204 protein-coding genes and 1 pseudogene (1 of these 205 running past the window's edge) are annotated in these 228,239 nt (G+C 64.7%); 104 read left to right on the top strand and 101 right to left on the bottom strand.

What is annotated here, in order from left to right:
- The 7 genes from J2W49_RS19855 to J2W49_RS19825 all read left to right on the top strand — a co-directional run.
- Positions 1-139 carry the 3' end of a VOC family protein gene (locus tag J2W49_RS19855; RefSeq protein WP_310320364.1) on the top strand. 794 nt of this gene lie to the left of the window's left edge, so the window shows 139 of its 933 coding nt (coding positions 795-933); its start codon lies beyond the left edge, outside the window; its stop codon occupies positions 137-139.
- Between the two features lie 24 nt (positions 140-163).
- On the top strand, positions 164-1,030 hold the full coding sequence (locus J2W49_RS19850) for a fumarylacetoacetate hydrolase family protein (protein WP_310320362.1): 867 nt from the start codon (positions 164-166) through the stop codon (positions 1,028-1,030).
- Positions 1,031-1,054: 24 nt separating this feature from the next.
- The gene (locus J2W49_RS19845; protein ID WP_310320359.1) at positions 1,055-4,030 is read left to right on the top strand and encodes a molybdopterin-dependent oxidoreductase; all 2,976 of its coding nucleotides are present in this window, start codon (positions 1,055-1,057) and stop codon (positions 4,028-4,030) included.
- Positions 4,005-4,883 (top strand): 4Fe-4S dicluster domain-containing protein, encoded by an 879-nt coding sequence (locus J2W49_RS19840; protein ID WP_310320357.1) that lies wholly within the window; start codon positions 4,005-4,007, stop codon positions 4,881-4,883. Before J2W49_RS19845 ends, J2W49_RS19840 begins: the two co-directional genes overlap by 26 nt.
- Positions 4,884-4,903: 20 nt before the next feature.
- Complete coding sequence (locus J2W49_RS19835; RefSeq protein ID WP_310320355.1) at positions 4,904-5,794, top strand: beta-keto acid cleavage family enzyme; 891 nt, start codon at positions 4,904-4,906, stop codon at positions 5,792-5,794.
- 108 nt (positions 5,795-5,902) lie between these two features.
- Positions 5,903-6,943 (top strand): Rieske 2Fe-2S domain-containing protein, encoded by a 1,041-nt coding sequence (locus J2W49_RS19830; RefSeq protein WP_310320353.1) that lies wholly within the window; start codon positions 5,903-5,905, stop codon positions 6,941-6,943.
- 1 nt (position 6,944) lies between these two features.
- The gene (locus J2W49_RS19825) at positions 6,945-7,904 is read left to right on the top strand and encodes a PDR/VanB family oxidoreductase (protein ID WP_310320351.1); all 960 of its coding nucleotides are present in this window, start codon (positions 6,945-6,947) and stop codon (positions 7,902-7,904) included.
- A 262-nt stretch (positions 7,905-8,166) separates the two neighbouring features.
- Here J2W49_RS19825 and J2W49_RS19820 read toward each other — a convergent pair whose 3' ends face one another.
- The gene (locus J2W49_RS19820) at positions 8,167-8,400 is read right to left on the bottom strand and encodes a hypothetical protein (protein WP_310320348.1); all 234 of its coding nucleotides are present in this window, start codon (positions 8,398-8,400) and stop codon (positions 8,167-8,169) included.
- Between the two features lie 597 nt (positions 8,401-8,997).
- Between J2W49_RS19820 and J2W49_RS19815 the strand changes: the two genes are divergently transcribed.
- Positions 8,998-9,567, top strand: coding sequence for an NUDIX hydrolase (locus J2W49_RS19815; protein WP_310320346.1), 570 nt, complete (start codon positions 8,998-9,000; stop codon positions 9,565-9,567).
- A 498-nt stretch (positions 9,568-10,065) separates the two neighbouring features.
- Here the strand turns inward: J2W49_RS19815 and J2W49_RS19810 are convergent, their stop codons facing one another.
- Both J2W49_RS19810 and J2W49_RS19805 read right to left on the bottom strand, forming a co-directional pair.
- Entirely contained in the window at positions 10,066-10,869 is an 804-nt protein-coding gene (locus J2W49_RS19810) for a metallophosphoesterase (protein WP_310320344.1), read from the bottom strand.
- Positions 10,870-10,903: 34 nt separating this feature from the next.
- Positions 10,904-12,469, bottom strand: coding sequence for an AAA family ATPase (locus J2W49_RS19805; protein WP_310320342.1), 1,566 nt, complete (start codon positions 12,467-12,469; stop codon positions 10,904-10,906).
- 36 nt (positions 12,470-12,505) lie between these two features.
- Between J2W49_RS19805 and J2W49_RS19800 the strand changes: the two genes are divergently transcribed.
- Both J2W49_RS19800 and J2W49_RS19795 read left to right on the top strand, forming a co-directional pair.
- The gene (locus J2W49_RS19800) at positions 12,506-12,985 is read left to right on the top strand and encodes a hypothetical protein (RefSeq protein WP_310320340.1); all 480 of its coding nucleotides are present in this window, start codon (positions 12,506-12,508) and stop codon (positions 12,983-12,985) included.
- Between the two features lie 200 nt (positions 12,986-13,185).
- Positions 13,186-13,713, top strand: coding sequence for a hypothetical protein (locus J2W49_RS19795; RefSeq protein WP_310320338.1), 528 nt, complete (start codon positions 13,186-13,188; stop codon positions 13,711-13,713).
- 512 nt (positions 13,714-14,225) lie between these two features.
- On the opposite strand, the gene J2W49_RS19790 is transcribed toward J2W49_RS19795, so the two are convergent.
- Both J2W49_RS19790 and glmS read right to left on the bottom strand, forming a co-directional pair.
- Entirely contained in the window at positions 14,226-14,837 is a 612-nt protein-coding gene (locus J2W49_RS19790) for a hypothetical protein (RefSeq protein WP_310320336.1), read from the bottom strand.
- A gap of 718 nt (positions 14,838-15,555) precedes the next feature.
- Complete coding sequence (gene glmS / locus J2W49_RS19785; RefSeq protein WP_310320333.1) at positions 15,556-17,424, bottom strand: glutamine--fructose-6-phosphate transaminase (isomerizing); 1,869 nt, start codon at positions 17,422-17,424, stop codon at positions 15,556-15,558.
- 135 nt (positions 17,425-17,559) lie between these two features.
- Between glmS and J2W49_RS19780 the strand changes: the two genes are divergently transcribed.
- Together J2W49_RS19780 and J2W49_RS19775 are read left to right on the top strand one after the other, a co-directional pair.
- Positions 17,560-18,057: an Lrp/AsnC family transcriptional regulator gene (locus J2W49_RS19780; protein ID WP_310320331.1), complete on the top strand. Its 498-nt coding sequence runs from the start codon at positions 17,560-17,562 to the stop codon at positions 18,055-18,057.
- A 158-nt stretch (positions 18,058-18,215) separates the two neighbouring features.
- Positions 18,216-19,013: a DUF2726 domain-containing protein gene (locus tag J2W49_RS19775; RefSeq protein ID WP_310320328.1), complete on the top strand. Its 798-nt coding sequence runs from the start codon at positions 18,216-18,218 to the stop codon at positions 19,011-19,013.
- A 39-nt stretch (positions 19,014-19,052) separates the two neighbouring features.
- On the opposite strand, the gene glmU is transcribed toward J2W49_RS19775, so the two are convergent.
- On the bottom strand, positions 19,053-20,450 hold the full coding sequence (glmU, locus tag J2W49_RS19770) for a bifunctional UDP-N-acetylglucosamine diphosphorylase/glucosamine-1-phosphate N-acetyltransferase GlmU (protein ID WP_310320326.1): 1,398 nt from the start codon (positions 20,448-20,450) through the stop codon (positions 19,053-19,055).
- Between glmU and J2W49_RS19765 the strand changes: the two genes are divergently transcribed.
- The 6 genes from J2W49_RS19765 to J2W49_RS19740 all read left to right on the top strand — a co-directional run bounded on the left by J2W49_RS19765 (position 20,449) and on the right by J2W49_RS19740 (position 25,472).
- Complete coding sequence (locus J2W49_RS19765; protein ID WP_310320324.1) at positions 20,449-21,369, top strand: DUF6279 family lipoprotein; 921 nt, start codon at positions 20,449-20,451, stop codon at positions 21,367-21,369. The genes glmU and J2W49_RS19765 overlap by 2 nt on opposite strands.
- A 179-nt stretch (positions 21,370-21,548) precedes the next feature.
- Positions 21,549-22,307 carry a GntR family transcriptional regulator gene (locus J2W49_RS19760; RefSeq protein ID WP_310320322.1) on the top strand — a complete coding sequence of 253 codons (759 nt, stop codon included), beginning with the start codon at positions 21,549-21,551 and terminating at the stop codon, positions 22,305-22,307.
- Complete coding sequence (locus tag J2W49_RS19755) at positions 22,304-23,095, top strand: transporter substrate-binding domain-containing protein (protein ID WP_310320321.1); 792 nt, start codon at positions 22,304-22,306, stop codon at positions 23,093-23,095. The genes J2W49_RS19760 and J2W49_RS19755 overlap by 4 nt, the downstream gene beginning before the upstream one ends.
- A gap of 180 nt (positions 23,096-23,275) precedes the next feature.
- Entirely contained in the window at positions 23,276-23,944 is a 669-nt protein-coding gene (locus tag J2W49_RS19750; RefSeq protein WP_310320319.1) for an amino acid ABC transporter permease, read from the top strand.
- A 144-nt stretch (positions 23,945-24,088) separates the two neighbouring features.
- Positions 24,089-24,739: an amino acid ABC transporter permease gene (locus J2W49_RS19745; protein WP_310320316.1), complete on the top strand. Its 651-nt coding sequence runs from the start codon at positions 24,089-24,091 to the stop codon at positions 24,737-24,739.
- The gene (locus J2W49_RS19740; protein WP_310320315.1) at positions 24,726-25,472 is read left to right on the top strand and encodes an amino acid ABC transporter ATP-binding protein; all 747 of its coding nucleotides are present in this window, start codon (positions 24,726-24,728) and stop codon (positions 25,470-25,472) included. The genes J2W49_RS19745 and J2W49_RS19740 overlap by 14 nt, the downstream gene beginning before the upstream one ends.
- A gap of 216 nt (positions 25,473-25,688) precedes the next feature.
- On the opposite strand, the gene J2W49_RS19735 is transcribed toward J2W49_RS19740, so the two are convergent.
- Positions 25,689-26,960, bottom strand: coding sequence for an anion transporter (locus tag J2W49_RS19735; protein ID WP_310320313.1), 1,272 nt, complete (start codon positions 26,958-26,960; stop codon positions 25,689-25,691).
- Positions 26,961-27,199: 239 nt separating this feature from the next.
- Between J2W49_RS19735 and J2W49_RS19730 the strand changes: the two genes are divergently transcribed.
- On the top strand, positions 27,200-27,616 hold the full coding sequence (locus J2W49_RS19730; protein WP_310320312.1) for a PKD domain-containing protein: 417 nt from the start codon (positions 27,200-27,202) through the stop codon (positions 27,614-27,616).
- A 127-nt stretch (positions 27,617-27,743) separates the two neighbouring features.
- Here the strand turns inward: J2W49_RS19730 and J2W49_RS19725 are convergent, their stop codons facing one another.
- Positions 27,744-28,724 carry an MBL fold metallo-hydrolase gene (locus tag J2W49_RS19725; protein WP_310320310.1) on the bottom strand — a complete coding sequence of 327 codons (981 nt, stop codon included), beginning with the start codon at positions 28,722-28,724 and terminating at the stop codon, positions 27,744-27,746.
- A 168-nt stretch (positions 28,725-28,892) separates the two neighbouring features.
- Positions 28,893-29,489 (bottom strand): TetR/AcrR family transcriptional regulator, encoded by a 597-nt coding sequence (locus J2W49_RS19720; protein ID WP_310320308.1) that lies wholly within the window; start codon positions 29,487-29,489, stop codon positions 28,893-28,895.
- Between the two features lie 174 nt (positions 29,490-29,663).
- Here J2W49_RS19720 and J2W49_RS19715 point away from each other — a divergent pair, with 174 nt between their 5' ends.
- Positions 29,664-30,023 carry a TfoX/Sxy family protein gene (locus J2W49_RS19715; protein ID WP_310320306.1) on the top strand — a complete coding sequence of 120 codons (360 nt, stop codon included), beginning with the start codon at positions 29,664-29,666 and terminating at the stop codon, positions 30,021-30,023.
- A gap of 53 nt (positions 30,024-30,076) precedes the next feature.
- Here the strand turns inward: J2W49_RS19715 and hutG are convergent, their stop codons facing one another.
- The 5 genes from hutG to J2W49_RS19690 are packed head-to-tail and all read right to left on the bottom strand — an operon-like array spanning position 30,077 to position 36,873.
- Positions 30,077-31,030 (bottom strand): formimidoylglutamase, encoded by a 954-nt coding sequence (gene hutG / locus J2W49_RS19710; protein ID WP_310320304.1) that lies wholly within the window; start codon positions 31,028-31,030, stop codon positions 30,077-30,079.
- Complete coding sequence (gene hutI, locus J2W49_RS19705; protein ID WP_310320302.1) at positions 31,027-32,235, bottom strand: imidazolonepropionase; 1,209 nt, start codon at positions 32,233-32,235, stop codon at positions 31,027-31,029. The genes hutG and hutI overlap by 4 nt, the downstream gene beginning before the upstream one ends.
- Before the next feature lie 4 nt (positions 32,236-32,239).
- Entirely contained in the window at positions 32,240-33,775 is a 1,536-nt protein-coding gene (gene hutH / locus J2W49_RS19700) for a histidine ammonia-lyase (protein WP_310320300.1), read from the bottom strand.
- An 8-nt stretch (positions 33,776-33,783) separates the two neighbouring features.
- Complete coding sequence (gene hutU, locus J2W49_RS19695; RefSeq protein ID WP_310320298.1) at positions 33,784-35,484, bottom strand: urocanate hydratase; 1,701 nt, start codon at positions 35,482-35,484, stop codon at positions 33,784-33,786.
- Positions 35,485-35,523: 39 nt separating this feature from the next.
- Positions 35,524-36,873, bottom strand: coding sequence for a YjiH family protein (locus J2W49_RS19690; RefSeq protein WP_310320296.1), 1,350 nt, complete (start codon positions 36,871-36,873; stop codon positions 35,524-35,526).
- 122 nt (positions 36,874-36,995) lie between these two features.
- On the opposite strand from J2W49_RS19690, the gene hutC reads away from it, so the two are divergent.
- On the top strand, positions 36,996-37,697 hold the full coding sequence (hutC, locus tag J2W49_RS19685; protein WP_310320294.1) for a histidine utilization repressor: 702 nt from the start codon (positions 36,996-36,998) through the stop codon (positions 37,695-37,697).
- A gap of 71 nt (positions 37,698-37,768) precedes the next feature.
- Here hutC and J2W49_RS19680 read toward each other — a convergent pair whose 3' ends face one another.
- A complete protein-coding gene (locus J2W49_RS19680; RefSeq protein WP_310320292.1) occupies positions 37,769-38,287 on the bottom strand; it encodes a DUF2917 domain-containing protein in 519 nt (172 codons plus the stop codon).
- A gap of 117 nt (positions 38,288-38,404) precedes the next feature.
- Between J2W49_RS19680 and J2W49_RS19675 the strand changes: the two genes are divergently transcribed.
- On the top strand, positions 38,405-39,454 hold the full coding sequence (locus J2W49_RS19675; RefSeq protein WP_310320290.1) for a LysR substrate-binding domain-containing protein: 1,050 nt from the start codon (positions 38,405-38,407) through the stop codon (positions 39,452-39,454).
- 166 nt (positions 39,455-39,620) lie between these two features.
- Positions 39,621-40,538: a DMT family transporter gene (locus tag J2W49_RS19670; protein WP_405001055.1), complete on the top strand. Its 918-nt coding sequence runs from the start codon at positions 39,621-39,623 to the stop codon at positions 40,536-40,538.
- Positions 40,539-40,722: 184 nt separating this feature from the next.
- Here the strand turns inward: J2W49_RS19670 and J2W49_RS19665 are convergent, their stop codons facing one another.
- Both J2W49_RS19665 and J2W49_RS19660 read right to left on the bottom strand, forming a co-directional pair.
- Positions 40,723-41,784 carry a hypothetical protein gene (locus J2W49_RS19665; RefSeq protein WP_310320288.1) on the bottom strand — a complete coding sequence of 354 codons (1,062 nt, stop codon included), beginning with the start codon at positions 41,782-41,784 and terminating at the stop codon, positions 40,723-40,725.
- Complete coding sequence (locus J2W49_RS19660; RefSeq protein ID WP_310320287.1) at positions 41,721-42,206, bottom strand: hypothetical protein; 486 nt, start codon at positions 42,204-42,206, stop codon at positions 41,721-41,723. Before J2W49_RS19660 ends, J2W49_RS19665 begins: the two co-directional genes overlap by 64 nt.
- A gap of 834 nt (positions 42,207-43,040) precedes the next feature.
- Here J2W49_RS19660 and J2W49_RS19655 point away from each other — a divergent pair.
- Positions 43,041-43,865: a hypothetical protein gene (locus J2W49_RS19655; protein WP_310320286.1), complete on the top strand. Its 825-nt coding sequence runs from the start codon at positions 43,041-43,043 to the stop codon at positions 43,863-43,865.
- A gap of 445 nt (positions 43,866-44,310) precedes the next feature.
- The gene (locus J2W49_RS19650; RefSeq protein WP_310320285.1) at positions 44,311-45,201 is read left to right on the top strand and encodes a hypothetical protein; all 891 of its coding nucleotides are present in this window, start codon (positions 44,311-44,313) and stop codon (positions 45,199-45,201) included.
- A gap of 503 nt (positions 45,202-45,704) precedes the next feature.
- Here the strand turns inward: J2W49_RS19650 and J2W49_RS19645 are convergent.
- Both J2W49_RS19645 and J2W49_RS19640 read right to left on the bottom strand, forming a co-directional pair.
- On the bottom strand, positions 45,705-46,421 hold the full coding sequence (locus J2W49_RS19645) for a glycosyltransferase family 2 protein (RefSeq protein ID WP_310320283.1): 717 nt from the start codon (positions 46,419-46,421) through the stop codon (positions 45,705-45,707).
- 68 nt (positions 46,422-46,489) lie between these two features.
- The gene (locus J2W49_RS19640) at positions 46,490-47,185 is read right to left on the bottom strand and encodes a CTP synthase C-terminal region-related (seleno)protein (RefSeq protein ID WP_310320281.1); all 696 of its coding nucleotides are present in this window, start codon (positions 47,183-47,185) and stop codon (positions 46,490-46,492) included.
- Between the two features lie 105 nt (positions 47,186-47,290).
- Here J2W49_RS19640 and J2W49_RS19635 point away from each other — a divergent pair, with 105 nt between their 5' ends.
- On the top strand, positions 47,291-47,491 hold the full coding sequence (locus J2W49_RS19635) for a hypothetical protein (RefSeq protein WP_310320279.1): 201 nt from the start codon (positions 47,291-47,293) through the stop codon (positions 47,489-47,491).
- A 273-nt stretch (positions 47,492-47,764) separates the two neighbouring features.
- Here the strand turns inward: J2W49_RS19635 and J2W49_RS19630 are convergent, their stop codons facing one another.
- Positions 47,765-48,082: a hypothetical protein gene (locus J2W49_RS19630; protein ID WP_310320277.1), complete on the bottom strand. Its 318-nt coding sequence runs from the start codon at positions 48,080-48,082 to the stop codon at positions 47,765-47,767.
- Between the two features lie 114 nt (positions 48,083-48,196).
- Positions 48,197-48,556, bottom strand: a complete 360-nt coding sequence (locus J2W49_RS19625; protein ID WP_310320274.1) for a hypothetical protein — start codon at positions 48,554-48,556, stop codon at positions 48,197-48,199.
- Positions 48,557-48,578: 22 nt separating this feature from the next.
- On the opposite strand from J2W49_RS19625, the gene J2W49_RS19620 reads away from it, so the two are divergent.
- On the top strand, positions 48,579-49,220 hold the full coding sequence (locus J2W49_RS19620) for an integron integrase (RefSeq protein WP_473092262.1): 642 nt from the start codon (positions 48,579-48,581) through the stop codon (positions 49,218-49,220).
- 163 nt (positions 49,221-49,383) lie between these two features.
- Here J2W49_RS19620 and J2W49_RS19615 read toward each other — a convergent pair whose 3' ends face one another.
- Positions 49,384-50,037, bottom strand: coding sequence for a 5-formyltetrahydrofolate cyclo-ligase (locus tag J2W49_RS19615; protein WP_310320272.1), 654 nt, complete (start codon positions 50,035-50,037; stop codon positions 49,384-49,386).
- Positions 50,038-50,046: 9 nt separating this feature from the next.
- On the opposite strand from J2W49_RS19615, the gene J2W49_RS19610 reads away from it, so the two are divergent.
- The 13 genes from J2W49_RS19610 (at position 50,047) to J2W49_RS19550 (ending at position 65,247) form a co-directional block, all read left to right on the top strand.
- Positions 50,047-52,038, top strand: coding sequence for a lytic transglycosylase domain-containing protein (locus J2W49_RS19610; protein ID WP_310320270.1), 1,992 nt, complete (start codon positions 50,047-50,049; stop codon positions 52,036-52,038).
- Between the two features lie 74 nt (positions 52,039-52,112).
- Entirely contained in the window at positions 52,113-53,075 is a 963-nt protein-coding gene (locus tag J2W49_RS19605) for a complex I NDUFA9 subunit family protein (RefSeq protein ID WP_310320268.1), read from the top strand.
- A gap of 231 nt (positions 53,076-53,306) precedes the next feature.
- A complete protein-coding gene (locus J2W49_RS19600; protein ID WP_310320426.1) occupies positions 53,307-53,993 on the top strand; it encodes a glutathione S-transferase family protein in 687 nt (228 codons plus the stop codon).
- A 28-nt stretch (positions 53,994-54,021) separates the two neighbouring features.
- Entirely contained in the window at positions 54,022-54,915 is an 894-nt protein-coding gene (locus J2W49_RS19595) for a PhzF family phenazine biosynthesis protein (RefSeq protein ID WP_310320266.1), read from the top strand.
- Between the two features lie 42 nt (positions 54,916-54,957).
- Positions 54,958-55,263, top strand: coding sequence for an NIPSNAP family protein (locus J2W49_RS19590; protein ID WP_310320265.1), 306 nt, complete (start codon positions 54,958-54,960; stop codon positions 55,261-55,263).
- Positions 55,264-55,302: 39 nt separating this feature from the next.
- Positions 55,303-56,595, top strand: coding sequence for a multifunctional CCA addition/repair protein (locus J2W49_RS19585; RefSeq protein WP_310320263.1), 1,293 nt, complete (start codon positions 55,303-55,305; stop codon positions 56,593-56,595).
- A 105-nt stretch (positions 56,596-56,700) separates the two neighbouring features.
- Positions 56,701-57,447, top strand: coding sequence for a trehalose-phosphatase (gene otsB / locus J2W49_RS19580; RefSeq protein ID WP_310320261.1), 747 nt, complete (start codon positions 56,701-56,703; stop codon positions 57,445-57,447).
- 2 nt (positions 57,448-57,449) lie between these two features.
- On the top strand, positions 57,450-59,276 hold the full coding sequence (locus J2W49_RS19575) for a glycoside hydrolase family 15 protein (protein WP_405001056.1): 1,827 nt from the start codon (positions 57,450-57,452) through the stop codon (positions 59,274-59,276).
- 136 nt (positions 59,277-59,412) lie between these two features.
- A complete protein-coding gene (otsA, locus tag J2W49_RS19570) occupies positions 59,413-60,795 on the top strand; it encodes an alpha,alpha-trehalose-phosphate synthase (UDP-forming) (RefSeq protein WP_310320258.1) in 1,383 nt (460 codons plus the stop codon).
- A gap of 394 nt (positions 60,796-61,189) precedes the next feature.
- Entirely contained in the window at positions 61,190-62,095 is a 906-nt protein-coding gene (locus J2W49_RS19565) for a mechanosensitive ion channel family protein (protein WP_310320256.1), read from the top strand.
- An 85-nt stretch (positions 62,096-62,180) separates the two neighbouring features.
- Positions 62,181-62,597 carry a hypothetical protein gene (locus J2W49_RS19560; protein ID WP_310320254.1) on the top strand — a complete coding sequence of 139 codons (417 nt, stop codon included), beginning with the start codon at positions 62,181-62,183 and terminating at the stop codon, positions 62,595-62,597.
- A gap of 448 nt (positions 62,598-63,045) precedes the next feature.
- Entirely contained in the window at positions 63,046-63,744 is a 699-nt protein-coding gene (locus J2W49_RS19555) for a response regulator transcription factor (protein WP_310320252.1), read from the top strand.
- Positions 63,745-63,879: 135 nt separating this feature from the next.
- Complete coding sequence (locus J2W49_RS19550; protein WP_310320250.1) at positions 63,880-65,247, top strand: sensor histidine kinase; 1,368 nt, start codon at positions 63,880-63,882, stop codon at positions 65,245-65,247.
- A 137-nt stretch (positions 65,248-65,384) separates the two neighbouring features.
- Here J2W49_RS19550 and J2W49_RS19545 read toward each other — a convergent pair whose 3' ends face one another.
- The 11 genes from J2W49_RS19545 to J2W49_RS19495 form a co-directional block, all read right to left on the bottom strand.
- Complete coding sequence (locus J2W49_RS19545; protein ID WP_310320248.1) at positions 65,385-65,636, bottom strand: hypothetical protein; 252 nt, start codon at positions 65,634-65,636, stop codon at positions 65,385-65,387.
- Between the two features lie 125 nt (positions 65,637-65,761).
- Positions 65,762-66,844, bottom strand: a complete 1,083-nt coding sequence (locus J2W49_RS19540) for an ABC transporter ATP-binding protein (RefSeq protein ID WP_310320244.1) — start codon at positions 66,842-66,844, stop codon at positions 65,762-65,764.
- A 66-nt stretch (positions 66,845-66,910) separates the two neighbouring features.
- On the bottom strand, positions 66,911-67,771 hold the full coding sequence (locus J2W49_RS19535; protein WP_405001054.1) for a carbohydrate ABC transporter permease: 861 nt from the start codon (positions 67,769-67,771) through the stop codon (positions 66,911-66,913).
- Complete coding sequence (locus J2W49_RS19530; RefSeq protein WP_310320242.1) at positions 67,768-68,634, bottom strand: carbohydrate ABC transporter permease; 867 nt, start codon at positions 68,632-68,634, stop codon at positions 67,768-67,770. The genes J2W49_RS19535 and J2W49_RS19530 overlap by 4 nt, the downstream gene beginning before the upstream one ends.
- 84 nt (positions 68,635-68,718) lie before the next feature.
- Positions 68,719-69,966 carry an ABC transporter substrate-binding protein gene (locus tag J2W49_RS19525; protein ID WP_310320240.1) on the bottom strand — a complete coding sequence of 416 codons (1,248 nt, stop codon included), beginning with the start codon at positions 69,964-69,966 and terminating at the stop codon, positions 68,719-68,721.
- A 154-nt stretch (positions 69,967-70,120) separates the two neighbouring features.
- Positions 70,121-71,134 carry a glucokinase gene (gene glk / locus J2W49_RS19520; protein ID WP_310320238.1) on the bottom strand — a complete coding sequence of 338 codons (1,014 nt, stop codon included), beginning with the start codon at positions 71,132-71,134 and terminating at the stop codon, positions 70,121-70,123.
- A gap of 162 nt (positions 71,135-71,296) precedes the next feature.
- Positions 71,297-72,217 carry a carbohydrate porin gene (locus J2W49_RS19515; protein ID WP_310320236.1) on the bottom strand — a complete coding sequence of 307 codons (921 nt, stop codon included), beginning with the start codon at positions 72,215-72,217 and terminating at the stop codon, positions 71,297-71,299.
- Between the two features lie 415 nt (positions 72,218-72,632).
- The gene (gene trxC / locus J2W49_RS19510; protein WP_310320234.1) at positions 72,633-73,073 is read right to left on the bottom strand and encodes a thioredoxin TrxC; all 441 of its coding nucleotides are present in this window, start codon (positions 73,071-73,073) and stop codon (positions 72,633-72,635) included.
- Between the two features lie 101 nt (positions 73,074-73,174).
- Complete coding sequence (locus J2W49_RS19505) at positions 73,175-74,677, bottom strand: serine/threonine protein kinase (protein WP_310320232.1); 1,503 nt, start codon at positions 74,675-74,677, stop codon at positions 73,175-73,177.
- Positions 74,678-74,877: 200 nt separating this feature from the next.
- Positions 74,878-75,072, bottom strand: a complete 195-nt coding sequence (locus J2W49_RS19500) for a DUF2905 domain-containing protein (protein WP_310320230.1) — start codon at positions 75,070-75,072, stop codon at positions 74,878-74,880.
- Between the two features lie 13 nt (positions 75,073-75,085).
- Positions 75,086-76,255 (bottom strand): class I SAM-dependent methyltransferase, encoded by a 1,170-nt coding sequence (locus tag J2W49_RS19495; RefSeq protein WP_310320228.1) that lies wholly within the window; start codon positions 76,253-76,255, stop codon positions 75,086-75,088.
- Between J2W49_RS19495 and J2W49_RS19490 the strand changes: the two genes are divergently transcribed.
- Positions 76,254-77,045, top strand: a complete 792-nt coding sequence (locus J2W49_RS19490) for an SDR family oxidoreductase (protein WP_310320226.1) — start codon at positions 76,254-76,256, stop codon at positions 77,043-77,045. The genes J2W49_RS19495 and J2W49_RS19490 overlap by 2 nt on opposite strands.
- A gap of 13 nt (positions 77,046-77,058) precedes the next feature.
- Positions 77,059-77,433, top strand: a complete 375-nt coding sequence (locus J2W49_RS19485; protein WP_310320224.1) for a dihydroneopterin aldolase — start codon at positions 77,059-77,061, stop codon at positions 77,431-77,433.
- 84 nt (positions 77,434-77,517) lie between these two features.
- On the opposite strand, the gene J2W49_RS19480 is transcribed toward J2W49_RS19485, so the two are convergent.
- The 6 genes from J2W49_RS19480 to J2W49_RS19455 form a co-directional block, all read right to left on the bottom strand.
- Positions 77,518-77,760 (bottom strand): hypothetical protein, encoded by a 243-nt coding sequence (locus tag J2W49_RS19480; RefSeq protein ID WP_310320222.1) that lies wholly within the window; start codon positions 77,758-77,760, stop codon positions 77,518-77,520.
- Positions 77,761-77,776: 16 nt separating this feature from the next.
- Complete coding sequence (gene creD / locus J2W49_RS19475) at positions 77,777-79,159, bottom strand: cell envelope integrity protein CreD (RefSeq protein WP_310320220.1); 1,383 nt, start codon at positions 79,157-79,159, stop codon at positions 77,777-77,779.
- An 83-nt stretch (positions 79,160-79,242) separates the two neighbouring features.
- Positions 79,243-80,682 (bottom strand): two-component system sensor histidine kinase CreC, encoded by a 1,440-nt coding sequence (creC, locus tag J2W49_RS19470; RefSeq protein ID WP_310320218.1) that lies wholly within the window; start codon positions 80,680-80,682, stop codon positions 79,243-79,245.
- 1 nt (position 80,683) lies between these two features.
- A complete protein-coding gene (creB, locus tag J2W49_RS19465) occupies positions 80,684-81,367 on the bottom strand; it encodes a two-component system response regulator CreB (RefSeq protein ID WP_310320216.1) in 684 nt (227 codons plus the stop codon).
- A 75-nt stretch (positions 81,368-81,442) separates the two neighbouring features.
- Complete coding sequence (locus J2W49_RS19460; protein WP_310320214.1) at positions 81,443-82,387, bottom strand: diacylglycerol kinase catalytic domain-containing protein; 945 nt, start codon at positions 82,385-82,387, stop codon at positions 81,443-81,445.
- On the bottom strand, positions 82,384-83,427 hold the full coding sequence (locus tag J2W49_RS19455) for an SPFH domain-containing protein (protein WP_310320212.1): 1,044 nt from the start codon (positions 83,425-83,427) through the stop codon (positions 82,384-82,386). The genes J2W49_RS19460 and J2W49_RS19455 overlap by 4 nt, the downstream gene beginning before the upstream one ends.
- Positions 83,428-83,502: 75 nt before the next feature.
- Between J2W49_RS19455 and J2W49_RS19450 the strand changes: the two genes are divergently transcribed.
- The 5 genes from J2W49_RS19450 to J2W49_RS19430 all read left to right on the top strand — a co-directional run bounded on the left by J2W49_RS19450 (position 83,503) and on the right by J2W49_RS19430 (position 88,206).
- Positions 83,503-84,246: an NUDIX hydrolase gene (locus tag J2W49_RS19450; RefSeq protein ID WP_310320210.1), complete on the top strand. Its 744-nt coding sequence runs from the start codon at positions 83,503-83,505 to the stop codon at positions 84,244-84,246.
- A 1-nt stretch (position 84,247) separates the two neighbouring features.
- Positions 84,248-85,063 (top strand): cysteine hydrolase family protein, encoded by an 816-nt coding sequence (locus J2W49_RS19445; RefSeq protein WP_310320208.1) that lies wholly within the window; start codon positions 84,248-84,250, stop codon positions 85,061-85,063.
- Positions 85,064-85,089: 26 nt separating this feature from the next.
- Positions 85,090-86,322: a nicotinate phosphoribosyltransferase gene (gene pncB / locus J2W49_RS19440; RefSeq protein WP_310320206.1), complete on the top strand. Its 1,233-nt coding sequence runs from the start codon at positions 85,090-85,092 to the stop codon at positions 86,320-86,322.
- A gap of 135 nt (positions 86,323-86,457) precedes the next feature.
- Entirely contained in the window at positions 86,458-87,399 is a 942-nt protein-coding gene (ttcA, locus tag J2W49_RS19435) for a tRNA 2-thiocytidine(32) synthetase TtcA (RefSeq protein WP_310320204.1), read from the top strand.
- 42 nt (positions 87,400-87,441) lie between these two features.
- Complete coding sequence (locus J2W49_RS19430) at positions 87,442-88,206, top strand: DUF4136 domain-containing protein (protein WP_310320201.1); 765 nt, start codon at positions 87,442-87,444, stop codon at positions 88,204-88,206.
- Between the two features lie 44 nt (positions 88,207-88,250).
- On the opposite strand, the gene J2W49_RS19425 is transcribed toward J2W49_RS19430, so the two are convergent.
- Entirely contained in the window at positions 88,251-90,635 is a 2,385-nt protein-coding gene (locus J2W49_RS19425) for a hybrid sensor histidine kinase/response regulator (protein ID WP_310320199.1), read from the bottom strand.
- Positions 90,636-90,841: 206 nt separating this feature from the next.
- Between J2W49_RS19425 and J2W49_RS19420 the strand changes: the two genes are divergently transcribed.
- Together J2W49_RS19420 and J2W49_RS19415 are read left to right on the top strand one after the other, a co-directional pair.
- Positions 90,842-91,486: a histidine phosphatase family protein gene (locus J2W49_RS19420; RefSeq protein WP_310320198.1), complete on the top strand. Its 645-nt coding sequence runs from the start codon at positions 90,842-90,844 to the stop codon at positions 91,484-91,486.
- Between the two features lie 37 nt (positions 91,487-91,523).
- On the top strand, positions 91,524-92,693 hold the full coding sequence (locus tag J2W49_RS19415) for a DSD1 family PLP-dependent enzyme (protein WP_310320196.1): 1,170 nt from the start codon (positions 91,524-91,526) through the stop codon (positions 92,691-92,693).
- 487 nt (positions 92,694-93,180) lie between these two features.
- Here J2W49_RS19415 and J2W49_RS19410 read toward each other — a convergent pair whose 3' ends face one another.
- On the bottom strand, positions 93,181-94,314 hold the full coding sequence (locus tag J2W49_RS19410) for an SPOR domain-containing protein (RefSeq protein WP_310320193.1): 1,134 nt from the start codon (positions 94,312-94,314) through the stop codon (positions 93,181-93,183).
- A 118-nt stretch (positions 94,315-94,432) separates the two neighbouring features.
- On the opposite strand from J2W49_RS19410, the gene J2W49_RS19405 reads away from it, so the two are divergent.
- The gene (locus J2W49_RS19405; protein ID WP_310320191.1) at positions 94,433-96,175 is read left to right on the top strand and encodes a lysoplasmalogenase family protein; all 1,743 of its coding nucleotides are present in this window, start codon (positions 94,433-94,435) and stop codon (positions 96,173-96,175) included.
- A 9-nt stretch (positions 96,176-96,184) separates the two neighbouring features.
- On the opposite strand, the gene pcaF is transcribed toward J2W49_RS19405, so the two are convergent.
- The 7 genes from pcaF to J2W49_RS19370 are packed head-to-tail and all read right to left on the bottom strand — an operon-like array spanning position 96,185 to position 105,762.
- Positions 96,185-97,387, bottom strand: a complete 1,203-nt coding sequence (gene pcaF / locus J2W49_RS19400; RefSeq protein WP_310320188.1) for a 3-oxoadipyl-CoA thiolase — start codon at positions 97,385-97,387, stop codon at positions 96,185-96,187.
- A gap of 11 nt (positions 97,388-97,398) precedes the next feature.
- Entirely contained in the window at positions 97,399-98,724 is a 1,326-nt protein-coding gene (locus J2W49_RS19395; RefSeq protein WP_310320186.1) for an MmgE/PrpD family protein, read from the bottom strand.
- Between the two features lie 3 nt (positions 98,725-98,727).
- Positions 98,728-100,782, bottom strand: a complete 2,055-nt coding sequence (locus J2W49_RS19390; protein WP_310320184.1) for a 3-hydroxyacyl-CoA dehydrogenase NAD-binding domain-containing protein — start codon at positions 100,780-100,782, stop codon at positions 98,728-98,730.
- 10 nt (positions 100,783-100,792) lie between these two features.
- Entirely contained in the window at positions 100,793-102,889 is a 2,097-nt protein-coding gene (locus J2W49_RS19385) for an acetate--CoA ligase family protein (RefSeq protein ID WP_310320422.1), read from the bottom strand.
- Between the two features lie 17 nt (positions 102,890-102,906).
- Complete coding sequence (locus tag J2W49_RS19380; protein ID WP_310320183.1) at positions 102,907-103,698, bottom strand: enoyl-CoA hydratase/isomerase family protein; 792 nt, start codon at positions 103,696-103,698, stop codon at positions 102,907-102,909.
- A 60-nt stretch (positions 103,699-103,758) separates the two neighbouring features.
- Positions 103,759-105,279 (bottom strand): tripartite tricarboxylate transporter permease, encoded by a 1,521-nt coding sequence (locus J2W49_RS19375; protein ID WP_310320181.1) that lies wholly within the window; start codon positions 105,277-105,279, stop codon positions 103,759-103,761.
- A gap of 36 nt (positions 105,280-105,315) precedes the next feature.
- Complete coding sequence (locus tag J2W49_RS19370; RefSeq protein WP_310320179.1) at positions 105,316-105,762, bottom strand: tripartite tricarboxylate transporter TctB family protein; 447 nt, start codon at positions 105,760-105,762, stop codon at positions 105,316-105,318.
- 202 nt (positions 105,763-105,964) lie between these two features.
- Between J2W49_RS19370 and J2W49_RS19365 the strand changes: the two genes are divergently transcribed.
- On the top strand, positions 105,965-106,747 hold the full coding sequence (locus J2W49_RS19365; RefSeq protein ID WP_310320177.1) for an IclR family transcriptional regulator: 783 nt from the start codon (positions 105,965-105,967) through the stop codon (positions 106,745-106,747).
- Positions 106,740-108,362 (top strand): MFS transporter, encoded by a 1,623-nt coding sequence (locus tag J2W49_RS19360; RefSeq protein ID WP_310320175.1) that lies wholly within the window; start codon positions 106,740-106,742, stop codon positions 108,360-108,362. Before J2W49_RS19365 ends, J2W49_RS19360 begins: the two co-directional genes overlap by 8 nt.
- Before the next feature lie 44 nt (positions 108,363-108,406).
- Here J2W49_RS19360 and J2W49_RS19355 read toward each other — a convergent pair whose 3' ends face one another.
- The 6 genes from J2W49_RS19355 to J2W49_RS19330 form a co-directional block, all read right to left on the bottom strand.
- Positions 108,407-109,600, bottom strand: coding sequence for a CaiB/BaiF CoA transferase family protein (locus tag J2W49_RS19355; protein WP_310320173.1), 1,194 nt, complete (start codon positions 109,598-109,600; stop codon positions 108,407-108,409).
- 129 nt (positions 109,601-109,729) lie between these two features.
- Positions 109,730-110,719: a tripartite tricarboxylate transporter substrate binding protein gene (locus J2W49_RS19350; protein ID WP_310320171.1), complete on the bottom strand. Its 990-nt coding sequence runs from the start codon at positions 110,717-110,719 to the stop codon at positions 109,730-109,732.
- Positions 110,720-110,997: 278 nt separating this feature from the next.
- Positions 110,998-112,668 (bottom strand): tannase/feruloyl esterase family alpha/beta hydrolase, encoded by a 1,671-nt coding sequence (locus tag J2W49_RS19345; RefSeq protein ID WP_310320169.1) that lies wholly within the window; start codon positions 112,666-112,668, stop codon positions 110,998-111,000.
- Positions 112,669-112,883: 215 nt separating this feature from the next.
- Positions 112,884-113,888, bottom strand: a complete 1,005-nt coding sequence (locus tag J2W49_RS19340) for a helix-turn-helix transcriptional regulator (protein WP_310320167.1) — start codon at positions 113,886-113,888, stop codon at positions 112,884-112,886.
- A 13-nt stretch (positions 113,889-113,901) separates the two neighbouring features.
- Entirely contained in the window at positions 113,902-114,612 is a 711-nt protein-coding gene (locus J2W49_RS19335; RefSeq protein ID WP_310320165.1) for a WD40/YVTN/BNR-like repeat-containing protein, read from the bottom strand.
- A gap of 170 nt (positions 114,613-114,782) precedes the next feature.
- Positions 114,783-115,448: a TetR/AcrR family transcriptional regulator gene (locus tag J2W49_RS19330; protein ID WP_310320163.1), complete on the bottom strand. Its 666-nt coding sequence runs from the start codon at positions 115,446-115,448 to the stop codon at positions 114,783-114,785.
- Between the two features lie 93 nt (positions 115,449-115,541).
- Here J2W49_RS19330 and J2W49_RS19325 point away from each other — a divergent pair, with 93 nt between their 5' ends.
- The 5 genes from J2W49_RS19325 to J2W49_RS19305 all read left to right on the top strand — a co-directional run bounded on the left by J2W49_RS19325 (position 115,542) and on the right by J2W49_RS19305 (position 122,187).
- The gene (locus J2W49_RS19325) at positions 115,542-116,981 is read left to right on the top strand and encodes an amidase (RefSeq protein ID WP_310320161.1); all 1,440 of its coding nucleotides are present in this window, start codon (positions 115,542-115,544) and stop codon (positions 116,979-116,981) included.
- Positions 116,981-118,330, top strand: a complete 1,350-nt coding sequence (locus tag J2W49_RS19320) for an APC family permease (protein WP_310320159.1) — start codon at positions 116,981-116,983, stop codon at positions 118,328-118,330. Before J2W49_RS19325 ends, J2W49_RS19320 begins: the two co-directional genes overlap by 1 nt.
- Before the next feature lie 341 nt (positions 118,331-118,671).
- Positions 118,672-120,009, top strand: a complete 1,338-nt coding sequence (locus J2W49_RS19315; protein WP_310320157.1) for a glutamine synthetase family protein — start codon at positions 118,672-118,674, stop codon at positions 120,007-120,009.
- Between the two features lie 57 nt (positions 120,010-120,066).
- Positions 120,067-121,452, top strand: a complete 1,386-nt coding sequence (locus J2W49_RS19310; RefSeq protein WP_310320155.1) for an aspartate aminotransferase family protein — start codon at positions 120,067-120,069, stop codon at positions 121,450-121,452.
- 30 nt (positions 121,453-121,482) lie between these two features.
- A complete protein-coding gene (locus J2W49_RS19305) occupies positions 121,483-122,187 on the top strand; it encodes a GntR family transcriptional regulator (protein ID WP_310320153.1) in 705 nt (234 codons plus the stop codon).
- Positions 122,188-122,411: 224 nt separating this feature from the next.
- On the opposite strand, the gene J2W49_RS19300 is transcribed toward J2W49_RS19305, so the two are convergent.
- Positions 122,412-123,164 carry an IclR family transcriptional regulator gene (locus J2W49_RS19300; RefSeq protein WP_310320151.1) on the bottom strand — a complete coding sequence of 251 codons (753 nt, stop codon included), beginning with the start codon at positions 123,162-123,164 and terminating at the stop codon, positions 122,412-122,414.
- 267 nt (positions 123,165-123,431) lie between these two features.
- On the opposite strand from J2W49_RS19300, the gene J2W49_RS19295 reads away from it, so the two are divergent.
- The 15 genes from J2W49_RS19295 (at position 123,432) to J2W49_RS19225 (ending at position 139,373) form a co-directional block, all read left to right on the top strand.
- Positions 123,432-125,006, top strand: a complete 1,575-nt coding sequence (locus J2W49_RS19295; protein ID WP_310320149.1) for an acetolactate synthase large subunit — start codon at positions 123,432-123,434, stop codon at positions 125,004-125,006.
- A gap of 71 nt (positions 125,007-125,077) precedes the next feature.
- Positions 125,078-125,872 carry an SDR family NAD(P)-dependent oxidoreductase gene (locus tag J2W49_RS19290; protein WP_310320147.1) on the top strand — a complete coding sequence of 265 codons (795 nt, stop codon included), beginning with the start codon at positions 125,078-125,080 and terminating at the stop codon, positions 125,870-125,872.
- Positions 125,873-125,896: 24 nt separating this feature from the next.
- Positions 125,897-126,934: a WD40/YVTN/BNR-like repeat-containing protein gene (locus tag J2W49_RS19285; protein ID WP_310320145.1), complete on the top strand. Its 1,038-nt coding sequence runs from the start codon at positions 125,897-125,899 to the stop codon at positions 126,932-126,934.
- A gap of 11 nt (positions 126,935-126,945) precedes the next feature.
- Positions 126,946-127,428, top strand: a complete 483-nt coding sequence (locus J2W49_RS19280) for a VOC family protein (protein WP_310320144.1) — start codon at positions 126,946-126,948, stop codon at positions 127,426-127,428.
- A gap of 28 nt (positions 127,429-127,456) precedes the next feature.
- The gene (locus tag J2W49_RS19275; protein WP_310320143.1) at positions 127,457-128,059 is read left to right on the top strand and encodes an amino acid synthesis family protein; all 603 of its coding nucleotides are present in this window, start codon (positions 127,457-127,459) and stop codon (positions 128,057-128,059) included.
- 8 nt (positions 128,060-128,067) lie between these two features.
- Positions 128,068-128,937, top strand: a complete 870-nt coding sequence (locus J2W49_RS19270) for an alpha/beta fold hydrolase (RefSeq protein WP_310320141.1) — start codon at positions 128,068-128,070, stop codon at positions 128,935-128,937.
- Between the two features lie 4 nt (positions 128,938-128,941).
- Positions 128,942-129,238, top strand: a complete 297-nt coding sequence (locus tag J2W49_RS19265; protein WP_310320138.1) for an NIPSNAP family protein — start codon at positions 128,942-128,944, stop codon at positions 129,236-129,238.
- A 24-nt stretch (positions 129,239-129,262) separates the two neighbouring features.
- Positions 129,263-130,942 (top strand): bifunctional 3-(3-hydroxy-phenyl)propionate/3-hydroxycinnamic acid hydroxylase, encoded by a 1,680-nt coding sequence (locus tag J2W49_RS19260; RefSeq protein ID WP_310320137.1) that lies wholly within the window; start codon positions 129,263-129,265, stop codon positions 130,940-130,942.
- A 96-nt stretch (positions 130,943-131,038) separates the two neighbouring features.
- Positions 131,039-132,010 (top strand): Bug family tripartite tricarboxylate transporter substrate binding protein, encoded by a 972-nt coding sequence (locus tag J2W49_RS19255; protein WP_310320135.1) that lies wholly within the window; start codon positions 131,039-131,041, stop codon positions 132,008-132,010.
- A gap of 8 nt (positions 132,011-132,018) precedes the next feature.
- Entirely contained in the window at positions 132,019-133,455 is a 1,437-nt protein-coding gene (locus J2W49_RS19250; RefSeq protein ID WP_310320133.1) for an NAD-dependent succinate-semialdehyde dehydrogenase, read from the top strand.
- Between the two features lie 31 nt (positions 133,456-133,486).
- Positions 133,487-134,935: an NAD-dependent succinate-semialdehyde dehydrogenase gene (locus tag J2W49_RS19245; protein ID WP_310320132.1), complete on the top strand. Its 1,449-nt coding sequence runs from the start codon at positions 133,487-133,489 to the stop codon at positions 134,933-134,935.
- A 65-nt stretch (positions 134,936-135,000) separates the two neighbouring features.
- A complete protein-coding gene (locus J2W49_RS19240) occupies positions 135,001-136,473 on the top strand; it encodes an aldehyde dehydrogenase family protein (RefSeq protein ID WP_310320131.1) in 1,473 nt (490 codons plus the stop codon).
- A 131-nt stretch (positions 136,474-136,604) separates the two neighbouring features.
- Positions 136,605-137,588 carry a helix-turn-helix domain-containing protein gene (locus tag J2W49_RS19235; protein ID WP_310320130.1) on the top strand — a complete coding sequence of 328 codons (984 nt, stop codon included), beginning with the start codon at positions 136,605-136,607 and terminating at the stop codon, positions 137,586-137,588.
- Positions 137,589-137,979: 391 nt separating this feature from the next.
- Positions 137,980-138,519: an alpha/beta fold hydrolase gene (locus J2W49_RS19230; protein ID WP_310320129.1), complete on the top strand. Its 540-nt coding sequence runs from the start codon at positions 137,980-137,982 to the stop codon at positions 138,517-138,519.
- Positions 138,520-138,566: 47 nt separating this feature from the next.
- The gene (locus J2W49_RS19225; RefSeq protein WP_310320126.1) at positions 138,567-139,373 is read left to right on the top strand and encodes an oxidoreductase; all 807 of its coding nucleotides are present in this window, start codon (positions 138,567-138,569) and stop codon (positions 139,371-139,373) included.
- A gap of 299 nt (positions 139,374-139,672) precedes the next feature.
- On the opposite strand, the gene J2W49_RS19220 is transcribed toward J2W49_RS19225, so the two are convergent.
- Complete coding sequence (locus J2W49_RS19220; RefSeq protein WP_310320124.1) at positions 139,673-140,314, bottom strand: TetR/AcrR family transcriptional regulator; 642 nt, start codon at positions 140,312-140,314, stop codon at positions 139,673-139,675.
- A gap of 96 nt (positions 140,315-140,410) precedes the next feature.
- Between J2W49_RS19220 and J2W49_RS19215 the strand changes: the two genes are divergently transcribed.
- Together J2W49_RS19215 and J2W49_RS19210 are read left to right on the top strand one after the other, a co-directional pair.
- Positions 140,411-141,304 carry an NAD(P)/FAD-dependent oxidoreductase gene (locus tag J2W49_RS19215; protein WP_310320122.1) on the top strand — a complete coding sequence of 298 codons (894 nt, stop codon included), beginning with the start codon at positions 140,411-140,413 and terminating at the stop codon, positions 141,302-141,304.
- 25 nt (positions 141,305-141,329) lie between these two features.
- Positions 141,330-141,791, top strand: a complete 462-nt coding sequence (locus J2W49_RS19210) for a methyltransferase family protein (RefSeq protein ID WP_310320121.1) — start codon at positions 141,330-141,332, stop codon at positions 141,789-141,791.
- Positions 141,792-141,861: 70 nt separating this feature from the next.
- On the opposite strand, the pseudogene J2W49_RS19205 reads toward J2W49_RS19210, so the two are convergent.
- Positions 141,862-142,025: pseudogene (locus J2W49_RS19205) on the bottom strand (IS5/IS1182 family transposase); the annotation flags it as partial.
- Position 142,026: 1 nt separating this feature from the next.
- On the opposite strand from J2W49_RS19205, the gene J2W49_RS19200 reads away from it, so the two are divergent.
- The 4 genes from J2W49_RS19200 to J2W49_RS19185 are packed head-to-tail and all read left to right on the top strand — an operon-like array spanning position 142,027 to position 148,500.
- Entirely contained in the window at positions 142,027-143,658 is a 1,632-nt protein-coding gene (locus J2W49_RS19200; RefSeq protein ID WP_310320119.1) for an efflux transporter outer membrane subunit, read from the top strand.
- Positions 143,655-144,788 (top strand): efflux RND transporter periplasmic adaptor subunit, encoded by a 1,134-nt coding sequence (locus tag J2W49_RS19195; RefSeq protein ID WP_310320117.1) that lies wholly within the window; start codon positions 143,655-143,657, stop codon positions 144,786-144,788. The genes J2W49_RS19200 and J2W49_RS19195 overlap by 4 nt, the downstream gene beginning before the upstream one ends.
- The gene (locus J2W49_RS19190; protein WP_310320115.1) at positions 144,785-147,877 is read left to right on the top strand and encodes an efflux RND transporter permease subunit; all 3,093 of its coding nucleotides are present in this window, start codon (positions 144,785-144,787) and stop codon (positions 147,875-147,877) included. The genes J2W49_RS19195 and J2W49_RS19190 overlap by 4 nt, the downstream gene beginning before the upstream one ends.
- Positions 147,874-148,500 (top strand): Rossmann-fold NAD(P)-binding domain-containing protein, encoded by a 627-nt coding sequence (locus J2W49_RS19185; protein ID WP_310320113.1) that lies wholly within the window; start codon positions 147,874-147,876, stop codon positions 148,498-148,500. Before J2W49_RS19190 ends, J2W49_RS19185 begins: the two co-directional genes overlap by 4 nt.
- A gap of 536 nt (positions 148,501-149,036) precedes the next feature.
- Here the strand turns inward: J2W49_RS19185 and J2W49_RS19180 are convergent.
- Positions 149,037-149,921, bottom strand: a complete 885-nt coding sequence (locus J2W49_RS19180) for a LysR substrate-binding domain-containing protein (protein ID WP_310320112.1) — start codon at positions 149,919-149,921, stop codon at positions 149,037-149,039.
- A gap of 124 nt (positions 149,922-150,045) precedes the next feature.
- Between J2W49_RS19180 and J2W49_RS19175 the strand changes: the two genes are divergently transcribed.
- The 7 genes from J2W49_RS19175 to J2W49_RS19145 all read left to right on the top strand — a co-directional run bounded on the left by J2W49_RS19175 (position 150,046) and on the right by J2W49_RS19145 (position 157,630).
- Positions 150,046-150,795 (top strand): SDR family NAD(P)-dependent oxidoreductase, encoded by a 750-nt coding sequence (locus tag J2W49_RS19175; RefSeq protein ID WP_310320110.1) that lies wholly within the window; start codon positions 150,046-150,048, stop codon positions 150,793-150,795.
- A 44-nt stretch (positions 150,796-150,839) separates the two neighbouring features.
- Positions 150,840-151,832 carry a TRAP transporter substrate-binding protein gene (locus J2W49_RS19170; protein ID WP_310320107.1) on the top strand — a complete coding sequence of 331 codons (993 nt, stop codon included), beginning with the start codon at positions 150,840-150,842 and terminating at the stop codon, positions 151,830-151,832.
- A gap of 77 nt (positions 151,833-151,909) precedes the next feature.
- Positions 151,910-152,437, top strand: coding sequence for a TRAP transporter small permease (locus tag J2W49_RS19165; protein WP_310320105.1), 528 nt, complete (start codon positions 151,910-151,912; stop codon positions 152,435-152,437).
- Positions 152,438-152,454: 17 nt separating this feature from the next.
- Positions 152,455-153,714, top strand: a complete 1,260-nt coding sequence (locus tag J2W49_RS19160) for a TRAP transporter large permease (RefSeq protein WP_310320103.1) — start codon at positions 152,455-152,457, stop codon at positions 153,712-153,714.
- A 40-nt stretch (positions 153,715-153,754) separates the two neighbouring features.
- On the top strand, positions 153,755-154,609 hold the full coding sequence (locus J2W49_RS19155; RefSeq protein WP_310320101.1) for a transketolase: 855 nt from the start codon (positions 153,755-153,757) through the stop codon (positions 154,607-154,609).
- A complete protein-coding gene (locus J2W49_RS19150; protein WP_310320099.1) occupies positions 154,606-155,610 on the top strand; it encodes a transketolase family protein in 1,005 nt (334 codons plus the stop codon). Before J2W49_RS19155 ends, J2W49_RS19150 begins: the two co-directional genes overlap by 4 nt.
- 409 nt (positions 155,611-156,019) lie before the next feature.
- Positions 156,020-157,630 carry an MFS transporter gene (locus tag J2W49_RS19145; protein ID WP_310320097.1) on the top strand — a complete coding sequence of 537 codons (1,611 nt, stop codon included), beginning with the start codon at positions 156,020-156,022 and terminating at the stop codon, positions 157,628-157,630.
- Between the two features lie 200 nt (positions 157,631-157,830).
- Here J2W49_RS19145 and J2W49_RS19140 read toward each other — a convergent pair whose 3' ends face one another.
- The 4 genes from J2W49_RS19140 to J2W49_RS19125 all read right to left on the bottom strand — a co-directional run bounded on the left by J2W49_RS19140 (position 157,831) and on the right by J2W49_RS19125 (position 162,538).
- Positions 157,831-158,514: a TorF family putative porin gene (locus J2W49_RS19140; RefSeq protein ID WP_310320094.1), complete on the bottom strand. Its 684-nt coding sequence runs from the start codon at positions 158,512-158,514 to the stop codon at positions 157,831-157,833.
- Between the two features lie 168 nt (positions 158,515-158,682).
- On the bottom strand, positions 158,683-159,864 hold the full coding sequence (locus tag J2W49_RS19135; protein WP_310320092.1) for an ABC transporter substrate-binding protein: 1,182 nt from the start codon (positions 159,862-159,864) through the stop codon (positions 158,683-158,685).
- Positions 159,865-159,923: 59 nt separating this feature from the next.
- Positions 159,924-161,294, bottom strand: coding sequence for an aspartate aminotransferase family protein (locus J2W49_RS19130; protein ID WP_310320090.1), 1,371 nt, complete (start codon positions 161,292-161,294; stop codon positions 159,924-159,926).
- A gap of 266 nt (positions 161,295-161,560) precedes the next feature.
- The gene (locus J2W49_RS19125; protein ID WP_310320088.1) at positions 161,561-162,538 is read right to left on the bottom strand and encodes a helix-turn-helix domain-containing protein; all 978 of its coding nucleotides are present in this window, start codon (positions 162,536-162,538) and stop codon (positions 161,561-161,563) included.
- 241 nt (positions 162,539-162,779) lie between these two features.
- Between J2W49_RS19125 and J2W49_RS19120 the strand changes: the two genes are divergently transcribed.
- From J2W49_RS19120 to J2W49_RS19110, 3 genes are read left to right on the top strand one after another with little or no spacing between them, the layout of a single operon-like run.
- Positions 162,780-164,231, top strand: coding sequence for an aldehyde dehydrogenase family protein (locus tag J2W49_RS19120; protein ID WP_310320086.1), 1,452 nt, complete (start codon positions 162,780-162,782; stop codon positions 164,229-164,231).
- Between the two features lie 50 nt (positions 164,232-164,281).
- On the top strand, positions 164,282-164,827 hold the full coding sequence (locus J2W49_RS19115) for a cytochrome b (protein ID WP_310320084.1): 546 nt from the start codon (positions 164,282-164,284) through the stop codon (positions 164,825-164,827).
- Positions 164,828-164,877: 50 nt separating this feature from the next.
- Positions 164,878-165,513: a nitroreductase family protein gene (locus tag J2W49_RS19110; RefSeq protein ID WP_310320082.1), complete on the top strand. Its 636-nt coding sequence runs from the start codon at positions 164,878-164,880 to the stop codon at positions 165,511-165,513.
- 80 nt (positions 165,514-165,593) lie between these two features.
- Here the strand turns inward: J2W49_RS19110 and J2W49_RS19105 are convergent, their stop codons facing one another.
- The 25 genes from J2W49_RS19105 to J2W49_RS18985 form a co-directional block, all read right to left on the bottom strand.
- The gene (locus tag J2W49_RS19105) at positions 165,594-166,703 is read right to left on the bottom strand and encodes a class II histone deacetylase (RefSeq protein WP_310320080.1); all 1,110 of its coding nucleotides are present in this window, start codon (positions 166,701-166,703) and stop codon (positions 165,594-165,596) included.
- Between the two features lie 23 nt (positions 166,704-166,726).
- On the bottom strand, positions 166,727-167,905 hold the full coding sequence (locus J2W49_RS19100) for an MFS transporter (protein WP_405001053.1): 1,179 nt from the start codon (positions 167,903-167,905) through the stop codon (positions 166,727-166,729).
- A 179-nt stretch (positions 167,906-168,084) separates the two neighbouring features.
- A complete protein-coding gene (locus J2W49_RS19095; RefSeq protein ID WP_310320078.1) occupies positions 168,085-168,786 on the bottom strand; it encodes a helix-turn-helix transcriptional regulator in 702 nt (233 codons plus the stop codon).
- A gap of 74 nt (positions 168,787-168,860) precedes the next feature.
- Positions 168,861-169,181 (bottom strand): 2Fe-2S iron-sulfur cluster-binding protein, encoded by a 321-nt coding sequence (locus J2W49_RS19090; protein ID WP_310320076.1) that lies wholly within the window; start codon positions 169,179-169,181, stop codon positions 168,861-168,863.
- On the bottom strand, positions 169,178-170,428 hold the full coding sequence (locus J2W49_RS19085; RefSeq protein ID WP_310320074.1) for an NAD(P)/FAD-dependent oxidoreductase: 1,251 nt from the start codon (positions 170,426-170,428) through the stop codon (positions 169,178-169,180). Before J2W49_RS19085 ends, J2W49_RS19090 begins: the two co-directional genes overlap by 4 nt.
- Before the next feature lie 7 nt (positions 170,429-170,435).
- Positions 170,436-171,701, bottom strand: a complete 1,266-nt coding sequence (locus J2W49_RS19080) for a cytochrome P450 (RefSeq protein WP_310320073.1) — start codon at positions 171,699-171,701, stop codon at positions 170,436-170,438.
- Positions 171,702-171,711: 10 nt separating this feature from the next.
- Positions 171,712-172,458 carry a type 1 glutamine amidotransferase gene (locus tag J2W49_RS19075; protein WP_310320071.1) on the bottom strand — a complete coding sequence of 249 codons (747 nt, stop codon included), beginning with the start codon at positions 172,456-172,458 and terminating at the stop codon, positions 171,712-171,714.
- A 7-nt stretch (positions 172,459-172,465) separates the two neighbouring features.
- Positions 172,466-173,797, bottom strand: a complete 1,332-nt coding sequence (locus J2W49_RS19070; protein ID WP_310320069.1) for a type I glutamate--ammonia ligase — start codon at positions 173,795-173,797, stop codon at positions 172,466-172,468.
- 260 nt (positions 173,798-174,057) lie between these two features.
- Complete coding sequence (locus J2W49_RS19065) at positions 174,058-175,533, bottom strand: APC family permease (protein ID WP_310320067.1); 1,476 nt, start codon at positions 175,531-175,533, stop codon at positions 174,058-174,060.
- Positions 175,534-176,176: 643 nt separating this feature from the next.
- Positions 176,177-177,733 (bottom strand): long-chain-fatty-acid--CoA ligase, encoded by a 1,557-nt coding sequence (locus J2W49_RS19060; RefSeq protein WP_310320064.1) that lies wholly within the window; start codon positions 177,731-177,733, stop codon positions 176,177-176,179.
- Complete coding sequence (locus J2W49_RS19055; RefSeq protein WP_310320061.1) at positions 177,724-178,686, bottom strand: NAD(P)H-dependent flavin oxidoreductase; 963 nt, start codon at positions 178,684-178,686, stop codon at positions 177,724-177,726. The genes J2W49_RS19060 and J2W49_RS19055 overlap by 10 nt, the downstream gene beginning before the upstream one ends.
- Positions 178,687-178,956: 270 nt before the next feature.
- Entirely contained in the window at positions 178,957-180,159 is a 1,203-nt protein-coding gene (locus tag J2W49_RS19050; RefSeq protein ID WP_310320058.1) for an ABC transporter substrate-binding protein, read from the bottom strand.
- Positions 180,156-181,106: a branched-chain amino acid ABC transporter permease gene (locus tag J2W49_RS19045; protein WP_310320055.1), complete on the bottom strand. Its 951-nt coding sequence runs from the start codon at positions 181,104-181,106 to the stop codon at positions 180,156-180,158. The genes J2W49_RS19050 and J2W49_RS19045 overlap by 4 nt, the downstream gene beginning before the upstream one ends.
- A gap of 2 nt (positions 181,107-181,108) precedes the next feature.
- Positions 181,109-181,981, bottom strand: coding sequence for a branched-chain amino acid ABC transporter permease (locus J2W49_RS19040; protein ID WP_310320053.1), 873 nt, complete (start codon positions 181,979-181,981; stop codon positions 181,109-181,111).
- A complete protein-coding gene (locus J2W49_RS19035; RefSeq protein WP_405001052.1) occupies positions 181,978-182,772 on the bottom strand; it encodes an ABC transporter ATP-binding protein in 795 nt (264 codons plus the stop codon). The genes J2W49_RS19040 and J2W49_RS19035 overlap by 4 nt, the downstream gene beginning before the upstream one ends.
- The gene (locus J2W49_RS19030; RefSeq protein WP_310320051.1) at positions 182,769-183,566 is read right to left on the bottom strand and encodes an ABC transporter ATP-binding protein; all 798 of its coding nucleotides are present in this window, start codon (positions 183,564-183,566) and stop codon (positions 182,769-182,771) included. The genes J2W49_RS19035 and J2W49_RS19030 overlap by 4 nt, the downstream gene beginning before the upstream one ends.
- A gap of 396 nt (positions 183,567-183,962) precedes the next feature.
- On the bottom strand, positions 183,963-185,429 hold the full coding sequence (locus J2W49_RS19025) for an NAD-dependent succinate-semialdehyde dehydrogenase (protein ID WP_310320048.1): 1,467 nt from the start codon (positions 185,427-185,429) through the stop codon (positions 183,963-183,965).
- 49 nt (positions 185,430-185,478) lie between these two features.
- Positions 185,479-186,567 carry a tartrate dehydrogenase gene (locus tag J2W49_RS19020; protein ID WP_310320045.1) on the bottom strand — a complete coding sequence of 363 codons (1,089 nt, stop codon included), beginning with the start codon at positions 186,565-186,567 and terminating at the stop codon, positions 185,479-185,481.
- A gap of 18 nt (positions 186,568-186,585) precedes the next feature.
- A complete protein-coding gene (locus tag J2W49_RS19015) occupies positions 186,586-188,217 on the bottom strand; it encodes an ABC transporter ATP-binding protein (RefSeq protein WP_310320043.1) in 1,632 nt (543 codons plus the stop codon).
- 1 nt (position 188,218) lies between these two features.
- Positions 188,219-189,094 carry an ABC transporter permease gene (locus J2W49_RS19010; protein WP_310320040.1) on the bottom strand — a complete coding sequence of 292 codons (876 nt, stop codon included), beginning with the start codon at positions 189,092-189,094 and terminating at the stop codon, positions 188,219-188,221.
- Positions 189,095-189,105: 11 nt separating this feature from the next.
- The gene (locus J2W49_RS19005; protein WP_310320039.1) at positions 189,106-190,062 is read right to left on the bottom strand and encodes an ABC transporter permease; all 957 of its coding nucleotides are present in this window, start codon (positions 190,060-190,062) and stop codon (positions 189,106-189,108) included.
- A 16-nt stretch (positions 190,063-190,078) separates the two neighbouring features.
- On the bottom strand, positions 190,079-191,707 hold the full coding sequence (locus tag J2W49_RS19000; RefSeq protein ID WP_310320035.1) for an ABC transporter substrate-binding protein: 1,629 nt from the start codon (positions 191,705-191,707) through the stop codon (positions 190,079-190,081).
- 104 nt (positions 191,708-191,811) lie between these two features.
- The gene (locus tag J2W49_RS18995) at positions 191,812-193,104 is read right to left on the bottom strand and encodes an NAD(P)/FAD-dependent oxidoreductase (protein WP_310320032.1); all 1,293 of its coding nucleotides are present in this window, start codon (positions 193,102-193,104) and stop codon (positions 191,812-191,814) included.
- A 34-nt stretch (positions 193,105-193,138) separates the two neighbouring features.
- On the bottom strand, positions 193,139-193,804 hold the full coding sequence (locus J2W49_RS18990) for a haloacid dehalogenase type II (RefSeq protein ID WP_310320028.1): 666 nt from the start codon (positions 193,802-193,804) through the stop codon (positions 193,139-193,141).
- Between the two features lie 206 nt (positions 193,805-194,010).
- Positions 194,011-195,495, bottom strand: a complete 1,485-nt coding sequence (locus J2W49_RS18985; RefSeq protein WP_310320025.1) for an aldehyde dehydrogenase family protein — start codon at positions 195,493-195,495, stop codon at positions 194,011-194,013.
- Between the two features lie 258 nt (positions 195,496-195,753).
- Here J2W49_RS18985 and J2W49_RS18980 point away from each other — a divergent pair, with 258 nt between their 5' ends.
- From J2W49_RS18980 to J2W49_RS18925, 12 genes are all read left to right on the top strand, one after another.
- Positions 195,754-196,659 (top strand): GNAT family N-acetyltransferase, encoded by a 906-nt coding sequence (locus J2W49_RS18980; protein WP_310320022.1) that lies wholly within the window; start codon positions 195,754-195,756, stop codon positions 196,657-196,659.
- Between the two features lie 154 nt (positions 196,660-196,813).
- On the top strand, positions 196,814-197,122 hold the full coding sequence (locus tag J2W49_RS18975; protein WP_310320019.1) for a (2Fe-2S)-binding protein: 309 nt from the start codon (positions 196,814-196,816) through the stop codon (positions 197,120-197,122).
- Complete coding sequence (locus J2W49_RS18970) at positions 197,104-198,480, top strand: FAD/NAD(P)-dependent oxidoreductase (RefSeq protein ID WP_310320016.1); 1,377 nt, start codon at positions 197,104-197,106, stop codon at positions 198,478-198,480. Before J2W49_RS18975 ends, J2W49_RS18970 begins: the two co-directional genes overlap by 19 nt.
- The gene (locus J2W49_RS18965) at positions 198,477-199,622 is read left to right on the top strand and encodes an NAD(P)/FAD-dependent oxidoreductase (protein WP_310320013.1); all 1,146 of its coding nucleotides are present in this window, start codon (positions 198,477-198,479) and stop codon (positions 199,620-199,622) included. Before J2W49_RS18970 ends, J2W49_RS18965 begins: the two co-directional genes overlap by 4 nt.
- Positions 199,623-199,652: 30 nt before the next feature.
- The gene (locus tag J2W49_RS18960) at positions 199,653-200,408 is read left to right on the top strand and encodes a cupin domain-containing protein (RefSeq protein WP_310320010.1); all 756 of its coding nucleotides are present in this window, start codon (positions 199,653-199,655) and stop codon (positions 200,406-200,408) included.
- A 14-nt stretch (positions 200,409-200,422) separates the two neighbouring features.
- Positions 200,423-201,697, top strand: a complete 1,275-nt coding sequence (gene otnK, locus J2W49_RS18955) for a 3-oxo-tetronate kinase (RefSeq protein ID WP_310320007.1) — start codon at positions 200,423-200,425, stop codon at positions 201,695-201,697.
- Entirely contained in the window at positions 201,694-202,356 is a 663-nt protein-coding gene (otnC, locus tag J2W49_RS18950; RefSeq protein WP_310320005.1) for a 3-oxo-tetronate 4-phosphate decarboxylase, read from the top strand. The genes otnK and otnC overlap by 4 nt, the downstream gene beginning before the upstream one ends.
- 25 nt (positions 202,357-202,381) lie before the next feature.
- Positions 202,382-203,059, top strand: coding sequence for an aspartate/glutamate racemase family protein (locus J2W49_RS18945; RefSeq protein WP_310320003.1), 678 nt, complete (start codon positions 202,382-202,384; stop codon positions 203,057-203,059).
- 35 nt (positions 203,060-203,094) lie between these two features.
- The gene (locus tag J2W49_RS18940; protein WP_310320000.1) at positions 203,095-203,856 is read left to right on the top strand and encodes a cupin domain-containing protein; all 762 of its coding nucleotides are present in this window, start codon (positions 203,095-203,097) and stop codon (positions 203,854-203,856) included.
- A gap of 8 nt (positions 203,857-203,864) precedes the next feature.
- A complete protein-coding gene (locus J2W49_RS18935) occupies positions 203,865-204,791 on the top strand; it encodes a 2-hydroxyacid dehydrogenase (RefSeq protein ID WP_310319998.1) in 927 nt (308 codons plus the stop codon).
- Between the two features lie 17 nt (positions 204,792-204,808).
- Complete coding sequence (locus tag J2W49_RS18930; RefSeq protein WP_310319996.1) at positions 204,809-205,798, top strand: ornithine cyclodeaminase family protein; 990 nt, start codon at positions 204,809-204,811, stop codon at positions 205,796-205,798.
- Complete coding sequence (locus J2W49_RS18925) at positions 205,795-206,781, top strand: threonine ammonia-lyase (RefSeq protein ID WP_310319993.1); 987 nt, start codon at positions 205,795-205,797, stop codon at positions 206,779-206,781. The genes J2W49_RS18930 and J2W49_RS18925 overlap by 4 nt, the downstream gene beginning before the upstream one ends.
- 71 nt (positions 206,782-206,852) lie before the next feature.
- Here the strand turns inward: J2W49_RS18925 and J2W49_RS18920 are convergent, their stop codons facing one another.
- The 12 genes from J2W49_RS18920 to J2W49_RS18865 form a co-directional block, all read right to left on the bottom strand.
- Positions 206,853-208,178, bottom strand: a complete 1,326-nt coding sequence (locus tag J2W49_RS18920; RefSeq protein WP_310319990.1) for an NAD(P)/FAD-dependent oxidoreductase — start codon at positions 208,176-208,178, stop codon at positions 206,853-206,855.
- A 287-nt stretch (positions 208,179-208,465) separates the two neighbouring features.
- A complete protein-coding gene (locus J2W49_RS18915; protein WP_310319987.1) occupies positions 208,466-208,948 on the bottom strand; it encodes a DUF2147 domain-containing protein in 483 nt (160 codons plus the stop codon).
- Positions 208,949-208,962: 14 nt separating this feature from the next.
- The gene (locus tag J2W49_RS18910; protein WP_310319984.1) at positions 208,963-210,399 is read right to left on the bottom strand and encodes an aldehyde dehydrogenase family protein; all 1,437 of its coding nucleotides are present in this window, start codon (positions 210,397-210,399) and stop codon (positions 208,963-208,965) included.
- An 11-nt stretch (positions 210,400-210,410) separates the two neighbouring features.
- On the bottom strand, positions 210,411-210,536 hold the full coding sequence (locus J2W49_RS18905) for a hypothetical protein (protein WP_310319981.1): 126 nt from the start codon (positions 210,534-210,536) through the stop codon (positions 210,411-210,413).
- Positions 210,537-210,548: 12 nt separating this feature from the next.
- A complete protein-coding gene (locus J2W49_RS18900; RefSeq protein WP_310319978.1) occupies positions 210,549-211,604 on the bottom strand; it encodes an NAD-dependent epimerase/dehydratase family protein in 1,056 nt (351 codons plus the stop codon).
- Positions 211,601-212,770 carry an MFS transporter gene (locus J2W49_RS18895; RefSeq protein WP_310319975.1) on the bottom strand — a complete coding sequence of 390 codons (1,170 nt, stop codon included), beginning with the start codon at positions 212,768-212,770 and terminating at the stop codon, positions 211,601-211,603. The genes J2W49_RS18900 and J2W49_RS18895 overlap by 4 nt, the downstream gene beginning before the upstream one ends.
- 21 nt (positions 212,771-212,791) lie before the next feature.
- On the bottom strand, positions 212,792-213,424 hold the full coding sequence (locus J2W49_RS18890; RefSeq protein WP_310319972.1) for a hypothetical protein: 633 nt from the start codon (positions 213,422-213,424) through the stop codon (positions 212,792-212,794).
- A 4-nt stretch (positions 213,425-213,428) separates the two neighbouring features.
- Positions 213,429-214,919: an aspartate aminotransferase family protein gene (locus J2W49_RS18885; RefSeq protein ID WP_310319968.1), complete on the bottom strand. Its 1,491-nt coding sequence runs from the start codon at positions 214,917-214,919 to the stop codon at positions 213,429-213,431.
- 31 nt (positions 214,920-214,950) lie between these two features.
- A complete protein-coding gene (locus J2W49_RS18880) occupies positions 214,951-215,652 on the bottom strand; it encodes a class II aldolase/adducin family protein (RefSeq protein WP_310319965.1) in 702 nt (233 codons plus the stop codon).
- On the bottom strand, positions 215,649-217,268 hold the full coding sequence (locus J2W49_RS18875; protein ID WP_310319959.1) for a xylulokinase: 1,620 nt from the start codon (positions 217,266-217,268) through the stop codon (positions 215,649-215,651). Before J2W49_RS18875 ends, J2W49_RS18880 begins: the two co-directional genes overlap by 4 nt.
- A gap of 233 nt (positions 217,269-217,501) precedes the next feature.
- Positions 217,502-218,380 (bottom strand): TorF family putative porin, encoded by an 879-nt coding sequence (locus J2W49_RS18870; RefSeq protein WP_310319956.1) that lies wholly within the window; start codon positions 218,378-218,380, stop codon positions 217,502-217,504.
- A gap of 65 nt (positions 218,381-218,445) precedes the next feature.
- A complete protein-coding gene (locus J2W49_RS18865; protein ID WP_310319953.1) occupies positions 218,446-218,868 on the bottom strand; it encodes a DUF2147 domain-containing protein in 423 nt (140 codons plus the stop codon).
- A gap of 105 nt (positions 218,869-218,973) precedes the next feature.
- On the opposite strand from J2W49_RS18865, the gene J2W49_RS18860 reads away from it, so the two are divergent.
- Positions 218,974-219,702, top strand: coding sequence for a TetR/AcrR family transcriptional regulator (locus J2W49_RS18860; protein ID WP_310319950.1), 729 nt, complete (start codon positions 218,974-218,976; stop codon positions 219,700-219,702).
- 23 nt (positions 219,703-219,725) lie between these two features.
- Here J2W49_RS18860 and J2W49_RS18855 read toward each other — a convergent pair whose 3' ends face one another.
- Complete coding sequence (locus J2W49_RS18855; protein WP_310319947.1) at positions 219,726-221,117, bottom strand: efflux transporter outer membrane subunit; 1,392 nt, start codon at positions 221,115-221,117, stop codon at positions 219,726-219,728.
- 88 nt (positions 221,118-221,205) lie between these two features.
- On the opposite strand from J2W49_RS18855, the gene J2W49_RS18850 reads away from it, so the two are divergent.
- Genes J2W49_RS18850 through J2W49_RS18840 form a run of 3 tightly spaced genes read left to right on the top strand, consistent with a single transcriptional unit; the run spans position 221,206 to position 226,024 of the window.
- Entirely contained in the window at positions 221,206-221,760 is a 555-nt protein-coding gene (locus J2W49_RS18850) for a TetR/AcrR family transcriptional regulator (RefSeq protein ID WP_310319944.1), read from the top strand.
- A gap of 44 nt (positions 221,761-221,804) precedes the next feature.
- Positions 221,805-222,926: an efflux RND transporter periplasmic adaptor subunit gene (locus tag J2W49_RS18845; protein ID WP_310319942.1), complete on the top strand. Its 1,122-nt coding sequence runs from the start codon at positions 221,805-221,807 to the stop codon at positions 222,924-222,926.
- Positions 222,923-226,024, top strand: coding sequence for an efflux RND transporter permease subunit (locus J2W49_RS18840; RefSeq protein WP_310319938.1), 3,102 nt, complete (start codon positions 222,923-222,925; stop codon positions 226,022-226,024). Before J2W49_RS18845 ends, J2W49_RS18840 begins: the two co-directional genes overlap by 4 nt.
- A 133-nt stretch (positions 226,025-226,157) precedes the next feature.
- Here the strand turns inward: J2W49_RS18840 and J2W49_RS18835 are convergent, their stop codons facing one another.
- On the bottom strand, positions 226,158-228,083 hold the full coding sequence (locus J2W49_RS18835; protein WP_310319934.1) for a LamG-like jellyroll fold domain-containing protein: 1,926 nt from the start codon (positions 228,081-228,083) through the stop codon (positions 226,158-226,160).
- Positions 228,084-228,239 lie beyond the last annotated feature (156 nt).

Here is a 228,239-nt window from a genome sequence, read left to right as displayed (position 1 = left end):
CGACCCCTTCGGCAACAAGATCGAACACTGGACCGATGGCGACCTGGTGAACAACACGTCGGCCGTCGGAAGCGCCGCCATCAGCGAGAACGAACTCATGCAATGGGCGCCGCCGCTCAATCCCGAATTTTTTCAATAAGTCCAGCAGGAAGGAAACCTTTTCATGAAACTTGCCCGCTTCACCATCGATGGCGTCACCCGGCTTGGCGCCGTTGAGGGCGGCCGCGTCGTCAGCCTCAGCGAGCTCGACCCGTCGGCTCCCGACACCATTCGTGGCGTTCTCGCCGCAGGCCCCGATCTGATCAAGCAGCTGAGCGAGGCGTTGAAGGGCGCGAACGCGCGCGGCCATGACCTCCAAGGCGTGCGGCTGGAGGCCCCGGTTCCGGATGCCCAGAAATACCTGGCGATCGGGATGAACTACCAGGACCACGTGGACGAAGCCGCGCGCGCCGGTGTTCCGACACCCAAGAACCAGCTGTGGTTCAACAAGCAGGTGAGCTGCATCACCGGCCCCTTCGATCCGATCTACAAACCCCGCGTGTCCGAGAAGATGGACTACGAAGCCGAGCTGGGTGTCGTGATCGGGAGACGGTGCCGCTACGTGAGCGAGGAGGATGCGCCCTCCGTGGTGGGCGGCTATTTCGTCGTGAACGACGTGACGGCGCGGGACTGGCAGTTCCAGAGCCAGACCTTCACGCTCGGCAAGTCATTCGACTCGCACGGTCCTGTGGGGCCATGGATCACGACCGCCGACGAAGTGCCCGATCCGCACGCGCTGCGCATGCGGCTGTGGGTCAACGGCGAACTGCGGCAGGACGCCAGCACCGGCGGAATGATCCACAACATCTGGAAGCAGATTCACCACCTGTCCCAGGTGATGACGCTGGAACCGGGCGACCTGATCGCCACCGGCACGCCGGCCAACGTCGGCATCGCGCTCGGCAAGTTCCTTGTGCCCGGGGACGTGGTCAAGGTGGAGATCGAAGGACTCGGCCACATCGAGAACACGGTCACCGCCGAGCCGGCCTGACCCCAGCGTTACCGGTCCATTCAGATGAAACACCTGGTCTTTCGAACCATCCTCCTGGCGCTGGCGCCCATGCTGAACCGGGCCTCAGCCACCCGGCCGGCGTTCCGCTCGTTCCTGTGTCGACACGACGCCGTCGTTCAGATCCAACTGAAGGACGCAAGCATCGCCAGGCACTTCATCATTGCCGGCGGGAAGGTGCGCTCCGCCCCTGGCATCCACGGTGCACCGACGGTGCGCATGGTCTTCAAGGACCTCGCCACGGCGCTGGCCATGATGAAGCCCAACGCGGACATGGGTGAGGTGGTTCACGCGGCCAAGAACTTCAAGGTCATGGTGATCGGTCCCGACCCGGTCTGCGTGTGGTTCATGCAGTTGATGAACCTCTCCCAGACCTCTGCGTTGCAGATGGGGACACCGCAGAAGGACGCGAGCACGCGCTACACGATGATCACGAACGGGGGGCCCTTGTTCGTCTACGTGAAAGCCGGTCGCATCCTGCGCATGACGCCGATCGACTTCGACGACAAGGATGCGGCCTCCTGGACGATTCAGGCACGCGGACGCCAGTTCACGCCTCGACGGCAGGCCACCGTGGCGCCACATGCGCTGGCCATGAAGTCCGCGGTGTATTCGGATAAGCGCGTGCTCTACCCCATGAAACGCGTGGATTTCGACCCGCATGGCGAGCGCAATCCCGCCAACCGGGGAAAGAGCGCGTATGTGCGAATCAGCTGGAACGAGGCGCTGGACATGGTGGCCGGCGAGATCCAGCGGCAGAAGCGCGTCCATGGCCCCGGCGCCATGACCATCGCGCACGGCTCGCACCACCAGTGGGGCAACGTCGGCTACTACCTGAGCGCTTTGCTGCGATTCGGCAATCTCATCGGATTCACGCGCGTCGCCGCGAATCCGGACAGTTGGGAAGGCTGGTACTGGGGCGCCATGCACCACTGGGGACACAGCCAGCGTGTGGGGATCGCGGGCAACTACGGCACCGTGGCGGACTGCCTTCAGGAATGCGAGATGATCGTGTTCTGGTCCAGCGACCCGGAAAGCACGAACGGGGCCTACATGGGCTTCGAAGGCACCCAGCGACGCCTCTGGGCCAAGGAACTCGGCATCGAGTTCGTCCACATCGATCCGCATTTCAATCCGACCGCGCAACTGCTGGGCGGGCGCTGGATTCCCATCAAGCCCACCACGGACCCGGCGCTGGCGCAGGCGATCATGCATGTCTGGGTCGTCGAAGACCTCTACGACAAGGCCTACGTGGATGAGCGCACCACCGACTTCGACGCCTGGCGGGACCATCTGCTGGGAAAGGACGACGGCGTCCCCAAGACACCGGAGTGGCAAGCGCACGAAACCGGCGTGCCGGCCGCCGTGGTCAGGGCACTTGCGCGGCAATGGGCAGGCAAGAAGACCTACCTGGCCGCCGGTGTCGCGGGGTCTGGCTTTGGTGGCGCGGGCAGAGGGGCCACCGGCGCGCAGTGGGCGCGTTGCATGGTCATGATGATGGCCATGCAGGGCCTGGGCAAGCCTGGCATCAACATGGGGAACCTGCAGGCGGGCACGCCCGTTGATCACGAGTTCTATTTCCCCGGCTACGCCGACGGCGGCATCTCCGGCGAGCTTCAATGGAACGGAAACGCGGTCAACAACTACCAGAAGATGCCGCACGTCATCACGGTCAATCCCGTGCGTCAGCTGATTCCCAAGCAGCAGTTCCCTGAGGCGATCCTCCAGGGCAAAGCCGTCGGGTACTTGTGGGACGGGCTTGCGACGGAGCTGCAGTTTGCGCCCTTCGAGTATCCGGCGCCGGGCTACTCGCCGATCCACATGATCTACAAGTACGGCGGCTCGTTCTTCAGCACGTTGACGCAGTCCAGACGAATGGAGGAGGCGTACCGCCACGAGAGCATCGAGTTCGTGGTCAACCAGTCGATCTGGATGGAGGGGGAAGCCCAGTTCGCCGACCTCATCTTGCCCGCCTGCACACAGTTCGAGCGCTTCGACATCGGCGAATGGGGTTCCGGTGGTGGCTATCTGCAGCATGGCTTCAACGGCCTCAACCACCGGGTGGTCGCCTTGCAGCACCAATGCATCGAGCCCTTGGGCGAGTCCAAGTCGGACTACGAGATCTTCAGCTTGATTCTCCAGCGTCTCGGCCTCGGCGCCATGTTCACGGAGGGTTGCAGCGAACTGGACTGGGTCAAGCGGGTCTTCGACGCCTCCGACGTCGCCCGCCACGTGTCGTGGAAAGAGTTCTGCCGCAAGGGCTATTTTGTCGTACCGCCAGAAAAGCCGGGCCTGGAGCCGGCGGTGAACTTCCGCTGGTTCGCCGAAGGCCGGGTGAAGGACATCGCGGAGCCGCAACCCCTTCCATCCCAATGGTCTGGCGAATTTGGCAAGGGGCTTCAGACGCCGAGCGGGAAGTTCGAGTTTCTGCCGGAGACGCTCCGGCGAGGGGACCCGGACAACCCGGAGCGACCCGTCCTCAACCGGTACATCCCCGCCTGGGAAGGGCCACGCGCGGCTGACACGGCAGCGAAGTTCCCGTTGCAGATGATCGCCACCCACTCGCGATACAGCTTCCACACGAACGTGGACGGCAAGAACAGCTTCACCAACGACATCCAGGACCACCGGGTGCGCGTGCGCGGCCACGCCTACTGGGTCTTGCGTCTGAACAGCGAGGATGCCGCCGCCCGGGGCATTCGCCACCATGACCTGGTGAAAGTCTTCAACGATCGCGGCGCCGTCATCTGCGCGGCCGACGTCTCGCCGATGGTTGCCCCGGGGGTTGTGAAGTCGTTCGAAGCGAGCGCCGAGTACCAGCCGGTCGAAATCAACGGTGAAACCGTCGACATCGGAGGCGCACTCAACATCCTGACCTCCGCGCGTTCGCAGAGCCGCAGCACCAGCAGCATGGCACCGAACTCCTGCATGGTCGAGGTCGTGGTCTGGAACGAGCATGCCGTTCAACGAAAGGCCGCGTGACATGGGTACCAAGCTCAATCTGGTGATCGACGTCGCGCTGTGTGAGAACTGCAACAACTGCGTGCTCGCGGCCAAAGACGAACTCGTCGGCAACACCTTCGATGGATACAGCGCCCCCCACGCGCCGGTGGGCGAAGGCGTGGTGCGCATCGAGCGCCACGTTCGCGGCGAAGGCCACATGGTCGATGTCACCTACGTCCCGCGAATGTGCTTTCACTGCGACAACGCGCCGTGCGTTGCCGCGGGGCAGGGTGCGGTGCGCAAGCGCCAGGACGGCGTCGTGCTCTTCGATCCGGTGCTGGCGCGTGGCCGCCGGGATCTGGTGGCGGCGTGCCCCTATGGTGCTGTGGTCTGGAACGAGGAGCAGCAGTTGCCGCAGACCTGGTTCTTCGACGCACACCTTCTGGATGCCGGATGGGAGGTTCCGCGTTCCGCAGGCGTCTGCCCGACCGGAGCGATACAGCTGCGAAGGACCGACGACGACGCGATGCAGCGAGAAGTCGCGAGCCGTGGTTTGCGCACGCTGCTGCCCGAACTGGCGCTCAAACCCCGTGTGTTCTACGCCAACCTGGACCGCGTCGATCGTGTGTTCGTGGGCGGCACCATCACCGCCCGGATCGGCCCCCACGTCGAAGTCGTTCCTGCGACGCAAGTCGAGTTGGTGCGCGCCGATGAAGTCGTGGCCACTTGCGTTTCAGATGCGTTCGGCGACTTCAAGTTCGACGGCCTCTTGCCCCATGGCGGAGAGCACCAGATCCGTGCGCGGCACAGCGAACATGGCGAAGCCGTCTGCGCCGCAGCGGTTGGCGCTGCAAGCGTCTTCGTCGGTGAACTGCGCCTGTCCGATTCCTGATCCCCTTACTCAAACTCATCATGCAAGAAAACATCGTCATCACCTGTGCACTCACGGGCGCGGGCCCCATCTCCGGGAACCCTGCCCAGCCGGTCACGCCGCGCGAGATCGCCGAGTCCGGCCTGGAAGCTGCGGCCGCGGGCGCGGCCATCCTGCATGTGCATGTGCGCAACCCCAGCACGCGCGAGTTCTCCGGCGAACTGGCGTTGTACGAAGAGGCGGTCGGCCGGATCCGGGAGCAGAACAAGGACGTCATCCTCAACCTGACGACGGGTCTTGGCTCTGGCTTCTACCCCGCAGATCCGCTGTTGCCCGTCTCTCCGGGTCCCGAGACCCATCTCTGGCCCGCGGAGAAGCGCGTCGAGCATGTGCTCAAGCTGAAGCCCGAGATCTGTACGCTGGACCTGGTCACGGCACAGGTCTTCGGGGGCATCGTGATCAGCACCGAGCAGCAACTCACGCGCATGGCCAACCTGATCCGGGCCGCCGGGGTCGTTCCGGAGCTCGAGCTGTTTCACGCTGGCGACGTGGTGCTCGCCAGGCACATGATCAAGAAGGGTGTGCTGGAGGGGCCGGGCATCTACTCCTTCGTCATGGGCCTGAACTACGCCATGCCGGCCGATCCCGAATCGATGCTCTACATGCGCGACATGCTCCCGCACGGAGCGCAATGGCAAGGCTTCGGCATCGGCCGCAACCAGTTCCCGATGGCGATGCAATCCGCGCTGCTTGGCGGCCATGTGCGAGTGGGCATGGAGGACAACGCGTATATCTCCAAGGGCGTCTTCGCCCAGAGCAACGCACAGCAGGTGCGCAAGGCGCGCCACTTGCTGGAGGGGCTCGGCGCGACCATCGCCACACCCGATGAAGCGCGGTCCATTCTGGGCTTGGCTGCCCGGCGCGCCGCCTAGGCAAGTGAAAGCGATTGTTCAAATGAACGATGCCGGCCGCATGGCCCGAATGTACGCTCGGACGATGCGCGGCAGTCTCGTGGTTCGATATTCATGGAGTTCTGAAAAATGAAATTTGTCAAGAATGCCTGGTACTGTGCGGGTTGGTCGAGTTCAATCACGCGTTCGCCGATCGATCGGAAGTTCATGGGTGAGCCGATCGTGCTGTATCGCTCGGAAAGCGGCGCGCCTGTCGCGCTGAGCAACCGCTGCCCCCACCGCTTCGCGCCCATGCACAAAGGGTGCGTCAAGGGCGATGCCATCGAGTGTCCCTATCACGGCCTGCAGTTCGACACCTCGGGCGCCTGCGTTCACAACCCGCATGGTGACGGGCACGTCCCGCAGGCGGCGAGGCTGAAGGCATATCCCTTGTTCGAGCGCGATGGGATTGTGTGGATCTGGATGGGGGAGCCGGCCCAGGCAGATCCTTCCCTTGTCCTCGACTCGAAGTACACGGCGTTCGTTACCGATGCCCAGACCTTCGCGACGGGCGTGGGCGACCTCAAGGTCAAGGCCAATTACCTGATGGTCATGGACAATCTGCTCGACCTCACGCACGCGCCGTTCGTTCATCCCACCACGGTGGGTGGACGGCCCGAAGACTCGGTGGGCGGCGGGCTGCAAGTGAAGTTCGAAGAGGACGAGAGCAGCGTCACCTCGAACTATTTCGTTCCTGGCATGCCGCCCACACCCCAGCTGGCGCCCATGTATCCGCTTCCGACGGGAGATTTCCGCATCACCATGCGCTGGGAGCCCAGCAGCAATCTTGCCATGTCCCTGACCATGACACCGCCTGGGCAACCCGATGGCTCTGGCGTGGTGCTTCCCTTGCTGCACTTGTTGACGCCGATCGACGAGACCCACACGCACTACTTCTTCGCGATCTCCCGCAATGTCGCCATCGACAACGAACAGGCGCATGCCGGCATGATGGAGTTTGCCCGCAAGGCGTTCGAGGAAGAAGACGAGCCCATGATCGCCGCCTGCCAGGAACAGATGGGCACCACGGATCTCTTCTCCCTCAAGCCGGTGCTCCTTCAAACGGACGTCGCCACCGTCAAGGCACGCCGCAAGGTCGAATCGCTCGTGAAGAACGAAGCGGCTCAATAAAGTGTCGGCGTTCGAAGTCACCGTCGCCCGGAGCATCGTGGCGGCGACAGATGTGCGCGTCCTGGACATGGTGGATCGTCGCGGGCGTCCCTTGCCCGCGTTCGATCCGGGTGCGCATATCGACGTGCATCTGCCCAACGGGTTGGTGCGCCAATACTCCTTGTGCAGCGATCCTGCCAGGCTGGATAGTTACCAGATTGGCGTGCTGCGTGATCCAGGTTCGCGTGGGGGATCCCTCGCCGTGCGTGGGCTGGCGGTGGGAGATTCGATCCGTATCAGTGCGCCGCGAAACCACTTTCCTCTGTTTGAAGGGGCCTCGAATCATCTTTTGCTCGCCGGGGGCATTGGAATCACGCCCATGCTGTGCATGGCGAAGTTTCTCGCGAGGTCGAACGCGGCGTTCGAGCTGCACTATTGCACCCGGTCCCTGGATCGAACGGCCTTCCTGGAGAGTCTTCAACATCCGTCGCTGGCGCCATGGTCCACGGTTCACTTCGACGATGGCGCCGCCGGCCAGAAGCTCGACCTGGATCGTGTGCTCGAGGAAGCGACGCACGGCACCCACCTGTATGTCTGCGGGCCGGCAGGCTTCATGGAGTGGGTCTTGGGTTCTGCGCGCCGGGCCGGCTGGGGCGAGGATCGCCTGCATCGCGAGTATTTCGCGGCGCCTGCCTCCACGCAGCCGATGCCGACGGGCGAGTTCCGCGTGAAGGTGGTGTCGACGGGGGCGGTCGTGCCGGTCATGGCGGACCAGTCGGTGGCCGAGGCCCTCAAGCAGAGTGGCATCGAGCTTCCCGTCTCGTGTGAGCAGGGCATCTGCGGCACCTGCGTGACGCGCATTCTGGAAGGCGTCCCGGACCATCGCGACTTTTTCCTGACCGACACCGAGCATGCTGCGGGGAACATCTTTACACCTTGCTGCTCACGCGCGAAAACGCAGTTGCTGGTGCTGGATCTTTGATGAGGGCGACTTCCAGGACAGGTCTGCAAGACGTTGGCATGAGGAGAACATCGAAATGAAATCGAAGGCAGCCGTTGCCTTTGCGCCAGCTCCTGGCTGCGGCAAGGCGCTTCGCTCGCAATGGCCATGATGATGGCCGCTGCATCTCCCACCCTCGGGTCGGTGTGTGTCGACGTCCATTCGATCGCACGCGCAAGTTCGTGCGGCCAGACCACTTGAGCGTGAGGCGCTTGTGGCGGCTCATCGATACGGTGTCCATGTCTCACTTGCAGATGTCTTCAACCGTGAGGCCATACCGAGCCATCATGGCGTTGATCTCCTCGATCGCTTGCTGCCTCTCAATGCCCGAAGGGATCTGCGGATCTTGGTCAGCTTCTCGGAAGAAGTGGTTCAGGCTCCCCATGAGTTCCTGATATCGCTGCTCGCCCATCTGCTCACCCGGTCGAATGCGAGGGAGCTCATTTTTGGTGTGATTACTGCGTCTTCTAGGGTTCATGCTGAGTGGACTTCACGTTTGGCGCATCCACAGCGGCAGTAGTGTTTGGTCTCTTGGACCGCTATTGCTCATATGGCGAATCCAGGTGCGCCGGGGCGGTTCATGGTCGCAGTCTACTGAACCCAAAGAACTTGTCGATCGGTTCAGGCAATCATGATTGAGCGATATTCACGCCAGGAGTTTTAGCGAGACGCCATCTGCAAGCAAGGCAGCCGCGTGGAACAGCCTGTGTCCCAGTGGCAGGCCATTGTTTGAGCCGGCCCAAGCCTCAAAGTGACTCAACAGCACGCAAAAGAAAACCCGGCAAGCCGGGCTAAAGTAGGTCGCAAAGCTGTCACACCGTTGACCTATAGGAGGGCCAACATGAAAGATCACATCGGCGCGCCAAGCCTACCAAGCGGTCGTGCCCGCACCATCCAAAACCCGGCGCACAGTCCCCAACATTGATGGTGTCACTCGCGTGGCGACCGTTGGTAGAACGACTCCACTGGCTGGAAAGGCGAAAGTGACTCATTTGCCGGTGAAACTGGAGGCGCCTGAGCTTCGAGGACATCAAATACCTTCATGACCTGCCCCTGCATACGTGCCCGCTGATCCATGACCACCATCACTTCTGCAATTCGGTTTGCTGTCCTGTCGCTGACTGCCGTGACCTGCATGGGGGCCGTCGCCTCTCCTGCAGGCATTGCCGCCTTTACCTGCGAAAAGGGATCGGCACTCTACCTGCTGGCGTTTGATCCCGCCCCGCGCCGCCAAGCTTGGGGCCACCTCGGAGGACGAGCTGAGAGCGGGGAAACCGGCGCTCAAACTGCGCTCAGAGAGTTTCGAGAAGAATCCAACTGCGCCTTTGAACTGCCTGTGGACGTGGCCACCCGCTTGATTGGTCCGTCTATCTTTCCGGGGAACGGATTTCAGACCTTCGTCCTGCAGGTGCCATTCATTGAGGCGGCCACCATTGCCCAAGCGCGTCAATGCAAGGATGTTGAACGCAACCAGTGGGTGTGGGTGAAGCATGAAGCCCTGGAAGCGGCGCTGAGCTTGCGTGCTACGCATTTGCCGGTGAGTGACGGCACTCCCGAGAAAGTACATCTTTGGCGCCCCTCGCTCGATTCTTTGAGAAAGGCGCGTGACGATGGTGTGCTCCCCACCAAGGACCCTTGCAAGTAGGGGCGTCCAGAGTGGCAAGTGAGGCAAATCTCCGCCCTCACCCTTCCGTGTCAGTTGCAACCCCTTAGGCTTGCCCAAAATACTGATGTTATGTACAGTATTGGCAGGAGATCCCTATGCCAATGCTCTCAGCCCGATTTCGCCAACTCTACCGTTCACGATTGCTGCTCGCGCCCTCTTGGTTGCGGCGCATCTGGGCCTGGTTCTGACCATGAACGCCCCGGTGGTTCATGACGTTCTGTTGCGTAGAGCGTCCGTCCAAGCCGAGCGACCGAGCTCTTCAGTAGAGGATAGACGATTCATCTGGGAGAGCTGCTTTGGGCCCATCCTGATCGAGATCGTAGGTGGCGATGTTTTTGTCAACGGTGGTCGCGTTGAACCAGCCGTCCGAAACGATGCAGCTCACGCTGCCTTGAAGGCTTGATCTCAGTTTCAGATGGACAAGGACGACATCTGAAATGTCCGCCTTGGCTCGTTCCGATCCAGACTCGCGAACACTCAGACCTCAATCACGCCGCGGGGATTGAACATTCTGTTCTCGGGGCTGCCATCTTTATGCATGTACCCGCGGGCGTTGCAAACAACACGGGTCCCGTCCACTTGGTAGTCCGACGAGTCATGCATGTGGCCATGAATCCACAGCGGATTGCGCCCAACAAGATGGGATAAGTCTGATGCATAGGCCGCAGTCAACAGGTCATCGGCATAGCGTGGATGTACGGAGTTCTTGTGCGGCGCGTGGTGCGTGATCACCACGGTTTTCGAGGGGTCACCGGCCGAGAGCTGGGAGTCCAGCCAGGCCACGCTTTCCTGGTGCAATCGAGTTGTGTCGACTGCCCTGGCCTTTCGAGCCATGGATAGCCTACCGCCGGTTTCCAGGTCCACCGAAGTCAGGATCTCTGAGTAGTCGTTCATGTACAGCTCCGCCTCGGCAATGGCTTCCTCTCGCTTGTGGGCACCGAAGAATTCGAAGTCTGTCCAGAGCGTCGTACCGAGAAAGCGGCAGCCACCCAGCTCCAGGGTATCGCGCTCGAGGAAGTGAACGCCCATACGCTTGGCCGTGGACCTCATGCGCTCCAGGTGGTTTTCGAGGTGCCACTCGTAATACTCGTGGTTGCCGGCGACATAGGCGATCTCCTTGGTCACAAAGGTTTCACGCGCCCAGCGAATTCCCGAGTCGCCCTCAGCGATGTCGCCGGCCAGGACCACCAGGTCGACACCGTCGTCAATGCGCCGGTTGTTGTGAACAGGGGAGAACTTGGCGAAATCCAAGTGCAAATCCGAGAGGATGAGTAACTTCATGACCGGGCCAGACTTTTTGGTGGCGAGCCTGAGATCAGTGAAGGCGCTCTGGGCGCAGGTTCTCCGTTGCCCAGTCGCTCAGGAACTGCATCACCATGCGCCGCAGCTCCCGGGCGTTCAGCCGAGCACCTTCGTACATCGACCGAGGCGGCAGCGGCAGCACCTCCAGCGGCAAGCGCCACTCCCGAGCAATGTCATCGGTAATGCCTTTCACCAGCACCGCCATGTCCTCAGGTCTGGGCTCTGGCATGTAGAGGACCGTGAACCGGGAGAGCAAAGCCGCTGGCATGGATTTGAGGCTATTGGCTGTCGCCCAGAACGTCAGTCGGGTGAAGTTGCAGGTGGCCTGCAAGAATCCGTCATGCCAGCGCGCAGCGGTCTCAGGCTCCAGGAAGCCGAGCAACAATGACGCGGCAGGGGCGCCGTTCGAGTTGGTTTCCCCAACTTTGTCAATCTCGTCCAGAAGCACCATGCCGCTGGCGGACTTGTGCTGAAGCATGAGGCGCAGCAGCGGCGTGGGCTCACCGCCCGCCCACCCTCTTGAGGTGCCGGAGAGCAACTTGCTGTCCGTTCGCCCGCCCAACGCGAGAGGCAAGTAAGGCAGTTTCAGATGTTCGGCCAGGCGTCGTACAAACCGGGATTTTCCCGATCCCGGATACCCGACGATCAACACTGGCGAGAGACACAGTTCTCGGACACCGAACAGGCTGCGGGCCTTCATCATGCTGCCCAACTCGCTCACCACATTGGTGGCCCAGGGAAACTCCTGCGCCAAAGCATCGAGAACCGCGTCGACTTCTTGGGGCGATGGCATCGAGGCAACCGGCTGCGGGATCAGCAGCGGTTTGTAGATCCGAATTGTCTCGGCGTCCTCTTTGTTGGAAGCAGTGGGAATGGGTCCACGTACGACCTGCAGGGTGCCAGCCCTTGCTGTCCCTGCAGGAGGTTCGGGTTCAGAAAGGATCGATGCTGAGACCCGGTTGACTTCGCTTCTTTCACTGGTCACCGTCTGATCGACGAAGGCCAATCCGCTGACGTGCAAGGCCACCAACCTTTGCAGACTGCCATCCCAGAACCCTTCGTGGTCCTCAGCATCTGGCGTTGAAGCCAGCTGTTCTGAAACCGCCGACCAGAGTCCTTGGCACAGGCCTTGAAAGAAATCCTTGCGATTCTGTGGGGCCCTCAACTCACGGGTTTCACTTTCCAGCGACGACAGCATGGCGATCGATCGCAGCACGGAGAGACAGTCTGTGCTGTCCCACGCCTGCAGGCGATCTTCCCGATGTGCAGCCACAGCTGTCGCTACACAAGCGCGCAGCGATGCAACCGTCCCAATCGGCAGGCGCAGCGGGCGATCTGAATCGTCTGTGCCGGGACAAATACGATGAAGCTTGAGAAAGGGTAGGCCTTCCGCATGCGGAAGGCGCGGCTTCCACGCTTCGCGGGGAAGCCTCAACCCGGCTTGCTTGAGATGCTCCATGGCGCGAAGCTCATGCAAGACGGGAGTGTCGACGGTTTGAGTCAAGTTCTCCAACCATTCCAGCCGAAACGCATCCGCACTTTCGTCGTCGAGCCGGAGCTCGTCCAGGGTATCCAGCACCTCAATTGCGAGGGCTGCACGTTCCGCCGAAAAGTCTTGAGCCTCAAGCGCCCGTCTGACCAGGTGTTTGACGAAGCAGAAGTTGAGCAGCGGCTGTCGAATTTGAAAGCGGCCATTTTTGGCACGCTGCAGTCCCAAGAACATGTTGAGGACGTGGTGGTGCGATACTGCCGCCGTCGCATTGATCGGGCACTGAAAAGGCTAGATCTTTCGGCTCCAAAAAACGTGGCCAGCCTAGTCTTTGAGTACACCACCCAAACCGCCCAGTTAGATGTCGCGAACATTGCGGCCGAGGCGACCAGCAAAATCCGAGACGCGTCAACGAATGGCGACTTACCTGACTTGCTGACGATTTATGACAACAAAGGCTTGCTTGCTCTCGCCGCGTCCCATCTCAAGCAGACACGGGTTGTTGCCTTTGAAGCTTGGCTGACCAGGATGCTGCGAGACGAAGTAAGGGCGCCGAACCTAGCTGCCGCTCTAAAGGCCGTGCTGCCACGGGTCCATGTCATCTAAACACGACTCTTTTTGATGAACTTCATCGTGTTTGGTGGTGGGATCGTAAGTCCGCCTCTGGCCGACCGCACCCATTGGTGAAGTGGTGTTCGCGACCCGGAGCGGGGATCTTTTTTAGCGTCGCAAAGCAGTCGTTGTGGGCATCCTGAATTTTCCGGTTTATGTTAGTGTTATGCACACAAGCGCACCTTGAACATCCAATGAGTACTGATACTGTAGCCATAATTTCAGCGATTGCTGCATTACTGAGTGCCATAGGTGGAGGTGTCGCCTGTATTGCAGCATTTAGATCCGCAACGCATGCAAAGGCTACATTCGACAGCGCGCAACTCGCAGAAAAGAGATTGGTGCTTCGTCAGCTGTCTGTTACTGCTCATGAGATCGTAATAGAGGTTGATCGAATAAAATGGGTAGCACTGGGCTTGAAAGTGTCTTACCAAACGCTATTCACATTCGCGGGGCAATTGGGTTCCTCCCGGCAGCAGCTATATCAACAAGAAATCGAGGTGAAGCTTCAAGAAGCCGAGCGTCTTCTTAAAATAGCTGCCCCCTTCGCGACTTTCCAGGACAAGTTGTTGAATGGACCGCTCGAAGAAATCACTTCTCGTGAAATATTGGTTTCCCAAACAGCAATGCAAGTCAGGGCCCTTCTAGCGAAACTTGAAGAAGAGCAGCGTACAATTGAAACCCAGAATCAAACTCATCGCGAACGAACTCTGCGCCGTTAAAGCAAAAGATGCCTAACAAACAGCTCCTGAGGCGGAATTGTTGATTTCAGGGTTAACCAAGAACCCCAAAAATGGGCGGTCGATCGGTGACACGTGATCGGAGGGCGAGAGGGCTAACTTCGACACATTGGCTCCGTGAGTGCCTTCGCAGAGCAGTTTTTCAAAGGAGCTATCGCGAGCCGCTACGCTAGGTACAAACCACCAGGGACTTACCTCCAGCGATGAATGACTGTTTCACCGTTGGAGCAAAGAGCTCCAGGCCTGGGCCGGGCTTCCCGGCAGGTCGCAACAATTCCCCATTGACCAGCAGGACCAATATGCCGAAGGTCGGCTGTTTGGGGCGGCCCAACCTCACACTGTCGGCCAACATGCGGAAAAGCGGTCGTTCAGCGCACATGTTCTGGCGCGAAAGTATGTTGGCGTGGTTTTTGCACCCTTTGCAAGAGACATGACGACATACTTTTGTCGCTCAGGAATTGATTGTGTTTGATACAATCGTTTACAAATGATTTCTATGCCGAGCTTTTCCAATAGACTCCCACAGACACATCATTTTCAAACCCCAGATTTAGTATGACCATAATCATGGTCTCGCTATCGACCAAGTTTACAATATGTTTATCCAAAAGAGACTTGATCTTCTTTAACCAAACTGGGATGACTTTACAGGCTTGAACAAAGTCCTTGCTTCTACCAAATGGATTCTGAGCATGAAGCAAGCCGCCACAACGGGAATAGATATCAAGCAACTCATCTCGCGTCAGATATCCACTTTTTACTGGCTGAGTCCTTGTGTGATTTGGGTCGTCATTCCATCCCTGTAGGACAATCGGTTCAGGGTAGTATTTTGGATTTATTGGCTCCAAGTTTTTGACGATTTCTTTGGCATTCCAAAGTTTTGCCAAGCTATTGGATATTTTTTGATATTCTACCTGGTTGGCTGCAAGGGAGGAAAGTGCAATCAATTCCAGTATTTTTCGAATCTGTACACACATCAACTCAACATCTGTGATTAAGATGCCTGTTGTAATCTTTCGAGAAATTAATTGATCTACAACTTCAATTCGTCGCTTTGCTTCTTTCATGCACTCTTTGTACTTTTGTGCTTGAATTTTAATACTCACTGTGGTGCCTCATTCGGTGGAAGCTGGAGTCGATAGAACAAACTTTGATGTGAAGGGGAAAACACCGGATACCCCCAACTGCAGTCGTTAAATACAGTCGCACCCCACCGCCGAAAAGTGTTTGAAATCAACCAGTTGACTAACGCTCGTGGACCGGTGAGCAGGTATAGCAGATTCAGCAAGCTTGACCAAGTCAGAAACACCACGACGAGATCGCCGGGCGGACCAGCCGATTACAGTGGGAGAACTACGGCGCTCGCGCTCGCGCTTGACTCGACATGACTCGCCAATCTCAGCCAACTGAATGACCGCTATGTACCCCATGACCTAGTGACAGCAACATGTCGAACCCGCCAGTTCATATGATGGAGGAGCGTTCGATCGCGCCGCGCCATCCGGGTTGTGGGAGCCCGATGTCCGCTGTACCGCATGCAGCCAACATTCAAAACTTCGCGTGCTACGAGGACGGACGACTGCTTGGTACCAGCCAGCAAGAGTGCACCCGTAGCCAACGACCGCCTCCAATCGCTGCACTACGGGCATTCCGTGGATTGGCCCTGAGGATTTCGGCGGTGTGTCTCGTGACGGCACACCCTGAAAAGGCGCGTCCAGGGCTGGCAACTCTCTTGTTACAAAGTTGGGTTGAGGCCCGACCATCTTTATTCCAGCCCGACCAACTTTATTCCTCCCGGTCACTTTTCCACGAGCCCCCTCCCGCTCATTCCACCGTGACGCTCTTGGCCAGGTTCCGGGGCTTGTCCACATCCGTGCCCTTGGCCAGCGCCGTGTGATACGCCAGCAATTGCAGTGGCACCACATGCAGGATGGGTGAGAGCACGCCGTAGTGTTCGGGCATGCGGATGACGTGGATGCCTTCGCTGCTCTTGATGCGGGTGTCGGCATCGGCCAGCACGTAGAGTACGCCGCCACGGGCGCGCACTTCCTGCATGTTGCTCTTGAGCTTTTCCAGCAGGGTGTCGTTGGGTGCCACCGTGACCACGGGCATGGCGCTGGTGACCAGGGCCAAGGGGCCATGTTTGAGTTCGCCAGCAGGGTAGGCCTCGGCGTGGATGTAGCTGATTTCCTTGAGCTTCAGGGCGCCCTCAAGCGCAATGGGGTAGTGCAGGCCGCGCCCCAGGAACAGGGCGTTGTCCATGCGACCGAAGTCTTCGGCCCAGCTGATGATCTGCGGTTCCAGTGCCAGCACGCCCTGCAGCGCCACCGGCAGGTGCCGCATGGCCTTGAGGTGATCGGCTTCGGCCCCTTCGCTCAGGTGGCCGCGCATTTGCGCCAGGGTGAGCGTGAGCAGGAACAGGCCGGCCAGCTGTGTGGTGAATGCCTTGGTGGACGCCACGCCAATCTCCACCCCCGCGCGCGTCACGTAGGCCAGCGCACACTCGCGCACCATGGCGCTGGTGGCCACGTTGCAGATGGTCAGCGTGTGCTTCATGCCCAGGCTCTGGGCGTGCCGCAGTGCGGCCAGCGTGTCGGCGGTTTCGCCGCTCTGGGTGATGGTGACCACCAGCGTGCGCGGGTTGGGCACGCTGGTGCGGTAGCGGTACTCGCTGGCCACTTCCACCTGCGTGGGAATCTTCGCAATGCTCTCCAGCCAGTACTTGGCAGTGCAGCCGCTGTAGTAGCTGGTGCCGCACGCCAGGATGAGCACGTTGTCGATGTCCTTGAAGATGCGGTAAGCGCCGTCGCCAAACAGCTCGGGGGTGACACTGACGACGCCATCGAGCGTGTCGCCGATGGCGCGCGGTTGTTCGAAGATCTCTTTCTGCATGTAGTGCCGGTAGGGGCCCAGTTCGGCCGCGCCGCTGTGGGCTTGCACGGTTTTCACGGGACGCTCCGCGACCTCATACGGGCGGCCTTGCGCATTGGTTACCCAGTAGCGGCCCAGTTGCAGGTCCACCAGGTCGCCCTCTTCCAGGTAGACGATCTGGTCGGTCACGCCGGCCAGGGCCATGGCGTCACTGGCCAGGAAGTGCTCGGTGCCCACTTGCCCGTCCAGCACACCCACACCCAGCACCAGCGGTGAACCGGCGCGTGCACCCACCACCCGATGGGGTTCGTCGCGATGGAACACGGCCAGCGCGTAGGCGCCATGCAGCTGGGGCACGGCCGCCTGCAGGGCGGCGAACAGGTCGCCGTCGTACAGCGAGTCGATCAGGTGGGCGATGACTTCGGTGTCGGTCTGGCTTTCAAACACATAACCCTTGGCCTGCAAGCTCTCGCGCAGTTCGTCGTGGTTTTCGATGATGCCGTTGTGCACCAGTGCCACCCGGCCCGTTGCACCTTCGGTGTCACCGGGGCCTTGGCTGAAATGGGGATGTGCGTTGTGCACGGCGGGGGCGCCATGGGTGGCCCAGCGGGTGTGGGCGATGCCTGTACCGCTGGCGATGCCTTCGCTCTGCACCTGCTGCATCAATTCGGCCACCCGCGCCGTGCTGCGTGCGCGTTTGAGCCCGCCGGCATGTACCGCCACACCGCAGGAGTCGTAGCCCCGGTACTCCAGCCGCTGCAAACCCTGAACCAGCACAGGCACGATGTCGCGCCCTGAAACCCCTGCCACGATGCCGCACATATTGCACTCCTTGAACTTGAATGGTCAGGATGCTAGCGATGGGCCAGAGAAATATGGCATGTCATTTGGAGGCCATATGAAAGATAATTTCACACTACTGCATGAATAGTTTTTTATTTCTCTGAATACGCAATCATGAAATTAATTGACATAGATGAGGCCGACTTGCGGCTGCTCGACCTGATGCAGACCGATGCCGCACGCAGCAACCAGACCCTGGCAGAACTCGCCCACCTGTCACCGCCCACCAGCCTGCGGCGCATCAAGCGGCTGCGCGAAAGTGGCTTGATCGAGCGCGAAGTGGCCCTGCTCAGCCCCGATCGCCTGGCCGCCCACACCGGCCACGGCCTGACCGCTCTGGTGGAAATCACGCTGGAGCGTCAGGGCAGCGAACACCTGGACCGGTTTGAAGCGCGAGTGGTGGCAGACGCGGCCGTGCAGCAGTGTTACCGCGTGAGCCCGGGCCCTGACTTCGTGCTGGTGGTGCACACGGTGGACATGCCGGCCTACCTAGCCCTGGCGCAGCGCCTGTTCACCGGGGAGGCGAATGTGCGCAACGTCAAGGCCTTCTTCAGCGTCAAGCGAGCCAAGTTCGATCCCCGCCTACCCCTGCCCATGGCGCGCCAGCATTGAGCGACATTCCGCCATGAAGTCAACAAAAGCTTTCTATTTCGCCTTAAATCACACGTTTTGTGCGCCCCAGGGGGTAACAAAGTGTTGACGCAGAGCGAGTTGTGTAACACCCTCCTAGAATTCCGCCAACACTAAATTGGGTCGTCGCAGGAGGTTGCATGTTGCCGTTGTTGATTGGGTTGCTGATTGCCCTGGTGCTGGTGGGCGCCGGGGTGTGGTTCTGGCGCCGCAGCCAGGTGAAGTCGTCTGGCCGCGACGACCGCTACACGCCTGAGCGCATCCTCACCACCGAGCAGGTGCACATGCTCGACTACCTGCACGACACCTTCCCTGGCCAGGTGGTGCTGCCCAACATGCTGCTCAAGGACATGCTCTCCATCCGCCGCGCGTCAGACCGCGTCAAGGCCGAAGAGCGGCTGAGAAAGCAACGGGTGGACTTTGTGGTCTGCGGCGAAGACGGCCGCCCGACTTTTGCTTTCGACATCGAGCAGTACCACCTGAGCAACGCGAAGGCCAAGGCCCATCAGGTGAAGATCAAGAACCGCATTCTGAAGACCGCCGGTGTGCGATTCGTGTTCCTGAAGAACGGCTTGCACCGCATGCCTTCGCCCGCCGAATTCCGCAAGCAACTCAACCTGGCCGCCCTCCCTCAGCCCCTGCCCAAAGACAAAGAAGACTCCAGCGAAAGCCGGCGCCAGCAACTGGAGTCCCAACTCTCCGAGTTCGATCAGGTCTACCCGGCCACGGGTTTCCGTGATTCGGAAGTCATGGGCCTCAGCGGCCTGATGGACCTCGACCGCGAAGGGCGCAGCAGTCTCAGTGGGGGCCTCAACAGTGTCAGCGCCGGGCTCAACAGTGTCAGAGGCGGGCTCAATGGCAGGGCTGCAGACCGCCCTGCGGGCAACAACAGCGAATACAAGGGCAAGAGCAAGTCGGGGTCGTCGCACCTCGGCTGATGCCGCCCCCTCGCCACCGTCCCTCGCTTCTTCGCACTTTCAGTTTTTTTGCTTGGCCGGTCGCTGCCAGTTGGGCAGGCTGATCTGCTTGCCTCGCGCCACAGTCAGGCTGCCGGGGGCGGTGTCCTTGGTCACCGTGGATCCGGCGCCCACCGTGCCCCCCGCACCAATCGTCACCGGCGCCACCAGCACGCAGTTGCTCCCCACATGCACGTCGGCCTCGATGACGGTGCGGTGTTTGTTGGCACCGTCATAGTTGGCGGTGATGCTGCCGGCACCGTAGTTCACCCGCTCCCCCACCGTGGTGTCGCCCAGGTAGGCCAGGTGGTTGGCCTTGGCGCCATCGGCCAGGGTCGAGTTCTTCACTTCAACAAAATTCCCGATGTGCACCTCGGCACCCAGCTGGGCACCGGGCCGCAGCCGCGCAAACGGCCCCACCAGCGCACCGCGGCCCACAGACACACCCAGCTTTTCGCCGTCAATGTGGGTGAACGGATGAATGACCGCACCCGCGTCGATGGCCGCGTTGGCGATCACGCAGTTGGCGCCAATGCGCACGCCCTCGCCGAGTTTGACGCGCCCTTCGAACACGCAGTTCACGTCGATCTCCACGTCGGGCGCGCACATCAGCTCACCCCGCACATCCAGCCGCGCCGGATCAGCCAGGCGCACGCCCTGTTCCATCAGCGCTTCGGCCAGGCGGCGCTGGTAGGCACGCTCCAGCTCGGCCAGTTGAACCGGGCTGTTCACGCCGGCCACCTGCACCTCGTCGCTGGTGGTGATGGCTTGCACCTGCAGGCCACGCGCCACCGCGTGCTTCACCACATCGGTCAGGTAGTACTCACCCTGGCTGTTGTCATTGCCGAGTTCGGCGAGCAGCGGCTTGAGCACGTCAGCGGGCACCGCCATCACGCCGCTGTACCACTCGGTGATGCGTCGCTGCGTGGCGTCGGCATCCTTGTGTTCAACGATGGCGCGGACCGAACCATCGTCGCCGCGAACGATGCGGCCATAGCCGGTGGCATCGGCACCGGTGTCCACGCTCAGCAAGGTCAGGTATTTGCCGGCACAGGCCTGCAGCAGCGCTTGCAGCGCTTCCTGACCGATCAGCGGCACGTCGCCGTTCAATACCAGCACCACGCCGTCGTCCGCCAGCAGCGGCACCGCCTGCTGCACCGCATGACCCGTGCCGAGCTGGGGTTCCTGCCGAACGAAACGCAGCGCCGCGCCGTCAGACACGCTCAGCCCTTGTTCCACCAGCTCGGCGCCATGGCCGGTGATCACAACCACCGAACGCGCCGATAACCGCACGGCGCGGTCGATCACGTGCTGGGCCAGTGCGCGCCCTCCCAATCGGTGCAACACTTTGGGTCGCTGACTCTTCATGCGCGTGCCTTTGCCGGCCGCCATCACCACCACATCCACAGGGAACGACATGAGCACCTCTTTCGGGGACAAAATGCGCGGCGTTCTTGCCAGCGCCATCAAGCGGAGGATTATCGCCCGCAGGTTCTGGGTCGGCAGCGCTGCCGTGGTGCTCACGCTGGGCCTGGTCGCCTGCAGCACCGCCCGGCTGGCCTACAACCAGGCGCCCAACCTCACCTACTGGTGGCTTGACGATCACATCGATTTCACCAGCGACCAGACACCGCAAGTGCGCAGCAAGATCGGCGCGTTCTTCGAGTGGCACCGCCGCAACGAGCTGCCCATGTACTCGCAGAGGCTGCAGGCCTGGCAGGCCCTGGCACAACGCGACATCACACCGGCTCAAGCCTGCACCGAGTTCGAGGCCATTCGCCAACGCATCGACGCGGCCGCCGAGCGCATGGTCGCGCCCATGGCCAAGATGGCCCTGCAACTGGACGCAGACCAGCTCGCGAACCTGCAACGGCGCCAGGCCAAGAGCAACGAAGAATTCGCCAAGGACCACCTTCGGCCCGACCGTGAACAGGCCCTGGACAAACGTTTGAAGAAAGCCGTCGAACGCAGCGAGCGTTTTTATGGCGCTCTGACGGCCGCGCAACGCGAGCTGCTGCGCGACCAGCTGCGCCGTTCACCCTGGGACCCCGAACGCACCCAGGCCGAACGTGAACGCCGCCAAGCCGACCTGCTGAAAACGGTGCGTGAACTGCAAGCCAACCCCGCCATCGCAGAACAGGCAGTGCGCGAGCACGTGGCGCGCATCAGCCGTTCACCCACGCCCGGCTACCCTGAATACAGTGCTCGGCTGGTGCAGCACGGCTGTGCACAGTTTGCGGCCCTGCACAACAGCACCACGCCCGAACAGCGCGCCAACGCGGTCAATGCGCTCAAGGGCTACGAAGCCGACGTGGTCAGCCTGGCCTCCCGGGACTGACCAGCGGTTCACCAGCCGGGCACCAAACCGGCACATCTGAGCTGAAAAACCGCCGCCTGCTGGTGCACGCGGTGGCATGAACTCGCTTGGCGCGCACAACTTTGACGCACATTCGTTGTATACAAGGCTGATATGGAGGTGGCACGGATCTCGCATGGAGAGCTTTCAAAGGTTCATTCATGGTCAGCTCCGTCGACATCGCCCAACGCATCATTGAAGCCGTGCTGGCCCAGCGCCTGGCACCCGGCACCCGCCTGGGCGAACAAAGCCTGTCCATCCTGTTTGACTGCAGCCGCACCCTGGTGAGAGAGGCGCTGGTGCGCCTGGCGGCACGCGGCATCGTCACCGTGAGTTCGCGACGCGGCTGGTACGTGGTGCAGCCCTCGCACGACGAAGCCCGCGAAGCCTTCGAGGCGCGCCGCGTCATCGAAACCGGGCTGATCCGCCGCACACAAAGCATCGACAAGCCCAGCCTGAAGCGCCTGCGCCAGCACCTGAAGCAGGAGCAGGCCGCGCTCAAGGGCAGCGACGTGGGCCAGCGCAGCTATTTGCTGGGCGACTTTCACGTGTGCCTGGCCGAGTGCCTGGGCAACCAGTTGCTGGCCGACACGCTGCGCGATTACACGGCCCGCACCACCTTGATTGCCATGCTCTACCAGTCCACCCACGACGCCGTGCAGTCGTGCCAGGACCATGTGGCCATCGTCGAAGCGCTGGAGCGCGGCGACACCGCCGCCGCCGAGCAACTCATGGAAGCGCACATCGGCCAGGTGCAGGCGGCTTTGCGGTTGGCCCCGGCGAACGACCCGTTGGCCGGCCTGCGCGACGCCCTGGCGCCCTTGCGCGAAGCCACCCCGGGCAGCGGCCGCTCACGGCGCGCCACCCCACCCGATCCCTCCCAACCACCCCCTGAAACCTACCTAGGAGCCCTGCTATGACATTCACCAAACGCCTGTTGATGGCCAGCACCATCTCGCTCGCCGCGCTCAGCGCCATGAGCACCGCCCACGCGCAAGCCGCGCTGGACGGCGTGATGAAAAACAAGCTGATCAAGATCGCCGTGCCCACCGACTTTCCGCCCTATGGTTTTGTGGGCGTGGACCTCAAGCCCCAGGGCCTGGACGTGGACATGGCCAATTACATCGGCAGCAAGCTGGGCGTGAAGGTGGAACTGGTGCCCGTGACCAGCGCCAACCGCATTCCCTACCTGCAGACCAAGAAGGCCGATCTGGTGATCTCCACTCTGGGCAAGAACGCTGAGCGCGAAGCCGTGATCGACTTCACCGCCGCCTACTCGCCGTTCTTCCAGGCCGTGTACGCACCCAAGTCCATGACGATCACCGGCTTCGCCGACCTGGCGGGCAAGTCGGTGGCGGTCACGCGCGGCGCCATCGAAGATCAGGAGCTGACCAAGGTGGCGCCGCCCACGGCCGACATCAAGCGCTTCGAGGACAACAACACCACCGTCTCGGCCTTCGTGTCGGGCCAGTCCCAGGCGATTGCCACCGGTGTGTCGGTGGCCGACAACATGATCAAGCGCAACCCGCAACTGGGTGCCGAATTCAAGGTGCTGCTGAAAGACAGCCCCAACTTCATTGGCGTGGCCAAGGGTGAAGACGCGCTGCGTCTGAAGGTGAACGAAATCATCGCCGCCGCCAAAACTTCGGGCGACATCGACGCCATGGCCAAGAAGTGGCTGGGTCGCCCTGCCGGCACCCTCCCCTGAACATGACCCCCACGCTCCGCCGCAGGGATGGTTTGCCCCCACGCTCCGCCGCTGCGCGGGTCGCTGCCCCCCGAGGGGGCTGATCCGGCTTGGGGCGGCCCGGCGCCGGATCGCGCACCGCTGCTCGGGTCGCAACATGTCACTTCTGTGCACAGCTGTCTGATCGGCTAGGAAACTCACATGAGCATCGAACTCGACTTCTGGGCAGTACTCGCTCAATGGCCGTTGCTGGTCAAGGGCGTGGTCTGGACGCTGGGCCTGACCGCCATCTCCGCCGTGATTGGCCTGGTGGTGGGCACGCTGTGCGCCTGGGCGCGCAGCAGCGGGCCGTTGTGGCTGCGCTGGCTGGTGGGGGCGTATGTGGAGCTGATCCGCAACACGCCCTTCATCGTTCAGCTCTTCTTCGTGTTCTTCGGCCTGCCAGCTGCGGGCGTGAAGCTCACGCCAGAGACCGCTTCGGTGATCGCCATGGTGGTCAACCTGGGCGCCTACGCGGCCGAGATCATCCGCGCTGGCATCCAGGCCACGCCCAAGGGTCAGATCGAAGCCGCAGCCAGCCTGGCGCTCTCCCGGGTGCAGACCTTCGTGCATGTGGTGCTGCCTCCAGCTTTGAAGAAGGTGTGGCCCGCGCTGACCAGCCAGATCATCATCGTCATGCTGGGCTCGGCGGTGTGCGGGCAGATTTCCACGCAGGAACTCAGCTACGCGGCCAACTTGATCCAGAGCCGCAACTTCCGCGCGTTCGAGGCCTTCATCGTTGCAACGGCCATCTATCTCTTGCTCTCCATCGGCGTGAGGGGGTTGCTGAACTGGGCCGGGCCTCGCTTCTTTTTTGGAGGAAGGCGGTGAGCGCCCCCCTGCGTCGCTTCGCGCCTTCCCCCCACAGGGGGGACGAGACCAGCGGCCGGGCAAAGCCCGTTCCGCGGTCTCTCTGGACGGGGCACCGTTGTACTCACCCGTGCTTCTCTGAAGAACAGATGCTGGAGTGTTTCCATGGTTGATTTTTCCCTTTGGGACATCGTTCGCAACCTGCTGCTGGCCGCGCGCTGGACGGTGGCGCTTTCGCTGATCGCTTTCATTGGCGGTGGCCTGGTGGGACTGGCGCTGCTGGTGGCGCGCACGGCACGCTGGCCCGGGGCTGAAACCCTGGTGAGCGGCTACGTGCAGCTGTTCCAGGGCACGCCTTTGCTGATGCAGTTGTTTCTCGCCTACTTCGGCCTGGCGCTGTTCGGTTTGGAAACCTCCGCCTGGACGGCGGCGGCCGTGGCGCTCACGCTCTACACCAGCGCCTTTCTGGTGGAGATCTGGCGCGGCTGCGTGGCCGCCGTGCCCAAGGGCCAGTGGGAAGCGGCGCAAAGCCTGGCGCTGAGCTTTGGCGAGCAGCTTCGCTACGTGGTGCTGCCACAGGCCACACGCATCGCCATTGCGCCCACGGTGGGCTTTCTGGTGCAGGTGGTCAAGGGCACGGCGCTGGCGTCGGTGATCGGGTTCGTGGAGCTGACCAAGGCCGGCACCATGATCACCAACGCCACCTTCGCACCCTTCCTGGTCTACAGCTGCGTGGCACTGATGTACTTCGCGCTGTGCTTCCCCGTGAGCCTGTACGCACGCACCCTGGAGAAAAAATTCCATGCCAACCACTGAACGCACCATCGTCGACATCCAGCAGCTGCGCAAGTCCTACGGCAGCAACGAGGTGCTCAAGGGCATCGACCTGCAAGTGAAGGCTGGCGAAGTGATCGCCATCATCGGCAAGAGCGGATCGGGCAAAAGCACGCTGCTGCGCTGTATCAATGGTCTTGAAGAGTTCCAGGCCGGCGCCCTCACCGTGGACGACAAGCCCCTGCTGCACAAGAACGCTGCGGCCATGCGTGAATTGCGCCAGCACGTGGGCATGATCTTCCAGAACTTCAACCTGTTTCCGCACCTGAGCGTGGGCCGCAACGTGATGCTCGCGCCCAGCCTGGTGAAAAAGACCGGCAGTGCCGAAGGAGCCGAGCGTGCGCGCCAGTTGCTGGCCCGGGTGGGCCTGGGCGAAAAGTTCGATGCGTTCCCGGATCAACTCTCAGGTGGTCAGCAACAGCGCGTGGCCATCGCCCGCGCCCTGGCCATGCAGCCCAGCGTGTTGTTGTGCGACGAGATCACGTCCGCACTCGACCCCGAACTGGTGGGTGAGGTGCTGCGCGTGGTGGAGTCGCTGGCCGAAGAAGGCATGACGCTGCTGATGGTCACGCACGAGATGGGCTTTGCCCGCAAGGTGAGCGACCGCGTGATCTTCATGCACCAGGGCCGCGTGCACGAAATGGGCCCACCGGACAAGCTCTTTGGCTCGCCGGAAACCCCCGAACTGCAGCAGTTCCTGTCATCGATCCATTGAGCTCCCCAGGACTTCGGCCAAGGCGACCAGGCAACGAGGGGGAAACCGCATCAGCGGCGCCGGGGAGAGCGCCGAACGCAACGCCAACGAAGGGGAGTTTTTCCAGGGCACCCGTGGAACCGGCTCTGCCGGGCCACTGGGTGCGTCCCCCCTCCAAGCGGCGAAGCCGCGCAAGAGAGGGGGGAAGCCGCGTCAGCGGCGCAGGGGGGGAGCGCTCTATGCCCACACCCACACCACAGCCAGTGAAGCCAGCGTCACCGGAATGCCGGTGATGGCGTGGCGTTTCCAGTCAATCTCGATGCCTTGCTGGCGGGCCAGGTCGGCCACGATCAGGTTGGCGATCGAGCCCACCAGCAGCAGGTTGCCGGCGAAGGTGCTCACCAGGGCCAGCATCACGCCGGCCTGCTCGCCGCTGGCGCCCAGATGCGGCAGCAGCAGCATCACTGCCGGCACGTTGGACACCAGGTTGGACAACACCGCACCCACCACCAGCAGCGGCCCCGGGTCGGCCAGGTGCACACCCTGCGTGCCCAGCCAGGCCACGGCCTGACCCGCCAGCCCGGTGGTCTCGAACGCATGGTTGACCACAAACAGGCCCATGAACAGGATAAGCAACGGCCAGTCGATCAGCCCCATGACACGGGCCGACTGCAGACGCCGGCTCAGCAGCAGCACACCGGCGCCCACCAGCGCGGCCACATCACGCGGCCAGTCGGTGAACAGAAAGATCAGCAGCAACGCTGCGGCCACGAGGAGACCCTTGGTGGTCTGCCACCCATCGAACACGGGCTCATCAGCGGCAAAGTTGTTCGCGCCCTCTCCCGCCGGGACCTGGCTGGGTGGAAGGCTCCCCGCCTTCGACCCAGGCCCAAATGCCAGCCACACCCACAGCAATGCCAGGCTGATCAGCACCGGCGGCGCGGCCTGCCGCACATACCCCGCAAACGGCAGTTGAAGCACCGAGCCAATGAGCATGTTCTGCGGATTGCCAATGAGTGTGGCCGCCGAGCCGATGTTGGCGGCGCAGGCCAGCCCGATCAGGAACGGCAGCGGGTTCAGCCTGCGATGCAGGCACAGCCGGGCCACCACCGGCGTCATGGCCAGGCAGACAATGTCGTTGGAAAACACCGCCGACAGCGATCCCGCCACACCGATCAGCGCTGCCAGCAGCGCACCGCGGGACAGTGGCAGAGCGCCGACCCGACGCGTCACGGCCGTGTAGAAGCCGCCCAGCCGCATCTGCGCCGACACCACCATGAACGCGAAGAGCAGGACGATGGTGGGCAGGTCGATGGCGCGGGCTGCGTCCTCGACGGGCAGGCCTGCCAGCGCGATCACCGCAATGGCCCCCAGCAGGGCCACGCCGGAGCGGTCCAGCTTCAGGCGCGGCAAGCCGCCCAGAAACATGCCCAGATAGACGATGGCGAAGACCGCGACGATGGCCCAGTCGGTGGAGGGGTGGCCGAGCAGGTCCGCAGAATGGGGCATGGGAGGGATGGACCCGTAAGGGGCTGTTGATCGCTGGGGGTTGAAGAGCGGCATTGCCCAGCCGGGTGCGCCGGATCGTATCAAAGCAGCGTGATGGACCACCTGCGCTGACCGCCGGGCTGGCTGGCCGGAATCAGCCATCAATTCGTCACACCACGGGCTGCCAAACAGGTTTATATTGTCCGGACGTCTACCCCGCCACCGGCGGGGTGCCCCTTTTCTTCAGTTGCTGTCACACCATGTCTACCGCACTCCGTCCGTCCACCCTCTGGAAAGCCCTGTTCATTGCCGCCATGGCGCTGTTCCTCGCGGCCTGTAACCCCATCGCCATCATCGAGGTGAACCCCACCAAGGTGGTGGTCGACGAAGAAGTCACTTTCGATGGCTCCGGCACCCTGATCAACGCCAACCCCGAAGGCGCCACGGCGGTGAAGTACGAATGGGACTTCGGCGACGGCGAAACCGCCAATGGCTCCAAGGTGACCCACACCTACACCCGCACCGGCACGTTCAAGGTGACCCTGACCGTGACCGACAGCGCCGGCCGCAAAGGCAGCGCCACCGAATCCGTGAAGGTGAATGAATCCACCGGCAACACAGACGACGAAGATGACACCGAGGACGCAGACGCGGACGCGGACACAGAAGAGTCCTGATCGCCCGACCGCTCCGTCGCGCGCTTCATGGGCGCATAAAAAAGACCCGCCTTGGCGGGTCTTTTTTTTGGGCGCTTCGCATCAACGCCTTGCAGCCTGTAAGCGAAGCGCTGGAGGGGTGGCGCCCTCAATTCTGCAGGGCTGCCCACATTTCCTTGTCGCGTTCGGCCGTCCAGATGCGTGGGTTCTTGATGCCCTTGGCTTCGTCGTAGGCGCGGCTCACGTCGAACGGCAGGCAGTGTTCGTAGATGAACACGTGGCCAAACACCGGGTCCATGCTCTTGCGGGTGTGGGTCATGGCGGTCTTGAGGTCCATGCCGGCCGCGGCGGCTTCCTTGCCGGCCTGGAACAGCGTGGTCACCCAGCGCTGGGTGTAGTCGAGCGCCTTGTTCACGTCGGCATTGCCTTTCATGGCTTCGCCGCGGCCGGGCACGATGAATTCGGCCTTCAGTTCGCGCAGGGCTTCCAGGGTGGCGGGCCACTCTTCCAGCTGCGCATCGCCGGTGTACACGCCCGCCTCGTATTCCACCAGGTCGCCGCTGAACAGCACCTTTTCTTCTTCCACCCAGGCGATGGTGTCGCCCCGGGTGTGGCCCGGGCCCGGGTGCCAGATGCTGACCTTCACGCCACCCAGGTCCACTTCCAGGCTGCCCTGGCGGCCCGGCTTGCCGTCGCCGATGACCATGGTGGGCCAAGTCAGGCCGGGCACGCTGTCGGCGCCCCGGAACAGGCGCGGGAAGCGTTCCATTTCGCTCTGCATGTCTTGCGCGCCGCGCTCCACGATCAATTCATAGGTGCCTCGGCTGGCGATGACCTCGGTGGCGCCTTCGGTCAGGTAGGCACTAGCACCCAGCACCCGCACCGCGTGGTAGTGGGTGAGCAGCACGTACTTGATGGGTTTGTCGCTGACCGTTCGGATCTGCTTGATCAGGTCTTGCGCCATGGCCGGGGTGGCGGTGGCGTCGCTGACCATGATGAACTTGTCGCCAATGATGACGCCGGAATTCGGGTCGCCCTCGGCGGTGTAGGCCCAGCAGTGCGGGCTGAGCTGTTCGAAGGTGGTTTTTTTGTCTTCCAGGTCGGCCTGGGAGGCGAAGGCTTTGCTCATGGGGGTCTCCTGTGTGTGGCAACAATGCGCAAACTGCAACCGCCGGAATTTTACCTAAACGAAATCAATTACACATAAGTAAATAAAAACCCCACAATCCGGTCGACTTGCGGTGGCCCGTTCCGGCGCGGGAAATCACGCATCAAGCACCACGAATCGGCTGGGGCGTCAACCCAACCCCCGCTCCAGCACGGCCACCACTTCGTCGGCGAACGCGGCGTAGCTCAGCGGTCCGTCGGGCCGCAGCCAGGTGAAGGTCCAGTTGATCATCCCGAACAGCATCATGGTCAGTGCCGTCTGGTTCACCGGCGTGACACGCTCAGGGTACGCCCTACGCAAGAACCGTGTGAAAGCCGCCACCACATCGCGCTGGCGGTTCAGGATCAGCTCGCGCTGCACCTCGCCCAGAAACTTGGTGTCTGACACCAGGGCCACGTGGCGTGTGGCCGAGCTTTCGTATTCGGCAAGAAAGGCACGCACCAGTTCGCTCAGGGCGTCGCGCTCGTTCAGGTTCTTGCGCTGTGCCCGCGCCTCGGACTCACCGATCAACGCCAGCAGGCGCTGGGTGTAGCGGTCCAACAAGTCGAACAGGATCGCTTCCTTGCTCTCGTAATAGTGGTACAGCCGGGCCTTGCTGGTGCCACAGGCGGTCGCAATGTCGTTCATGCTGGCCGCGGGAAAGCTCTGCCGGGCGAAGCACTGGGCTGCCACGTCGAGGATCTGTTCGCGCTTGAGGTCGTGGGTAGCGGATTTGGGGCGGGCCATGAAGAATTGTCCCACCCCCGCGCCGCCTTCGGCGTCACCCCCTCAAGGGGGCGATACCAGTGGACCGGCAGAGCCGGCTCCACGGTATCTCTGGAACAGGCACTGCGCTCCGGAACAGTTGTTCGCCTCCTCTCGGCCTTGGCAACTTGGCTGATCAACGTCTACGATCCACCCATGCCCGCCAAACCCGTCACCGACCCGTTCGTGCTGCATGCGTGTGAGTTGCTCTCCGGCGTGGGGCCTTGTGTGGCCAAGCGCATGTTTGGTGGCTGGGGCATCTCCACCGACGGCATGAACATCGGCCTCATTGCCTGGGACACGCTGTACCTGAAGACCAATGCGTCCACCGAACCGGTGTGGCTGGCTGTCGGTGCGATGCCTTTTGTCTATGAGGCCAAGGGCAAGACCATGAAGCTGCACTACCACACGCCGCCGGATGAAGCGCTCGAATCGCCCGCCCTCATGCTGCCCTGGGCGCGGTTGGCGCTGGAGGCGGCGGTGGCTGCGCGCAAGCCCAAACGGTCATCTGCCTGAGACGCGCGCGCCGGCCTTGCGCCGCATGCCGCGCCGTAGGTACCCCGGCAGAATCAGGCCAGCCCTTGCTGCACAGCGCGTGCGATGCGCGCCACCAGCCGGGCCGCCACCCGGGCCGTGAGGCCGTCGCGGTCCAGGCCGGGGTTGAGTTCGGCCACATCGGCCGCCAGCACCTTGCCCGAGGCGAGCACCGTGTTCATCAGGGTTTGCACATGGGCCAGCGGCACGCCCAGCGCCGCCGGAGCAGAGACCCCAGGCGCCTGACCGCCGGGCAGCACATCCAGGCAGACCGTGAGGTAGACCGCCTCGCAGTCGGCCAGATCTTGCAGCAAGGCTTCGCGGGCCTCGGCCACATACCCTTCGGACTGCAGCGCGTCGTCCAGCACATGGCGCACGCCCAGCGCCTTGGCGCGGTCGAACAGAGCCTGTGTGTTGGCATAGCGGCTGATACCCAGCACGTGGTAGCAGAAGGGGCGGCCGCTGGATTGGCACCACTCTGCCATCTGGCGAAACGGCGTGCCGGAATTGGCTCGGGCGGCCATGCGCAGGTCGAAATGGGCATCGAAGTTGACGATCAGGATGCGCCGCAGATCAGGCCGCGCGCGGGCGATGCCCTGGAACGTGCCCCAGGCCACCTCGTGCCCGCCCCCCAGCACCAGTGGCAGGCAGCCCTGGGCAATGGCGGCGGCCACGCGCTGGGCCAGCGCATCCTGTGCGGCCTCGAGAGCGCCCTCTGCGGTGCCGGCCGGGCAGGTCACATCGCCCGCGTCCCAGAGCGCCGGTTCGCCCAGTACGGGCAGGCCCGCCAGGGCGCCCCGCAGCGCACGCGGGCCGTCGGCCGCGCCCACGCGACCGGCGTTGCGGCGCACACCTTCATCGACCGCAAAACCCATCAAGGCCACGCCGCCGGTCGAGGCGGGCCCGAAGGGCTGAACGTGATGGTGCCAACGGGTGCTGACACCGACTTCTTCCGGGTCGTCGCGACCTTGCCAGACGAGGGCATTCATGTGCTGCGCTCCTGTGCGGCCACCACCACACGACGGCACGGGTTGTGGCCGAACCAGTAAGTGAGTTCGTTGGGGTGTTCCAGTGCCCACACGGCGAAGTCGGCGCGCTGGCCGACCGCCAGTGTGCCCCGGTCGTGCAGGCCCAGCGCCTTTGCTGCGTGCACCGTGATCCCCCGCACCGCTTCCAGCGGCGTGAGGCGGAACAAGGTGCAGGCCATGTGGGCCATCAGGGGCAACGACAGCGCGGGCGAAGTACCGGGGTTGTGGTCGGTGGCCACCGCCATGGGCACACCGGCTTCGCGCAACGCGGCAATCGGTGGCAGCCGGGCTTCGCGCAGCATGTAGAAGGCGCCGGGTAGCAGCACCGCTGCCGTGGCGTTGGTTTTCATGGCGGCAATGCCGGCGGGGCTCAGGTGCTCCAGGTGGTCGCAAGAGAGCGCGCCGTAAGACGCGGCCAGCGCCGCCCCGCCCTGGTCAGACAGCTGCTCGGCATGCAGCTTGACGGGCAGCTGGAGCGTGCGCGCCGCCTCGAACACGCGCCGCGTCTGCGCGGGCGTAAAGCCGATGGTTTCGCAGAAGACGTCCACGGCATCCACCAGCTCCTGGGCGTGCAGCTGGGGCAGCCAGTCGCACACGGCGCTGATGTAGTCGTCGGCCCGACCCTGGTATTCAGGCGGCAGCGCGTGGGCGCCCAGAAAAGTGGTGCGCACCGACAGCAAGCGCTCCTGCCCCAGCCGGCGTGCCACGCGCAGACAGCGCGCTTCGTCCTCCAGCGTCAGGCCATAGCCGGACTTGATTTCCAGCGTCGTTACACCCTGGTCCATGAGCGTCTGGGCGCGCGCGGCGGCCTGGTCAAACAGCTCGGCTTCGCTGGCGGCGCGGGTGGCGCGCACGGTAGACAGAATGCCGCCGCCCGCACGCGCGATGGATTCATAGCTGGCACCGTTCAGTCGCATCTCGGCTTCGTCGGCCCGGCGTCCGCCATAGACGAGATGGGTGTGGCAATCGACCAGGCCGGGCGTCAGCAGCGCGCCGCCGAGATCGTGTTCTTCGGTGGCGCCCCGCGTGGCAGGTAAGGCAGACTCAGGGCCGACCCAGGCGATGTGCTCGCCCTCGGTGACGATGGCGCCCTGCTCTATCAAGCCCCAGTCGGTGCCGGCCAGCGTGGCCAGCCGGGCGTTGCGCCAAAGGCGTCGGATGGTCATGACGTCACCACAGCGCGGCCAGCGCGTCGTGGTTGCCTTCGCTGGCGCGTCCTTGCTGCACCAGCACGCGGGCGGCTTCGATGTCGGGCGCGAACAGGCGGTCGCGATCGTAGAAAGGCACGCGCGCGCGCAGCGTGGCGTGGGCCTTGGCCAGGCGTGCCGAGGTCGCCAGCGGGCGGTGAAAGTCCACCCCCTGTGCGGCGGCCAGCCATTCAATGCCCAGGATGGTGGCGGTGTTGTCGGCCATTTCGGCCAGGCGACGGCCGGCGTAGGTGGCCATGCTCACGTGGTCTTCCTGATTGGCGCTGGTGGGCAGGCTGTCCACGCTGGCCGGGTGGGCGTGGGACTTGTTCTCCGAGGCGAGCGCGGCAGCCGTGACGTGGGCGATCATGAAGCCGCTGTTGATGCCCGGGTTGTCCACCAGGAACGCTGGCAGGCCCGAGAGTGTGCTGTCGATCAGCAAGGCGATGCGGCGCTCGGACAAGGCACCGATTTCCGCGATGGCCAGCGCCAGCGTGTCGGCGGCAAAGGCCACCGGCTCGGCGTGGAAATTGCCGCCCGAGAGCACCTCCTGGGTGTCGGTGAACACCAGCGGGTTGTCGGTCACGGCGTTGGCTTCGGTCAGCAGGGTGCGCGCGGCGTTGGCGATGAGGTCGCGGCAGGCGCCCATGACCTGCGGCTGGCAGCGCAGGCTGTAGGGGTCCTGCACCCGCTCGTCGTTGTCCAGGTGCGAGAGGCGGATCTGGCTGCCCGCCAGCAGTTCGCGCGTGGCAGCGGCCACGGCGATCTGGCCGGGCTGGCCCCGCACCGCGTGGATGCGCGGATCGAAGGGTGCATCGCTGCCCTTGGCCGCGTCCACGCACAGGGCACCGGTCACTGTGCCGGCTTCCAGCAGCCGTTCGGCCATGAACAGGCCGTGTAGCGTCAGTGCGGTGGACACCTGGGTGCCGTTGATCAGCGCCAGGCCTTCCTTGGCCGCCAGCGTGAGCGGTGTGATGCCCGCGTTCTTCAGCGCTGCGCCCGCGCGCACCCACTCGCCGTCCACGCGCACCTCGCCTTCGCCCATCAGCGCCAGCGTCATGTGCGACAGTGGCGCGAGGTCGCCCGAAGCGCCTACCGAACCCTTGACCGGAATGCAAGGCACGATGCCGGCATTGAGCACGTCCAGCAGCGTGTCGATGACCACCGGGCGCACGCCCGAATAGCCCCGCGCCAGACTGGCGGCCTTCATCACCATCACCAGTCGCACCGTGGCGTCACTCATGGGCTCGCCGGTACCCACCGAGTGCGACAGGATCAGGTTGCGCTGCAGCAGCTCCAGCTGGTCGTCAGGAATGCGCGTCTTCGCGAGCTTGCCGAAGCCGGTGTTGATGCCATAGGCGGCATCGCCTTTGTCCACGATTTGCTGGATGGCCGCCGCCGAGGCTTGGATACCGGCCTCTGCGTCTTCGCTGAGTTGAATGTGCACGGCCTGCTGCCAGACGGTGCGCAGATCGGCCAGGCTCATCTGGCCGGGTTGGAGCGTGAGTGTGTGGAACATGGTTCGTATCATCCGCGCAGCATCGGCAGTTGCAAGCCCTGTTTTTTCGCGGTCTCGATGGCCAGTTCGTAGCCCGCATCGGCATGGCGCATCACCCCCGATCCGCAGTCGTTCACCAGCACGCGCGCCAGGCGCTCGGCCGCGGCGTCGGTGCCGTCGGCCACGATCACCATGCCCGCGTGTTGCGAATACCCCATGCCCACACCACCACCGTGGTGGAGGCTGACCCAACTCGCGCCGCCGGCGGTGTTGAGCAGGGCGTTGAGCAGCGGCCAGTCGCTCACGGCGTCGGTGCCGTCTTTCATGGCCTCGGTCTCGCGGTTGGGGCTGGCGACCGAGCCGGTGTCGAGGTGGTCGCGGCCGATCACGATAGGGGCCTTCAACTCGCCGCTCTTCACCATCTGATTGAAGGCCAGGCCGGCGATGTGGCGCTCGCCCAGGCCGAGCCAGCAGATGCGCGCGGGCAGGCCCTGGAAGGCGATGCGCTCGCGTGCCATGTCGAGCCAGCGGTGGGTGTGGTGGTTGTTCGGGAACAGCTCCTTGATCTTGGCGTCGGTCTTGTAGATGTCTTCCGGGTCGCCCGAGAGCGCCACCCAGCGGAACGGGCCCTTGCCCTCGCAGAACATGGGGCGGATGTAGGCCGGCACAAAGCCGGGGAAATCAAACGCGTTCTTCACGCCCTGGTCGAACGCGACCTGGCGGATGTTGTTGCCGTAATCCACCGTGGGAATGCCCATGCTCTGGAAGTCCAGCATGGCCTGCACGTGCACCGCGCAGCCCTGGGCAGCTTCGGCGGCCAGGCGGGCGTGTTGCGCCGGGTCCTTCTGCGCGGCCTTCCACTGCGCCACGCTCCAGCCCACGGGCAGGTAGCCGTTGATGAGGTCGTGGGCCGAGGTCTGGTCGGTCACCAGGTCGGGCTTGATGCCACCGGCCTGGGCGCGCTTCACCAGCTCGGGCAGCACCTCGGCTGCGTTGCCCAGCAGGGCGATGGAGACGGCTTCCTTCTTGGCGGTGTGCTCCTTGATAAGTTCCAGCGCGTGGTCGATGTCGCGCGCCTGCTTGTCCACATAACGCGTGCGCAGGCGAAAGTCGATGCTGCTCTGCTGGCACTCGATGTTGAGCGAGCAGGCGCCGGCCAGCGTCGCGGCCAGGGGTTGCGCGCCGCCCATTCCGCCGAGGCCGGCGGTGAGGATCCATTTGCCGGACAGATCGTTGTTGTAGTGCTGCTTGCCGGCCTCGACGAAGGTCTCGAAGGTGCCCTGCACGATGCCCTGGCTGCCAATGTAGATCCAGCTGCCGGCGGTCATCTGGCCGTACATGAACAGACCCTTGCGGTCGAGTTCGTTGAAGTGCTCCCAGGTGGCCCACTTGGGCACCAGGTTGCTGTTGGCGATCAGCACGCGCGGGGCATTGCTGTGCGTCTTGAACACGCCCACCGGCTTGCCCGACTGCACCAGCAGGGTTTCGTCGTCGTTCAGGTCTTTCAGCGAAGCCAGGATCTGGTCGAAGCAGGCCCAGTCGCGCGCGGCGCGGCCGATGCCACCGTAGACCACGAGGTGCTGCGGGTTCTCGGCGACCTCGGGGTCGAGGTTGTTCTGGATCATGCGGTAGGCGGCCTCGGCGATCCAGTTCTTGCAAGTCAGCGTGTTGCCGCGCGGGGCGCAGATGACACGTGTGGGGTCCAGGCGGGGGTCGGTGTTGGAGGTCATGGGGGGCTCCTTGCGTGAGGGCGTGAATGAGGTGGATGGTCAGGGGGTGGGCAGCCAGCCTGCGGACAGGGCCAGTGCAATGACGGCGGCGCCCAGCACGATGCTCAGCAAGGTGCGCAGCAGCCAGACGATGAGCAGGTGCGAGAACCGCAGCGGAATGCCGGTGGCCAGGATGCAGGGAATGCAGCCGGAGAGGAACAGCACCATGCTGACCGAGACGATGGCAGCCAACATGCGAACGGCGAACTCGGCGTCCTTGAGCAGGATGGCGGGCAGGAACATCTCGGCCAGGCCCGAGGCGAAGGCCCCGCTCGCAGCGCTAGCGCCGGTGGTGCCCAGCATGGCGTCGGCCAGCATGAGCGCGGGCTTGAGCAGCAGGCCGATCCATTCGAACACCGGGGTGAACTTGGCCAGGCAGATGCCGATGAAGCCGACCGCCAGGATGCTGGACACCACGGTGGCCGACATGCGCAGGCCGTCCAGCAGGTTGTTCCACAACATGATGGTCAGGGGTTCGCGCGATTCGTAGCGAGCGACACCGGCGTCCAGCGCACGGGCCAGGCGACCCTGGCCGTCGGCCGGTTCGGGCGCGGCGTCGCGGTGTGCGATACCGGCAATGGGTGGCAGGTAGGCGGTGATGGTGGTCACCGCGAAGGTGACAACCAGCGTGGCCCAGAAGTAGAAGCCCCAGTGCTCCATCAGCCCGAGCGTGCGCGCGACCACCACCATGAAGGTGGCCGAGACGGTGGAAAACCCGGTGGCGATGATGGCGGCGTCGCGCACCGAGTACTTGCCCTGCGCGTACATCTTGCTTGTGACCAGCAGGCCGACCGAGTAGCTTCCCACGAAGGAGGCCACTGCGTCCAGTGCCGAATGGCCGGGCGTGCGGAACAGCGGGCGCATGACGCGCTGCAGCAGCACGCCGATGATCTCCAGCAGCCCGAAGCCCAGCAGGAAGGTCAGCGCCAGCGCACCGATCGGAATGAGCACACCCACCGACAGGGCCAGCCGCTCGAACAGGAAAGGCAGCATGTCCTTCTGGTTGGCCCACTCGGGTGTCAGGTTCGCCAGGTGGATGCCCGCCAGCCCCAGACCCAGCCACTTGATGGCGGTGAACAGGGCCACGCCCCAGCCGCGCCGCCAGCTGCCGTCCAACAGCGGACGCAGCGCGCCGTAGACCATCAGTGCGACGATGAACACCACTGCCAGCGTGCGCTGCTCACGCACCAGGTAGCCGCTGAGGTGGTCCACCAGGATGGTGCTGCGACCACCCAGATCGACCTGTACGAAGAACAGGAACACGCCCACGCTGCTGAGCAGCAGCAGCTTGAGCAGGCTGAGGGCGCGCGGGCTGCGCGTGGTGCTTGTCTCCAGGGAGAGGTCTTTCATGGTCGCTCCACAATTGGTAGGTACATATTCAACATGAAGTCATCAAGTTGTATATACATTATCGGTGGACAGGATTTATCACGTCAATACAATCAGACGCCATCGACATCCGTGAAAACCCTATGACCGCCTCTGTTCCGGCCTACCAGCAGATCAAGGACCACGTGTTGGCGCAGATCCACCGTGGCGTCTGGAAGGAAGGCGATGCCATTCCGACCGAGGAAGCGCTGGCGCTTGAATTCGGCGTCTCGCGCATGACCGTCAACCGCGCCATGCGCGAACTCGGCAACGAGCAGATCGTGGAGCGGGTGCAGGGCTCGGGCACTTTTGTGGCGCAGCAGAAGTACCAGTCGACGCTGGTGGATATCCGCAACATCGCTGACGAGATCGCCGCGCGTGGTCACCGGCACCGCAGCGAACTGCAGCGCCTGGAGCGCTGCAAGGCCACCGATGCGCTGGCGGGGCGCTTCAGGCTCAAACCCGGCGCGCCGCTGTTCCACTCGGTGGTGGTGCACTTCGAGAACGACGCCCCCATTCAGGTGGAAGATCGCTACGTGAACCCTGGCGTGGCGCCTGACTACCTGGCGCAGGACTTCGCCACCCAGACACCCAACGCCTACCTGATGCGCGTGGCGCCCCTGCAAGGCGTGGAGTTCGCCATCGAAGCGGTCTCACCACCGCCCGAGGTGGGTGAGCTGCTTCAGATGGCCGCGCACGAGCCCTGTCTGGTGCTGCATCGCCAGACGCACTCCATGGGACAGGTGGCCTCTGTGGCTGCCCTGTGGCACCCGGCCTCCCGCTACCGGTTCACGGGCCAGTTCTGAGGTGATGCCGTTCAGTCTCCGCCCCTGCGCGCGCCGCGAGGGGCTGGTTCGGCCTTGCCTTCAGTGCGCGTTCAGGGCGGGTTGCCTTCAAACCGCGACAGCACCCTGCCGCGCCCTGCCACCAGAAACTCGCCATAGCCCAGCAGCCCCCGCACCAGGCGGGTGAACGCCAGCGCAGCCTGGCGCAGCGCCTGGGCCATTTCCAGTCCGGGCGCCAGCACCTCGCGGCTGAAGCGGCCGGGCCGTGCATGCAACACCGGGTCCGGCCGCTCGACCCAGTCGAACAGCACGGCAGGCTCGGCCGCTGAATCCATGGACTCCATCACCAGGTGCGCGCCCCGCGGCACCTGCAACACATCGCCCGCGTACAGAAACAGGTCGCCCGCCACGTGTTGCCCGACGGACGCCGACGGCTGGAGGGCATCACCCATCGTCACCCACACATGGCCACGCAGGATGCGCAGCTCCGTCAGCTGCGCAGGCTTCAGCGCCAGTGCGCGACCATGGTCCAAAGACCACGCGCCAGCCATGCAGGTACGGATCTTCGAGCAGGCTGCAATGGCAGAAGAAAAGGCTGGAAGGTACGACATGGTGGACTCCTGAGACAGTGGAACAGGTTGATATGGTCGGCCTTGCACGCCGCTTCGTCCAATGAAATGGCGGTATGCTATTCATTCCGTTTCCGCATCAATGAAGGCATCACCACCATGCAACCCAACGACCGGCTGCCGCGCTCCCGCCCGATCTCGGTGGGGCATCTGCGGGCTTTTGACGCCGTTGCCAGGCACCTGAACTTTCGCGCCGCGGCCGACGAGCTCTCGCTGACCCAGAGCGCGGTCAGCCGGCAGATCCAGGCGCTGGAAGACGAGGTGGGCGTGACGCTGTTTCTGCGCCACACACGCGCGGTGGAAATCACCAGCGCAGGCTCGCAATTGCTGCGCGCCGCCGGCATGGCACTGGAACGCATTGATGCGGCGGTGCGCCAGATCCGGCAGAGCGCGGGGCGCAAGAGCGTGACCGTGACCACTTGGGCATCGTTCGCTTCCATGTGGCTGATCCCCCGGCTGGAAGCTTTCCAGCGCGACCACCCGGACATCGACATCCGCATCGACACTTCTGACACACAGGTCGACCTCGCCACCGCGGACGTGGACATGGCCCTGCGCTACACCGTGCCGCAAGGCGTGGCGCCCCAGGCGGTGCGTCTGTTCGGCGAACAGCTCACGCCCGTGGTGAGTCCGTGGCTGCTGCGGGAACACCGGATCGAGAAAGTGGAAGATCTGGCGCAACTCACCCTGATCGAGGCAGGCGATGCCCACCGCACCCGCCACCTGGAATGGCTGACCTGGCAGCGCTGGATCGACGAACAGGCCGCCAAGGCCGCCAACGCCAGCACACCTGCCACGGTGGGCAAGTCGCGCCTGCGCGGCGCTGGCGCGAAGGCGCGACTCACACCCAAGCGCTGGCTCTATTTCAACTACGCCCACCAGATCGTTCAGGCCACGCTCACCGGGCAAGGCGTGGCACTGGCACGGCTGCCGCTGGTGGCCGAGAGTCTGGCCTGCGGCGATCTGGTGGAGCCCTTGCCACACACACGCATCGACTCACCCCTGGTCTACTGGCTGCTGCCGGTTCAGCGCAGCATGCAGCGGCCCGAGGTGAAAGCCTTTTATGACTGGCTGCTGGAACAAGCCGCATTGACGCGCCAGGCCATTGGCGACGTGCCCGACCCGGACACGGTCGATGACATCGACTAACCCCCCTGCGCCGCTGTGCGGCTTCCCCCCCAGGGGGACCACGCCTTGGACCGGCGGAGCCGGATCTTCGGCGTGTGCTGGATAGCGGTCTCCTCACACGAACCCTGTTTGGCACCGTCACGCACAGCTTCCTTCTGGCAGATTTCGCGTCTTTTACTTCGTTCTCATGAGCATGCCCTCCCAACACGCCTCCGGCAACCTGCGCAGCATTGTTTTCATGCTGGCTGCCGTGGGATTTTTTGCGCTCATGGACGCGGTGCTCAAGACCTTGTCGGCCCGCTACCCGGTGCTGCAGATTGCAGCACTTCGGGGGTTGACCGCGCTGCCACTGGTGCTGCTGTACATCGCCTGGCGCGGCACCTGGCACACCGTTCGCCGGGTGCGCTGGCCGCTGCACCTGCTGCGCGGCGTGCTCGGTATCACCATGCTGGCCCTGTTCACGCGGGGCGTGCGCGATCTGCCTCTGTCTGCCGCCTACACGCTGTTTTTCATTGCGCCGTTGCTGATCACGGCGCTGTCGGTGCCCGTGCTCAAGGAACGCGTGCCACCGGCCCACTGGTGGGCCATCGGCATCGGGTTTGTGGGCGTGCTGATTGCCCTGCGCCCCAGCGGCGACGCCCTGCAGACCAGCTTCGTGACCGTCGGTGGCCTGGCCGTGCTGGGTGCGGCTTTTTGCTACGCCGTGGCCGCCATCGCCGGCCGCCTGGCCAGCCGCACCGACAGCAGCGAAAGCCTGATCCTCTGGATGATGGTGATGATGTCGTTCGGCGCGGGTGCGCTGGCGCTGCCGAACTGGGTGGCCATCCGGCCCGACGACGCAGCGCTGCTGCTGGCCCTGGCGATCACCGGCTTCGGTGGCCAGCTCGCCATCACCGAAGCCTTCCGCCACGGTCAGGCTTCTGCCGTGGCCCCGTTTGAATACACCGCCCTGGCCTGGGGTGTGGGGCTCGACTGGCTCATCTGGCAAAGCCTTCCCGCCTCCCACACCTGGCTGGGCGCCGCCATTGTGGTCGCCAGCGGCCTTTACCTGGTGCGCAGGGAAAAACGCATCACCGAAGTGCACGCCACGGCCGAGCGCCCCTGAACTTTCCACCCTGGGCCCTTCCCGGCTTCATCCGCCCGGCCAAGAGCAGCCGCTTGCCCGACATCGTCAGTAGCCGGGGCGGTTCACTGACCGGGCCACTCTGCACTCTGAGCTGCATCCAACTTCAAGCCTCAAGCAGAGCCCCATGCCGTGCATTGGGTGCGAAAAAAATGCCTCCACGCGGTCAACCGCGCAGTTTCCTGGCAGCGTCCTCAATGCCGGGAGCCATCTCGACGCTGGCCATCACCCCATTGCCCAGGCGTCTTGCAACACCTACGGCATTGATTGCGTTGCAAAGTTCTCTCTGCCGCGCGAGCTGTTCTGGGTCGGGCGCCTTAGCGGTCTCCAGCGGCTGCTTTCCTCTTGCCTTGGAAGTGCCTGCTTTACGAGAGGTGGCGTCCAGCTTCGCCGGGTCGATCGGTTCGGCCATCTTCTCCAGCACCCGGTGAGAGAACGCTTGGCTGATGACAGGCGTCGGGGCGAATATCTTGTTCTGGTTGTACTGATAGTCGGCCCCCAGACTCCGCAGCGCTTTCTGGAATTCCCCGCCCATCACGCCTGGCTGGTGCCTGCTGGCGCGCACCACCGCCTCGTAAGCTCGCCGTCCGCTGGCTGCGTCATAGGATTCTTGGCTCTTCACTCTCTTGCGGCTTGCCGTGAACTCGCCGTCCTGCGCGAACACGGCAGGCCCGAAGCCCCACGGGTCCATCACCACATGACGTTGCGGCTCCTGCTGGTCACGCAGCTCGGCCCACGCGTGATCCGCCACCTTGTGCGTCGCCGAGTGCACCGTCTCGCCGGGCTGCAACTCGCCGGCGTGCAGGTGCGTCGCCAGCACGGCGTGCTCGTTGCAGTTGCCCGCCTGTGCCTGGATCGCGGACACGGCCCTGGCCATGGAGAACGATTCGAGATTGTGCTTTTGCATCGCCAACCCTGTCACGCGGCGCCCCGCCTCGGCGTGCCGTGTGCTCGCTCCGCCGGATGCCTGGATGTCGGGCGCGACATTGCCCCGTCCCAGGCTCAGGAGGCTGCGGGTCTGCTCCACGGTCTCGTTGCACTGGCGCAGCCGCTCCAGGTCAGCGCCTTCGACCGGCCTTGCGTCGACGGCACGCCCCATCGTGTAGCCCAGCAGGCGCTGGTCCGCCGGGGAGATCACGTTCTGCCGTGGCCGTTGCAGACTGTTCAGCTCACGGGCCAGGTCGTCGCTGCGCCTGTTGAGCAAGCTGCCCCATTGCTCGTTGTCCATCGTGATCGAGCGTTGGGGGTGCTCCTGCTGAGCCGGACGCTCCGGCACCGAAGCGCCTTGCTGGCCAAAGCAGCGAAGCAGTGATTTGAGAGGAGAAACCATGGATATGACCTCTGTGCTTGATGTTTCCATCTTCGTGAAACCATCGCCTGCTGCCGCATCGCGATGTTGGCCGTGGCCGCCTGGAGCGCACGGCCGTCGAACGTCTGCACCAACGTGCGCCCGGCTTCGGTCAATCCTTCGTTGGCCCGGGCATCGAGAAACACGAGCAGGTCGTCCACGTTGGCGCCGACTTTGATCGCCGCGTTCTCCACGCTGATGTCCCGTGCAAGCGCGAGCGTACCCAAGGCATTGACAAACGCTTGGTGCCCGATCCGCCCGAACGTCACACCGGGGTCTTCCGGCGGGAACATCTTGGCCATTGCATTCAGCGCAATCCTGACTCTCTTGAACGAGGAACTCCCCTTTTTGCGAACAGATCCAACTCATGCCCCACCGTGCCATCGTGCAGCCGGGCAGCGAGGGGGCCTTGAGCCAGGCGCGGAACGCAGTCAGCGCGCGCAAGATGTTCCCGCTCGTTTGGCGCGGAACGGGAGGATTTGCCGCCTTCAACCCCGCCTGCGCTCGTTCGATGAGCGGCGCATCATCCTCGTGAGGCTCCTGGCTCTTTGCAGGATCAAGGGGTGGAAGTGTCCTCACCTGTGCGCGCATCGCCGACCTGGCCATCCGCCGGATGGCGTCTGCCGAGGCGGGGGCCGCCTGTAGTGCCGCTTGATCAGCCAACGGACGGACCGCCCCTCCGAAGTTCAGCAGCACAGCCGTTCGCGGCACAAGGCTGGTATCGGCTTCGGCCACGCGCGAGCGCTCGCTCGGACCGAGGCGGTTCCCTCCCGCGATCTCCGGCAGCGCAGCACCCGGCGCCTCAGCGCCTGTTGGCGCCCTCCCAGGCTGCTGCCAGCGCGCATTGGCGCCTGGGTTGCCGTAGCGGCTCCAGTCCTGATTCATTTCTCTCCCTTGTGCTCAGCTGACAAGCAATGCCTGATCGCGAACCCAATACTGCAATCTCTCTTTGGGTGCGAAGCGCCGGCAACCACTTGCAATTGATTGAGGCCACCGAGAGCCGCAGATGAACTTTGCAATGTCCTCGATCAGCACCCGAGAGGCAGGCGAAGTGATTCACGATCGAGCGAAAACACCGTTGCAGTCACCAGCGTGCAAGGTTTCCATTCCTTGCAGCGCTCGCTACCATTCTTTCCATGAGAATCAACAGTACAGGGACTGGCATCACGCCAAACGAAATTCAAAACACTGGCTCCACCAGTGGCACCGCAGGCAGCCCCGCGTCCCTGCCCGTCGGTGATCTGCGCCCGCGTGGGTCGACTTCCGACATGCCGCCGCGGCTCAATTTGCTGCCGCTTCCCGCGAGCTCAACATCTCAGGTCAACACCCAACTGAGCGAAGTCACCAGCCTTCTCAACGCGGGTGGCCTGGGCATGCTGCAGCAAAGGGCCAAGGACAGCTTCGAGTCGCTGCCATCGGCGTACCGCAGCCTCGCAACGCAGACCGCACGCCTCGTGGGCGTCATGTCCGACCCCACGCCGAGCGGATCGGCCATGCCGTTTCCAGAGCTGGGGAAACGGCTCGAAGCCGTGACATCCGCTTCAGCACAACTGGTCGAAGCGACGAAGCTGGATCTTGCGAGCGCCCTGCAACTGGAACCCCAGCAGCGCGCGGCCATGCTGGCTCCGCACCTGAACCAGCTCAAAGAAGCCTGCAACGTCACCGCGCAGGCTGTCGCCCAGATGCCCGTGGCCGAGCTTCGTGCCAACAGGGAAGTCGTCAAGGAGCAGTTGACAGCGCTGTCTCGGTCGACCGAGACCGTTCACGAGCAACTCAAGGCTCAGCTGGGCGAAACCGACCCCGCAACGGTTGCGGCCCTTGAGGCCCGTACTGCGGCTTCGGCCGCTTATGGCAAGACCATGCTCCGCATGGCGGCGGCAAACCTGGGCAACATGGCCTTCAACATCACGGTCGGCCCTGTGATCTCTGGCCTCAATCGCCTTTTCGGTGCGAACTCATGAATGCTTCCCATGCAGGCACGATGCCCTACCGGAACGGCGGCAGCTCCATGCCCGATGCGCCGGCAAGGACCCGAATGCAGCGTTCCGTCTTGGGCTTCGCCTGGCACTTGGCGAACATGGTGTGCTGCGGTGAAGTCCCGCAGGAACAGCAGCAAACCCACCAAGGCGTTCCATGGATTTCAGGCTGAGCAACAACCCGGCCACTCAGACCTCAAGCCGAAGCACATCTGGCGGGCCGGACGCTGCAGCACCCGTCGGACAGCTTCCCTCTGCCCCCTCGTTTGATCAGCAGTGGCCGCAAGGCCTGCCCCCTGACCGACGCGAAAGGACGAGCGCCGCGCCCGAGGCTGGCATGCGACGCCGGACAGCAGCGCTGGGCGACCCGCACACGGGTGCGGCCAGGGACAGAGCATCCGCAAGCAGCATGCCTCCCCCGTCTCCCGTGATGGCGCACGAAACGCACAAACCGCTGTACTCCCCCACCGAATTCAGCGGTTTCGAAGGAATGAACAGGATCGTCGGCGCAATGTACGACGACCCCGTCTCTGCCTACGCTCAGGCGCCGAACGTCAAGTGGGGGATGCGTGCCGAGCCCATGGTTCGCTGCAGCGACGGGGGCGTTCGGCGCTTCCCGCCCGCCGAAGACTCCAGCCAGAACTACCGGAATCAGGTCAACCAGGGCCTCATCTACGACGTTCCCGCCGAGTACGTGACCAGGCACATCGGCGGGATCAAGCTGTCCGGCGATGGAAGGCATGCGGGGTTCGAGGTGAACGGCCATGCCGTCAGTCCAGTGCAGATCGGTGACGCCTTCAAGGGATACCCGATGCCCAATGGGCGGGTACTCGTCCCGCAACCCGGCTTTCGCGACTGCACCAGTGCCTGCGAGCTGATGATGCTGCTCGATCAAGGGCACCTGGATCTGGGGAATGCCCGCACCTACCAGCCAACGTCACAACCCGGGCGGCGACGCGAAATGTCGGACATCATGGATTCCCTGCAATACGAGACCGGGCGGACGCCCGTGCTGGTAGCGCATCGCATGAACTACAAGAAGGGCCTTCTGGGAACGGCCCATCCCAGCCGGAAACAGGCGTGGCGCGACCTGGGGAAAAAGATTGAGGAAATGGGGCCCTGCATCCTCAGCAAGGGCAGCCACGTTGTGATGCTGGACAACGTGAGGGAATCCAGCGGCAAGATGCATCTGACCATCCGGGAGCCGTTTCATGGAACCAGCCTCGAGTTTCGCGACACGGGCAAGTTCTTTGCCAACCTGTCAGGGACCGGGAACGACGTGCATGTCGAGGCCATCTTCCTGAAGCCTCCCGGACGATGACGTCCACGAGTGCGCGATCCTCGTCGGTCAAATGCCATTTCGCCTGGCGCATGGCAATACATCGAAGCATCGAAGCGTGATGAGCTGAGCGCATCATGTCCGTTACTTTTGTGTCAACCGGCCCACCGCCCGCCCCGCGTTTTTGCGATGTAGGCCCACCAGCACAGCGATCGCCAACGCCGGCGGCGGCAGAAACAACCAAGCAAGGACGATCACGAACTCAAAGCCGATCACCGGGAGGCCTCTGTGTGCGTTAACGAGGCTGTAAAAAACCTGTTCTCCGCAGACTCTTGATTACGTGGGAAGCTCCTGCAAAGGAGCTAGGGCCTGTTCACACTATTTTTCCAAGTGCGAACCCATTCCCTTCGGGTTGCGGCCAAAAAGGCCATGCGCGGCGTTGCGAAGCCTTGCCGGGGGCGACCCCGGCTGCGTTTCGCGCCTTGCGCATGACCTTTTTGATCCGCAACGCATCTTGGAAAAATAGTGTGAACAGGCCCTAGGCATCATCGCTCGACATCGTAGTAAAAGCCATCTGCTGCGGAACGACTGTTGCCCTTCACCAGATCCCGCACCAATCGAGGATTTCGAACGAGATACCAATCGCCGAACTTGTCGAATTTGCGGCAGGACGTAACTATCCCGTCCTTCCAGATCGTGCCATAGCGCAGGCCAAGTGTCTGACCATGACGTTTGAGCCGGACGCCGAAGTCCAGGTCTTCGGCGCTCAACAATGTCTCGTCGAAGCCGCCAATGGCGTCAAACGTGGGCCGCTCAAACCAGAACATGCCGGCAGAGACGCCGCGACGCACGACGTAGGGGGCAACAACTGCGAGGCTACAAACAATGCCAAGTGAGAGGCGTTCAGGTGTGATGGCACTACCGCCGCCAATGAACTTGCCCCTGCGCAAGTTTCGAACAACTGCTGCGACAGTGCCTGGTCTTGCTTGACTGTCGGCATCGATAGTCACCACATACGGCGCGCTCGTGGCGCGCACGGCAGCGTTGCGTACGGCGGCGATGCACTTCTTGTCTTCATTCACACATCGGGCGCCAAGTTGCTGCGCAATCGCTTGCGTCCTGTCGGTACATCTGTTCAGCGCAACCACTATCTCAATCGGGATAGAAGCCAGGGCAGCCGACTCTTGCAAGCTGCGGATGCAGGCGCCAATGTAGGCGGCCTCGTTGTGAGCTGGGATAGCGACCGCGACTGTCGGTGCCATGATGCCATTGAGTTGAGAGGCGTGACCCAGCTTGCCGGGGCACGCCCTCTCGATTGAAGGGTTGGGCGTCATGTAGCAGATGCCTCTACGAAGGCGGCGACCAGCGGCACCGATTGGCCCTTCAAAGCAACACGCTCTGGTTGGAACAGCGTAGCAACGAAGAACGGATGACCATCCAGTTCGACCGCACGCACTTCCCTCGTTTCGTCGTCGGCTGTGGCGCGTAGAGGACCAGCGACGAGAGCAGCCTGGAACTCGGGGTTTAGCCCGTAGCGGCACCGATACCCCTCAGTTGTTTCGCTGACCCCATAGGCCAACGCGATTCGAGTGCCAGGGAATAGCCGAACGGAGCCTGTGGCTTCGACGAGCGCGCACTCAAGCTGTGAAATGACAGCACGGGCAGCATCCGGTGCCGTTTCGGCGTGCTCTGCATCGGCCCAATCAAGGACGTTCCGTGCGTACTCAATCACAGCGTGCTGAAACCCGCCGCAAGTACCGAGGAACGGAACGCTGCTCTCGCGGACGTGGCGTATGGCGAGCAGCGCGCCCTCCATGCTGCGATATGGGCTGGCTGGCACGCACCACAAGCCATCGAAGCGAGAGATGCGCGAGACGGAAGTAATCTCGTCAGTGGGGACCCATTCGAATGCGACCTCAATTTTCAACTCCTCTGCTGAACGCTGCAGGGCAAGCGGGATGGCTTGGTGTGCTGGAACAGACTGGTTGTAGTCGCCAATCAGGCCAACCGTAACGTTCGTTCGCATAGATCCTACCTTCGTAAAGACGCCCAACAAGGCTGTAAAAGAACCTGTTCTCCGCAGACGCATGCCATGCCTTGTGCATGACGCAGCATCAATAACAGGTTGTGAATGTTCATCTTCGCAGTTTGCCGAAATTTCGGCGTCTCGCCTTACCGCCTGCAAGGCAAGACCGGCAAGAACAACGCCAACGACGCCGCTGCCACCAACGATGCCGCTGGCCGACTAACCTTTGCGGCGCCGATGGCGGCGAAACCACGGGATCGGAATGGGACCTCACCGAGCGGTTCGTATCTGGGTCCGCACCATTGAACAACCGGTGCAACAAGACCGTCTGTAGATGTGCAGTCTGTTCCTCGTTTCACGCATCGCCGCTTCACGCCACAGCCAGAAATACCGTCACCGAGGAATGCCTATCGCCTGCGCTTCTTGACTACGTTGGAAGTCCCTGTAAAGGGTTAGGCCTAACGCTCCGGCAGGGAGTTGAGCTTGCCTGACTGCGTGTGTTCTCCGCTTGGCTGGCCACGAAGGAAGGGCCGCTTGTCGCGGCTCCAACAGAGAGTCTTGAGGAATCTTGCAGACGCTTCACGTTCTTGGCTCTCCGGTCAGCCAGCTCAGCTTTCGGCTCGCGCCGTCAGATAGCGGCCTCACACCAACCTGAAGATCAGGACGGTAGGGTTTGACAGCTAGGAACAGTGCGCCAACCGTGAGGCAGAAGACGGCCACTACTGCGAACTCGGCGGAAGCGTTGCCACCAATGGAAGACACGTTTTGTGCCGTCTCGGGGTGCCGCAAGAACAGCACCGCGTTAACGGTGAAGGCTGCGCCGACACCAACGTTCATGACCCCGAACAGGCGTGCGAGCACGTTGACAATGCGCCAGTGGGTAGCGGGTGTGTACACGCAACGACTCCTCAGCTATGGCCTAACGCAAAGATGACCGGACCACCAACATGAGCGGCGAAGCCGCCTCCTGCTGTTGGGGGTCCGCGTCGACAGACATGTTATGTCGCGCGCTCATTCTTCGACCCCGAGCATCTTAAGTTCCTCCGCCAACTGCTCGCTGCCGGCTGTCCCGGCTTCGAGCGCGAGTCCCAAGGCAGTTTCTCCCGCATTGGCCTTGAGATTGAAGTCGGCCCCCGCTTCGGCCAGACGCCGAAGCATCTGAACCCGAGGGCCTCCGGTCGCGGCCATGTCGGCCAACCAGTGCACCGCCGTGTAGCCTCGATAGCTGTCCCGAGCGTTCGGGTCGGCTCCCGCGTCGAGCGAGCGACATAGCTCATTCATGTCGCCACAGTAGGTCGAAAAGTGAAGTGGCGTCATGCCGCCATTGCCGATTGCCGGGCGAAAGAGAGTTGGTTTTTCGTCAGCGCTCATGTTCATTTAAGCGATATAACGTTTGAATTCAGCGGCCGCCGCAGGCGGTCCGCTGGAATGCCGGCTGGCGGCCCTACTGTATGGCAGTGGATTGAGGCTTCGTGAAACCTTGGGCTTGCGTGTCAAGGACATGGATTTCGACCGCCACGCGATCGTGGTGCGCAGTGGGAAGGGTGACAAGGATCGGGTGGTGATGCTGCCCAAGGCGCTGTTGCCTCAGCTACAGGCGCAGTTGGCGCATGCGCGGGCCGTCTGGGGACAGGATCGAGCCAGCGGGCGCAGTGGTGTTTTCCTTCCTCATGCACTGGAGCGCAAGTACCCTCGCGCAGGTGAAAGCTGGGCCTGGTTCTGGGTGTTTCCGTCTCCCAAGCTGTCGGCCGATCCGCAAACCCACGTGGAGCGCCGTCACCACCTTTTCGAGGATCGGCTGAACCGGCAGCTCAAAAAGGCGGTGGCTCAGGCGGGCATCGCCAAGCACGTTTCTGTCCATACCTTGCGCCACTCTTTCGCCACGCAGCTGCTGCAGGCAGGCACAGACATTCGAACCGCGCAGGAGCTGCTGGGGCACTCAGATGTTTCCACAACCATGATTTACACACACGTGTTGAAGGTTGCTGCAGGTGGCACGCTCAGCCCGCTGGATGCAATGGCGCTTGGGTGCTGATTGACGACATCCCGGTACATGGGACAGGTCCCACCCTCTCGGGGGGCTGCGACCCGTGAAATGGCGGAGCGTGGGGGCCGCGGAGACTGCCGCCGGGCCGCCCCAAGGCAGGCTCAGCCCCCTCGGGGGGCAGCGACCCGCGCAGCGGTGGAGCGTGGGGGCCTTATTTCTCCGGCCACATCACCCCGGTATCCGCCAGAATCGCGTCCAGCGGCATGTCGTGCGCCTCAGGCTGCAGATAGGGCAGATAGCCAAAGTCATACCCCAGGCCCACGGTAAAAGGCTTGGGCTGCAGGCTGGCCAGGGTGCGGTCGTAGAAGCCGCCGCCATAGCCCAGCCGGAACCCGCCGGGCCCGTAGCCCACGCAGGGCACGAAGATCAGGGTGGGCACGACGATCTCTGTGTCTTTGGGTTTGGGAATGCCGTAGGCGTCTTCCTCCATCGGGCAGCCGGGGTACCAAGTGTAGAAGGTCAGGGTCTTGTCCACCTTGTTGACCACGGGCAGGCTGATGCGCCGGTGGCGCTGTGCGCCCTGCGCGTCTTCTTCCAGGCCCGCCTCCTGCCAGCGAAACAGGGCCGGCAACGGGTCAAACTCGCCCTTGATGGGCCAGTAGGCCCCGATGACCGAGTCGCTGCGCTCGATCAGCCAGACCCGCATGACCCGCTGCAGCAGGTCGTTGCGCCAGGCGCTGTCGGCCAGCTTCTGGCGCTTGTCCACCAATTGTTTGCGCCAGACTGCCTTGCGTTCGGCGGCCGTCTGTCCGGCAGGGTCGGCCGAACCACTGCTTGGGGAACTCTCGCGATCGTTGGTGTCCATAATCAGCACATGAATCTGGTGAACTTCAGGCGGGGTCTTTGGGCCATTATGGCTGTGCTGTGCGTGCAGGGCGCAGCATGGGCGCAAGGCCCGGTAGACGCGACCGTGCTGGAAATGCGCGAGGCCTTCCGGCGCAACAACACCGCCACCCTCAGTGCCCTGCTGCCATCGGTGCGCGGGCATGTGCTGGAGCCCCTGGCGAGCTACTGGGAAATGAAGGCCCGGCTGGAAACCGCCAGCCCTGCGGAAATACGTGCCGCGCTGCGGCGCCACCCGGGCACCTACTGGGAAGACCGCTTGCGCAACGACTGGTTGCTGCAACTGGCCAAACAGCGCGACTGGGCCAATTTTTCAGCCGAGCTGCCGGCGTTCCGCATGAACGACGATCGGCAGATCCAGTGCTATGCGCTGATGCTCGATGCCGCCGCCAATCGCATCCCGGCCGATGAAGCCGCCTTGCAGGTGCAGGCCCTGTGGCACGCCCAACGCGATGCGGACGACGGTTGTGCCACGGCAGCCCAGGCTTTTCTGAGCAGTGGTCATCTCGATCAGCAGGCGGTGTGGCAGCGCGCTCGCCTCGCCATGGACGCCAACCGGCCCGCTGCCGTGGCGCAGGCGGTGGCCATGCTGGACCCGCAATGGGTGCCCCTGGTGGATGAGGTGGCCAAGAACCCGGCGCAATTCCTGGACGAGAAGCTCACGGCCATTCGCACGCGCACCAAGGAAATGGTGGTCCTGGCGACCATTCGCCTGGCTTTCAACGACCCGGCGGCCGCAGCTGAGGAAATGAACCGCAAGCGCTGGGTCGCGCAGCTCACACAGGAAGAGCGCAGCTGGGTCTGGGGTGTGATCGGCAAGCGCTCGGCCCAGAATCTCCAGGACGCAGCACTCGGCTATTTTGTCCACGGGCAAGACGCGTTCATGACCGACGACCACCTGGCCTGGAAGGCCCGCGCCGGCATGCGGGCGGGTGCCTGGGGCCATGTGCGCGATGCCATTGCCCACATGAGTGAGGCCCAGGCCAACGAACCCACCTGGATCTACTGGCGCGCGCGCGCCATGCAGGCCCTGCGCGAGCCCGACGCAATCGCAGCCACCGTGCAGGCCCGCGCCCTCTACGACAGCATCGCCTCGCCCAACGGCTTCTACGAGCAACTGGCACTGGAAGAACTGGGCCACCCCATCACCCCGCCCGCACCACCGGCTCCCCTGACGCCGCAGGAACGAGAAGCTGCCGCCAGCCACCCGGGTTTGCAGCGGGCGCTGGCGGCCATACAGCTGGGTCTGCGTGGCGAGGGCGTGCGCGAATGGAACTACACCGTGGCCCTGCACACCCCGGGCGGCATGCCCGAACGCGAACTGCTGGCCTCCGCCGACCTGGCCTGCCGCCAGGCGCTGTGGGACCGCTGCATCAACACCAGCTTGCGCACCAGTGTGGTCTTTGATCACGCCCAGCGTTTCCCCATGCCGCACCAGGCCGAAGTCGTTCGCCGCTCCAACGAGATCGGGCTCGACCCGGCATATGTGTACGGCCTGATCCGCCAGGAAAGCCGCTTTGTCACCGATGCACGCTCGCACGTGGGTGCCTCGGGCCTGATGCAGGTAATGCCGGCCACCGCGCGCTGGACCGCCAGAAAGATCGGCCTGACCAACTTCCGCCCGCACCAGATCACCGAGCGCGACACGAACATCCTGATCGGCACGGCCTACCTGAAGCTCGCCCTGGAAGACTTCGAAGGCTCGCTGCCCTTGGCTGCGGCCGCCTACAACGCCGGCCCCGGCCGACCACGCGTCTGGCGCAACGGCCCCGCGCTGCCCGGTGAAATCTGGGCTGAAAACATTCCGTTCGAAGAAACGCGCGACTACGTGAAGCAGGTGCTGGCCAACACCACCAATTACGCCGCCCTGATCAGCGGGCAACCCCAGTCGCTGCGCGCCCGGCTGGGTGTGGTTGGCCCGCGCGAAGCCACCGCGCAAGCCGAGAATCGCGACCTGCCTTGAAGGCCCGAGCGTCCTGCGCTCGCGCCCACCCTTTTGTCCCACTTACCGTTCGCATTCGCTCCCAACACGCCCTTATGTCCCAAACCCCCAACATCCTCGTTCTCGGTGGCACCGGCTTTGTGGGCCGCCAGGTTTGCGAACAGCTGCACCGGCTGGGCTGGCGCATCACGGTGCCCACACGCCGCGCCATCAACGCTGCGCCGGTTCAACACCTGCCGCGCCTCACGGTGCTGGAAGCCGATGTGCACGACCCCGCGCAGCTCACCCAATTGCTGGCCGGGCACGACGCGGTGGTGAACCTGGTGGCGATCCTGCATGGCAATGAGGCCGCCTTCGATCGGGTGCATGTGGCGCTGCCCAAGACCCTGGTGCGCGCCTGCAGCGACGCGGGCGTGAAGCGCGTGGTGCACGTCAGCGCCCTGGGGGTGAGTCTGGACGGGCCGTCGCGCTACCAGCGCAGCAAGGCGCGAGGTGAAGAAGTGCTGCGCAACGGCGGGCTTGACCTGAGCATCCTGCGTCCGAGCGTGATCTTTGGTGCCGGTGATCGTTTCCTGAACCTGTTTGCGCGGCTGCAATCGATTTTTCCCGTGCTGCCACTGGCCGGCGCTGATGCAAGATTTCAACCGGTCTGGGTGCAGGACGTGGCTGCGGCCGTGGTCGCTTGCCTGAGGGACCAGGGCTTGCCCATGTCGAGCGTGGGCCAGACCTTCGAATGCGCCGGCCCCGACGTGCTCACCCTGGCCGAGCTGGTGCGCCTGGCCGGGCGGCACGGCAGCCGCGAACGCCCGATCCTGCCGCTGCCCATGGTGCTGGGCAAGCTGCAGGCCCTGGTGATGGAACTCGCACCCGGCGAGCCCCTGATGAGCCGCGACAACCTCGCCGCCATGACGGTGGACAACGTCGCCAGCGGCCAGTGGCCGGGCCTGTCGTCCTTGGGCATCGAGCCCACCAGCGTGCACGCCGTCGCCCCCGCCTACCTCGGCACGCGCGGTGGCCGCAGCCGCCTCACCGAATACCGGCAGAACGTCCGGCCCTGAATCGGCATCTCCGACAATCAGACCGCTGAATCAATCGGTGGTTTTTTTGGCATCAATGCAGGGCCTGCGCGGCACTAACATGGCGTTCCGTTTACCAACCAAGCCCCATCGCTAGAACCAACGCTGTCAAGGGGCACCGAGGATCCGGCTTTGCCGGTCCCAGGTGCCGCCCCCCTCCCGCCGAAGGCGAGAGAGGGGGGAGACGCGAAGCGGCGCGGGGGGTGCACTCTCATCATGCAGCTCTACATCGGCAACAAAAACTATTCGTCCTGGTCCATGCGCCCCTGGGTGCTAATGAAGCAGGCTGGTATACCGTTCGAAGAAGTCATGGTGCGCTTCGACTCGTTCGAGGCGGATTCGACCTTCAAAAAAGCACTGAAGGGCGTCAACCCGGTGGGCAAGGTGCCGGTGCTCATGGACGACGGCTTCGCCGTCTGGGACACACTGGCGATTGCCGAGTACCTGGCCGAGCGCCATCCCGAAAAACGGCTCTGGCCGGCGGACCCGAAAGCGCGCGCTCGGGCGCGCAGCGTTTGCGCCGAGATGCACAGCGGTTTTGGCGCGCTGCGCAGCCACTGCCCCATGAACATTGAAGCGTCCCTGCCCGACACGGGAAAACTGATCTGGCGCGACCAGGCCGGTGTGCGTGCCGACATGGCGCGCCTGAGCGGACTATGGAGTGAGCTGCTGGCCGCTCAGCCTGAAGGCGCCCTGCTGTTTGGCGACTTCAGCATTGCCGATGCGTACTTTGCGCCGGTGTGCATGCGCATCAAGACCTATGAGTTGCCCCTGCCGGCCGATCTGGCCGCGTATGTGGAGCGGGTGTGTGCGCTGCCAGGAGTGAAGGCCTGGATCGATGATGCACTGGCCGAGCACGATTTCCTGGACTTCGAAGAGCCCTACCGCCTGGGGCGTTGAGCGGCCTTTCGCGTCAGACAGTATGACCATGGACATCACCGTTCACACCGTCAACGCCTTCGTCGATGACCAGACAGGCTTCGCCATCGGGGGCAATCCCGCCGGGGTCGTGCTGGATGCCGACGATCTCACTGCGCATCAGCGCCAGGCGCTCGCCGCGCGCCTGGGGTTGTCAGAAACCGTTTTCGTTGGTTCGTCGGCGAGCGCCTCGCGCCGGCTGGAATTCTTCACACCGACCCAGCAGATCGCCCATTGCGGCCACGCCACCATCGCTGCCTTCTGGCTGATGCAGCATCTGGGGCAGTTGCGCGACGGGATGCACAGCAAGGAAACCATCGACGGCAATCGCGCCATCCTCATCGAAGGAACACGCATTGCCATGGAACAAAGCGCGCCCACCTACACCGAGCTGGCATCCGGCGATCACCTGCAACAGGTGCTGGACGCACTTCAACTCAAGGCCGACGACCTGATGGAAGGGCCGCCGCCTGCGGTGGTGCACACGGGCAACGCCTTCCTGGTGGTGGGCGTGCGCAGCCGCGAGTGCCTGGCCGCCATCCAACCCCAGCTGGATCAAATCGAACGGCTCAGCCACACCCATGACCTGATCGGTTTTTACGCGTTCTGTCTGCAGACCGACATCCCGGGTCGCCACGCCGCCGCGCGCATGTTCGCACCACGCTATGGCATCAACGAGGAAGCGGCCACCGGCATGGCCGCCGGCCCGTTGGCCTGCTGGCTACACGACCGGCTGGGCGTGGAACGATCCCACTTCGTGCTGGAACAGGGCCGCCTGATGCCAGGCCCGTCCCCCAGCCTGATCGATGTTTCACTGGACATCGGCGCGTCGGGCATTGAGCGCCTTTGGGCCGGCGGCACCGCGCGCCTGACCCACACCCAACAACTCTCCTTGTCTTCCTGAAGAGTCTCCCCCCGGTTGCCCAAGAAGTGCCCGAGCCACGCCATGATCACCTGCTATCTGCGCTACGTCATCGACCCCGCCAAGCTCAAGGAATTCGAGCACTACGGCAAGCTCTGGATTCCGCTCGTTGAAAAGTTCGGCGGGCAGCACCATGGCTACTTCCTGCCGTCGGAGGGTGCAAACAACATCGCCCTGGCCCTGTTCAGCTTCCCCAGCCTGGCCCACTACGAAAGCTACCGCTCGCAGTCATTCAGCGACCCGGACTGCCAGGCCGCATTCCGCTACGCAGAGGAAACGCGCTGTATCCTCAGCTACGAACGCAGCTTCTTCAGACCCGTGTTCGCCTGAACACCCCAGGCGCCGGCCTGCGCCTCTACACTTGGCGCCATGGAGATCTACCTTGTGGGCGGGGCGGTGCGCGATGCCCTCATGAGCCCACGCACCACCGCGTCCGAGCCGTCTCACGTTGACCGCGACTGGGTCGTGGTCGACGCCACGCCCGAAGCCATGGTGCAACAGGGCTTTTTGCCCGTGGGCCGCGATTTTCCGGTGTTTCTGCATCCACAAACGCGCGAGGAGTATGCGCTGGCCCGCACCGAGCGCAAGACCGCCCCGGGCTATCATGGCTTTGCCTTCCACGCAGCACCGGGCGTTACCCTTGAAGACGACCTGGCCCGCCGCGACCTGACCATCAATGCCATGGCCGTGGCAGAGGCCGACGCAGACAGGCCTGTAAGCGCAACGATCATCGACCCTTTCGGTGGGCAGAACGACTTGCGCGACCGCGTGCTGCGCCACGTGACGACCGCCTTCGGCGAAGACCCGGTACGCATCCTGCGGCTGGCCAGGTTCGCTGCGCGGTTTCCCGATTTCACGGTGGCCCCCGAAACCATGGCCCTGATGCGTCAGATGGTGGACCACGGCGAGGTGGACCACCTGGTGGCGGAGCGGGTCTGGCAGGAACTCTCGCGCGGCTTGATGGAGCAGCGGCCCAGCCGCATGTTCGAGGTGCTGCGCGAATGCGGCGCCCTGCAGCGCCTGTTGCCCGAGGTGGCTCGCCTCTGGGGCGTGCCGCAACGCGCCGACTACCACCCGGAGGTCGACACCGGCGTGCACCTGATGATGGTGCTCGACATGAGCGCGCGCCTGGGCGCCAACTTGCCCACCCGTTTCGCCTGCCTGTGTCACGACCTGGGCAAAGGCACCACCCCGGCCGATGTGCTGCCACGCCACATAGGCCATGAGGAACGCAGCGCCCATCTGCTCAAGGACCTGAGCGAGCGCCTGCGGGTACCGGTGGAATGCCGGGAACTGGCCGACGTGGTCGCGCGCGAACACGGCCACATCCACCGCAGTCTGGACTTCCATGCGGCCGCGCTGGTGCGGCTGCTGGAGCGTTGTGACGCTTTCCGCAAACACACCCGATTCGCCGACGTGCTGCTGGCCTGCGAGTGTGACGCGCGCGGCCGACTCGGCCACGAGGACAAGCCCTACCCCCAGCGCGACCACCTTCAGCATGCGCTGGACGTGACCCGCGCGGTCTCCACGGCGAGCGTGGCGGCACAGGCCATGGCCGCAGGCGCGACCGGTGCCGACGTGGGCCTGCGCATCCACCAGGCGCGCGTGGAAGCCTTGGCCGCGCGCATGCAGGCCCAGGCGCCAATGCCTCCCACCTACTGAAGCCAATCACCGGCACGACGGCGTCAACGGTTCCCGCACCCGGCAGGTCGGAAGAAAGTGCCACAACGCCGCAACGCGGCGGCAAGTCTGTTAGGGTTGCACCTAATGAATACCCTACCTGGCCTGCTGACCGCCCGGTCGGCACTGTTTCTCGACTTCGACGGCACCCTGGCAGAACTGGCCCCCCGACCTGACGCCGTGGTCATTCCTGGCGAGCTCCTGAGCCTGCTGGCGCGGCTCCATGCGCAGCTGGGTGGCGCTGTCGCGCTGATCACCGGCCGTGCGCAAGCCGACATCGAACCCCTGATCGCCCCCCTGCAGCTGCCAGCCGCCTACGAACATGGCGCGGTCCGGCATGCCGAATGGGGCGTGGTTTCACTGGCGCCTGAGCAAGCGCCCGACCTCACACCTGCACTGGCAGCCGCCCGCGCACTGGAGCAGAGGCATCCGGGTCTGCTGGTCGAACACAAGCACACCGCCATGGCGCTGCATTTCCGCCTCGCACCCGAACTGGAAGCCGAGTGCGTGGGCGCCATGCTCGATGCCGTGCGGGACAACCCCGGCCTGCAGCTGCTTCGCGGCAAGGCCGTGGTGGAAGTGAAGTCGGCCCGGGTCAACAAGGGACACGCCATCCAGGCCTTCATGGACGAGGCGCCGTTCCAGGGTCGAATTCCCCTGTTTGCCGGGGACGACGTGACCGACGAAGCCGGCTTCGAAGTGGTTCAGCGCCTGGGCGGTGCCGGCATCAAGGTCGGCGAGGGTCACAGCTGCGCCCTGCACCGCATCGCAGACCCCCAGGCGCTTCGCGCCTGGCTGGCAACCATCTCACCTGAAATCTCCTCCGCCCCATGAAAATGCCCAACCCTTCTGCCGCCCTGCCCCGTGGTTTCGCCCCTCCTGCGCCCGCCTCGCTGTCGCTGGGCATGGTGGGCAACTGCGCCTTCAGCGCACTGATCGACCCCCATGGGCGCGTGGTGTGGAGCTGCCTGCCCCGCTTCGACGGCGACCCGGTTTTCCATGCCCTGCTCGGCAGCACCGACGGTGCTGGCGCCTTCGCCATCGAGATCGAGAACCTGGCCGAGTCACGTCAGTACTACGCCCCCAACACCGCTGTGCTACACACCGAACTGTGGGACCGCGATGGCCAGGGGTTGCTGATCACCGATTTCGCGCCCCGCTTCCCTTCCCGCGGGCGCTTCTTCCGCCCGACCATGCTGGTGCGCCGGGTTCGCCCGCTCAAGGGCGCACCGCGCGTGCGGGTGCAGCTGACGCCGCGATTCCACTGGGGCGCTCAAACGCCCACAATCACCTCGGGCAGCAACCACATCCGGTATGTGGGCGACCAGCAGACCCTGCGCCTGCAGACCGACGCTTCGATTTCCCATGTGATCAGCCAGGAGCCTTTTTTACTCACCCGGGAGCAGAATTTTCTGCTCGGGCCCGACGAAACCCTGGCAGAAGGCGTGGGCGACACCGCCCGGCATTTTGAGCAGGAGACCCTGAGCTACTGGCGCGAGTGGACCCGCCGTCTGGCCTTGCCGCTGGAGTGGCAGGAGGCGGTGATCCGCGCGGCCATCACGCTCAAGCTGTCGGTGTTCGAAGACACGGGCGCCATCGTGGCGGCCATGACCACCAGCATCCCCGAAGCGCCGGGCACCCAGCGCAACTGGGACTACCGCTATTGCTGGCTGCGCGACGCTTTCTTTGTGGTGCGCGCGCTCAACAGCCTGGCCGAGGTCGGCACCATGGAAGACTACCTGGGCTGGCTGACCAACGCGGTGGTCGGCGCCAACGGCGGGCATGTGCAGCCGCTGTTCGGCATTGGCCTGGAGCGCGAGCTGCCCGAGCGTCTGTGCGAAAACCTGCCGGGCTACCGGGACATGGGGCCGGTGCGCGTGGGCAATCAGGCGCAGGAGCATTTTCAGCACGACGTCTACGGCAACATCGTGCTGGCGGCCGCACAGGCGTTTCACGACAAGCGCCTCCTGCACCCGGCGGGCCTGGCCGAGTTCGAGCGGCTTGAAGCCGTGGGCGAACAGGCGGTGCGCATTTTTGACCAGCCCGACGCCGGCATGTGGGAGCTGCGAACCCGCGCGCGGGTGCACACCAGTTCCGCGCTCATGTGCTGGGCCGCCTGCGACCGCCTGTCCAAGATTGCCCACACGCTGGAGCTGCCAGGCCGTGCGGCGCGCTGGCAACAGCATGCGACCCACATGCGCGAGCGCATCCTGAGCGAATCGTGGAACGAAGAGCGTCAGGCGTTTGCCGAGAGCTTTGGTGGTCGCGATCTGGACGCCAGCGTGTTGCTGATGGCCGAGGTCGGCATCATCGATCCCATGGACCCGCGCTTCATCGCCACCCTGAAGGCGCTGGAAGAACACCTATGCGACGGCCCCTACATGCGGCGTTATGAAGCACCCGACGATTTCGGCACGCCCGAGACAGCGTTCAACATCTGCACCTTCTGGCGCATCGACGCGCTGGCCCGCATTGGCCGTGTCGACGAGGCCCGTGCCATTTTTGAAACCATGCTGGCCGCGCGCAACCCGCTGGGCATGCTGTCGGAAGACACCCACGCCGTCACCGGCGAAATGTGGGGCAACTTTCCCCAGACCTATTCGATGGTGGGCATCATCAATGCGGCTGTGCGCCTGTCTGCGGCCTGGGACACGGTGATATGACGCTCCCCCCGATGCGCCTTCGGCGCCTCCCCCCAGGGGGCCGCACCCCCGGCCCGGCAAAGCCGGTTCCGCGGTGCGACTGGATGGAGGCACGTCGTTTGCCCCAGATGGTTTTCTGCAAACTGGAAGGTATCGGATGAGTCGCCTTGTTGTCGTTTCCAACCGCATCGCGGATCCTCGTAAACCGGCCTCGGGTGGGCTGGCGGTGGCGGTGGGGCAGGCGCTTGAGGCGTCGGGCGGGCTGTGGTTTGGCTGGAGCGGCAAGATTGTTGAAAACGGTACGCCCGGCGAGGGCGACCTGCATCTGCAGCAGGCGGGCAATGTGCAGCTGGCCACGGTGGACCTGAGTCGCGAGGACCACGACAGCTACTACCTCGGGTACAGCAACGGCGTGCTCTGGCCGGTGTTCCATTACCGGCTCGATCTGGCCGATTTTGATGCCGGCTACATCGGTGGCTACCGGCGGGTGAACCAGATGTTCGCCCACAAGCTGGCCAGCCTGCTCAAGCCCGACGACATCATCTGGGTACACGACTACCACCTGATACCGCTGGCCGCCGAGCTCCGCGCCATGGGCTGCAAGCAGCGCATGGGCTTCTTTCTGCACATTCCCGTGCCACCGCCGCTGATCCTGGCCGCCGTGCCCGCGCACGACTGGCTGATCCGGTCGCTTTTCGCCTACGACCTCGTGGGTCTGCAAAGCAATACCGATGTGTCGCACTTTTCCCGGTATGTGGGTACCGAGACCTCGGCCGACATCCTGGGCGAACACGAATTTCGCGCTTATGGCAAGACGCTGCAAGTACAGGCGTTTCCCATCGGCATCGACGTGGACGAATTCACCGCCCTGGGCGAAGGCAAGGACGCACAGGACATGTACGCCCAGATGCGCCGGGAGTATTCGCGCCGCCGGCTGCTGCTGGGTGTGGAGCGCATGGACTATTCCAAGGGCCTGCCTCAGCGCCTGAAAACCTTTCGGCAGTTGCTGCAGAGCTACCCGGAGAACGTTGGCAGCGCCACGCTGATCCAGATCGCTTCACCCAGCCGCGAATCGGTCGACGCCTACGCTGCGTTGAAGCAGGAACTGGAGAGCCTGTGCGGCTCCATCAACGGCGATTTCGGCGAGCTCGACTGGATGCCGGTGCGCTACATTCACCGCAACGTAGCCCGCAAGCGCCTGCCGGGCCTGTACCGCGCAGCCAGCGTCGCATTGGTCACGCCCCTGCGCGATGGCATGAACCTCGTGGCCAAGGAGTTCGTGGCCGCGCAAGACCCGGAAGACCCCGGCGTGCTGGTGTTGTCGCGCTTCGCCGGTGCTGCAGAACAACTGCCGGAAGCCCTGCTGGTCAATCCTTACGACACGCTGCGCACCGCCGAGACCATTCAGCGCGCGCTGCAGATGCCGTTGGACGAACGCCAGCGCCGCCACCAGGCGCTGCTGGCCCGCATTCGCGAACACGACGTGTACTGGTGGCGCCACCAGTTTCTGGCCGCACTCGCGGCCATTCCCGCACCCTGACCAACCTAGAAACGGCAGTTGACCGCGCCAAATTCCGCTGGAAATTCCCGTGAATACTGAGGATCTTGGCCACGAAGTGCTTCACCACATGGCTGAGGGCGCTACAGGCCCGATTGAGCCGCCAGGGAGCGCGCTGGCTGCAGCCGACCTTGCGCAGGGCCGCCCCAAGCAAGGTCAGCCCCCTCTGGGGGCAGCGACCCGCGCAGCGGCGGAGCGTGGGGGGCCGCTACTCCTCCTTGCGGGCAGGCGCCCGCTGCGTCGTCGCGCCTTGCCAGCACGCTCCCTGACAGCCCACTCGGGCCCGTCCAACTACCGTATCTAGGTTCCCATCAGCGGGCGCTGGCTGCAAAGCCGGCGCCCGCTTTGCTTTTTTGGCTTCAAGAAAGGAAAGTGAATGAACCAGAACTTCATCGACATCGCCGCCCGTTGGTGGGAGAGCATGGGTGGCGCGGCTGCCAGCCTGACGCGCATCACTTTCATCGTTCTGGGCGCCTGGTTGCTGGTGACGGTGCTGCAGCGCACCGTCCGCACGCTGCGCGACCGCATTGCATCCCGTCTGGACGACGCGGAATCGGCCAAACGTGCCGAAACCCTGAGCCGGGTGTTCCGCTACCTGGTGGCGGTGGTGATCAGCCTGATTGCAGGCATGCTGGTGCTCGCCGAACTGGGCGTTTCCGTGGCGCCGATTCTGGGTGCGGCCGGCGTGGTCGGTCTGGCCGTGGGCTTTGGCGCTCAGAGCCTCGTGAAAGACTTCTTCACCGGCTTCTTCATCTTGCTGGAGAACCAGATCCGCCAGGGCGACGTGGTGCAACTGGGCGACCACTCGGGTGTGGTGGAAGGGATCAACCTGCGTTTTGTGCAGCTGCGCGACTACGACGGCAATGTGCACTACGTGCCCAACGGCCACATCACCACCGTGATCAACATGACGCGCGGCTTCAGCCACGCGGTGATGGACATCGGCGTGGCATACCGCGAAAACGTGGACGACGTGATGGCAGTGATGCGGGAGGTGGCCTCGCAGATGCGCGATCACCCCGATTTCCAGCCCAGGATCACGAACGATCTCGAGATCGCCGGCGTGAACAGCTGGGGCGACTCGGCCGTGGTGATCCGCTGCCGCTTCCGCACCTTGCCCATGGAGCAATGGGGCGTGCGGCGTGAGTACCTGCGGCGGCTCAAGGCCGCTTTCGACACCAAAGGCATCGAGATTCCCTACCCGCACCTGACGGTGTACGCCGGGCAGGACAAGGCAGGCAAGGCGCCTGCCTTTCCTCTGCAACAAATGGCCCAAGCGTGACCCGCCGAACGTCAAGGAGCTCTTTCACGAAGTACTGGAAAAACCGCCCGGTCTGTGCCACCATGCGGCGATTCAGGAGCCTGCCATGACCGCTCGCAACCCACTCAACCGCTCATTGGCCGACGGCATCCAGCATGTGGGATTTCGCAAGTGGTACGAACGCGAGCTGCTCTCCAGCCACGCACACATGGCGCTGGCCCTGCTCGCCGCCGTGGCCATGATGGCCAGCTTCGAGGCCTTTCATGGCGCCAGCACCGGCGAAAAGGTCCTGAACACGGGCTTCGTGGTGGTCTGCGCCGCCATCACGCTCTGGGCGATGCGCCGCTACCTCTACCTGCTGATGCACGCAGAAGAAATGGCCAACCAGGCCAACTGCGGGCAATGCAAGGCCTATGGCCTGCTGACGCTGCAGGAAGAGACCACCCGGCTGCGCCCTGCCCCGCGCATGGTGCCGGTGTGCTGCAAACGCTGCGGCTTTCGGTGGAACCTGGAGGAGGACTGAAACACCCCCGTCGCTTGCTCGCTGCGCGTAGCCGCCTCCCCCCTCAAGGGGGCGATACCAGTCGTCCGGCAAAGCCGGCCCGACGGTATCTCTTGATTGAGACACATCGATCCGGAAGGGGTTTGGGTCCATCCTCGAAGACGCCGGTGCGTGAGGGCGACCCCGATCCGGCGCCGGGCCGCTCCAAGCCGGATCAGCCCCCTCGGGGGCAGCGACCCGCGCAGCGGCGGAGCGTGGGGGCGAACAGTCCCTGCGGCGAAGCGTGGGGGTAACGGGCCAGCCCTCGGGCCACCCCCAAGGCAGGCCCAGCCCCCTCGGGGGGCAGCGACCCGCGTAGCGGCGGAGCGTGGGGGCAACAGATTCGGCGCCGGGCCGCCCCAAGCCGGATCAGCCCCCTCGGGGGGCAGCGACCCGCGCAGCGGTGGAGCGTGGGGGTAACATTCACCGTATGGCACACCTCTTGATCGTTGAAGACGACGAACTCCTGCGAGACGGGCTCAGCGCCCAGTTGATGCAGGCCGGTCACCGCATCACGCTGGCTGAAGACGGCCAGATCGCGCTGGAGCGGCTGAAAGCCGACAGCTTTGATGGCGTGGTGCTCGATCTGGGCCTGCCCAAGGTCGATGGGCTGAACGTGTTGCGGAGCTTGCGCGAACGTTCGCCCGCCTTGCCCGTGCTGGTGCTCACGGCCCGCGATGGCGTGGAAGACCGGGTGGCCGGCCTCAACGCCGGTGCCGACGACTACCTGACCAAACCCTTCAGCCTCGAAGAATTGCAGGCCCGCCTGCAAGCATTGCTGCGCCGCGCCAACCTGCCCGCCCCGGGCGCGTCGCCGGCAGGCCAAACCACCGCGCTGGCACTGCGTCTGGAGGCCCACCCGCCGCGCGTCTGGCTCGGCACCGAAGCGGTGGATCTGACCCTGCGCGAATGGACCTTGCTGGACTTGCTGATGCGGCACACCGGGCAGGTGGTCAGTCGGGAGGACGTGCTCGCGGCCTGGCAAGCCGAACCTGGCGACAACGGCGGCGTGGCCTCGAACGCGCTGGAGGTGTATGTGCACAGGCTGCGTCGCAAACTGGCCAGCGCCCCGCTGAACATCCGCAACATCCGGGGGCTGGGCTACATGCTGGAGGCGTCCGGCGCATGAGTGGGCGGCCGGCCTCACGACCAGGGCAAGGCGCACACCTCAGCGATACCCGTCGGTATCGCGCGGATGTGCAACGCAGTCATCGGCGTGAAGGCGCATTTTTGTGTTTCGAAATCTCTGAGTTGGCGTACTAGCATGAGCAGCACGCCATCCCGTCAGTCGCTGCGCCGCCAGTTGCTGCTGTGGCTGCTGCTGCCGCAACTGGTGCTGTGGGCCGGTGGCGGTCTGTTGACCCACCGCATTGCCCTGAGCTACGCTGAAAAGGGCATTGATCAGTCGCTCACGCAATCGGTGCGCGCGCTCTCGCGCCAGGTCAAGCCGATCGGCTCTGGCCTGTTGATCGATTTTCCGCGTGCCGCGCAGGACGTGCTGGAACAGGATCCGGACGACCGGGTGAGCTATACCGTGTCGTCGCCGCCGGGTCAGTTCCTGCTCGGCAACCAGAACCTGCCCCAACCCGACCAGAACCCCGCGGTGTTTGGCGAGCCGCTCCTGTACGGCGGAAAGCTGGACGGCCAACCGCTGCGCATCGTGGCACTGGATGTGCAGTATGGCGACGCCGATGCACCACAGACCTTGCGCGTGCAGGTGGGCAAGGGCACAGCGGTACAGCAGCGCATCGCACGCGAACTGGTGGCCGATCTGCTCGCACCTCTGCTGGCCATCGGTGTGCTGCTCAGCCTGCTGGTGTACGGCGGCATCCGCCGCGGCCTGGCGCCACTGACGCGCCTGACGGACCAATTGGAGAACCGCTCCATCAACGCGCTGCAACCCATCGGCATGACGCAGGCACCCAGCGAGGTGCATGCCCTGGTGCAGGCGGTGAACGGCCTGCTGGCCGAGGTGGAGCGCAGCGTGCGCCAGGAAAAGCGCTTCATCAACGACGCCGCCCACCAGTTGCGCACGCCGCTGGCCGGCCTGATCAGCCAGGTGGAGCTGGCCCAGCGCGAAACCGCTGACCCGGTACTGGGTGCGCGCCTGAACAAGGTGCTCACGGGTGCCGAACGCAGCGCCCACCTGGTGCACCAGTTGCTGACCCTGGCCCGCACCGAAAGCACCGCCCGACGCGAACCGCTCGACCTCGCCGCACTGGCGCGCGAGGTGGCGCGCGACTGGACCCCGAAAGCGGTGATCGCCGGCATCGATCTGGGCTATGAAGGTGCCGAGCGGCGCGAGATCGAGGGCGATGCGCTGCAGCTGCGCGAGGCCATGAGCAACCTGATCGACAACGCGCTGCGCTACACGCCCGCCGGCAGCACCGTGACCTTGAGGGTCGAGCCGCACGGGACGCTCACCCACCTGGTGGTGGAAGACAACGGTCCCGGCCTCGGTGCCAACGACATCTCCCACGTGTTCCAGCGCTTCTGGCGCGCCAGCGACCAGCCCGGCGGCTGCGGCCTGGGCCTGGCCATCGTGCGCGAAATCGCGCGCCGCCATGGGGGCGATGCGAAGGTGGAACGCGTGTTGCCGCAGGGTCTGAGGGTCGTGCTCACCCTGGGCTGAAACAGCAGCCAGCGCTAAGCACGGAAACGCCCTTTCCGGAGCGAAGGGCCTCCCTCCAGCGACACCCAGGATCCGGCTTCGCCGGTCCGAAGGTGTGCCCCCTTGAGGGGGTCGAGCGAAGCTCGGCGGGGGTGGTTCTAGCCGAACACCGAATCACTCTCCGCATGAGCGCTGCCCACAAACACCCGCAGCAGCGTCACTCCACCTTCCTGCGCCCAGAGCCGTCCCTGAATGGTGAACTGCCGCCCACCCAGGCGAAACTCGTCGCCCATGGCCGGTGGCACGCCGTGACCTTGCCAGAAGTCGGGCACGGTGTACGCGCCGCGCCGGATCCAGGCCTGGTCTTCAGGGCTGAAAACCAGAACAACGCGCAACTGAGGGGTGGTCATGCTGTCTCCTTGGGTCTAGGACCGTGAAGAGAGCTTAGCGCAAGGGTCTGACGATTTGTTGGGCTGTTACCTGCGGCGTTGCGCGCCGGTCACGCCTTGCAGCGCCTGCGCTGGCCTTCGCGCCGTCAGGCCGCAGCAGCGATGCGCAAGCCAGACACCGGGTCGAACCAGTTCACGTGATCGGCCTGAATGTCCAGACCCACCCGGTCACCGGGTTCGACACGCACCTGCGGCGCGGTGCGCACGGTCACGTCGCCGGCGGCGGTCTGCACCACCACGAAGGTGTCGGCCCCGGTGGGTTCGACCACGCTCACCTCGCCCCGCCAGGGCGCACCGTCGTCAAACACGATATGTTCGGGCCGCAGACCCATCAGGGCGCTGCTGTTGGCAGCGGCAGGGCACGCCAGCGGCAGGTCGGCCCCTGTGATGGTGAAACCCCGCCCGGCGGCGGCCACAGTGCGACCGGGCACCAGATTCATGGTGGGCGAGCCGATAAAGGTGGCCACATAGGTGTTGGCCGGGCGGTTGTAGATGTCGTCCGGCGTGCCGAGCTGCTGCAGGATGCCGTCTTTCATGACCGCGATGCGGCTGCCCAGCGTCATGGCTTCGATCTGGTCGTGCGTCACATAGACACTGGTGATGCCGCTGAGCTGGTGCAGGCGCTTGATTTCCGCACGCATCTCCACGCGCAGCTTGGCGTCCAGGTTCGACAGCGGCTCATCGAAAAGGAACAGCTGCGGCTGGCGCGCCAGCGCCCGACCCATGGCCACGCGCTGGCGCTGACCACCGGAGAGCTGGCTGGGCCGGCGGTCGAGCAGGTGCTCGATCTGCAGCATGGCCGCCACTTCGCCGATGCGCTTGACCCGCTCGGCCTTGGGCACCTTGCGCATCTCCAGTGCGAAGCCAATGTTGTCGGCCACGCTCATGGTGGGGTAGAGGGCGTAGCTCTGAAACACCATGGCGATGTCGCGCTGGGCCGGTGGCACGCCCACCACGTCGCGCCCGCCGATGCGGATGGCGCCTTCGGTGGGTTCTTCCAAGCCAGCGATGATGCTCAGCAGCGTGGACTTGCCGCAGCCCGAAGGCCCGACGAGGATGAGGAATTCACCGGGCGCGACGTCGATGTCGATCTTCTTCAGGACCTCAACGGCCTTGTCGCCCTTGCCGAAGCACTTGCGCACGCCCTGGATGTGGAGTTCGGATGCCATGTCAAACCTCTGGATGAACCGCCGCCACGGGCAGTGAAGAAAAGATGAAATGCGCTGCCATGTCGGTCAACCTTTGACCGCGCCTGCCGTGAGGCCACGCACGAAGTAGCGCCCGGCCAGCACGTACACCGCCACCGTGGGCAACGCGGCAATCAGGGCGCCGGCCATGTCCACGTTGTAGGCCTTGACGCTGCTGGTGGTGTTGGCCAGGTTGTTCAGGCCCACGGTCACCGGTTTGGAATCGGCGCCGCTGAAGGCCACGCCGAACAGGAAATCGTTCCAGATCTGGGTGAACTGCCAGATCAGCGTGACCATCACGATGGGCGTGGACATGGGCACGATGATGCGCAGGAAGATCTGCCAGAAGCCGGCGCCGTCGAGCCGCGCGGCGTTCAGCAGTTCGCCCGGCACGGCGGCGTAGTAGTTGCGGAAGAACAGCGTGGTGCTGGGCAGGCCGGCCAGGCAGTGCACCAGCACCAGCCCGCCGATGCTGCTGGAAATGCCCAGCCAGCCCAGCACCTGGCTCATGGGCAGCAGCACCACCTGGAACGGCATGAACACGCCGAACAGCAACAGGCCGAAGAAGGTTTCGCTGCCCCGGAACTTCCACAGACTGAGCACGTAGCCGTTCACGGCGCCCCAGGCGGTGGAGATCAGCACCGCCGGCACCGCCATCCACACCGAGTTCCAGAAGAAGGGTTGCAGACCCCGGCAGTCTGCACCCGTGCAGGCGGTGGACCAGGCCTCACGCCAGGCGGAGAAGTTGAGACTGCCCGGCAGGCTCAGCAGGTTGCCGTTGCGGATCTCGTCGGCGTCTTTCAACGAAGTGGCGACCATCACGTACAGCGGGGCCAGGAAGAAGGCCGCGCCGATCAGCAGGGTGGCCATCAAGGCAAAGCGGCCGAAGTTGAAGCGTGGGCCGTTCATGGCTTTTTCCTGAGTTCGCTGTAGAGATACGGCACCACAATGGCCGCGACCGTGGCCAGCATGATGGTGGCGCTGGCCGCGCCCAGACCGATCTGGCCGCGGCTGAAGCTCATGGCATACATGAAGGTGGCGGGCACATCGGTGGCGTAGCCTGGACCACCGGCGGTCAACGCCATCACCAGGTCAAAGCTCTTGATGGACAGATGCGCCAGCACCATCAGCGTGGAGAAAAACACCGGCCGCATGGCCGGCAGTACGATGCGCCAGTAGATGCGCGGCAACGAGGCACCGTCGATCTGCGCGGCCTTGATGATGCTGTCGTCGATGCCGCGCAAGCCCGCGAGGAACAGCGCCATGGTGAAGCCGGCCGACTGCCACACGCCGGCAATGACCACGCAGTAGATGGCCATGTCGGACTGCACCAGCCAGTCGAAGGTGAAGCTGGTCCAGCCCATGTCCTGCACCAGTTTCTGCAAGCCATCACTGGGGTTGAGAATCCATTTCCAGGCCGTGCCGGTCACCACGAAGGACAGGGCCATGGGGTAGAGGTAGATGGTGCGGATGAAGCCTTCGCCGCGCACCTTCTGATCGAGCAGGATCGCCAGGAAAATGCCCAGCGCCATCGACAGGCCCACGTACAGGAAGCCGAAGATCGCGAGGTTCTTCAGCGCCACCCACCAGCGGTCCATCTCGAACAGACGTTCGTACTGCGCAAGGCCGACGAACTCGTAGTTCGGCAGCATGCGCGAAACGGAAACGGAGAGCACGCCGTTCCATACCATGAAGCCGTAGATGAATGCCAGCCCCAGGATGAAGGCAGGCGCCAGCACCAGCTTGGGCAGCAGTTGTTCGAGTTTGTTCATGAGGGCTTCTCAGTCGCGGCGCTTCGTGCAGAAGCAGGCGCCCCGGTGAAACGTTTCACCAGGGCGCTTTCCGGGCGCGGGGGCTTACTGGTTGCGGGCAGCGGAAGCGATGCTCTTCACGCCTTCGTCGATGCTCATGCGGTCGTTGTTCCAGAACTGGCTGACCGCGTCCTTGATGGCACCTTCAGCGGCGGGGCTGATGGCCATGCCGTGGGCCACCGACGGCACCAGGCCGCCGGTCTTGGCGGTGTCGACGAAGTCCTTGCTGGAGAGCTTGGCGCAATCGTCGAACTTGTCCATGGACATGTTCAGGCGCACCGGGATGGAGCCCTTGTTCAGGTTGAACACTTCCTGGAACGGCGGGCTCATGATGGCGGCGGCCAGGTCGGCCTGTGCCTTCTGTGCGCCGGCGTCCTTCAGCTTGTACATGGCAAAGGAGTCCACGTTGAAGGTGAAGGCGTTGGCGGTGCCCGGTGCGGCGGCGCACAGGAAGTCCTTGCCCGGCACCTTGCCGGCGGCCATGAACTCGCCCTTGGCCCAGTCACCCATGAACTGGAAGCCGGCCTTGCCCTGCATCACCATGGCGGTGGCCAGGTTCCAGTCGCGGCCGGGAGCCGACGCGTCGGTGTAGCCCTTGATCTTGCGGAAGGCTTCCAGCGACTTCTTCATGGTGTCGCTGGTGAGCGCCTTCTGGTCGAGCTTGACCAATGCGTCCTGATAGAACTTCGCACCCCCCACGCCCAGCACCACCGATTCGAAGGTGGTGAAGTCCTGCCAGTTCTGGCCACCATGGGCCACGGGGATCAGGCCGGCGGCCTTGATCTTGTCGGCTGCGGCAAAAAACTCGTCCAGCGTCTTGGGCATGCCCGCCACACCGGCTTTCTTGAGCACTTCGGGGCTGGCCCAGATCCAGTTCACGCGGTGCACATTCACCGGCGCGGCCACGTAATTGCCCTTGTATTTCATGACGTTGGCCACCACGCCAGGCAGCACCTCGTCCCACTTCTCGGCCTTGGCCACCGTATCCAGGTTGGCCAGCACGCCTTCAGCGGCCCATTCCTGGATGGCCGGGCCCTTGATTTGGGCGGCCGCTGGCGGGTTGCCTGAAACCACGCGGCTCTTGAGCACGGTCATGGCGTTGTCACCGCCGCCACCGGCCACGGCGAAGTCCTTCCAGGTGTGTCCCTTGGACTGCATCATGGAGCGCAGCTCGCCTGCGGATTTGGCTTCGCCACCGGAGGTCCAGTAGTGCAGCACTTCGACTTCGCCAGCGATCGCGCTGGACATGGTGAACGCGACCGTAGCGGCGCACAGCAGGGAATTGAGTTTCATGAACAAGTCTCCGTGGGGGCCTTTGGCCCGGTTTTGGTTGTCCCGACGCACCTCACGTCGAGATCGTTCATTTTTCATTAATTAATTAACAAGATGAATCGGTGAATACCCTCATTTACCACCCCCTGTCAGGCGCGCCCGGCCGTCGACAGTGTCAGCGTCGCTCGTCGAGCGCCCGCGCCGCACCCATCAGTGCCGGTGACTGACGGGAAGTGATCACCCACACAGGAATGGCTTGCAGGTAGCCCTGGAACCGGCCCTTGGTTTCGAAGCGTTCGCGAAACGGAGAGGTGTGGAACCACTCGCCCAGGCGCGGCACGATGCCGCCACCGATGTACACACCACCCCGCGCGCCCAGCGTGAGCGCCAGGTTGCCGGCCACCGACCCCAGCAGGGCGCAGAAAATGTTCAGCGCTTCCAGCGCCTGAGGCTGGCCAGCTTCCAGCGCGGCCTCGGTCACGTCGGCGGCGTCCACCACCGAGCCCATGGTCACGCCGTCGGCCTCGCACAACAGGCTGAAGGTGTCGAGCAGACCTTGCCCGCTGGTGACGCGTTCGGCCGAGGCATGGCCATAGCGGCGCACCAGACCGTCCATCACCACGCGTTCGCGTGGCGTGCTGGCCGGCAGGGTCACGTGGCCGCCCTCGCCTTCGAGCGGCACCCAGCCACCTCGACCATCGGGCAGCAGCCCGGAGACGCCCAGGCCGGTGCCAGCGCCCACCAGGCCGATGGCCATGCCAGCCTTCGCTGAACCGCCGCCCACCTGCACCAGCTCTTCGGCCGGTAGATCGGGCAAGGCCAGGGCCAGGGCGGTGAAATCGTTGAGCAAGCGCCAGGTCTCGAAGCCGAACTCGGCCTTCACCTCGCTTTGTGAAAACGACCAGTGGTGGTTGGTCATGCGGACCTGGTCGCCGGTGATGGGGTTGGCAATGGCGATCGCCACCGCCTGCGGCGTGCCGCGTCCCAGCCCTTGCAGGTAGGTGTGCATGGCGTCCTGCAGCCGGGGGTGTTCGGCCGCCGGGATCACGCGAACATCGGTGATGGGGGCTCCGGGCCCACCCTGCCAGGCGAAGCGCGCGTTGGTGCCACCGACGTCGGCGAGCAACCGGGCGTTCACCAGGGGCGGGCGAGGTTCTTGGGGCGAGACAGGAGGGGATGCAGACGACATGAAATCGCGGGGTTCAGGTGACCAGATACGGGGGACGGCCAGAGTGGAACGGGGTATGTCGCCATTGTCGGCCGAATGCAGATGGGGAAAGAAAAAAAAGGGAGCGACCGCTCGCGCGGATCGCTCCCTGCTCAATGCAAACCTTGGAACACAGGGGAAAAATCAGAACGCGTAGTTGATGCGCACGCGCGCAGCCAGTTGGTTGTCGGTGCCGGTACCGCCCTTGGCGTAGCTCAGCGCCGGGGTGATGAAGGCGCCCTTCACACCCATCAGCGGGAATGAGTAGGCGGCGTACACCGTGGTGGCCTTCTGGGCGGCGGTGGCACCCTTGCCGTGCACCACGCCGAAGCCGGCGGCACCGAAAATGGCGTTCACGCCCACGGATTTGTCGTCACCGCGCTTGGCGAAGCTGGTGTGCAGCACGGCGTCCTTGCTGAACTGGTAACTGGCGGAAACGCCGGCGCCGTTTTCGTGGTCGTCCTGGCCAACGATCTTGACCGCTTCCACACCCGCGCGCAGCGTCAATGGGCCGGCGGTGTAGGCCACGGCCGGACGGAAACCCTTGGCCAGACCGGCCTCCTTGGTCTGCACCAGGCCGAGCTCAATGCGCAGGCTTTCACCGGCATTGATGCCCACGGCACCATGGAACACGTCGCTGCCAAAACGGCCGCGCAGGAACTGAGCGCGGTAGGCCTCATAACCCCCGACGTTGGTTTCGACCATCACGTCCTTGCCCAGCGGAAAAAGGTCCATGGCTTCGAAGCGGCCGAGCTTGAAGTCGGCACCGGCATTACCGAACTGCACCCACATGTCGTCAACAGCGGCGCCGCCGTCCTTCTTGGTCAGCAGGCTGGCGCGGGCTTTCACGAAAGCGCCACTGTTCGACACGGGCGTGGTGGCGTTGATTTCGATGCGGCCACCCAGGGTGAGATCGCTTTCGCGGGCATTGGCGGCCGGTGCGTCGATCTCGTTGAAATAGGTGGTGTCGAGCTCCAGGTTGGCATCCCATGCCACTTGGGCTTGAGCAAGAGAGGCGCAGGAAAGAGCGGCCGCGATGGCCAGGGCGGAAGTGGAACGGTTCATGGGAAAGGTCTCCGTGTTGTGGGTTCAGTCGCGTGCCTGGCGCCAGCCTGAAGCCAGGCGGCACCGGCAAACGAGCCGTCTTGTGCCGTCCGCCACGCGAAAAGCGAGGTCGATCGGCCTGCGCATTGAACCGTTACCCCACGAAGACAGACCGCAGGGTTTTCCCGTAACTCGATTACATAGGTCGCCCTTTAACTTTTAATTAATAACTGTAATTTATGTATTAACCATTTGAATTTATTGAATTTTTCAGTTACGTACCAGTAACGTAATCACTTCATCTGAAAACTGAACTTTTGATGCGCAGGCGCAACAAAAGCCGCCTCGCCCACACCGTCAGGCCTGCCAGCGATCGGGAACCGAGCGAAATGCGCCGCGCTGTTGGGCGACGCTCATGCGCAGAAGGCCCGAGCCTTCAGCGGCGATGGGATCGGGCCCAGCGAACGATGTCTGCGGCCCCCATCGCGCCGGGTTGGCGAGCCACTTCACGCCCATCCACGAACAGCGCCAGAGTGGGGATGCTGCGGATCTGCAACCGCGACGCCAGGGCTTGCGCCTCTTCGGTGTTGACCTTGACCAGCCGCATTCCGGGCTCAAGCTGAGCCGCTGCCTGCTCGAAGGCTGGCGCCATCATGCGGCAGGGGCCACACCAGGGCGCCCAGAAATCCACCAGCACCGGCACCTGCGAGCGGGCAATGTGTTTGTCAAAGGCCGCTTCGTCCAGCGCGACCGGGTGGCCGGTGAACAAAGGCCGGTGGCATTTGCCGCAATCCGGCGCCTGGGCCAGCGCGGCGGTGGCCACGCGGTTGGTGGTGTGGCAGTGGGGGCAGACGATGTGCAGGGGTTCAGTGGACATGGATGGACCTCAGTGGTTTGCACGCCAGATGCGGGCCCGATCCATGGATTTCAAGACACCCTATGGGGTATCTGAATTTCTGCGGAGCGTCACCGCATGCTTCAGCGAAACCGGGCACAAACCGCGTGGTTCCGGTAACGGTTGGTCTGGCACTCCGTCCAGAGGCAGCGTTCGCGCTGGAAGAAGCCCAGGTTGGAGCAAGGCTCGCGCGGCGGCACCCGCGAGACCAGCGGGGGTCTGTCCACCAGGGAAGGCAGAGCCTCTTCGGCGGGAGGAACCTCGCTCATCGACAGGGCCGCTGTGGCTGTCGGGCTTGAAGGGAGAGCCTCTTCGGCGGGAGGTTTCTCGCTCGCGGTCTCGGTGACCACCAGGATTGCCGATCCGGTGGGCTTGTCTGGCTGGCCCATCTGGAGTCCAAGCAACCCGACCACACCGATCACCAGCACCCAGATCAAGCCGGCAGGGCGTGAGCGCAAAGTCGCGGGCACCCGCTCCCACAGCCGCATGAATCTGCCATCCATCCGCTGCGTGCGCTCGAAGCCAGAAGGGGCACGGGTCGGGTCAGCAAAAAAGGCCTGCGTGGGCGCCGTCAGACTGATATCGACCTGCGCAGGAAAAGAACGGGGTGGCGAGCACGCATCCACCTGGCCGGCGAGCTGTGCCGGCTTGACCGTTGCCAGCAGATTCGCCAAGGTTGAATGGCTGTCCGCAGCAACCCAGTCGCGCAGTTCCGAGGGCGCACCGGGTGTGTGCCCCTGCCCGCCCAACGCCGCATCGGCACCGGCAGCGGCCAACGCCTGACGCAAATGTGTCACCGTCGGGAAGCGCAGCGACCGGTCCTTCTCCAGGGCCTGCTGCACAACACATTCCAGCTCGGCGGTCACGTTTGGCGACAGGTCCGAGGCCCTGGGCGTGGCCTGATTCAGGATGTTCTGGGTGATTTCGACAAACTGCGTCCCACCAAACGGTGGGCGGCCGGTCAACAGCTCAAACAGCAGAACCCCACAGGCGAAAACATCGCATCGCCCGTCCAGCGGCTCGCCCCTGAGTTGTTCCGGCGCCATGTAGCGGGGTGTACCGATCAGCTGCCCTTCGACCAACGTGGCCTGTGTGCCCTCCGGGTCGAGCATTTTGGCGATGCCGAAGTCGGTCAGTTTCACGTTGCCCTGGTTGTCCACCAGGATGTTCTCCGGCTTGATGTCCCGGTGCAGCACGTGGTGCTCGTGCGCGTGCTCCAGCGCCGCCAGGACCCCGTCGATCAGGTGCACGACCCCGGGGACTGAAAAGCGGACACCATGATTCAGGCACTGCCGCAGGTTCAGCCCGTGCACGCATTCCATCACCATGTAGGCGCCCTGGTCGCTTCGCCCCACGTCGTAGACAGCCACGATGCCGGGATGACGCAAGCGGGCCACCGAGCGCGACTCGACCACGAAGCGCCGTTCCTGCGCCTGCACAGCCTCTGCGGACATGCCCGACGTGCGAAGGGTCTTGATGGCAACCACCCGCCCAAGATCCGGGTCATAGGCTCGCACCACAACACCCATGGCACCATCGCCCAGGAGGTCGAGAACGACGTACCGGCCTATCTGTTCGGAAGACATAAGAAGAAAAACACCTCGGGTGACTGTCTGAATAACAGCGCAACCCTACTTCAACCGAAACGGGGAAACGGCCCTCTGGCGCCAGGTCGAGCGATCAAATTGCCAGAAATATCACGGACTGCCGCTGTTCCCGAAAGGGTTTTGCCCCCGGGAGCAGCGGCTGAGCGGTTTTCGGGTGTGAGCGAAAGGCTCTCAGTCTCTCAGATGAGCTGGGAGATCAGACTGGCCAAAAAGCTCAGCAAAATGGTGGTGGTGATGGGGAGGAACCACTCGCGGCCAAACACCTTGAACCGGAAATCACCCGGCAACTTGCCAAAGCCCAGCTTGTGCAGCAGCGGCGTGAACCAGCTGATCAGCAGCAAGGCCAGAAAGATGACGATCATCCAGCGGATCATGGTCGGCTCGCCTTCACAACCTGTGGGTCCGGTCGCCCGCGCTGAAGCCGACAGGAACCCAGCCTTCCCCGCTTTGCGCAGGCGCCAGGGCCAGCACCTTGAACAGCTCCCCCATCTCGTGCTCGTTCACCAGCTTGCCCAGCATGGCGTTCTCCTTGGCGCCCACGCCCTGGGCCACGTCCATCAAGCCGGCATTGATGAGAAAGCGCCCTTGCGAAGTGAAACCCAATACACCCAGGCCCGCGTCCTGCGCGGCCAGGGCCACGCCAGTGAAATTCACGTGCGCGGTGATGTCCTTTTCGCCCACGTCGGCCAGCGGATCATCGTCGCTGCGGTGGGCGCGGTGGCAGATCAGCGTGCCCATGTGGCGCTGGGGGTGGTAGTACTCGGCTTCCGGGAAACCGTAGTCGAAGAAAAACCCGGCCCCTTTGCGCCAGCGGTCTGCCAGGGTGCGCACAAACGCCTCGGCCTGTGGGTGGATCTCGGTGAGGTAGTCGTGCGGGCCTTCGATGTCGACCGGGGGGCGCAGGTCGCTGGGGCGGTCCACCCACACCAGCGCACCCGCTGCATCCAGCCCCACGCCCCGTTCGTGCCACACGCCATCGGCCTGTCCACCTCTGCGGTACAGCAGCTGCACCGGCATGGCGTCCAGCACCTCGTTGCCCAGCACCACGCCTTCAAACGCGTCAGGCAAGGCATCGGCCCAGCTCACCACCCCAGCATGGGCAGCCAGCGTGGCCTGCTGGCGCTGGCGCAAGCTGCCCGACACATCCACGATGGTGTAACGCCGCAGAGCGCGGCCCTGCGCCGCCAATGTATCCAGCACCTGAAGCGCCAGCGCGCCGGTGCCGGCACCAAATTCCCAGACCTCTTCGGTGCCCGTGGCCTCCAGCGCCTGCACCACCTGGCGGGCCACCGTGTGGCCGAACAGCGGGGAGAGTTCTGGCGCGGTGACAAAGTCGCTGCCTTGCCCATCGACCCCTGAGGGCAGACGGCCGAATTTGGGCAAGGCATTGGCGTAGTAGCCCAGCCCCGGTTCGTACAGCGCCATGGCCATGAAACGATCAAACGGCAGCCAACCACCCGACGCGCGGATGGCCTCGTGCAACCGCTGGCGCAGGGCGCTCGTTAAACTTGCCGGCTCGTTCACAGATTCGGTTCTCACCCGTCGATTGTCCTTCATGCCCCTTGCCCCTCTCCCCGATCCAACCCCTGCGCGGACTGCGCTGGTCACCGGCGCCGGCAAACGCCTGGGGCGGGAGATCGCGTTGCGGCTGGCACGCGACGGCTGGAACGTGGCGGTGCACCACCGCCATTCGGCCTCTGAGGCGCAGCAGACCGTCACCGATTGCGACGCTCTCACCGGCCGCACCGGCAGCGCCGCCGCCTTCTTTGCCGACCTGGGTGATGAAGCCAGCGTGCGCGGCCTGCTGCCGGCGGTGGTGGCGCGCTTTGGCGCCGTGGACGCCGTGGTCAACAGCGCTTCCACCTTTGAACACGACAGCGCCGCCAGCTTTAGCTTCGAAGCCATGGACACCCACCTGCGCGCCAACACCGGCGCCGCCGTGTTGCTGGCGCAGGCCCTGCATGCACACCTGGCGTCGCGCGACGGCGAGGGCGCGGTGGTCAACCTGCTCGACCAGAAGCTCTGGAACATGAACCCGGACTTCTTCAGCTACACCCTGTCAAAGGCGGCCCTGGAAGCCGCCAACACCATGTTGGCGCTGGCGCTTGCACCGTGCGTGCGCGTGGTAGGTGTGGCCCCCGGCCTCACCCTCACCAGCCACATGCTCAGCGAAGAGAAGTTCGCTGAGCTGCACAGCCAGTCTCCGCTGGGACACTCGTCCACAGCGCAGGACGTGGCGGCCACCGTGGCCTTCGCGCTGGACAACCGCTCCATCACCGGCACCACCCTGCTGGTGGACGGCGGCCAGCATCTTATGCGCTTCGAGCGCGACTTTTCGCTGATGTGATCTGCCCACTGCCATGAACGCCCACCTTGCCGGCACACAAATCCTTACCCTCACCGGCCTGCGCTTCAACGCCAACCTGGGCATCCTGGAGCAGGAAAAGCTGGCGCCTCAACCGATCCAGGTCGACGCCGAACTCAACCAGGGCACCCAGCCCCTGCAACCGCACGACGACGACATCAGCCACGTGCTCGACTACCGCAAGGTGCGCCAGATCATCATCGACGAGTGCACCGCCGAACACGTCAACCTGCTGGAGAGCCTGATCGGCAAACTCACCCACCGCCTCATGCAACTGCCCGGCGTGATCGGCGTGCGCGTGAAGATCGCCAAGCTGGCCATCTTTGAAGACTGCGAGGTGGCGATCCGGATGGAGAGTGGGCGCTGGTGAGCCATGGTCGAAACCGACGCCTCTGCGTGGCGTGGTATCGACCAAGATCCAGGGGCCCATCGTTCTTGCAGCAGCACCTGCGAATCAGCTGCCGCCGCGCGGCGGCCATGGCAAAGGCGATGAACCACTGACGCTCGACCCTGAACACCTGTTCCAATGCGATTGCAGTGACAGAAGGAACACCCGACTGGCCAGGGCGCGGCGCTGGCGTTGTTCGCGTGGTGCCCCGTCCAGGTGTGCGCCTGATCGCAGGGCCTCGCGCGTGTCGACCAGTTCCTGATGCAGCGCGGCAGTGGCCGCTTGAGCGAAGTGGAGGCAGGTGGCCATGATCGCTCTGCCCCGCTCAGACTGCGACTTCCGGTGTTGGCATCTGCGGTGAACGCGGTGGATCGGTCGGCTTGGGCTCACTGCCCATCACGTTGTACCAGTCGAGCTTGCGGGTGGCGACCATGATGGCGGCGAGCACGCCAAAGAGCAGCAGCGAGCCCATCATGAGCGCGTTGTCTTCGGAGATCAGGATGCCGTAGAGCACGCCGTACAGGGCCACGAGCATGCCGCTCACGCCCAGGCTGGGCCGCCAGCCGCCGAGCATGTGACGCAGGTAGTGGCCCATCAGCCCGATGCAGGCCAGGCTGGCGAGCAGGTAGGCCCAGATGAAGTCGAGGTGTTCCGACAGAGAAAGCAGCAACAGGAAGAACAGCACCAGCGCGGCGCCGATCATCAGGTACTGCATGGGGTGGATGCGCCAGCGCTTGACCATCTCCAGCACGAAGAAGGCGGCGAAGGTCAACACGATGAACATCATCGCGTACTTGGTGGCGCGCTCAGTGAGGCGGTATACGTCCACCGGGTTGTCGAGCGATACCGAGAAGCTGTCAATGCCGGCGCGCTCCTTGCCGGCCGAGAGAAACTGTTGCTGAGCCTGGGTGGAAAGTGATGGCACGCTCCAGTTGGCTTCGAAGCCCCGGGAAGACACCGTGCGGCTGCGCGGCAGAAAGTCGCCACCAAAGCTCGGGTGCGGCCAGGGCGAGGTCAGCGTCACCTTGTTGTCGTCGGCCAGCGGCACGAAGCCGATGCGACCCGTGCCTGCCAGGTCCATGCCGAGCGTGAAGTCCAGGGTGGCACCGGGCTGCAGCCAACTGGCATCCACCGGGGCGGCCAGTGGCAAGGGCAATTGCTCGGCGGCCGGGGACGCGGTGACGGCCAGCGCCTTGCCGTCCAGGGCGAGTTCGGGTCGGCCCTGCAGGCCGCGCAGGTCGCTCACGCCCAGCGTCAGCCGGGGTTGCCCGAGCGTGATCTGGCCACCTTTCTCGCGCGGCGCCACGCCGGTCCAGACAAAGCGCCCGGTGCTGTCATGGCGGCTGTTGTAGACCGTGACCGGGAAGATGCCGCGCCAGCGCGTTTCGGTGGTGAGGCGGCTGCGGGTGTCCATGGTGGACGGGAACACAGTCACCACGCGTGTTTCCTTGACGGTCTCTTCGCGCTTGGTGTTCTTCTCGACATCAACGACCAGCGTGCGCGTGTAGGTCTCGGTGTAGGGCACGTGCAGCACGGGGCCGGTCAGGGTCTGGCTGCCCGAATGGGCGCGCGCCACTTCCTGGGTGGCCGCGCGCCGGTTCATGCTGCGCTCCTGGATCACGTCGCGGACCATCATCAGAGGAATGGACAACAGGAGCATCAGAAAACCGATGACCAGCGTCTTGCTCAGCAGGGGGTATTTGTTCACTTCTCACTCCGTTGTTGGGAACGGAACGATTCTTGAAAACGGGTGTGCGGTGCTCGCGCGACCCGTGTGAAGCGAATGTGAAATCAGGCCGGCAGTCGCCAGGTGGCCAGGCAGCCGCGCGGCCCTTCGACGTTGTCCACGCGGACCTGGCCGCCGTGCAGGTCGCTCACCTCTTTCACCAGGCACAGGCCCAGACCGGAGCTTCTTTCCTCGGCCTCGCCGCGCGGCAATGAATAGAAGCGCTCGAAAATCTTGCCGGCTGCGTAGTCGGGCACACCCGGCCCCTCGTCGCGCACCGACCACTCCACACCACCGCTGGCCTGCCCCAGGCGCAGCGTGAGCGCACCGCCCGGGGGCGAGAAGTCGATGGCGTTGTCCAGCAGGTTCTGCAGCGCCTGTGCGATCAGGAAGCGGTTGCCCTGCACCACCATGCCCTCGCCCAATTGGTCCACCACGCGAAGCCCTTTGCGCCGGGTGCGGGGCTCGGCCGTGTGCAGCAGCTCGCGCGTGAGGGCGGAGAGGTCCACGCTTTCCACCTCGCGCAGCTGGCGCATCTGCTCCACGTCGGCCAGGCCGAGCAGCTTGTCGATCAGTTGCTGCAGACGCTCGGTCTGGCGCTGGATGTTGGCGGCGAAGCGTTCGCGCTCGGCCTCGGGCAGCGGCTCCTGCAGCAATTCGGCCGCGCCGCGGATGGCCGCCAGCGGGCTTTTGAGCTCGTGCGTGAGGGTGTGCACATAGTTCTCGACGTAGGCCTTGTCTTCGAGCTTGAGGCGCATGCGCTCGACCGCCTGGGCCAGGTCGCTGAACTCGGTGTTGCCGGAGAGGCGGCCCATGCGTGGCAGCTCGGCGCGCTCGCCGCGCGCCACCGCGTTGGCGTAGCCGCGCAGGCGCGAGAGCGAGCTGGCCATCCACCAGGTGAACAACAGGCCGACCAGCAGCGAGATGCCCAGCAGGCCCCAGGACCAGTTGAGGATGCGGTCGCGGCTGCGCTGGATGTAGGGCTCCAGCGTCTGGTTGGGCCGCGAGACGGTGAGCACGCCGATGATCCGCTCGCCATCGCGGATGGGCGCGGCCACGTGCATCACCGTCTGGTCGGCGTCGTAGGGACTTTCGCCGCTGGAACGTGCGCCGTACTCGCCGCGCAGGGTCCTGTACACGTCGTTCCAGCGCGAATGGTCCTTGCCCAGGTCCTGCCCGCGGCTGTCGAACACGACGATGCCGCGCTCGTCGGTGACGGTGATGCGGGTGTGTATGCGGTCCTTCTGGAAACCCCAGATCGAGGCATTGGGCCTGAGCGCGGGCAGCGCCGACATCGCCTGCGCGAAGCCACCGCTGGCGATCACCCCGGCTTTCATGTCGGGCGCAGCGAGCTGGGCAAAGCCATAGGCCGCGTCCACCAGGCTGTCCTCCATGGCCAGGCGAGTGCCGGGTTTCACCTCTTCGAGAAAGATGCTCAGTACCACGAACAGCGCCAGACCCAGGATCAGGAAGAAGCCAAGCAGGAGTCGAAGGCCGATGCGCATGTCAGAGCTGTAGCGAATAGCCCATGTGGCGGTGGGTCTGGATCAGATCGGCCGACACGCCGCGCTCGCGAAGCTTGGCGCGCAGCAGTTTGATGTGGGCATCCACCGTGCGCTCCGAGGTGTCCAGCGCCTCGGCCCACACCAGGTCCATGAGTTCGGCGCGCGAGAAGATGCGCTGCGGGCGCTTGAGCAGCGTGGCCAACAGCAGGTATTCGTAGCGCGTGAGCGAAAGCCAATCGCCACCGCAGCGGATGCGCTGCGCCGCCTCGTCGAGCTGCAGCGCCGCCGCGGGCGCGGCGGCAGCCCCGGCGTCGCGCCCGGGCGCGCTGCGCCGCAGGATGGCGCGCACGCGGGCACAGACCTCGCGTGGTGAGAAGGGTTTGCTCACGTAATCGTCGGCGCCGAGTTCGAGGCCCAGGATGCGGTCGATTTCCTCGTTGCGCGCGGTCAGAAAAACGATGGGCAGGTCACTGGTCTTGCGGATCGCTCGGCACACATCGAAGCCATTGCCATCCGGCACGCCCACGTCGAGGATGGCGAGGTCGGGTGGCTCGCTGTGCAGCGCCTGCAGCGCCTCGCTGACCAGGCGCGCATGACGCACCTCGAACCCCTCGCTGCGCAACACGTAGAGCAGCGTGTCGGCAATCGCCTGTTCGTCTTCCAGCAATAGGATGCGCTTGCGCATGGGGATCACCGTGGGGTTCGGGGGTGCCGGCGATCTTACCTGCGAGGGTGCCGACGACCCTGGACGGACGTGCTTTCACACCACCAACTGCCCGCTGATCTTCGATGGCGCAATGATCGCTTCCATCCCCGCCGTGAACTGCAGGTAGTCTGTTTCCATGCCATCGGAGAAGATGATGCCGTTGTTCGGCATGCGGGAGCGCACCTTGAGCGGATCGCCTGGCTGCACGCGGCCGTACACCAGCGTGGCCTGTGAAGTCCGGGTCGGGAACGGTTCGCGTACCGCGAACACCAGCGCCCGCTCTTCCCAGGGCATGGGCTGATAGGCCTTGGCCGATGAGGGTGTGCCCAGTGTGCGCGCAATGGCCAGCGAGCCCGTCACGATGCTCTTGAGCCAGGCCGTGGAGCCCAACCCGGTGGAGACGATCAAGCCCGAGGAAGACTGAAATTCGGCCTTCGCGCCATGCGTCAGCTCGTAGAGTGCTGAGGTGTGGCTGCGTGGCCCGATGAACAGGTCGTTCACCGCGCGCAGCACTTGACCATCGCTCAGCCGGGCTTCGGCCATGGTCACTGAGCGTGTGTCGCGCTGGTCAGCGGCCACGCCCGGTAGGATCTTGCCCAGGTCGACCGGCTGGAACGGCAGCAAGACGCCGTCCCAGCGCGAGGGCTCAGGGTTCAGCCCCACCAAGGACTGGCCTTCCAGGTACTTCATGGTGTTGGCCACCAGTCCGTCCTGGCCCAGCGCCACCACGATGTCTGACGGGTCGAAGACAAAGTTGGCGAGCAGCGAGCGGTCGACGATCTGGTAGCGCCCCCAGGCTTGCAGGGCCTGCACCGTCAGTCTCAAGCTGGCCGCGTAGGCTTCGCTTTCCTTGAGGTAGTCGGTGAAGTCGGCCCCCAGATGCTCCACGTAGAACCTGGCCTGCCCGAGCGTGTTGTAGCGCGCGATCAGGTCGTCCAGCCGGGTGCGCCGGGTCACCAGCACCACCCGCCTTTCGCCTTGGGATGCCGTGTTGCTCATTCCCGCCTCCATTCGGCGCCCGAGCCTGCTCCGGCGCCCAGCAACGAGCTGAGCAGTTCGGGCGACATGTTGAGCTGGCCGATGCGCTCGGCGCGTTCGGCGATGCCACCAAAGGCCTGCGCGATGAGCTGGCCGGGCTGCATGCCCACGGCCGCCAGGGCCTGCACCACCCGGGGGTCGGCGTTTTGCAGGGCATCCATCACGGCGCGCACCTTGTGCGCCTGGGCCTCTGCTTCCTGGCGTGTGTTCTCGGCCTCGCTGGTGACGAACGCCTTGCGTTCGTTTTCCAACACGATGTCGGCGCTCATCTGCTCGGCCCGCAGTTCATTCTGGCGCCGCATGGCCGCTGCCTTGGCTTCCATCTGGGTTTCCTGGATCTCGCGCTTCTTCACCTCCACAGCAATTTCGGTGTCGAGCTCGTTCTGCCGGATGGCCCGCTCGTTTTGCACGCCGGCCATGCGGCGCTGGGAAATGGCGTCATCGGCCGCCTTGAGGTTGGCCTCGCGGGCTTCGGCCTCCAGCGCACGGGCGATGTCCGGCGTGGGCTTGATGGCCACCACGGACACGCCCAGGATCTCCAGACCCAGCGCCTGGATCTCTGGCTGGCTGCCCAGTTGGGCCTGCGCTGCCCGAGCCACCTCAGCGCTGGCCTTGATCGCATTGCGCAGGGGCAGCCCCTGGATCACCTGCTGCACGATGGCTCGCACCTGCATCACGACACGCCCCTTCAGGCGGTCCGGGTCTTCAGAGGCGTAGGAAGCGCCATCGGGTTTGAGCGAGAAATCCATCATCTTGTAGATGCGGCTGGGGTCGCCCACCCGGTAGGTGACCTCACCCTGCACCGTCACGCTCTGGAAGTCGCTGGTGACGAGCTCCAGCATGAAGCCTGCGTCGCGGCTGGCGATGGGCACGGCGACCAGCGAGGTGGTGGGCGCATAGTAGAAAAAGGACAGGCCCGCCCCCTGACGCACGAGCTTGCCGCCACGGAACTGCATGAGATGCGTGGTGGGCTGCGATTTGATGAACTGGAAGCCAAGCATTTTCTTCTCCTTGTTAAGTTGCACAGTACAACTATTAATGGTTGTATAGTACAACTCAACCAGGAGATGTCAAGCATGACCACCCAAAAAACCACAGCGCGCAAAGCGATGCCCGATTTCGATCGACCCTTGGTCACTGTCGACGTGGTGATCTTCACCGTGGTGGACGAGCAGTTGAAGGTGTTGCTGGTGCGCCGCCCCGAGTCGGCCACCGAACCCTTCCCCGGCCGCTGGGCGTTGCCGGGAGGTTTCATCGACGTGACACGAGACACAAGCCTGTTCGACTGCGCCATGCGCAAGCTGGGCGAGAAGACCGGGTTCACAACACCCTACCTGGAGCAACTGGGCAGTTGGGGCAGCGCCACGCGCGATCCCCGGGGGTGGTGTGCCACCCACGTCTACTTTGCGCTGGTGCCACCATTGGAAGACGGTGAAGCGGCGGGGTCCGCGGCATCGGAATGGGTGGAGGTGGATGCGGCCTTGCGCAAGCGCCTGGCTTTCGATCACGCCGACATCCTGGCTGCGGCGGTGGAGCGTCTGCGTGGCAAGGTGGAGTACACCTCGCTGCCCGCCTTTCTGCTGCCCGAGCCGTTCACGCTACCGCAGCTTCAGCGCACCTATGAAATCGTCTTGGGTCGCCCCTTGGACAAGAGCGCGTTTCGCAAACGCATGCTGGACGCGCAGTTCCTGGTCGAGGAAGGTTCGATCAGTGGGGTCGCCGGGCGCGCGGCCATGGGTTACCGGATAGGAGACCGTGACCGTGCCGCGGTGTTTCCTCGCACGTTCCGGTCTTTCGAGGTTCAATCACTCCAGGAATGACATGCACACCCGACTTCTGATCATTGACCCCCAGAACGACTTCTGCGACATCGAAGGCGCGGCGCTGCCCGTGCCTGGTTCCAACGAAGACCTTCACCGTCTGGCCCGATTCATCGAGGCACACGCCGACCGCATTGATGGGCTCACCGTCACTTTGGATTCGCACGCGAGTGTGGCGGTGGAGCGAACCACCTTCTGGCGTGATCGCGACGGCCAGCCCGTGCCGCCCTTCACCTTCATCACGGCGGCCGACGTGGTTGCCGGTGTCTACAAACCCAGGCGCGCCGACTTGACCGACCAGGTCGTCGGCATGCTCGAACAACTGGCCATCGCCGGCAAGGCCGGCATGGCGGTCTGGCCGGTGCATTGCGTCACGGGCACCTGGGGCCACAACATCCAGAACGATGTGGCCCGCAGCCTGGCGGCCTGGGAGATGACCCACCAGCGCGCCGTCACCAAGGTGCTCAAGGGTGAGTACCCGCTGAGCGAACACTTCGGCGTGTTCGAGGCCGACGCGCCCGTTCCTGGCGTGCCCAGCACCCAGTTCAACGCAGCGCTGGCCGGGTCCCTGGCCGAAGGTGCGGACGTGATTGCCATCGCGGGTCAGGCATCGAGCCATTGCGTGGCGGCCAGCTACGACCAGTTCATGCACTTCCTGGCATGTTCGCCATCCGTTGCACCGCGTATCGTGCTGCTTCGTGACTGCATGAGTCCCGTGCCCGGGTTTGAAAATCTCGCTGAAGCATTGTTCGAACGGGCACGCGCGGCGGGTACCGGGGTGATGACGGTCGATGCGTTCAGGCAATCCATCACATGACTTTCGAGCAAATCAAGGGAACCGCCATGAACACACAACCAATGCCTGTGGGGCAAGCACCGGACGCATTCGTCCCGGTCGTGACTTCGCTGCTGGGCACCGACCTCTACAAGTTCACCATGTTGCAGCCGATGCTGCATTCCATGCCGGCGAATCTGGCGGAGTACCGCTTCGTGTGCCGCAACACGCCGGCCTACCCCTTGTGCGAAATCCGGGACGAAGTCGAGCGGCAGATCGAGCACCTGTGCAGCCTGCAGTTCACCGAGGACGAACTCCAGTACCTGGGCGGCCTGCGCTACCTGAAGAGCGACTTCATCGACTTCCTGCGGATCTTCCGCCTCCAGCACCGCTACATCACGGTAGCGGTAGACGGTGATGACCTGAGCATCGTGGCCAAGGGGCCCCAAATCCACGTCATGCTGTTCGAGATCTTCGTGCTCGCCATCGTCAACGAGGTGTATTTCCGACGCTTCGCCACGCCACAGGCACTGGCTGAAGGCCGCAAGCGCCTGAGCCAGAAGGTGGCTCAGCTGCGTGATTTCGGCGCCCGTGGCCAGCAACGCCAACACCCCTTCGAGTTTTTCGACTTCGGCGTGCGCCGCCGCTTCTCTGCTACCTGGCAGGATGAAGTGGTGGCCACCTTCGCAAGGGAAGTGCCCGAGTTTTTCAAAGGCACCTCCAACGTGTATCTGGCGAAAAAGTACGGCATCGTGCCCATCGGCACCATGGCGCACGAATACCTGCAGACCTTCCAGGCCACGGGCGTGCAACTCAAAGGCTTTCAGAAAGCGGCGCTGGAAAACTGGGTGCAGGAGTACCGCGGCGACCTGGGGGTTGCCCTGACCGACGTGGTCGGCATGGACGCCTTCCTCGCCGACTTCGACCTCTACTTTGCCAAACTCTTCGACGGCCTGCGCCACGACTCGGGCGACCCTGTGTTGTGGGGGGAGAAGGCGCTGGCGCACTACACGCGGCTGAAGGTCAACGCACACACCAAACGGCTGGTGTTCTCCGACGGCCTGGACATTCCCGCCGCCCTCGGGCTGTACGAACACTTTGCCGACCGCATCCAGACCGGCTTCGGCATCGGAACGAACCTCAGCAACGACATGGGTCTGGCGCCGCTGAACATCGTCATGAAGCTGGTGAGCTGCAACGGTCAGCCCGTGGCCAAACTTTCAGACTCCCCGGGCAAGACGATCTGCGACGACGAGACCTTTCTGGCGTATTTGCGCCAGGTGTTTCGCATTGGCACTTGAAGCCAGGGCTTTTTTTCACGCTGCCCTGTTTGCCGCTTTCTCGCAGTGCACCATGCCCGGGGACGCTTGCAGGCAAAATTGAGCCCTTGCCCTGCCCCACCGGCGTGGGCCGCCTGATCTCCTCTAGGAAACCCGATGAACGAAGCGCTGGAAAACCACAAACTTGAAAAACGCCTGTGCCGCGAGGTGGGCCGCGCCATCGTGGACTACAACATGATCGAGGAAGGCGACCGGGTGATGGTGTGCCTGTCTGGCGGCAAAGACAGCTACGGCATGCTCGACATCCTGCAGAAGCTGCAGGCGCGGGCGCCCATCAATTTCGAGCTGATCGTGGTCAACCTGGACCAGAAGCAGCCCGGCTTCCCCGCCGAGGTGCTGCCGGCCTACCTCACCAAGCTGGGCGTGAAGTTCCACATCGAGAACCAGGACACGTATTCCATCGTCAAGCGGGTGATTCCGGAAGGCAAAACGCTTTGCAGCCTGTGCAGCCGCTTGCGCCGGGGCATTCTGTACCGCGTGGCGGGCGAACTGGGCGCCACCAAGATTGCGCTGGGCCACCACCGTGACGACATTCTGCAGACCCTGCTACTCAACATGTTCTTTGGCGCCAAACTCAAGGGCATGCCGGCCAAACTGGTAAGCGATGACGGCCAGCATGTGGTGATCCGGCCCATGGCCTATGTGGCCGAAAAAGACCTCGCCCGCTGGGCCGAGCTGCGCCAGTTCCCCATCATTCCGTGCACGCTGTGCGGCAGCCAGGAGAACCTGCAGCGCAAACAGGTTGGCAACATGTTGAAAGAATGGGAACACAAGTTTCCCGGCCGCATTGAAAACATGTTCTCTGCGCTGCAGAATGTGGTGCCCAGCCACCTGATGGACACCACGCTGTTTCCCTTCCAGACCATCCGGGCCACCGGGGAAGCCAGCGAAGACGGCGACAAGGCCTTTGATGTCGAGCCGTTGCCCTCGCCCATGCCCCAGCCGGCATCTGAAGCCGTGTCCATCACCAGCCACTTCGATGAACCCGGGAACGCCTTGACCCGCAAGGCGGTCATACCCATTTCGACGGCCCACTGAAGTCGCAGCGACGAGGCGGGCGGCTTCCACACTGGACACACCATGAAACTTGCCCTGCCCACCTTTCTCCAGAGCCTGGCCCGCCAGGTTCCACAGCCTTCATTGAAGCGGGCGACCTTATTGGCCAGACTGGCCCGAGCCGCCAGCCTGGGACTGGCCATCGGCGCGCTGGGGACATTGGGCGGCTGCGCCGGCGTGCTGCTGGTGGACAACCGGGTCGAGAGCTTTGCCAACTGGACACCCGCGGCCGCCGTGCCCAGCGCGCCGCAAACCTACCGCTTCGAACGCCTGCCCTCCCAGCGCGAAGGTCGCAGCGCCCAGGCGCAGGACGAACTGGAGGCGCTGGCCCAGGCCGCACTGGCCAAGGCGGGCTGGACGCCGGTTGCCCCCGGTGCCACCGCGCCCTGGAAAGTCCAGGTCAGCGCCACCACCCAGCGCCTGCCGCGTGCGCCCTGGGAAGACCCCTGGGTGGGCCACTGGGGCAGTGGTTTCTGGGGCGACCCCTGGAACCGCTATGGCTCAGGTATTGGCGTCTGGGGCGGGCGCGGCCACTACATCGGCGCTGGCGGCCAGATCATCTGGGCACCCATGTTCATGCACGTGGAATCACCCTATTACCAGCGCGAACTCTCCCTGGTGATCCGCCGTGCCGACAACGGCCAGGTGGTCTATGAAACCCGCGCGGCACATGACGGCCGCTGGAACAGCACACCCGCGCTGTGGACGGCGATGCTGGAGGCGGCGCTGCAAGGCTTCCCGGCGCCACCCAGCGGGCCACGCCAGGTCAACATCGAAATACCGCGCTGAGATGCAGCGCTCGCAAAATACCGTCGCTTTTCGCTCTTGATCGTTCATGGTGACGAACGCGTCGTCATCTGACCGAGCAACGCACAGATGGCGTCACCCAGGGCGTCCATGCTGTCCTGCTTGCCCATCACCTCCAGCACGCCTTGCTCGGCAGCGTCGGCCAACAGCTTGTCGCTCACATGGCCTGAAACAATCGCCACCCCCAGGCCCGGCCGCAGCCGCCGCACTTCCCGCGCCACGTCCACGCCAGACATGCCCGGCATGTTCTGGTCAGTCAGCAGCAGATCGACGGGCTCGCCCGGGTGCTGCGCCAGCCAAGCCACCGCCGCCTCCCCCGACTCGAAGGTGGTGACCTTGAAACCCTGCTTGCGCAGGAGGCGCCCGGCCAGAAACGTCATCGCGTCGTAGTCGTCGATGTAAACCAAGTGCGGGACGGGCGCCTCGGGTGCAGGCACAGGCGCTGCGGCCACCGGTGGCGACAAGGCATCGGACACCACGGCGGCATGGGTCGCCAGCGGCAGATAGACATCGAATCGCGAGCCTTCACCGGGCGCGCTGCTCACGTCGATGGCGCCCCGGTGGGTCTTGACGATGCCATGCACCACCGCCAGACCCAGCCCGGTGCCAGTTCCGGGCGGCTTGGTGGTGAAAAACGGCTCAAAGATGCGTCGCAGGGTGTCCGGGTCCATGCCTGGGCCGTTGTCGGTCACGCTCAGACAGGCGTACCGCCCGCTGGTCAGCCCCTCCAGACGCAGGGCATGCGCCACATCGATGTCGACCACCCGCAGCGCGACGGTGACGTCGCCGGCCTGGTTGTCCATGGCCTGCCAGGCGTTGGTGCACAGGTTCATGAGCACCTGCTGCACCTGCGTGGCATCGGCCATCACGGGCAGTGGTGTTGACGGCAGCCTGGCGTTCAGGCGCACGCCAGCAGGCAGCAGCGACCGCAACAGCCCCAGTGCCTCTTCCACCAGCGGGGTGAGCAGCTGAAGCTCCAGCTCCTGCGTCTGGCGCCGGCTGAAAGTGAGGATCTGCTGGACCAGCTGGCGCGCCCGCATGGCCGCGCGCTGGATTTCGCCCAGGCTTTCGCGTGCGGGGTGGTGTGCGCCCACGTCTTCCTGCGCCAATGCCAGGTTGCCCAGAATGGCCGCCAGCAGGTTGTTGAAATCGTGGGCCACGCCGCCGGCCAGGGTGCCGATCGCTTCCATCTTCTGCGATTCGCGAAGCTGCATCTCCAGCGCCCGCTGGTGGGCCTCGGCTTGCTTGAGTTCGGTGATGTCGGTGTGTGTGCCGATCATGCGAAGCGGTTTGCCGTCCGCATCACGCGCGATGACCATGCCGCGTGAAAGCACCCATTTCCAGCTGCCATCCTTGCAGCGCACGCGGTGTTCGTTGCGATAGGTGGGCGCGCGCCCTTCGAAGTGGGCCAGCCGGTCGGCCTGCATCTGCTGCAGGTCGTCGGGATGGGTGCGGCTGTCCAGCTCTTCGGCAAAGTTCGGCAACTCGTCGGTCGTGTAGCCGAACATGCTCTTGATGCCCTGCGAGAAAAATTCTTCTCCCGTCTGAAGGTTCCAGTCCCACACCCCGTCGCCCGCACTCTCCAGCGCCAGCTTCCACAGTGCCTCGTTGGCATGCAACTCGGCCTCTGCCTGTTTGCGCGCGGTGATGTCGAGCAGCACCCCCACCCTCAAAAAACCCGTCTCGTCCGACGGTATCGCGCAAGACCGACGGTACACCCACTTGATCGATCCATCGGGCATCCGGATGCGGAATTCGCCGCCCAGATCGACAGGGCCCGCACGAATCATCTGCATGTCACGCTCAAGAAGTGGCAGATCTTCCGGGTGGCGGAATTTCGCCGCCAACGAGGCGTCCCGCATGAGGTCTTCCGGCGCAATTCCGTAGATGTCGCGAACCCCGGAACTCACAAAACGGTACTGGCGCTGTCCGTCAGGCGCCACATGCACCACGAACACCATGCCGGGCACCTGCGAAGTGATCAGCCGCAACTGCTCTTCGCTGCGACGCAGTTCGTTCTGAGCGTGCACCTGGGCGGAGATGTCTTCGACCGTTCCCTCGTAGTACAGCATCCTGCCATCGGCGTCGCGCACGATGTGGGCATGTTCACTCACCCAGATGCGTTCGCGTGTGCGGTGCCGGCGGATTTCCGACACGAAACCACGCACAAAGCCGTCCCTCTCGAGCAGCCGCCGGAATTCGACCCGCCGGTTCGGGTCCACATACCATTCCAGCGCCACGTCGTTGACCGAGCCGAGCAATTCGGCTTCGGTGTCGTACCCATTGAGCCGAACCAGCGCCGGATTGACGCGCACCATCTCCCCAGCCGGATTGCAGCGGTACGCCCCGATGGGCAGAAAGCTGAACAGCGTGGAATAGTCTCCATGCAACGCAGAGTTGGGCGGCGTCATGGCGAGATTGTGGGGCAAAGCACCGGGGCCGTGCTGCGTATCTGGGCCTTGAATCGAAGGCATTTTTACCCGTCAGGCCCCGGTTTTGTACCTGTTCTCGAATCCGTGCGCACGCGGCCATGCAGGGATACCGCTGCACGGCATTGGCGCCCGCCACGCAAGCCGGTACAGTGTGTGGCCACCCATCCCCAGTGAGGAACCCTGTTTTGCAAGTCACCCGCATCCTGGCCGTGCGCCATGGTGAAACCGCCTGGAACCGCGACACGCGCATCCAGGGCCACACCGATATTGCCCTCAACCCGCACGGCCAATGGCAGGCGTCGCGTCTGGCCCAGGCACTGACCGATGAGCCGATTGCCGCCGTCTACGCCAGCGATCTGCAACGCGCACTGGAAACCGCCCAGGCCGTGGCCAAGGTACACAGCAAGCAGGTGAGCACCCACGCCGGCCTGCGCGAACGCGGCTTTGGCCGCTTCGAAGGGCATACCTGGGCCGAACTGGAGGCCCGCTGGCCAGAAGAAAGCACGGCCTGGCGCAAGCGCGTGCCAGATTTTTCCCCTCCCGGTGGCGAATCGCTGCTGCAACTGCGCGAACGCGTGGTGAACACCGTCACGGAACTGGCCGCCCGCCACCCGGGTGAACAGGTGCTGATGGTGGCGCATGGCGGGGTGCTCGACATCCTCTACCGGGCCGCCACCCGGCTCGAACTGCAGGCCCCCCGAAGCTGGGAACTGCCCAACACCGCCATCAACCGCCTGCTCTGGTCACCCGAAGGGTTGAGCCTGGTGGGCTGGGCCGACACGACCCACCTGCAAAGCGCCGACGGCGCGCAGGCGCTGGACGAACACTGATGCCCCCTCCTGTCACGATTCGAACACCTTTGCTTTCATGACACCCTTCTCATCCGAACGCTGGCATCGCGCCGAAGCCTGGGTCGGCCATGGCGTGGCGATGGTGGACACGCCTGCTCTCGTCATCGACCTTGACGCCATGGACCGCAACCTCGCCCGCATGGCCGATTTCGCGCACACGCGCGGAATGCGCCTGCGGCCGCACGCCAAGATGCACAAGAGCGCGGAGCTGGCGTTGCTGCAGATGGCGCATGGCGCCGTGGGCGTGTGCGTTCAGAAGACCGACGAAGCCCTGGCCCTGGCACGAGGCGGCGTGAGCGACATCTACATCAGCAACGAAGTGATCGCGCCAGCCAAGCTGCAGCGCCTGGCCGAAGCGGTGCGCGCGCATCGCACACGTTTTGCCATCGCCGTGGACAGCGTGCAAGGCCTTGAGGCTCTGGCTGCCGCGCTGGCCCATGCAGGGGTGGTTCAACCCGATGCCATCGATGTGTTCATCGAGGTCGACGTGGGCCAAGGCCGCTGTGGGGTACCGCCCGGCGATGCGGCCGTGGTGCTCGCGCAGCGCCTGGCCGGACAGCCCGCGATGCGATTCGCGGGACTGCAGGCTTATCACGGCAGTGCCCAGCACCTCCGCGCACCAGGCGAGCGGGCGCAGACGATTCAAGGCGCCGCAGAAGCGGTGAAGCACACCCTGCAGGCGCTCTCGGCCCAAGGCATCGAAGTGCCTCTGGTGACCGGTGCGGGCACGGGCACGTTCCTGAACGAAGCCAGCCTGGGCGTCTGGGGTGAACTGCAGTGCGGGTCGTACCTGTTCATGGACGCGGACTACGCCAGCAACCAGGCCACCCTGGACGCGCCGGTGTTTGAGCATGCCCTGTTCGTGAAATCGCAGGTGATCAGTCGCGGTGCGGCACACGCCGTGTGCGACGCCGGCCACAAAAGCCACGCCATCGACAGCGGCCTGCCCACGGTCGCATTCCCCGAAGGCCTGAGCTTCGCCAATGGAGGCGATGAGCATGGCGTGCTGCGCAGTACCGGCAACGGCACCAATCTGCCCGCGTTCGGCGAAACCGTGTGGCTGGTGCCCGGCCATTGCGACCCCACGGTGAACCTGCACGACTTCATGGTCGGGGTGCGCGGGGGACTGGCGGCGGGTGTGGTGGAGCGCATCGTGCGGGTGGATGCACGCGGAGCGGTTGGGTAACCCCCCTGCGCCGCTGACGCGGCTTCCCCCTCTCTTGCGCCTTCGGCTTGGAGGGGGGACGGCGGCTCGGGCCGGCGGAGCCGGACCCTCGTCGCCCCTGGAATGGGGGGCATCTCGCGCCGATGGAGGCTACGCTCCGGACACGGGCCCCCTCCCCAGCCCTCCCCCAGCGGGTGAGGGAGTCAAGGTAGCTCGTCTGAGAGGTAGGCCGTTCCCGATCCCGCATTTGCCGTGTGGCCGGGCTGAGCAGCGCAGTGGCGTGGGGATCAGAAATTCGCATGTCCGAAGGCCGCGCAGCGGACAAGTTTGCGAATTTCCCCCACGACGCGAGCAGCGCAAGGAACCGCGCAGCGGCCCGGACTTCGGCTCGCCTTTTCTTTGGGTACTTTCTTTTGGGCGTTGCAAAAGAACAGTACCTCGGCCGCCGGGCCGAGACCCGGCCAAGCCAACCCTCCGGAGCACAAGGTGAATGTGCTGTGAGATCACCTCACTGCCGATAAATCTGCGCCTCCAGCCCCATCGCCCGAATGCGTTGTGCGGCGGCGTCGGCGGTGGCCCGGTCGGGGAACGGCCCGGCGCGCACGCGGGTGCGGGGGCCGCGCGCGCCTTCGACCGTCTGCATGGTGGCAGGCAAGCCGGCTTCGGTGAGTTGGGTGTGCACCTTGAGGGCGTTGGCCTCTTCGGCGAACAGGCCCACGTTGATGCCATGGCTCACCGATGGTGGCGGTTTGACGAGAATGGGTGGCGGTGTGCGGTCGGGTGCCGCCTCTGGCACGGCGACTGTCGCGCGCTGTGCAGGCTGCGATGGTTTTGGTGCAGGAGCCGACAGCACCGACGGCGGCGAATCAGGAGCGGGCTGGGGCGGGGCCTGCACGGGCCCCGGCTCTGACTGGACGGCAGCTTCCTGCACCGGCTGAACCGGCTCGGCATATTCCGATGGTTCACCGGGTGATGCAGGCTCAGGTCGAAGCGATGCGCTCACCTCAGGTGGCGTCGCATCCCCCTGCGTCGGCACCACGGCTTGTGCGGGCAGTGTGTCCGTCCCGGCGGGTTCAGACGTCCAGATGAATGCAGCCGCCGCCAGCAACAGCACTCCGAGCAGGGCATTGCCCAGGATGAACGCCTTCAGGCGCCGCTGCGTCGGTGCCTGCCGTTCCAGTGCCTCGCACGCCTCGCGCACCGTGTGGGCGTCGGTCACGGCACTGGCCATGCGGCGGCGAATGTCGGCGTGCAGCAGGGCGTTGCCGTACAGACCTGGCACCAGAATGCTCAGCATCAACAGCGAGCCTAGCACCCCCATCTCCACCCCCAGCGGCCATTGCAGGTACTGACGCCCCACCCCAAGCACCAGCAAGGCCAGGCCCTCGGCAGCGGCCAGGTACACCAGCGCCGCCCCCCACAGGCCGCGAAACGCCAGCCAGTTCACGGTGCACAAACCGGCCGCCGTGTTCCAGACCAGGCTGGCTCGGCCAGCGGCGTCGAAACGTTCGAACAGCGCCAGGTAGTAAGGCGTGTTGAGCGTCCCGAGCGCCGCGCGGTACAAGGCGGCCGTCGGGTTGTTGGCCGCATTCTGGGCGAGGCGAATCGTGGAATGGTCTTCGAGGGTCGGCTGCGCAAACATACCGAATTCTGGCACGGGGTGGTGGCTGGGCCAGCAACATGCGGGTTGTTGCCAAGCCCCTTGGCCGCGCCTTCTGGCCAAAATGCGGCATGCGATTTCTTCCCCCCTCCAGGTCCACATGAGTCCCAGCCAGATCATCGTCCTGGCCACGCCGGTCTTTTTTGTGCTCATCGCCATCGAATACGCGATCGGCCTCAAACGCCGGCACAACACCTACCGGCTCGACGACGCCATCACCAGCATCGGCCTGGGCATGCTCAGCCAGATCAGCGCGGTGTTCACACGGCTGCTGCGGGTGGGCATCTACACCGCCGTGTACTCGGTGGTCGCCATCTGGCCCGACCACCCGTTCTGGACCACCTGGGTGGGCTGGCTCACTGCGCTGGTGTTCTACGACTTCTGCTACTACTGGCTGCACCGCGCCGGGCACGAAAGCGCCATTTTCTGGGCCGCGCACGTGGTGCACCACCAGAGCCAGGACTACAACCTCTCCACCGCACTGCGCCAGACCAGTTCGGGTGCGCTGCTGGGCTGGGTGTTCTACCTGCCCATGGCCATCGCCGGTGTGCCGCCGCTGGTGTTCGGCGTGGTTGCGCTCATCGACCTGCTCTACCAGTTCTGGGTGCACACCGAACAGGTCAAGAAGCTCGGCTGGTTTGATCGCTGGTTCTGCAGCCCCTCCAACCACCGCGTGCATCACGCGGTGAACGACCGCTACCTGGACCGCAACTATGGCGGCATCCTCATCGTGTGGGACCGGCTGTTCGGCAGCTTCAAGGAAGAAGACGAGGTCTGTGTGTACGGCACGCGCAAGCCCCTCAACAGCTGGAACCCGCTGTGGGCCAACACCGAGGTCTACTGGAGCCTGCTCAAGGATTCGTGGCACACCCGAAGCTGGGCCGACAAACTGCGCGTGTGGTTCAAGCCGCCCGGCTGGCGCCCGGCCGACGTGGCGGCGCGCTTTCCATCGCCCACCTTCGACCTGACCCAGGTGCAGCGCTACGCCCCGCCCATGTCACGCGGCGTGCAGGTGTTCGCAGCCGCGCAGTTCGCGCTGCTGCTGGCGGGCGTGGCGGGCTTCCTGTGGTTCGCCGACGGCTGGCCACTGGCGCACAACGCCGTGGTGTTTGGCGTGCTGCTGGTGTCGCTGTGGGCCATTGGCGCGGTGATGGAGGGCCGACTTTCCATGCTGGAGGCGCTTCTGGTGCAGGCTGCGGCCCTGTCCACCGCCACTGCGGCGCTGGGCCTTGTGGATCTGCACCGGGTGTTCAAGCCCCTGACCATGGTGATGGCCATGGCGGTGGTGCTTGCCCGCACGGAAGCAGCACAAAGACGCAACCTGGGCTCTGTGTTGCTTCTGGGCGCGCTGGCGCTCAGCCTGGCCGGTGACGTGTTCCTGATGTTCCCGGGCTACTTCCTGCCTGGGCTGGTGGCATTTCTGCTGGCTCACTTGGCCTACATCGCCCTGTTCCGGCAAGACATTCCGTGGTTCCCCAGCCGACGCGCACTCGCTGCCACACTGGGCATCGGCCTGGCGATGTATCTGTTTTTGTGGCAAGGCGGCCTGCCCAACGCGCTGCGGGTGCCGGTGGCCATCTATGTGGGCGTGATCGCGCTGATGGCCGCACAGGCCATCGGTCGCGCCACGGTGTTGCGCAACAGCGCGGCCGTCGGGGTGGCGCTGGGCGCGGGCTTCTTCATGCTCAGTGACGCTCTGCTGGCAGTGAACAGGTTCGTGATGCCGCTGCCCATGTCGCAGGTGTGGGTGCTGACGACCTACTACGCGGCGCAAGTGCTGATCGTTCGTCATATCCGCATGGGTGCGATTTTGCGGCCCAGGATCGGGCCGTCGCTCCCCTGAAGCGTCTTCTCAGACCCGTTCCAGGACCACCGCAATGCCCTGCCCCACCCCGATGCACATGGTGCACAAGGCGTAACGGCTACCGCTGCGGTGCAGCTGGTTGATGGCGGTGGTGGCCAGGCGGGCCCCACTGGCACCCAGCGGGTGGCCCAGGGCGATGGCGCCACCGTTGGGATTCACACGCACGTCGTCGTCGGCCAGGCCCAGGTCGCGCAACACGGCCAGGCCCTGGGCGGCAAAGGCTTCGTTGAGTTCAATCACGTCCATCTGTGCCAGCGTCAACCCGGTGAGGGCCAGCACCTTGCGCGTGGCCGGTGCCGGGCCCATGCCCATGATGCGTGGCGGCACCCCGGCGGTGGCCATGCCGACCACACGGGCGCGCGGCTTGAGCCCATGGCGGGCAGTGGCGGCTTCACTGGCCAGAAGCAGGGCCGCAGCACCGTCGTTCACGCCCGACGCATTGCCGGCGGTCACACTGCCCTCGGGCCGCACCACGCCCTTGAGCTTCGCCAGCGCTTCCAGCGTGGTGGCGCGCGGGTGTTCGTCGCGGTTCACCATCAGGGCTTCGCCCTTCTTCTGTGGCACATGCACCGGCACGATCTCGGCGTCGAACACCCCGGCCTGCTGCGCCGCCAGGGCCTTGGTCTGCGAGGCCAGGGCCATGCGGTCCTGATCGGCGCGCGAGATGTTGAACTCGGTCGCCACGTTCTCGGCCGTCTCGGGCATGCTGTCGACGCCGTATTGCGCCTTCATCAGCGGGTTGACGAAGCGCCAGCCGATGGTGGTGTCTTCCACGCTGTTGGCGCGCGAAAACGCGCTGGTCGCCTTGGGCATCACAAAGGGTGCTCGGCTCATGCTCTCCACGCCACCGGCAATCATCAGCTCGGCCTCGCCGCTCTTGATGGCGCGCGCCGCCGTACCCAGGGCGTCCAGGCCCGAGCCGCAAAGGCGGTTCACCGTGGAGCCGGGCAGCGAGACAGGCAAGCCCGCCAGCAGCGCACTCATGCGCGCCACGTTGCGGTTGTCTTCGCCGGCCTGGTTGGCACAACCGTAGATCACGTCGGCCACCGCGGCCCAGTCCAGTTGCGGGTGGCGCTCCATCAACGCTCGCAACGGGACGGCACCGAGGTCGTCGGCGCGCACGCCGGAGAGGGCGCCGCCGTAGCGGCCAAAGGGTGTGCGCACGGCGTCGCAGATGAAAGCGTGGGTCATGGGATTTCTCTTCAGGAGAGCTTGTCGCTCTGGTGCAGTTGCCAGATGCGAACGAGCAGCGCGCGGGCAGCGTCCTCGCCGATCACCGGCGTGGCCAGCTCCATGAGCTTGTCCTCCAGGTCGACATCAGACAGGGGCAGTTCCGGGTCGCCCTTGCGGTCGGGTTGCAGCAGCGTCAGCTGGCGGCCGTCGCGCAGGGTGATCGTCACGCGCGCGCCGCGCCGGCCTGGGAAGGCGGCGTCCACCGCTGGGTCCAGTGCCTTGTCGATGCGTTGCATGAGCGCACGGGTGGCCGGGTCGTTCAAGCGATCCGGTTCGAAAGCCGAGAGGCGCACGCTGCCGTGCACCAGCGCGGTGGCCACCATGTAGTGCAGGCTGAAGCGCGCCTGGTCGGCGTTCTGCGGTTCCACGTGGGGCGCGATGTCGAGCGTGGGCTGGTACACGCCCAGCGCCACGCGTTCGATATCGGCGTGGCTGAAGCCGTGTTGCTGCTGCAGCGCCAGTGCACCGTCAATCGCGGCGAAGGTGTGGCCGCAACCGATGTGGTTTTTGAAGGTCAGGCGGGTGATGTGGAAATCGATGCCCAGCGTGGCGCCCACAGCGGACCAGTCCGGCCCTTCGCTCATGGCGCTCCCCAGCCCGGAATCGCCTTCGAGCACATCGAGCGAGCTGCGCATGCCGCCCGAGGCCAGCTGTGCGGCCAGAACGCCGGCTTCGGCCGCACGCCCCGCGTGCAGCGGTTTGGCCATGGCCTCCTGCCGGAAGGCCTGTTGCAGACCGGCGGTGAAGGTGGCTGCGATGGCCAGCGCGTTGGCATAGGCGGCCTCGTCCAGCTTCAGCAGGCTCGCCGCGGCGGCGGCCGCGCCAAAGCTGCCCATGGTGCCGGTGTTGTGCCAGTACTTGTAGTGGGGGCGACCCATCACCACGCCGATGCGGGTGGAAACCTCGTACCCCAGCACCACGGCGCGCAGGAGCTCGGGGCCGCTCGCACCCACCGTCTGGGCCATGGCCAGCGCGGCGGCGATGGTGGCCGCACCGGGGTGGTACATGGCGTCGCGGAAGCTGTCGTCCACCTCGGCGGCGTGCGCTGCGGTGCCCTGGATCAGCGCGGCCGCGCGCGTCGTGGCTTGTCGCCCCTGCACCAGTTGGGCTGTGCCCCGGTCCAGCTCGTCGACCATGGTCTGGGTCAGTACCTGCACTGCGGGTGTGTCAAGGCCGGGGTAGATCGAGGCGTACCAGTCGATCACCGCGCGTTGGGCGTGGTGCGCCACCTCGGCGGGCAATGGCGCTTGCGCAAATTCGGTGGCAAAGCGGGCAAATGTCTGCGTGACGTACATGGTTCAGCTCTCCGTTGCAAGCAGGTGGCGCAAGTCGCCGGCCACAAAGCCCGGCCCGCACAACTCAGCCAACCAGCCCATGTCTTCCTGCAGCGCGGCAGCCCCGCGTTCGCGTGCCCAGAACACCGGCCCACCTTCCCAGCGCGGGAAGCCATAGCCATTGACGAGCACCACGTCCACGTCGGTGGCGCGCTCGGCCACGCCTTCGGCCAGCAGCAGCGCGGCCTCGTTGACGATGGCCAGCAGCACGCGGCGCACGACTTCTTCGTCGCTCAGGCGGCGCGGAACCACGTCCTTCTCAGCACGGCATTGCGCAATCAGTTCGTGCACGGCTTCGTCCACCTCCGGGCCTTGGCCGCCTTCAGGATAGCGGTAATAGCCCGCACCGGCCTTGCGGCCCAGTCGGCGGGCTTCGCACAGGCGATCAGGGATGTGCACGTAGCGGGCATGCGGATCGCGCGTGGCGGCCTGGGCCTGGCGCATGCGCCAGGCGATGTCCAGCCCGGAGAGGTCAGCCACCGCGAAGGGGCCCATGGCAAAGCCAAAGGCCTGTAGCGTGGCGTCCACCTGTTCAGGCCAGGCGCCCTCTTCAATCATGAATTCACACTGGCGGCGGTAGGCCGCATACAGCCGGTTGCCGATGAAGCCAAAGGCATTGCCGGTGAGCACCGGCAGCTTCTTCAGCCGCTTGCCCACCGCCAGGCCGGTGACCAGTGCATCAGGCGCGCTGGCTTTGCCACGCACCACTTCCATCAGCTTCATGGCATTGGCCGGGCTGAAGAAGTGCAACCCAATGACATCATGTGGTCGCGACGTAACGGCTGCGATGGCGTCCAGGTCCAGGTACGAGGTGTTGGACGCCAGCACCGCGCCTGGGCGTGCCACAGCGTCGATCCGCTGGAACACCTGCTGCTTGACGCCCAGGTCTTCGAACACGGCCTCGATGATGAGGTCTGCCTTGGCGAGTTCAGTCCAGTCCAGGCTGGTCTGTAGCTTGTCTTCGCAGCCTTCGGCAGCGTTGGCGTTGAGCTTTCCTGCTTGCACCCGCGTGGCGTAGTGGGTGTGGATGCGCTGCGCGCCACGCTCCAGCGCATCGGCGTCCTGCTCCAGCAGCAGCACTCGGTAGCCCGCGTCAAGAGCCGCGATGGCGATGCCCGAACCCATGGTGCCAGCGCCAATCACCGCCACCTGTTCCACGGTGCGCGGCGTGGCATCACCCAGCGTGGGATGTTTGGCGCTGTCACGTTCGGCAAAGAACTGGTGCCGCAGGGCGAAAGCTTCACGCGAGACGCGCAGCCGCTGAAACATCGCGCGTTCGTCGGCCAAGCCGTCGTCGAAACTGACATGGGCCGTGGCGATGATCGCGTCGATGGCCGCCTGCACCGCAGGCCGTCGCTTGCCGGCCTTGAGCGCAGCCGACACGGCACCGGCCACCTCAGCACTTGGGGCCACGGGCACCGGGCGCTCACGCAGGATCTGTTTTCTACCCTTGAGCTGTTTGGCCTGTGCCACGGCGACCCTGCGCAGATCGCCGGTGGCGATGTGATCCACCAGTCCAGCTTCCAGTGCCGCTGCAGCAGGCACGCGTTCGCCGGAGCAGATCATGCGAGTCGCGCGGGGAATGCCAACGATGCGGGGTAGCCGCTGCGTGCCGCCCGCGCCTGGAATGATGCCCAGCGTCACCTCGGGCAGACCGACCACCGTGCCCGGCGCTGCAACGCGCGCATCGCAACCGAGTGCCAGCTCGAACCCACCGCCCAGCGCCGCGCCATGCAGCGCCGCCACCACCGGTTTGCCACAGGCTTCGATGGCGGCGATCACTGTCGGCAGCTGGGGATCGATCAGCGGCTGGCCGAACTCCCGCAGGTCCGACCCCGCGATGAAGGTGCTGCCAGCGCCAATGAGCACCGCGCCCTGAAGGGTGTCGTCGGTGCGCAAGGTCTCGATGGCGGCCATCAGGCCCTGCCGCACGGCGGCGGACCCGGCATTGATGGGCGGGTTGTCGATCACGATGACGGCGATGTCGCCATCCCGTTCGAGGTGCACGTGGGGCCTCATGAGGGCACGCTCAAGTCAAGACGAGCACGCCGTCGGCAGCGCTCACGCCTTCGCCTTGGGCGCGCACAAACACAGGGTTGATCTCGGCCTCCACCAGGCGGTCGCCGAGCTGCGCGGCCATGCGGGAGAACGCCACGATGGCATCCACCAGCGCGTCCACGTCGGCCTTGGGTCGGCCCCGGAAGCCGTCGAGCAGCGGCCAGGTCTTGAGATCTTTCGCCATGGAAAGCGCATCGGCGCGGCTCAGCGGTTTGAGTTCCTGCGCGTCCTGCGTCAGCAGGCGCATGGTGGTGTCCTTGAACAACTCGGCCGTCACACCCCCCATGCCCAACAGCACGGCCGTGCCCAGTGCATCACGGTGCATGCCCAGAATCAGCTCGATGCCCCCGCCCACCATCTCCTGCACGATGAACCGATCTGGTCGCACGCCGGCTTTGGCGTGAACGTCGCTGGCCATGCTGATCAGGCGCTCGCCCACGGTCTCGGGCGTGAGGCCCACGGCCACGCCGCCCACGTCGCTCTTGTGCGTGATCTGCGACGAAAGAATTTTCAGCACCACGCGGCCACCGAGTTCGCGCGCGGCGGCTTCGGCTTCGGCTGGCGAGGCGACGATGCGCTCGGCGGCACACGGCACCTTGAAACGCGCAAACAGGTGTTTGGCCTGTGCCTCGTCGAGTGAACCCGAGGGCAGCTCACCCAGTTCTACAGCGCTCCAGATGTCCACTTCTTCAACGGGCGCCACAAAGCTGCCGACCTTGAACATCGCACTCAATGCAGCGGTACAGCTCTCGGCTGCCGCAAAAGCGGGCACACCATTGCGCGTGAGCAGGGCCCCCACTTCGGGCGCATGGGGGCTGATGTAGGCCATCACGGGCTTGTCCGAATCGGGCAGGCAGTCGCGGATGGCGCCCGCCATCAGCTCAGGCATGGCGAGGCTGGAAGATCCCACGATGATCACCAGCGCGTCGTAGCTCGGGCTGGCCAGCAGGGTGCGGATAGCACCGCGCAACAGCTCGGGGCGCAGACCCGCCAGCGTCACGTCAATGGGGTTGCGATCCAGCACCGCCTCGCTGCCGGTTTGAAGTGCGCGCAGTGCTTCGGCGGTAGCGGTATCGGGTGCGGGCGTCTCGAAGCCGGCCACCCCCAGGTCGTCAGACACCAGGGTGCCGGCGCCGCCGGTGCTGGTGAGAACGGCCACCCGCCGGCCCCGCAGGTGGCGCCCGGTGCCCAGGGCCACGGGGATGTCCAGCAGATCGTTGAAAGTCTGTGCGCGGATCACGCCCACCTGCTTGAACAGCGCGTCGTACATGCGGTCAGCGCCGGCCATGGCGCCGGTGTGCGACACCGCTGCCTGCGCACCGGCTTCCGAGCGGCCGATCTTGAAGGCCACCACCGGTTTGCCATTGCGCGCCGCCTTCAGGCAGGCCGCGCGGAACTTGGCCGGATTGCGCACCGTCTCGATGTACAGCGCGATCACCTGGGTGGCCGGATCGTCGGCCAGGTGATCGATGAAATCAGCCAACTCCAGGTCCACTTCATTGCTGGTGGAAATCAGCTTGGACAGGCCAATGCCGCGCGCCGCTGCCCGCGAGAGCAGCGAACCCAGAATGCCACCGCTTTGCGACACCACGCCCACAGCGCCCACCGGGAACTCGTCCATTTCCAGGGCGCCGGTGGCAGACAGCACGATCTGGTCGGTGAGGTTCACCAGGCCAATCGTGTTCGGGCCCAGGATGCGCATCTGCCCGGCGGCTTCCATCAGTTGCTGCTGGCGCCGAGCACCGTCTTCCCCGGTTTCGGTGTAACCACTGGCCAGCACAATGGCGGCAGCGCAGCCGCGTGCCGACAGCTCCTTGATGGCCACCTGGGCCCGTTCGGCGCCCAGCAGCACAATGGCCACGTCCGGCGTCTCAGGCAATGAGGCAATGTCGGCGTAGCACGGCAGCTCGCCGATGCGATCGGCCTTGGGATTCACCGGCAGAATGCGCCCCGCATAGCCGTGCTTCTGCAGATAGGCCACAGGCCGGCCTGCGGTTTTGCCGGGGTCGGCCGAGGCACCGATGATGGCCACACTGCGCGGCTGCAAGAGGCGGGAAATCGCGTTGATGGAGGCGTCCACGGTATTCACTCCTTGCTGGCGGCTTTGGCCAAAAACGCTTCCACTGAAGCGCGGTGCTCGCTGCTGGTGTAGCAGATGCCCTGCGCCTGGCTGCCTTGTGCAAACACGTCGTGCGACGACAGCTCGAAGCTCTGGTTGAGGATGGTCTTGGTCAGCGCCAGCGCCGTGCTCGATGCCTGGCTCAATTCGGCAGCCCATGCCTGTGCATCGGCCAGCAGCGTGTCTGCTGCGGTCCTGCGGTCCACGATGCCCAGCGCCAGCGCTTCGTCCAGCTTGACTTGGCGTCCGGTGAAAATCAGCTCCTTGGCCTTGGCCAGGCCCACGCGCCGCGGCAGGAAATACATGCCCCCACCGTCCGGGATGATGCCGCGCAGCACATACGACCAGGAAAAACTCGCCCACTCGCTGGCGATGATGAAATCACAGGCCAGTGCGGTGTCGGCACCCAGACCCGATGCCGCGCCATTGACCGCGGCGATCACCGGTTTGGGCATGGTGTGCAGCAAGGCCTGCGTGTGGTGCACGCGCTGCTGGCGGTGCCAGCCGTTGAAGCCCACTTCGCCGGCCGGCGCGTTCATGCGCTTTTGCATGCCGCCGATGTCGCCCCCGGCGCAGAAGCCCTTGCCGGCACCGGTGAGCACCAGCGCCTTGATGCCTTTGTCGGCAGCGACATGCTCCAGCGCGTGGATGAACTCGGTGCGCATGTCGTCGCTCATGGCGTTGCGCTTGTCCGGTCGGTTCAGCGTGAGGGTGGCTATCGCGTTGTCAACCGTGAGCTCGATCAGTTGGTAAGACATCCAGTTTCTCCAGTCAAAATGGGGTGAGTGCTCTTTTTGCAAATTCTTGAGGGTGGAGGGCTAGATGGACGAAAAGTCCGCCTTGCGTTCGCGAGCCAGCAACCACCGCTTCAGCGCGCTGAAGCCGGACCACAGCACCAGCGCGAAGCAGAACCCGAGGAAGCCGGCGCTGATGGGCCGATCCAGGAAAGTCATCATGTCGCCGCGCGAAAGCAGCAGCGCACGGCGAAGGTTTTCTTCCATCAGCGGTCCGAGCACAAAGCCCAGCAGCAAAGGCGCCGCTTCAAATCGCAGAATGGTCAAGGCATAGCCGACAGCACCGACGATTGCGACCATGTAGATGTCGAATTCGTTGTTGTGCACGCTGTAGGTACCCAGGCTGATGAAAACCAGAATCGCCGGAAACAGCACCCGATACGGAATGCGCAGAATCGCCACCCACACACCAATCAGCGGCAGGTTGAGCACCATCAGCATGATGTTGCCAATGCCAAAGCTCACGATCAGGCCCCAGAACAGGTCGGGCTGTTGGGTCATGAGCAAGGGACCGGGCTGAATGCCGTGGATGATCAGTGCACCCAGCATGAGCGCCATCACGGCATCGCCGGGAATGCCCAGCGACAAGGTGGGCACAAACGAGGTCTGCGACGCGGCGTTGTTGGCCGCTTCCGGCGCGGTGATGCCCTCAATGGCGCCGTGACCAAACCTCTCGGGCGTCTTGGAGACCTTCTTCTCGACCGCGTAGGCCATGAACGACGCAATGGCCGCACCGGTACCCGGCAAGGCGCCAAAAAAGCTCCCGATGCCCGTGCCCCGCAGCATCGGCATGACGGACCGCTTCACATCGGCGCGGGTCGGTGTCATGGTCTTCATGGAAATCTTTTCCTTGACCTCCGATTCACGCACCTGATTGATGCTGGAGATGACCTCCGAAATCCCGAACACGCCCATGGCCAGTGCCACCAGACTGATGCCATCCATCAGTTCCGGGATGTCGTAGGTGTAGCGCGTGGCGCCGGAATTGATGTCGGTGCCCACGGTGCCCAGCAGCAACCCCAGCACCACCATCGACAGCCCCTTGGCGGGCGAGCCGGAGGCCAGGGTAGAGGCGGCGATCAGGCCCAGAAGCATCATGGCGAAGTACTCGGCGGGTCCGAACTTGAGACCGAGTTCGGCGATGCCGGGCGCGAACAGCACGAGCATCAGGATGCCCAGCATGGAACCCACAAAAGAAGCGATGGTCGTCATAAACAGCGCCACACCCGCACGCCCCTGCCTGGCCATGGGGTAACCATCCAGGCAGGCCACGGCAGATGAAGGTGTGCCTGGCAGGTTCAGCAAGATGGAAGCCGTGGAGCCGCCGTACTGCGCGCCGTAGTACACACCGGCCAGCATCACGATGGCCGCCGTGGGTGGGATGTGGTAGGTGATGGGCAGCAGCAGCGAGATGGTGGCCAGGGCACCGATGCCGGGCAGCACACCAATCAGGGTGCCGAGAAACACGCCGATAAAGCAGTAGAGCAGCGTGACCGGATCCATCGCCGATTGCAGGCCAATCAGCAGGCCATCAAGTATGTTCATGGTGTTTGTCTCTGTGGCTGGGGGCGGTTGTGACGCTCAGACGCTCCACGGCCAGATAGGCAGGACCATGCTCAGGCCCACCGCGAACACCAGGTAGGTCACCAGCGCCACGCCTCCTGCGATGAACAGTCGGCCCTTCCACCGTGTCTGCCGATCGGCCAACGAAGACACCACCACCGCCAGCACCGTGGCCGCCACCAGCCCCGCGGTTTTCAACGCAGCAGCAAAGACCAACAGGCTCCCCAGCACCAGGGCCATGGTTCGCCACTCCACCGTCAAGGGTTCGCCTTCGCGAAAGAAGGCCGGCGCGGCAACGGCCACACCCAGCACCGCCAGCAACAGCCCCAGCCCTACAGGGAAGTACCCTGGCCCCATGTGGGTCAGAGATCCGAACTCATAGTCCCGTGCCTGGAACGCGGCGTACAAGCCGATCGCGGACAGCGCCAATCCGCCAATGATGTCTCTCGAGTCTTTGCTTTTCATGGTTGTCTCCTGGCCCCTTTTTGGGTCTACCGTCGAGCTGCAGTGGTGTGTCTCGTCTGGCAAGCTCACTGAGGACGAAGCTTAGAAGTCAACGCCTCTTTTGAGATCTTTCAATTCCAACAGGTGGAATTGAAGTCAGTCGCTCAAGGTAGACTTTCGTTCCGTTCCTTGGAATGTCCTTGCTGAACAAAAAGGGCTGAACATGCAATCAAACGACATCGAGGCGATTGGGCAGTCGCCACTGAACCGCTCTGTGCTCAGGGGCGCGGAAATCCTGCGGGCCTTCAAGCCGGGCAGTGACCTGCTGGGCAACGGTGAGCTCTCTGAGCGCACGGGTCTTTCGCCCTCCACCGTGAGCCGACTGACCCAGACCTTGGTGGTGGCCGGCCTGTTGCAACTGGACCGGGAGGAGCGGGCCTACCGGCTGGCGCCCTTGGTGTTGAGTCTGGCCCACGCGATGCGATCGGGCTCGCTGGTGCTGGCCGTGGCCGCACCGCACATGCGCGCATTGGCAGAAAAGGAGCGTGTGAACGTGGGGCTGGCCTGTGCCGACCGGGAGGAAATGGTCTACCTGGAGTCCATCCGGTACAACCGGCGCGTGGCGCTTCGCAACGTGGTGTCGGGGCAGCGGGTGCCCATGGAGCTGACCTCACTGGGCAGGGCGTACCTGGCCACAGCGACCACTCGGCACAGGCAGGCGCTTGAGAAGACATTCAAGCAACGCAATGGCTCGCATTGGCCGGCGCTCAAGCTGGCCATCGACGAGGCCATCGACAGCGTGGAGAAGCACGGCTACTGCGTGGCTTCCTGGCAACCCGAGGTGGTGGCGGTCTCTACCCCGGTGATGAGTCCGGATGGCGTGTTCGCGCTCAATATCAGCGTGTCGACCCAGGACGATGCAAAACAGGTGACGCGGCAACTCGCGCCCAAGTTGCTGGCGCTGAAAAAGACCATCACCCGCGACATCGCGAGGCTCCATGCCTGAGAAGCAAACCGAGGCGTCACCCCCCACGAACACCGGGGATCTTTCGCCTGTGGCCCCCCTTCGGGAGCCGGTGTTCCGCATGTTGTGGCTGACCTGGCTGGTGGCCAATGTCTGCATGTGGATGAACGACGTCGCAGCCGCCTGGCTCATGACATCCCTGACCGACAAGGCGCTTTGGGTGGCGTTGGTTCAGACGGCTGCCACCCTGCCCGTCTTTCTGCTCGGGCTGCCCAGCGGCGCCATGGCCGACACCTTTGATCGCAAACGGTACTTCCTGGTGACCCAGCTGTGGGTGGCTGTGGTGGGGGCCGTGCTGTGTGCGGCCGTACTGATGGGCCTGCTCTCGCCCATGTTGTTGCTGTTGCTCACCTTTGCCAACGGCATCGGACTGGCCATGCGCTGGCCCGTGTTTGCGGCCATCGTTCCCGAGCTCGTGGCCCGGCCGCAGCTGCCAGCTGCGCTGGCGCTCAATGGCGTCTCGATGAACGCATCGCGAATCGTTGGCCCCTTGTTGGCAGGTGCCTTGATCGCCTCAGCGGGCATTGCCTGGGTGTTCCTGCTCAACGCCATACTTTCCCTGGTTGCGGCCATCGCGATTTCACGCTGGCGGCGCGTGAGCGTACCGGACCCTCTGGGCCGGGAGCGTCTGCTGCCGGCCATGCGGGTGGGCTACCGGTACGTCATGCAGTCACAGCCACTGAAGGCCGTGCTGTTGCGCATCTCGCTGTTCTTTTTTCATTCCACCGCTATCATGGCCTTGCTCGCCCTGGTCGCCAAGGGCATGAAGGACGGTGATGCGGCGACATTCACGTTCCTCCTGGCCGCGATGGGCGCTGGCGCCATTGCCGCGGCCGGGGTGCTGCCGCGCCTGAGACGCCGATACGTGCGCGATCAACTGGTGCTGCGCGGCGTCGCGCTGCAGGCTGCTTCCATGGTCGTCATGGCGTCCACAGACCATATCGCTCTGGCACTGCCTGCCATGTTCCTGGGTGGTGCGGCCTGGATCACCACGGCCAACTCCCTCAGCGTGTCCATGCAGCTGGGGCTGCCCAACTGGGTGCGCGCGCGCGGCATGTCCATCTACCAGATGGCATTGATGGGATCGAGTGCGCTGGGTGCCGCCGTCTGGGGCCAGGTGGCCACCGTGACCAGCGTTTCGGTGAGCCTGTTCATCGCTGCGGTCAGCAGCCTGATCACCATGTACCTGGCCATTAAATCCATGCCGGATGCCGGTACCACCGACGACCTCACCCCTCAGCGCCTGACACAGACACCGGCGCCCCCCCTGATCATCTCTCCGGGCCAGGTGGTCATCACCATCGAATACACGGTCGATCCGGCACGGGCTGCGGACTTTCGTCTGTTGATGAAAACCGAAGGCAGGCGCCAGCGTCTGCGCCATGGCGCCTTGTCGTGGGAGCTGTTGCACGACATCAATCACCCGCAACGGTTTCTGGAAGTGATCGTGGACGAGTCCTGGACCGAACACCTGCGGCGGTTTGACCGGAACACCGCCAGCGACATCTTGCTGCGGGAGCGCAAGCAGTCTTTTCACCAAGGTGCGGAACCGCCGAGGATCCATCGCTACGTCATGGAAACCACCGTGAGGGAGTGACGTCTGGGTTGCCAGGGTCCAACCGGCACCCAGCTTGAATCGTTCTACGAGGTCACGCCCTCGGCCTCAAGCGCATCCATTTCAGAAGGGCCGTATCCGAGTTCGGAAAGCAGGTCCCTGTTCTGTGCACCCACGGACTGGGGCGGTGTGTGTACCTCGGCACGAGCGCTGGAAAGGCGGAACGCAGCCACAGGTACCGTCAGGCCGGACAACTGACCAGGCGTCAGCGGGAAGCGATGGAGCAACTCACGTTGCTGGGTGTGTTCATCCGTCAGCATGTCTTCCATTCTCTGAACGCGAGAGACAGGCACACGAGCGCTGTTGAGCAACCGCTCCCAGTGCGCGATCGGCTGTGTCGAGATGATCCTGGTCAACAGCTCAGCCTCTTCGGCATAACCCTTCAGACGCTCCCGGTTGTTGCGCTTGACCATGTGCTCACAACCCAGCACCTCCCACAGCCGGCGTTGCTGCCGCAGGTTGGAAGCCGAGATCATCAGTGATCCATCCGCGGCTTGGTAGCAGCCCAGGGTGGCGAAGGGATAGCGGTTGCCCTTCTGCTCGGGGTGGGCTCCGTTCCACAGAAAACCTGTGAGGTGGGAACTGCACAGGATCATGGCCACGTCAGACATGGCCACGTCGACAAACTGACCTTTGCCATCGGTCTGGCTTCGCTGGAGCAGTGCTGCCAGGATGGCCATGGCAGCGGTGGTGCCGGTGGCATAGTCCACCACAGGGGCACCACACTTGACCGGGTTCGTCTTGGGCTCCCCGGTCATGGCCATCATGCCGGAATAGGCCTGGATGACACCGTCGTACGCAGTCAGCTCCCGCTTGGGGCCGGTGCTGCCAAAGGCGGAAATGGAACAGTACACCAGCTTCGGATTCAGGACAGCCATGTCGTCGTAGCCCAAGCCCAGAGACGCCAACGCGCCTGGCCGGTAGTTCTCGATCAGCACATCGGCTGTCAACACCAGCTTGCGCAGAATGTCGCGTCCCTTTTCCTTTTTCAGGTCAAGAGACAGCGCCTTCTTGTTGGAGGCCTGCGCCAGGAAGGCGGTGCCCATGCCAGCGTCATTGAGCTGATGGTCAGATCCCTGGTAACGGGCTTGATCCGGCTCGTGAGGCGACTCGATCTTGATGACCTCTGCACCCATGACGGCCAGTTGATACCCGGCAAAAGGACCCGCCAGCACGTGGGTCAGATCGAGAACGCGGACGCCTTGGAGAATGGAAGCCATGGAGACCTCGTCGGACAAAGAGTTGCAATGAGAACGGCTGGAACACAGCCACGCACCCAGGCTTGGCTCAAGGGGCCGGGCGTCCGGGCGAGCGAATCCCCGCAAGGGCCTCGCCCATGGGCGCTTGTCTCACTTGGCGATCACTTCTTCCTTCACCAGTTTGGACCAGCGCTCGATCTCTCCGCGAACGTATTGATCAAACTCCTGTGGCGTGCCCGTCTTGATCACCAGACCCTCTGCAAGCACCTTGCTTTTGAACAGTTCAGAGTTGGCAGCCTTGCGCGTGGCCACGTTCAGTTTTTCGATGACAGTCGCGGGCGTTCCAGCCGGCGCATAAAACCCGTACCACCCTTCCATGACATAGCCCGGCACACCAGACTCGCTCATGGTGGGCACCTTCGGATAGGCTGAGGACCGAGCAGCAGAAGTGATCGCCAGAGGAACCATGCGACCGCCCTCAATGAACTTTCCCACAGAGCCGGAGGTTGCAAAAAGCATGTCCACCTGCCCGCCCAACAGATCGGTGAGCGCACCACCCGACCCCTTGTAGGCGACGTGCGTGAGATTCAGCTTTGCCAAATCGGCGAACAGCGCTCCCGCCAGATGCGAAGACGTGCCATTGCCCGGGGATGCGTAGGTCAGCTTGCCGGGGTTCGCCTTGGCGGCCTTGATCAAGTCCTCAACCGACTTGTACGGGCTGTCAGCCCGCACGACCAGCACATTCGGCGACAAGGCGATCATGGCCACGGGCGCGAAGTCCTTCTCCGTTGAATAGGGCAGTTTGCTCATCAGGCTGGGGTTGACCGAGTGCGCAATCGACGACACCACCAGGGTGTAGCCATCTGGAGCGCTCTTGGCCACGAAGTCCGTCCCGATGACGGTACCGGCGCCGGCCTTGTTTTCCACAATCACCGGCTGCCCCAGATCCTTGGCCATTTCAGACGCCAGCGTGCGTGCAATGAGGTCCGTCCCCCCTCCGGGCGTGAAGGGCACCACCAGCTTGATGGGTTTGTCCGGGAAATTCGATTGGGCCAGTGACGGGCTTGTCAGCGAGAAGCTGATGGCCGTGAGGGCCACGGCTGCGCACGAGCGAATGGGGGTGCTGAGGTTGAGCGGCATGTCTGTCTCCATTGTTTGTGATGGTCATCCCCCTGCAGAAAAACATCGCAGAGGGCGCGATGACGATCTGGACTTTATGCCGATCAACTCACATGGGCACCACTGCAATTCCACAGAATGGAATTGCAGAATGCCACGAGAGCCACACAACCCGTTGTGCCCACAGGCTGGCAGCTGTGTACGTCCACTCGAGCGCAGATCACAGTCCGCTGGCAGAAGGGTGTTCCGCGTCAGCGATCCGTGTGGACTCACTCAGTCGTGGCACATGCAATCACCCCTCACGCAGCAGCACAGGTAAAGCTCTCTGCCTTGTTCGGATCACCCGTGCCGTTGAAACGGGGAAATTTCGGGTACTCGCACACCGGCCGTTGGAACAACGGCTTCATGGTGTCCGCTTCGAACTTCGTGGCCACGATGTGGTCAGGGGCGATGTCTTTTTCAACCCATGCATCCATGGCGGAAAGCAGGTCCATGGAGGAGACGCTGGTGCCGGGACCATCCAGTTCATGGCCCAGGGATGGCGAGGTCAGCATCCGGGCAAAGCCTTGAACCTTGCTGGCGCCCATTCGCTGTTTGACCGAATCCAGATAGTCGGCGGCACGGTACATGGACACACAGGCGTCGGCGGTGGCGTACCAGATCAGCAGCTTGCCGCCGTTGTCGGAAAACGAGGACAGATCGGGATCGGTGCCGTCGATCATGTTGGCCAGGCGCAGGTACTCCGCCTGGAACCGCTTGGGGTTGTGGCTCAACAGATCGGCGTTGGGGTTGTTCTCAACCAGTTTCGCGGCCTCTGAGACCGCCATGTGGTTGAAGGAATCGGGCTTCTCGAAGCTGGAGCCGAACATGTAGACCTTCCAGTCTGATGTGGCCGCGCCACCTCGACCGTAGCGCGGATACCCGGTCTCGCCCCGCGACACTTTCACGCCGGTGTTGTGCGTGGTGTAGATGAGCCGGATCGATTCGATCTGGCCTGCGGTGAGGCAGTTCGCGGCTTCAGCGCCTGCGCATTGCAGATCGGTGGGCACATACTTGCAGGCTTCGATGTTGCCGATGATCCCGTCCTTGAGCCCGTCCAGTCCATCGCATGCAGCCGTTTCCGCCTTGGCATACAGGGCGATCTTCTCTGGACTCAACCAGTTCTCCCGCGCTCCGAAGATGTGTTTGAGCACGGTGGGACCCAGGTTGGACTGATGCGCCTGCTGGCTGATGGCCGGCACCATGGCGATCACGCCGTCGTAATCCTTGGGGTACTTTTGCGCAGCGATCAGCCCCGAACGACCGCCGTTGGAGTGACCCATGTGGTAGCGACGGTTGGGGCGCTTTCCATAGAACTCCGTCGCAATGACGGTGCCCACCTCCAGCACCTGATGGTTGGCCTCAAACGCATGGTTGCGCAGCGCCACATCGCTGGCACCCCAGGCAAAGTTGGGCTCCTGGTGACCTGAGTCTGAACTGATCCGAACAAACGGCTCGGCAGAAGCACCCACCAGGCGCTGGTACCACGGGTCATCGGTTGGAATGAAGCCGTCAAACCCGCCGCCACCAATGGTGAGGGTCTTGCCGTTCCAGCGTGAGGGTTCGGGCAGCTCCACGGCCCAGTTGATGGTGGACTCGGGTGAGGACACGATTTGTCCACGCACCACGCACGCACCAGGCCATGCCTTGTCGTCCGCCTTGCGCAGTTCGGTGCGCGTGATCTTGGCAGCATGTGGCAGTGCGGCCGACCGGTAACTTTCACAGGTATTGACCGGGGGTTTTTCGGCATATTCCGTTCCACCCAGGCCACTGCATGCCACCGCCATCAAGGAAGACAGGGCGCCAAGAACGATGGGCCGGAGCCGGTGCCCGGATGGGTTGGCGCGCGGTTGAACAGCGGGGGCGTGAACAGCGGTGATGGGCCTTGCCGAGTTGAGCCCGCGACTGGCCTTGGGTTTGCTGATGATCATGGGTAGGATTTCCTGCGATGGCAATGGATGGGTTTCAGGGCGCCGGTCAAACGGCTGAGAGCAGCCACGCTCTCAACACGAGCCATGTCCACCTTCGGCGTCCATGGGGTTGACGGGTCCTAGAGAGTCAGGATACGAAGCAGGGCCATGTTTGAACCCTCTGCAAATGCAGAGGGAAAGGGAAAGTCCCAGGTCGATGCCAGGGCGCATGCGCATCACGGCTTGCGCAACGCCGCTTGCAACTCCACTTTGTTCCGCACACCCAGCCGCAGGTACGTGCTGCGCAGATAGGTCCGCACAGTGGCCGGCGTCAACCCCAGCTCGGCGGCAATCTCCTTGCTGGAACGACCGTTGGCATAGTGCATGGCTGCACCGAGTTCGCGCGGCGAAAGCGGCGAGCGATGATGGTTCTTCGCCAGGCTGATGGCCACATACGATCCGCAGGGCTCCATCCTCAAGCGTGCGCTCCTTCCCGCCACGAAGCTGCAAGGCAGCTTGGACAGAGCGCCCAGTAACGCTTCGGGAAGCTCGGTCCCACTCCACCCTGGGTAAGCGGATTTCAGCGCAAGTCCGATGCGAATACCGATGAACAGCAGGCTGCCCGTCTGGTCCGCCAAGGCATGGCCGTCCCAAGGTTCGCTCGGGGCTGTTGCCTGCAGTTGTTCCAGGGCGTGACGCCAATGCTGGAGCAGATGGGAAACGAATTCGCCGAACATGACCTCGTCTTGCGCGGAGAAGGCTGGCCGCGATGTAGTGCGGTACACCGAAACAAAAAACAGAAGACCAGTGTGCGGCATCTCCACGGTCACGGCCATGCACCGCGCAAGACCGTGCCTGTGGCCGAAGGCTTCGACGTCCGAGGTCGTAGACGCCGACTCGACCGGGTTATTTTGCCGAATCACCTTGCCCACATGGGCAATGGATTGCAGCGCGAAGCTGTCGTCCATGGAAAGACGATTCCACTCATCGGCAAAGCGCTTGCTGAGACCCAGGCTGCCGTGGAGCCAGTTGCGCGGTGCCACCTGGGCGGTGCCGGCAGAAACCTCTCCCCACCAGGCAGAGTCGAATGGCACCAGCCCATCCAGCAGCTTCAGCGAGGCTTCCAGAAGGGCTTGCGCAGGAACGGTCCGCGCAAGATCAGCCAGCCTCAGCAAGCCGCCGCTGAGCTTTCGCAATGGCAGCAAGACTTGTGATTCCATCGTTTCGAGCGCTATGGGCATGGCTCCATCCTCCTCAGGTAATGACCACCACCGCGCGACCTTCATTGCGGTGCGGACACCGGACCACGCTGCCATCGGCCAGTTGACGCAAGCCGGTGATGGAACTGGTGCTGTCTGTCTGCAAGGCGGCCCAGGTCACGCCTTGGTCTTCACTGGCGAGCAAGGTCCCGCGCAGCCCCCCGACCAGCAAGGTACCGTCCAGCAGTTGCACGCCCGCCCACAGACTGCCGGTGCAGCCCGTGTCCAACAACGACCATAAGCGCCCGGCATCGGTGGACTTCAGCAGCTTGCCCTGCTCCGCGCTGGCAAACAGTTCGCCCCGCTGACCTTGAAACAGATGGTAGAGGTTGAGGTCGAATCGCCGGGTCTGCTTGATCAGTGTGACCTGGCCCGGCGACAGCTTGTCGGCGTATTTGTCCACATTGGACGCATCGATGGTGTAGAGCGGCTTGTCGTCGCGGTACTTCCAGTGGTCCTTTCGAAGCTTGCCAAAGCCCCAGCCTTCGCCTTGTTTCTCCGGCACCCAGGCGGGAATGCTGCCGTCCTTGTTGGCGGCACGCTCCGCGCCCACGGCTGTCAGCGTTGTGGACAGCGCATCGGCGCTCTGCGCCATGACAGGCGTGGCCAGGGTCAGCGCCGAGATGGAAACACCCAGCGCAAAGCGCTGGCAACGGACCGACAGAAGCGGCCGAGGCAAGGGGGACTCAGGGGTGACATGAGGCATGGTCGTTTCTCCAGAGGTTCAGGCAAGGAATGGGGTCGGCGATCCGGATGAGAAGCTCTTTGAGCGCCTTGTCCGACTAAAACCGAACTGTAGTTCGGCTTTTACCAACCACACCTAGCAAAAACCCTGCCCCCAGACCATCGCCAACCGCGACCTCCGGAAAAAAAACCCTAGGACCCCGATCGCTCCACGAGCAAGGGCGCCGTCATCGCAATCAGACACGTCCGCAGATGCGCAAACAGCAGCTCGGCCGGCGCCGTTTTCTGCACCAAAGCAGCACACAGAACGCTGTGGCAGAACATGCCGATGCACCTTGAAGCGGCATCCACGCGCGCAATGTCTGCGTGTGGTGCGTAGTGCCTCAGCGCCGACGCAACGTTCGCTGCCACCAACTCATCGTGCTCCGCCGTCAACACATTCAGCGATGGCATGGCCGACATCATCGGGATCAGTCCACCCAGGCCGGGACTGTCCTCATAGAGCTTCGCCACGAGGAGAAACTGGTCATTCAAATAGGTGAACACGTCGCGATGCCCCCCATGTCGCGGATGGACCTGATCAATCGCCTCGCGGACCCGGGTCAGCCACCGATTGGCCAGCGCATAGACCACCGCCTCCTTGTTCGGGAAGTACTCGTAGAGCGCGCCCACCGACAGACCAGCCGCCGCCGCTATGCGCTTGGTCGTGAGCTTGTCCAGCCCCTCTCGCTCAATTTCCGACGCTGCCGCCTGCAACACCAGATCGACGGTCTGTTTCGCGCGGTCCTGAGCCGGCTTGCGACGCGGATGGAGCTCGGCAGCAGCCAGTCTTGCAGCTGGTTTCTGTGTTTTTTTCATAAAAACCCTAGTGAAAACCCTATCGGGAACAGTCTTTGCATGAGGCTTGACCCGAACTATAGTTCGGTTTCAAGCCACACCCATCAATACATCATGACCGATGAAGATCTCTGCTACCTGAGCGCCACCGAGGCGCTGACCCTCTTTCGCAGCAAGATGCTTTCCCCGGTTGAACTGCTGCAGGCACAACTGAACCGCGCCGACAAACTGGAACCCACCGTCAACGCTTTCTGCTCCATGCGCGCAGAAGCAGCGATGGTGATGGCCAAGGAAGCTGAGCGGATTTATGCCGAAACACCCGAGCTCGCCAAGCCCCTGACTGGCATCCCCACCGCTCTCAAGAACGAGCACACCCTGATCGGTGAACACACGGATCAGGGTTCGCTTCTGCTGGGCTCGGAGCCCGACACCGAGAACGCGCCGATCACCCAACGCCTTCTGGACGCCGGCACGGTGATTCATGGAAGAACGAATGTGCCTGAGTTCTTCGTGGCCATGTTCACACGCAGCAAGCGCTATGGCATTTCCAGGAACCCCTGGAACCCCGCTTACACCACGGGAGGGTCGTCCGGTGGCAGCGCCGCCGCCCTGGCAGCCGGTCTGACGACGCTGGCTTCGGGATCGGACATCGGCGGATCGATCCGGATACCAGCCGCCTACTGCGGGGTGGTGGGACTCAAGCCCAGCTACGGTCGGGTTCCCGAAAGCAACCTGTTCTTTGCCATGAACCACCACAACCACAACGGCGTGCTTGCGCGCACCATCGCGGACAGTGTGCTGGCGTTCAACGCCGTCAATGGCCCTCACCGCGCAGACCCCACCACGGTTCGACCGCGCATCGAACTCTCACCCCACCCCGCGCCTGTGCGGGGCATGCGCATTGCGCTGTCCATGGATCTGGGGTTCTTCGAGGTTTCGCCCGAGATCCAACGCAGCACGCGCATGGCCGCCGAGCAGCTTCGCGACCAAGGCGCCATCGTGGATGAAATCGATCTTCCCTGGACATCGGATGTGCGTACCGCCTTCACGCATGCACTGGTGTTCATCCTGGGCCGCTCCCTCTCGACAACGATCAAAGGGTGTGAGGACAGGGTCAACGACTATGTGAAGTCCATGGCGCAGATGTCAGAGAACATCACGCTGGACGACCATCTGGGATCCTTCGAAGTCATGACCCAGATGAATGACAGCCTGCAGGATGTGTTCGAACAGTACGACGCCTTGATCTGCCCCACGCTCGCCCACAACCAATGGCCCGCCGAGGGCAGCAACACGCCGCATGACGACCTGATGCAGAAAGGCATGACCTTCCCTTTCAACATGCTCAGTCGCCACCCCGTGCTCAGCGTGCCCAGCGGACGCAGCGCGCATGGCGTGCCCATTGGACTGCAGATCGTGGGCCCCACCTACGACGAAGACGCAGTCATCCGTGTGGGCGCTGCGCTGGAGCAAGCGATCCGCTGGACCACCTGGCGACCCGACATCAACGCACTGACAGCCCCATCCCCAGCCCTGCAACCGGAGACACTGTAATGACCCACTCGTCCACCAGCATAGGCGTCGCCCATGGTGACACCCCACTCAAGCGCACCCTGGGCTTCGCCGACCTGGTGGCCTATGGGCTGGCTTATATCGCGCTGATCGCCCCCCTCACCAGCCTGGGTTTTGTGTGGGGTGCGTCCGGCGGAATGATCGCCGCGTCGTATCTGATTGGCGCCATCTGCATGTACTTCACGGCCCAAAGCTACGCGACCATGAGCCGGGTCATCCCCACGGCAGGATCGGTGTACGGCTTTGCACGCAAGAGCCTGGGCAACCGCCTGGGGTTCATTGCTGGATGGGTGATCCTGATGGACTACCTGCTGATTCCGGCCCTGGTGTTCACGCTCATGTCAGTCGGCATGGAGTTGCTCATCCCCGAGATCAGCCGAGGCGCCTGGATCTGCATCGTGGCCTTCATCACACTCGGCATCAACTGGTTTGGCATCAAGATCACATCCCGGGTCAGTGCCTTCGCGGTGATCGGGCAAGTGGTCATCGTGGCGGTGGTGATGTACCTGGCCATCACGGCCTTGCAAGGTGGGGCCGGCAATGGCGCGCTGACGGCCAAGCCCTTCTTCGGCGACAGCGGCATTCCATGGGGCCAGGTGTTCTCCGGGGCATCGATTGCCGTGATGGCCTTCCTGGGGTTCGATGCCATCAGCACCCTGTCAGAGGAGACACGAGACCCGAGCGACAAGGGGCTCATCGGGCGCGCCATCATGACCGTGCTGGTGGTGGCCGGTCTGCTCTTCGTGTTGATCGCCTGGGTCATCGGCAACCTGATGCCTGCTATTGACATGCAGGATCCGGCCACTGCGATCTTCGAATTGCTGGGCCAGACGACAGGCCCCTGGGCACCGGCCGCATTGGCCTGGTCCTTGGCGATCGTGGTGGGTTTCACCAACACCCTGCCCATGATGGCCGGCGTTTCGCGCGTGCTCTTTGCGATGGGTCGCGACCGCCAGCTACCGGCCATCCTCGGCACCGTGCACGCTGGCACCGGCGTGCCGAGGGGTTCGCTGCTGGCCTCTACCGCCATCTCCACCGCTGTGGCACTCAGCCTCAGAGATCAGATCGACGTGCTGGCATCGCTGGTGAGCCTGGGCGCGCTGGCGGGCTTCATCATGCTGCATCTCTCGGTCATGGCGTACTTCAAGAACGCAGCCGAGCGGTCCTGGTTCTTCCATATGTTGGTTCCCGCCTTGGGTCTGCTGGTGGTGTTCGCCGTGCTCAGCGGTATGCACGCGATGGCCTTGGGGGTGGGTTGCGCCTGGTTGTTTGTCGGACTGCTCTACGGCGCCTACCTCAACCGCCAAGGGCGCGTGGTGATCTCCGTATGAGCGGGAATCCGTGATTGAGCAAGCTCTCGGAGGCTTTTGGTGCCGCTTGCTCAGAGCGGCGTCGCAAGCAAAACGCTGCCGCAAACGCGTTGCTCTGAAACCCGCACCGACCACCCGGACACCCCCACCCAGTTGGTGATGGGCATGTGGTGGAGCGAACCCGGCGAGTGGTGCGTGAACCACACCAAGACAGGCGTAGCGCAGCTCACGCTCGCCAATCAAGTTGCATCCTGGGGCAAACCGTAGCCATCAATGCGATCACATATTAGACATTTAACAATAATCCACGAGAAATTTAGGGGCTTTGTGATCACAAACATCGACCCAGATAAACTCAACCCATGAAAACCGATTTGCACGACTTCCTCAACGGCCACCGCATCCATGAGGTCGAATGCGTGATTCCAGACATGACAGGAATCGCCCGCGGCAAGATCCTGCCACGTGATCTTTTCCTGGCCGATGGGGGGATGCGCCTTCCGAAGAGCGTGCTGCTGAACACCGTGAACGGACAGCAGCCCGACAATGGCCCCTTCGTCGGCGACACCGACCCCGACATGGTCTGCAAACCCGATGCGTCGACAGTGCGCATCGTTCCCTGGGCTGCGGAACCCGTGGCCGTGGTCATTCATGACTGCGAAGAATGGGATGGCAGTCCGGTTCAGCTGTCGCCGCGCGCGGTTCTGCGCCGTGTTCTCGCGCTGTATGAAGGGCGGGGCTGGCGTCCCATCGTGGCCCCTGAGATGGAGTTCTACCTGGTCGCACGGCAGCTGAATCCGCATGAGCCATTGCAGCCGCCGTTGGGACGCACCGGAAAGCCCGAAGTCGGCAGACAGAGCTATTCGATCGACGCCGTCAACGACTTTGACCCGTTCTTTCAGGAGCTTTCGACCTTCTGCGACCGTCACGAATTGGGCGTAGAGACGCTGATCCACGAAGCTGGCCCCGGCCAGATGGAAATCAACTTCAGCCACGGCGACCCGCTGAACCTCGCCGATCGGGTCTTCCTCTTCAAGCGTGCGGTGCGCGAGACAGCGCTGCGCCACGGCGTCTTCGCCACCTTCATGGCCAAGCCGATGGAAGGCGAACCCGGTAGTGCGATGCATATCCACCAGAGCATCGTCGACATGGACACCGGGCAGAACATCTTCAGCCGCCCGGACGGCCAGGGCTCCGACCTCTTCCACCAGTTCATCGCCGGCCAGCAGGTCTATATCCCGCAGGTGATGCCGGTGTTGGCGCCGTTCGTCAACTCCTACCGGCGCCTGTCGCCCTATATGTCGGCGCCGATCAATGTGCGCTGGGGTCATGACAATCGCACGTGCGGCATTCGAGTTCCGAAGTCCGGGCCGCAGGCGCGCCGGGTGGAGAACCGTGTGCCTGGCGTCGACACCAATCCCTACCTTGCGATGGCCGCCACGTTGGCGTGCGGGTGGCTCGGCATGCAAAAGCAGCTGCAGCCCTCCGAGCCCACCCTGCAAAGCGCCTGGAACGTGGACCATGAATTGCCGCGCAACTTGGAGGATGCGCTGGCGTCGATGCGGGCCTGCGACGACCTGCGTGAAGTGCTGGGCGAGCTGTTCGTCGACGCCTTCTGTGCGGTCAAGGAGTTGGAGTACGCGGGCTACAACAGAGTGATCAGCAGTTGGGAGCGGGAGCACTTGATGCTGCTCGTCTGAGCAGGATACCTCCACATCGTCGCAACACTGCCATTTTCTTATCGAAGTCGATTCACCATGAGCGCAAACCCGCACCAAGACAATTCGTCTACAGGCATCTCCCCCGCAAAGGTCCGCGCCTTGCTCGCACGAGAGCGCGAACGCTACGCGCTCGCTCGTCCACTCTCTCGAGCGGGAGCATCGAGGGCCAGCGAGCACATGATGTTCGGCGTGCCGTTGCACTGGATGAGCGACTGGAGCACTCCGTTTGCGTTGCAAGTCGCGCGGGCACGCGGTGCGGAGTTGTTGGACGTGGACGGTCACACGCTGGTGGACTTTTGCCTTGGCGACACCGGCGCCATGTTCGGGCACTCGCCGACCGCAGTGGCCCAAGCACTCCAGGCGCAGGCAGTCAACGGGCTGACCACCATGCTGGCCGGGGAAGACGCCGCTGAGGTGGCACGGATGCTGGCGGAGCGCTTCGGTCTTCCGCAGTGGCAGTTCGCGATGACGGCCACCGATGCCAACCGCTTCGTGTTGCGCTGGTTGCGCGCAATCACGGACCGGCGGGTATTGCTGGTCTTCAATGGTTGCTACCACGGCACGGTGGACGATGTGTTCGTCGACCTGGTCGATGGCCGCCCCGTGCAGCGGCCCAGCCTGCTGGGCCAGGTTCATGACCTCACCACCACGACGCGGGTGATCGAGTTCAACGATCTGGCGGCGTTGGAAGCGGCCCTGTCGCCCGGTGACGTGGCGTGTGTGCTGGCCGAGCCGGTCATGACCAACACCGGCATGGTGCTGCCTGATCCCGGATTCTGGGAGAAGGCGACCGCCTTGATTCGCCACCACGGCAGCTGGCTGGTGATGGATGAGACCCACACGCTCAGCAGCGGCCCGGGTGGCTACGCGCAGGCGCATGGCATCGCAGCCGACGCCGTGGTGGTGGGCAAGGCACTGGGCGGAGGAATGCCATGCGCCGCTTACGGCTTCAGCGCCGACCTGGCCGCGCGGGCAGAGGCGGCCAAGCGTGCGGCTGCGCCAGGTCATTCCGGCATCGGCACCACGCTCACGGCCAACCTTCTGGCGATGGCGGCCATGCGCGCCACGCTCAGCACTTATCTGCGCCCGGAGGTATTTGCACCCATGCACGCGCGTGCCGAACGCCTGGCGCGAGACCTCCGTGCGCTGATTCAGCGCCACCGACTGCCCTGGTGCGTCACCCAGGTCGGTGCGCGCACAGAGTTCCAGTTCTGTGCCCAACCACCGCGCAACGGCACTGAAGCGGTCTCAGCGATGAATGCGGAGCTCGAACACGCCTTGCACTTGTATCTGCTGAACGAAGGCGTCTTGATCACGCCCTTTCACAACATGATGCTCATCTGCCCTGACACCACCGACGCCCATGTGGAATGCCTGCTCAGCGCCATGGACCGCGCGCTACTGGAACTCGTCAGTGATTGAGCCGCAGCATCGACGGCTTTCCGGCCATTCATGAGTCATGAGCCCTCCCAAATAATCATGGATGCATCCGATCCGCCAAGCGGAGCCAGCAGCACCCAGCAAGACAACGTCTATGCCCGTTTGCGACAGTGGGTGACAGTCGGACGATTCCTTCCCGGCCAACGACTGAAGATTCGAGACGTCGCGGCCGAGTTGGGCGTGGGGCACATGCCGGTGCGTGCGGCGTTGCAGCGGCTGGCTGCCGAAGGCGCTCTGATCAACGTACCCAATGCTGGTGTGGCCGTGCCGCGCATGGCGATATCTGAGCTCGACGACCTGCTGCAGATGCGCATGCTCCTGGAGGGTGAGGCCGCCGAACGCGGCGCTGCCATGCTCAACAGAGCCCAACGTGCGGCGATGCAACGACTTTGTGAGCAGATGAGCGCAGCGCTCCAAGCAGGCAACTTCGTCACCTATCTGTCGCTCAATGAGGACTTCCATGTCCTGCTCTATCGTGCAGCCGGCTCGCCGCTGCTGTACAGCCTGATCGACACACTGTGGCTCAAGGCAGGTCCCGTCTCCAACCAACTTTTCGATGTGCCCGAGGCGCCGGCTGTTCTCAACCATGCGCACGAAGACATGATCAAGGCCCTGGCACGTGGTGACAATGTCGCGGTACGGCGGGCTGTTGAAAAGGACATCTTCGTGGCCGGCCAGTTTCTTCGGCAACAACTGAAGACTGCGGGAAGGGCGTAACTTCGAAGCCCCGGTAGCCGGAAGAGGTGTATCCGATCAGCGTGAAAAGCCGGAGCTCGAGACCTCGCCGAGCCAGTTCATACCGGCGAATGGCAGCTTCATGTTTCAACATCGGCGCGATGTGGTCGAGTCCTTCGAGCAGGCATCGTTTCCTGGAAGCCACTCAGGGGTTCAAATGCCTGTGATTCCGTCGTGTCGCGCACTGCTGACTGACGCCGTCCTCCTCAGCCAGCGGGCTGTTCCATCGCGATTCGCTCAGTGATGACCGCCGCCGCGTCGGTGACCTGCTTGACGAGAAACGCCTGGTTGAACGCCCCGAATCGTTCGTTGCTGCCCACCAGCGTGATGGCGCCCAGAATTCTGGACTTCTCATCAAAGATGGGGGCGGCCAGCCCCGTCTTTCCGGGATCAAGTTCGCCCACGCTCACGCAGTAACCCTGCTTTCGAATGGCCAGCATGGCCTTTGAGAAATCACGCCAGGTGGCGCCCAGACGTTGAAGGTCTGGCTCAGCGGCATTCGTCTCATAGACCCGTTTCAGTTGGCGCGGCAACAGGTAGGCGAGTATCACTTTGGCCGTCGCACTGCGAAACAACGCCATGGGGCGCCCACGCCCGAAGTTCAGAGGTTCGGTTTCGGTGCCCTGCTTTTGCAGGATGTTGATCACCGTCGAACTGTAGAGCTCGCTGATGAGCGCATGCATGCCGGTATGCGCGACCAGCGCATCGACCAGGTCACGGCTGCAAGTAATGAGTGGTGCGTACTCCGTCATGTGTCGGTCGAGCTCGATCACCTTGGGGCCCAGCGCGTAGCCGCGGGGCATGCGCACCAGCAAGCCTGCGCTGCTTAGCTCCCGCACATACCGGTAGGCGCTGGCTTGCGCGTAGCCCAGCTGAGAGCAAATGGTGTCGACATCGATCACAGGCTGCTCCGGGCGAAACAGATTCAGGATGTCGAGCATGCGTCGGAGGCTGTTCATGTTGTGCTTGTCTGACTCTGCATCGGCACGACGGAGAAGACGTCCTGGCGCAGAAAGGTGGATGGATGGCGGTGGATCCGGATGCCAAAAGGTTACCTCAGCAGTGCCATGGCGTTTCCCGCAGCTGACCAAACCCCGTTCCACGAGGCACATTCTCAACTCACCCTCGCGAATACACCTTTTTATCTAAAAGGCAACCAAGCCAAATATTGCCATTTGATAAAGGTCAGCATTTGCTCTTTTATCGTATTTTGATAAAGTAGCAACATGATAAATCGCAATGACACAACCGGCGCGGATGCGCTACTCGCCGCACTCGCTGACGAAGGCGTCGACGTTTGCTTTGCCAACCCCGGCACCACGGAGTTGGATTTGGTGCGTTCGCTGGAGCGTGAAGGCCGGATGCGTTGCGTGGTTGGCCTGCAGGAAAACGTCTGCACGGGTGGAGCCGACGGCTACGGGCGCATGACCGGTCGCCCGGCCGTGACCTTGTTGCACCTGGGTCCTGGTTTCGCGAACGGCATCGCCAATCTGCACAACGCCAGACGCGCCCACACGCCCATCGTCAACATCGTTGGCGACCACACCAGCTGGCATCTGCCCTTTGATGCGCCGCTGACTTCCGACATCGAGTCGCTGGCGCGCCCGGTGTCGGGCTGGGTCCACCGCATTGCCGCTGTCGAGCAGAGCGAAGCTGCGGGCCGCGAAGCGGTGAAGCAGAGTCTGGCCAGCGGCGGCCAAGGCGCCACCCTGATCTTTCCTGCGGACTACCAGGCTCACACGGGCGGAGAGCAAGTGGCTCTGGTGCAGTCGACCACCGTTGCCGCCGCCAGTACTACCCCGGTCGCGTTCGACCCCACCGCCGCCGTGCAGCGGCTCAAGGCCGCGAGCAGGATCGTCTTCCTGCTCGGTGGTGGCGGCGAGCAGAGTGGTCTGGGGCTGCGCGCGCAGAAGGCGGTACAGCGGCTCTGCACCGCCCTCGGTGCCACCGCCTACGCAGAGACCTTCCCGTCGCGCTCGGAGCGGGGCCAGGGCCTGCCGGCGTTTGACCGTCTTCCGTATTTCCCGGAGCCGGCCCGCGAAGTGCTGGACCCGAGCGATCTGGTGGTGCTGGTGGGCGCCCTGCCGCCGGTGACCTACTTCGGCTACGAAGGCCATCCCAGCCTGCTGGTGCAGGCCGAGCGTCTGCTGACGCTGGCGGCAGTGGGGGACGACGCCGCCACGCGACTGGAGACGATCGCTGAGCTGCTGGGTGCAGCCGATGTGCCGATGCCCGCCGCTGTGCTCAGCCCGCCTGAAGAGGGGCCACTGACGCCCGCCCGCATCGCACTGGCGCTGGCCAATCAGCTGCCTGATCGCGCCATCGTCTCGGTCGAAGGCGGCACCTGCGGTTACCCGTTCTACGCGGTGTCGGCCGCCGCCAAGCCACACACCACGCTCACCAACACCGGTGGCGCCATTGGCCAGGGCCTGCCGGTGGCCATGGGCGCGGCCATCGCCTGCCCGGACCGCAAGGTGGTGGCGCTGCTCTCCGACGGCAGCACGCAATACACGATCCAGACCCTGTGGTCGCTGGCGCACGAAGACCTGGACGTGGTGGTGCTGATCGCCGCCAACCACCAGTACGCGATTCTGCGCAACGAGCTGCGCCGCGGCGGTGCGGTGCTGGGCAACCGCGCGGCCGAGATCACCAGCCTGGACAAACCCCGCATCGACTGGGTGACCCTGGCCCAGGCCTACGGCGTGGCCGGTGGGCGCGCCAACACCAGCAGCGAACTGACGACCTTGCTGCAGCAGGCGTTTTCAAAGCGCGGCCCGATGCTGATCGAGATGGCGCTGTGAGCGGCCCATCACTTGAAGAACACAAGGCTGGCGCGGTGCCGGCCTTCCCCAAACCCCCTGAAGGAGACGTTGTGGATCTGAATCTCAAAGGCAAGGTCGCTGTGGTGACCGGCGGCAGTCTGGGCATTGGCCGGGCGGTGACAGAAGCGCTGGCACGCGAGGGCGTGCGCGTGGCCATCGTGGCCCGCAGCCAAGGCCCTCTGGAAGAGGCGGCACGAGAAATCTCTGCCGCCACCGGCATCGAGATCCTGGCCGCCCCGGCCGACGTCAGCCAAACCGATCAGGTGCAGGCCATGATGGACAAAGTGGCCAGCCACTTCGGCCGCATCGACATTCTGGTCAACGGCGCCGCGCACCCAGGCGGCCTGGTGCGCTCGGAGATCGAGAACGCCGACCCGGAAGGCCTGCTCGAAGACATCAACATCAAGGTGGTCGGCTACATGCGCTGCGCCAAGGCGGCGGCCGCCCACATGAAAAAGAACGGCTTCGGCCGCATTATCAACATCGGTGGCCTCACCGGTCGCGGCAGCAAGCAGCTCTCTGGCATGCGCAACGTGGCGATCTGCCACCTGACCAAGACCCTATCCGACCAGTTGGGCCCCTCGGGCATCACGGTCAACGTCGTGCACCCCGGCGTGGTGGAGACGCCGCACATCCACGAGCTCTACGCCAAGGAAGCCAAGCTGCAGGGGCTGACCCCCGAGCAGGTGGAAGCCAACTACGCCAAGGTTACGCCGATTCGCCGCGTGCTGCAGCCCAACGAGATCGCCGACACGGTGCTCTTCCTCGCCTCCGAACGCGCCAGCGCCATCACCGGCGAATCGATCGCGGTGGACGGCGGCATCACGCGCGGCATCTTCATCTGACATCCAACACAAAGGAACCGAATCATGAACGGAACCATTCTGGTCGGCACCGCTGGCCAGGGCATTCTGCGCAGTGTGGACGACGGCGCCACCTGGCACCGCCTGGGTCTGAAAGAAGCGATTGAATTTGACGGCGTGGTCCGCAGTCTCGCGGTGGACCCGTCTGATCCGGCGCGCGTGCTCGCAGGGGCGGATGCCGGCATGTGCATCAGCCTGAACGGAGGCGCGCACTTCAAGCGGGTGGAGTCGCCTATGAACCAGCAGACCGTCTGGGCGATTGCGTTCGACCCGAGCAACCCCAAGATGGTCTACGCCGGCACCGGTGCACCGTCGCGGGCCCGCATGTACCGGTCGAAAGACGGCGGCCTGTCCTGGGAGCAGTTGCCCATCGAGCTACCGGAGTTCTGCCAGGGCGTGAACCGCCCGCGCATCCTGAACATCTGTGTCAATCCGGTGCGCAGCGGCGAGGTGTGGTTTGGCGTGGAAGAAGGTGGCGCCTGGCGCAGCCCGGACTGTGGCGACACATGGGAGCGTGTCGACAGCCCCGAGAGCACCATCAACAACTCCGACATCCACGCCATCGCGGTGCTGCCGCCGGTGGATGGGCAACCGCAAAAGAACCTGGTGCTGACGGTGAACACGGTCTACACCAGCACCGACGACGGTCGGACCTGGTCGGGCAAGGCCTCGAAGGAGCGCTTCGACGGCATGTACTACACCCGCACCGTGCAGGTGGTCGATGCCGCCGGCAGCACCCTGCTGCTGGCCATTGGCGACGGCACACCCGGCGTGCGCACGCGGATCTACCGATCCGAGGACCGTGGCGAAACCTGGGCCCCGGCCTTGCTGAACACGGTACCGAACTCCACCGTCTGGGCCTTTGGTGCACACCCTTCGGATCCCCGTCTGCTGTTCGCAGGGACCAAGTACGGCCACTTGCTGCGCTCCACCAACGGCGGCAAGAGCTGGTTCAAGGAGTGGCGCGACTTCAGCGAGATCACTTCGGTGACCTGGACACCTTTCGTGGCGCCCGTGAAGGCGCATCCGCAATCCATCAACTGAAGGACCTGGGCATGAGCATGGCATCAATCAACGTCAAGCCGCGCATCCTGCGCACCCACCTCGCGCTCTACGTCAAGGACCCGGAGGCCAGCGCCCGCTGGTACGAGGACATTCTGGACATGGAGGTCACGGCGCGCGAACCGCGCTGGGTCTTCATGTCGTTTGGCAAGAAGCACCACGACATCGCCCTGATCAAGGCCGACCCGGCCATGCTGCGCGCCCTGCAGATCGGCGAGATCAACATGCAGCACTACGGCCTGGAGATCGACGGCGACATGGACGACCTGCGCCGCCTCTACGGCATGTTGCTGGCGAAGAACGTGCCCGTGGTCAAGCTCACCGACCACAAGGTGGGCTACGGCCTGTACTTCACCGACCCCGACGGCCACCGGTTCGAGTTCTTCCTCGAAACCGTGCACGACGACGAAGAAGGCAAGCGTGTGCTGGGCCACTACAACGCCCCCAGCGACCCGTTCGACCTGCAGCCCCTCTGATCCATTTCCTCAAAAAGAAGACCCCATCATGAAGTCCCCCAATTTCGGCATCTTTCACATCCGCAAGTGGTTCCTGCAAGTGGAGGACAGCCTGGCTGGCGAGACCGGCGCGCCCGCCGACGGCGCGCCGCTGCGCAAGATCGTCATCGCAGCCTGCATCCACAACCCCTGCGCCGGCCGCTACGAGCAGGACCTGAGCGCCTGGATCGAAGGCTCGCCCGAGCTGGGCCGTGAATTCGGTCGCCGCATCCAGGAAGCCGCTGGCCACCAGAAGATCGAGAGCTACGGCAAGGCCATCCTGGTCGGCCTCGATGGCGAGTACGAACACGGCAACGCGCTGCTCACCAACCCGGCGGCCGACCCGATCCGGGTGGCCCTGGGCGGCGGCAAGGCCTGGGTACCCTCCAGCGGCAAGCGCGGCGTGCCCGGTACGGTGCTCGACATTCCGCTGGCCTACAAGGACGCGCTCTACGTGCGCTCGCACTACGACACGGTCAGCGCCAGCTTCAACGACGCGCCCAACCGCGACGAGGTGCTGGTGTGCTGGGCCTTCGCCACGCGCGGTCGCCTGAACGCGCGCCTGGGCGGGCTCAAGGCCGCCGACGCCAAGGGTCTGGACGGTCTGGTCTGAGCACCACCATGGAACGCCGCGATCACACCGTGACCAGCGCCGGCCTGCGTCTGCACGTGACGCAGTGGGGTGCGCCGACGGGCCGCCCGGTCGTGATGCTGCACGGCATCCGCGGCTACGCCGAGACCTTCGCGGGCATCGCAGCGGCCCTGCAACCCGATTGCCGGGTGATCGCCTTTGACCAGCGCGGTCGCGGTACATCGGACTGGGACCCACAGCACGGGTACTACACCGACGCCTACGTGGACGATCTGTCGGCCGTGGTGAATGCGCTCGGACTGGACCGCTTCGACCTGCTGGGCCATTCGATGGGCGGCATCAACGCCATCGTCTACGCCGCGCGTTTCCCCGAGCGGGTGAACCGCCTGCTGGTGGAAGACGCGGGGCCGGGTGCCTTCGAGGCCAGCCCCGGCGCCATCCGCATCCGCCGCGAACTCGCCACCACGCCCAGCCACTTCGCCAACTGGGACGACGCGCGCGCATTCATGCGGGCATTGCGTCCCAGCGTCACGGAAGAAGCCCGAGAGCAGCGCCTGCAGAGCATGTTGCGCCCCGCCGATGGTGGTGGCTTCACCTGGCAGTACGACCACGTGGGCATCGCCGCCACGCGCCTGAACCCCGACCCGGCCCGGGTGGTGGACCTGCGACCGCCTGTGGCGGCGCTGGCCTGCGACACCTTGGTGGTCCGGGGAGGGAAGTCCGACTACTTGCAGCCCGAGATGGTCGACGACATGCAGCGCCTGAACCCCCGCATCCGCAGCGCCGTGGTGCCCGACGCCGGCCATTACATCCACGACGACCAGCCCGCGCTGTTCAACCAGCTGGTGCGCGACTTTCTGCTGCCGAAAGCTGGCGACACGACCCCACAGACCCACTGACACCATGCTTCACGAACTCAGAACCTACACCCTGGTGCCCGGCGGCGTGCGCGAGTACCTGCGCCTCTACAACGAAGCCGGCCGCGAGGTGCAGACCGAACTGCTCGGCCGCCTGGTCTCCCTCATGCAGCCCGAGAGCGGCGACCTCAACCAGCTGATCTACATCTGGGCCTTCGACGACTTTGAAGACCGCCGCCAGCGCCGCGCCCGTTTGATGGCCGACGAACGCTTCACCGCCTTTCGCAAGACGGTGCGCCATCTGCTGGTGCGGCAGGAAAGCCAGCTGTTGACGGCGGCCTGAACACCCTTTGCGGGAGACAACACGATGAACAAAACAATCGATACCGACGTGCTGGTCGTCGGCGCAGGCCCGGTCGGCGTGTCCATCGCCAACCTGCTCGGCCACTACGGCGTGAAGACGCTGATGGTGGATCGAAGCCCTCAGGTGCTGGACTACCCGCGTGCGGTGGGACTGGACGACGAGGCCCTGCGCACCTTCCAGGCGGTGGGTCTGGCCGAAGCCATGCTGCAGGACATGATCCAGAACGTGCCCATGCGCATGTACACGGCGGACAAGCGCTGTTTTGCCGAGATCCTGCCCAGCACGCGGGAATTTGGCTGGTTTCGCCGCAACCTGTTCTCACAACCGCTGGGCGAAGCGACCTTGCGCAAAGGCTTAGGGCGCTACCCGCACGTCACCACGCTGCTCGGTGTGGAACTGCAGTCGATGGATCAGGATGCCGATGGCGTGACAGCCACCATCACGGCCGAAGGCGGTGAAGCAAGCACGGTTCGCGCACGCTACGTGGTGGGCGCCGATGGTGGACGCAGCACGGTGCGCGAGCGTTTGCTGAAGATCCCCTACGAAGGGCAGACGCATCCCAACAAGTGGGTGGTGATCGAATGTGATCAGGACCCACTGGACGCGCCTTACACCGCCCTGCACTGCGAGCCACGCCGTCCCTACGTGTGCCTGCGTCTGCCCTATGGCCTGCGACGCTGGGAGTTCATGTTGTTCCCCGGTGAAGATGCAGAGCAGATGCTCGCGCCCGACAAGGTGCAGGAACTGCTGCGCAACCATGTGGCAGACCCAAGCCAGCTCAACGTGATCCGCGCACGGGTCTACACCCACAACTCCCGCGTGGCCAAGCACCTGGTGGCCGGCCGCGTGTGCCTCGCAGGCGATGCGGCGCACATCACCCCACCCTGGATCGGCCAGGGCCTGAACGCGGGCCTGCGCGATGCCTTCAATCTTTCATGGAAACTGGCCTGGATCGTCCAGGACCGTCTCAAACCGGAGCTGCTGCAGAGCTACCACGATGAACGGCATGCCCACGCCAAGGCGATGATCGATCTGGCCGACCTGTTCGGCTCGGTGCTGTCGCAGCGCAACCGCTACGTGGCCTGGATGCGGGACAGGTTCTTTCTGTCGATCCGCAACGTGCCCAAAGTGCGCGACTACGTGCTGCAGATGAAGTTCAAGCCCATGCCGCGTTTTTCCACCGGCATCGTGCTCAACACCGGCAACCGTGTGCAGGATGAACTGGTGGGCCGCATGTTCATCCAGCCCCTGGTTCAGCGCGGCGCAGGCGTGGGCGAGAAGCTGGACGACGTGATCGGCGGGCGATTTGCCCTGCTGTCGTGGCGCTGCGACCCCCTTGCCGAAGACGGCGGCGACCTGATCGCTCAGCTGAAACGCCTCGGGTGTGAGCGCCTGGTGGGTGTGCGTGCCCGTTGCGGCGCCACCGAAACCGGCATGTCCATCGACCCCGCGTCCCAGGTGCAGGTCGTGCAAGACCTGGAGAACGACCTGCAGCTCTGGTTCCAACGCAAAGGTGTGGACTGGGTGCTGTTGCGACCCGATCGATTTGTGGCAGCAGCCGGCACACGCGATGACGCCGTGCGGCAGTTGCAGACGTTCTGTGATCAGGTCTTGCCCCAAATCGCCACCCACCCTGCCGCTGCGACGGCGCCTTCCGCCGGAGAAGTGATCGCGGTGGCTTGATTGTCTTGAAGTGACCTCGGCGGGGGATCACTTCATCCGAAAAAAGCAGGACCGCCGACCACCTCACTTTGCTCCTCCACTGAAAGGAAGTTCCCCATGAAGCTCATCGCATTGCGTGTATTGGCCAGCCTGCTGGTGCTCGGTTTCGGCGCAGCCCACGCCCAATCCTGGCCACGAGGAACGGTCCGGATCGTGGTCCCCTACCCGGCCGGCACGGAACCCGACATGCTGGCCCGTGACATCGGCTCCGCGCTGGCCAAACAGACCGGGAAAGCCTTCGTGGTGGACAACAAGCCTGGAGCCAACGCCATCATCGGAACCGACGCCGTCGTGAAAGCAGAAGGCGATGGCGCCACATTGTTGATGGTGGATCGACTGGCCCTGGTCACCAATCCATTGCTCTACAGCACCCTTGCCTACAAGTGGGAGGAGTCGCTCAAACCGGTCACCGACCTGGCGCGAGTGAGTCTGATGGTCGGCGTTCGATCAGGCCTGCCAGTGAAAAACTTCGCGGAACTGCAGGCCTACGCCAAGGAACATCCTGGCAAGCTCAACGTCGGCACAGGTGGCAACGGCCATGTCACGCACATCGGCATGGAAATGTTGGCCAGGGCACATGGCATGTCCTACAGCTATGTGCCATACAAGGGCGTCGCGCCCTCGGTCGTCGGCCTGGCGTCTGGCGAGATTGACGTGGCAATGGCAGGTGGTCTTGCACTGCAGACGCAGGCCCAATCCGGACGACTCAGGCTGCTGGTCATCGGCGCGCCACAACGTGCGGCCTTTGCACCCGATGTCCCCACCCTCGTGGAAGCGGGCGGCCAGGCCGACACCATTCCCTCCACCGTGTTCGCCTTGTTCGCGCCGTCCAAAGTGCCTGACGCGGTGATCAAGCAGATCAACCAGGCCGTTGCCGAGGTGGTGAATGCCTCGCCCGTTTTCAAGACTTACGGCACTCGCGGGCTTGACGTGGGCGTATCGCAGCCGGCCGACACCCTGGTGGCCATGAAGCAGGACGCCGTGAAGTACGAAAAAATCGTCCGCGAAGCGGGCATCAAGATCGAGTGAGCGAGCGAATGACCCCCCCATACCCCACGCTCACGCTCTACATCGACGGCCAGTTCATCGATGCGGGCTCGCGCCAGCGGCTCGACGTGCGCGACCCCGGCACGCTGGACCTGGTGGGCACCCTGCCCTGCGCCACGCCGCAGGATCTGGACGCAGCGCTGTCGGCGGCCGAGCGGGCTTTCACACATTGGAAGCAAACCTCTCCGATGGACCGATCCGCCGTGCTGCGCAAGACCGCCGAGCTGCTGAGAGAGCGCGCCGACGTCATCGCCCACGGCATCACCCGGGACAACGGCAAGCCACTGACTGAGGCCAAGGCCGAGGTACTGAACAGCGCTGAGCACGTCGAGTGGCACGCCGAAGAATGCCGCCGCATCTATGGCCGCGTGGTGCCGGCGCGCGACCCTCTCGTGCGCCAGATGGTGATCCGGGAACCCGTGGGCGTGTGTGCCGCCTTCAGTCCGTGGAATTTTCCGCTGGGCCAGGCCATCAAGAAGGTGTCAGCGGCCATTGGAGCGGGCTGCACACTGATCCTGAAGGGGCCCGAAGAGTCCCCCAGTGCCATCGTTGAAATGGCGCGCGCGTTCCACGACGCCGGTCTGCCGCCTGGGGTGTTCAACGTGGTGTTTGGCCACCCGGCCGAGATATCAAAGCATCTGATCGAGTCTCCTGTGGTGCGACAGGTGTCCTTCACCGGTTCCGTTCCCGTGGGCAAGCAACTGGCCGCGCTGGCGGGTCAGCACATGAAGCGCACCTGCATGGAACTGGGTGGTCATTCTCCGTTGCTGGTGTTTGACGATGCCGACGTGGACGCTGCGGCCACGCTGGTTGCACGCATGAAGGTGCGCAATGCCGGGCAGGTGTGCGTCTCTCCTTCGCGCCTGTTCGTGCAGGCCGGGGTGTACGACCGCTTTGTGAAGCGCTTCGTGGACGCCATTGAATCTGTGCAGGTCGGGCATGGATTGCAACCCAGCTCACAGATGGGGCCACTGATCCACGACCGCCGTCTGCAGGCGGTGCGCGAGCTGGTGGACGACGCCACGCGCGCTGGCGCTCGCCTGCTGACTGGTGGCACGCGCCTGGGCGACGCCGGCCATTTCTTTTCGCCCACCGTGATCGCCGAGGTGCCCGCCCACGCACGCATCATGAGCGAAGAGCCCTTTGGCCCAGTGGCCTCGGTGGTGAAGTTCGACGGCGTCGAACAGGCGCTGCGCATGGCCAACAGCGTGCCCTACGGCCTGGCGTCCTATGCATTCACCGAGTCGCACAAGACCGCCACCCAGGTCATGAACGGGCTGGAGGTGGGCATGGTCAACATCAATCACTCCGGCATGGCGCACCCCGAGCTGCCTTTTGGTGGCGTCAAGGACAGCGGCATCGGCAGCGAAGGCGGCACCGAGACCTTCGACGGCTTTCTGGTGACCAAGATGGTCACGCAGATCTGAACTCTATTTCTCTGTTCACCCGGTTCCCTACATGCTTCCACTCAAAGATCCCTCCCTACTGCCTGGCCAGTGTCTTGTCGCAGGCCAGTGGGTCTCGGGCACAGCGCTCATCGAGGTCACAAACCCAGCAACCGGCGCCGTGATCGCCTCGGTGCCGCGCCTGGGCGCCGCTGAAACACGGCAGGCCATCGAGGGCGCCCACCGCGCCTGGCCGGCCTGGCGCGCACGCACGGCCAAGGAGCGCTCAGCCGTCCTGGCCCAGTGGTACACGCTGATCATGGCGAACCAGGACAACCTGGCCCTGATCATGACCAGCGAACAAGGCAAGCCGCTGGCCGAGGCGCGCGGTGAAATCGCCTACGCGGCGTCCTTCATCCAATGGTTCTCCGAAGAAGCCAAGCGGGTGTATGGCGACACCATTCCCGCGCCGGTGGCCTCTCAGCGCATCGTGGTCACGAAGGAGCCCATCGGTGTCTGCGCGGCCATCACGCCCTGGAATTTTCCGGCGGCCATGATCACGCGCAAGGCCGGCCCGGCGCTGGCAGCGGGCTGCACCATGGTCGTCAAGCCGGCCAGCCAGACGCCCCTGACCGCGCTGGCCCTGGCCGTGCTGGCCGAACGGGCAGGTGTGCCCGCGGGTGTGTTGTCCGTGGTCACCGGCTCGGCACGCGATGTGGGTGACGAACTGGCCGACAACCCGCTGGTTCGCAAGCTCTCGTTCACCGGCTCCACCGAGGTCGGTCGCCAGCTCATGGCGCGCACCGCCGCCACCGTCAAGAAGGTCTCGATGGAACTGGGCGGCAACGCGCCCTTCATCGTGTTCGACGACGCGGATCTTGACGCGGCGGTCGAAGGCGCCATCGTCTCCAAGTACCGCAACGCCGGCCAGACCTGTGTGTGCGCCAACCGCCTGTACGTGCACAGCAAGGTGTACGACGCTTTCGCCGCCAAGCTCGCCAGCGCGGTGGCCCAGCTCAAGGTGGGAACGGGTGTCGATGCGGACGTGCGCATCGGCCCGTTGATCGACGACAAGGCCGTGCAGAAGGTGGAGCAGCACATTGAAGATGCGGTGAGCAAGGGCGCCAAGGTGCTCACCGGCGGACGCCGCCACGCGCTGGGACAGAGCTTCTTTGAACCCACCATCCTGAGCGGCGTGACGCAGGACATGCTGGTGGCGCGCGAAGAGACCTTCGGCCCGCTGGCCCCGCTGTTCCGCTTCGACACCGAAGACGAGGTGGTAGCCATGGCGAATGACACCGAGTTCGGCCTGGCCAGCTATTTCTATGCGCGCGATCTTGGCCGCGTCTGGCGCGTGGCCGAGCGCCTGGAGTACGGCATGGTGGGCGTGAACACCGGCCTGATCTCCAACGAGGTGGCGCCCTTTGGTGGCGTCAAGCAGTCGGGCATCGGTCGCGAAGGTTCGCACCTGGGCATGGACGACTACCTGGTGATCAAGTACATCAACATGGCCGGCATCTGAGAGCCAGCGCCCCGCGCCGGACACACCGGTCTGCGACAGATTTCCCAAAACAACAGGAGACAAGCATGAACACGAACACACCAAACACAACCGCCACGCTGAACAACTTCATCAACGGCGAGTACCAGGCCGCCCGCTCGGGTGCAACCTTCGAAAAGCTGGCCCCCGCCACCGGCCGCCTCTGTGCAAGGGTGAGTGCCTCGGGCATCGACGACATCGATGCCGCCGTGGCGGCGGCCCGACAGGCGCTGCGCCAGGGCCCCTGGGCCACGATGCCGGGCCAGGAACGCGGCCGCTGCCTGACCCGCCTGGCCGACCTGCTGGAGGCCAACGCACCGGCATTCGTGGCCACGCTGGCCGAGGAACAGGGTCGCCCCCGCTTCGACATGACGGTGATGGACCTGCCGATGTCGGTCGACACCCTTCGATATTTCGCAGGCTGGGCGGACAAGCTCGAAGGACGCACCGTGCCCACCGCCGGGTTCATGGGACGTCAGATGCTGCATTACACGCGGCTGGAGCCGGTGGGTGTGGCCGCGCTCATCGTGCCTTGGAACGCGCCGCTGATGATCGCCATCTGGAAGCTGGCACCCGCGCTGGCGGCGGGTTGCACGGTGGTGATCAAGACCTCCGAGGATGCGCCAATGGCGGTGGGCCAACTCGGTGCGCTTGTCGCCGAAGCAGGCTTTCCACCGGGCGTGGTCAACATCGTGCACGGTGTGGGTGCGCAAGCGGGCGCGGCACTGACCGCGCACCCCGGTGTGAACAAAATCAGCTTCACCGGCAGCACCGGTGTGGGCCGCGTCATTGCGCGCGAGGCGGCTGCGTCGTTCAAACGTGTCACCCTCGAACTCGGCGGCAAGGCGGCACAGATCCTGTTGAAGGACGCGAACCTGGAAGAAGCCATCCCCGGCGTCGCCATGGGGTTGTTCGTGAACCAGGGCCAGACCTGTGCGGCCGGCTCGCGCATCCTGGTGCACCGCTCGCTCGTGTCTCAGGTTGAACAGGCACTGACGGCCGCAGCCACATCGGTGAAGCTCGGCGGCCCGGACGTCGAGGGTGCACAAATGGGTGCACTGATCAGCGCACGCCATCTGGAGCGGGTGCAGGCCTGCATCCACACCGCACTGAGCGAAGGCGCGCGGCGGCTGTGCGGTGCCGAAGATGAAACCCCGGCGGGAGGATTTTTCATGCGCCCGACCGTGTTCACCGACGTAACCGCATCCATGCAGATTGCGCAGGAGGAGATCTTCGGCCCAGTGGGCGCCATCATGGCGTTCGACACGGAAGACGAAGCCATTGCACTGGCCAACGACTGCCGGTACGGCCTCTCGGCCAGTGTCTGGACGCGCGACGTCTCCGCCGCGCACCGCGTCGCCGCGCGCCTGGAAGTGGGCGCGGTGGCCATCAACTGCTGGAGTCCGCTGGATGCGCGGCTCCCTTGGGGTGGCACCAAGGACAGCGGCATTGGACGAGACCTGTCCCGCAAGGCGCTTGAGGCGTACCTCGAAGAAAAAGTGGTCTCACTGGCGCTGTAGAACGCTTCGACATCACCGGCACGGGAGCGTCCTTGTGGCGCATTTCTTGCAGGTTTGTGAGCAGCCCAACGGCATCCCCGTGAAGGCGCAGCCCTTGCGCCCACCGTTCAACGCTTTTGAGGAGACACCTCATGAATGTCGAAGTGCGCTCTTTCAACGACGTGCATCAGCACGCCCGCGCCATCCCGGGTTGGCCGCAAGAGTACGACCAGCTTTCCAGAGGCTCGCTCAACAGCAGCCTGCGGCAGGTCTCCACCCAGACCTTCCAGATGTTCCAGGAGGTCATGAACCGCCAGGTGGTGCAGCGAGGGCACTGCCCCCCACAGCGCATGTGCCTGGCAGTGTCTGAAACAGAGGTGGAGACATCCGCTGTCAAGAAACTCAAACAGCCCTTGTCACGTGTCGTTCTGCTGCGCAACAGCGAGGCGTTCATGCTGCACGCACCCGAGGGCTTGAGCCTGGTGGCAGCCAATGTGGACTTTGATCGTTTCATGCAGATGGCCGAGCTGCATCTCTCACCCCGGCAAGCCGCGCTGGCCAAAGACGCCGCCGGGCTTTCGGTCAGCGCAGAATCTGCGGCGCGACTGAAGAACACGCTGTACCTGATCCTTCGGCAATCCAGCCTGCAATCAGAACGGAACGCACCGACAGCGTCGCTGGACAAGGTGATGGACGAGCTGCTGCTCAATGCGTTCCTGGACGTGTTTGCCGCGATGGGTGATCAACAAGACACACAGACACGGTTCGGATCCTCCGTGAGCCAATACATGGTCCGTCGCAGCCGCGAACTGGTGGAGGGCGAAGTCTGCAGCCCGCTGAGCATTCTCGACCTGTGTGCCAAGCTCCGGGTGAGTCGCCGCACGCTACAGGCCAGCTTCCAGCGGGTGGCCGGTATCGGCCCATTGGAGTACCTGCGCAATCTGCGGCTCAACGCCGTGCGTCGCCGGCTGGGCACGACCACCGCGCAGGAGCTGCACGTGGGCGACGCTGCGGCCGAGATGGGATTTTTCCACCTCAGCCACTTCGCCAGACACTACAAACAATTGTTTGACGAACTGCCATCCGACACCTGTCGTGCGGACGGAAGGCCCACGCTGGCGCATGGGCGCCGTTAAGGCGACGCTGAAAAGTCTAGGGGAATGTGCGCGCCCGGCTGCCAAGGGCGGTTGTGCAGCGATAGCGGTCCTCCGCAGCCGAACGGACAAGGTCTGTCCATGCCCATGAACCGACGTCCGCGAACGTCGGCATTCGGGCTTCTTAGCCGCCTCTCTTTTCCACGCTGCCATGGGGCATTGGTCGGTGGCTTCATAGCGCCAAGAGTGAAAGCACCGGCGGGAACGAGGCCGACCATGCCTGCACAGCCTCGGCACGTATTGCAGTACTTGACCGTACAGTAAATACCTTTATAATTTACCGTACTGACGCGTCTAGTTAAGTGCATGTCGACACGGAAGTCACGCACCGTGCGACCTTCAGGTCAAGCATTCGAGTTTGGGAGCAAGAAAAGTGAAGCAGATTGCAGCTTTGGTCATTGTCGGACTGTCTCTTCTGCTCGGCGCCTTCGCGCCAACAGTGGTGCATGACCACACGACAAGATGGACTGGCTCTGCGCCGGAGTTCCTGAAGCTCGGCGATAGATCAACGGTGCGGTACGCGCAATCCGACGAGGGCCCGCCGCTCATGACTCTGCATACGATCCGCACACCGCTGGACTATTTCGAGAAGTTTGTGCCCGAGCTGAACCGGCACAACTGGGTCTATGTGCTGGACTTCGCGGGCCACGGGCACTCCAGCCTGCGGCCCGGAGGCTACACCGAGCTGTTGCTGCGCCAGGCAGGGGCTGAGTTCATTTCCCGATTCGACTTGCGCGATGTCACGCTCGTCGCGGAGTCGATCGTGGGTGTCCCGCCCCTCACCGTGTTCGCTGATCAGAGCGAACGTGTCACGAAAGTCGCTTCGTTGCCGCGTCCGAGCTTTTCACCATCGAGCAGGCCCGACACGTCATCTCGCTCGAAAGACTCGCCGAGGTGGCTGCGCGCATGTTGAGCCGGCGCGTCCACTAGGTTCACATCAACCCACTAACGAGAGAAATCATGTCAAGTTCCAAAGTAGTCTTCGTCACCGGCGTTTCCTCGGGCATCGGGCGCGCCACTGCCGCTCAGTTCGCTCAGCGCGGGTGCAACGTGTTTGGTTCAGTTCGGGATCTTAAGAAGGCGCCGGCCATCCCGGGCGTCGAGTTCGTCGAAATGGACGTGCGCGATACCGCTTCGGTGCAGCGCGCCGTCAACGCCATCATCGGCAAGGCGCAACGAATTGACGTGCTCGTCAACAACGCCGGTGGCACTATGCTCGGTTCGGTCGAGGAAACATCGGTCGCAGAAGTGCATGCGCTGTTCGAGACTAATGTGTTCGGCATCCTTCGCACTATCCAGGCCGTACTGCCGCACATGCGCCAGCAGCGATCCGGACGGATCATCAATGTGAGTTCTGTGCTGGGCTTCCTGCCCGCCCCGTTCATGGGGCTGTACGCAGCGTCGAAGCACGCCGTTGAGGGATTGTCGGAATCGTTAGACCACGAGGTGCGCAACCTAGGTATTCGCGTGGTGCTGGTTGAGCCGTCCTACACCAAGACCAACCTCGACCTCAACGCGCCCCAGGCGGCAAATCCGATCCCCACCTACGACGCCGACCGAGCCCTCGCATCGGAGGCGGTCGTGCGCAGCGTCCAGAAGGCCCCGGGACCCGAAGGCGTTGCGACAACCATCATCGACGCCGCGTTCGGCACTTGGGCGATGCGCCGAACGCCCAAGGGCGAGGCATCGCTGCTGCGCAAGCTGCGCCGCTTCATGCCGGCCGGCCCCCTTGACGGGAACCTGCGCAAGACCTTCGGCCTGGGCTGAGCGAAAACAGTGATGGGGTCGGCGGGCGGCGTATGCGTCGGCCGCGACTTTGTCACCGGCATGAACACGTGCACGGCCTCGCGAAGCAGAGCCCTGTTCTCGTGTACATCAGGCACCTCCAGCCTCCCGCATCAGAAGTCCACTGAACAGTAGTCCACTGATGTGACCGTCGCCCTGGAACACGCCGGCAGCCAGCCGTGGGGCTTCACCTTGAGCGCACCTTCGTAGTTCGCGCGCCGCAGGGACGAGACCGGTTCGCCGTGGAGGCATGCTCGCGACTTCTGGCCGCGTTGCGCAGCCTACGCGCCGTAGGCTGCCAAAAAAACCCGTACAGCCTCGCGCAGAAGGGCCTTGTTTTCTCGGGCATCCGGCCTTTTGAGCATCAGCAGTCCGCGGAAGTGCCCGGAGCCCAGGAACATCGACAGGAACAGGTCCGCTGCTTGAATTGGATTCCGCACTTTCAGCGTGCCCGCCAAGTGCGCTCGGCGCAGGTAAGTAGCCAGCTCACCATTGAAACGCTCGGGGCCGTCCTTGTAGAACGCACGGCAGACTTCCGGCTGCGCCCCTGCAACGCCATAGACAGAGCGCAGCGTTCCCAGGGCGTCGTCGCCGCGCGTCAATTCGAGAAACCGGGCCCCGATCGCCAGCAGCGCCTTCTCCGGCTGGCTAGGGTCAAGCGCCTCGACGCCCGGGACGCCTGTCACCACCGTCGCCGTCCTGTCGTGCACGACAGCCTGGAACAGCCCCTCCTTGGATCCGAAGTTGCTGTAGACCGTCATCTTGGACACGCCGGCATCCGCAGCGATGGCATCCACGCTGGCACGCTCGAGGCCATGCTCGTTGAAGTGCCTTTGCGCGGCCTCCAGAATGCGCCGGACGCGCTCGGGATCTCTTGGCCGCCCACGTTGTGGCTTAGGAGTGAGAGCTGAGGGGTTTTGCATGAGCTTATTTAATGTACTTGACGGTTTATTATATAGACCTTACATTACTGTACTCAAACGTCCATTAACAGACTTATTCACCCGGAGCCCATCACCATGAATGACGTCATCATCATCGGCGGCAGCTTTGCCGGCCTCGCCGCCGCCTTGCAGCTCGGCCGTGCCCGCCGCAAGGTCACCGTTCTCGATACCGGACTGCCGCGCAATCGCTTCGCTGGTCACTCGCATGGCCTGCTCGGCCATGATCACAAGCCGCCGCAGGACATCCTGGCCGAGGCCCGAAAGCAACTGACGCGCTATCCCACGATCAGGCAGCTCAGTGGTCGGGCCGACAGTATTTCCGGCGCCATCGACGGTTTCACCGTTCTGAGCGGTGATGGCGAAAGCCTCCGTGCGCGCCGCCTGATTCTGAGCTACGGCGTCGCCGACCAGATGCCGGATGTCCCGGGCTTTGCCGAAAGCTGGGGCACGTCCATCGTGCCTTGCCCCTATTGCGACGGCTTTGAAGTTGCCGACCAGCATTGGGGCGTCGTCTGGTCCGGCCCGCAATCGCACAATCAGGTCAGGCTCTTCCTTGATTGGACCGACAAGATGACCATCTTCGCCGATGGCCACGACATTCCGCCCGAAATCCAGGCAGATCTGACACGCCGCAACATACCTATCGCCCTTGGCCGGATCGTAGAAATCGCCCATCAAAAGGGTCGAATCACTACCGTCAATCTCGATACCCGACGCAATATCGCGGTGGACATCTTGTTCGCCCAGCCGCGCAACAAGCCGTCCGCAAGCCTGCATGCATCACTGGGTCTCGCTACGGTGGATACGCCCACCGGCATCGTCCTCAAAGTCGATGAGCGCCGCCAAACCAGTGTGCCCGGCATCTACGCCGCTGGCGACCTCACGACACCCTTCTTGCCCTCGGTCACCCAGGCATCATCGCAGGGCGCGATGGCGGGCATCTTTGCCCAGCAATCGATGCTGGTTTGAGCGCTAGGCCGAATCGTCGATTGATATGAGCGTGCTCGAACTTAAGGTTCCGCCCCCCATTCTGGTGCTAGTACTGGCGCTTCTCATGTGGCTGACGCCAGCCGTTGCAGGCCTCCTACAGATTCCCGACCTAGCCCGCGTGCTCAGTGCCATTGCTTTGGCATGCATTGGCCAAGGCATCGGCTTCGCCGGTGTCGTTGCGTTCAGGCGCGCCAAAACGACAGTGAATCCGACCAACGCAAGCTTGGCGTCCTCGTTAGTCGTCCAAGGCGTCTACCGGTGGACGCGCAATCCCATGTATGCCGGGTTCTTGCTGACCCTGTTGGCGTGGGCATTGTTTTTGGCGAATCCGCTTGCTGTCTTGTGGGTTGTTGTGTTCGTGCTTTACATCACGCGGTTCCAGATCATTCCGGAAGAACGTGTGCTGACGTCTCTGTTTGGGGCTGAGTACGAGGCCTACAAGGGGAGGGTACGCAGATGGGTATGACGCCTGACGAGCGTTCTAGTATTTTCGCCTAAGAGGTGTCCGCAACCTGCCCACAGCGATTAATGGCGCGCTAAGGCAATGCTCGCAGCCTCAGTTGCCGGCGCGCCATCCACAGGCTGCTGAGCCGGAAGAGCGTCGTCTGCCGTGCGGTGTTCTTGATCAAGTCGTGAAACGCACCCTGGTGCGACCGAACTGTCGCTTGATTGCGCTAAGTGGGTGTTCGACCTTGGCTCAGATGTTGGCATTGATTTGCTCGACACGGTCGGCGCGTGCCAGTTCGCTGCTCATGTCCAGCGCCCTGCGCTTGCCCGCTTGCAAGGCGACGTCCCACATTTGTCATTCCTTCACGTTTATGTACTTGACAGTCCATTTATTGTGGATACCATTAATGTACTCGAAGGTACATAAAATGAAACACTCTCCCATGACGCTTACTTCGGCGGCCGCTTCATCGGTGTTGCTCCTGGCCGCATGCTCTACGCCAGTGCCTCACGCGCACTCCCCGTCCGTGCCGCTCGCAGCCAGCTTCTCGAACGAGGCAGTCTCCTCCTCCGTCGCATCCGGCCTCGGCGATAGCTGGTGGGACGGCTTCGGGGACGCCACGCTGCCGCAGCTCGTGAACGAGGCCCTGTCCGCCAATCAGGATGTTGCCATCGCTTTGCAGCGCGTCCGGCAGGCGCGCGCGGGGGCCGACGCGCAGGCCTCCCGGTTGTGGCCAACGATCGGCGTGCAGGCGGCGGCATCACGCAGCCAGAGCGGGGTTCCCGTGTCGGTGAAGCAGGGCCTTCCGGATATGCGTGCGCTGCGCGCGGGTCTGGACCTCGCCTGGGAGATCGACCTTGCCGGCGGCGCGCGGGCAGCGCGCAATGCGGCGCAGGCCGATGCATTTGCCGCGGTCGCGGGCGTCCATGGGGCCCGTCTGCTGGTGGCTAGCGAAGTGGCTCGGCAGTACTTCGTGCTGCGCAGTGCCGAAGAGCGGTTGCGCATCATGCAAGCCCTCGTGGCCGCGCAGCGCCAGACCGCAGTCCGGGTGGAAAGCCGCTGGCGAGAGGGCCAGGCCAGCGCCTTCGACCTGGACCGTGCACGCGCCGAGGCGGATGCGCTGGACGCCCAGCTGCCCGCGCTGCGACTGCTTGTCGGCACCACGCACACCAAGCTAGCGGTGCTGCTGGGCCGCAACCCGTCAACCCCTGTCGTCCACGCCGATAACACCTTTGCATGGCCGAAGGCGCGGGCCATCACCACGGGCCAGCCCAGCGAGCTGCTGCGGCGCCGGCCAGACCTCGCCGCCGCAGAGGCCCGAGTCGCCGCCGAAGCGCTGCGCAGCGCCGAAGCTCGCGCGCAATGGTGGCCCAAGCTGTTCCTTAGCGCACTGGTGGGTCGGCAGGACCTGCGGCTGAACGCGTTGGACCTCGCACCGGTTCACTTCTCCAATGTGGCGCTGGCCCTGGCTGCGCCGATCTTCAACGCCGGGCGCATCGATGCCGGCATCCTGGCGCAGTCGGCGCGGGCCGAAGAGGCCTTGCTGGCCTGGCAGAAGTCGGTGCTGGTGGCGGTGCAGGAAGTTGAGGACAGCCTCCTGGTGCGCTCGCAGGAGGCCGAGCGCAACGCTGCGCTCGCGCTCACTGTCGAACACCGTCGCCGCTCGCTGCGGCGCGCCGAATCGTTGCAGCGCGAAGGACAGATCGACCTACTCGTGCTTCTAGACGTGCAGCGCTCGGTCTTGGCCAGCGAGCTGGCTCTGTCGGACAGCAGCCTGCAGCGGGCAATGGCCGACATACAGCTCTTCAAGGCCCTGGGCGGGGGCTTCTCCCTGGCCCAGACCGATGCCACCAGAACGCCTCTTGCCGCAAGGACTCCCCAATGAACCACATCCTCACCACCCTCTCGCTCACCAGCCTGGCAGCCGCGAGCCTGTTGCTCGCCGGTTGCAGTGAACCACCCGTGCTTCCGGCGGCCGTCAGGCCGGTTTTCGTGGCCACAGTCACCTCAGCACCTACACCCCAGAACCGCAGCTTCACTTCGACCGTGCGCGCGCGCGTCGAAAGCGACCTTGCCTTCCGCACTGGTGGCAAGGTGGTTGTGCGGCTCGTCGAAATAGGTAGCCACGTGAAGGCCGGCGAGGTGCTGGCGCGGCTGGACCCGGCCGACTATCAGTTGGCCGTCCAGGCCGCCGTTGCCCAGGTGCAGGCGGCGACGGTCGATGCCCAACAGGCGGCGTCCGATGAGGGGCGGTTGGGTCGCCTGCTGGCCGACGGCTCGGTGGGCGCCGCCGACCATGAACGCCAGAAGGCCCGTGCCGACGCCGCCGCAGCCCGACTCGATCAGGCCCGGCGACAGCTGGACCTGGCACGCAACCGCGAAGGCTATGCCGCGCTGGTGGCGCCCTATGCCGGCGTCGTCACCGCTATCCGCTTCGAGCGGGGTCAGGTGGTGCCAGAGGGCCAACCGGTGCTCTCGCTGGCGCGCGATGGAGACAGGGAAGTAGTGGTCGACCTCCCCGAGGACTGGGTGGGCCGCGCACGCCAGCTGCAGGCGACGGCAGCGCCCTGGGCAGAACCCCAGGCCCGGATGCATGTCGCACTGCGCGAACTCTCCCCGCAAGCGAGCAACCCCGGCCGCACCTACCGCGCCCGCTTCGCCGCAACGCAGGACGCACGCGCTCAGCTCTCGACACTTCCACTGGGCAGCACGGTGCAGCTGACCCTGTCGGCGCCCCAGGCGGGGCCAGCCACGGTGTCGCTGCCTGTCAGCGCGCTGCTCAAGGGCAGCGGCCCCGAGGGCGTCTGGACCCTGAATGCCCAGGGATCGGGCCTCGTGTTCACGCCCGTCAAGGTGCTCGCCATCGACGACAGCACAGTGCAGGTCACTGGCCTGGCCCAGGGTAGCCGTGTGGTGACGGTTGGCGCCCAGAAGCTTGATGCCGGGACGGTGGTGCGCGCCATCGAACGCGCTGCCGAAGCCACCGCGAGCACGATGGTGAAGAGCAGCTCATGAAACGCTTCAACCTTTCCGAATGGGCGGTCACGCACCAGCCGATGGTGCTGTTCCTCATCATCCTGACGCTGGTCGTCGGCGCGTTCTCGTTCAGCCGCCTCGGCCGCCTGGAGGATCCGACCTTCGAGGTGCCGCAGATGACGGCCATCGTCGTCTGGCCCGGTGCCACCGCGCAGGAGGTGCAGGACCAGGTGCTCAACCGCATCGAGCGCAAACTGCAGGAGCTGGACCAGTTCGATTACGTGCGCAGCTTTGCGCGCCAGGGCTACGGCGGCATCACGCTGTGGATGAAGGGTGGCAGCAGCAAGGAAGAGCTGGACAAGGCCTGGTACCTGGTGCGCAAGAAGATCGGCGACGTTCGCCAGGAGTTCCCCGAAGGCGTGCGCGGCCCGTTTTTCAACGACGAGTACAGCGACCGCTACAGCGTGCTCTATGCGTTGAGCGCACCCGAGCTCTCAATGGCCGAATTGCTGACAGTCGCTGAAGACGTGAAGCGTCGCCTGCAGAGCGTGCCCGGTGCCGGCAAAGTCGACGTGCTGGGCAAGCAGGCCGAGCGCGTGTACGTCGAGGTCTCCACGCGGCGACTGGCCGCTTTGGGCATCCCCCCTTCGGTCGTCTTCGATGCGCTGGCGCGGCAGAACCTGGTGGCGCCAGCAGGATCGGCTGACACCACGCACGACCGCGTGCAGGTCCGGGTCGACGGCCGGGTCGACAGCGTGCAGGACGTCTCGAACGTGACGATCGAGATCGGCGGCCAACTGCTCCGGCTGGCCGACATCGCCACCGTGCGCAGCGGCTACGAGGATCCGCCCAGCCTGACCATCCGCCACAACGGTGTACCGGTGCTGGCCATCGGCGTGTCGATGAAATCCAACGGCAACGTCACCGAGTTCGGCCAGGCCATGGAGGTGCGCATGGCGCACATCCGCCAGGAGCTGCCGGTCGGTGTGGAGATTCAGCAGTACGCCGATCAGCCGCGCGTGGTGGCGGATTCGATCTGGGAGTTCGAGCGCGTCTTCCTGGAGGCACTGGCGATCGTGTTGGCGGTCTCGTTCCTGTTCCTGGGCTGGCGCACCGGCATCGTCGTGGCGGCATCGGTGCCGCTGGTCCTGGGCTTGGTCGCGGCCGTGATGTACGCGGCGGGGTGGAACCTCGACCGGATCTCGCTTGGCGCTCTGATCATCGCTTTAGGCCTGCTGGTCGACGACGCGATCATCGCGGTGGAGATGATGGTAGTGAAGCTTGAGCAAGGCTGGGACCGCCTGCAGGCCGCCACCTACGCCTACACCTCCACGGCGTTCCCTATGCTGACCGGCACGCTGATCACGGCCGCAGGGTTCATGCCGGTTGGCTTCGCGAAGTCCATTGCCGGCCAGTACGCCGGCGGCATCTTCTGGGTAGTGGGCGTCGCGCTGATCCTGTCGTGGCTGGTGGCGGTGGTCTTCACCCCTTACCTGGGCGTGATGCTACTGCCCAAGAAGCTGGGCTCGGGCACGCACCACGACGTGTACGACCGGCCGGTCTACCACCGGCTGCGCCGCGTCGTCGACTGGGCTGTGCAGCGCCGCTTCGTCGTGCTGGGCTTCACTGTGCTGCTGCTCGGCGCCGCCGGTGCCGGCATGCTGACGGTGCAGCAGCAGTTCTTCCCGACCGCCGCCCGACCGGAGCTGTTGGTCGAACTGCGGCTGCGCGAAGGCGCGTCGTTCGCGGCGACGGAGCGTCAGGTCAAGGTGCTGGAGAGTGTCCTGGCGAAGGACCCCGACGTCGAGTTCTTCACCGCCTACACCGGCGCCGGCACGCCCATCTTCTACCTCTCGATCCAGCCCGAGCTGCCGAACCCAGGCTTCGCCCAGGTCGTTGTCAAGACAGCCGGCATCGAGCAGCGCGAGCGTGTGCGTGCCCGACTCACGGCGCTGTTCGACAAGGACGAGGCACTGCCTGACGTCAAGGCGCGGGTAACGCGGCTGGAGTTCGGACCGCCGGTAGGCTTTCCGGTCCAGTTCCGTGTCATCGGGCCCGACGAGGCCGTGGTGCGCGACATCGCCTATCGCGTGCGCGATGTGGTGCGGCGCAGCCCGCTAGTGCGAGACACGCAGCTTGATTGGAACGAGCAGGTGCGCTCGGTGAAGGTGGAGGTCGACCAGGACAAAGCTCGCCAGCTGGGTCTCACCAGCGCCGACATCCAGGGCCTGGTGCAGACCACGCTGGACGGTGCGCCGGTGACGCAGATCCGGCGCGGCGAGGAACTGATCGACGTCGTCGTGCGGGCCACGCCGGAAGAGCGCAAAGGCATCGGCCAGATTGGTGACTTGCAGGTCTTCTCGCGCAGTGGCGTGACGGTGCCGCTGTCGCAGCTCGCGCGCATCGCGCCGAGTTTCGAGGAGCCAGTGCTTTGGCGGCGCAACCGCGATATGGCGCTCACCGTGCGCAGCGACCTCGTGGATGACGTGCAGGGCCCGTATGCCACGGCGCAGATCCGGCCGTCGCTCAAGCCCATCATGGACAGCCTGCCTGCGGGCTACCGCATCGAAGAGGGCGGCGCCATCGAGGAGAGTGACAAGGCCAACGCGGCGCTGTTCGCGGTCTTCCCCGCGATGTTCGCCGTGATGCTGACGCTGCTGATGATCCAGCTGCAGAGTTTCTCACGCCTGTTCATGGTGTTCATGACTGGGCCGCTTGCGATCATCGGCGTCGTGCCGGCGCTCTTGATCTTCCAGGCGCCGTTCGGTTTCGTTGCCCTGTTGGGCGTGATCGCGCTGGGCGGGATGATCATGCGCAACTCGATCATCCTGGTCGACCAGATCGACCAGGACATCGGGCGCGGTGTGGCGCCGTGGACGGCCATCGTCGATGCGACGGTCAGGCGCTCCCGCCCGGTTGTGCTGACGGCCGCTGCTGCGGTGCTGGCCATGATCCCACTCACGCGCAGCGTGTTCTGGGGACCGATGGCAATCTCCATCATGGGCGGGCTGGTGGTGGCTACGGCGCTGACGCTGGTCTTCGTGCCAGCCCTGTATGCTGCCTGGTTCCGCGTGCGACGCGACCACGCATTGCCAGAGGCCGCCTCCTCTGAGATGAGTCTGGCATGAGGCTTGAGGGAGCCGTCGCGCTGGTCATCGGCGCCGACAGTACCATGGGTGCAGCGGTTGTGCGGGGACTGCTCGTAAGGGGTGTGTCCAAGGTCTACGCAGACGCGCCATTGGAAAGCTGCGAAATTTCGTTGTCTCGCACGGTCCCATTGTTCGTGTACATCGGCAAGCAGGCGCGCGCCGCAACGATCGCGCGCGACCTGACCGACGTCACCCTGCTCGTCAATTGCCTGGTGGCCGATCACAGCATCGAATCTCCACAAGAAGGCTCGGACCCGCTGACGCTGCATCCGCAAGGGCCGACCGTGGGCCGCACCCTGAATGTGATCGATGCGGTCGCGCCAGTGCTTGCGGCCAACGGCGGGGGTGCGATTGTCAACGTCATGAGCGTGCTCCACGAGCAGCTCTCGGCCACCAAGGCGTCCACAAACGCGCGACCCCTTGCGGAGTGGCTGCTGGCCGATGGTCTGAAGGGTCGACTGGCGGCGCAAAGGACGCAACTACTGTTTTTCGGCGCGCAACTCGTGGTCGGTGCTGGAAAACAGATGCTCGACGACCAGCGAGCGCTGGCCGTTCACGTCGCCACGAGGATGCTTCATCAGCTTGATGCCGACAATGGGTGACAGCGTCGTCGTCGCGCGTTGCAGATAAGAAAATGCCGACACCCCTATGGCCCGCAGTGCAATACTGACGACTATCAGGATCTTCTTGCCCTCACGAGCTCATCATACAAACCCAGCGGAGGTGCATAAGGCAGGATGGCCTACGCCACCGGCCCGTCGCCAAGGGCATCTGCCGCGAAGCAGGAGATCACCCTCTTTTCTGCGTCAGGTCATGCACCGTGCGGACCCACCGGCCCGTGCCTGAGCCGTCGCGTGGCAGATGCTGATCGCGGCCCCGGCCCAACCCCAAGAGACGGGTGTCGCTGCGGCGCAGCGCACGACCGCTTTGGCGATGGAGTTCCCCCCGCCGCCAGCAGCGGGAGCCAAATTTTGGCTGAAGACTGATTAGCTGAAATCCCAACCAGGAGGCTTGCGCACCTTGGACTTGACGAGTTTCGCCAGCATGTAGCCCACGACCGTGCCCGACACCTCAGGATCTGAGCGGCTGCATCCAGTCTGATGGGGGCTATCAATCCCGGTGTCAGGAAATAATTCCGTCAGGTCTTTGCAGCCTCGTTATGTAACCACGACAAAAAAGCTTCGACCGCAGGACGCTTGGCGTGGCGCTCCGGGTAGACGGCGAAATGCGCCTTGACGCGAATGGCCTGCTCCATGCCGAACGGCGCCTTGAGTTTGCCGTCGGTGAGGTGCCCGCCCGCATTCATCGCACTCTCCAGTGCCACGCCCAACCCTTGTGTGGCGGCGTCCAGCGACATCTGTGCCCGATCGAAACGCAGCGCAAATCGGTCCGGCGCACGCAGCTTTGTGAAGCGGCCGAACCAGTCGGACCATTGCACGATGCTTACATTGCTCTGGATCAGTGGCAGCTCCAGCAACTGCTCCACGCGCTTGAGCTTGTGCGCCTTGATGAATGCGGGGCTGACCAGCGGCAGGATGGATTCCTCGAACAGCGGCTCCACCACCAGATCGCCCCATTGCGGAATGCCGTAGCGGATGTCGATATCCGCTTGGCCCAGTGCGAAGTCGCTGGGCGTGTGGGCTGCAGAGAGGTTGAGCGAGATGTCCGGATAGGCCTGCGCGAAGCGGTGCAACCGCGGCATGAGCCAGAGACTGGCAATGCTTGGCGCCGAGTGCACATACAGGCTGTTGCGGATGCCCTGCTTGAGGTCGTCGGTGGCAGCGGCGATGGCGTTGAGCGCCGCGCCCACATGCAGTCGGTAGTGCTCGCCCGCAGGGCTCAGGCGCACGCCGTGCGCGCTGCGCTCGAACAGGCGCACGCCCAGGTGCGATTCGAGCCGCGAGACCTGGTGACTGATGGCCGAGGCGCTGAGGTGCAGCTCGACCGCAGCCAGCGCAAAACTGCGGCGCCGGGCCACAGCCTCAAAGGCTTGCAAGTTGGCGATTGGGGGTAAAGCGGACATGGGGTGAACCCTCATGTTGAGTGATGATTTGTCATCTTACGCTGACCTTTTATCGCTTGTCATCAGCATGGGTGGCTTTGAGAATTCGATCCCAGCACTGTTCAAACCACTGGAGACAAGATTCATGCTGCTCAAAGACAATGTGGCCATCATCACCGGCGGCGCCGGCGTCAATGGTCTGGGTTTCGCCACCGCCCGCCTGATGGCTGCACAGGGGGCCAGGGTCGCCATCCTTGACCTGGAGCGCGCCGACCCGGCCGCTGCCGCCACTCAGTTGGGCGGTGGGGCCATCGGTATCGTGGCCGACGTGACCGACAAGGGCTCATGCGAAGCTGCAGTCGCCGCCGTGCTCAAGGCCTTCGGCCGCATCGACACCCTGGTCAACAACGCTGGCCTCACGCAGCCAGTGAAAACACTGGAGATCACCGGCGCCGACTACGACCGCATCCTCGACGTGAGCTTGCGCGGCACGCTCTACATGTCACAAGCGGTGCTGCCTACCATGCGCTCGCAACAAAGCGGCTCCATCGTCTGCATCTCGTCTGTGTCTGCACAGCGCGGGGGTGGCATCTTCGGGGGCCCGCACTACTCGGCCGCCAAGGCCGGCGTGCTTGGGCTGGCACGCGCCATGGCGCGTGAATTCGGCCCTGAGAACATCCGGGTCAACTGCATCACACCCGGCCTGATCGGCACCGACATCATCAAAGGCAAACTCACCGAAGAGAAGAAGGCGGAAATTGCCGAGACCATTCCGCTGGCACGCCTGGGTCGCGCCGACGACATCGCAGGGGCCTGCGTGTTCCTGGCCAGCAACCTCTCCACCTACTGCACCGGCATCACGCTCGACGTGAATGGCGGGATGTTGATTCACTGATTGCTTTCCCTCCCACCACAAAACCATCCATAGGAGACAAATCCATGCAACGCAAGACCTTTACCCGCACCCTGCTCGCCGCCTGCGCACTCGCCGCCGCACTTCCCCTGGCGGCCCAGGCCCAGGCCACCAAACTGACCCTGGGGCATGGCGCCGCTGTGGGAAATCCCCGTCATGAAGCGGCTGTCAAGTTCGCTGAAGTGGTCAAGGCCAAATCGGCCGGCCGCATCGAGGTACAAGTGGCGCCATCCGGTCAGTTGGGCGATGACGCCGCCATGGTGACTGCCCTGCGCACCGGCGCGCTGGACATGAGCACCAACTCGCAAGGTGCCGTGTCGGTGGCTGTGCCAGAGTACGCTGCTTTTGGCATGCCCTTCATGTTCTCCACGCCGGCTCAGGCCTTCAAGCTGCTGGATGGCCCGCTGGGCCAGGAGCTGGCGCAGAAGTCGGCCGACAAGGGCATGGTTGTGCTGGGGTACTGGGACAACGGCATCCGCCACATGACCAACAGCAAGCGCCCGATCACCAAGGTGGAGGACATGAAGGGCCTGAAGATGCGCACACCACCTGACGCGGTCCTGGTGGACATCATGCAGGCTCTGGGGGCGGAGGCGCAACAGATCAAGTTCGCAGAGCTTTACGTGGCCTTGCAACAAGGCGTGGTGGACGGCCAGGAGAACCCTCTGGTGAACATCCACGCCAGCAAGCTCTACGAAGTGCAGAAACACCTGGCGCTGACCAGCCACATGTTCCAGATGACGCCTTTCCTGATGAGCAAGCGCACCTGGGATCGCTTGTCCGAAGCGGATCGCAAGGTCGTGCAGGAGGCCGCCGCTGAAGCCACGGCTCTGCAACGCAAGATGTCGCAAGAAGCGGATGACAAGCTGCTGGACGACCTCAAGTCCAAGGGCGTGCAGGTGACCACAGTGGACAAAGCGGTCTTCGCCAAGGCCACTGGCGCGGTGGACGACAAATGGACGTCAGGCCCAATCGGCCCGTACGTCAAGAAGGTGCTCGCGGCCGCTCGGGCCAACTGAGCGCACCCGTCCGATCCACCTGCCTGCGTCGCATCGCGCCCTGACAAAGGCGCGATGCGGCGCCCTGGAGAACTCTCATGCAAACCGTGCAACGCAACCCGTTGGATCGCGCCGTCGTGGCCATCTGCAGCCTGGTGCTGTGGCTGACCACAGCGGTGATCTTCCTGATCCTCACGGCCAACACCGTTTTGCGCTACGCCATCGGTTCAAGCTTGCAGTGGGCCAATGAACTGCCCGAACTGCTGTTCCCCTGGCTGGTGATGGCCGGTGTGGTGCTCGCCGCAGAAAAGGGCGCGCACATTGCCACCGTGTTCCTGGTGGAGGCTGTGCCGCCCACCATGCGCCGTGTCATCGGTGTGCTCGGCTGGCTCGTTGTGGCCGGTCTGTATGGCACCTTGGCGTGGGCCACGTTTTCCATGCTGGAGATCGTGCACGACGAGAAGTCGCCGATTCTGCAGGTGCCCGGCTCGGTCACCTACGGCTGCGTCATGGGCGGCATGGTGATGCTGGCGCTGCTGGCACTGCAGTCGGCCTGGCGGGTTTTCCAGTCGCGTAGCGCACCCTCTCCAGGCGCGGCGGTCGATCCCCAGGAAGTGCACTGGTAACCCCGTCGGAGAATGTCATGAGCGCACTCATTCTGTTTGTATTTCTTTGCGGCGCAGTAGCGGCCGTGCCCATCGCGCACGCGCTGTTGATCGCGGCCATGGCGGCCGCCGCCAGCAGCGACCGCATCCCGCTGGACCTGCTGGTTCAGCAGATGGTGGCGCAGGTGCAGAGCTTCCCTCTGATCGCCATTCCCTTCTTCATGCTCACCGGTGCCCTCATGATGGGCGGCCGTCTTGGCCAGGCCATCATCGGCGTGCTGACTGCCACCGTGGGGCGCTGGCATGGCGGCCCTGCGCAGGTCAACGTGCTTTCCTCGACGATGTTCGGCGGCGTATCGGGCTCAGCCGTGGCAGATGCTGCAGCCATTGGCGGGCTGGTGATGCCCTGGCACCGCAAACTTCGCTATCCGATGGCGTTTTCCGCAGCGTCGCTGGCTTCGGCGGCAACGATCGACATCATCATCCCGCCGTCGATTCCGCTGATCCTGTTTGCGCTGAGTGCCAACGCGTCGATCGCGGCGCTGTTCTTCGCCGGCGTGCTGCCTGGCCTGCTGTTGTGCGGCGGCTTCATGTTCGCCTGCTGGTGGGTGGGCAAGCGGCGCAACCTGCCGCGTGAAACCGCCCCCCGCGACCGCGCTGCGTTCCGTCGCAACCTCCTGCACTCGGCTCCGGCGATTGCGCTGCCCGTTCTGATCGTGATCTTCCTGCGTTTCGGGTTTGCAACGCCGACTGAAGTGGCCATCCTCTCGACCCTCTACGCCGGCCTGGTCTCTGCCCTGATGTACCGCGATCTGAGCTTCAAGCGGCTGCATCATGCGGTGCTGGAGGCGGGTGTGGCCACGGGTGTGGTTCTCTTGGTGATCATGGCTTCGGCCGCCATCGGCTGGCTGCTCACCTTTGACCAGATGCCCCAGCACATCGCGCAATGGGTACAGGACAACGTGGGTGAAGTCTGGATGGTGATCCTGCTCATGAACCTGATGATGCTGTTCATCGGCATGTTCCTGGATCTGCCTGCGGCCGTGTTGCTTCTCACACCGGTGTTCCTTCCCATGGCACAGAGCATCGGTATGGATCCGATCCAGCTCGGCATCATGATGGTGGTCAACCTGGCCATCGGTCTGTATACGCCACCGGTGGGCACCACGCTGTTCATCACCAGCTCGCTCGCCCGGGTCAAGGTGGGTGAGACCGTGCGCGCCATGGGCCCCTTCTATCTGGTGGCGTTCCTCGTTCTGGCTCTCGTGTCCTACGTGCCGGGCGCCATCCTTCGCTGATTTCGGCGCAACCCCTTCCGCTTTCACATAGGAGATTTCCATGACTTCCGCTGCAGACAAACTGCCGGCGCTGGCCCGGTGCGCCCATCGCATCCGCCGCTACGCCCTTCGCATGGGTGAGGTTCAGGGCCAGGGCTACATCGGCCAGGCCCTGGGCTGGGCAGACGTGCTGGCCGTGGCCTACGGCCATGCACTCAACCTGCAACCGCAGAACCCCCAATGGGAAGGCCGCGACCGTTTCCTGCTATCGCACGGTCACTACGCCATCGCGCACTACGCAGCGCTGATCGAAGCAGGCGTGATCCCACAGGACGAACTCGAAACCTACGGCAGCGACGACAGTCGCCTGCCCATGAGCGGCATGGCCACCTACACGCCGGGCATGGAGATCTCTGGTGGCTCGCTGGGCCAGGGCCTGATCATCGGCGTTGGCATGGCGCTGGGGCTCAAGCAAAAGCAGAACCCCGCCTTCGTCTACAACAGCATGAGCGACGGCGAGCTGGACGAAGGTTCGACGTGGGAAGCCGCCATGTCGGCCGCGCACCATCAGCTGGACAACCTGATCTGCTTGGTCGACATCAACAACCAGCAGGCCGACGGCCCCAGCAGCAAGGTGCTGGGCTTCGAGCCGCTGGCCGACAAGTGGGCCGCGTTCGGCTGGCACGTTCAGCGCATCGACGGCAACGACCTGGCCGCCGTGCTGGCCGCCTTCGAAACCGCCCGCCATCTGAAAGAAGCCAAGCCGCGCGTGATCCTGCTCAACACGCTGATGGGCAAGGGTGTGCCCTTCCTCGAAACACGCGACAAGAACCACTTCATCCGTGTCGACCCGCCCGAGTGGCAGCAGGCCCTCGCCATCCTCGACCAGAACGCCCCCGAAGGAGCCGCCGCATGAACACCGTCGCTGAGAAGAAACCGCGCCTGACTACCTCCGCCATGATCGCCTCCATCGCGGGCGAGGGGCAGCGTGTGAAGGCCGCGCCGTTCGGCAAGGCCCTGGTGGAGCTCGCCGCCAACCGCCCCGACATCGTGGGCATGACCGCCGACCTGGCCAAGTACACCGACCTGCACCTGTTCGCACAGGCCTACCCCGAGCGCTTCTACCAGATGGGCATGGCCGAACAGTTGCTGATGGGCGCGGCCGGCGGCATGGCAAAGGAAGGACTGATCCCGTTCGCCACCACGTATGCCGTGTTCGGTACGCGCCGCGCGTACGATTTCATCCACCAGGTGATCGCCGAAGAAAACCTGAACGTGAAGATGTGCTTGGCCCTGCCGGGCCTGACCACCGGCTACGGCCCCAGCCACCAGGCCACCGAAGACATCGCGATGATGCGCGGCATCCCCGGACTGACCATCGTCGACCCCTGCGACGCGCTCGACATCGAACAGGCCGTGCCGCAGATGGCCGCGCACAACGGCCCGGTCTACATGCGCCTGCTGCGCGGCAACGTGCCGCTGGTGCTGGACGAATACGACTACAGCTTTGAGTTGGGCAAGGCCAAGCGCCTTGTGGACGGCGACGAGGTGCTCATCATCTCCAGCGGCTTCATGACCATGCGCGCGCTGGAGGTGGCCAAGGCGCTGCAGGCCGACAACATCGGCGTTGCCGTGCTGCACTGCCCGACAATCAAGCCGCTGGACGAGGTGACCATCCTCGCCGAGGTGCTGCGCAAGCCGCGCCTGCTGGTGGTGGCCGAGAACCATTCGGTCGTCGGCGGCCTGGGCGAGGCCGTGGCCAGCTGCCTGCTGCAGAACGGCGTGGCGCCCGCACGTTTTCGCCTGGCCGGCCTGCCCGACGCCTACCTGGACGCCGGCGCCCTGCCCACATTACACGACCGGTACGGCATCAGCTCTGAAGCTTTGTCAATGAGGATCAAGGGCTGGCTTGGCTAAACGTATCTGGAGCCCGCTCAGTTCATCCGTCGGTGATGGGCGGTCTCAATCTATGGGTGGCAGCTCCCAGCGGATTGCTGTCCTTCGGGCTGAAAGTGCGAGGGGCTGCACCCAGCCTGGAACCGACTTTGCTTAACTTAGGGGCAGCAGTGCAGCGGCAGTCCTCGTCGGCTGCGGCTGCGGCTAGGCGCGGACTGCCAGGAAGCGGCTGTTGGGCGGTGCGACCGGCGCAGGGCTGAGTGACGGCGGCATGTTTCGAACCGCCCTCGCAAGAGGCGAGCAGCTTCCACGTTAAGCTACCGCTCGCTCCGGCCCGATGAATTTTTGGCTCTGTTGCGCTGTGCGCAGCCGAACACCACGAAAAGCTCAGGACGTGCGGGCTATCACACCGTTATAAATAAACAAACAAATGTCCTCCAACGGCCTTTCGTTTCATCACCCGTTTGCCTTTTGGCTGGGTTGCGCTGCCATCATCGCGGGTGTTTTGTCGCATATCCCCATGTTTGTCTGTGCCGCAGACATGGGTTACCAAATGGCCGGTATGCCGATGGATACGGCGATGTTGGTCGGCATGGGACTGATACCGATCGGATTGATGTTTGCCGCTTACGGCCTGATGCCGCGGCTTGATCAGATGCAGCAGAACCTGCATGGCAACTCACCGCTTCACTTTCACATTGCCGATGGCGTAGCACTGAACCGCGAACACTGGAAGCTGGTCATCGTGTTGATCATCGCGCTGACCGTCGACGTGATGAAGCCGGCAACGCTGGGCTTCGTCATGCCGGGCATGACCCTCGAGTACGGCATCAGCAAGGAACTCGCCGGCTATTTGCCGTTGGTAGCCCTGACCGGCACCACGGTGGGGTCGATCGTGTGGGGCTACCTAGCCGATACCTTCGGTCGGCGCGCGGCCATTCTTCTGTCCGCGCTGATGTTTATCGGCACCGCCATCTGCGGGGCAATGCCTTCGTTTGAATGGAATCTGGCAATGTGCTTTTTGATGGGCGCATCTGCCGGCGGTCTGCTACCGATCACCTTTACCTTGATGGCCGAGATGATCCCGGCTACCCATCGCGGCTGGCTGCTGGTCGCACTTGGCGGCATCGGTACATCGGCTGGCTACCTGGTGGCCGCCGGTGCTGCCAGCGTACTTGAACCGCTGTTCAGCTGGCGCGCACTCTGGTTGTTGGGTTTGCCTACAGGTGCGTTGATCATATTTCTGGACCGTTTCATTCCAGAGTCACCGCGATTCCTGGCCAATGCCGGACTGAACAACCAGGCGCGCGCGGTGCTGGCCAAGTTTTCTGGCGTCATTGATCAGGAAACGAGTGCCGAACCGCAGTCTGCGACCCCACGAGCACCGCGAGAAACCACAGGCATGTGGCAACTGTTGCGCGGCGACCATGCCGGCATCAGCTACGGCCTGATCGTCGGCGGTGTTGCATGGGGACTGGTCAACTTCGGATTCCTGCTTTGGCTTCCAACAAATTTGCGCGAAATGGGCATGGATGCGAGCACAGCCAGTGCGTTGCTGGCACGCTCTGCGTTTCTCGCCTTGCCTGGCATTGCGCTGGTGATCCTGCTGTACCACCGCTGGAGCAGCATCAAGACGCTGGTGCTGTTCATCGCAATGACAACCCTGACGTTGCTGGCGTTTGTGGTGATGAGTGCGACGGGAACACAATCGGTGACCGCTATGGTGATCGCCACTGCGCTATTGCTGGTCAGCGCCAGTGGTGTCATTGCCATCTTGATTCCCTATGCAGCAGAAATCTATCCCGTGCATCTGCGCGCAACCGGCTCAGGCATGATCGCCGCCAGCTCCAAACTGGGCGGCATTCTCGGTGCGGGCTTTGGCGTGCTCGGGGTGTTCAGCAGTATTGCGGTGTCGGCCGCGCTCATTGCGATACCGCTGACGATCTCGGCTTTCATGTTGCTCAGGAGCGGCATCGACACGCGCGGACGCCGTCTGGAAGACATTCAGGACGCGGTGTCTCGAAAGAACGCGTCAGCGTGATCGCCGAACGGGTGGCCAGTATGTGGACTGGTCGCGCAGTTGCACACGAGAGCTTTACTCTTTGAATGACCGGTTGTTGTGGCTAGCGAACGCTCGGCCGCTATCTCAGATTCGCCGGAACCAGCCTCAAACCGTCAGTTGGTCTGCAGGCCAGTCGAGCTGTTCTTGGCTACGTGAGGTTTGTTCAGCGTTGCGTCAAATCAGAATGCCTTGATCAGGCTCGCCACCAGCCTGGCTTTGCCGGCATCACCCACCTTGTCGGTTTCTGCCCCGCTGATCCGCCCGGCGACGATCAGCCCGGCACCCAGGTCATAGGTCAGACCGACGAACGCATCGTTGGCACCGTCCATGTTGTGCCGGTTGCGAAAACCAACCCCCGCATCCAGGGTGAGTTTCTCGCTCAAGGGTTGTGCGAGTGAGAGCTGCAGGCGCGCCGTCTTGTTGCCGTTGCCCAGGCCATGACCGTACTGCGCAGAAAAGATGCCGTATCCCAGGCGGGCATACCATTCGTTGGCGTTCCAGCTGTTGTCCCTCGGGTAGATGAAGCGGATGACGCCCACATCGTAGTTCCAGCCTTCGCCGAACTCACCGCGGTAACCGCCGTACAGATCGATCTCCACCTTCGCCCGGCTCTCTGCACCGAACTTGCCGGTGGAGTTCCAGTTGCCGACATAAAAGCCATTCCCGAAGTCGTAGTCCACGCCACCTTGCAGGGCTGGGCTGACGTTCTTGGGTTCGCTTGCGTTCTGGTCGATGCCGTTGAACTTGTAGAGCGATACCAGACCGACGTTGAAGGCAAGGCCTTCAGCTGCAACAGGTAGGGCCGCGCTCACCAGCAGCAGCGCGCCGACGACGACGACGGAGGAACGGGTAGTTGTCTTCATGATGTCTCTTTCCAAGGAGGGGTCGTGGGTGGGGCTTAGAACTTACCGGGGCTGATGCTAGGGCTGCTGCATCTGAATCGATTAGCCCGGATTGGCACGAGACGGCGACGGGTGCCCATTTCAAGATCGCCTGGCTGTCATGCCGCGCGACCCGCACGCCTGCTACCGTCAATAGCGCAAACGTCCGCCATACGTGACCACGCCGATGTCCACAAAATCCAGGCCCACGTGATCGGTTGCGCTGAAGGTGGCCTTGATACCGCCCAGATCGAACGGGCTGCGCTGCTCCAGCGCATTTCGAAGCCCCGCGGGCGTCACGGGTTGAGGCGTTGATCGAATCGCCTCCACCAGCAATCTGGCAGCCAGGTAACCCTCCAGCGACAAGCTGCCCGCTCTTGCACTCTGTGGGCCATGGCGCTTGAGATCGGCGTTGTAGTCGCGCACCACGGGCAAGGTCCCGCCAAAGGGATTGGGGACGATCTGGGTGACGGTCATGCCACGCGAGGCCGCCTCACCCGCGTGATCGAACAAACGTCCAGATTCGTTGTAAGAAGCCCCATAGACCGGTGTCTGGCGGCCACGCTCTCGCAACGACTTCAGAACTTTGGCGGTTTCTTCAACGGGCAACATGGAGACGATCGCTTGAGCCGAGGTGGCTGCCACCCTTTCAATCGGAAGACTCAGCTCTCCACTGCCTGCGACAACGGGAATGCGATCAACGACTTCGATGGCGGGCGCCAGGCCCGCGAACTGTTCAAAGTACCGGACTTCTCCCAGGGTCGCCACATCGTCCCAGTGGATCAATGCCACTTTGCGAAGGCCAATGGTGCGCAGTTGCTGGACCAGCTTCGCGTACTCCGCATCCTCGCCCTGCGTGAGGTGAAAGACGTGTGATCTCAAGGGGCTTCGCAACTGAACGGCAGCGGGTGAGCTGCCCAGCAGGGGTATGCCAAGCCGCCTGAACACGTCAGCATCATTGGCGGCTGCGATGGTCTCCGGCCCCACCAGGTACATGAAGGCAATGGGCTTGTGCAACACAGCGGCCTGTTCGATCAGGGCGATGGCATTTTTTGGCGTTGCAGCATCATCCAGCGACGCCAGCCGCAAGGTGTCGCCTGTGATGCCACCAGCGGCGTTGACACGCTCAAAGTACAGCTGCATGCCCGTCCTGAGCTCATGGGTGTAGTGCGCCATCTCGCCCGTCAACGGCGCCACCTGCACAACCACCAGTTCAGCCGACCAGGAGGCCGTGCAGAGCGGCGACGCCAGCAGGACGATCACGGCAACAGCGGTACGACGGAGCCGACCAGCCAGGCACCGGAATGGATGGACATCAAGGCGTGCATTCATGGCGCTGCTACGCAGGGCCAGCCCCGACGATCGGTCACGGTGCATCCATGCATGTGGCTTCAAAGGGTTTTCAAACCGTCGCCAAACACGTCCAGCGCCTTGAACAGCAGCTTGCGGGGAATCGTCAGCGAAGGCATCACGCGCATCACATTGGTGTAGCGACCGCAGGGCACCATCAACACGCCGTGGCTCAGCACATGGCCCATGAGCTTGCCCAGCTTTTCACCTGTCAGGGGTTCTTTGGTGACCTTGTCTTCGACCAGCTCGATGCCGATCATCAGACCACGGCCACGCACTTCGCCGATGTAGGGACTGTTGAATCCGCGGATGTATTCCTGCGCTTCCAGGCCCAGCTGGTGAGCGCGGTTGATCAGGTCCAGCTCCGGGTCCTGCAGCAGAGCGATGTTGGTCAGCGAGACCGCTGCCGACAGCGAGTTGGCGGCGAAGGTGTTGGGCACCGAACCATCAGGGATCTTCGCGGCCAGGTCGGAGCGCATCACCAGACCCGCCATCGGCACGTCGCCGCCCATGCCTTTGCCAAAGGTAAGCATGTCGGGCTTCACGCCTGAGTGTTCCACCGCCCACATCTTGCCGGTGCGGCCCGCGCCCGACTGGACCTCGTCCACGATCAGCAGCGCCCCGCTCTTGTTGCAGGCCTTGCGCAGCAGCTGCAGAAACTCAGGCGACGGCGGCACGTAGCCCCCCTCCCCTTGCACCGGCTCCACGATCACGGCCGCCACATCGTCGGCGGCGGTGTAGGGCGTGTTGAGCAGATAGTCCACATATTCGCCAGCGATCTGCTCGGCGCTCTTGTGGGTGGTGTCAAAGGGGAAGCGGTAGGCATAGGGATACGGTGCGTGGATCACGCCGCCCATGAAGGGCCCGTAACCCTTGCGGTAGGCCGTGCCTGTGGTCAGCGCGTTCGAGGCATTCCACACACCGTGGTAGCCACCGTGGAAGGCAATGATCTGGTGGCGGCCGGTGACGCGTTTGGCGAATTTCACCGCCGCTTCGAGCGCGTCGCTGCCGCTTTGCGCAAAGAAGGTGATGCAGTCGCCGCGCAGCCCCTCGGGCATGATTTCGGAGATCTTGGCTGCCAGCTCGGTGCGCTTGGAGCTGTTGACCTCCATGGCGTGCATCAACACCCCGGACTGCTGGCGGATGGCCTCGACCACCTTGGGGTGGCAGCGCCCCACACTGCTGACGCCCACACCGGCAGACAAGTCGACGAAGGTGTTGCCGTCCGGATCTTTGATGGTGACGCCGAACGCACGGTCCATGACGACCGGCATGCGCCCACCACCGCGCGCCATCGACTCCGTGCGCGCGGACAGCGCCAGCGCTTCGACCGCCTTGGGGCCGGGGAAAGTGGCAGACACCATCTTGGGGGCGTCGGAGAAGCTCAGGGATTCCAGTTCGTGTTCGTTCACAGAGGCACCTTGGATAAAAGTGGATCGGCGATGTCGCCTGCCAGGGGCAAGGAACATCGATGAGGGAAAAGTGGCGCGGCATGCAAGCGACCTGGGCGCGGTGCAGATGCACGACGACCCGGGCGTCGCAAGCTCCGGCGCACTTCTTTGGTGTGGGTGATTCTGGTTCTGGCCAACCGCTTGGGGTTAGCCCGAATCGGCAAGCGTTGGTAGCCTGCCTTCAAGCGAGCCAGACTCGGCTGGCACGCGGCGCCGCTGCACAGGTGTCAGGCGGTCGCGGTCTGCCTTGCCAGGTTCACGCGGGTGGCGCGCCGCGTTTGCGAAGGCAGTTCCATGAACAGCTCCTGGTATTCCGATGCGAAGTGGCTCAGGTGAAAGAACCCCCACTTCGCGGCCGCGTCCCCGATCGACAGCTCACTCGCGCAGGTGGCCATGAGTTCGCGACGCACGCCATTGAGACGCACGCTGCGGATGTAGTTCACCGGATTGGTCTCGGTCACGCTCTGAAAGCTGTTCTGCACCGTGCGCCGGCTGACCTTCAGCCGTTTGCACAACTCTTCCACGCTGGGCGCATTGGCGGCGTCCGACACCGTGATGCGGTGGCACTTCTCCACGATGAAGCTTCGCGACGAACTGCCATGGCGCTGGGTCCGGTCGCACGCGGGGTCCGAAATCAGACGCATCAACTCGCCCAGCATCGCTTGCTCGACCTGCTGTTCCGCCTCGGGCGTGAACACCTCCTCGGGGGCTGCGATCACCGCGTTGAACAGGGCCAGCAGGCGCTTGCGGCTTTCCGCCAACCGGTGGCCGGGCACCTGCACCACAGGCTGCCTGAGCAGCGCATCGATGCCACTGGGCCAAGGGGCGCCCGACATCGCGCGCTCGAAGGCGTCGCGCTCAAAGGTGATCGACAGCATGTCCATGTGCATGGGCATGTGGAACATGAACTCGTCTCCGCCCTGCAGCACGAAGATGCACTTGTCGTCCGCCGCCCGGCCCTGTACGCGCGCCGCACCCGTCACGGCCAGCGGCACCGCGAAACAGATCTGTCCGCGCGGCGCTTCACCCTGCTGGACCACCCGCTGGTTGATGTGCTCGCGAAAAGCATGAATCCGCGCGGTGGAGAACTGGGACAGGGCACATTGCGCGGCGCCTGCGGACAACTGGCTGTAGGTCTGCCCCCAGCCATGCACCGATGTGGCGTGCAGATGCACGTCATTGAAGCGATCAGTTCTGGTGTTCATGAGATCCCCGGTCTGCGTGGTCCGAATGTGGGCATCTGGCAGCCCGTATCGAAGTGCTCCCTGTTGCAGCAAGAAGTGTGCCCCTGCACCCTTGCCGATAGATACCCGGGGTTACCCGCAGGGCGTCTCGTTGTTCGTGACGACTTGCTGATTTGGGCTAAAGGAACTCTGAACAGCGCACCGACACTCGGCGCTCGTTCAGCGATCGCGCAACGACTGCGCCACCCACCCGACATTTCCAATGACCCAGCACCTCAAGCACTTCATTGAAGGCGCGCCTACCGATTCCTCGGACGGCGCCCGACTGAACCTGATCAACCCCGTGGATGAGCAGGTGTATGCCACCGCCGCCAGTGGCACCCCAGACGACGTGGAGCGCGCCGTCGCAGCAGCGCACGCCCAGCTGTACGGCGGGGCCTGGAGCAAGCTCAACGGCACCCACCGCGCGGCGCTGCTGAACAACCTGGCCGCGCTGGTCGAGCGCGATCTGGAGATCCTGGCCGACATGGACGCCCAGGCCATTGGCCGCTCGCGCATGGAACCCCGCATGATGGACGTGCCCAACGCGGTGGCCCACCTGCGCGCCGCCGCGGGTTGGGCCAACCAGTTGGAAGGCCGCACCATCCCCTCGGGCGGCTACATGGGTGTGCGCACGCTGTCCTACACGGTGCGAGAACCGGTGGGCGTGGTCGCGGCCATCGTGCCGTGGAATTCACCCCTGATGATCACCACCTGGAAGCTGGCGGCGCTGCTGGCCGCAGGCTGCACGGTGGTCATCAAGCCTTCGGAAGAGACGCCCCAGTCGGCCCTGCACCTGGCCACCCTGTGTCAGGAAGCGGGCTTCCCCGACGGCGTGGTCAACGTCGTGATGGGCCTGGGCGAGGTGGTGGGTCGCGCCCTATGCGAGCACCCGCAGGTGGCCAAGATCAGCTTCACCGGCAGCCCCGAAGCGGGCGCGGCCATTCAGCGCATCGCCGCGCCGCTGTTCAAGCGGGTGACCCTGGAGCTGGGGGGCAAGAGCCCGCAGATCGTGTTCGACGACGCCCGCTTCGACGACGCCGTGCGCGGCTGTGCGATGGGGCTGTTCATCAACCAGGGGCAGGTCTGCGCAGCGGGTTCACGCATCCTGGTGCAGAAAGGCATTGCCAGAAAATTCTCCGCCGCGCTGGCACAGGCCGCGAAATCGGTGACCGTGGGCGATCCTTCTCACGAGGGCGTGCAGATGGGACCGGTTGCCAAGAAGGCACAGCACGAGCGGGTGAACCGCTACATCCGCCAGGGCATGGAAGAAGGCGCCGAGCTGCTGGCAGGTGGTGTCTCGGAGGGCGGCAAGGGATGGTTCGTCAGACCCACCATCTTCGGCAAGGCCAGCAACCAGATGAGCATCGCACGCGAGGAGATCTTCGGCCCGGTGGGCGTGGTCATCGAGTTCGAGACCGAAGCCGAAGCCATCGCGCTGGCCAATGACTCGGCTTACGGACTCGCAGCCACCGTGTGGACCAGCAACCTGGAACGCGCGCACAAGGTCGCTGGCGCGATGCGGGTGGGCGCCGTCGGGGTGAACTGCTGGAGCCCGCTCGACGCGAACCTGCCCTGGGGCGGCTTGAAGACCAGCGGGATCGGCCGCGAGGGTGGCTTGCCCGGCGCACTGGCCTACACCGAAGAAAAGGTGATCACCGTGCTGCTGCCCTGACCCGATGCCCACCAACACCCACCCCACCACCGACTTCAGGAGAACTGAACATGACGAACCACGACAAGTACCCGGCGAGCATGCGCGTGATGCACTGGCTGATGGCCATTCTCATCCTGGGCCAGATCTTTGGCGGCTGGTACATGACGCCCTTTGACGAAGAGCGCGAGGAGCTCCTCGGTCAGCTGTACTGGTGGCACAAGTCCTTCGGCCTGCTGGCTTTCCTCTTCGTCTTCATCCGATTGAGCAACCGGCTGCGCTACGTGCCGCCAGAGCTGCCCGCGAGCCTGCCGGCCTTCGACCGCAAGCTGGCGCATTTCGCTCACTGGGCCATCTACTTCCTCATAGTGATGATCCCGATCACGGGCTACACCCTTTCAAGCACCTTCGAGTACAGCGACGGCATCACCTTCTTCGGCATCCATGTGCCGGAACTGTTCCCGAAGAGCGAAGCCGTCTACGAAGCCGCCGACTGGCTGCACGCCATCATGGCCTACACCCTGCTTGCGGTGGTGGTGCTCCATCTGGCCGGAGTGATCAAGCACCGTTACTTCGACAAGAACCCCGACAACGATGTCCTGAAGCGGATGTTGTGAGCCCACCGACTCTGTCATCACCACAACCCACCATCCAGCCAGAACCGCCCATGCCCCTTCAACTCGACACCTGCGCGCAAGCCCTCGAACTGATTCGCGCCCGCGTCTCCACCGGCCACTTCGACCCGGCGTTCGCCATCGACGACAACCAGGTCACCGAACTCATCGGCTACGCCTGCGAGGCGCCCAGTTCCTACAACCTGCAGAACTGGCGCTTCATCGCGGTGAAGTCTGCCGCCCGCAAGGAAAAATTGCGCTGCCTGTCCTACGGTCAGCATCAGGTGACGCAGGCCGCTGTGACGGTCATCGTCATCGGCGCCCTCAATGGCCACGAGCGGATCCGCGCCAACATGAAGCCCATGCTCGATGCCGGCTACCTCGACCAGGAAGGTCTGGAAGCATGGGCGAGCGACACCGAAAGGGGCATGCGCGGCAAGCCTGCGAAGCAGCGCGACGAGGCCATTCGATCGGCATCGCTTGCGGCCATGACGCTGATGACAGCGGCCCAGGCCATGGGGTTGGCCAGTGCGCCGATGGGTGGATTCGATGCCGAGGCCGTCTGCGCCGAGTTCGGCATCAGCGCGACCGAACTGCCCGTGATGTTGGTGGCCATTGGACGTCCTGGACAGGGCAATTGGCCACGAAAGACGCGCCGACCTGTGGAGGAAATTCTGTCCATCGTGTGAGCGGCGCGAAGCGAGCCAGCACACCCACGCGCCACAGTCATCGCGGCAACCTCCCCTGCCAAGGCGTTCGCGTGGAGCCGCTACCCCAGAAGCTGGTCTGCCAGTGCATCGATCCATTGGCGCTGAAAGGCCACCAGGGGCTCGCTGGGCTGTTGGGCGATGAGCAACTCCAACGCCGGATCGGACACTTCCGTGCGCACGCCCGCCAGGACCTCGACAATGGCATGTCCGCAGAAGGGCACATAAGCTTCTGCATATCCGCCCTCGTGCACGATCACCAGACGCCCCCCGCAATGGCGCTGCGCGGCCTCTTGCGTCAGGCGCGTCATGGCTCGGAAGCTCTCGCTGTGCAGCAGCATGCGGGCAAGGGGGTCGACGCCGTTGGCATCCAGGCCACTGGCAACCACAATGAGTTCCGGCTGAAAGGCATCGAGCGCTGGCAGGACGATGCGATCGAACGCATGGAGATAGGCTTCATGGCCACAGCCAGGGGGCAACGGGATGTTGATGTTGGCCCCGAGTCCTGCGCCCTCGCCGCGGTCTTGAGCACCGCTGTAGCCCGGTGGAAAACAACGATCCTGGTGGAGCGACAGGGTGAGCGTGTTCGGGTCGTCGTAATAGATCGATTGGGTGCCATTGCCATGGTGAACGTCCCAATCGATCACGGCCACGCGACCCAGGCCGTGGTTCTTGCGAGCGGCTTCGATAGCGACGGGTATGTTGGCCAGCAGGCAAAAACCCATCGGGGTGTCACGCAGGCAATGGTGCCCCGGCGGTCGGGACAGCGAGAAGGCATTGCGCGCCTGGCCGGTCAGCACCGCGTCCATCGCGCCGAGCGCCAGCCCCGCAGAGAGGGCCGCGATCTCGTAGCTGCCCGGGCCGAAAGGCGCAGAGCCGCTGAGATCACCACCACCCGCGTCGCTCAGTGCCTTGAAGCGAGCCAGGTACTCGGCCGGATGGATGCGCCGCAAGTCTTCATCAGAAGCCGGTGGCGCGCTGCACACATGCAGGGCGTCCGCCAAGCCGGAAACTTGGACCAGGGACAACAAGCGTCGCTTGGAGTCGGGGGACTCGGCGAATGCTGCCGCCGATGGCGGTTGTACCCAGCCCCCCACAGGCAGCACCAGTGCGTGCAACCCGCCGCTGTGCCAGAAGGTTCGTTCATCCGTGAAGAAGGCGGTTCGTGGCATGGTGTCGTTTTTCGAAAGTGGATTCATTGCGCACGCTCCACACGCAATAGGGCAACACAAGAGACCGCGCCGATGGCTGCTGCGCTCAGGAACAGCACCGTCAGGCCTGCACCCCTTTCCAGCAGCACCCCAGCGAGCAGCGGGCCAACAGCCAGGCCCATACCGATGACGAAATGCAAGCCGGAGATCAAGCGCCCGGAAGGGTCTTGATTCGCCACCGCAGCGAGCACGAAAGGCAACACGAAGGTCCAGGCGAACTTGAAAGCAAATACAGCCGCACCGTAGCCCACAACGGTGGTCCACTGCGCGAGGCCCACCAGCGATAGCACGAGCAGACCGTAGCCAACCAGCATCATGATGGACCGGTTGCAGCGATCACCGATCCACGAGGCGGTTGCCGCACCGGCAATGCCCATCAGGCTGGCCAGTGCCAGCAGCGTGCCGTCAGCTGCGGCATCGACACCCGCTTGCCTGGCCGCTGTTCCAACAAAGGTCCAAACACCACCGATGGCCAGGTAGAGCGCAAGAACACCACCGATCGACAATGCAGCAACGCCCAGCCCCACACCGGACAACCGAGCCCCGGCGGCGGCCTGCGCCGCTCGGCCCAGAAAGGGATCGAAGCCACGAATCAGCGGCATGGCGACCAGGGTGAGCATGGCCAGCGCGGCATAAAGGCTGCGCAAACCCAGGGCGTCAAACATCTGCGGCAACAGATACAGCCCAACGGCGCCAGCAACCAATTGGCCCAGCACCCACAGCCCGTAGACACGGTCGCGGTTCGGACTCACGCCGGCACTGGTCATGCACAACACCATCAGCGTGCCGCCTCCGAATGCGGTCAAGGCACGCAGCGCCAACAAGGTGTTGAAATCTTCGGGCATCCACAAGGCAGTCGCCAGGTTGCCTCCGGCAAAGACCAGCGCGGCCACCAGCGCCACGTGCCGAGCATTGACACGGCCCAGCCACAGCAGCGAAGGCAAAGTAGCCAGACTCAGCCCGCCCAACTCCACCGAAAAGTAGGTTCCGATCTGCGATGGACCCCATCCAAGCTGTGTGGCCAGTTGCGTTGCCACCGCTGGCGCGACCAGCAGGAGCAGCGGCGCGAGCGCTGAGAAGACGACCAGTGCCACCACGGCAAGGTTCGTGAACAAGGGGCCAGCGAGCCCCCCCTCGATCGAAAGGGTGTTTGAGGGTTTCAAGATAGCAGCTCCATAAACAGTTGCCGGCGATAAGTGCAACCCAAGGGCGCGAAGGCCACCCGGAAACGGTTGTGGACATCAGTATTCGGCCGCACACCCCGAAGGCGGTAGCCCAAATGAGCAACAGATACGGCTATGCCCAACACTGAGGTTTGTCTGAGAACTCTGGGCACCGAGTCTCAGTTGAACTGAATCGGCGCCAGCCTGGCGATCAGCTCCGAGCTGGAGCGCACGCCGACTTTGGCGTAGATGCTCTGCACATGGCTGCGCAGGGTGGGGAGGGAAATACCCAGGTGCCTGCACAGCGCCTTGTTGCTGACGCCTGTGACTGCGATCTCCACCACATCCATTTCGCGCGGCGTCAGGTGAAAAAGTTCCGACAAGCTGGCGCGGCTGATGACGCGGCTGGAGACGTGGATGGCGCCCAGGCTGTATTCCACAAACGGCTGGGCCTGGTTGAGTCTGTCCACCTCGGCCTCGGTGAAGGGCTGCACCGGGTCGCGCCGCACCAGCGACAGCACCGCCACGATGCGGCCCTGCTGCTTGAGAAACACGTCGCAGTTGTGGAAGTGGCCGTTGGGCTGGTAGAAGCCGGTGAAGATTTCGCTCTGGCGCCAGTCGGCGTCGGACATCAGCATCGAGTTCGACACCACCACCGTGTCCTGATCTTCGAAGCGCGAGGGGTGCATCGGGTCCAGCGCCCAGTAGGTCTCGGCGTACTGGCGCAGCATGGTGTCCAGATGAGCGTGTGACGCGCTGTCCTGCTGCAGCTGCGCCCAGGGCACGTAAATGAAAAACCGGATGCCGTCCACCGGCATCAGCCGGTGAATCAGGGCAAACAGGGCCCGCTTGAAATCGTCCAAGACATCCGAAGTCGCCATCAACGAGCCCGATCACTGGTGTGTGCACACGGATCTGTCGGCCCCGCCGGTTGTGACCGCCTCGTCCCAGCCGCTCAGTACTGGCTCTCGGGCAGGTGCACCGTCAGACCTTCCAAATCCTGGTTCAGAGTGATTTGACAACACAAACGGCTGTTCGGTCGGTCGGCCGCCACGGATTCCAGCATCGCGCTCTCCATGGCCTCGGGCGGCGCCAGCCGGTCCGCCCAGGACGCATCCACATGGCAGACGCAGGTGGCGCAGGAGCAGAAGCCCCCGCACTCCCCGACCACGCCGGATATGTTGTTGTCCACGGCCGCCTGCATCAGGGAGGTGCCGACGTCGGCCTGCACGCGGGTGGCCTGCTGAAGGTGATCGATGAAAGTGATGTTGATCATGGTATGAGTGTTTCTTGGTTGGTCAGCCAGCGGCCAAGGTCCTGCGATTCGTCGGCAAGCGCATGGGCTGAAATCTCTGCGGAGACCGCGATCAGCCTCTTGCCAAGCATGAAGTCCTTGGGGCGGTTGACGCAGTCGACGGCCAGCAGGCGACCGCCTGCGAGGTAGAACACCGAAAAGCTGCGCCCCTGGCGACTGTCTCCGCGGACCACGCTCTGCTCAAAACCCTGCGACAAGCCAGCCATCTGCAGCTTCAGGTCGTACTGATCCGACCAGAACCACGGCTGGGCCCGGTAGGGCACGGACTTGCCGCACAGCGTGGCCGCGGCACAAGTGGCCTGGGCCATGGCGTGCGGCACCGATTCCAGGCGCAGCGCTCGCCCGTGGGCCTCGCTGAAGAACTCGGTGCAGTCACCGGCCGCGACGACGCGCGGATCGCTGGTCTGGGCGAACTCGTTGACCCGGATGCCGTGTCCGGTGGCCAGCCCGGCAGCGGCGGCCAGTTCCACGTTGGGCCGCACGCCGATGCCGACGATCACCAGGTCCGCCGGCAAGGTCTCGCCGTCCTCGCACTGCACCGCCGTGACCGCAGCCTCGCCGAGGACGCGCTGCACGTTCTTGTCGCAGCGGATGTCCACGCCCTCTTCGGTGTGCACGCGGTGGTAGAACGCCGAGACCTCGGCACTGGTGACGCGCTGCAGCAGCCTCGGCATGGCCTCCAGCAAGCTCACCGAGAGGCCCAACTGACGCAGCCCTGCAGCGGTTTCGAGGCCGATGTAGCCACCACCCACGATGACCGCGCGTCGGCATCCGCTCAATGCGGCATGGGCCTTGATGCGGTCCAGGTCGGCGATGGTGCGCAGGTAGAAGACCCCGGGCAGCTGGGCGCCCGGCACCGCAAGCTCACGCACGCGTGCACCCAGGGTGAGGGCCAGCGCACTGTAGTCCAGCACCTCGCCGGTGCCCAGGTGCACCTGCTGCTGCTCCCGGTCGATGCGCTCGGCCCGCACGCCCAGGCGGACATTCACACCCGCCTTCTCGTAAGCCGCGGCGTTGCGGATCAGCATCTGCTGCTGGCTCATCTGGCCCGCGAGGTAGGCCTTGGACAGCGGCGGGCGCTGGTAGGGCAGCAAGGGCTCTTCACCCACCAGGGTGATCTCCCCCTGCCAGCCCTGTTGGCGCAGGCTGGCCACGAGTTGCGCCGCGGCGTGCCCGGCGCCCAGGATGACGGCATGGGGTGTGCGCATGGACACCTCAGACCGGGGTGAACGCCACGGGCAGGCGCTTGATGCCGTGCACGTGGTTGCTGCGCAGACGGTCGGCCGGCCCAGTGAGCGCCATGGATGCCACGCGCTTGGCCATCTCCTCCAGCAGCACGCTCACTTGCAGCTTGGCCACGTGCGTGCCCAGGCAGAAGTGCGGCCCGCCACGGCCAAAGGCCATGTGGTGGTTGGGCGTTCGGTCGATGCGGAACTGGTGCGGGGCGTCGAAGTGCGCCTCGTCCCGGTTGCCCGAGGCGTAGTACATGGCCACCTTGTCGCCCCGGGCGATCTGCGCGCCCGCCAGCTCGGTGTCGGCGGTGGCGATGCGGCGCACGAAGTGCACCGGGCTGGCCCAGCGGAAGATCTCGTCGGCAGCCACCCGCGGATCCACTTCGCCAGAGCGGAAGCGCGCCCACTGGCCAGGGAAATCACAGAAGGCTTTGATGCCATGCGAGATGGAGTGGCGCGTGGTCTCATTGCCGGCCACCACCAGCATCAGGAAGTAGTTGCAGAACTCGGCGTCGGACAGCGGCCGGCCGTCACAGGTGCCCAGTGCCAGCCGGGTGACGATGTCGTCCGTCCCCTGGCTGCGACGCTCCTGCGCCAGCTGCAGGCCCAGCTCGAAGGCCTGCAGCGAGGCCGGGTGCCCGAAGGGCAGCATCCGCCGCTCGGCCTCCGGGACCACGGCCACGGCCGGGTCGACGAACTCCGGGTCGTCGGAGCCGATCAGCTGGTCGCTCCAGCGGATCATGTCGTCGCGCCGTTCTTCCGGGATGCCCATCACGCGGCACAGCGTGACGATGGGCAGTTGTTTGGCCAGCACCTCCACCACGTCCACCTGGGGCGACTGCAGCAACTCGTCGATCAGGCGCGCGGCGGTGCTGCGCACCGAGGCTTCCAGCGCTGCCACCGCCCGCGGCATGAAGCCGGGCACGGTGATCATGCGCATCTTGGGGTGTTGGGGCGCATCCATCTCCAGCAGGGTGCGGCGCGCGTCGTTCTGCGCGTCGTCGAAGTCGTCCAGGCTGATCACGCCGTTGCGGGACGAGAACACGCCGGTGTTGCCCGACACCGCAACGATATCGTCGTAGCGGGTCACGGCCCAGAAGCCCTTTTGGCCGTCCGTGCGCTCGTTCCAGGCCACGGGCGATTCGCGGCGCAGGCGTGTGAACTCGTCGGCGGGAACGGCCTGGTGCCAGACGCCAGGATCGGTGAGGTCGACGTGGGTCAGTGATCGGTGGGTGGTGAGCGAGGTCATGAAGTTCCCTTCAGGATGCGGGGCGGACAGTGGACTCGAGGCTGGTGAGGCGGTGTCGCAGAAAGGCCAGCACCCAGTGCGCTGCGGGGCGGCTGTCGATGCGGGTCTGCAGGCTCTGCACGGCGGCGTCGGTCATCGCGTCACCTTGTTCGGCGCGCTGCGATTCGTAGATGGCCCGCGCCAGTCGCGTGGTCATCTCGGGGTGGGCCTGGATGGTCAGCACGTTGTTGCCGATGGTGGTGATGCCCAGCGGACAGAACGCATTGCCCGCCAGCACGCGGGTGCCCGGGGCCGGCATGGTCACCTGGTCCTGGTGCAGCGCGATCAGGCGGAATGTGTCGCCGTCCGGTGCACCGGGCGGTGCCCAGCCGGGCACGCTCTGCAGCGGGTAGTCCTGCACACCCACGCCCCAGCCCTTGTCGGAGCGCTGCACCACGCCCCCCAGCGCATCGTGCAGCAGCTGGTGACCAAAGCAGATACCTACCACCGGCCGCTGCTGCACCGCGTCGACCAGAAACTGCGCCAGCGCCGGCTGCCAGGGCAGGCGCTCGTGTACGCTGGCCGGACTACCGGTGACCAGCCAGGCGTCGCACTCGTTGGCCGTGGCCGGTAGTTGATTGCGGTGCGCCTTGTAGATCTGGAAGCCCAGCGCCGCATCGGCACTGCGCAGGAAAGGTGGGAACGGTGCGGCCATCTCACCGTGTTCTTCGATCCAGTCGGGGCTGGTCTGGCCGCATTCGAGGATGCCAATGCGCATACTCGCCTCACCCGAGTTCAAAGAAGCGGCGGCGTTCGTCGATCAGCGACTTGCCGACGAACGACTTGCACTGCGCCTCGCGCGTGGCGCTGAAGGTTTCCACAAAGCGTTCGCCCAGCCAGTCCTTGGCGCAGGCCGAGCCGCGCAGCGCCGCGATCGCGGCCTGCATGTTGTGGTGCAGCGGCGGTCCGTGGCGGGCGTCGGGCAGGTAGCCGTTGCCCACGGTGGGCGCGCTGGGTTCCAGCCGGGCCTCGATGCCGGCCAGGCCCGCCGCGATGCTGGCGGCGGCCGTCAGGTAGTGGTTGGCGTCGGCACACGGCAGGCGGTTTTCCACGCGGATCGATTGCGGGCTGTGCCCCACTACGCGCAAGCAGGTGGTGCGGTTCTCGATGCCCCAGGTGAAGGCCGGCGGCGCGAACGTGCCTTCGGCGAAACGGCGCCAGCTGTTCACCGTCGGCGCAAAGACCAGCATGAACTCGGGCAGGTAGCGCTGCACACCCGCAAGGAAATGCCGGAAGCGCCGGGACATCTGGTGCTCCGCGTCTGCGTCCCAGAAGCAAGGTGCGCCGGCGCCGTCCAGCAGCGAGATGTGGATGTGGCTGGACTGGCTGTCGGCCTGCTCCGACCAGCGCGGCATGAAGGAAATGGTCTGGCCGCGGCGCATCGCGAACACGCGCAGGAAGTTCTTCAGCAGCACGGCTTGGTCGGCCGCGGCCATGGCCGTGTTGGCCGCGACGCAGGCCTCCATGAAACCGCCGCCGATCTCTTCGTGCATCTTGGCCAGTTGGATGTTCAGGGGCTCGCAGAAATCGGCCACGCCGTTGTAGAACTCGGACTGCGCAGCCTGGTAGATCACCAGGTCGTGGCTGGCGTGGGCGGTGGCGGTGCGCAGGTTGTCATATTGCTTGTCTTGCAAGCTTTCGGCGGTCTCGTTGAACAGCGTGAACTCCAGCTCGTACCCGAGCTTGGGAAAAACGTCCATGGCCGCAGCCCGGTCGAGCACCTTGCGCAGCACGCTGCGCGGGCAGAAGGCCTGGGCGTCACCGGAGAACTCGGCGAGGTAGAGCGCCTGGTCGGACTGCACCTCCCAGGGAATCGCTCGGCGGCTGCTGGTGTCCACCGCCAGTGCGCAGTCGTGGAAGTCACCGGTTCCGTCGGTGACGCCGGGCATGCTCAGGAACACGTCGGTGGGGTCGAGTGCCAGCTGCGCTGGCGACATGCCCATGCCGCTGGCCAGGATGCCCGGCAGCTCGCTGGCAGCCACCTTCTGCCCCCGCAGCAGGCCGTTGGTATCGACAACGGCAATGGTGAGAAATCGGTCCGCACATTCTTGTCTCATGTTCTTGCTCAGGTGGTGTGAATGGAGAGCGCCTTGACATTGATCAATGCGTTTTGCTCTGTGTTGTGCCAGGCAATCCAATGTAGGAAAACCAAGTCAGATACACCATCGTCTTATGAGATGAGATGAGATGAGATGAGATGAGATGAGATGAGAGGAGAGGAGGGAACGCCCGCCGATGGGGTGCAGACGAAAAAAACCAGGGGGATTGCTCCCCCTGGAACCTTGGATGCGCAGCCGGACCCGCAAGGGCCTGCGCCTCAGCTGCGGCTGGCACCCATGTTGGCAAACACCTTTGGACTGGAAGACCGCAGGCGGCTGGCCAGCAGCCAGCCCACCACAGCGGCCACAGGAATCAACGAAGGCAGGATGACCCCAAGACTCGCGCCCTGCGTTCCGGTGAGGTCACCGAAGTTGGCAAAGATGTACACGAACAGCGCGGCCATGATCACTCCAGACATCACTGGCATGACCCAGGCAGTGAACAGCGATGCGTGCGCGTGCCGGCGGAAGAACGCAACCACCGCCAGCGAGGTGATCGACATCATCCCGAGCACCCCCAACACACCGATTTGTGAGATCCAGGTGAACATGTTGAGTATGGGATCAAGGCCCAGACCCGCGAAGACCGCCAGCACGATCAGCGCACCGATGCTCTGGGCCACCGACCCGACGTGCGGGCTCTGGTGTGTCGGGTGGGTGCGGCCGAACGCGGCGGGCAGCAGACCTTCTCGGCCCGCGACATAGCTGTAGCGTGCGATGTAGTTGTGGAACGCCGACAGTGCTGCAAACAGGCTGGAGACCAGCAGCACCCCGGCAATGGCCGGTACCGGCCCGCCCACATATCGACCTGCCAATTCAAAGAAAAAGCTCGTCGGGTCCTGCAAGCCCTGGAGCGTCGGGAGCAGGTTGGCCGCACCGACCCCGGCGATCATCAACCAGGTGGTGAACACGAAGAAGAGCCCGATCAGCAGCACCGAGAGGTAGGTGGCACGCGGGATCGTGACATCCGGGTCGCGGGCCTCTTCGGCGTAGATGGTAGTGGCTTCGAACCCCATGAAAGAGCCCAGGCAGAAGAGCACCGCCACGGTGAACGAGCCCGACGTGATCGCCGACATGTCAAACAGGTTCATCGACAAACCACTGTCGCCCCCCGCGCCCAGAATGGCGAAGTCCACCAGCAGCACGATCATGTACTCCAGCAGCACCAGCAATACCAGCACCTTGGCCGACAGATCCACCTGCCGGTAACCCAGAGTGCCGACCAAAATCACGGCGACCAGGCTGTAGATCCACCAGGGCATCACCAGACCGAATTCGGCAAAAACACCTGCGGAGACGCCGCCCAGCAGACCAATGAGCCCAAACTGCAAGGCGTTGTAGGCCACAAGAGCGACCATGGCGGTGGCGCCACCCCAGCAACCACCCAGACCGCGGGCCGCATAGGCGTAAAAGGCGCCCGCGTTGCGCACATGGCGGGACATGGCCACATAGCCGACCGAGAACGCCAGCATGATCAGGGTCATGAACAGGAAGGTGGCGGGCACGCCAGCTCCGTTGCCGAGGAGGAAGGCGATGGGCACGGCCCCGGCGACACCGGTGAGCGGTGCGGCCGCCGAGATGACCATGAAGGTCACGGCGATGAGACCCAGCGAATTTTTGCGAAGCTCGTGAGGCCCGCCATGAGGCGGGTACGCAGGACTCTCCTGCTCTAACGGTGGGTGGACGACTGCCATGTGGTTTTCACTGCCTGTCTGCTGCCGATAACAAATCCCCGCGCCGGCACATGGGGTATCGCGGAACCTCCGCGACTGTCGCCACTCTAGGGGCGCTCCTGGTGCAGCGGTTAGCCCGGATCGGCAACTGTTCAGCTTCCGGAACCTATACCCGGCCCCTTCCTCGCAAGGTGCCGACTCGGGCTTTTGACCCTTCCGCCTTCCGAGACCTCCAATGGCCCGTCTGATCCGAGCGCGCTTGCGCGCGATGGCGCGGCGTCGAAGCTGCACCCCACCCCTCGGCAGTCAGATTGCCCAGTCCAATCTGCCGTGACGAAAATCCAACCGCAATCGATATCCGGCGCCAGCAGGCGGCAGGAACATCAGCTCGTCAGCCGCCGCCAAACTCGACGTGGCCCCCCTTGTCGAGTACTGCCCCGGCGGTTCATCGCCCCACGCCGGTGATCGACGTGGGCTCGGGGTTGCGATCTTCGCAGCCGGGGGGAACACCCACCACGCGGGTGAAGACTTCTGTCTCGCCATTGAGACAGGCTATGTCGCAGGTCACATCCCGATGAATGGAACCAGGGTTGATGGTGCGCCACACAGGAATCGAGACCGCCTCTTGCCAACCTGAAAACCATCGACATACACAGCCCGAAGGTCAGTTGATCTGTCGCGCGCTGCTGCCCCAGAACGGCTCGCGCAGCACGGTCTTGAGCACCTTTCCTGCCGGCGACAGCGGCAACGCTTCCCGGAACTCGATGGTCTTGGGGCACTTGTATCCCGCCAGTGCGCTTCGGCAATGGGCGCGAAGCGCTTCGGCGCTGACTGTCTCGCCCGGCCGCAGCACGACCACTGCATGCACAGCTTCGCCCCATGCGGTGCTCGGCACACCAATGACGGCGCAGGCGGCAACGGCAGGGTGGCGCGACAACGCGCCCTCGACCTCAGCGGAATAGACGTTCTCGCCGCCGCTGATGATCATGTCCTTGACGCGGTCGACGATGTGAACGTAGCCCGCGTTGTCCATGAAACCACCATCACCAGTGAACAGCCAGCCACCGCGCAGGGCCGCGCGGGTTTCGGCCGGCTTGTTCCAGTAGCCCTGCATGACGTTGGCGCCGCGGATGGTGATCTCGCCTACCGTGTTGCTCGGCACTTCGCGACCGTCGGCATCGACCACGCGCACTTCGTTGCCATAGCACACCCGGCCCGCCGCCAGCGCCTGCGGTCCCAGCGTGGTGCCTTCGCTCCAGCGATACGGCCCGTTGCTGCAGGCCGTGGCTGCGGTCTCGGTCATGCCGTAGGCGCTCTGGAATCCGCAATTCGGCAGCGCTTTCATGGCGCGCTCCAGCAGTCCAGGCGAGATCGGTGACGCGCCGTGGATGATGCGATCGAGGTGACGTAAATCGCACGATGGAAACGAGGGATGGTCCAGCAGCATCTGCAACATGCTGGGCACCAACACGACGTCGGTCACTCGCTCGTCCTGCAGCGTTGCCAGCACGGTCTCCGCACGAAACGCGGGCAGCAGCACACTGGTCGACCCGGTCACGAGCTGTGACACCAAGCGCCCCAGGCCTGCCACGTGGAACAGCGGCGCCACCAGCAGCGTCACGGCCTGTACTTGATTGGGCACTTCGGCCATGCGCGCGACCGACGAGATCCAGAAGTTCGCGTGGGACAGCATCACGCCCTTGGGCGTGCCGGTGGTGCCGCCGGTGTAGAGGATGGCCGCCAGCGCGTCGCCGGCCGGTCGGGCGTCTTCCCGTGACTCGCCAGCAGCGATCAGGTCCTCCCAGGCCAGCAGTCCCTCAGGCGTGGCCTGCTCGCCAGCGTGGATGACCGGGCCCAGCTCCGGCGCCAGTGCCTTGAGCTCGGGTACCAGCGACGCGAACGCATCGTCTACCACCAGCACACGCACGCCGCAGTCCTTGAGTGCATAGGCGATCTCGGGTGCGCTCCACCGCGTGTTCAACGGACAGGTCACCGCGCCCAGCCACCAGGCGGCAAGCAGGCATTCGACACTGCGGTCACTGTTCTGTGCCAGCAGCGCGATGCGGTCGCCGCCCGATACGCCAAGCTTCGACAGCGCGCCGGCCAGCCGGGCGACGCGGTCCACCAACAGCGAGAAGCTCGTGCGGCGTTGGCCGAACACGGTAGCCACCGCGTCCGGGCGCTGCTGCAGCACGCGGTGCAGTCCTTGCGTCAGGTACATGCCAGTGCCTCCAGGCTCAGACGTTCGCGCGCCGATCGGTATTCGCGCTGCAACCGCGCCACCAGCGCCTCGGTTGGCAAAACCGCATCGATCGCGCCCACGCCCTGACCGCAGCCCCAGATGTCCTTCCACGGCTTGACGCGATCGCTGCCGAAGTTCATCTGGCTGGCATCGCTGTGCGGCAGCGCGTCGGGATCCAGCCCCGCCCGCACCACAGACCCGCGCAGGTAGTTGCCGTGCACGCCGGTGAAAAGATTGCTGTAGACGATGTCGCGGCTGCTGCTCTCCACGATCATCTGTTTGTAGGCGTCATCGGCCCGCGCCTCGTCTGTGGCGATGAAGGCTGAGCCGATGTAAGCGAAGTCCGCTCCCGCCGCCTGTGCAGCCAGAACGGCGCCGCCCGACGCGATGGCGCCACTCAAGGCCAGCGGCCCCTTGAACCAGCGACGGATTTCCTGCACCAGCGGAAACGGGCTGGTGGTGCCCGCGTGTCCCCCAGCACCGGCCGCCACGGCGACCAAACCATCGGCGCCCTTTTCCACCGCCTTGCGGGCGAAGCGGTCATCGATCACGTCGTGCAACACGATGCCGCCCCACGCGTGCACCGCCTGGTTGATCTCGGGCCGTGCACCCAACGAGGTGATGACGATCGGCACCTTGTACCGGGCGCAAACCTCCATGTCGCGATCCAGCCGATCGTTGCTCTTGTGCACGATCTGGTTGATGGCATACGGTGCAGCCGGCGAGTCCGGATGGGCGCGGTCGTGCGCGGCCAGCGCTTCGGTGATCTCGGCGAGCCAGTCGCTCAGCAGCTCGGCCGGCCGGGCGTTGAGTGCCGGCATCGAGCCGACAATGCCGGCCTTGCATTGCGCAATCACCAGGCGCGGCGTGCTGATGATGAACAGTGGCGCGGCGATGACCGGCAGCCGCAGGGCATTGAATGAAGGATGCATGGCTAGGGCCTGTTCACACTATTTTTCCAAGTGCGAGTGGGTTGAAAAAAGCGCCAATCTAGGCGCGCGACGACGGCCAGACTGGGTGTCTGGCCTAGGAGTGCAACAACGAGTGGCGCTGTTTTCAACCCATTCCCTTCGGGTTGCGGCCAAAAAGGCCATGCGCGGCGTTGCGAAGCCTTGCCGGGGGGCGACCCCGGCTGCGTTTCGCGCCTTGCGCATGGCCTTTTTGATCCGCAACGCATCTTGGAAAAATAGTGTGAACAGGCCCTAGTCGATCGAGACAAAGCTGCCCAACTTGTTCCAGCGCGTGCCGTCAAAGACGACAGGCTGCAGGGACTTGATCAGGCGGTAGTCGTCCGGCGCGCTGCTGACCACCACGCCGGGCAGGAACATGGGCAACTGCACGGCCTTGATGGAAGCGGCCTGCTTCAGCACGTTCTCACGCGTGAGGGTGTCGCCAGAGGCACGCAGGATGTCCACCATCAGTCTCGCGCTGGAGTAGGCATAGACGTGGGAGCCCAGGCGCAGGTCTGCTTCGGGTCGGTATTTCTTCATGAAGGCCAGCCAGTCCTGGAAAGCTGCATCGTTTTCCCATTGCTTGTCGTTCGGGTCCTTCGAGTAGGCGGTGGAGATGACGCCGGTGGCCTTCTCCGGCCCTGCGGGATTGAACACGGCGCCGATCAGCGCGGCACCCTGGGCCAGGTAGTGGGTCGGCTTCCAGCCGGTGTCGTGCACCTTGCGCAGCGTCTGGATCGCGGCCTTGGCGGTGCTGAAGCTGACCAGCACGTCCGCACCGGACCCGCGCAGCTGCACGATCTGCGAATCGACCGTGGGGTCGGTGAGTTCGTACGAAGCCTCGGCCACGATCATTGCGGCGGCCTTGGCGCCCAGGCCTTCCTTGAAACCCTTGAGGTAGTCACGCCCGTAGTCGTCGTTCTGGTACAGCACGGCGATCTTGGCGTTTGGCGTGCTCCCCAGGATCTGGCGCGCATAGACTTTGGCCTCGGATGGGTAGTCCGGGTAGAAGCTCATGCTCCACGGATTTTTCACCGGATCGTTCCATTTGGACGCACCGGTCAGCAACAGCAGGTGCGGAATCTTCTTGGCGTTGACATAACGATGGATGGCGCTGTTGGTGGCCGTGCCGAACATCCCGTACAACAGCAGCACTTCTTCCTGCTCGACCAGCTTGCGCACACCTTCCACCGTCTTCGGCGGCGAGTAGCCGTCATCCAGGCTCACGAATTCGATCTTGCGACCGTTGACGCCACCCTGATCGTTGACCATGCGAAAGTACGCCGCCTGGGTCTTGCCCACTTCGCCGTAGATCGAGGCTGCCCCGCTGTAGGGCATGGTCTGCCCGATGCGGATGGTGGTGTCAGAAGCACCGGGGTCGTATTTCTTCTGAGCCGAGGCGCTGCCACAGGCCAAAGCCAGGGCCGCCGTGAGTGCGAGAACGATCGTCTTCATGCTTGTCTCCTTGAAAAAAACCAGGCGCGCAGCCGCGCGATGCCGCCAGCCACGCCGGTCGGCCAGATCAGCATCAGCACCAGCAGAATGGCGCCATACACGGCCCAAGGCGCAGCCTTGGACACCAGTTCCGCGAAGCGCGGAACGAATTGAATGAACACGGCGCCGAACACAGCGCCCGACAGCGAGGACAGCCCGCCGACCACGGCCCCCACCAACAGCGTGATCGACAGGAACACGGTGAAGCTGTCGGGCGCGACGAACTGCACCACGATCGCCGAAAGCGCGCCACCCACGCTGGTGTACAGCGCCGAGATGCCGAAAGTGATGCTCTTGATGCGCGCGTTGTTCACGCCCATGGCCTCGGCCGCGATCGGGTGGTCGCGCACCGCGACCAGGTTCAGCCCCATCGCGCCGCGCAGCAGGTTGTGGGCAATCGCGAACAGCACCATGGCGACACCCAGGCAGAAGAAATACAGCCATTGGTCCTGGTCCAGTGGCAAGCCGAAGGGAGCGTCGGGCTTGAGCAGTACCAGGCCTTGCGAGCCGCCGGTCCACGTCTCCAGTCCTCGGTATTTGAGCAATTGCGGCGTGACGACGCCCAGCGCAAAGGTGGCCATCGCCAGGTACACGCCATCGAGTTTCAAGGCGGGCAGGCCGAACAGATAGCCGACGATGCCGCCGACCAGCGCCGCAACAGGAAGCGTCGCCCAGTAGGGCCAGCCCGCGTGTTCCATGAGCATCGCCGCCGTGTAGGCGCCCAGCGCGAAGAAGGCGCCGTGGCCCAGCGAGATCTGGCCGTTGAACCCGACCAGCAGGTTGAGCCCCAGCAGCGCCAGTGCATAGGCCAGCACCATGGTCAGCTGGAACAGCATGTAGCTGGGCACAACGAAGGGCAGCACGCAGGCTGCGGCGACCAAGGCGGTCAGAAGCGCTCGTTGTCCCATGTTCACACCCTCACCACAACGGCTTTGCCGAACAAGCCGGACGGGCGCACCACCAGCACGCCGATGATCAGCACCAGCGCCACGGACAATTTGAGCTCCGAGCCGACCACGTAGGTGCCCAGCAGGTTCTCCAGCACCCCGACGATGAAGCCGCCCACCACAGCACCCCACGCGCTGGCGATGCCCCCCAGCACCGCCGCAGCGAAGGCGTAAATCAGGACGCCAGACATCATGTGCACATCCAGGAACACAACCGGCGCGATCATCATCCCGGCGACCGCACCGATGGCACCGGCGAGCCCCCAGCCCAGGGCCAGCATGCGGTTGACCCGCACACCAACGAGGCGGCTGGACACAGGGTTCTCTGCGGTGGCCCGCATCGCAAGCCCCAGCGGCGAAAAGCGGAAGAACACGTACACCAGTGCCAACATCAGCAGCGTGATGCCGATGGCGCCGATCTGGTGCGGCGACAGCAGGGTGCTGCCGTACCACGTGGATTCGGCGAACGGGCTCGGGAACGACCGGATCGTGTAGCCGAACAGCCAGCCCGCCAGGCTGTGCAAGATGACCAGCAGCGCGACGAACACGACCACGATCGACAGGATCGGTGCGTTGCGCAGGCGCCGGATCAGTGTCATCTCGATGGCCGCGCCCATCGCAAAAGCGATCCCCACGGTCGCGAAGAACGTCGCCCAGTACGGCCAACCCGCCTGGATCAGCATGGAGGCGAGGAAGGTGGAGAACATCGCCATCTCGCCCTGCGCGAAGTTCACGTGGTGCGTGCTGCGGTAGATCATCACCAGGGCCAGCGCCATGCTGGCGTAGATGCCACCGGTGGCCAGACCCGACAGAAGTTGTGAAATGAATTCGTTCATATGGCTTGATCTCCACCCAGGTAGGCGCTGCGCACGGCGTCGTTGCTGCGCACCGCAGCGGCCGTCCCGGCGAGCACGATTCGCCCGGTTTCCAGCAGATAGGCCGTGTCGGCCAGTTCCAGCGCGAGCGAAGCGTTTTGCTCCACCAGCAGGATGGCGACGTTCTGGCTTTCGCGTATGCGCCCCATGATGCGAAAGATCTCCTGCACCATCAGCGGTGCCAGCCCAAAGGACGGTTCGTCCAGCAGCAGCAACCGGGGCCGCAGCATCAGCGCACGCGCGATGGCCAGCATCTGCTGCTCCCCCCCGGACAGCGTGCCGGCCTGCTGGTGCCGCCGCTCCTTCAGTCGTGGGAAGTACTCATAGAAGCGCTCGAAGTCCTCACGCACACCGGCCTTGTCGCGCCGCGTGCAGGCCCCCATCCGGAGGTTCTCTTCTGTCGTGAGCCCCGTGAAGGTGCCGCGTCCGTCAGGAACGTGAGCGACCCCCAGTCGCACAATGTCCTCCGTTGCCATGCCCTCGATGCGTTGGCCCGCCAGCGTGACGCTCCCCTGTCGCCGGATCAGTCCGCACAGCGCGCGCAACGTCGTGGTCTTGCCGGCTCCGTTTGCACCCAGCAGCGCTGTGATGGAGCCTGCGCTCACCTGCAGGTCGATGCCGAACAGCGCACGCGTCGATCCATAACCGGCTTCCAGGCCACGCACATCGAGCAGCAACTCGCTCACGGGTGTACCTTCGCCCTTCGGGCTGCGGTGCGAGCTTGCTTGGGAACGGCCCGGCACGGCGCTCATACAGATGCTCCCAAGTAGGCCTTGATCAGCTCGGGCTCGTCGCGCACGTCCTGCGGCGTACCTTCCGCGATCTTGCGGCCGAAGTTCAACGCGACGATCTTGTCTGACAACGCCATCACCAGGCCCATGTGGTGCTCCACCAGCAGCACCGTGAGGGTGAAGCGTTTCCGGAGCTGACGGATCAGTGCAGCCAGCTGATCCACCTCTTCATGGTTGAGCCCGCATGCCGGCTCGTCAAGCAGCAACAGCTTGGGCGAGGCGGCCAACGCACGAGCCAGCTCGACGCGCTTCTGGGTTCCGAATGGCAGCTGCGCCACGGCCACGTGCGCCACCTCGCCAAGCGCCAGCAGCTCGATCAGTTCGTCCGCGCGCTGTCCCTGTGCAAGCTCTTCGCGCGACACGATGGGCAGGCGCATGGCATGCGCCAGGAAACCCGCTCGCCGGAGGCAATGGGTGCCCATGAGTATGTTCTGGCGCACCGTGAGGCTGCGAAACAGCGCGAGGTTCTGGAAGGTGCGTCCAATGCCAAAGCCAGCCATGCGGTGCCGCGACAGCTGCGCAAGAGCTCGCCCTTCAAACAGGATCTCGCCCTCGCAGTCATACAAACGTGAAAGACAATTGAAGAGCGTCGTCTTGCCAGCACCATTGGGGCCGATGAGGCCACAGATCTCGCCCTGCTCGACATCAAACGAAACGCCGTCGAGCGCGACGACGCCGCCGAAGCGAAGTGTCACGTCTCGCACTTGCAGAAGCGTTGCGGCTTGCCGCTGTCCGCTCGACCCGTCGTATTTCATCCAGTCTCCTGTTCATTCGCTGCCACAGCTGCGGCGCGTCTGTTTGAGCGAAGTCTAGGGAGCGTGTTTGAGCGCGAGAATGGCAGAAACAATGATTTCGAATGGCACTAAATGACTCCGCCCATCACGGCGTGCGGTGCGTGGTCGTGGACACGGCCCGATCGACATGACCTGCGACGAAAGCGGTGGCCGCACCCGCTCACGTTGGCTGGCTCCGCGGAGCAGTGACGTGGCTGGGCAAACACGCGATGCTTCTCGCCATGACGCAAACGCACAAAAGCCAGGCGGATGACTCCCCTGGCTTTTGAAGTGTTTTACGAGCGACGGTGGTGCGGGCTCGTCCGCTCACCGCCCCAGTGACGTGATCGCCGCACGCTGAACAGCTCCCCGGAGTGCTCAGTCAAGCTGACCCTGACACACATACTTGGTGTGCGTGTAGTCATCCAGCCCGTGCGTGGAACCTTCGCGGCCATAGCCCGACTCCTTCACGCCGCCAAACGGAGCCGCCTCGGAGGCGAGCGCGCCTTCGTTGATACCGACGATGCCTGTTTCCAATGCCTCGGCCACGCGCCAGATGCGCCGCACGTCCTGGCTGTAGAAGTACGCGGCCAGGCCGAAGGGCGTGTCGTTGGCCTGCGCCACCACGGTCGCCTCGTCATCAAACACCGCCATCGCGGCGACCGGTCCGAAGGTTTCTTCGCACGAACAGGCCATGCTGGGATCCACCCCCATGAGCACCGTGGGCGCGTAGTAGTTCGGGCCCAGGGCCGTCAGGCGCACGCCGCCGGTGAGCAGCTGCGCGCCTTGCGCCACGGCGTCCTGCACGTGGCGCTCGATCTTTTCCACCGCGCGAGCGTTGATCATGGGGCCGATCTGTGAGGCGGCGTCGCTGGCCGGTCCGACATTGAGCGCTTCAACGCGCGCGCAGAGCTTCTGCGCGAAGGCGTCCTGCACCTTGCGGTGCACGAACAGGCGGTTGGGGCTGACGCAGGTCTGCCCGCCGTTGCGGAATTTCGCGGCCATCACACCGTCGACCGCGGCGTCCAGATCGGCGTCTTCGAAGACGATGAAGGGCGCGTTGCCACCGAGTTCCAGCGACAGCTTCTTGAGCGTGTCGGCGCTGCGCCGGGCGAGGTGCTTGCCCACCGCTGTAGAGCCGGTGAAGGTGATCTTTCGCACGCGGCTGTCATCCAGCCACAGGTCCACCACCTCCGGCGTCTTCTCGCGCGAAGCGGTGACGATGTTCAGCACGCCCGGGGGCACCCCGGCCTCGTTGGCCAGATGCACCAGGGCCAGCGAAGTCAGCGGCGTGTCTTCGGCGGGCTTGCAGACCACGGTGCAACCGGCGGCGAGCGCGGGCGCGATCTTGCGGGCGATCATCGCGGCCGGAAAGTTCCAGGGCGTGATGGCGGCCACCACACCGATGGGTTCTTTCAACGCGAAGACCTTGCGACCGGTGACATGGGCGGGGATGACTTCGCCGTTGAGCCGTGTGGCCTCTTCGCCGAACCACTCGATGTAGCTCGCGGCATAGGCGACCTCGCCCTTGCCTTCGGCCAGGGGCTTGCCCTGCTCGCGCGAGATGAGCTTGCCCAGATCGTCCTGATGCGCCATGACCAGATCGTTCCAGCGCTTGATGATCGCGGCCCGCTGTTTGGCCGGAACCTTTTTCCAGCTGGCGAAGGCCTGGTGGGCGGCGAGCAGCGCCGCAGCGGCCTCTGCCGCGCCGGAGTCGGGCACGCGGGTGATCAGCTCGCCTGTGGCAGGGTCGGTGACATCCAGCGTGGCCTGTGTGGAAGACCATTGGCCGTCAATGAAGTTGGCGCTGCGGATCAGGTCCGCACGTTGAAGGGTCAAAGGCATGGCAGTGAGGAGGTGAGTGGTGAGAGGGGAGTGGAAGAGAGGCGGCGAATCAGGACCCCGCGACCAGCGCCGCGATCGCCTCGCCGACCTGCGTGGTGTTGGCCGTTCCGCCCAGGTCGGGCGTGCGCGGCCCCGTCCGCAGGACTTCTTCGATGGCGGCCACGATGGCGTCGTGCGCGGCGCGGCCGGCGCCCTCACCGCGGGTGAGGAAGTCCAGCATCAGCGCACCCGACCAGATCATCGCAATTGGGTTGGCAATGTTCTTGCCGTAGATGTCGGGCGCCGAACCGTGCACCGGCTCGAACAGGCTGGGGAAAGTGCGCTCGGGATTGAGGTTGGCCGAAGGGGCCAGGCCGATCGTCCCGGTGGTCGCGGGACCGAGATCGCTGAGGATGTCGCCAAACAGGTTGGTGGCGGCCACCACGTCGAAGCGGCCGGGCTGCAGCACGAAGCGCGCAGTGAGGATGTCGATGTGCTGTTTGTCCAGCGTGACCTCGGGGTAGTCCTTGGCCACGGCGTCGGCGCGCTGGTCCCACCAGGGCATGCTGATGGCAATGCCGTTGCTCTTGGTGGCCAGGGTCACATGCTTTTTTTTGCGGCTCTGGGCCAGGTCAAAAGCGAACTTCAAGAGGCGGTTGGCGCCGTGGCGCGAGTACACCGATTCCTGGATGACGACCTCACGGTCGGTGCCTTCGTACATGATGCCGCCGAGCGAGGTGTATTCACCCTCGGTGTTCTCGCGCACCACCAGGTAATCAATGTCGCCGGGCTTGCGCCCGGCCAGTGGGCAGGGCACGCCTTCAAACAGGCGCACGGGGCGCAGGTTGATGTACTGGTCGAACTCGCGGCGAAACTTGAGCAGCGAGCCCCACAGCGAGACGTGGTCAGGCACGGTGGCCGGCCAGCCCACCGCACCGAAGTAGATCGCATCCATGCCCGAGAGCTGGGCCTTCCAGTCGTCGGGCATCATCTGGCCGTGGGCGGCGTGGTAGTCGCAGCTGGCCCATTCAAAGGTGTGGCATTCGAGCTCGAAGCCGAAGCGCTGCGCAGCGGCCTGCACCACACGCAGGCCTTCTGGTATCACTTCCTTGCCGATGCCGTCACCGGCCAGGACGGCGATCCGGAAAATGGGATTCATGAAATGCTTCTCCTTGGTTCAAGTGGCCAGTGCAGCAGCCGCGGGCATGGCGGCATCGCGTTCGTCCAGCCAGCCCTGACGCATCTCTGGCACCGACGCCGCCAGCAACTCGTAGTACGGGTGGTGCGGACCGCGTTCAAAGTCGGGGCGCGCCACCTGGTCGAGCTTGCGGCCGTGCTGCATGACGATGATCTCGTCGCACACCGACTTCACGGTGTGCAGGTCGTGGCTGATGAAGAGGTAGGACACTCCGAGCTCACGCCGCAGGTCGGCGATCAGCTCCAACACGGCAGCACCGACCACGGTGTCGAGTGCCGAAGTCACTTCGTCGCACAGAATCAGGTCGGGCTCGGCGGCCAGGGCGCGGGCCAGATTCACGCGCTGCTTCTGTCCGCCTGAGAGACCGCCGGGCAGCCGTTGCGCGACCGAGTGCGGCAGTCGCACCAGATCCAGCAGTTCGTGAATGCGCTTTTGCAACGCCGGCCCTTTGAGGCCTTTGTAAAACTGCAGGGGACGGGCCAGGATGCGCTCGATGGTCTGCGACGGGTTCAAGGCCGTGTCCGCCATCTGGAACACGATCTGGATCTGCCGCAGCTCTTCTTTGCTGCGCTGGCGCACCTCGGGCTTGAGTGGGCGTCCCTTGAACAAGATGCTGCCTTGGCACGGAGCGATCAAGCCCGCAATGGCGCGGGCCAGCGTGGTCTTGCCGGATCCGGACTCACCGATCACGCCGATGGCCTGTCCCTTGTGGAGCTTGAAGTTGATGTCCTCAAGAATCAGGGATGAGGGTTTGCCTTGCGCATTGAGCGCACCGTACCCGGCCGAAAGCGCATTCACTTCCAGCAGCAGTTCACCCTTTTTCAGATCGGATGCGAGGGGTGCTGGACGGGCCGCAGCCAGCAGACTTTGGGTGTATTCATGGGCGGGGTGGGAAAGAATGCGCTCGGTGGTGTTGACTTCCTGCGCCTGGCCGTTGCGCAGCACGAGGATGTGGTCCGCCATCTGCGCCACCACCGCCAGATCGTGGCTCACGTACACGGCCGTGGCGCGGCGCTCGCGCACCACGCGGCGGAACGCGCGCAGCACTTCGATCTGCGTGGTCACGTCCAGCGCCGTGGTGGGCTCGTCCAGGATCACCAATTCGGGGTCCGTGATGAGTGCCATGGCGGCCATCAGCCGCTGCAGCTGCCCCCCCGAGACCTGGTGGGGGTAGCGCTGGCCAATGGTTTCGGGATCGGGCAAGGCCAGCTCCTTGAACAACTGCACGGCTTTGGCCTCCGCCTGCGCCCGCGTCATGGTGCCGTGAATGCGCGTGGGTTCGACCACCTGATCCATGATGTTGCGCGAAGGGTCGAACGAGGCCGCCGCGCTCTGCGCGATGTACGACACGGTGCGACCGCGCAGCGCCCGCAGCGGCCCCGCGCCCAGCGAAAGCACATCCGTGTCGCCGATGCGCACGCTGCCGCTGCTGATGTGGCAGCCGCGGCGCGCATGGCCCATGAGTGCGAGCGCGGTGGTGGTTTTTCCGGAACCCGACTCGCCAATCAGCGCCAGCACTTCGCCGGGGCGGATGGTGAAGCTCAGCGCATCGACCAGCGTGGCATCGCCCGCACGGATGGTGAGTTTGTCCACAACGACCAGTGAGCCCATTTCAGCGCCCTCCCCGTTCGCGGGCCGCACGGCCCGGCAGATTGTCGATGACCAGATTGACGGCGATCGTCAGACTGGCGATGGCGATGGACGGCGCGATCACCGCGGCGCCGGCATCAGGCAGTGCCTCGATGTTCTCGCGCACCAGTGACCCCCAGTCGGCCTCGGGCGGCTGGATGCCCAGACCCAGGAAGCTCATGCTGGCCAGCAGCAGCACCACATAGACGAAGCGCAGCCCGAAGTCGGCCAGCATGGGGCCGGTGATGTTGGGCAGGATCTCGTTCAGCATCACGTAGGCGGTGCCTTCGCCGCGCGTGCGCGCCACGGTCACGTAGTCGAGCGCATTGATGTTGACGGCCAGCGAGCGCGCGATGCGGTAGGAGCCCGGCGTGTAGATGATGGCCGCCATGACGATGAGCATGGGCACCGACGTGCCGAAGCTGGCCACCATCAGCAGCGCGAACATCTTGCTGGGAATCGCAGTCAGTGTGTCCAGCACGCGGCTGAGCACACTGTCGGTCCAGCGCCCGGTGGCCGCCGCCAGCAAGGCCAGCAGGGTACCGCTGCCGCTGGCCAACGCAGTGGCCAGAAAGGCCACGCCCACGGTGTAGCGTGCGCCTTCGATCACCCGTGCCAGCATGTCTCGCCCGAGGTAGTCGGTGCCCAGCCAGTGCGCGGCGCTGATGGGCGCGAACACCTCGCCGCCGTCGGCGGCGCCGGTCTGCGACAGCAGCGACGGCCCGAAGATCGCGGCCACGGCCCAGAAAAGCACAACGGCCAGACCGATCCAGCCGGTGAGTCCGAAATGGGCCAGTCGCCTGAACCATCGGGACCGGACCGGTCCGTCCTGGCCACTGCCCTGTATGGCGTTGCTCATGGCGAAGTCCTTCATGCGTGCCTCAGACGAGGGTTGGCCACGATGCCGCACACGTCGGCCATGGTGACGAGAAACAGGTAGCCGGCGCAGAACAGCATGGTGCAGGCCTGCACCAGCGGAATGTCGCGCTGGGCGACCCCTTCCACCATCAGCTTGGCGATGCCGGGGTAGTTGAAGATGGTCTCGACGATGATCACGCCGCCCAGCAGGTACGACAGGCTCAGCGCCACCGCATTGGCAATCGGCCCCACGGCGTTGGGCAGCGCGTGCGCGAGCACGGTGCGCATCGGCGAGGCGCCCTTGAGGCGCACCATCTCGATGTAGGGAGCCTCCAGCTGGTCGATCACCGCCGCCCGCGTCATGCGCATCATCTGCGCCACGATCACACAAGTCAGCGTCACCACCGGCATCGCAAAGGCTTGCAGCATCTGGCCCAGGGACTCGATTTCGCTCACATAGGACAGCGCCGGCAGCCAGCGCAGCTGCACCGCAAACACCAGCACCGCCAAGGTGGCCACCAGAAACTCGGGCACCGAAACCACGGTAACGGCGGCGGTGGACATGCTGCGGTCGAACCAGGAGCCGCGCCAGACCGCCGCCGAGATGCCCAGGGTCAGCGCGATGGGCACCGCAAACAGCGCGGTCACCGCCGCCAGCAGGAGCGAGTTCGGCAGCCGGCTTGCAATGAGGTCCACCACCGGCACGCGGGCGGTGGACGACACACCCAGGTCGCCCCGTGCGAGTCCGCCGATCCAGCTCAGGTAGCGCTCGTGCGCCGGACGGTCCAGGCCCAGCTGGGCGCGCAGTTCGGCCACCAACTCGGGTGTGGCGTCCTGGCCCAGCTGTTCCTGCGCCGCGTCGCCCGGCAGCACCGAGGTGATGGCGAACACCACTGTCGACACCGCCAGCAGTGACAGCAGCGCCAGAGCGATCCGCTGTGCCACCAGCTTGAACAGAATGCTGTTCATGGCTTTGTCATCCGCTTCAGGCGGCGTCGTCGAGCCACACGTGCTCGGCGAACGAGGTGCCCATCATCCCGCCAATCGGGATCGGCGACAGGCCCTTGAGCTTCTTGCTGTGGCCGTCCAGGCTGGAGTTGAAGTACGGGATGCCGATGCCACCCTCGTTGTGGATCATCACCTGCATGTCGGCGTACATCTGGGTGCGCTTGGCCATGTCGGTCTCGCCACGCGCAGCCACCAGCAGCTGGTCGAACTTCTCGTTCTTCCAGCCCGCCTCGTTCGTTGGGGAATCGGACTTGAAAAACAGAGACAGCGCGATGTCAGCACTGGGGCGGGCATTGATGTTGCCGAAGCCCACCGGGTGCTTCATCCAGTGCGAAGACCAGTAGCCATCGGCCGGCATGCGCTTGACATCCAGGTTCAGCCCGATCTGCTTGGCGGCGTGCTGCATGACCAGGGCCGTTTCGACCGAGTTGGTCGCGGCCGGCGACGCCACCACAGGGATGGGGGCGCTGCCCAAGTTGGCCTTCTGCAGGTGCCATTTCGCCTTCTCGAGGTCGTAGGCGCGCTGCGGCAGGCCCTTGAAGAAGAAGCGGTTGTTCGAGGCGATCGGCTGGTCGTTGGCCACCACCCCTCGGCCGAGCTGAATGTTCTTGACCAACTGCTCGCGGTTGAACAGGTATTTCATCGCCAGCACAAAGTCGGGGTTGCTGCCCGGACCTCCGTCGCGCCGCATGATGAGGTTGGTGTAGTTGGTGGCCTTGGTCTCGAAAATGGTGTGGGTACCACTGGCCAGCACACGGTTGAGCGAGCGCGGTGACACCGCCACCACCAGGTCCAGTTGACCGGACAGCAGCGCGTTCACGCGCGCCGACTCGTCAGAAATACCGACGAGCTCGATCTCGTCCAGGTAGGGCCGGTTGGGCTTCCAGTAGTTGTCGTTGCGCACCGCGATCGAACGCTCGCCGGGCTTGAACTCCTTGACCTTGAAGGGACCGGTGCCGATGCCGGCGGCGAAGTTGGTGGTGCCGTCCGGAACGATGTGGAAGTGATAGGTGCCCAGGATCACGGGCAGGTCGGCATTTGGCGCGCTCAGGCGGAAGGTCACCTCGTTGGGGCCGGTGGCGGTCACCGATGCGAACTGGTCGGCCAGCACCTTGGCGCGCGAGGCGGTCGCCGGGTCCTTGTGTCGCATCATCGAGAACACCACGTCGGCCGGCGTCAGTGGTTTGCCATCGTGGAAGGTCACGCCCTTGCGCAGCTTGAACACCCAGGTCTGAGCGTCCTGGGTGCTGAACTCCTCGGCCAACTGCGGCTGCGGCGCCAGGTTGCCATCCAGCACGGTCAGGCCGTTGTAGAACATGAAGCCGCGGCAGTAGTCGATGTGGCCGGACTGGCGCGCCGGGTCGAGCGTGTCGTTCACGCCCGAGGAAGAGCTGGCCACCCGGATGCGGCCGCCTTTGCGTGGCGTCTGCGCATGTGCCGTGGTGGCCAGCGAAGCGATGCTGCCGGCCAGCGTGGCCTGCATGCCCCCCGCCGCCAGCATGGCCAGCACGTCGCGCCGGGTGGCACCGCGCCTGAGCGAGTCCATCATGCGCAGGCTCTCGCTGGGACCGACAAGTTGCTTGAATGGGTTGTGGCTATCGCTCATGGTGGTGCTCCGGGTTGAAAAAATAAAAGAGATCGCTGGTCGTCAAAGAAAGCAAAAAGACAAATGAAGGCAAACGGAAAAGGCGGCTGACGGTGGTCTGGCCTTCAGGCCAGGCGGTCCTTGAGCCGGAAGTACAAGCCCACAGCGGGCAAGAACCAAGGTGGCCCGAAGTGGCCAGGAATGGCCGGCCAGTCGCGGCCCTTCCAGGGGTTGGCGCTGGCATCGCCCGCCATCACATCGGCCATGCATTGGCCCATGTGAACCGACATCTGCGTGCCATGGCCGCTGTAGCCCATGGAATAGAACAGGCCGTCGCGTTCGCCCGCATGGGGCAGGCGGTCCTGCGTCACGTCCACCAGCCCGCCCCAGCAGTAGTCCAACCGGACGGGGCCCAGTTGCGGGAATGTGGCCGCCAGGCCCGCGCGCAGCACCTCGCCGCTCGCGGCATCGGAGGTGGGGCTGGAGATGGCAAACCTCGCACGTCCACCAAACACCAGCCGGTGGTCTTCGGTGAGGCGGAAGTAGTGGTGGATGTTGGCGATCGTGGTGTAGGTGCGGCGATGGGCCAGCAAGGCTTGTGCCCGCTCGGCGCCCAGAGGTTCGGTCACCACGATGAAACTGCCGATGGGCACGATGCGCCGGCGCAGCCAGCCAAAGCTGCTGTAGCCGCCGTGGCGCGATGCGCCGGTGGCCAGCAGCACCTGGTTGGCCCGCACCACACCGCGGTCGGTGTGCAGCCGGTGCACCTGGCCTTGCACACGCTCCACGCGATTCACCCGTGTGCCGGTGTGGATCTGTGCGCCCTGTCGCTGCGCCGCCTGGGCCAGGCCGTGGGCAAAGCGCCCCATGTGCATTTGCGCGCTGCGCTTGTAGAGCAAGCCGCCCACGAAGCGCTCGCTCTGCACTTCGTCCCGCACGCGCGCGGCGTCCAGCACCTCCACGTCGGTGTCCACGCCGTCGGCCACGAGCTGCTCGGCGCTGCGGTGCAGCGCGTCCACCTGGTAGGCCTTGGTGGCCAGCTTGAGCTTTCCGTGGCGCAGGAAGTCGCAGTCGATGCCTTCTTCTTGCACCAGGCGTGCCACGCTGTCCACCGCGTCATCGTAGGCGTTGTACCAGGCACGTGCCTGTGCCACGCCCACCTTGGCGGCCACCTCGGCGTAGTCCACCGCCAGCCCGTTGTTCACATGGCCACCGTTGCGGCCCGATGCCTCCGGCGCCACCGTGGCACCGGCTTCAAGCACCACCACCGAGGCACCGCGCTGCGCCAGCTTCAGGGCAGCGGACAAGCCCGTGAAGCCGCCGCCGACAATGGCCACATCCACCTGCGTGGGCAGGGCAGGATTGGCCACGCCAGGCAGTGTGAGCAAGGCGTCGTTCCAGTAGGAGTCGAGCTTCATGATGCTTCGTGGGTTGATAGCGTCGGAATGTGGATCAGAGACCGACCACGCCGGGCAGGCCACCGATGTCCTGGATCTCGGTGTAGCCGTAAGCAGGGCAGCCAGGTCCATGACCGCGATTCACGAACACCTTGTTCTTGATGCCGATATCGTCGGCCGACATCAGGTCGTAGCGCAGGCTGGAGGACACGTGCAGCAGGTCTTCGGGGTTGCAGCCCAGCGAATCGAGCATGTATTCAAAGGCCTTCAGGCGGGGCTTGTAGGCCTGGGCCTGCTGTGCGGTGTACACGCGGTGAAACGGTGCACCCAACATGGCCACGTTCTTCTGGATCTGCGAGTCGTCGGCATTGGACAGGATGACCAGTGGAATTTCCTTGGCCACTTTGGCCAGACCGGCGGGCACGTCGGCGTGCGGGTCCCAGGTGGGCACCGCGTCGTAGTACGCCTGACCGTCGGTATCGAAGTACTGGATCTTCCACTTCTTGCACAGGCGGCGCACGGCGTTCTTCAGCACCACCTCATACGGCTGCCAGTCGCCCAGCACCTCGTCGAAGCGGTAGGCCGAGTAGTCGGCAATGAACTGGTCCATCTGCTCGGGCCGGATGCGGTCGGCAAACAGTTCGCGGGTCATCTCGCCCATGCGAAAACGGGTGAGCGTGCCATAGCAGTCAAAGGTCACATACTTGGGTCGAAAAGTCATGGTTCATTTCCTTGAAAGATCGGTTGCCGACCGTCGCGGGTCGCATCCTTGAATTACTGTTGCGACAGGGTGATGACGAATTGATTGGAGCACCCAACAACGCTCAGTGCGTAGGGAAATGGGGTGGGTCCACGAGACAATGTTGCGCATTTCATGGGGCTTGCCAGCATGTCGTGTGGTTCGCACTGGATATGTGCAGACACCCCTCATTGGTGCGCCGCAGCAAAGTCGATCAGCACACTTTTGAAGCGCAGGTTGGCTTCCACCGCCTGGCGCCCCAGGTCCTTGCCAATGCCTGACTGGTGATACCCGCCCGTGGGAATCACGAAGTCGGCGCTGCGTCCATATCGGTTGATCCACACCGTGCCCGCAGACAGGTTGCGCATGGCGCGCAGGGCACGGCCCATGTCTGCGGTGTGCACGCCCGCTGCCAATCCATAGTGCTCGTGCGCGGCCAGAGCCAGCCCCTCTTCTTCGGTGTCGAAGGTCTGCACCGTGAGCACGGGGCCAAAGATCTCTTCCTGCACCGCCGGGTTGTCGGTGGTCACGCCATCAATCAGAGTGGGCTGGAAGTACGCGCCGCCCGGGCCGCCATCAAACAGCCCCCCGCCGCAACGCAGTTGCGCACCCGCCTCGCGCGCACGATCCACGATGTCCAGGATGCGCGCGGCCTGCGGCGCTGAAATGATGGGCGGCAAGGTGGCTTGTGCGTCCCAGGTGGCGCCAGGGCGCAGTGCCCCGAAGCGCTGCGTGATGCGCTCGACCAGCGCCTCGGCGATGCCGCGCTGCACGATGAGGCGCGAGCCTGCCACACACACCTGCCCGGAATTGCCGGTGATGGCCCCGGCCACCATCGCCGCCAGGCAGTCCACGTCGGGTGCGTCGTCGAACACCAGTTGCGGGCTCTTGCCGCCGAGCTCCAAGGTCACCGGCTTCGGCCCCTGCAGGGCACAGCTGGCCATGATGGCGGCCCCGGTGCGGGTGGAGCCGGTGAAGGTCATCTTGCTGATCAGCGGATGCCGCGTGAGCGCATCACCGGTGGTGCGGCCATCACCCTGCACGATGTTGAAGATGCCTGCGGGCACCCCGGCCTCGATGGCCAGTTCGGCCAGGCGGATGACGGAGAACGGCGTCATCTCCGAGGGCTTGAGCACCACCGCATTGCCCGCGGCCAGCGCAGCACCCACCTTCCACGACACCATGACCAGCGGAAAATTCCACGGCGTGATGGCACCCACCACGCCATAGGGCTCGGCCACCACCAGCCCCAAGTGATCGTGGCGCGTGGCGGCCACCTCGCCGCCCAGCTTGTCGGCGTACTCGGAGAAGAAGCGCAAGCCCTCTGCCGTGAAGGGCACGTCCCAGGCGGTGGCGTCGCGCACGGGACGCGTTGAACACACCGCCTCCAGCGCGGCCAGGCGCTGCACATCGGCCTCGATCAGATCGGCCCAGCGGCGCAGCACCCGCGCCCGCTCGCGTGGGGCGCGGCGCGCCCAGTCGGTGTGGCGCCAGGCCTGCCAGGCGTTTTGCACCGCCGCATCCACCGTGCTGGCATCGGCCACCGGCAGACTGGCGTGTACCTGCCCGTCTGAAGGGCGCCGCACCTCAAGGCGCGCGTTGTCAGGCACCACACGGCCCCCAATGAAATGCCCACTGGAGACGGTGATGGAGAGGGGGTCGAACAACTGCATGGAAGCACCTGAAGAAAGAGGACGAAGAAGGCGTCCGCGAACCCGTTGCCGGGCATCTGCGGGCACTGGCAAAAGCCGTCACCAATGCTAGGGACTAAGCCCCGGCATTTGTGGCTGTAAGAGGCCGCTGCACCGCAGCGAATTGCAAAAGGCAGGGGTCCAACAGACGAAGCTTGCAAGTTGCTGGAAAACCCTTGTTCGCGCTGGTGTGCAGGCGCGATCTCGTCCAAGATAAGCACCAATTTCACCGACAAGAGGATGTCTTTCATGCGATCGATCTCTGCGTTTCCTTCCCTGGATCAGGCCCCCATTGCTGATGACGGCGTGGTGCTTCGCCCCATGACCGAGGCCGATTTGCCGCAGGCCCAGGCGATGTCTGCGGAGTTGCGCTGGCCGCATCGCCCGGTCGATTGGGAACATGTGTTTGCGCACTCGGAAGGCATCGTCGCCGAGCGCGATGGGCAGCTCATCGCCACCGCACTGCGCTGGCGCTGGGGCGAGCGGCACGCCACCGTGGGGCTGATCATCGTGACGCCTGCTTGCCAAGGGCGCCGCATCGGCCACCGGCTCATGACCGCCCTGCTTGAAGGCATGGACAACTGCACCGTGCTGCTGCACGCCACCGCCGAAGGCCGGGGGCTGTACGAACGGCTGGGCTTTGTGCGCATCGGAGAGATCCGGCAGCACCAGGGCGTGGCACTCCCGGCGCCGCTGATCGCGCTGCCTGCGGGCTGGCGCCTGCGTCCCGTCGGCCAGAACGAAGCTCAGGCGCTGCACCGGCTGGACGAAGACGCCCGGGGCATGCCACGACCGGCGCTGATCGACGACCTGCTGGCCCAGGCCGAGGCCTGCGTGGTGCTGGACGACGACGGCACGCAGAAGGGCTTCGCTATTCTGCGCCGCTTTGGTCGCGGGCATGTGATCGGGCCTGTGGTCGCGCCCGATGCCGAAAGCGCCAAGGCACTGATCGCGCATCTGGCGGGCGTGAACGCCGGGCGCTTCACCCGCATCGATATCGACTTCGATTCGGGCCTGGCCGAATGGCTGGAGGGCATTGGTCTGCTGCGCGCGGATGCCCCCACCACGATGGTGCGCGGCGCGCCGCTGCAGCACCCTGAAGGCGCGCCGCGGTTGTTTGCCATCGTTACCCAGGCCCTTGGCTGAAAGGCCGAGAGAACGAGAGAACGAGAGAACGAGAGAACGAGAGAACGAGAGAACGAGAGAACGAGAGGCTGAGAGGCTGAGAGGCTGAGAGGCTGAGAGGCCGAGAGGCCGAGTGCCTCTCGCTCACCACGTCACCCCAAAATGGAAACATGACATGAGTCAACGATTTGTCCGATTGGCAGAAACCGCCCGCGATCCCGTGCCCATCGTGATCGACGGGCAGATGGTCGCCGCACTCGCAGGCGACACCCTGATGGTTGCCCTGCTCAGCCACACGCGGTACCTGCGCGAATCCGAGTTCGGCGACGGAAAACGCGCCGGCTTCTGCCTGATGGGCGCCTGCCAGGATTGCTGGGTGTGGACCGCCAGCGGCGAACGCCTGCGCGCCTGCACCACCGTGGTGGAAGAAGGAATGCATATCGTCACAAGACAACCGGAGGCAACATGGGTCAACCTCGCGTAATCATCATCGGCGCCGGGCCCTCGGGCGTGCGTTGCGCCGAGGCCCTGGTCGCGGCCGGCCTGCACCCGACCGTGGTCGACGAGGGCCGGCGCGACGGCGGCCAGATCTATCGCCGCCAGCCTGAAAACTTCACGCGCCCCTATGCCAAGCTCTACGGCACGGAAGCGGAGAAGGCGCAGTCATTGCACGAAAGTTTCGATGGACTGCGCGGCAAGATCGATTACCTGCCGGAGACGCTGGCCTGGAATATCTTCGACGGCAAGGTGCATGTTACGAAAGACGAGCGTATCAAGGCCTTGCCCTATGACGCGTTGGTGATCTGCTCCGGCGCCACCGACCGCCTGATGCCCGTCAAGGGCTGGCATTACGCCGGCACCTACAGCCTGGGCGCGTCGCAGATTGCCCTGAAGGCCCAAGCCTGCGCCATTGGCCGCCAGGTCGTGTTCATGGGGACCGGACCGTTGCTGTACCTGGTGGCGTCGCAATACGTGAAGGCCGACGCAACGGTGGCTGCAGTGCTCGACACCTCGCCTTTCATGCGCCGCGTAGCCGCGTTGCCGAAACTGCTGGCGCGCCCGGCAGTGCTGCGCCATGGCTTTGCACTGGTTGCCGAACTGAAACGGGCAGGCGTGCAAGTACTGACAGGCATCACCCCTCTCGAAATCATGGGCTCGCCCGAGACCGGCGTGCAAGGCGTGGTCATCCGCGACAGCAGCGGCAAAGAACGTTCCTTCGACTGCGATGCGGTGGGGATGGGTTATCACCTGCGTCCCGAGACCCAACTGGCCGACCTCGCGCGCTGTGCCTTCCGCTTCGACCAGGAGACACGCCAGTGGCTGCCCGAAGTCGGTGAAGACGGCCGCACATCGGTACAGGGTGTCTACCTCGCCGGCGATGGCATGCGCGTGCTGGGTGCGGATGCAGCGGAGATCGGCGGGCGCCTGGCGGCGATGGCAGTGTTGAAAGACTTCGGGTTCAAGGTGCAGGAAGACAAACTGCAACGTCTGCGCGAAGAGCAGGCCAAGATGGAACGCTTCCGCCAAGGCCTGGCGCAAGCCTTCCCGTGGCCGGCGCAGCAGGCCGCGCAATTGCCGGACGAAGCCATCGTCTGCCGCTGCGAAGCGATCACGGCGGGCGAACTGCGCCGCACCGTGTGCGAGAAGGGTGCGCAGGAAGCAAACCGTGCCAAGGCCTTGTGCCGCGTTGGCATGGGGCGCTGCCAGGGACGCTATTGCGGAAACGCGGGTGCGGAGATCATTGCGCATGCCGCAGGCATTCCGGTGGAACAGGTAGGGCGCCTGCGCGGCCAGGCACCGGTCAAGCCGCTGTCGATGGCGGTGCGGGAGGAAGTGGAATGAACACCCAGAGAGCAGATGTAGTCATCGTCGGCGGCGGCATCATGGGCGCCTCCAGCGCCTTCTTCCTGCGCAAGCGGGGCGTGTCGGTCATCCTGCTCGAGCGCGGACTGATCGGCCAGCAGGCCAGCGGCGTCAACTTCGGCAACACGCGCCGGATGGGCCGCCCCGTCTATGAACTGCCGCTATCGAACCGTTCGCGCGAGATCTGGCTGAAGTTCAAGGAATTGTTCGACGACGATGCCGAGCTCTTGCTGAACGGCCATCTGCGCCTTGGCGTCACGCCGACGCACGAAGAACGGATGGCGAAGTATGCGGAGGAAGCGAAGGGCTTCGGCCTGGACATGCAGATGATGACCGCGAAAGCGCTGCGCGAACGCTTTCCCTACCTGGGGCCGGACATCACTTCGGGTTGCTATGCCCCTCACGACGGTCATGCCAATCCCCGCCTTGCGGCGCCGGCGATCGGCCGTGCTGCGGTGCGTGAAGGCGCACAGGTGTTTGAGAACACCGAGATCATGAGTGTCGAAAAGGATGGCGAGGACTTCCGCGTGACCGCCACCGATGGCCGCATCTTCCGTGCACCCGTGGCGCTCATCACCGCCGGAGCCTGGGGAAATCGCATCAGCACCAGCTTCGGCGAACCGGTGCCGATGATCGCCAAAGTGCCGCACATGTGCGTCACCGAGCCTGTGCCTTACGCCATCGGGCCGACCATTGGTGCGATCGCGGACGTGTTCGAGAAAGTCGTCTTCTTCCGCCAGGTTGCGCGCGGCAATATCGTCATCGGCGGCGGCGGCCATGAACTGGCCGACATCGAGAGCCGGCGTGCCTACGTGAACCCGAGCAGAACGCTGTACAAGCTGACGAATGCGCCGCGCGTGGTGCCGGCATTCAAGAACCTGAACATCATCCGCGTCTGGGGCGGGATCGAGGGTTACATGGAAGATAGCAGGTCGGTCATGGGACCGAGCGCGCGCGTCCCCGGCTTGTACTACGCATTCGGCTTTTCCGGCGAAGGTTTCCAGCTTGGCCCGGGCGTGGGCGACGTGATGGCCGAACTGATCCATACCGGCCGTACATCCACGCCCATCGAGCACTACCACATCTCGCGTTTCGCGAAACTGGCCGCGCAGGCGGCCTAACTCCTACCAATCTGAATCAAGGGAATACCCATGTTGAATTTGCAGCAAGCAGAAGCCGTCTTGGATACCGTGCGGTCCTTTGTCGATATGCGCGCATTTGCGCAGGACAAGAGCCAGGGCATCGCAGTGCCAACGTCGGCGGGAGCGGACAGATTCCTGTCCAGCCGCCGCGTCCTGGATTGGGAGCCGAGCCCCGTGACAGCAGGCGTCATCACACTCGACGCGGGCAGCGGCTCTGTGCATTCCCTCCCGGCGGATGAGTTCATCATCGTCAACGAAGGCAGCCTGACCCTGACGCAGCAGGGGACCACTCTGACGCTGAGGGCCAAGCAAAGCGCCATGATCCAACAGGGTGCGGCATTCACCTGGTCCGCAGAAGGCCCCGTGTCGCTGATCTTCGTCCGCTACAACAAGAGCCAACCGGGCGACGGCGCCATCGTGCCGATCAAGGAGAGCCCGGAGATGGGGCCGTCTGCGGGCGGACCGGCGGCCGATCTGCTGCTCACGCCGAAGCCGGTTTGCCGCAACTACACCGACTACAAGACTGCGGACGGTGAATTCACCTGCGGCACCTGGGACTCGACGCCCTATACCCGCCGCGCGCTGTACTTCCGCCACATGGAACTGATGCACCTGCTGGAAGGCACGGTGACCTTCGTCGACGAAGCGGGCCGCAGCGGCACCTTCTCCAAGGGCGACATCTTCCTCATCGAGCAGAAGGCCTCGTGCACTTGGGAAAGCCTGGTGAATGTGGCGAAGGTGTATGTGATCTACCGCCCAGCCTAAAAAGGACCGAAGCAATGGCCGCACTGCTGGGATGCATTGCAGACGACTTCACCGGCGGCACGGACCTCGCCGGCATGCTGGTCAAGACTGGCATGCGCACCGTCCAGCTGATCGGCGTCCCGGACGGGCCGCCGCCAGACGATGCCGATGCGGTGGTGATTGCGCTGAAATCGCGCACCAGCCCGGCCGAGGACGCGGTGGCGGAATCGCTCGCTGCGTTCCGCTGGTTGCAGCAGGCAGGCTGCCGCCAGTTCTATTTCAAGTACTGCTCGACCTTCGATTCGACGCCGTGCGGCAACATCGGCCCCGTTGCCGAAGCCTTGATGCAGGCGCTGGACACGGACTTCACCATCGCCTGTCCGGCCTTTCCCGCCAACGGACGCACCCTCTACAAGGGGCATCTTTTCGTCGGCGATGGGCTGCTCTCCGAGTCCGGCATGCGCAACCATCCGCTGACGCCGATGACCGATGCGAACCTGGTGCGCGTGCTGCAGCAGCAGGCGCAGCGCAAGGTCGGCCTCGTCGATTACGCGACGGTGAGCAGGGGTCATGCGGCGATCCGCGAGCGCTTCACCGCGTTGCGCCAGCTGGGTCACGGCTTGGCCATCGTCGATGCGCTGTCCAATGCGGACCTCGACGCGATCGGCGCGGCCTGTGCCGATCTGCCGCTGGTGACCGGCGGCTCCGGCATCGCGCTCGGCTTGCCGCAGAACTTTCGCCGCAGCGGCCTGCTGGCATCGAATGCCGTGGCAGATGCATTGCCGAAGACCGGCGGCCTGCGAGCCGTGATTTCGGGCAGCTGTTCGGTGGCCACGCAAAAGCAAGTGGAGGTGATGCGTGCGTCCCACCCGGCTTTCAGTATTGACCCGCTGCGGTTGGCACGCGGCGAGGATCTGGTGTCAGCCGCGCTCGAATGGGCCGGTAGCCGCATGGCGCAACAACCCATCCTGATCTATGCCACGGCCACGCCCGACGCGGTGCGGCAGGTGCAAGGCGAACTGGGCGTGGAACAAGCCAGCCAACTTGTGGAGCAAACACTGTCCATGATTGCGCGGGGCCTCGTGCAGGCCGGCGTTGGCCAGATGATCGTGGCCGGCGGTGAAACGTCGGGCGCAGTGGTCAAAGCGCTGGGCGTGATGGGCCTGCGCATTGGTCCGGAGATCGACCCGGGCGTGCCGTGGACCAGCACCCTGCACGACGACGGTACGCAGCCGCTGGCGCTCGCGCTCAAATCCGGCAACTTCGGCAGCGCGGATTTCTTCCTCAAGGCCTGGAGCACACTGCCATGAGCGCGATGATTTCCACCGGGCGCGATGAAGCCAGGTTGCGCGAAGAGCTGGTTGAATTGGGCCGATCTCTGTTTGACCGCGGTTTGTCCGCCGGCAGCAGCGGCAACATCAGCGTGCGCCTGGACGACGGCTGGTTGCTGACGCCGACCAATGCCTGCCTTGGTCGTCTCGATCCGGCGCGCTTGGCCAAGCTCGACTGGAACGGCCGCCACCTCAGCGGCGATGCACCCTCCAAGGAAGCCTTCCTGCACCGTGCGATGTACGAAGAACGTGCGGGCGCGGGAGCCATCGTGCACCTGCATGCCTCGCATTCGGCCGCCGTATCGTGCATGTGCGGCCTGAACCACGACGACTGCCTCCCTCCCTTGACGCCTTACTTCGTCATGAAGATCGGCCGCCTGCCACTGATTCCCTACCACCGTCCCGGCGATCCCTCGCTGGCCGAGGCGATTCGTGGCCGTGCACGCAAGCATGGCGCTGTGTTGCTGGCCAACCATGGGCCGGTGGTGTCCGGTGCCTCACTGGAGGCCGCTGTCTACGCGACCGAGGAGCTGGAAGAAACGGCCAAGCTCTTCCTGCTGCTGCGCAATGCGCCCACCAGCCCTTTGAACGCCGCGCAAATCGAAGAGCTGGCAGCCGCCTTTCAGCTCGACATCTAGAACACGCCCAGCAGGAGCATTGCCAGTGACCCAACGCATCGCCTTTGTCCACACAGTCGGCTTCCTGGTCGATGACTTTCGCGCACGCGCACGCGCTGAAGTGCCCACCGCCGACTGCTTCCACATCCTCAACGAGAGCCTGTTGCAAGACCTGTTGCGCGGAACGGCGCAGCCGTTGGTGTACCGGCGCGTGGTGGACCAGATCGTTCTAGCGGCCCAAGCGCAGCCCGATCTGATCGTGGTCACCTGTTCATCGACGTCTCCGGCGGTTGATATCGCACGACGCCTCGTGCAGCAACCCCTCCTGAAAATCGACGACCCCATGATGGCGCAGGCCGTGCGCAACGGCCCCCGCATTGGCCTGCTGTGCACGGCCAGCAGCACGGTGGAGCCCAGCAGCGCGCTGCTGCGCGCACATGCGGCAGAGCAAGCCCGGGAAATCAGCATCCAGACGGTGCTGCGGCCCGAGGCCTACCAGGCGCTGATGGCGGGTGACCGTGCGCGGCACGACGCCATTCTTCAGGAGGCTGCTGCAGAGTTGTCCCGTGAGGTGGATGTTCTGGTCCTGGCCCAGGCCTCGCTGGCGCATCTGCGCGACCCGCTGGCCGCAACACTGACCTGCCCCGTATTGGCCAGCCCGCCATTGCTGATGCAGGAAATCGCCCGACTCAGTGCCGGGAAGCCGGTGGCCCAGGCCGCCTGAGCCCCTTCCATCCACCCCATCCATCCGGGCAAACCATGACCACCCTGCTGCAAGAATGCGAAGCCTTCGAGGTGTTGTCGTTCCCCCGCCCCACCTTCGTGGACATGCGATCCTTCGCACGCGACCGGCACCAGGGCATACCTGTCGAAGCCCACTCCGGTGACGACCGCTTCCTGTCGTGCCGACGCGTTCTGGCCTGGCCTGCAGGTGCTGTGACCGCTGGCGTGATCGAACTGAAGTCCGGTCAGGGCATGGTCTCGTTCCAGCCGGCTGACGAGTGTGTCATCGTCCATGATGGCCAGCTGACCCTCATCCAGGCAGATACCGAGCTGACGTTCGGGCCAGGCCAGGCTGCGCTGATCCCGCGCGGTGCCAGCTTCTCCTGGACGGCACTGGGTTCTGTTTCGCTCATCTTCACCCGCTACAACCGCAGCCAGACGGGTAGCGGCCGAATCCTGCGACTGCAGGAAGCACCTGAGCTCAAACCCTCGGGCCCGCCGCCCCTGGATCTGCTGACCACACCGCTCCCGTCCTGCCGCAACCACACCGACTACACCAGCGCCGATGGCCTGTTCAAGTGCGGCACCTGGGACTCGACGCCGTATGAGCGCCGCCCGCTGTTCTACAAGCACTTTGAGCTGATGCACCTGCTGCAAGGCTGTGTGGATTTCGTCGACGAAACCGGCCGCCGCCGCACCTTTTCGAAGGGCGACATCTTCCTGATCGAAAGGGGTGCCCGCTGTACCTGGGAGAGCCGCGAACACGTGGCCAAGGTGTATGTGATCTACCAACCCTAGTGAACACCATGAGCTTTCTCTACAAGTCCGACCCCGTCCGCGGCGCGGTGTGGGCCCAGCGGTTTTCCCAGCAGCTGCCGGAGCTGCCGTTTCGCATCTGGCCCGACGTGCCGGACCCGCACGAGGTGCGCTACCTCGCCGCCTGGGAACCCCCCGCCGACCTGGCCACCCGGTTCCCGAACCTGGAGGTGCTCTTCTCCACCGGCGCCGGGGTCGACCAGTTCGACTTCTCGGTCATTCCCGAAACACTGCCGGTGGTGCGCATGGTCGAGTCCGGCATCGTCAACGGCATGGTCGAGTACGTGACGCTGGCCGTGCTGTCCCTGCATCGAGACTGGCACACCTACCGGCAACAACAGCAAGAAGGCCGCTGGCAGACCCATCGCGTGTATCCCGCCTCGTCGCGGCGCGTGGGCGTGCTGGGCCTGGGTGTGCTGGGGCGCGCCGTGCTCGACAAGCTGCACGGCTTCGGGTTTGCCTGCGCGGGCTGGAGCCGTTCGCCACAGCAAATCGACGGCATCGAATGCCATGCGGGCGCCGATGGCTTGCAGGCGTTCCTGGCCCGCACCGACATCCTGATCTGCCTGCTGCCGCTGACCGACAACACGCGCGGCGTTCTCTGCAAGACCCTTTTCGATCAGTTGCCCTGTGGCGCCGCGCTGGTCAACGTGGGCAGAGGCGCGCACCTGGTGCAGGACGATCTGCTGCGGTCACTGGACGAAGGCCAGCTCTCCCGCGCCGTGCTGGACGTGTGCGAACCTGAGCCGCTGCCGCCGCGGCATCCGTTCTGGACCCATCCTCAGATCGCGCTCACGCCCCACATCGCCAGCATGACGCAGCCGGAAACCGCGGTCGATGCGCTCATTCACAACCTGCGCCGGCATCAACAAGGCCTGCCGATGACCGGACTGGTCGACCGCGCGCGGGGTTACTGAAACATCCATCCACAGCCATGAAAACACTGTTGCTCAACAAGGAGCAGGTCGGCCGACTGATCTGCATGAAGGAAGTCATTGGAACGGTGGAGGAGGCCTACAAGGCCTTCAACAGCGGCCAGGTGAACCAGCCCCCCTACACCTGCATCCACCTGCCGCCCAGCGGCGAGATCGACTTCAAGATCAGCCACAGCAGCGCCAACGACATCATCTCGATGAAGGCCTCGTCCGGCGGCTTTCCCAACAACCCCGCTGACCACGGCGTGCCCAGCGGCATGGGCACCGTGCTGCTGTTCGACGCGCGCAGCTGCGCGCTCATCTGCGTGATGGACGGCAGTCTGCTCACCGGCCTGCGCACCGGTGCCGCGGGCGCCGTGTCGGTCAAGGTGCTGGCCCGGCAGAACGCCCGGAAGATCACCTCCATCGGCACCGGCAACCAGGCCCGCATGCAGATTCGGGCCATTCGGGAGGTGATGAAGATCGAAGAAATCCACGCCTGGGACCACCACCCCGAAAACCTCGCCCGCTTCAAGGCAGACATCGAACGCGAGTTCGACATTCCGGTGGTGATGGCCCGCTCGATGCGGGAGGCGGTTGAACAGGCCGACATCCTGATCACCACCACACGTGGCAAAGGCTCGCTGGTGGAAGCCGCCTGGATCCAGCCCGGCACGCACATCGTCGCCATGGGCACGGACACCTATGGCAAGCAGGAACTTGAACCGGAGATCTTCCGCAACGCCAAGATCGTCAACGACTCGATCGCGCAGTGCATCGAAAAGGGCGAGACCTGGCACCCGCTGAACCAGAACATCATCACCCGGGCCGACATCCATGCGGAGCTCGGCGAAATCCTGCTGGGCAAAAAGCCGGGACGCGAGACCGATGACGAGATCACCATCTTCGACTCCACGGGCATGGCCATCCAGGACAACACCACGGCTGACAAGATCTACCGCAATGCCATCGCCAGCCAGACTGGCACCACCTTTGAGTTCATTCCATGACCTTGACCATGACCATGCTCGAACACCCTACCCTTCAGGACATCCACCAGGCCCGCGAACGGCTCAAACCCCTCATCCGGCACACGCCCTTGTTGCGTGCAGAAAAGATCGAGCCCAGCGTGGGCTGTCAGCTGTATCTGAAACCCGAGACCCTGCAGATCACCGGCGCCTTCAAGATCCGGGGCGCGTTGAACAAGTCGATGTCGCTCCCCAAGGAAGCGATTGCCAACGGCATCATCGCCACCTCTTCAGGCAACCATGCGCAGGGGCTGGCCTACGCCGCCCGGATGCTGGGCGTGAAGGCGGTGCTGGTCGTGCCCGTGACCACACCCAAGATCAAGATCGCGAACACCCAGGCGCTGGGCGCAGAAGTGGTGCTGTTCGACGGCGACACCGCCGCCCGCTGGAAACGGGTGTACGAGATCGCCGCAGAACACCACTACGCGGTGGTGCACGCCTTCGAGGACCCGCTGGTCATGGCCGGCCAGGGCACCATCGGCCTTGAAATACTGGAAGACCTGGCCGATGTGGACACGGTCATCATTCCCATGGGCGGCGGCGGCCTCATCTCCGGCATCGCCACCGCCATCAAGGAAAGCAACCCCTCGGTGCGCGTGGTTGGCGCCGAACCCGCCCTGACGCCCAAGTACTTTCAAAGCCGCATCAACGGGGAACGCACCTCACTGCCGCTGAAGAACACCATTGCCGACGGTTTGCGCATCAGTGTGCCGGGGCAGAACCCCTACCCCATCATCGAAAAATACGTGGACGAGATCATCCTCGTCGAGGACGAACACATCATCGCGGGCATGCGCACGCTGGCCAGGGATGCGAAGCTGATTGCCGAGCCGGCAGCGTCCATCGGCATCGGCGCCCTGCTCGCCGGCAGTGTGACGCTCAAGCCAGACGAAAAAGTCTGTGTGGTGCTGACCGGTGGGAACTGGGACCTGTGCGACCTGGCCGAGGTCTATGCCGGTGGTTGAGCAGCCCGTGCTTGCGCGATCCCGAATCCGCCGCCCGAAACCCTGACAGTCTTGGGGGCGAACTCTGGCAGTTAGAAGTCAGCAACCTTGCCCCATGCCGAAGCGCTGAACCGTTCCGGCCGGAAGGGTTCCGGATCGAAAATGGGTTGAGCGCCGGTGACCAGGTCGGCGATCAGATGGCCTGCGCCCGGACCGATGCCGAAACCATGGCCCGAGAAGCCTGCGGCCAGGATGAAACCGGGCACTTGCGGTATTTCCCCGATGCCGGGCACGCCGTCGGGCGTGCTGTCGATGTAGCCTGCCCAGGTGTTCGAAATGCGGGCTTCACGAAGCGCGGGCATCAAATCGATGGCACGGCGGTGGGTTTCGCGCACGCCTGCGGGGTCGGGCCGGGGGTCGAGGATGCGCGCCCGTTCCATGGGCGTGGGTGCGTCCAGCTTCCAGCGGGCGCGGGTTTCATGACCCCAGCGCATGCCTTCCAGCCCGCCGGGAAACACGTTGCGCCAGCGCTTGGCGAACATGGGCACGAACTGTGGGGCGAAGCGGATGAGCTGCGGCGTCGGGTCCACCCGCCCCCGGCCGCTGATGGCCAGCACGTAATGACCGTCCGGGCGCCGAGTGATGGCGACGTTGGGGCCGGCCAACGCGTCGGGCAGGCTTTGTGCCACAGGCGACACACGCACCATGGACTGGCGCACCGTGGCCAGTGGAAACCGCACGCCGAGCTGGTGGCAGAACGATGACGCCCAGGCACCGCCTGCCATGACCGCGATACGGGTTTTGATGGTTCCGGCTTCGGTCACGACACCGCTGACGCGGCCACCTTCGAGCTCAATGCCACGCGCGGCGCAGTTCTGGTGGACGCTGCCGCCGAGCTTCATGATCGCGGACGCGACCGCAGGCGCCGCCTTGGCCGGGTCGGCCGTGCCGTCGCTGGGAGAGAAGACGCCGCCCTTCCATGCGCGACCGGTGGCACGGCCGCGCTCCGAGGCTTCGCGGCCGCTCAGCATGTGCGTGGTCACGCCGGTGGAGATCGCCAACTCGCGCCATTTGGCCCAGGTGGAAAGCTGTGCTTCGTCGTCGCTCAGATAGAGCAGCCCGTGGCGGTTGAAGCCCGTATCCTGCCCGGAATCGGCGCCGAACTGCTCCCACAGCGCCAAGCTCTTCGTCGCCATGGGCAACTCGCGCTCATCGCGGTTCTGCTGGCGGCACCAGCCCCAGTTGCGACTCGACTGCTCGGCACCGATGAGACCCTTTTCGACCAAGACAACAGAAACCCCGCGCTTGGCCAAGTAGTAGGCGGTAAAGGCTCCGATGATGCCGCCGCCGATCACGACAACCTCCGCAGAGGCCGGCGGCTTGGAAGATGTCTGGATGTGGTTCAGCGGATGGGACATGATGGGTCTTGATCGTCCGGTCAGGCCAGGACGCTTGGGCTCACGTAGAACTTGGCCGCCTGATCGCTGCTTTCCCATCCCAACGCCGCCCTGCGGAGAACGGTGGGAAGAAGTGAGGCGTCAGCGCGATGCACGGTGACAAAGTTTAGGCCGCGTGCCCCTCGACCCGGTGCTGCAATGAGGGTCTTGCGCAATGCAGGTTGCTGTTGTTCGAGCCGCTATCAGCAGATCCTGCCGTCGCGCCAGGTCGAACGGAGACGGTCAAGCCTGGTGCATGACTCGGCGATTCATCGCTTCACACCGGTGATCGACATGGACTCTGGCTTGAGGTCCTGGCAGCCAGTGGGGACTTCCGCCACCCGGCTGAAGACCTCCGTCTCGCCATTGATCTCGCTGCCCACATAGGCGCGCACATGCAGATTGCCGCCTTTCAAGCGCAGCTTGGTGCTGTAGAACTTGCGCTTGCGGGTATCAAAAGCCCAGCCGTCCTTCCAGACACCGGCGTCAAACTTCGCCGCCTCAAAAACCTTGCGGTTGCAGTCCAGGGAGGCGCTGCGCGTGGGGTTGTCGACTTCGGCGTCCCAGACGATCACGCCGCACAGCCCGGTCGGCGGCGCATTTTTGTACAGCGGGCAGCGGGCCAGCTGCACGACCCCGTCGCGCTGCGCGGTCATCCAGTAGCCGGTGAAGTCGTCGGCCTTGTCCTGGGCCTGCGCGGCCACCATCGCAGAGCCGATGGCCAGGGCCGTCATCCATGGGTGGACCTTCATGGGTGTGCTCCTCGTCAGATCCAGCGCAACACCCTCAGCAGGGATGCGCTGAGCCAGGATGTGCGCCGGGTGTAGGGTGGGAAGAACAGGCTCAGCGGCATCAGGGGACCGGAAGCGAGACAGGCGCGCTCATGCGAGAACGCCTTGAAACCGTAGTGACCATGCGCGCTGCCGATGCCCGAGTGGTTCACGCCACCGAAGGGCAGACCGCCATGCACGTACTGCTGCACGCAGTGGTTGAGACAGAGGCCGCCCGAGCTGGTCTGGGCCGTGACCCGGGCCTGCGTCGACCGGCTGCGGCTGAACAGGTACAGCGCCAGCGGCTTGGGCTGCGCGTTGATGCGCTGGATCACCTGATCGATCACGTCGAAGGCTTCGATGGGCAGCACCGGGCCAAAAATTTCTTCGGACCCGATGCGCGCCTCGGCGGGCACGTCGGTCAGCAGCGTGGGCGCCACGTAGCGCGCGGCGCTGTCGTGGCGGCCGCCGGCCACCAGGGTGGCGCCGCGCGCCAGCGCGTCGTCGATCAGCGCCCCGAGTCGTTCCGTGTGGCGCGGGCTGATCATGCGCGCCAGGTCCGGGCTCGCCTCAACGGAGGCGTCGTTGGCACCGTAGCGCTCCGCCATCAGTTCCTGACACAGGCGGATGAACTCTGCCTTGACACTGCGATGCACGTACACGTGATCGGGCGCGACACAGGTCTGGCCGGCGTTGGTGAACTTGCCCCAGAGGATCAGTTCGGCGGCCTGCCGCAGATCAGCCGACTGGTCCACGATCACCGGCGACTTGCCACCCAGCTCCAGCGTCACGGAGGTGAGGTGCCGCGCAGCGGCCTCCATCACCAGCCTGCCCACAGCGGTAGAGCCGGTGAAGAACACATGGTCGAAGGGCAGCGTCAGCAGCTGCTGTGCGGTGGCCACCCCGCCCTGCACGAGCGTGATTTCGGCTGGGTCGAACAGCTCGGCGACCAGTTCTGCGACGAGTGCGTTGACATGGGGCGTGAACTCCGAAGGCTTGAGGATCACCGTGTTGCCCGCCGCGATGGCCGACACCAGCGGGCCGAGCAGGGTGTTCACCGGGTAGTTCCAGGGGCCGATGATCAGGCAGCGCCCGCGCGGCTGGGCCAGCACCCGGGCGTGCGTGCCCAGCGTGGTGAGCGTGGGCCGCACCTGTTGCGGTCGCATCCAGCGCGCCAGGTGCGCGATGGCGTGGCGCGCTTCGTCCACCACCGGCAGCAGTTCGGTCAGGTCGACCTCCAGCGGCGGCTTGCGCAGGTCGGCCGCGAAGGCGGTGTACCAGGCCTCGCGGCGGCTCAGCAAGCCATCGCGAAGCCGCTTGAGCTTGCCCACACGCTCACGGGCGGTGGAGCTGCGCAGCGCCAGTGCGGTCGGCGCCTGTTGCTCGAAGAGGCGCAGGAGGATCTTCGGGTCGGCATCGTCGATGGGGGGCATGGCCAGGTCTTTCACAGGCGCGGCAACTCGCTGCGCAGGATGCACGTGGTCAAACGCTTGGGCAACAGCAGCGCCAGCACCCGGCCGATCCCGGACGACGCACCGACGATCAGGACCACCTTGTTCTTGAATTCCACCGTGACGCTCCCTCACGTTGCCGAGGCGCTGCGGCGCTGGCGCAGCCACTCGATCGCATGCTCGGTCAGGGTCTCCCGGATCGGCCGGTAGGTGATGCCCAGTTCCTCGATGCTGCGCCGGTTGTCGACCGGGAACCGGATGCCCAGATGGTTGCGGATGTACTCGGGCGTCAGACCGAACACGGGACCAATCAGCCGGACCAGCCAGTCGGGGATGGTGTGGCGCGGCAGCAGCCAGGGCCGGGGGTGCACGCTGCGCAGGATCTTCGAGATCTCGACGAAGGAGATCATCTCCTTCTCGGCCAGGATGTAACGCCCGTGCGCTTGCGACCGCTCGGCCGCGCGCAGATGGGCCAGAGCGACCTCGCGCACGTCCACCGTGGTCAGGCTCAGGTCGGGCATGCCGTAGAACAGCACGCCACGCAGCATCTCGTCGAGCAGGAACAGGCTACCGGACACCGATTCGGGTGTGAGTGAGGGGCCGAGGATCAGGCCGGGGTTGATCGTCACCAGGCTCCAGCGCTGCTGCAGACCGTGCAGGCGCCAGGCCTCCTTCTCGGCCTCGACCTTGGACAGGTGGTAGGGGTTGTTCGCCAGCGTGCTGCTGGTGTTGAAGTAGGCCTCGGCGAGCACACCGTCCTTCATCTGCCGCACGTCGATGTAGTCGCCGAAGATCGCGCCCACCGTCGAGGTCATCACCACGCGCTGCACACTGGGGGTGCGCTCGACGCTGCCCAGCACGTTGCGCGTGCCCTGCAGCGCCGGCTCCAGCATCTGGCGGCGCCCGTCGGTGATCTTCTCCGGCAGCAGGAAGGGCGAGGCCACGTGATGCACCACGGCGCAGCCCGCCATCGCCTCGTTGAAGGAACCGGGCTTGAGCAGGTCCGCCTCGAACAGCGCCAGGCGCCCCGGGAACTGCTGCTGCATGGCGTGCAGGGGGCGCAGCTTGGCCGTCTGGCCCAGGCTGCGCACCGTGGCGTGCACGGTGTGCCCGGCTTCCAGCAGCAGGCGCGTGAGGTGCGCGGCGACAAAACCGCTGGCACCCGTGACCAAGTGAATGGTGTTCAAGGCAAGATCCTCATGGGTTGCGCGCCACGGCGCGTTCGGGTCAGCAGCGCCAGTGTGGCCGCAGTCATGGCAAACGCCACGCTGAGCAGGGGAACGGCGCTGGCGTCGTTGCCCTCGACCATGAACGAAGCGGTGAGCGGTCCCAAGGCGCTGCCCAGCAGCTGCGCCGCCGGCACCAGGCCCGCCAGGCGGCCGCTGGGGTCGGCGCGGAACGCCAGGCCGATGTGGAACGGCAGCATGAACAGCCACACAAAACCGAACGCCGCACAGGCGATGGAGAAGCTGCGCACACCGCCCGCGGGCAACTGGTGCACGGTGGCGGTGACCGCGGCCAGCGCCATCGAACAGAACACCAGGGTGGGTACCAGCGGCAGTCGGCGCACCGCCAGCGCCGCCACGCTGCCGCCCACCACCTGCATCACCAGCACCGCGGCAACCAGGGTCTGCGCGGCGCGTGCGTCCAGCCCCACGGCCTGGCCCAGCGGCTCCAGGTAGGCCCAGAACGAGCCCAGCGCCGCCAGCTGCAGGAACACCACGGCCAGGGGCTGCAGCGTGGCGGCCGACCATCGGAAGCCCGAGACCGCGGGCGGGGCCAGGGGCGCGAGGCGCGCCGGCTGCACGAACGCCAGCAGGCAGGGCAGCAGCGCCAGCAGGGCCAGCGCCACGAAGCCGCCCGGCCAGCCCCAGCGCGGAATGATGGCGTTGGCCAGCGCCAGCCCCAGCAGGGCCTGGGCAATGGTCTGCAGCACGAAGAAGACACCGCCAATGCGCGCCGGCTGGGCCGTGCGCACGATCACGCCGGTGGTGCCCCAGATCAGCACCCCCTCGGCCAGGCCCGCGCCCGCCCGCACGGCCGCCATGCCGCCGTCGCCCACGGCCTGCAGGGTGAGCAGGTCCAGCGCCGCGGCGCACAGCGCGGCGAGGATGGTGATCAGCCGCAGCCGCGCGACGGGCAGCAGGGTGTCGCCGAGCACCACGCCCAGCCCCAGCATGATGATCTCGGCCATCGCCACGATGCCCACGCCCTCCAGGCTGACGTGGCCGGCCTCGACCAGGGCTCCGAGCAGGATGGGCTGCACGCCCACCATGAGCACGGCGATGGTGCCGATGGCCAGCGCACCGGCCAGTTGCACTGGGGAAGCACTCGGATAGGGTCGGGATGACATGGCATGCCCCTCCAGGGTGGGTCAGTAACCGTTGCTCTCTTCGGGCAGAAGCCCTTGCACGAAACGCACTGCCGCGCGCTGCCGATCCTTCGCCAGGCGGCGGTTGGCCACCAGGCGAACGATCCAGGGCAGCGGCCGCACGCGCCCGTTGCCGGCCACGGCCAGCACATAGGCCTTGGCGCACTTCTCGAACAGCTCGGCGTTGAGCGCCAGGCGCAGCGCGGTCATGCCCAGGCAAACCGGTCGACCCCGCAGCAGCAGCGCATTGCCGCCCTGCCGCAACACCGCCGGCACATCACCCACGCCCGCGCTCGGCGGCCCCATCGGGCCCAGATGGCGCGCCTGCTCGTCGAACACCTGAGGCATCGCGCCGCCGAAATCTGCCAGGCAGCGGCCGAACGCCCCACCGCCCACGGCGATGGCGCCCACGTCACTGCGCGTGATGTAGGTGGCGCCATGCGCCTCGGCTTCGCGCGGTGCCGCGCGCCAGACCAAGCGCTGTGGCGCGCTGTCGCTGGCAAGCCCGAACCACATGGCCTCGGTGCCGGGAATGCGCAGCGAAAGGCTGGCGCCTTCGCCATCCAGCAGGCCCTTGACCTGCAGCCGGTCGCGCACCCCGGGCCATTGCGCACTCAAGTCTTGTTCGATGCCCATGGCGTCAGACAAGCTTGAAGACGTCTTCGAAGCGGTTGAGCGCATCGTCGATCACTTGGTTGGTGTCGGCCAGGCTGGTGTAGATGCGACTGCCGGCCAGCGTGATGAGGCCATGGGCCGTGTAAGCCGCGCCCATCTCTTCCATCATGTGCTTGCGGCGCTTGGCTTCGTCTTTCACCTTGAACAGCTTCCACAGGCTGCTGGTGTCCAGCAGCAGCACGCCCGAGGTTTGCAGGTGCACGATGGAGCCCATGTTGTAGGCCACGTAAGGCAAGCCCAGGCGGTTGATGATTTCGTCGAGCCCCTGGCGCAGGCGGTCGCCCGCACGGCCTGCCACGCCCGCAGCGTCGGTGCGCTGCGCCTCCCTCAGCGCGTAGTAGCCGGCCACGCAGGACAGCGGGTTGGCCGACAGCGTGCCGCCCACGAAGGCGCGTTTGGCGGTGGTACCGATGCCGCCCACCAGCATCATCATGATGTCCTTGCGCCCGCCGATGGCGCCCGCCATGGGGTAGCCGCCGGTGAGGCACTTGCCCAGCACGGTAAGGTCGGGCTTGACGCCGAAGTAGGCCTGCGCACCGCCCATGCCGATGCGGAAACCGGTCACCACCTCATCAAAAATCATCAGCGCGCCGAACTCGTCGCACAGCTTGCGCACCTGGCGGTTGTAGTCGGGGTGCACCGGCCGCGTACCGCTCTCGGGACCCAGCGGCTCCAGCAGCACCGCGGCCGTGCCGCCGCGCAGGCGGTTCCAGCGCAGCTGGCTGCGCAGCGCGTCCAGGTCGTTGGGGTTGCACTCCTGCGTGTTGCCGGTGGCGCCGTGCGGGATGCCCACGGCCTCCATGCGGCCGGTCTTGGGCAGGCGCATGCCGACCACCAGTTGGTCGCTCCAGCCGTGGTAGGCGCCGCCCACCTTGATGATGCGCTTCTTGCCCGTGTAGGCGCGCGCCAGGCGCACCGCACCCATCACCGCCTCGGTGCCCGAGCCCAGCAGGCGCACCATGTCCACGCCCGGCATGCTCTGGCACACCAGTTCGGCCAGCTTGACTTCGTATTCGTGCAGCAGGCCGGTGACGGGGCCACACGAATCCAGCACCTCGTTGACCTTCTGGCGTACCGCCGGGTGGTTGGAGCCCAGCAGCGTGGGGCCACCCGCCTGCAGGAAGTCGATGTAGCGGTTGCCGTCCACGTCGGTCATGTGGGCGCCTTCGGCCTGCGTGATGGCCAGCGGGAACGGGTGGTTGAAGGCCAGGTTGTGCTGCACGCCGCCGGGGATCACGGCCTTGGCACGTTCGGACAGCCGCCGCGAGCCCTGGCAGCGCTCGTCGAAGTAGCGCATCACCTGCGGCATCTTGTCGGCGCGGATGGGCCGCATGGGCTGCTTGACCAGTTCGGCAAAGCGGCGGTAGAGGTTGTCCACGTTGGGCCAGGCGGAGATGGCCGGGCGCGGGGCGGTGGCGGCTGATGCGGCGGTGTGAATGGAGGACAGATTGCTCATGGTGGATGGGCGGATGGATGGCAGGGAGGAATCAGGCCACCAGCGCGTCGGCGACGCGCCGCAGTGCGGCCTGCATGAGAGGCTCCCGTTCGCTGCGCGCAGCGATGCGCTGCAGCAGCAGGGAGGTGCACAGGGTTTCGAGGTCTTCCACTGCCTGCAGGGCTGCGTCGGGCGTGGCGCCGCAGCAGAGCGCGCCGTGGTTGAGCATCAGGTAGGCGTTGGTGTCGGGGCGCAGCTGGCGGGCCAGCCTGGACGACAACCAGCCGCTGCCCGACGGGGCGTAGCCCGCCACGGGAATGCGCTCACCCAGCAGCCGCCGCAGGGGGCCGGGGGGCACCTCCAGCGGCCGCCCCAGCAGGGCGCAGGCGCTGGCGACGGGCTGGTGCGTGTGCACGCTGGCCTGCACGTCGGGCCGGGCGCGCAGCACCTGCGCGTGCAGGCCGCTCTCGACCGATGGCGACTTGCTCCCTCCGACCTGTCGCAGATCGGCCAGGCGCAGCACGCACACGTCGTCGGCGCTCATGGTGAGGTAGTCGGTGGCCGAGGGCGTGACGGCGATGTGTTCGGCGTCGATGCGCAGCGCGATGTTGCCGCCCGTGCCGGAGAAGTGTCCCTGGTGGGAGAGCTGGACGCACATCTCGACGACAGTGCGGCGAACGGACAGCGTGTTCACTGGTGAACCTTCGTGCTGCGCACTCCAGTATTCGCCTTTCGGGCGGCCGGGCAGGCTCATGCGGTAGCTCCCTGAGGTTGGTTGAGTCGGTGGTAGAGCGGTGCCAGCCGCGTGCGCACCTCCTTGAAGGTCTCGAACTGGTCGTCGTGCAGGCGGCGCAGCGCGCGGTCGGGTTCATAGACGGCGCGCGTGCGCCGCAGGTGCGACAGGTCGGCGAACGACAGCGCACCCATGCCGACGCCGGCGATGTAGGTGGCGCCGATGGCATTGGTCTGGATCGGGTTCTCGATCTGCCGGATCGGTTGCCCGGTCACGTCGGCCATGATCTGGCACCACACGTCCGACTGCGCACCGCCACCCACCGCGGTGATGGTGCCGGCGTTTCGACCGAGCAAGCGGGCAAAGGGTTCGAGCATCCAGCGTGTGTTCAGTGCCACCCCTTCCAGGAAAGCGCGGAAGATGTCCTCGCGCGTGTGCTCCAGCGACATGTTCAGCAGCCCAGCGCGCAGGCGCGGGTCGTCCACCGGCGTGCGCTCACCCAGCAGCCAGGGTGTGTAGATCAGGCCTCGCGCGCCCGGCGGCACGCGGGCGGCAATGCGGTTGAGCACCTCGTAGACCGCAGGGTGCTCCTCGTCACTCGCGAGTTCGTCTGGGTGGTAGAGGATGCGGTCGCGCAGGAACGAGAGGTTGGCCCCGGCGGTGGACTGCAGCGCCATCGCGAGGTAGCGCCCATCGACGGCACTGGGGATGGCAGCGATCTTGTGGCGCACGTCGGTCTTCATGAAGGGGACGTGCGCACCCAGCCAGGACGAGGTGCCCAGGTACAGATGGGTGTCGAAGTCGTCCACGGCCGCGCCCACGGCCACCGCCGAGTTGTCCACCGCGCCCGCCACCACCACGGTGTTGTGCCTCAGGCCCAGTGCCTGCGCCACATCGGGCAGGAGGGGGCCGAGCACCTCGGTGGAATGCACGATCTCCGGCAGCTTCTCTGCATCGATACCCAGCAGGCGAATCAGGCCGGCGTCATAGCGGATTCGGTACGGGTCGCGGTTGTTGGTGACCCAGGAGGTGACGGTGGAATCCTGCGTGGCGCAGAACCGGCCCGTCAGACGCAGGTTCAGGTAGTCGAGCACGTTGAGGAACTTGTGCGTGCGCTGGTAGCGCTCGGGTTCCTCGTCGCGGAGGTAGGCCATGTGCCCGGCCGAGTCGCGCCCTGAGAGCGACGGCGCGCCACCGGTCAACCGCAACCAGCGCCACAGCTTGAGCGGCCCATAGCCCTCGATGCTCAGGCCGCGGCCGCGCACCCGGCGTGCCATGGCGGCGGCACCGCGGGCATCGAGCCAAGTGAGCGCGCGCCCGATGGCCTGACCGCTGCGGTCCACGCACACCGTGCCTTCGGTCTGCGCGGAGCAGCACACCGCCACGACACGGCGTCGCAGTCCGGCGTCGCCGGCGAGGATCTCGCCCGCGCTGCCGAGCAACGCCGCCCACCAGTCCTGCGGCTCCTGCTCGGCCAGGGCGCCCTGCACGTGCAGCGGCACCGCGCGGAACGCCCAGGCGCGCACCACGCCGTCGAGCGACACCAGGGCGCACTTGCAGCCCGAGGTGCCCAGGTCCACCGCGAGCACGAGGCGCTCGTCGGTATGAGCGGGTGTGGAATTGCGTGTGGCGCCCATCTCAGTGCGCCCCAGCACCGTTGTGCCGCACGAAGCCATACCACCCAGAGGCACCGACGAACCGGCTTCGCCGGGCCTCGGGCGCCGTCGCCCTCCCGCCGAAGGCGAGAGAGGGGGCTGAGGACTGCGGCTCCAAAGCCTGCCTGCGCAGGCCTGGACAGGACGAAGAGGCATCGGCTCTGGCGATGCCGCGGCCTGCAAGGCGAGCGAAGCGGCGCAGGGGGTGGCCCATATCAGAAACTGCGCGAAACGGAGAGCACGAGGCGGTCGTTGTCCGTGGCGCGCACCTTGTCGCCGTCGAGCGCGATGTAGAGCTCACGCACCTTGGTGCGGGTGGTCATCCACTCGGCGCTCCAGTTGAAGCCCCAGCGCTTGTGCGTGATGCCAACCGCGTAGTCGGTGAAGTTCGCCTCTTTGAAGTTGGCGACTTTCTGGTAGCCGCCGTGCAGGTTCAGCGCGGTGGTCGGGTTCAGATCGATCTTGTAGCCCAGGTCCAGCAGCCAGCTGCCGCGCGAGTTCTGGTCGCCACGCGCATAACAGGCCAGCCCCGGCATCGGATCGGCCATGGTCGAAAGCATGGTGCCGCACACGCTGCCGGTGTTGGCACCGCGGTAGGTCTTGGAGATCACATTCATGACGCGCGCCTCCAGCGCGCCGTAGCCGATCTCGGCCAGCGCGAAGGCGCTGTCGTATCGGGTGCGGCGCCAGTCCGTGGGCGTGCCGGTCGCCATGTCAAAGCTGTGCGGTGCTTCGAACTTCGCACCCGGGAACAACTCGGCGGCCAGGCCCACGCCGAAGTGCCACCCCTCGGGGTCGCCGAATCGGTAGCCACCAGCCAGCGTGGCGCCGAGTCCCTTGCCACCGAGGAACTGCTGCTTGCTCACCGTGGCGAACTCCGCCAGGCCGACCAGGCCGCTTTCGTGCGCGGCCTGCACGCTGAGCTTGGCGCCCGGCCGGTTGAACGAGTCGGAGACACCGCGGCTGCGCACGTCGGTGGTGAGCTTGAGTTCCGTGGTCACGGCGAAGCTGGCCATTTCCTGGGCGAACGAGGGCACGGCGGCGCTGACCAGCAAGGTGGCAATGGCAACCGACAGGGGGCGGATCGGATTCATGTGGGGACTTTCCTTGGGCGATGGGTGGGAGTGGACTGACGGGAGGGGAACGCAGGGTGACGGGATCAGGATTTGCAGGCCGGCGCGGCAGGCAAGCTGGCCACGCGCTTGAGCCGTTCGGTCTGGCCGAGGATTTCCACGCCCACGAAAGCGCGGATGCGCAGTTCGTCGGCCTGGGCGCGCACGACGCCCTTGTATTTCTTGCCGTCGCGCGGGTCGTAGACCCAGCCATCGCGCCAGGCGTCCTTGTCGTAGCGCCCGAGCTGTGCAATGCGCACGCCACAGGTGTCGGCCGGGGTGCCGGCGTCCTTGTCCCAGACGATGGTTCCGCACAATGCGGCGGGCAGATCGGCACAGGGCGCGAAGCGGATCACCGCATCGCTCTCCGCGGTCATCCACAAGCCGTTGGCGTCATCGGGTCCAACGGCTTGCGCCGACATGGCCAGCGACCAGCAGGCAACAGTGATCAGGCGGATCAGGGTCTTCATGGCGGACACCTTTCTTGCGTGAAGACAAGGCACATTTAGATAGTGATAGCTAGTTTATAGTGATGACTACTGTTTTGGGGAAAAAATTTACTGGGAGAATCCCTAATGCCACAGACCCTCCGTTCCATGCCCTCGATCCGCAAGCCCCAGCCTTCCCTGGTCACCAAGAAGCAGCCCGCGCAGCAGCGCGCCACCGAGACCTTCGAACGCATCCTGGAAGTGACCGCGCAGACCCTGGCCGACGTGGGCATCGAGCGGCTGTCGACCAACCTGGTGTGCGAGCGCGCCGGGCTCACGCCACCGGCGCTTTACCGCTACTTCCCCAACAAGTACGCGCTGTTGTCCGAACTGGGGCAGCGCCTGATGCAGGCCCAGAACGAGCGCGTTGACCGCTGGATCACGCTGGAGGTGTTCAACGGCGGTGTCGACAGCCTTGAACGCGCGATCGAAGGGCTGATCGTCGACACCTATGAAGCCACGGTGCAGACCGTGGGCGGGGTCTGGATCATGCGGGCCCTGCGCGCCGTGCCCGCCCTGCAACAGGTGCGGCTGGCATCCCACGCCGCCGTCACGCACGAGCAGACCCGGCTGCTCGCGATGGCCCTGCCCGAAGCCGACGCGGCCGAGCTGCAGCTCGTCAGCCGCATCGTGGTGGAACTGATCTACGCCACCGTCGAGATGATTTTTGACGAGCCGCTGGACGTGAAGGCCGTGGCCCGCACCGTGGCCGGCATGATCGCCAGCCACCTGACCCGCGTGCGGCCGGTGGGCGAAAAAACCGACACTGTCAAGACACCAAAGCCCGCAGCCCGCAAAGCCCGTGGCCCGGGGTAGCGCGTAGCGCTGCGGGGGGACCTTCAGACTCCACCAGCGAACGCGCGGCGCACCGACACGCCCGCCACCCACTGGGCGCCGCGCGCCTGCAGCAGGGCGTCCTGCGCGCGCAGGTGGCTACGCCGCACATCGAGCACGGTGTTCAGGTCAACCAGGCCGGCCTCGAACATGCGCTGGCTGCGGCTGGCCGCATCGGCACCCGCACGCAAGGCCTGCTCCAGCTCGGCCACGGTGGTCTCGGCAGCGGCGAGCTGCACCAGCGCGGTCTCGGCATCGGCCAGCGCAACGAGCATGGCCTTTTCGTACCCGGCCATGGCCTCCTGGGTGCGAGCCTCATGGACGGCGATGTTGGCGCGGATGCGGCCGCCGTCGAAGATCGGCAACGCCAGCGACACACCGTAGCCGACCACGAGCGTGGGCGATGCGCTGCTTCCACCCACGCTCAGGCGCTCCTTGTGGCCCGCCCAGTCGAGCTGGATGCGCGGGTAGAGGTCGCGCCGGGCCACACCCAGCCGCGCGGCGGCGGCCTCCAGCGCGCGTGCCTGCAGCCGCACGTCGGGCCGGCGCTCCAGCAGCTCAGCCGGCAGCAGCCCGGCCGGTGCGGCGATGCCGGTCGCGCCGGCGTCCGCAAAGGCCAGCGTGGGGTCGGGCTGCGCGGCGCCGGTGAGCACCGCCAGTTGGCGCAGGCGCGCGCGCTGCGCGCCCTGCAACTGTGCGAGTGCGGCCCGCTCCTGCCCCTGCTCGGCGAGCTGGCGGTCCACGTCCAGCGCGCTCGACTGGCCCGCATCGAAGCGCCGCCGGGCCACCTCGATCTGGCGCTCCAGCGTGGCCAATGCGTCGCGCGCCACGGCCTCGCGGCGCCGCAGCGTCCGGATCTCGAACCAGGCCGTGCTCACGTCGGCCGCGATGGCCACCCGCATCGCCTGTTGCGCCAGCTCGGCGCCCTGCGCGTCGAGCGTCGCAGCCTGGCTGGCCAGCCCCTGCGCGCCGAACAGATCGGGCTCCCAGCCCGCGCGCAGGCCCACCGACACCACACTGGCCCTGGGGTTGGCGCTGGAATCACGCCCCCGCTGCGCGCCGGCCGCCAGGCCCAGCTGCGGCAGCTGTTGTGCATCGGCCGCCTCGACACCGGCGCGCGCCTGCAGCACACGGGCCGCAGCGATGTGCAGGTCGCGGTTGGATCGCAGCGCCACCTCCACCAACGCGTTGAGTTCGGCGCTGCCGGCCGACGCCCACCAGGCCTCGGACACCGGTGCAGCCGCGTGGGCGGTGGGCGCCGCCAGCGGCACATCCGCGCTCCAGCCAGCGGGAGCCTTCCAGGAAGCGGTGGGTGCGACCACCGGTGCGGCGCAGCCCGCCAGTGCCACCAGCGCGGCGGCGGTCAAGGCCCGACGGGCCATGGAAAAACAGGTCATGAACGATCTCCTTGTTGACAGACAATGTTCATAACTGTACTATACGTGCAGTATAGTTTCAACTACATCAGCACTTCAGGAGTCACCCATGCCCAAGCCACCCGGACGCAGCAGCTCACGCGAAAAGCTGCTGGACGCCGCCGCCGAACTGATCGCCACCCACAGTGTTCAGGAGCTGACGCTCGAAGGCGTGGCCGCCGCCGCCGGCGTCACCAAGGCCGGCCTGATCTACCACTTCAAGACCAAGGACGATCTGCTCGGCGCCCTGGTCGAGCGCATGAGCCTCGAACTCGACCAGCGCAGCCGCGCCAAGGCCGCGCAGCGCGGCGCCACCACCAGCGCCCGTCTGATGGCCCTGGTGGACGACACCTTCGACATGCCGCCCGGCGAAAAGCGCCTGCAGGCCAACCTGCTTGCCGCAGCCACCAGCTACCCGCACCTGCTGGGTCCGGTGCAGCAGCTCTTCGACCGCACCTACGGCGAGCTGGCCGGTGCCGGACCCGAGGCGGGCCTGGCGCTGGTGGTGGCCGCCGCCCTCGACGGTCTGTCGCTGCTGGAGCTGCTGAACCTGCACCAGTTCAGCCCACAACAACACGCCGCCATGCGCCAGGCCCTGCAACAGCTCACCCAGCGCTTTGACTGACACGCGCCACTTTCCCATTCCCCTCTGAACCGGATACCCTTCCCATGCCCTCGCCCTATCGCAAGACCCTCGCCACCGCCGCCCTGCTGGCCGCGCTGCTCGCCGGCTGCACCGAAGCGCCCCCGCCCACTGCCACCGCGCCCCGCCCCGTCAAGCTGGAGCGCTTGACCGCCGCTGCGGTCGACACCACACAAACCTTCGTCGGCACCCTGCGCGCCCGCCAGCGCGCGGACCTGGGCTTCGAACAGCCGGGGCGCATCGCCACCATCCTGGTGGACGTGGGCGACCCCGTGCGCGCCGGCCAAGTGCTGGCGCGGCTGGACGCGGCACCCGCGCAGTGGCGGCTGGACAAGGCACAGGCCGACCGCACCGCCGCAGCCGCCGCGCTCGCCGAACGGACGACGCAGCTGCATCAGCACGAGTCCCTGGCCAGGGACCAGATCATCTCGGCCACCGCGCTGGAAGTGGTGCAAACGCAGCACCGCGTGGCGCTCAGCCAGTTGCAGGCCGCCGACGCCGCGCTGGGCATGGCGCGCCGCGACCTGGCACTGGCGGACATCAAGGCACCCTTCGACGGCGAAATCGTTGCCCGCGCCGCCCAACCCCACAGCGACGTGGGCGCCGGCCAGACGGTGCTGCAGATCGAGGCCGGACAGGCGCTGGAGGTGGTGAGCATGCTGCCCGAGGCGACCGCCGCGCGCCTGCGGTCCGGGCAGACCGCGACCGCCCGGCTGGGCAGCACCGCACCAGGGGGTGGCACCCGGCCGCTGAAGCTGGAGCGCTTGTCCACGCACAGCGACAACGGCTCCCTGGTGCAGGCGGTGTTCCGCCTGGAAGGTGCCGCGCCTGAGCTGCGCAGCGGCTCGGTGGTGTCGGTGGAACTGCCGCAGCCCCAGACCGCCGGTGTGACCGTGCCCGCCTCCGCGCTGCTGCCGGCCACCGCGCCCGGCGCGGCCAGCGTCTTCGTGTTCGACGCGGCGCAAGGCACGCTGGTGCGCCGCGCGGTGCAGATCGGCAGCGAAGTCCTGCCCGGCGGCCGCATTCCCGTCACCTCCGGGCTGCAGATGGGTGATCAGGTGGTGGTGGCGGGCGCCGCCTTCCTCACCGAAGGCCAGGTCGCCGTGGCCCACGCGCCGACCACCCTGCTGCACGGAGGCCAGCCATGAAACTCACCCAGTCCGCACTCGGCGCCAGCCGACTGACCTTCTTCGTGGCCACCCTGGTGCTGCTGGCCGGCGTGTTCGCGTTCCTGAAGTTCCCGTCGCAGGAAGAGCCCTCCACCACCATCCGCGACGCCATGATCTTCGTCGCCAACCCCGGCCTGCCGGTGGAGCGCATGGAACAGCTGATCGCGCGCCCGCTGGAGGAACGGCTGCGCGAGCTGCCCGAGATCAAGCACGTGGTCAGCACGGTGCGCACCGGTCTGGCCATCACGCAGGTCACGGTGCACGAAAGCCACACCGATCTGCAGCCGATCTGGCAGAAGGTGCGCGCCAAGCTGGCCGAGGTGTCGCCCCAGTTCCCCGACGGCACGCTGCCGGCGCAGGTGAACGACGACTTCGGGCGCGTCGCGGTGGCCTCCATCGCCGTCACCGCACCGGGCTTTGCCATGAGCGAGATGCGCGAGCCGCTCAAGCGTCTGCGCGACCAGCTCTACACGCTGCCGGGCGTGCAGAGCGTGAGCTTCCACGGCCTGCAGGACGAACGCGTCTACATCGAGTTTGACCGCGTGCGCCTGGCAGGGCTGGGCCTGGGCGCCCCCGCCGTGCTGCAGCAGCTGCAACAGCAGAACGTGGTGCTCTCGGGCGGCCAGGTGGTGCTGAGCGGGCTCAACAGCGCCCTGGTTGCCTCGGGTGAAATCGTCTCGCTGGAGGCGCTGCGCCAGTTCGTGATCAGCGTGCCACAGCGAAGCGGCAGCGCCGACGCCACCGTGCGCCTGGGCGACATCGCGCGCATCCAGGTGCTGCCCGCCGACCCGCCGGATTCGGCCGCCGTCTACCAGGGCGAACCCGCCGTGGTGCTGGGCGTGTCCATGCGCGCGGGGCAGAACATCCAGGCCTTTGGCGAATCCCTGAAGGCGCGCGTGTCCGAACTGCAGCAGCAGTTGCCGGCCGGCTTCGCACTCGACTACGTCACCTTCCAGGCCGACGTGGTGGACCACGAGATGGGCAAGATGAACCGCGTGATGGGCGAGACCATCGTCATCGTGATGGCGGTCGTCGTGCTGTTCCTGGGCTGGCGCGCCGGCCTGGTGGTGGGCAGCATCGTGCCGCTGACCATCCTGGGCACGCTGATCGCCATGCAACTGCTCTCTATCGAGCTGCACAACGTCTCGATGGCCGCCATCATCATCGCCCTGGGCCTGCTGGTGGACAACGGCATCGTGATCGCCGAAGACATCGAGCGCCGGCTGGCGGAGGGCGAGGACCGGCGCGAGGCCTGCATCCGCGCCGGCCAGACGCTGGCCATCCCACTGCTCACGTCGTCGCTGGTGATCATCTTCGCCTTCTCGCCCTTCTTCTTCGGCAACACCTCCATCAACGAGTACCTGCGCCCGCTGGTGATCGTGCTGGCGCTGTCGCTGCTGGGCTCCTGGCTGTTCTGCCTGACGGTGACGCCGCTGCTGTGCTACCACTTCCTCAAGCCCTCGCACCACGCCGCGCAGGCCGACGCCCCCCCCGAATCCAGGTTCTACCGGACCTACCGCCGGATCATCGCCTCGGTGCTCAACCACAAGGCGGTCTTCCTGGGCGCCATGGCGCTGCTGCTCACGGGCGCGATGGCGATGCTGGCGAGCGTGCCCGCAGGCTTCCTGCCACCGTCGGACCGGCCGCAGTACCAGATGACCCTCGAACTGCAGCCCGGCAGCGACTCGCGCGCCACGCTCGCCACCGTGCAGGCGGTCAGTCGCTGGCTGAGCGACAAGCAGGCCAACCCCGAGGTGACGACCAGCATCGGCTACGTGGCCGACGGCGGGCCGCGCATCATCCTCGGACTCAACCCGCCCCTGCCGGCCTCGCACATCGGCTACTTCACCGTGGGCGTGAAGGACAAGGACGCGCTCGACCCCATGATCGAGCGCACCCGCGACTGGCTGGCCAAGAGCCACCCAGAGCTGCGTGCGGACGTCAAGCGTTTCTCGCTCGGTTCCAACGACTCGGGCGCCGTGGCCTATCGCATCTCCGGCCCCGACGAAGACGAGCTGCGCCGCCTGGGCGGTCAGTTGCAGACCGCCCTGCGGGGCATGCCCGGCGTGGTCGGCGTGCGCGACGACTGGGACCAGCGCGTGCCCCGGCTGGACGTGCAAATCGACCAGCCCAAGGCGCGCCGGCTGGGCATCACCAGCGAAGACGTGGCCACTTCGCTCGGTGCGCGCTTCAGCGGCCTGGCGGTGTCGGCCCTGCGCGACGGCGACACCCTGGTGCCGCTGGTGGTGCGCGGCACCGCCGCCGAGCGCCAGCGGCCCGAGGACCTGGCCAACAGCCTGATCTACCCGGTCACCGGCGCAGCGCCGGTGCCGCTGTCGGCCATCGCCACGGTGTCGGTGGGCTCGGAGCCCTCGGTCATCCGCCGCCGCAACCTGTCGCGCACGCTCACCGTGCAGGGCCGCAGCGAAACCCAGACTGCACAGCAGGTGGTGGACCAGCTCGCGCCCACCGTGGCCGCGCTGGTGCTGCCCTCGGGCTACCGGATCGAACTCGGGGCCGAGATCGAAGAAGCTGCCGAAGCCAACGCAGCGCTCAGCGAGTACCTGCCGCACGCGGCGGTGGCAATGCTGATCCTCTTCGTCTGGCAGTTCGGTTCGTTCCGCAAGCTGGCGCTGATCCTCAGCATCATCCCGTTCGCCCTGATCGGCGTGGCGCCCGCGCTGAAAATCGCGGGCGAGCCACTGGGCTTCATGGCCAACTTCGGCCTGCTGTCGCTGGCCGGCATCATCGTCAACAACGCGGTGCTGCTGCTCGAACGCATTGAGGCCGAACTCGCGGCGGGCAATTCACGCCGGGAAGCGGTGATCGGTGCCGCCGTGCAGCGCCTGCGCCCCATCGTGATGACCAAGCTCACCTGCGTGGCCGGCCTGGTGCCGCTGCTGCTGTTCGGTGGCCCGCTGTGGTCCGGCATGGCCATCACCATCATGGGCGGCCTGCTGCTGGGCACGTTGGTGACCCTGGGGCTGGTGCCGGTGATGTACGAACTGCTGTTCGGCCTTCGCAGGCCGCGCTGGCTCGGCCATCCCGACCAGCCCATCCCGAACGCCCCACAGTAACCCGGTGATCCAAATGCCCATCTCAAACACGATGGGGCTGATGGCATTCCTCGCTTCGCCGGTCTTCACCGGCGGGCCTGGGCAGCCTGCGAGGGATCAGAATTGCGTGGAAATCAACACCCATTCCCTCGCACTACTGTGCGAGTGTCGCTACCTGCGCTGCCGTCAGCGCACCGCTGTAGATACGGAAATCCTGCAAGCGGCCCTTGAAGTACCGATCACCCCCGTACTGCGAACGCCCGATCCAGTTCTGCGTGGTGTGGCCGAGCTGATAGGGCGTGATCCAGATGCCGTCGTGCCTTGCAGCGAGCCGACCGGCCACGTACAGCGATGCGACCTTGCCAGACTGCGTGAGGGCCACATGCACCCAGCGACCGGTGGGCAGCGCGTCCGCGAACAGAGGCTGCTCGGGCCAGAACTGATCGCGAGACGCCATGAAGTAGGTCCGTCTTGCGCTTTCTGGGGCGGGGCCGACCCCGAGGGGCGTCAGCGCGATATAGGCCACGTCAGTCGACCCGAAATCAAAGATGCGTGTGTTGAAAGCCGTGGTTTCCGAATAGACCCACACCGCGACGGTAAAGTCGCCCAGGGCCGATACAACGCCATCGGGCAAGGCCATGTGCCCGTCGTTGCCGTCCAGGTTCAGAGCGCTTCCGCCCAGTCGGCCCTCGCCCCAGGTCGCACCCCCAGCCAGTTTGCCGTGCCGGGCGTTGCCGCTGACGTCATTGGCAGTGCCATCCAGCGGTAAGTGCAGCCAGAGTTCGCCGGGCACAGCCACGCGGACAGTCTGCTTACCGATCCGTTCGCCAGTGGGTGTGGCCGCCACGATCCGGTAGTACCAAGTGCCTTGGGCCGCTGCATCGGTGTAGGTGCGGGGCTCGGTGACTTGGCCCAACGTCGTGAAGGAGCCACCGGGTGAGCTCGCCCGCTGGACAAGGTAGTGGGTGGCATCGGCACTGCCCCACCATGACAACAGCACCTTGCCCTCGCTGAGGAAAGCAGTGAGGCCGCTGGGAGGCGCGGGTGGGGCGGCACTGCGCGTGTACAGCAGCGTGCCCATGCCGGGGTCGTCCCCGCCGTCGATGCGCTCTGGCCGCATCTCGCCGAGTATCGCTTTCGTCCACGGGGCCGACAGGCCTTTGCGGCTCACATAGTGGTGGTAGATGCGCTCAAAGCAAGGGCGGCGTGAGCCCGTGCCGGCCGCTGCCGTGCCTTTGCCATGGACGCCGGTGTACGGTGCGAAGGGCATCGTGGCCGGGTCGGTCAGGTTGTTGCGGGCCACGTATTCCGCGCCGGCCAGCAGCCGGTTGTTCCAGTGGCCATAGAGGTCCTCGCCTTGATTCCAGGCCATTTCGCACAAACAGCCCGCCAGCGCGATGCCCAGCGTGGAGTGGCCCTGGTCGCGGTGCGTCTCCTGCCATTGGCCCAGGTGCCCTGGGTGCAGATAGAAGACATGGTGGGCGGAAGCGCCCGTGCCGCGGCCGGTCTTGTAGTAATTCACCGCGAAGGCGGTGATGTCGGGCCGGTCGCAGAACACGCCGATGGCGTAGGCCGCACAGAGGTTGGCCAGGTCCCAGTTGGCCCAGTAGTGGGTGACCTTTCTGACCTCGGAGCCGTTGTGGGTGGTCAGGAAGTCGTGGGCCCTCGAATAAAACACCTTGAGCAACATGTCCTGGAAGCGCTTGATGTCGTCCTTGGCCCAGCCGGGATAGTTGCGCATCAGCTCTGCGGCATTGGCCCATTGGGTGCCATACAGACCCGAGGAGAGGAAAAGGTTGGAATTGCCACCCAGTTCTTTCAGCGTGGACGACCAGGCGTTGAGGAACATCACCGCATCCCGGGCATAGGCTTCATCGCCCGAGATGTGCCAGCGCAGCGCCAGATGGTAGGTGCGCATCATGTCCACGATCATCACGCCGTAGTTCTCGTGGCCGGCGACACCGCGGTGGACGACCTCCAGCGGGAAAGGCGTTGCGCCCAGGTTGGCGCGGCGGCCGTTGAGCAGCACGTTCCATCCCCCCAACCACGGCTCCTGGCTGATGGCCACCATTTCCGACATGCGTTTGAGGTCAACCTGAGTGTGCAGGAGGCCGGGATGACCAGGAGCCGGTGGCGGCGCGGGTGGTGGTGGTGGTGGTGGTGGTGGTGGTGGTGGTGGTGGTGGTGGTGGTGGTGGTGGTGGTGGTGGTGGTGGTGGTGGTGGTGGTGGTGGTGG

The organism is Hydrogenophaga palleronii, from assembly GCF_031457455.1.
GTDB classification, from domain to species: domain Bacteria; phylum Pseudomonadota; class Gammaproteobacteria; order Burkholderiales; family Burkholderiaceae_C; genus Hydrogenophaga; species Hydrogenophaga palleronii_A.
The sequence above is the reverse complement of the archived record's forward strand: the minus strand, read 5'-3'. Positions and strand labels throughout refer to the sequence as shown.

What these genes read in the sequence shown, in the direction of transcription:
- J2W49_RS19850 (WP_310320362.1), top strand. Translation starts at nt 164, where the DNA reads ATGAAACTTGCCCGCTTCACCATCGATGGCGTCACCCGGCTTGGCGCC.
- J2W49_RS19845 (WP_310320359.1), top strand. Translation starts at nt 1,055, where the DNA reads ATGAAACACCTGGTCTTTCGAACCATCCTCCTGGCGCTGGCGCCCATG.
- J2W49_RS19840 (WP_310320357.1), top strand. Translation starts at nt 4,005, where the DNA reads ATGCCGTTCAACGAAAGGCCGCGTGACATGGGTACCAAGCTCAATCTG.
- J2W49_RS19835 (WP_310320355.1), top strand. Translation starts at nt 4,904, where the DNA reads ATGCAAGAAAACATCGTCATCACCTGTGCACTCACGGGCGCGGGCCCC.
- J2W49_RS19830 (WP_310320353.1), top strand. Translation starts at nt 5,903, where the DNA reads ATGAAATTTGTCAAGAATGCCTGGTACTGTGCGGGTTGGTCGAGTTCA.
- J2W49_RS19820 (WP_310320348.1), bottom strand. Translation starts at nt 8,400, where the DNA reads ATGAACCCTAGAAGACGCAGTAATCACACCAAAAATGAGCTCCCTCGC.
- J2W49_RS19815 (WP_310320346.1), top strand. Translation starts at nt 8,998, where the DNA reads ATGACCACCATCACTTCTGCAATTCGGTTTGCTGTCCTGTCGCTGACT.
- J2W49_RS19810 (WP_310320344.1), bottom strand. Translation starts at nt 10,869, where the DNA reads ATGAAGTTACTCATCCTCTCGGATTTGCACTTGGATTTCGCCAAGTTC.
- J2W49_RS19795 (WP_310320338.1), top strand. Translation starts at nt 13,186, where the DNA reads ATGAGTACTGATACTGTAGCCATAATTTCAGCGATTGCTGCATTACTG.
- glmS (WP_310320333.1), bottom strand. Translation starts at nt 17,424, where the DNA reads ATGTGCGGCATCGTGGCAGGGGTTTCAGGGCGCGACATCGTGCCTGTG.
- J2W49_RS19780 (WP_310320331.1), top strand. Translation starts at nt 17,560, where the DNA reads ATGAAATTAATTGACATAGATGAGGCCGACTTGCGGCTGCTCGACCTG.
- J2W49_RS19775 (WP_310320328.1), top strand. Translation starts at nt 18,216, where the DNA reads ATGTTGCCGTTGTTGATTGGGTTGCTGATTGCCCTGGTGCTGGTGGGC.
- J2W49_RS19765 (WP_310320324.1), top strand. Translation starts at nt 20,449, where the DNA reads ATGAGCACCTCTTTCGGGGACAAAATGCGCGGCGTTCTTGCCAGCGCC.
- glmU (WP_310320326.1), bottom strand. Translation starts at nt 20,450, where the DNA reads ATGTCGTTCCCTGTGGATGTGGTGGTGATGGCGGCCGGCAAAGGCACG.
- J2W49_RS19760 (WP_310320322.1), top strand. Translation starts at nt 21,549, where the DNA reads ATGGTCAGCTCCGTCGACATCGCCCAACGCATCATTGAAGCCGTGCTG.
- J2W49_RS19755 (WP_310320321.1), top strand. Translation starts at nt 22,304, where the DNA reads ATGACATTCACCAAACGCCTGTTGATGGCCAGCACCATCTCGCTCGCC.
- J2W49_RS19750 (WP_310320319.1), top strand. Translation starts at nt 23,276, where the DNA reads ATGAGCATCGAACTCGACTTCTGGGCAGTACTCGCTCAATGGCCGTTG.
- J2W49_RS19745 (WP_310320316.1), top strand. Translation starts at nt 24,089, where the DNA reads ATGGTTGATTTTTCCCTTTGGGACATCGTTCGCAACCTGCTGCTGGCC.
- J2W49_RS19740 (WP_310320315.1), top strand. Translation starts at nt 24,726, where the DNA reads ATGCCAACCACTGAACGCACCATCGTCGACATCCAGCAGCTGCGCAAG.
- J2W49_RS19735 (WP_310320313.1), bottom strand. Translation starts at nt 26,960, where the DNA reads ATGCCCCATTCTGCGGACCTGCTCGGCCACCCCTCCACCGACTGGGCC.
- J2W49_RS19730 (WP_310320312.1), top strand. Translation starts at nt 27,200, where the DNA reads ATGTCTACCGCACTCCGTCCGTCCACCCTCTGGAAAGCCCTGTTCATT.
- J2W49_RS19725 (WP_310320310.1), bottom strand. Translation starts at nt 28,724, where the DNA reads ATGAGCAAAGCCTTCGCCTCCCAGGCCGACCTGGAAGACAAAAAAACC.
- J2W49_RS19720 (WP_310320308.1), bottom strand. Translation starts at nt 29,489, where the DNA reads ATGGCCCGCCCCAAATCCGCTACCCACGACCTCAAGCGCGAACAGATC.
- J2W49_RS19715 (WP_310320306.1), top strand. Translation starts at nt 29,664, where the DNA reads ATGCCCGCCAAACCCGTCACCGACCCGTTCGTGCTGCATGCGTGTGAG.
- hutG (WP_310320304.1), bottom strand. Translation starts at nt 31,030, where the DNA reads ATGAATGCCCTCGTCTGGCAAGGTCGCGACGACCCGGAAGAAGTCGGT.
- hutI (WP_310320302.1), bottom strand. Translation starts at nt 32,235, where the DNA reads ATGACCATCCGACGCCTTTGGCGCAACGCCCGGCTGGCCACGCTGGCC.
- hutH (WP_310320300.1), bottom strand. Translation starts at nt 33,775, where the DNA reads ATGTTCCACACACTCACGCTCCAACCCGGCCAGATGAGCCTGGCCGAT.
- hutU (WP_310320298.1), bottom strand. Translation starts at nt 35,484, where the DNA reads ATGACCTCCAACACCGACCCCCGCCTGGACCCCACACGTGTCATCTGC.
- J2W49_RS19690 (WP_310320296.1), bottom strand. Translation starts at nt 36,873, where the DNA reads ATGAAAGACCTCTCCCTGGAGACAAGCACCACGCGCAGCCCGCGCGCC.
- hutC (WP_310320294.1), top strand. Translation starts at nt 36,996, where the DNA reads ATGACCGCCTCTGTTCCGGCCTACCAGCAGATCAAGGACCACGTGTTG.
- J2W49_RS19680 (WP_310320292.1), bottom strand. Translation starts at nt 38,287, where the DNA reads ATGTCGTACCTTCCAGCCTTTTCTTCTGCCATTGCAGCCTGCTCGAAG.
- J2W49_RS19675 (WP_310320290.1), top strand. Translation starts at nt 38,405, where the DNA reads ATGCAACCCAACGACCGGCTGCCGCGCTCCCGCCCGATCTCGGTGGGG.
- J2W49_RS19670 (WP_405001055.1), top strand. Translation starts at nt 39,621, where the DNA reads ATGAGCATGCCCTCCCAACACGCCTCCGGCAACCTGCGCAGCATTGTT.
- J2W49_RS19665 (WP_310320288.1), bottom strand. Translation starts at nt 41,784, where the DNA reads ATGGACAACGAGCAATGGGGCAGCTTGCTCAACAGGCGCAGCGACGAC.
- J2W49_RS19660 (WP_310320287.1), bottom strand. Translation starts at nt 42,206, where the DNA reads ATGGCCAAGATGTTCCCGCCGGAAGACCCCGGTGTGACGTTCGGGCGG.
- J2W49_RS19655 (WP_310320286.1), top strand. Translation starts at nt 43,041, where the DNA reads ATGAGAATCAACAGTACAGGGACTGGCATCACGCCAAACGAAATTCAA.
- J2W49_RS19650 (WP_310320285.1), top strand. Translation starts at nt 44,311, where the DNA reads ATGGCGCACGAAACGCACAAACCGCTGTACTCCCCCACCGAATTCAGC.
- J2W49_RS19645 (WP_310320283.1), bottom strand. Translation starts at nt 46,421, where the DNA reads ATGGCACCGACAGTCGCGGTCGCTATCCCAGCTCACAACGAGGCCGCC.
- J2W49_RS19640 (WP_310320281.1), bottom strand. Translation starts at nt 47,185, where the DNA reads ATGCGAACGAACGTTACGGTTGGCCTGATTGGCGACTACAACCAGTCT.
- J2W49_RS19635 (WP_310320279.1), top strand. Translation starts at nt 47,291, where the DNA reads ATGTTCATCTTCGCAGTTTGCCGAAATTTCGGCGTCTCGCCTTACCGC.
- J2W49_RS19625 (WP_310320274.1), bottom strand. Translation starts at nt 48,556, where the DNA reads ATGAGCGCTGACGAAAAACCAACTCTCTTTCGCCCGGCAATCGGCAAT.
- J2W49_RS19615 (WP_310320272.1), bottom strand. Translation starts at nt 50,037, where the DNA reads ATGGACACCAACGATCGCGAGAGTTCCCCAAGCAGTGGTTCGGCCGAC.
- J2W49_RS19610 (WP_310320270.1), top strand. Translation starts at nt 50,047, where the DNA reads ATGAATCTGGTGAACTTCAGGCGGGGTCTTTGGGCCATTATGGCTGTG.
- J2W49_RS19605 (WP_310320268.1), top strand. Translation starts at nt 52,113, where the DNA reads ATGTCCCAAACCCCCAACATCCTCGTTCTCGGTGGCACCGGCTTTGTG.
- J2W49_RS19595 (WP_310320266.1), top strand. Translation starts at nt 54,022, where the DNA reads ATGGACATCACCGTTCACACCGTCAACGCCTTCGTCGATGACCAGACA.
- J2W49_RS19590 (WP_310320265.1), top strand. Translation starts at nt 54,958, where the DNA reads ATGATCACCTGCTATCTGCGCTACGTCATCGACCCCGCCAAGCTCAAG.
- J2W49_RS19585 (WP_310320263.1), top strand. Translation starts at nt 55,303, where the DNA reads ATGGAGATCTACCTTGTGGGCGGGGCGGTGCGCGATGCCCTCATGAGC.
- otsB (WP_310320261.1), top strand. Translation starts at nt 56,701, where the DNA reads ATGAATACCCTACCTGGCCTGCTGACCGCCCGGTCGGCACTGTTTCTC.
- J2W49_RS19575 (WP_405001056.1), top strand. Translation starts at nt 57,450, where the DNA reads ATGCCCAACCCTTCTGCCGCCCTGCCCCGTGGTTTCGCCCCTCCTGCG.
- otsA (WP_310320258.1), top strand. Translation starts at nt 59,413, where the DNA reads ATGAGTCGCCTTGTTGTCGTTTCCAACCGCATCGCGGATCCTCGTAAA.
- J2W49_RS19565 (WP_310320256.1), top strand. Translation starts at nt 61,190, where the DNA reads ATGAACCAGAACTTCATCGACATCGCCGCCCGTTGGTGGGAGAGCATG.
- J2W49_RS19560 (WP_310320254.1), top strand. Translation starts at nt 62,181, where the DNA reads ATGACCGCTCGCAACCCACTCAACCGCTCATTGGCCGACGGCATCCAG.
- J2W49_RS19555 (WP_310320252.1), top strand. Translation starts at nt 63,046, where the DNA reads ATGGCACACCTCTTGATCGTTGAAGACGACGAACTCCTGCGAGACGGG.
- J2W49_RS19550 (WP_310320250.1), top strand. Translation starts at nt 63,880, where the DNA reads ATGAGCAGCACGCCATCCCGTCAGTCGCTGCGCCGCCAGTTGCTGCTG.
- J2W49_RS19545 (WP_310320248.1), bottom strand. Translation starts at nt 65,636, where the DNA reads ATGACCACCCCTCAGTTGCGCGTTGTTCTGGTTTTCAGCCCTGAAGAC.
- J2W49_RS19540 (WP_310320244.1), bottom strand. Translation starts at nt 66,844, where the DNA reads ATGGCATCCGAACTCCACATCCAGGGCGTGCGCAAGTGCTTCGGCAAG.
- J2W49_RS19535 (WP_405001054.1), bottom strand. Translation starts at nt 67,771, where the DNA reads ATGAACGGCCCACGCTTCAACTTCGGCCGCTTTGCCTTGATGGCCACC.
- J2W49_RS19530 (WP_310320242.1), bottom strand. Translation starts at nt 68,634, where the DNA reads ATGAACAAACTCGAACAACTGCTGCCCAAGCTGGTGCTGGCGCCTGCC.
- J2W49_RS19525 (WP_310320240.1), bottom strand. Translation starts at nt 69,966, where the DNA reads ATGAAACTCAATTCCCTGCTGTGCGCCGCTACGGTCGCGTTCACCATG.
- glk (WP_310320238.1), bottom strand. Translation starts at nt 71,134, where the DNA reads ATGTCGTCTGCATCCCCTCCTGTCTCGCCCCAAGAACCTCGCCCGCCC.
- J2W49_RS19515 (WP_310320236.1), bottom strand. Translation starts at nt 72,217, where the DNA reads ATGAACCGTTCCACTTCCGCCCTGGCCATCGCGGCCGCTCTTTCCTGC.
- trxC (WP_310320234.1), bottom strand. Translation starts at nt 73,073, where the DNA reads ATGTCCACTGAACCCCTGCACATCGTCTGCCCCCACTGCCACACCACC.
- J2W49_RS19505 (WP_310320232.1), bottom strand. Translation starts at nt 74,677, where the DNA reads ATGTCTTCCGAACAGATAGGCCGGTACGTCGTTCTCGACCTCCTGGGC.
- J2W49_RS19500 (WP_310320230.1), bottom strand. Translation starts at nt 75,072, where the DNA reads ATGATCCGCTGGATGATCGTCATCTTTCTGGCCTTGCTGCTGATCAGC.
- J2W49_RS19490 (WP_310320226.1), top strand. Translation starts at nt 76,254, where the DNA reads ATGCCCCTTGCCCCTCTCCCCGATCCAACCCCTGCGCGGACTGCGCTG.
- J2W49_RS19495 (WP_310320228.1), bottom strand. Translation starts at nt 76,255, where the DNA reads ATGAAGGACAATCGACGGGTGAGAACCGAATCTGTGAACGAGCCGGCA.
- J2W49_RS19485 (WP_310320224.1), top strand. Translation starts at nt 77,059, where the DNA reads ATGAACGCCCACCTTGCCGGCACACAAATCCTTACCCTCACCGGCCTG.
- J2W49_RS19480 (WP_310320222.1), bottom strand. Translation starts at nt 77,760, where the DNA reads ATGGCCACCTGCCTCCACTTCGCTCAAGCGGCCACTGCCGCGCTGCAT.
- creC (WP_310320218.1), bottom strand. Translation starts at nt 80,682, where the DNA reads ATGCGCATCGGCCTTCGACTCCTGCTTGGCTTCTTCCTGATCCTGGGT.
- creB (WP_310320216.1), bottom strand. Translation starts at nt 81,367, where the DNA reads ATGCGCAAGCGCATCCTATTGCTGGAAGACGAACAGGCGATTGCCGAC.
- J2W49_RS19460 (WP_310320214.1), bottom strand. Translation starts at nt 82,387, where the DNA reads ATGAGCAACACGGCATCCCAAGGCGAAAGGCGGGTGGTGCTGGTGACC.
- J2W49_RS19455 (WP_310320212.1), bottom strand. Translation starts at nt 83,427, where the DNA reads ATGCTTGGCTTCCAGTTCATCAAATCGCAGCCCACCACGCATCTCATG.
- J2W49_RS19450 (WP_310320210.1), top strand. Translation starts at nt 83,503, where the DNA reads ATGACCACCCAAAAAACCACAGCGCGCAAAGCGATGCCCGATTTCGAT.
- J2W49_RS19445 (WP_310320208.1), top strand. Translation starts at nt 84,248, where the DNA reads ATGCACACCCGACTTCTGATCATTGACCCCCAGAACGACTTCTGCGAC.
- pncB (WP_310320206.1), top strand. Translation starts at nt 85,090, where the DNA reads ATGAACACACAACCAATGCCTGTGGGGCAAGCACCGGACGCATTCGTC.
- ttcA (WP_310320204.1), top strand. Translation starts at nt 86,458, where the DNA reads ATGAACGAAGCGCTGGAAAACCACAAACTTGAAAAACGCCTGTGCCGC.
- J2W49_RS19430 (WP_310320201.1), top strand. Translation starts at nt 87,442, where the DNA reads ATGAAACTTGCCCTGCCCACCTTTCTCCAGAGCCTGGCCCGCCAGGTT.
- J2W49_RS19425 (WP_310320199.1), bottom strand. Translation starts at nt 90,635, where the DNA reads ATGACGCCGCCCAACTCTGCGTTGCATGGAGACTATTCCACGCTGTTC.
- J2W49_RS19415 (WP_310320196.1), top strand. Translation starts at nt 91,524, where the DNA reads ATGACACCCTTCTCATCCGAACGCTGGCATCGCGCCGAAGCCTGGGTC.
- J2W49_RS19410 (WP_310320193.1), bottom strand. Translation starts at nt 94,314, where the DNA reads ATGTTTGCGCAGCCGACCCTCGAAGACCATTCCACGATTCGCCTCGCC.
- J2W49_RS19405 (WP_310320191.1), top strand. Translation starts at nt 94,433, where the DNA reads ATGAGTCCCAGCCAGATCATCGTCCTGGCCACGCCGGTCTTTTTTGTG.
- pcaF (WP_310320188.1), bottom strand. Translation starts at nt 97,387, where the DNA reads ATGACCCACGCTTTCATCTGCGACGCCGTGCGCACACCCTTTGGCCGC.
- J2W49_RS19395 (WP_310320186.1), bottom strand. Translation starts at nt 98,724, where the DNA reads ATGTACGTCACGCAGACATTTGCCCGCTTTGCCACCGAATTTGCGCAA.
- J2W49_RS19390 (WP_310320184.1), bottom strand. Translation starts at nt 100,782, where the DNA reads ATGAGGCCCCACGTGCACCTCGAACGGGATGGCGACATCGCCGTCATC.
- J2W49_RS19380 (WP_310320183.1), bottom strand. Translation starts at nt 103,698, where the DNA reads ATGTCTTACCAACTGATCGAGCTCACGGTTGACAACGCGATAGCCACC.
- J2W49_RS19375 (WP_310320181.1), bottom strand. Translation starts at nt 105,279, where the DNA reads ATGAACATACTTGATGGCCTGCTGATTGGCCTGCAATCGGCGATGGAT.
- J2W49_RS19370 (WP_310320179.1), bottom strand. Translation starts at nt 105,762, where the DNA reads ATGAAAAGCAAAGACTCGAGAGACATCATTGGCGGATTGGCGCTGTCC.
- J2W49_RS19365 (WP_310320177.1), top strand. Translation starts at nt 105,965, where the DNA reads ATGCAATCAAACGACATCGAGGCGATTGGGCAGTCGCCACTGAACCGC.
- J2W49_RS19360 (WP_310320175.1), top strand. Translation starts at nt 106,740, where the DNA reads ATGCCTGAGAAGCAAACCGAGGCGTCACCCCCCACGAACACCGGGGAT.
- J2W49_RS19355 (WP_310320173.1), bottom strand. Translation starts at nt 109,600, where the DNA reads ATGGCTTCCATTCTCCAAGGCGTCCGCGTTCTCGATCTGACCCACGTG.
- J2W49_RS19350 (WP_310320171.1), bottom strand. Translation starts at nt 110,719, where the DNA reads ATGCCGCTCAACCTCAGCACCCCCATTCGCTCGTGCGCAGCCGTGGCC.
- J2W49_RS19345 (WP_310320169.1), bottom strand. Translation starts at nt 112,668, where the DNA reads ATGATCATCAGCAAACCCAAGGCCAGTCGCGGGCTCAACTCGGCAAGG.
- J2W49_RS19340 (WP_310320167.1), bottom strand. Translation starts at nt 113,888, where the DNA reads ATGCCCATAGCGCTCGAAACGATGGAATCACAAGTCTTGCTGCCATTG.
- J2W49_RS19335 (WP_310320165.1), bottom strand. Translation starts at nt 114,612, where the DNA reads ATGCCTCATGTCACCCCTGAGTCCCCCTTGCCTCGGCCGCTTCTGTCG.
- J2W49_RS19330 (WP_310320163.1), bottom strand. Translation starts at nt 115,448, where the DNA reads ATGAAAAAAACACAGAAACCAGCTGCAAGACTGGCTGCTGCCGAGCTC.
- J2W49_RS19325 (WP_310320161.1), top strand. Translation starts at nt 115,542, where the DNA reads ATGACCGATGAAGATCTCTGCTACCTGAGCGCCACCGAGGCGCTGACC.
- J2W49_RS19320 (WP_310320159.1), top strand. Translation starts at nt 116,981, where the DNA reads ATGACCCACTCGTCCACCAGCATAGGCGTCGCCCATGGTGACACCCCA.
- J2W49_RS19315 (WP_310320157.1), top strand. Translation starts at nt 118,672, where the DNA reads ATGAAAACCGATTTGCACGACTTCCTCAACGGCCACCGCATCCATGAG.
- J2W49_RS19310 (WP_310320155.1), top strand. Translation starts at nt 120,067, where the DNA reads ATGAGCGCAAACCCGCACCAAGACAATTCGTCTACAGGCATCTCCCCC.
- J2W49_RS19305 (WP_310320153.1), top strand. Translation starts at nt 121,483, where the DNA reads ATGAGTCATGAGCCCTCCCAAATAATCATGGATGCATCCGATCCGCCA.
- J2W49_RS19300 (WP_310320151.1), bottom strand. Translation starts at nt 123,164, where the DNA reads ATGAACAGCCTCCGACGCATGCTCGACATCCTGAATCTGTTTCGCCCG.
- J2W49_RS19295 (WP_310320149.1), top strand. Translation starts at nt 123,432, where the DNA reads ATGATAAATCGCAATGACACAACCGGCGCGGATGCGCTACTCGCCGCA.
- J2W49_RS19285 (WP_310320145.1), top strand. Translation starts at nt 125,897, where the DNA reads ATGAACGGAACCATTCTGGTCGGCACCGCTGGCCAGGGCATTCTGCGC.
- J2W49_RS19280 (WP_310320144.1), top strand. Translation starts at nt 126,946, where the DNA reads ATGAGCATGGCATCAATCAACGTCAAGCCGCGCATCCTGCGCACCCAC.
- J2W49_RS19275 (WP_310320143.1), top strand. Translation starts at nt 127,457, where the DNA reads ATGAAGTCCCCCAATTTCGGCATCTTTCACATCCGCAAGTGGTTCCTG.
- J2W49_RS19270 (WP_310320141.1), top strand. Translation starts at nt 128,068, where the DNA reads ATGGAACGCCGCGATCACACCGTGACCAGCGCCGGCCTGCGTCTGCAC.
- J2W49_RS19265 (WP_310320138.1), top strand. Translation starts at nt 128,942, where the DNA reads ATGCTTCACGAACTCAGAACCTACACCCTGGTGCCCGGCGGCGTGCGC.
- J2W49_RS19260 (WP_310320137.1), top strand. Translation starts at nt 129,263, where the DNA reads ATGAACAAAACAATCGATACCGACGTGCTGGTCGTCGGCGCAGGCCCG.
- J2W49_RS19255 (WP_310320135.1), top strand. Translation starts at nt 131,039, where the DNA reads ATGAAGCTCATCGCATTGCGTGTATTGGCCAGCCTGCTGGTGCTCGGT.
- J2W49_RS19250 (WP_310320133.1), top strand. Translation starts at nt 132,019, where the DNA reads ATGACCCCCCCATACCCCACGCTCACGCTCTACATCGACGGCCAGTTC.
- J2W49_RS19245 (WP_310320132.1), top strand. Translation starts at nt 133,487, where the DNA reads ATGCTTCCACTCAAAGATCCCTCCCTACTGCCTGGCCAGTGTCTTGTC.
- J2W49_RS19240 (WP_310320131.1), top strand. Translation starts at nt 135,001, where the DNA reads ATGAACACGAACACACCAAACACAACCGCCACGCTGAACAACTTCATC.
- J2W49_RS19235 (WP_310320130.1), top strand. Translation starts at nt 136,605, where the DNA reads ATGAATGTCGAAGTGCGCTCTTTCAACGACGTGCATCAGCACGCCCGC.
- J2W49_RS19225 (WP_310320126.1), top strand. Translation starts at nt 138,567, where the DNA reads ATGTCAAGTTCCAAAGTAGTCTTCGTCACCGGCGTTTCCTCGGGCATC.
- J2W49_RS19220 (WP_310320124.1), bottom strand. Translation starts at nt 140,314, where the DNA reads ATGCAAAACCCCTCAGCTCTCACTCCTAAGCCACAACGTGGGCGGCCA.
- J2W49_RS19215 (WP_310320122.1), top strand. Translation starts at nt 140,411, where the DNA reads ATGAATGACGTCATCATCATCGGCGGCAGCTTTGCCGGCCTCGCCGCC.
- J2W49_RS19210 (WP_310320121.1), top strand. Translation starts at nt 141,330, where the DNA reads ATGAGCGTGCTCGAACTTAAGGTTCCGCCCCCCATTCTGGTGCTAGTA.
- J2W49_RS19200 (WP_310320119.1), top strand. Translation starts at nt 142,027, where the DNA reads ATGTTGGCATTGATTTGCTCGACACGGTCGGCGCGTGCCAGTTCGCTG.
- J2W49_RS19195 (WP_310320117.1), top strand. Translation starts at nt 143,655, where the DNA reads ATGAACCACATCCTCACCACCCTCTCGCTCACCAGCCTGGCAGCCGCG.
- J2W49_RS19190 (WP_310320115.1), top strand. Translation starts at nt 144,785, where the DNA reads ATGAAACGCTTCAACCTTTCCGAATGGGCGGTCACGCACCAGCCGATG.
- J2W49_RS19185 (WP_310320113.1), top strand. Translation starts at nt 147,874, where the DNA reads ATGAGGCTTGAGGGAGCCGTCGCGCTGGTCATCGGCGCCGACAGTACC.
- J2W49_RS19180 (WP_310320112.1), bottom strand. Translation starts at nt 149,921, where the DNA reads ATGTCCGCTTTACCCCCAATCGCCAACTTGCAAGCCTTTGAGGCTGTG.
- J2W49_RS19175 (WP_310320110.1), top strand. Translation starts at nt 150,046, where the DNA reads ATGCTGCTCAAAGACAATGTGGCCATCATCACCGGCGGCGCCGGCGTC.
- J2W49_RS19170 (WP_310320107.1), top strand. Translation starts at nt 150,840, where the DNA reads ATGCAACGCAAGACCTTTACCCGCACCCTGCTCGCCGCCTGCGCACTC.
- J2W49_RS19165 (WP_310320105.1), top strand. Translation starts at nt 151,910, where the DNA reads ATGCAAACCGTGCAACGCAACCCGTTGGATCGCGCCGTCGTGGCCATC.
- J2W49_RS19160 (WP_310320103.1), top strand. Translation starts at nt 152,455, where the DNA reads ATGAGCGCACTCATTCTGTTTGTATTTCTTTGCGGCGCAGTAGCGGCC.
- J2W49_RS19155 (WP_310320101.1), top strand. Translation starts at nt 153,755, where the DNA reads ATGACTTCCGCTGCAGACAAACTGCCGGCGCTGGCCCGGTGCGCCCAT.
- J2W49_RS19150 (WP_310320099.1), top strand. Translation starts at nt 154,606, where the DNA reads ATGAACACCGTCGCTGAGAAGAAACCGCGCCTGACTACCTCCGCCATG.
- J2W49_RS19145 (WP_310320097.1), top strand. Translation starts at nt 156,020, where the DNA reads ATGTCCTCCAACGGCCTTTCGTTTCATCACCCGTTTGCCTTTTGGCTG.
- J2W49_RS19140 (WP_310320094.1), bottom strand. Translation starts at nt 158,514, where the DNA reads ATGAAGACAACTACCCGTTCCTCCGTCGTCGTCGTCGGCGCGCTGCTG.
- J2W49_RS19135 (WP_310320092.1), bottom strand. Translation starts at nt 159,864, where the DNA reads ATGAATGCACGCCTTGATGTCCATCCATTCCGGTGCCTGGCTGGTCGG.
- J2W49_RS19125 (WP_310320088.1), bottom strand. Translation starts at nt 162,538, where the DNA reads ATGAACACCAGAACTGATCGCTTCAATGACGTGCATCTGCACGCCACA.
- J2W49_RS19120 (WP_310320086.1), top strand. Translation starts at nt 162,780, where the DNA reads ATGACCCAGCACCTCAAGCACTTCATTGAAGGCGCGCCTACCGATTCC.
- J2W49_RS19115 (WP_310320084.1), top strand. Translation starts at nt 164,282, where the DNA reads ATGACGAACCACGACAAGTACCCGGCGAGCATGCGCGTGATGCACTGG.
- J2W49_RS19110 (WP_310320082.1), top strand. Translation starts at nt 164,878, where the DNA reads ATGCCCCTTCAACTCGACACCTGCGCGCAAGCCCTCGAACTGATTCGC.
- J2W49_RS19105 (WP_310320080.1), bottom strand. Translation starts at nt 166,703, where the DNA reads ATGCCACGAACCGCCTTCTTCACGGATGAACGAACCTTCTGGCACAGC.
- J2W49_RS19095 (WP_310320078.1), bottom strand. Translation starts at nt 168,786, where the DNA reads ATGGCGACTTCGGATGTCTTGGACGATTTCAAGCGGGCCCTGTTTGCC.
- J2W49_RS19090 (WP_310320076.1), bottom strand. Translation starts at nt 169,181, where the DNA reads ATGATCAACATCACTTTCATCGATCACCTTCAGCAGGCCACCCGCGTG.
- J2W49_RS19085 (WP_310320074.1), bottom strand. Translation starts at nt 170,428, where the DNA reads ATGCGCACACCCCATGCCGTCATCCTGGGCGCCGGGCACGCCGCGGCG.
- J2W49_RS19080 (WP_310320073.1), bottom strand. Translation starts at nt 171,701, where the DNA reads ATGACCTCGCTCACCACCCACCGATCACTGACCCACGTCGACCTCACC.
- J2W49_RS19075 (WP_310320071.1), bottom strand. Translation starts at nt 172,458, where the DNA reads ATGCGCATTGGCATCCTCGAATGCGGCCAGACCAGCCCCGACTGGATC.
- J2W49_RS19070 (WP_310320069.1), bottom strand. Translation starts at nt 173,797, where the DNA reads ATGAGACAAGAATGTGCGGACCGATTTCTCACCATTGCCGTTGTCGAT.
- J2W49_RS19065 (WP_310320067.1), bottom strand. Translation starts at nt 175,533, where the DNA reads ATGGCAGTCGTCCACCCACCGTTAGAGCAGGAGAGTCCTGCGTACCCG.
- J2W49_RS19060 (WP_310320064.1), bottom strand. Translation starts at nt 177,733, where the DNA reads ATGTACCTGACGCAAGGACTGCACCGCGTGCTGCAGCAGCGCCCGGAC.
- J2W49_RS19055 (WP_310320061.1), bottom strand. Translation starts at nt 178,686, where the DNA reads ATGCATCCTTCATTCAATGCCCTGCGGCTGCCGGTCATCGCCGCGCCA.
- J2W49_RS19050 (WP_310320058.1), bottom strand. Translation starts at nt 180,159, where the DNA reads ATGAAGACGATCGTTCTCGCACTCACGGCGGCCCTGGCTTTGGCCTGT.
- J2W49_RS19045 (WP_310320055.1), bottom strand. Translation starts at nt 181,106, where the DNA reads ATGGGACAACGAGCGCTTCTGACCGCCTTGGTCGCCGCAGCCTGCGTG.
- J2W49_RS19040 (WP_310320053.1), bottom strand. Translation starts at nt 181,981, where the DNA reads ATGAACGAATTCATTTCACAACTTCTGTCGGGTCTGGCCACCGGTGGC.
- J2W49_RS19035 (WP_405001052.1), bottom strand. Translation starts at nt 182,772, where the DNA reads ATGAGCGCCGTGCCGGGCCGTTCCCAAGCAAGCTCGCACCGCAGCCCG.
- J2W49_RS19030 (WP_310320051.1), bottom strand. Translation starts at nt 183,566, where the DNA reads ATGAAATACGACGGGTCGAGCGGACAGCGGCAAGCCGCAACGCTTCTG.
- J2W49_RS19025 (WP_310320048.1), bottom strand. Translation starts at nt 185,429, where the DNA reads ATGCCTTTGACCCTTCAACGTGCGGACCTGATCCGCAGCGCCAACTTC.
- J2W49_RS19020 (WP_310320045.1), bottom strand. Translation starts at nt 186,567, where the DNA reads ATGAATCCCATTTTCCGGATCGCCGTCCTGGCCGGTGACGGCATCGGC.
- J2W49_RS19015 (WP_310320043.1), bottom strand. Translation starts at nt 188,217, where the DNA reads ATGGGCTCACTGGTCGTTGTGGACAAACTCACCATCCGTGCGGGCGAT.
- J2W49_RS19010 (WP_310320040.1), bottom strand. Translation starts at nt 189,094, where the DNA reads ATGAGCAACGCCATACAGGGCAGTGGCCAGGACGGACCGGTCCGGTCC.
- J2W49_RS19005 (WP_310320039.1), bottom strand. Translation starts at nt 190,062, where the DNA reads ATGAACAGCATTCTGTTCAAGCTGGTGGCACAGCGGATCGCTCTGGCG.
- J2W49_RS19000 (WP_310320035.1), bottom strand. Translation starts at nt 191,707, where the DNA reads ATGAGCGATAGCCACAACCCATTCAAGCAACTTGTCGGTCCCAGCGAG.
- J2W49_RS18995 (WP_310320032.1), bottom strand. Translation starts at nt 193,104, where the DNA reads ATGAAGCTCGACTCCTACTGGAACGACGCCTTGCTCACACTGCCTGGC.
- J2W49_RS18990 (WP_310320028.1), bottom strand. Translation starts at nt 193,804, where the DNA reads ATGACTTTTCGACCCAAGTATGTGACCTTTGACTGCTATGGCACGCTC.
- J2W49_RS18985 (WP_310320025.1), bottom strand. Translation starts at nt 195,495, where the DNA reads ATGCAGTTGTTCGACCCCCTCTCCATCACCGTCTCCAGTGGGCATTTC.
- J2W49_RS18980 (WP_310320022.1), top strand. Translation starts at nt 195,754, where the DNA reads ATGTCTTTCATGCGATCGATCTCTGCGTTTCCTTCCCTGGATCAGGCC.
- J2W49_RS18975 (WP_310320019.1), top strand. Translation starts at nt 196,814, where the DNA reads ATGAGTCAACGATTTGTCCGATTGGCAGAAACCGCCCGCGATCCCGTG.
- J2W49_RS18970 (WP_310320016.1), top strand. Translation starts at nt 197,104, where the DNA reads ATGGGTCAACCTCGCGTAATCATCATCGGCGCCGGGCCCTCGGGCGTG.
- J2W49_RS18965 (WP_310320013.1), top strand. Translation starts at nt 198,477, where the DNA reads ATGAACACCCAGAGAGCAGATGTAGTCATCGTCGGCGGCGGCATCATG.
- J2W49_RS18960 (WP_310320010.1), top strand. Translation starts at nt 199,653, where the DNA reads ATGTTGAATTTGCAGCAAGCAGAAGCCGTCTTGGATACCGTGCGGTCC.
- otnK (WP_310320007.1), top strand. Translation starts at nt 200,423, where the DNA reads ATGGCCGCACTGCTGGGATGCATTGCAGACGACTTCACCGGCGGCACG.
- otnC (WP_310320005.1), top strand. Translation starts at nt 201,694, where the DNA reads ATGAGCGCGATGATTTCCACCGGGCGCGATGAAGCCAGGTTGCGCGAA.
- J2W49_RS18940 (WP_310320000.1), top strand. Translation starts at nt 203,095, where the DNA reads ATGACCACCCTGCTGCAAGAATGCGAAGCCTTCGAGGTGTTGTCGTTC.
- J2W49_RS18935 (WP_310319998.1), top strand. Translation starts at nt 203,865, where the DNA reads ATGAGCTTTCTCTACAAGTCCGACCCCGTCCGCGGCGCGGTGTGGGCC.
- J2W49_RS18930 (WP_310319996.1), top strand. Translation starts at nt 204,809, where the DNA reads ATGAAAACACTGTTGCTCAACAAGGAGCAGGTCGGCCGACTGATCTGC.
- J2W49_RS18925 (WP_310319993.1), top strand. Translation starts at nt 205,795, where the DNA reads ATGACCTTGACCATGACCATGCTCGAACACCCTACCCTTCAGGACATC.
- J2W49_RS18920 (WP_310319990.1), bottom strand. Translation starts at nt 208,178, where the DNA reads ATGTCCCATCCGCTGAACCACATCCAGACATCTTCCAAGCCGCCGGCC.
- J2W49_RS18915 (WP_310319987.1), bottom strand. Translation starts at nt 208,948, where the DNA reads ATGAAGGTCCACCCATGGATGACGGCCCTGGCCATCGGCTCTGCGATG.
- J2W49_RS18910 (WP_310319984.1), bottom strand. Translation starts at nt 210,399, where the DNA reads ATGCCCCCCATCGACGATGCCGACCCGAAGATCCTCCTGCGCCTCTTC.
- J2W49_RS18895 (WP_310319975.1), bottom strand. Translation starts at nt 212,770, where the DNA reads ATGTCATCCCGACCCTATCCGAGTGCTTCCCCAGTGCAACTGGCCGGT.
- J2W49_RS18890 (WP_310319972.1), bottom strand. Translation starts at nt 213,424, where the DNA reads ATGGGCATCGAACAAGACTTGAGTGCGCAATGGCCCGGGGTGCGCGAC.
- J2W49_RS18885 (WP_310319968.1), bottom strand. Translation starts at nt 214,919, where the DNA reads ATGAGCAATCTGTCCTCCATTCACACCGCCGCATCAGCCGCCACCGCC.
- J2W49_RS18880 (WP_310319965.1), bottom strand. Translation starts at nt 215,652, where the DNA reads ATGAGCCTGCCCGGCCGCCCGAAAGGCGAATACTGGAGTGCGCAGCAC.
- J2W49_RS18875 (WP_310319959.1), bottom strand. Translation starts at nt 217,268, where the DNA reads ATGGGCGCCACACGCAATTCCACACCCGCTCATACCGACGAGCGCCTC.
- J2W49_RS18870 (WP_310319956.1), bottom strand. Translation starts at nt 218,380, where the DNA reads ATGAATCCGATCCGCCCCCTGTCGGTTGCCATTGCCACCTTGCTGGTC.
- J2W49_RS18865 (WP_310319953.1), bottom strand. Translation starts at nt 218,868, where the DNA reads ATGAAGACCCTGATCCGCCTGATCACTGTTGCCTGCTGGTCGCTGGCC.
- J2W49_RS18860 (WP_310319950.1), top strand. Translation starts at nt 218,974, where the DNA reads ATGCCACAGACCCTCCGTTCCATGCCCTCGATCCGCAAGCCCCAGCCT.
- J2W49_RS18855 (WP_310319947.1), bottom strand. Translation starts at nt 221,117, where the DNA reads ATGACCTGTTTTTCCATGGCCCGTCGGGCCTTGACCGCCGCCGCGCTG.
- J2W49_RS18850 (WP_310319944.1), top strand. Translation starts at nt 221,206, where the DNA reads ATGCCCAAGCCACCCGGACGCAGCAGCTCACGCGAAAAGCTGCTGGAC.
- J2W49_RS18845 (WP_310319942.1), top strand. Translation starts at nt 221,805, where the DNA reads ATGCCCTCGCCCTATCGCAAGACCCTCGCCACCGCCGCCCTGCTGGCC.
- J2W49_RS18840 (WP_310319938.1), top strand. Translation starts at nt 222,923, where the DNA reads ATGAAACTCACCCAGTCCGCACTCGGCGCCAGCCGACTGACCTTCTTC.
- J2W49_RS18835 (WP_310319934.1), bottom strand. Translation starts at nt 228,083, where the DNA reads ATGTCGGAAATGGTGGCCATCAGCCAGGAGCCGTGGTTGGGGGGATGG.